The organism is Enterobacter cloacae complex sp. HYC003_NIDB (assembly GCF_056673375.1).
Genome location: NZ_CP114220.1, coordinates 3664038 through 3894723, shown reverse-complemented (window position 1 = coordinate 3894723; position 230686 = coordinate 3664038). Strand labels below are relative to the sequence as shown.

Here is a 230686-nt window from a genome sequence, read left to right as displayed (position 1 = left end):
CTTTCGATGCCGGCCTCACCGTGTTAACGCGCCTGACGCCGGGCAAAGTGCATGTCTGTCAGGCCAGCGGCGGTAAGCTGGGCGGGCATCCGCAAGGGCAGGTAGCCTTTAATGAATTTGCCGGCCCGCATCCGGCCGGGCTGGTGGGAACGCATATTCATTTCCTGGAGCCGGTAAGCCTGACGAAACAGGTCTGGCATCTTAATTATCAGGACGTGATCGCTATCGGTAAGCTGTTCACCACGGGTGAGCTGTGCGCAGAACGCATTATTGCCATCGGCGGCCCTCAGGCAACCCAACCGCGTCTGGTTCGCACGCTGCTTGGGGCGGACCTGACGGCGCTGTTGGCTGGCGAAACGAAAGAGGGTGAAAACCGTATTATTTCCGGTTCGGTGCTGAGCGGCAGGCACGCGACAGGCCCGATGGCCTGGCTGGGTCGTTTCCATCTTCAGGTGAGCGTTGTGCTTGAAGGACGCGAGAAAGAGCTGTTCGGCTGGGTACTGCCTGGTGCAGAAAAATACTCGGTAACGCGCACCACGCTCGGCCACTTCCTGCGTCGTAAGCTGTTTAACTTCTCCACCAGCACCAACGGCGGTGAGCGCGCCATGGTTCCGATTGGCAACTACGAACGCGTGATGCCGCTGGATATTCTGCCCACCGTGCTGCTACGCGATCTCCTGGCCGGCGATACCGACGGTGCCCAGGCGTTGGGCTGTCTGGAGCTGGACGAAGAAGATCTGGCGCTGTGTACCTACGTGTGTCCAGGTAAATACGAATATGGACCCGTATTGCGCGAGGTGTTAACCCGCATTGAGCAGGAAGGATAACCATGGGCTTAAAACACCTCTTTGAAAAAATTGAGCCGCACTTTACCGAAGGGAAGCTCAAAAAGTACTACCCGCTGTATGAAGCGACAACGACCATTTTCTACACGCCGGGTCTGGTGACGAAAGGCGCGGCGCACGTTCGCGACGCCATCGACCTCAAGCGAATGATGATTCTGGTCTGGTTTGCGGTCTTCCCGGCCATGTTCTGGGGGATGTATAACGTTGGGTTGCAAACTATTCCGGCGCTGCACCATATGTACAATGCAGAGCAGCTGGCGCAGGTGATTCAGTCTGACTGGCACTATCGTCTGGCGCAGTCGCTGGGGGTGAGCTTTGCGGCAGATGCCGGCTGGGTCAGCATGATGACGCTGGGCGCTGTCTTCTTCCTCCCTATCTATATGACTGTCTTTATCGTGGGCGGTTTCTGGGAGGTGCTGTTCGCTATTATTCGCAAACATGAGATCAACGAGGGCTTCTTTGTTACTTCTATTCTGTTTGCGCTGATTGTTCCGCCAACGCTGCCGCTCTGGCAGGCGGCGATGGGGATCAGCTTTGGCGTGGTGATTGCCAAGGAGATCTTCGGCGGGACCGGACGCAACTTCCTCAATCCGGCGCTGGCAGGGCGCGCGTTCCTGTTCTTTGCTTATCCGGCGCAAATCTCGGGCGACCTGGTGTGGACGGCAGCAGACGGATTCTCTGGCGCGACGCCACTTTCACAGTGGGCGGCTGGCGGCGGCGAAACGCTGGTCAATAATGCAACCGGACAGCCTGTCACCTGGTTTGATGCGTTTATCGGCAATATTCCAGGCTCCATCGGTGAAGTGTCTACCCTGATGATTTTGATCGGCGGGGCCATCATCCTCTTTGGCCGCGTGGCGTCCTGGCGCATTGTCGCAGGCGTCATGCTCGGGATGGTACTCACCGCCACGCTTTTCAACTTCATTGGTTCAGACACAAACCCGATGTTCTCCATGCCGTGGTACTGGCACCTCGTGCTGGGAGGCTTTGCGTTTGGCATGATGTTCATGGCCACCGATCCGGTCTCGGCTTCGTTTACCGACAGAGGTAAATGGTGTTACGGCGCGCTCATTGGGGTGATGTGTGTACTGATTCGCGTGGTCAACCCGGCTTATCCGGAAGGGATGATGTTGGCCATTCTGTTTGCCAATCTGTTTGCGCCGCTGTTCGACTACCTGGTCGTGCGCGCCAACATTAAGCGGAGGAAGGCGCGTGGCTGAGATCAAAAATAACGACAGCATCAGCAAAACGCTGCTGGTGGTGCTGGTACTGTGTCTGGTCTGTTCCATTGTCGTGGCCGGTTCTGCCGTAGGGTTAAAACCGCTACAGCAGGAGCAACGAGCGCTGGATAAACAGCGTAACATCCTGGCCGTGGCCGGGCTGATGCAGGAAGGCATGACGAAGGATGACGTCGCAGCGGTGTTTGCCGAACGTATTACCGCACGGCTGGTGGATTTAAAAACCGGGGAGTTAATGGATAAAGACCCGGCGAAATACAACCAGCCGCTGGCGCTAAAAGATCCGCAGATGAGCACCACGCTTGACGCCTCGCAGGATCCGGCAGGCATTAAGCGCCGCAGCAATGTCGCGGAGATTTACCTCGTCCGTGACGAGCAAAAGCGCATCCAGGAAATCGTGTTGCCCATCTATGGCAACGGTTTATGGTCAATGATGTACGCCTTTGTGGCGTTGGATACCGATGGTCGTACGGTGAAAGGCATTACTTATTACGATCAGGGCGAAACACCAGGGCTGGGGGGCGAAGTTGAGAACCCTAACTGGCGGGCACAGTTTGTTGGTAAAAAAGTGCTCGACGACAACGGCCAGCCTGCGCTGAAGGTGGTGAAAGGGGGCGCGCGTCCCGGCGATGAATTTGCCGTTGATGGCCTTTCCGGCGCCACGCTCACCTCTAACGGTGTGCAGCACAGCTTTGATTTCTGGATGGGTGAACTGGGCTTTGGTCCCTTCCTGAAGAATGTACGTGAAGGAGCGCTGAATAATGGCTGATACGGGTGAACTGAAAGAAGTTAAAAAGGTGCTGATTGGCCCGCTGTTAGCCAATAACCCGATAACGCTACAGGTGCTGGGGGTGTGCTCGGCGCTGGCGGTGACCACCAAGCTGGAAACGGCGGTGGTCATGACGCTGGCGGTAACGCTGGTGACAGCGTTTTCCAGCATGTTTATCTCAATGATCCGCCACCACATACCCAACAGCGTGAGGATCATCGTGCAGATGGCGATTATCGCCTCGCTGGTGATCGTGGTCGATCAGCTCCTGCGCGCCTTCGCCTATGAAACCTCAAAGCAGCTTTCGGTGTTTGTCGGCCTGATAATCACCAACTGCATCGTGATGGGGCGTGCTGAAGCCTATGCGATGAAAATGCCACCGCTGGCGAGCTTTATGGACGGTATTGGCAACGGCCTGGGTTACGGCGTGATCCTGTTGACGGTTGGTTTCCTGCGCGAACTTATTGGCAGCGGCAAGCTGTTTGGCATTCCGGTGCTGGATACGGTACAGAACGGCGGCTGGTATCTGCCGAACGGCCTGTTCCTGCTGGCCCCAAGCGCATTTTTCATTATCGGTTTGCTGATCTGGCTGATTCGTACGTTGAAGCCTGAACAGCAGGAAAAGGAGTAACCGACAATGGCTCATTACCTGAGTTTATTTGTGCGCGCGGTGTTTGTTGAAAACATGGCGCTCGCTTTCTTCCTGGGCATGTGTACGTTCCTTGCCGTTTCTAAAAAGGTATCGACGGCATTTGGTCTGGGCGTGGCAGTTACCGTTGTGCTGGGGCTTTCCGTTCCGATTAACAACCTGGTATTCAACTTCGTGCTGCGCGATGGCGCGCTGGTGGAGGGGGTTGATCTTAGCTTCCTGAACTTCATCACCTTTATCGGAGTGATTGCGGCGCTTGTTCAGATCCTGGAGATGATCCTCGATAAATACTTCCCGTCGCTGTACAACGCGCTGGGGATCTTCCTGCCGCTGATCGCCGTGAACTGCGCCATCTTCGGTGGCGTCTCGTTTATGGTTCAGCGCGATTACAACTTCAGTGAATCGGTTGTGTATGGCTTCGGTTCCGGTATCGGCTGGATGCTGGCGATTGTCACCATGGCGGGGATCCGTGAAAAAATGAAATATGCCAACGTACCTGCGGGGCTTCGTGGCTTAGGGATCACCTTTATCACCACCGGCCTGATGGCGTTGGGCTTTATGTCCTTCTCCGGTGTGCAGCTATAAGGGCTAACAGATGGAAATTATTCTTGGCGTGGTGATGTTCACGCTGATAGTACTGGTGCTGTCAGGGCTGATCCTGGCGGCGCGTGCGAAGCTGGTCAATTCCGGGGATGTGATCATTGATATCAATGACGATCCGCAGAATCAGATCCGTACCCCGGCAGGGGATAAGCTGCTTAACACGCTCTCCGGCAACGGGATTTTTGTCTCGTCTGCCTGTGGCGGCGGTGGCTCCTGTGGCCAGTGCCGTGTGACGGTCAAAGAGGGCGGCGGTGATATTCTGCCAACGGAACTGTCGCATATCACGAAGCGTGAAGCGAAAGAGGGATGCCGTCTGGCGTGCCAGGTCGCTGTGCGCCAGAACATGAAGATTGAGCTGCCGGAGGAGATCTTCGGCGTGAAAAAATGGGAGTGCGAAGTTATCTCTAACGATAACAAAGCCACGTTCATCAAAGAGCTCAAGCTGCGTGTCCCTGAAGGGGAGAGCGTCCCGTTCCGTGCGGGTGGGTATATCCAGATTGATTGTCCGGCACACACCGTCGCGTATGCTGACTTCGATGTGCCTGAGGAGTACCGGGCAGACTGGGATAAATTTAACCTCTTCCGCTTTGTTTCCGAGGTAAAAGAGCCCGCGCTTCGCGCCTATTCCATGGCTAACTATCCGGAAGAGAAGGGCATTATTATGCTCAACGTGCGTATCGCCACGCCGCCACCGAATGTGCCTGATGCCCCTCCTGGCGTCATGTCGTCGTATATCTGGTCCCTCAAGCCTGGCGACAAAGTGACGATTTCCGGCCCGTTCGGCGAATTCTTTGCCAAAGATACTGACGCGGAGATGGTCTTTATCGGCGGCGGTGCGGGTATGGCGCCGATGCGTTCGCATATTTTTGACCAGCTCAAACGACTTGGCAGCAAGCGTAAGATCAGCTTCTGGTACGGGGCGCGTTCACTGCGCGAAATGTTCTATGACGATGAGTTTGAACAACTGGCGCGTGATAACCCTAACTTTACCTTCCATGTGGCGCTATCCGATCCGCAGCCGGAAGATAACTGGACAGGCTATACGGGCTTCATCCACAACGTGCTGTATGAAAATTACCTCAAACAGCACCCGGCACCGGAAGATTGCGAGTTCTATATGTGTGGTCCGCCAATGATGAACGCCGCCGTGATTAAGATGCTAAAAGATCTTGGCGTGGAAGATGAGAACATCATGCTCGATGATTTCGGAGGCTGATTATGCTGACTTTTCTGGCGACCTTTGCGGTGTTTGTGCTGGTGATCTTCGGCATGTCCTTAGGCTGGATCATCAAGCGTAAAAGCATTCAGGGCAGTTGCGGAGGCATCTCTTCCATCGGAATGGAAAAAGTGTGCGATTGTCCGGAACCGTGCGATGCGCGGAAAAAGCGGATGGCTCGCGAGCAGCAACGCATTCTTTAGTCTTCCAGGTCGGGTAAGGCAACGCCGCCACCCGACAATTCCTGCGCGCACTTCTCAACCCTCATTTGTTTACTGTATACTTATCCAGTAATAAGTGAGGGCTTACTATGCGCAAAATAATCCATGTCGATATGGACTGCTTTTTTGCCGCAGTGGAGATGCGTGACAACCCGGCGCTGCGGGATATTCCGATCGCCATTGGCGGCAGCCGGGTTCAGCGCGGTGTCATCAGCACCGCCAACTATCCTGCTCGCAAATACGGCGTGCGCAGCGCCATGCCGACAGCGATGGCGCTGAAACTGTGCCCGCATCTCACTCTTTTGCCCGGACGTTTTGATGCCTATAAAGAAGCATCGAGCCACATTCGGGAGATCTTCTCCCGCTACACCTCACTGATTGAACCGTTATCGCTGGATGAAGCCTATCTGGATGTCACCCACAGCGTGCACTGCCACGGCTCCGCCACCCTGATGGCGCAGGAGATCCGCCAGACTATTTTTAACGAGCTGAACCTGACGGCATCGGCAGGCGTCGCGCCGGTCAAATTTCTCGCCAAAATCGCCTCCGATTTAAATAAGCCCAACGGCCAGTACGTCATCACTCCGGAAGAGGTTCCGGCGTTTTTAAGGACGCTGCCGCTCAGCAAAATCCCCGGCGTGGGCAAAGTCTCCGCCGCGAAGCTGGAAAGTATGGGGCTACGCACCTGCGAAGACGTTCAGCGCAGCGATCTGGCGCTGCTGCTTAAGCGTTTTGGCAAGTTTGGCCGCGTACTGTGGGAACGCAGTCAGGGCATTGATGACCGGGATGTGAACAACGAACGGCTGCGTAAATCGGTCGGCGTTGAACGCACGCTCAGCGAAGATATCCATGACTGGACCGAGTGTGAAACCATTATTACGGAACAGCTTTATCCTGAGCTTGAACGACGCTTACTGAAGGTCAAACCGGATCTGCTTATTGCCCGACAGGGCATCAAACTGAAATTTAACGATTTTCAGCAGACGACGCAGGAGCACGTCTGGCCACGCCTCAACAAAGAGGATCTTATCGCGACGGCGAAAAAGGCGTGGGAAGAACGGCGGGGCGGACGAGGGGTGAGGCTGGTGGGGCTGCACGTCACCTTGCTGGATCCGCAGCTGGAGCGTCAACTGGTGTTGGGACTGTAGATTACGCTAATCGTAGGCCCGGCAAGCGTAGCGCCACCGGGCATCAAACGGCTAATTACTTAACAGGAATTGCTTTCAGCAGCTCAGTCAGCAGCGTCCAGTAGTGACCGACGCTTTCAATGTGAACCTGCTCATCCGGGGAGTGTGGCCCGGTGATGGTTGGCCCGATGGAGACCATGTCCATATCCGGATACGGTTTCTTGAACAGACCACACTCCAGACCCGCATGAATAACCTGAATGTTCGGGGTGCTGTTGAACAGTCGCTGATAAGTTTCACGCACCAGTGCCATGACCGGAGAACTTGCATCCGGCTGCCAGCCCGGGTAGCTGCCTTTTGCAGACGTTTTCGCGCCCGCCAGGGTACCCAGAGATTCCAGCATGCTCACAACGTACTCTTTACCGCTGTCGATCAAGGAACGGATCAGGCAGATGATCTCTGCGCTGTCGTCACCCATGGTCACCACGCCCACGTTCAGGGAGGTTTCCACCACGCCTTTCGCCACGTCAGAGTTGCGAATAACGCCGTTTGGCGTTGCGTTCAGCAGCTGGACGAACGTGTCACGAGACTGTGCGGTCAGCGCGGCTTTATCCGTCGTAACGGACTCCAGCACCACCGTCAGGTTTTTCTCTTTTGCAGACAGTTCGTTTTTCAGGATCTCCAGATACACGCTGGAGAGGTTTTTCAGCTCGTCCGCTTTCGACGCAGGCACCGCCACGGTAGCGAAGGCTTCGCGAGGGATCGCGTTACGCAGAGTACCGCCGTTGAAGTCCACCAGACGCAGATCCAGTTCAGCGGCATGGCCCGCCAGAAAACGCGCCAGCAGTTTGTTGGCGTTGCCCAGGCCCAGGTGAATATCACCGCCGGAGTGACCGCCTTTCAGCCCTTTCAGCGTCAGCTTAAAGGTCTCGAATCCGGCAGGGATCGCTTCGCGGGACAGCGGCAGGGTAGAGATAAAATCGATCCCGCCCGCGCAGCCCATGTAGATCTCACCCTCTTCTTCGGAGTCGGTGTTGATCAGAATGTCCGCTTGCAGCCAGTTTGCCTGGAGACCGAACGCGCCATCCATGCCCGCTTCTTCAGTCATGGTCAGCAGCACTTCCAGCGGACCGTGTTCAACGCTGTCGTCAGCCAGCACGGCCAGCGCGGAAGCCATACCAATACCGTTATCTGCGCCCAGGGTCGTGCCGCGCGCCTTCACCCACTCGCCGTCGATGTACGGCTGAATCGGGTCTTTTGTGAAGTCGTGAACGGTGTCGTTGTTTTTCTGCGGAACCATATCCAGGTGCGCCTGCAATACCACTGGCTTACGGTTTTCCATACCTGCGGTGGCAGGTTTGCGGATAAGAATATTGCCAACCTGGTCGCGCTCAGCGTGCAGACCTTTTTCCTTCGCCCAACCCATAATATGTTCGGCAAGCTGTTCTTCGTGATAGGAAGGGTGCGGAATGGAGCAGATTTTGGCAAAAATATCCCACAGCGGCTGTGGAGATAATTGAGACAGTTCAGACACGATAGGTCTCCTTGTCGTTGCGCTGCAAAACAATGTTGCAGGTCACAGGGTTAGCAGGTTAATCGTTACCACAAGTCAGGCTTGCGAGATGCAACTGAGAATACCACTTTCTCCCGTGGCTGGTAGCATTAAGCATGTAAAAACTCAGGCTCATGGCGCGTAACACTGGTTTTTAGTGCGTCAGATCTCTATAATCTCGCGCAACCTGGTTCACCCTCATTTTTTTAAGCCGTATATAAACAGGCTGGGACACTTCACATGAGCGAAAAATACGTCGTCACCTGGGACATGTTGCAGATTCACGCACGCAAACTGGCTGCGCGTCTGATGCCTTCCGAACAGTGGAAAGGCATTATTGCCGTCAGCCGTGGCGGTCTGGTACCGGGGGCGCTGCTGGCTCGTGAGCTGGGTATTCGTCATGTCGATACCGTATGTATCTCCAGCTACGATCACGACAACCAGCGCGAACTGAAAGTGCTGAAACGCGCGGAAGGCGACGGTGAAGGCTTTATCGTTATCGACGATCTGGTGGACACCGGCGGTACCGCGGTGGCTATCCGCGAAATGTATCCAAAAGCGCACTTCGTCACGATCTTTGCGAAACCAGCGGGTCGCCCACTGGTTGATGATTACGTCATTGATATCCCGCAGGATACCTGGATTGAACAGCCATGGGATATGGGCGTGGTCTTCGTACCGCCTATCTCTGGCCGTTAATTTCAGTACGTAACTTTACACGCCCGGTTATGCCGGGCGTTGTTCTTTTTAGCCTGCCACGCGTTACAATGGTCTTCATATGACGTATCCATGGAGGCAACGCAATGACGCAGGCGAATCTTACCGAAACTCTCTTCAAACCCCGTTTCAAGCACCCTGAAACGTCGACGCTGGTGCGTCGGTTTAATCCGGGGACAATGCCTGCCGTTCAGTCAGCGTTAGACGGAAAGAACGTGCCCCACTGGTATCGAATGATTAACCGCCTGATGTGGATCTGGCGCGGCATCGATCCGCGTGAAATCCTCGACGTGCAGGCGCGTATCGTGATGAGCGAGTCCGAGCGTACCGACAGCGATCTCTACGATACGGTGGTGGGCTACCGTGGTGGAAACTGGATCTACGAATGGTCAAAGCAGGCCATGCTCTGGCAGCAAAAAGCGGGCCAGGAAGAAGATGCCACTCTCAGCGGAAAGCACTGGCTGCATGCGGCAAATCTGTACAGCATCGCTGCATATCCGCATCTTAAAGGCGACGAACTGGCAGAGCAGGCCCAGGCGCTGGCAAACCGGGCTTATGAAGAGGCCGCGCAGCGGTTGCCTGGCCGGATGCGTGAAATTGAGTTCGCCATTCCCGGTGGCAGCCCGGTGACCGGATTCCTGCATATGCCGGAGGGGGAAGGGCCGTTCCCGACGGTTCTGATGTGCGGTGGACTGGACTCGTTACAAATTGACTATTACAGCCTGTATGAGCGCTACTTTGCCCCAAACGGAATCGCCATGCTGACGCTTGATATGCCTTCCATTGGTTTTTCATCCAAATGGAAACTTACGCAAGACTCCAGCCTGCTGCACCAGCATGCTTTAAAAGCGCTGGAGAATATCCCTTGGGTTGACCACACCCGGGTTGGCGCGTTTGGCTTCCGCTTTGGCGCTAACGTCGCGGTACGGCTTGCCTACCTTGAATCTTCACGCCTGAAGGCCGTCGCCTGTCTTGGCCCGGTGGTGCATGCTCTGTTAAGCGATCCTGCGCGTCAGGGTAGCGTTCCTGAGATGTATCTGGACGTGCTGGCGAGCCGACTTGGCATGCATGATGCTTCAGACGAAGCGTTGCGCATTGAACTTAATCGTTATTCATTAAAAACGCAGGGCTTACTCGGCCGCCGCTGCCCAACCCCGTTGATGTCCGGTTTCTGGAAGAACGATCCGTTTAGCCCTGAAGAGGAGTCACGCTTAATCACGTCGTCATCTTCTGACGGTAAATTGCTGGAGGTACCCTTCAGCCCGGTGTACCAGAATTTTGACAAAGCGCTGAAAGAGATCACACGCTGGATCACGCAGAGATTGTGTTAATAGTTTGCTAAATTTCGTTGGTTTGGTAAAACAGTGCTTCACAAAAGGAGATCGCAATGACGTTACCGAGTGGACACCCGAAAAGTAGACTGATTAAGAAGTTCATGGCTCTTGGCCCGTATATTCGAGAAGAGCAGTGTGAAGAGAATCGCTTTTTTTTCGACTGCCTGGCTGTTTGCGTCAACGTGAAGCCTGCACCCGAAAAACGTGAGTTCTGGGGCTGGTGGATGGAAATGGAAGCACAGGAAAACCGTTTTACCTATAGCTATCAGTTTGGCCTGTTTAATAAAGACGGGCACTGGCAGGCGACGAGCATCAAAGATCAGGAAGTGATCGATCGTCTGGAGCATACGCTAAAAGAATTTCACGGCAAAGCTCGTGATCTGCTGGCAACGCTGGATCTGAAGCTGGAGCCTGCGGACGATTTTTCCAGCGAAGCGGTGAAACTGAGAGCCTGATGATGTCACAGCGCCGGGTGGCGGCTACGCCTTACCCGGCCTGAAAAATGTACTATCCCGTACGCCCGGTAAGCACAGCGTCACCGGGCACAAAAAAACCGGCTCAGCGCCGGTTTTTTATTACCACAACATCAGAACTGGTAGGTCATGCCCAGCGCAACGATATCATCGCTGCTTACGCCCAGTTTATTATCGTCATCGATCTGGTTGATCTTATAATCAACAAACGCAGACATATTTTTGTTGAAATAATATGTAGCACCTACGTCGATGTATTTCACGATATCTTCATCGCCGATACCTTCGATATCTTTGCCTTTAGACTGCACGTAACCCAGAGATGGACGCAGACCAAAGTCAAATTGATATTGTGCGACCACTTCGAAGTTTTGCGCTTTATTTGCAAAGCCACCGGAAATAGGGGCCATATTGCGGGTTTCGGAATAGATAGTGGCCAGATAAATATCGTTGGCATCATATTTCAAACCGGTTGCCCAGCCTTCTGCTTTTTTACCTTCGCCGCGTGCCTGAAGGTTTTGATCGTTAGTGCGATCGGAGCTGGCATAGGCACCAATCACAGAAAAATCGCTGCCGCCGAAGTCATAGCTCAGGGAGGTACCGAAGCCGTCACCGTTTTGCTTCTTCACGTCGCGGTTTTCATTTTTGCCCTGGTATTGCAGGGTCATATTCAGGCCGTCAACCAGGCCAAAGAAATCGGTATTACGGTATGTGGCCAGACCGGAGGCGCGTTTCGTCATGAAGTTATCGGTCTGTGCCAGTCCGTCACCGCCGAACTCCGGGAACATATCGGTGTATGCGGCGACGTCATACAGCGCGCCCAGGTTACGGCCGTAATCCAGTGAGCCGAAGTCTTTCAGTTTCAGCCCGGCAAATGCCAGACGTGTTTTTTGAGAAGAGTCGCTCTCAGCTTTGTTACCTGCGAACTCAGCTTCCCAACGTCCGTAGCCGGTCAGCTGATCGTTAATCTGCGTTTCACCCTTAAAGCCGAAACGAACGTAAGTCTGGTCACCATCCTTAGCGTCATCATCACTGATGTAGTGCATTGCTTTTACTTTGCCGTACACGTCCAGTTTATTCCCGTTTTTATTATAAACTTCTGCTGCCTGAACAGATGCGGAAGCAACTACGCCCATTACCACTAATGCCAGAGTGCTCTTTTTCATTTTCAATCCTGATTTTATAAAAACGCGCTAATATTCGCTGAGCAATAAGATTCGACTTATTACCCCGTGAAAAACAGGAAGGGTTTTATCGTTCGTGGGTGAAAGTTTTATGACAAAGTAAGAATATGTCTAAAAAAGTATGTTTTAATTTTTCGGTAATAAGATTGTCAAAATCTGCCGCTACGCTTCCTGATCCCGCGCAACAAAGTGACGGGTCATGCGCTAAGGCAGTTGGCAACGGAGCTGACACCTGTTAAAACGTCTGACTGACATCATTTTCCCTTATTGTTGAACGGCAGAGAATCATGAGTGACAGCCAGACGCTGGTGGTAAAACTCGGTACCAGTGTGTTAACAGGCGGATCGCGCCGCCTGAATCGTGCCCATATCGTTGAGCTTGTACGTCAGTGCGCTCAGTTGCATGCCGCAGGGCATCGTATTGTGATTGTGACTTCCGGGGCGATTGCCGCCGGGCGTGAACACCTTGGCTACCCCGAACTCCCCGCGACGATCGCTTCCAAACAGCTGCTGGCCGCCGTGGGACAAAGCCGACTCATACAGCTCTGGGAACAACTGTTCTCCATCTACGGCATTCACGTCGGGCAGATGCTGCTGACGCGTGCGGATATGGAAGACAGAGAACGTTTCCTGAACGCCCGCGATACGCTGCGTGCCCTGCTGGATAACCATATCGTTCCGGTCATTAACGAAAACGACGCTGTTGCCACCGCTGAAATCAAAGTGGGCGACAACGATAACCTCTCTGCGCTGGCGGCGATCCTGGCAGGGGCCGATAAGCTGCTGCTTCTGACCGATCAGCAGGGGCTGTTTACCGCTGACCCGCGCTCTAATCCACAGGCTGAACTGATCAAAGACGTTCACGGCATTGACGATGCGCTGCGTGCCATTGCGGGTGACAGCGTTTCTGGTCTGGGGACCGGCGGCATGGGCACCAAGCTCCAGGCCGCGGACGTGGCGTGCCGGGCCGGTATCGACACCATCATCGCCGCGGGCAGCCGTCCGGGTGTGATCGGTGATGTGATGGAAGGCATCTCTGTGGGCACTCGCTTCCACGCCCAGGCGTCCCCGCTGGAAAACCGAAAACGCTGGATCTTTGGTGCGCCACCGGCTGGCGAATTGACCGTGGATGAAGGCGCGACCGCCGCTATTCTGGAAAGAGGAAGCTCGTTACTTCCAAAAGGAATTAAAAGCGTGACAGGCAACTTCTCGCGTGGTGAAGTGATCCGAATCCGTAACCTTGAAGGTCGCGACATCGCTCATGGCGTAAGTCGTTATAACAGCGACGCGCTGCGTCGAATTGCTGGTCACCATTCCCAGCAGATCGACGCCATCCTGGGCTATGAATATGGCCCGGTTGCCGTGCATCGTGACGACATGATTATTCGTTAAGGAGCCAGAACATGCTGGAACAAATGGGCGCAGCCGCGAAAGCCGCCTCTTATAAACTGGCGCTCCTTTCCAGCCGCGAGAAAAATCGCGTGCTGGAAAAAATCGCTGATTATCTGGAATCTCAGTCGCAGGAAATTTTGCTCGCCAACGAGCAGGATCTGCTGGAAGCGCGTCGCAACGGCTTGAGTGAAGCGATGCTCGATCGTCTGGCGCTGACCCCGGCGCGTCTGAAAGGTATTGCCGACGACGTCCGTCAGGTGTGCAACCTCGCCGACCCGGTAGGGCAGGTGATTGACGGTGGGGTGCTAGACAGCGGATTACGCCTTGAGCGTCGCCGCGTGCCGCTTGGCGTCATTGGGGTGATTTACGAAGCGCGTCCAAACGTGACGGTGGATGTCGCCTCCCTGTGCCTGAAGACCGGTAATGCCGCGATCCTGCGTGGCGGGAAGGAGACCTGGCGCACCAACGCCGCGACGGTAAACGTCATTCAGCAGGCGCTGGAGGAGTGTGGTTTACCGGCGGGTGCCGTGCAGGCGATTGAAAGCCCCGACCGTGCGCTGGTCAACGAGATGCTGCGCATGGACAAATACATCGACATGCTGATCCCACGCGGCGGCGCGGGCTTGCACAAGCTGTGCCGTGAGCAATCTACCATTCCGGTGATCACCGGCGGTATTGGCGTATGCCATATCGTAGTGGATGATACCGCGGAGGTAGAACCTGCGCTGAAGATTATCGTCAACGCTAAAACACAGCGTCCAAGCACCTGTAATACGGTAGAAACGCTGCTGGTGCATCAGGGCATCGCCAGTACCTTCCTGCCAGCGCTGAGCAAGCAGATGGCGGAAAGTGGCGTCACGCTGCATGCGGACGAGAGCGCTCTCGCCCTGCTGAAAGACGGTACGGCGAAGGTCGTTCCGGTTAACGCGGAGCAGTACGACGATGAGTATTTGTCGCTGGATCTGAACGTGAAGGTGGTTGCGGATCTCGATGACGCTATTGCGCACATTCGTGAACACGGAACCCAGCATTCTGACGCGATCCTGACGCGCACCCTGCGCAATGCCGATCGGTTTGTGAATGAAGTGGATTCGTCTGCGGTTTACGTGAATGCCTCGACGCGCTTCACCGATGGCGGCCAGTTTGGTCTGGGCGCGGAGGTGGCTGTGAGCACTCAGAAGCTGCACGCCCGCGGTCCGATGGGGCTGGAAGCACTGACCACCTACAAGTGGATCGGCTACGGTGATGATACGATTCGTGGGTAAATAATCGCGGGTGATGCAAAAATAGCCGTTTGATTCAAAAGGGCATTGACGCATCACCCGGTTAGATCTACTCTTTTGCCCCGTGGTTACGCTCGTAACCGGCCTTTCAGGGCCGATATAGCTCAGTTGGTAGAGCAGCGCATTCGTAATGCGAAGGTCGTAGGTTCGACTCCTATTATCGGCACCATCTAAATCAAATAGTTACCCTGCATTCCAGTAAATCTCGTTTTGAGACCATGGCAGCAAATGTTGCTAATGGCTGCACATTTTCGCGTCATCGTTTTGTACCTCAAAGAAGTTGATCGGCGGCATAACCCTAAAGGCTATACCGCCAGCGCCATATTATCGCGCCATTAACGCAAACACTCCCCAGCCAAAGTACTCCCGCGTGTACGTCACATGACGTTCAGGCGCTATCGTCAGCTCCGCCCGAACCTCCTGCGCGAAGTCATCGTCTGGGTTTTCCTCCAGCCAGCGACGCATGGTCATCCATTTTGCGGCTTCGTACCTGTCCCAGCCTCCCTGGTCAGCCAGCACCATTTCAACCAGGTCATAGCCCTGTTGATCGAAAGACGCAACCAGACTGGGCAGAGTGAGAAAGTCTGCAATCGACGAGATGCCGCAGGCCTGAGCTATCTCTGCCGTCGCAGGTACCTGACGCCAGTACGGTTCGCCGATGAGCATTATTCCCCCGGGCTTGAGGCTTTTTGCCAGCAGATCCATTGTCCCGGCTACGCCCCCCGCAATCCAGGTTGCGCCAACGCAGGCCGCCACGTCACATTTTTCATTCGCGACGTAGCCGGCCGCGTCGTTATGAATGAAATGGACGCGTTCGCTGACGCCGAGTTCCTCTGCGCGCCGCGTGGCCTGCGCGGTGAAGAGCGGGCTCATGTCGATGCCGGTACCGGTAATACCGTAATCACGTGCCCAGGTACAAAGCATCTCTCCCGAGCCGCTGCCGAGATCGAGAATGCGTGTGCCTGGCTTCATGCGTAACACGCGGCCCAGCGTCGCGTACTTCTCTGGTGTAAAGGGGTTATGAATGCGGTGTTCGCTTTCGCTAACAGTAAAAATACGTGGGATATCCATCATCCTCTCCTTAACGATTATCAGGCTGAGCGCGAACGTTGTTCAGCCCGGTGGTGTTAATGCGGTAGGGCTGACCGTTAACGGATTTGATCAGCTTTTTGGTTTTGAGCTTTTTGAAAACGGCGAGCGTGCAGTCAGCCAGCAGTAGCCCTTCGCGGCTATAGCATTCAACGGCGGTGACGCGGCCGGAGGTATCGCGGACGTGCACAATACGGCCACCTTTGGCGAGAACGTGTAAGGTACGTTGTTCCTGACGGGATAAATTCATACTGGAAAACCTGTTTAATCATCATGTGCAAAACGTGCAAACACACAGCGGTGTCCGCATACGATTTCGGCGCATTGATAATCAGTCCGGCCTGGAAAGGTCGGGAAGCTGATTATCGGATGATTACATTCTCCAGCATCAAAGCCTCGGATTGAGTTGATAGGTATTTACGGGGTGAATGATAACACCTGGTTATTGTCAGTGAATACCCAGGGGTGAAAAATGTGATCCCGGTTGGTATCGGGCTGAGGAGAGGGGATCATTCCTGGCCGCTCTTAATTTTGCTGTCGACCTGAGGCTGTGGTTTGCTGAAAAGATATCCCTGCACAAGCTCGCAACCCAGAGCCTGAAGCCGCTCAAGCTGCTCTTCGGTCTCAACGCCCTCGGCAATGACGCCCATATTAAGGCTTTTAGCCATACCGGTAATCAGCTTCACAATATTAAGCGCATCTTCCTGCGTAGATATCGGATTGACAAAAGATTTATCGATCTTGATTTTATCAAAATTCAGTTCGCTGAGTCTGGAGAGCGACGAATAACCCGTGCCAAAATCATCAATAGAAATTCTTACGCCCAGTGAGCGTAGTTTTTTGAGGATCGCAATGGGGTTATTTCTGTCACTGAAGAGGGAAGACTCTGTGACCTCTAACTCAAGACGGTTAGCCGGGAGCCCGGTCTCAGCCAGAACGGACTGCACCGTATTAATAAATGATTTGCTGCCTAACTGAACAGGCGAGACGTTCACGGAGATCCTGGCCGGAACAGCCCAGGAGACCGCTTCCCTACAGGCCAGTTTAAGTACAGTTTTACCTATCTCGTTGATCATGCCTGTTTTTTCAGCGGCGAAAATAAAGCTATCCGGGGAGAGCATCCCCTTGACGGGGTGCATCCAGCGAATAAGCGCTTCATAGCCGTAAATTTCCTTGCTGACGGAATTCACAATAGGCTGGTAATAAACAATAAACTCATCATTCTCTATTGCTCTTGCCATATCATTTTCAAGGGTTCTGCTTTCCTGCAACTTCTGTAGCATTCGCTGGCGGAAGACTTTGATTTGCTGAGAACCTTCTTTCTTGGCTTCATAGAGCGCCAGATCGGCAAATTTATAAAGGTAATCTGAACGTCGTTCATTATCCGATAAAACAATACCCACACAGGTGGCTATTTTGATGAGTTGATTATTAATTGTATAGGGCTTGCTGATGCTATCACTGATTTCTCGCGCGCGTGAAACGGCTGCGGCTTCGGTTAAGCCACTGGAGAGAAACGCAAATTCGTCGCCGCCCAAACGATAAAATGTCTCTGAAAAGCGGCTCAAAGCGTTAAGGCGCGTGGATACCTCACGTAACAGTAAATCGCCAGCATCATGACCGTAGGTATCATTCACCTCTTTGAACCGGTCTAAATCGAATAACATCACCGTGACCGAAATATGTTTTTCCTCAGCCTGTAGATTAAGTTTATTGAGATCATCCCAGAAGAAAAGACGGTTTTTCATGCCGGTAAGGGAGTCATGATAAACATCGTATTCCAGTTTTGTATTCTGGATTTGCAGGGTTTCTTTGGACAGCTGAAGTTCTTCAGCCAGCGTTTTAACCTGTGTATGTGCTTTGAGAATGTTTTTATTTTGATAGATAATCAAAAAGCCCAGTATGAAGCTTAAAATAACCAGTAACAGCGAAAGTGCTGAATAAATATAATACAGAACCTGTATTTTTAGGTTAGTTTCATTGATTGTATTAACATCTTTTGTTAAAGCCGTTGATGAAAGCTGGCTTAGCGGTGCATCCAGTAAATGCATATTTTTCAGATAGAGCTTTAACTCTGAACGGCTCATTTTCTCAAGGTGACCATCCAGATAGTTCAGTATATTTTCCAGGCGTAAGGCGAGCACCTGATGCGCTTTCGCGCTGTTTATATAACGACCCAGGCCGCCCTCTTTCAATAAATCATTCTGGCTCAGCATGATTTCCAGGCGCATGCGAACCTGGTCTACCGTAACGTCATCAGTCTCGGTTGCGTACAGTCCAATCCATGATTCAAATCGGTAATATTCAGATACCAGTTGGGCTACAGACCAGGACTCAGTGTAGTGAGTCAATTTTTGCAACTCCTGCTGACGGTCGTAGACAAGAAAGGCTATATATCCCGTAGTGATAAAAAGAGAAAAAATGATACCAACCAGTATCCTGTTCATTATGTTCTCCTGAACTACTATTCAATCTTCATTTTGCTGACCTGCCAGGCCGATCGCGAGTAATAAATCTGATTATTGAGTTCAGGAAGACTGTCATAAGGGTAGACGATGAATGACGGACCTTTATCGCGGATGCGCATATATTCGCCATTGACCTTTAACGCCAGGATGGCGTTGTATTTCTGGAAGTCGCTGAGAGGGATGACGGTAGTATAATCATTGAGTGCAACCACATTCAGAACAGAACCCTTAGCACCCACATACTCCATGAGTTTGCGCATCGGGATACCCTCAAACTTCGTGCGGCCATTATACCAGGGAGAGGTCGTCTGGAAACTCACCATCCCCAGTTTTTCCAGGCTGGCAATATCAAAAACGGCTTTTCCATTTTCGTTCGTATTTTCTATATTACCGGTAATGGTTAAGATGGGTTTGCCCACAGGCTTTGGCAGTTCGCCAGCCCAGTTTAAACTTTGTACCAAAAAGCAGCACAGCATTAGGATTATTCGCATATTGGCCTCCTCTTTTTAACAGAAGTATAAGAATTATAAGTTATTTATCCTATAAGTTTGTCTATTTTGTTGAACGCCATGGCTTTTTGCAAACGATACTTCATTAAATGTATTAAAATCAAATGGATAATCGTTGTTTGCCCCGTGATTGCAGACCTCTGGCTGGAGCTTACGTTTTTTAAAACATAAAAACTCAGTGTAATTAGCCACCGGGTTTAAAAATGATCGCTTTGATTATTGATATATTTACGCACCCCCATTTTTTATCAATGGTGGCATCGTTAAGATTGATTTATATGTACAAAGAATGATAACGCACCCTCAATGTGAGGGAATAAGAGAGTGCGCGTACCTCTGACGTCATTTGCACTGAGTTTCGGTTAACCCGTCTCCAGCATACTGAAACTGACGATCCGCGAGCGCCCCAGCTCTTTCGCCCGGTAAAGCGCCACGTCTGCCGCGCGCAGCAGGTCGTCGCTTTGGGCGTGCTGCGGGTAACTGGCTATCCCGATCGACACATCCACCGGGCCAATCTCAGCAAGCCCATAGCGCAGCGACAGCGTATGGACGCCGTTATAAATCTCAGTTGCGCAGGCGTGAGCCGCTTCCTCATCCGCACCCGTTAGCAGCACCAGAAACTCTTCGCCACCAAAGCGGAAGGCCAGGCCGGCATCGTGCACGGCACGCTGAACAATTGTCGCCACGCTCTTAATCACATGATCGCCAGCCTCATGGCCGAAGCGATCGTTAATGCTTTTAAAGTGATCGATGTCGATCATCATGCAGCTCACCGGCTCATCATTGCGCATTGCCTGAGCTATCTGAGTGCGCAGGGTATCTTCCAGGTGGTGACGGTTACGCAAGCCGGTGAGCGGGTCGAATAGCGCTTTTTCCAGCAGGGCATCGCGCAGACGCTGGTTGGCCAGCGCCAGACCCAGGGCTTCCGCCATTAATTCGAGATATGCGCGGGACGGCGCCGTTTCAGGCGTGATGTTTTGAAACGACAGCAAACCAATGGCTTCCCCCTGCGCAATGAGCGGCACGCACAGTGAGCTGTCTTTTTGTGATTCAGGCAGATGCTGGCAACCGATATCCGGCTCGCCGTTGACCGGTGGATGGCTCTGACCACGGCGTATGGCCCAGCATTGATCGGGGTGGAAAGCATTTTTTTCTCCCTGTGGAGATAACCATTCCGCCGCACAGCGCATCTCCCACGGGTTTCGATCCAGGATATACAGACGTCCGGCGATTCCCGGCGCAATGTTGGGAGCAAACAGCTCTGCCACCTCAATCACGTCGCTGACGTTCTCGCACCCCTGCAAGCGCTGGGTCATTCGCGCGAGCAGCTCGCGGATGGCCCAGTCTGCGTCGCGTTCTTTTTCAAGCCGCTGCCTTGCCAGCCCGTTCTCGCGGAAAATGCGAATGGCCTGCGCCATATCGCCTATCTCATCGACCTGGTTGAAATTGGGCGTTTCGACGCCGTAATCCTGTGAGGCCAGGCGGTGAACCACATCGCTGAGGCGCACTACCGGGCGCAGCACGCGGTGCTTGAGAATAAAGCCCATCACGAATAAGAAGAGCAGGGCGGTCAGGCCGACCATCACCTCTGAGGCGGTACGCAGCGTTTTCGACGTGTTGGTCGCTGCCTGGACATCGGCAATAATGCGCTTATCCAGCAGCATACGAAAATGGTCAATCTTGCTCTGGGCGCGTTCCGTTTCAAGTTCGTAGATTTTGCCGAAGAGTAACGCAATGGCCTGTTGTTCCTCACCCCGGGCGACGCTGGCAATTGCTGCCTGCTGTTCATCCTGTAGGCCATCAACAATCTTCAGCCCTTCATACAGCAGCGCCAGCTCTTCGCCCGTTGCGCCCGTATCTTTTAACTGTCCCACTTTGTGTTCAATATTCTTCAGTTCACCTTCTTTCGTCTGGTACGCTTTCAGCACATCGGGCTCTTTTTTGATGGCGTAAAGGCGCGCTAAATCGGAGAGCATCCAGGTTTCTGCTTCAATCTCTTCCGTAAGCTGGTCAAAAATTTGTCGTTGCTTAACAGCCTGACGCTCTACGTTGTCGGCATGGGAAGCCATCAGCATGACGATACCGGAGGCAATGGTCAGGCACACCGTGACACCATAGGCCCAGTTTGTGATCGTGGCGATTCGCACCTGTTGGATCCTTCTACGACAAATGTGGAAGAGCGTTCATTTCAGATTATAGAAAACCCCTGATTTATCGCGAAAAAAAAGGCGGCACAGGGCCGCCTGACAAAACGCGTTTCGTTAGAGATCCGGAGGGTTTTTTCCCTCTTCGATAAAGTCTGCGTCCAGCTCCTCGGCGTTGCCTGCGTGGTCGCGGCCGGAGAAGAGGTTCCAGCAGGCGATAAACAGGGCGGCAATCAGCGGCCCAATCACAAAACCATTTATGCCGTATAGCTCCATACCGCCGAGCGTGGTGATCAGTATCAGGTAGTCCGGCATTTTGGTGTCTTTGCCCACCAGCAGCGGACGTAAAAGGTTGTCCACCAGCCCGACGATAATGACAAAAAAGCCCACAATGAACAGACCCTGCCACAGCTGGTGAGTGGCAAACAGGAAGATCGCGGCGGGAACCCAGACGATAGCCGAGCCGACGGCGGGCACCAGGGAGAGAAACGCCATCAGCGCTCCCCACAGTACGCTACCGTCAATACCGACGATGACAAAGGCGATACCGCCAAGCGTACCCTGAACCACTGCCACGACCGCCGTACCTTTTACCGTGGCTCGCGAGACGCCGACAAACTTAGCGAACAGGTGCTGTTTGGCGAAGTCAGACAGCGGCAGCGAGTCGAGGATCTGGCGCACCAGATAGGGCCCGTCTTTGAGCAGGAAAAACAGCAGGTACAGCATAATGCCGAAGCTAATAGCAAAGCCGAACGTCCCTTTACCAATCAGGAACGCGCTTCCCGCCAGATACTGTCCACCCTGTAACGCGACATCGGAAAGCTTTTTCTGAATCTGCGCGGCGTTGGTCAGGTTGTGATCCGCCAGGAAGCCGCTGGCCCAGTCCGGCAGGCGATTGAAGATACCGGCGATGACTTCCGGGAACTGCGTGTTGTTCTGTTGCAGCTTGGTGTAAACCATGTTCAGTTCCACCGCGAGCGAGGAAAGGATCACCATCAACGGAATAAACACGATCAGGCAGATAATGCCGAGTGTAAGGAGGGAAGCCAGCCCGTTGCGATCGCCCAGCGCGGTACGCAGTTTGTTTTTCACCGGGTTGAAAATGATGGTCAGGATCGCGGCCCACAGAATCGCCGAGAAATAGGGAGACAGCACGTCAAAGAAAGCCCAGGTAACAAGGGCCAGGATGAGAATAAAGAAACCTTTGGTCAGTCCGTTAAATCGCATAGTGAGTCCTGGTGAAGAAGAAACTGTGTCGACTATAGAACTGATTTAAAGATTTACCAATAATTGCGCCGAAGTCGTGCCGGGTGGCTTTTTGTTAACAATCGCGGTATAACACCCTTCTTTGGATGTTTAGATGTCCATACGTTTAGAAGGTAATATGCAAACAGAACAACAAAACGGGCAGCTTAAGCGCACCATGAAAACCCGTCACCTGATTATGCTCTCGCTGGGGGGCGTTATCGGCACAGGGTTATTCTTCAATACCGGATACATCATTTCGACAACCGGCGCGGCGGGCACGCTGCTGGCGTATCTTATTGGTGCGCTGGTGGTCTGGCTGGTTATGCAATGCCTGGGGGAACTTTCCGTAGCGATGCCGGAAACCGGCGCGTTCCACGTCTACGCCGCTCGTTATCTCGGCCCGGCGACAGGGTATACCGTGGCGTGGCTCTACTGGCTTACGTGGACAGTGGCGCTGGGATCGAGCTTTACCGCAGCCGGGTTCTGTATGCAGTACTGGTTCCCGCAGGTTCCCGTCTGGACGTGGTGCGTCGTCTTTTGCGTGGTGATTTTTGCTCTTAACGTCATTTCCACGCGCTTCTTTGCCGAAGGGGAATTCTGGTTCTCGCTGGTGAAAGTCATCACCATCATCGCCTTCATTATTCTCGGCGGGGCGGCGATCTTCGGTTTTATCCCGATGCAGGACGGTTCACCGGCGCCGGGCTTAAGCAACATTACTGCCGAAGGCTGGTTCCCGCACGGCGGTCTGCCGATCCTGATGACCATGGTGGCGGTCAACTTTGCCTTCTCCGGAACGGAGCTTATCGGCATCGCGGCAGGAGAAACGGAAAACCCACACAAGGTTATTCCGGTTGCTATTCGCACCACCATCGCCCGGCTCATCATCTTCTTTATTGGCACCGTGTTTGTGCTGGCGGCGCTGATCCCGATGCAGCAGGCTGGCGTGGAGAAAAGCCCGTTCGTGGTGGTGTTTGAAAAGGTCGGCATTCCGTATGCGGCGGATATCTTTAACTTCGTGATCCTGACGGCGATCCTCTCGGCGGCGAACTCGGGCCTGTACGCCTCTGGCCGTATGCTGTGGTCTCTGTCTAACGAGAAAACGCTGCCACGCTGCTTTGCCCGCGTCAACAAAAACGGCGTGCCGCTGACGGCGCTCTCCGTTTCCATGCTGGGTGGCGTGCTGGCGCTGTTCTCCAGCGTGGTTGCGCCGGATACGGTGTTTGTGGCCCTGTCAGCCATTTCCGGTTTTGCGGTGGTGGCGGTGTGGATCAGCATCTGCGCGTCACACTTCGTGTTTCGTCGCCGTCACGTGCAGTCCGGGCAGCCGCTTTCGGCGTTGCAGTATCGCGCGCCATGGTATCCGCTGGTGCCCGTGCTTGGCTTTATCCTCTGCCTGGTGGCCTGTGTCGGCCTGTGGTTTGACCCCAGCCAGCGTATTGCCCTTTATTGCGGGCTTCCGTTTGTCGCCCTGTGTTATGGTGCGTACTACCTGACCCGAAACCTGACCACGCAGGAGCCTGAACATGTCGCAGAATAATCCGCTTACCGCCCTCCTTGAAAACCAGCCGTTTGTCGTGCTGGATGGGGCGATGGCAACGGAGCTGGAAGCGCGCGGTTGTAACCTTGCCGACAGCCTCTGGTCGGCCAAAGTGCTGATGGAAAACCCGGAGCTGATCCGGGACGTGCACCTCGACTATTACCGCGCGGGGGCACAGGTGGCGATCACCGCCAGCTATCAGGCCACGCCTGCGGGCTTTGCCGCACGCGGGCTCGACGAGGCGCAATCCCGGGCGTTGATTGGCAAAAGCGTAGAGCTGGCACGCAAAGCGCGGGAAGCGTACCTGGCAGAGAATGCGCAGGCGGGCACGCTGCTGGTGGCGGGGTCGGTAGGGCCGTACGGCGCGTACCTTGCCGATGGATCTGAATATCGCGGCGATTATGTGCGTCGCGCTGAAGAGTTCACCGCGTTCCACCGTCCCCGCGTGGAGGCGCTGCTGGATGCGGGCGCGGATCTGCTGGCCTGTGAAACGCTGCCTTCTTTCCCGGAGATTAAGGCGCTGGCGGCGTTGCTGACGGCGTATCCTCGCGCCCGGGCATGGTTCTCATTTACCCTGCGTGACAGCGAGCATCTGAGTGACGGGACGCCGCTGCGGGATGTAGTTTCTGCGCTGGAAAACTACTCGCAGGTTGTCGCGCTGGGGATCAACTGTATCGCGCTGGAAAACACCACCGCGGCGCTGACGCATCTGCACAGCCTGACGTCGCTGCCGCTGGTGGTCTATCCGAATTCCGGCGAGCATTATGATGCGGTGAGCAAAACCTGGCATCACCATGGTGACGCCTGCGAGACGCTGGCGGGGTATTTACCGCAGTGGCTGGATGTCGGTGCGAAGCTGATTGGCGGCTGCTGTCGCACCACGCCGCAGGATATTGCGGAGCTGAACGCACAGCGGTAATCCTGACTCCCGGTCAGCGGTTACGCAGGCCGGGAATAATTCTCTTTATACACTTCCCGATATTTCTTTCTGGCCAAATAAGATGCCTGTCCCCAATGGATAACATCAGTTCGTGCACGAATGATATTATCCCCTGACCTCGTTTCTTATTGAATAAATGTAATTACTTTTCATACTCCAGCAACAAATTCGCGTTGATGATTTCGTGTTTATGACTGTCATTGTGGGTTAAAAAGTTAAGTTTTAGATTGATAATCTATCATTCTTGGTTAATAAAGTATAAAAATCTAACTGCTGGTGGATTCATTTTTATTATTCTAATTAAACCTATTATTTAAGCATGTCTTTTGTTTTTGTTCTTGTAGGGTATTTTGCCTTTTGTTTTTTCATCGTCGGGTTACTATTTATTGCATCAGCGAAGCGCAGGGAGATATGCGTAAGTTCAACTGAATTTGCTGATGACGATGTTTAAGAGATTATTTGATTGCTGAGTAATTTAATTAAGCCCAATTTTCGGGCGGGGCGCATATTGCCCAAATTCAGCCATCAAAAATCTTCTGTGTGTGTCATTCACTTAATTTACAGGACGATTTTTATGAAAATGAACAAACTCTTTACTGCACTGGTTCTGGCTTCTGGTATGGCTGCTTTCGGTGCTCAGGCAGACCAGGGTAGCGGCGTTGTGACCTTCACTGGTTCCGTTATCGACGCGCCATGTTCAATCGCGGCAGGTGACGAAGATCAGACCATTAGCCTCGGCCAGGTTTCCAGTTCCGCAGTGGCGAACGGCGGCACCTCTACGCCGGTTCCGTTCTACATCCACCTGGAAAACTGCTCTGTTGAGACCGCTACCACTGTGACCACCACCTTCTCCGGCGCGGATTCCAGCGTTGACGGAGCGGTGCTGGGCGTGACCGGCAATGCAACCGATGTTGGCGTTGTGATGACCGACGGCGACAGCAACACCATCACCCTGGGTGAAGCCACGACTGGACAGAACGTGGTTAATGGCGACAACACCCTGACCTACTCCGCGTACATCATCGGTGGAGAAGCGCCAACCGAAGGTGATTTCACCGCTGTGACTAACTGGACGCTGGCCTACGAATAAGCCCTGACCTTATTTCGATGACCCGTCAGGCGGCCTTAGCTGGCCGTCTGATATTCGAAACCGACTGAATAAGTGAAAAGGGTTTGCTATGGGTTATATATTTTCGAATACAACAAAAATAGTTAAAACACTCCCTTTTCTCCTGTCTGGTTGTTGCCTGCCTTTATTCGCTGCAAATCAGGGGGAGGGTGCCGTCCTTATTCAGGGGGCGGTGCTCTATACACCCTGTGCAATTGATCTTGGTAGCCGCGATCAAACCATTGATATGGGCGATACGCCCGTGTCGGAGATTGCCACCAAAGGCTATGGCCCCACACGTGCGTTCACCGTTCGCTTAATTAATTGCCTGATGCTGCCGACACCCGGGAACGGAAGATATGACTCCGAGTACTACCAGATAACGTTTGAGCCAATGACGGGCGCAGACCGGTTTTCCGTGCGTGGAGACGCACAGGGAATTGAGCTGGCGATCCGCGATACCGACGGCAATATCGCCGCGCCCGGCGTGGCCTTTCCCGCCAGAGAGGTCACGGCGGGCAGCATGAACCTGAATTATTCGCTTCAGCTTGTCAGCAACGGACAGCCGCTCAAAGCCGGGGATTACCAGTCTCTGATCCGCTTCAGAATGGATTACAACTGAGATGAAAAAAACGATACGGACATTCCGACGCTCAACGCTCAGCGTGCTGATTTTGGCTCTAATCGTGCCGGTGGCGAAAAGCGGGGCCGACGATGACATTCAGTTTAATACTGACGTGCTGGACACGCAGGACAAGAGCAATATCGATCTTAGCCACTTTTCGCGTCGCGGCTACGTCATGCCCGGCGACTACACCTTTAGCATCATGGTGAACAAAGAGATCCTGCGCGAGGAGCGGATTGTGGTCTATCCCGAGGGTGAAAACGGCCGGGACAGCCTGATCTGCCTGACGCCAGAGCAGCTCTCTCGCTTTAACCTGAAGGCCAGCGTCATGGACGATCTTCGCTGGCTGCGCGACGGTGAGTGTCTGGACAAAGCCAGCCTCGAAGGACTGGATATGCGCGTCGACCTGGCAAAGGACACGCTTTATCTGTCGATCCCGCAGGCGTGGCTGGAGTACACCGCGCCAAACTGGGATCCGCCTTCGCGCTGGGATGAGGGTATCCCTGGTGTGATTGCCGACTACAACCTCAATCTTCAGGCGCAGCAGAATCAAACCGGTTCAGACAGCCAAAATATCAGCGGGAATGGGGTCCTGGGGGCCAATCTGGGACCATGGCGCGCCCGCGCCGACTGGCAGACCAGCTGGAACAAGCGTGACGGGAAGACGGACAAGGATTTCGCCTTTAGCCGTTACTATCTCTACCGCGCCATTCCTTCACTGAAAGCGAAGCTGACGGTGGGGGAAGATTACCTCAGCTCCGATATCTTCGATACCTTCCGCTTTAGCGGCGTTAGCCTGAATTCCGATCTCAGTATGTTGCCGCCGAGCCTGCGTGGCTACGCACCCGAAGTGACGGGCATCTCCCGTTCGGGCGGCAAAGTGACCATCAGCCAGCAGGGACGCGTGATACACGAAACGCAGGTGGCCGCCGGGGCGTTTCGCATTCAGGAACTGAATGATGCCATCTCTGGCACGCTCGACGTAAGGGTGGAAGAGCTGGACGGCAGCGTGCAGGTCTTTCAGGTCACGACGGCTTCGGTTCCCTACCTGACGCGCCCGGGTGCGGTGCGCTACAAGCTGGCGGCGGGTAAACCCTCTGAGTGGGGGCATAGCATGACCGGGCCGATGTTCACCTCGGGCGAAATCTCCTGGGGCGTGGCCAACGGCTGGACGCTGTACGGCGGCTCGGTGATCGGTGGTGACTACAATGCCCTGTCGGTGGGGATCGGGCGCGATCTCTTCATCCTCGGCGCGCTGGCCTTCGACGTAACGCAGTCGCGGGCGGTATTGCCTTCTGAAGGCACGCTGTCCGGTACCTCTTACCGGGTGAGCTACTCAAAAACCTTCGACGAGTATGACAGCCAGGTCACCTTTGCCGGGTACCGTTTCTCCGAACGCGACTTTATGAGCATGTCGGAGTACCTCGATACCCGCTACGGCAGCGGCACGTCGCACAGCCCGAAAGAGAAATACACGGTGTCGTTTAACAAACGCTTCCGGGATGTCGGGCTGAGCGCTTACCTCAACTACAGCCATCAGACCTACTGGAACAGCGCGGATAACGATCGCGTAAGCCTGTCGCTGTCGCGCTATGTCGATCTTGGTCCGTTCAGGAACATGAGCGTATCGCTCACGGCCTACCGCAGCGAGTACTACTCCCTGAAGGATGACGGGGCCTACATTTCGGTGTCGCTACCGATAGGTAACGGCATCTCGCTCAGCTATGGCGCCACAATTAACCGCACCGATAACACCCATCGCGTGAGCTATTACGGCCGGGTGGATGAGCACAATAGCTTCCAGGTCAGCAGCGGCCTTTCCCGCAGCGGCCCGACGGCGTACGGCTACTACACCTGGCAGGGCGATAGCGCGCAGGTGCAGACCAACGCCAGCTATCAGTCCGGCAGCTATACCGCGCTGGGCATGAACGTGACCGGCGGTCTGACCCTGACCACCGAAGGGGGCGCAGCGCATCGCTCGAACGCGCGGGGCGGCAGCCGCGTGCTGGTGGATACCGCAGGCGTCAGCGGCGTGCCCGTTAAGGGATTCGGCGCCTCGGTGAAAACCAACCGATTCGGGAAGGCTGTGATTGGTGATGTGAACAGCTACTACCGCAATCCGATCCGCATTGACGTCGACAAACTTGATGAAAATGCTGACGTCACCCGATCCGTCTCGCAGGCCACGCTCACCGAAGGGGCGATCGGCTATCGGCAGTTTGACGTGATTGCGGGTGGTAAAGCGATGGCCTTTATCCGTAAGGCTGACGGGAGCTTCCCGCCGTTTGGGGCCTCGGTGATGAACGAGAAAAACCAGGAGACGGGGGTGGTGAATGACGAAGGAAGCGTCTGGCTAAGCGGCATTCAGCCAAACGGCAAAATGACCGTCAAATGGGATGGACAAGCCCGCTGCGTGGTAAACCTGCCGGCCACGCTGCCAGCCGTGCTGGAGAACCTGCTTTTAACCTGTTCGCCGGAATAACCGGCCTGAAAAACGAGATGAGTTAATCAAGATGACAATTGTGCGAATTTCCGCCCTGACGGGCCTGGCGCTGATGGTTTCAGGCGTGGCAACAGCCGCCGTATCGCTGGACAGAACCCGGGTTATTTTTGACGGCGCGGCAAAATCCGTGAGCCTGCGCCTGACCAATGAAAATAAAACGCTGCCGTATCTGGCGCAGGGGTGGGTGGAAGATGCTCAGGGTAAAAAAATTACCGATCCGCTGGTGCTGCTGCCGCCGGTTCAGCGCATTGAACCGGGTGAGCAGAGTCAGATCAAGGTGCAATCCACCGCGGGGATCCAGCGCCTGCCACAGGACAGGGAGTCGCTGTTCTATTTCAATCTGCGCGAGATCCCACCCAAAAGCAGCAAGCCTAATACGCTTCAGCTTGCGCTCCAGACCCGCATCAAGCTCTTTTATCGCCCGGCCGCTATTGAAGTGCAGCGTGCTGATTATTCCACGCCGTTTCAGGAACAGCTGACTCTGGCGCGGGAAGGGGATAAATACCGCGTGAATAACCCGACGCCGTATTACATCTCGCTGGTTAATGCGTCTTCGACGCTCACCGGCAAAGCGGCGGCAGGCTTCAAGCCGATTATGGTTGAGCCGAAAGGTCAGCTAGTGCTGGCACCGTCCGCTGCTGCGCTCGGCAGCGCGCCCGTGCTGACTTATGTCAACGACTTTGGTGGCCGCGCAAAGCTCATCTTCAGCTGTGGCGGCAGCGAGTGCAAAGCCGTGCCGCAGGAAAAGAAAAAGTAACCGCCGGGAGAGTGGCATGACTATCGCGTACTGGAAAAAGGGGAGCGGGCTCGCGCTGATGCTGCTGGCAGGATCGCTAAGTGCCGCGGACGAATTGATCGATGGGAGCTATGGGCTGCTGCACGTGCGCGGTGCGCTGACGGAAAGCGCCTGCCGTCTGGAGATGGACTCCGCGTGGCAGGAGGTGGACATGGGAACGACGGCAACGGGGGCGCTTAAAAAACCGGGCGACCAGGGTACGCCGGTGCGGGTGGAGATCCATCTGGAGGATTGTATGCCGTCACCTACCTCAGTACGCGATGCGTGGAGCGGCGATCTGCTCTGGAGCCGGGATCAGCCCTCGGTCACGGTCAGCTTTGTTGCACCGGGAGAGTTGTTTAATCCGGGGTTGGTCCGCGTGAGCGGAGCCAGCGGGGTGGGGCTACACCTGACCGACAGGCTGCATCGTTCGGTTCGTCTTAACGATGAGGGGCATCCGCTGCTGCTGGAGTCAGATGACAACACGCTTTTTTATTATCTCGCACCGGAACGTACCTCTGCACCGCTGGTGGCGGGGGCATGGCAGGCGCTGATCCACTTCAGGCTTAATTATGACTAGTTCACGTTTTGCTCTGCTTATCGCTTTGTTGCTGGCCAGTCCAGCGGCATGGTCATCCCTGACGGTAAACGTCACCGGCGTGGTCGTGGAGGGGGTGTGTGAAATCAACAACGGTGAAACTGTTCACGTGGATTTTGGCAGCAACCTGCAGGCGCGCCAGCTGGACGGTGAGAACTTTATGAAAACCATCGACTATTCGCTGGTTTGTGAAGATCTGACCTCTAACGATCTGGAGATGCAGTTTGAAGGCACGGCCACCTCGTTTAGCGACGACTATCTGGCCACCGACCGCGAAGGGCTGGGGATCAAATTGTATATGAACGGAGAATCGATGCCGCTAAATACCTGGATGCCGTTTACCTGGCCGGAGGTGCCTGTTTTGCAGGCCGCGCCGATAAAAGATGACGCATCTACCGTGGAAACGGGCGTGTTTAGCGCGTCAGCCACGCTGAAAATTCAGTATCAATAACAGGTTAACGGTGATGAATATAATGCTCCGAACGATCCTTGCTATGCTGGTTCTTGTTGCTACTCAGCCCGCTTCAGCCTCTGTCTGGAGCTGGATTGATTCCATTACGCAAAATAGCAGCATTAATTTTGACTATAACTTCACGCTTGCTGATTGGGATGAAAATGACTCAACGCCAAATCCTTGCTATGGGCTTAATGCCTGCACCATTTTTATCAGCCACAGGCATGATGCTTCAGGAACATCAGGCTGGGGGGTTGTTCAAGGATGGGGGGTTGCGGCTTATCCCTTTATAAGCAGTAGTGAAACACTCGGTGAGGTGGGCAAGGAGTTAAAAAAAGTATTTCCTCTGCCCTACAGTGGTACGACTAACCATAACGGTACCGTCAATTTTGAAGAGTGTGTCGGTTTTTTTTATGCGCCAGGCGTCAACATGGGGACAAGCGGCCCCGTGGTCGATCAGAAATATGCAGGATACAACATACTGCCAGGCAGCATTTGCGGTACTGCCCCACAGCCCAGTGGCTCCTGCGATTTCAATCAGGACGTACTGACCCTCGATCATGGCACGCTGACGCGTCAGGAGCTTGACGGGCATGAAGTCAGTGAAAACGTCAGTATTAACTGTACGACATCACAGACGCTCAAGCTGTATATCTACTCCGCAGACAACGTGCAGCTGCGTGACGACGGCAGTCTCTATTCCGAGCTTTATATGAATGACAACGTGCTCGGCACGTCGGGCTTCACTCTGGACGTCGCCGAACAGGAAAATGTCGTTGTGAAATCAGTTCTTCATACAAATGGCAGCGTGGCGGCAGGTGAGTTTGCGGGCTCCACTGTGATGCTGATTACGGTGGAGTGATGACAATGACTGCGTTGCCCTTGAACAATATCGATCTCTACTGCGCGCTTATGATGGGTGAGATCGTTCCCTATTATCAGCCGCTGATTAACAGCCGGACCCAGCGGTTGTACGGGCTGGAAATATTAATGCGTTGGTCACTCTCTGAGGAAAATGTCTCTCCCCTGGCGCTTATCCGCGCATTTGATGAGAACGGCTTGTTGCCAGAAATGACGCAACACCTGCTGCGCCAGGTTGCGGCAGATATTAACGAACTGGATGCATTGCTGCCTGACGGTCTTCATCTTTCGCTTAATGTGAGCCCTTCTCAGGTCGCGAAGCCCGGTTTTGTGTTTGATACGCTTTCGTTTCTGGCGGCTATTCCTCTGGAAAAATACTGTCTGGTGGTCGAGGTCACTGAAGAACAACCATTACCGCCTACGCCTGAGGTTACGGGCGCTTTTCTGAAGTTGCAGCTGGCGGGGGTCGAGATCTATCTGGATGATTTTGGTACCGGCTGCTCGAATCTGGCATACCTTGAGCAATTTAGCGTGGATGGGGTGAAGGTTGACCAGCTTTTCGTTAAGCATCTTTCCTCTGATAAAGCGACAACATCCATTGCAGCGAGGGTTGCGGACCTGGCGAAAGCGCGGGGTCTTGGCATCATTGCTGAAGGGGTGGAAACCCCTGAACAATCACAGCTGCTGCGCGATATGGGGATTGTTATTCAGCAGGGCTATCTTTTTTCCTGCGCATTAAGTCGATCGCAGTTACGGGAGTATCTTGCCGCCAGAAGGTTGCATTTCCAGATGAAAAATAGGGAATAAAAGCGTCGTTGGTTATTATTTGTCATGACGTAAGTAAAAATTTCCAGTCAGTAAGATACGCAATTGAATGGGTATTTTGTCACTTTATCCCAATACGCTAAACTAGCTATCGGCATTAAAGCCATGAAGAGTGTGGATTAATATTGGAGCTGGTGGCAGTGTTATGCATTTCATAATAAACAACAATGTCTCTTTCAACGTTGCTGAAAGGACGGTGTCGGACGGAAACACGCAACATGTGCTTTCTAATCCGGCATGCAGACTTCTTCTCGTACTCCTGGAAAATAATAACCGGCTTATGACCAGAGAGGATCTTTTGCAGAAGGTGTGGGGCGATTTTGGATTAACCCCATCGAGTAATAGTTTGAACAATAATATCAGTATATTGCGTAAGATTTTTACAGAGTTTGAAATTCATGATGTGCTCAAAACTGTCCCTAAACAAGGCTTTGAGTTGGCGCTGAATAACCTTCAGTTCAACGAAAAATCCAGAGACTATTTGGTGATGCAGGCGATTTCAACACCTGATAAAGAGCCCAGTGTAAATAAGACCAGGTTGATTAAATGGACCGGCGTGTTGTTCATTATTATTGGGGTAGCAATCGCTTTATATCTCAATTTTTTCGACAAACGCGAGGATGTCACGCTTTTAAAACAAGTTCAGCAGTGCAAAGTCTTTTATCACAGCAAAGTGAATGCAAAGAGAGTAGAACACTTTTTTTCTGAAGGCAAAGGGATGAAATTGCTGACGAAGTGTTCAACGCCTGCCTATATTTTTTACGATGACAGTAGAGTACATGAGAAAACCGAGCTTCTTGAAATCTTTGTCGCAAAATGTACGGTCGATAGTGAAGGGGAATTTAGTGAATGTAAAAACTTCGTCTCGACTAAAGTGGGCTAGCCTTGCTGTGCTGTTGATTCTGGTGTTTATTGGCGCGCTGCTGTACGTGCCCAAGGATACCCGCGCGCTGGATTGCATAACGGATATGAATCTTGAGCTGGGCAAAGATAATGACAAGATCGTTGCCAACATCCACCTTGTCGTTCACTTCGTTCCAGATGCGCTCAGCTACATTACCGAGTATGGGATCGTGACCTACAACAACCAGCGCTATATCGTCGATCGCTATGCCCGACTGCGTTATTCCGGAGATAACACTCACTCTTTTACTGAATTTAAAAGAGAAGGCATAGAGAAGAACAGTAGCGAAACACTACCTGAGTTTTTATCAGAAAAACTGACTTCAGCCCAAAAGGTCTTTTTATTTAAGGTGCGGAAGTTACAGGGTGAAGTATGGAGCATCAGCGATTTGCGGCGTACGGTATTAGTGTGCGCTAAATCAGACTGACGCCGTTATTTTTTAAATTATCTCTCCGCCTCTTAATGCTAAGAGGCCGGAATCTTTTTGCCGGTAAAACGCATTTGGGTGTAAATATCATGCCATTAAACGTTCTGATAACACAGGATAGTTATCTCTTTCAGGGGTTAAAGCAGTGTATTTCTCTTGTGCATATTCAGGATCTTACGCTGTTTGAAACCCCTCATCGTGAGTGTGTGGTCCTGGTAGACAGCAGAATGCCGATGAACGATCTTGAGCACGGGTGGCGTGTTGTCTCGGCTATGTTTGAGCAAACTAAGGCTATAATGCTTTGTATGAATCAACCCGCGAGCTTGCCCTTCAGCGTAAATCCCTGTGGGGACACTGTTGACATGAAAACCAGCCCAGAAAATATTACGCTAATGATCATCAATAAAATTCCTGTTTTAATGTCGGATAAACGGTCACAGCCGGTGAAAATAAAAATAGAAGAAAAAGAGATGGCATTAATTAACGCATTTCTGTGCGGAAAGGATATCGAAGAGATGGCAAAGATGTTTTGTTGTTCTCAAAAGCAGGTCTATAGACTCAGAGACAAAATTTGCCAGCGGCTTAACGTCAGACATTTTTATCTTGCCTGCCTGTATATTTTTCGCCATGGCTTACTGCAACAATCTTATACATTACCCGAAACCTGGTTACGGGATTAAAAGTGAAGACGCGAAACGGCAACCCGCGTTACCGTTTCGCATTTCATTAAGCCGCCTCCGCCAGTACAAACATCCCGTACGGGTGGATCTCAAGATAGTACGCATCGCCCACGTCCGGCTGCAGGCGCGTGGCGTTCACCTGTAGTAAAATCTCCTGTCCGTGCCAGTCGACAATCACCTCATACTGCGGACCCATATAGGCGACGTGGCGGATAGTGCAGTGTTGGCTCGCCTCGCCGTGCTGGCTGAGCGTAATCGCCTCCGGACGCACGCCGACGGTGCCTTCGCCCTGGGTAGCAAAGTGCAGCGGACGCGGCAGACGATAGCCGTGGATTTCCACGACATCCTCGCTGAAGCGGGCCGGGAAGAGGTTGGCATCACCCATAAAACTCGCCATAAAGCGAGACGCCGGCTGGCGATAGAGATCCTGAGGCGAGCCAATCTGCATAATGTTGCCCTTGTTCATCACCAGCACGGTGTCGGAGACCGCAAACGCCTCGCTTTGATCGTGCGTCACGTACAGCGAGGTGATGTTGAACTGCTTTTGCAGCTCGCGGATTTTGTCCCGCATGCTGCGCCTGAGGTTCGCATCGAGGTTGCTCAGCGGTTCATCGAACAGCAACACTTTGGGTTTGAGGATCAGAGCGCGGGCCAGCGCTACGCGCTGCTGCTGGCCGCCAGAAATCTGATCCACGTAACGATCTTCAAACCCCTCAAGATCAACCATCGCCAGGGCTTCTTTGACCCGCGTTTTTATCTCTGCGCGCGAAACGCCCAGCATCTTCAGACCGTAGCCCACGTTCTCGCCCAGCGACATATGCGGGAAGAGCGCGTAGGACTGGAACACCATACAGATATCACGCTGCTGAATGGAGCGGTGGGTCACATCCTCACCATCGATGTAAATCTGCCCTTCGGTCGGTTTTTCCAGCCCGGCAACCAGGCGCAGCACGGTGGTTTTACCGCAGCCGGACGGGCCGAGCAGCGTTACCATTTGTCCCTGCGGGATCGCCAGGTTGATGTTTTCAATTACCGTGTTTGCGCCAAAGCGTTTGGTCACGTTGCGCAGTTCAACAAAATGTTTCTCAGTCATAGTGTTACGCCTGGTTTTTGGCTTTTGAACGGGAGATACGCGCCTCGCCGATCAGCCAGTCAAAGAGGAAAATGATCGCCAGCATGACCACAATCAGGATCGAGCCGTAGGCAATCGCCACGCCGTATTCGCCGTCTTCCACGCGGTTCAGAATGTAGGCCGTTGCCACGCGGGTGTCCGGCGTGACGAGGAACACAATGGCGCTGACGGTGGTGATGGCGCGCACAAAGCTGTAAATCAGCGCTGATAAAATGGCCGGACGCAGCAGCGGCAGCAGGATGTGGGTGATGGTGCGCAGGCTTCCGGCACGCAGGCTCAGCGAGGCCTCGTCCAGTGACTTGTCGATCTGCCCTAATCCCGCGATCCCGGCGCGAATGCCCACCGGCACGTTACGCATCACCATGGAGATAATCACGATGGCGGCGGTGCCCGTGAGGTACACCGGCGCGCTGTTAAAGGCCAGAATGTAGGACACGCCCGCCACGGTACCCGGTACGGCAAAGCAGAGCATGGTGGTGAACTCGATGGTCTTTTTACCCCGGAACTGCTGGCGCACCACAACCCAGGCAATCAGCAGTCCGAAGGCGGCGGTGATCGGCGCGGCAATCCCGGCGTAGAGCAGAGTATCGAGCAGCGAAGGCCACGCGCCGTCGCTCATCCCCTGGCCGAACAGCTTGATAAAGTTATCCAGCGTCAGGGTGTAATCCACGCCCCAGTTGACGGTAAAGCTGCCATAGAAAATGCTGCCGTAGAGCAGGGCGTTAAAGGCGATCCACACCGCCAGCAGGGCGATCACGCTCCACACCAGCGTCACCGGCAGCGGCTGCACGTCGCCGCGGTACGATTTACCGGACACGGTGACGTAGGAGCGCTTGCCGATCCACATGTACTGGATGCAGAACACCAGCAGCGAGAACAGCAGCAGGAAGGCCCCAAGGGTACTCGCTGCCTGATAATCCAGCTGTGAGCCGGTAATGTAGAAGTAGATCTGCGTGGCCAGCACGTCGAAGTTCCCGCCCAGCACCAGCGGGTTACTGAAGTCGGCCAGCGACTGCACAATCACGATTAAGAACGCATTCGCCAGCGCCGGTTTCAGCAGCGGCACGAAGACGCCGTTAAAGGTCTGCCAGCGGCTGGCGCGCAGGGTGTACGAGGCCTCTTCCAGCGACGGGTGGATGGTTTTGATCGCGCCGTCGAGGATCATAAAGGCCATCGGCGTGAAGGCCAGCACCTGCGCCAGCCAGATGCCGGTGAAGCCGTACAGCCAGTTGGTATTGGTTAACCCAAACCAGTCCACCATCAGCTCCGTCATATAGCCAGAGCGTCCCATCATCAGCGTAACGCCCAACCCCACCACAAACGGCGGGGTCACGATGGGGAGAATCGAGAAGATACGTCCAATGATGGCGCTGCGTTTAGCGATGCGCGTGGTGTAGATCGCCAGCACCAGGCCAAAGAAGGTGCAGCCGACCCCGACGGCTATCGACAGCAGAATCGAGTTGATGATGACCTGGATAATGTGCGCCTGCGACAGCACGTTCATAAAGGCCAGCGGGGCGAATTCACCTGCGTCGTTGGTGAACATCGGAATGAAAATGGCGATGCTCGGCCAGACGATAAAAATGCCGATCAGCGCCACGATGGTAATCAGCGAGCCGATGACAAAGCGATCGCCGCCCAGCCACTCCAGGCGGGTGAGGGCCAGCGTCATGATGGCGCCCAGGGCAACAAACAGCACGATGGTGGCATAGCCTAAACCGCGTCCTTCCACGGTGGCGCTGATGACCACGAACGCCATGCACAGCAGCGCCCAGCCCGCGTCAAGGTAGTGGCGGCTGCGCTGCTCGCGCTTTGCTTCGTTAAACGGGCGCACCAGCAGCAGGCTCGGCATCAGATACCACAGCCAGCTGATGTTGAAGTGCGACCAGCTGTAGGCGTCGAGGATCTCATCCCCGGTAGATTCCAGCAGGCCGTAATCAAGGCTCCAGCTCGGCAGCAGGGCAAAGGCCAGCCAGCCAACGAAAACCCAAAGGAAGACCGCATCCCGTTTTTTCACGGGATGAAGAGCGAGTGTCTGTGACATAGCAATTCCGGGTGTTAAGGAAATTGTAGGCCGGGTAAGCGTAGCGCCACCCGGCAATTACCGCGGTAGTGAGCTTATTTACCCATCTTCACGTCGCTGACCCATTTATTGATTAGCGCTTTACGCACGTCCGTGGAGCCGTATTTGTCCATGTCATAGCTGATGAGCTTCAAATCATCGAGCTTGAGCGAGTTCGGCGAAGTTTCCGCCGTGGTGTTGGTCAGGATTTGGTAGGACTTGCCCTTCTTCCACGCCAGCTCCTGCGCTTCTTTCGAGAGCACCCAGTCCACGAACAGCTTCGCGTTCTCTTCGTTGCGCGCGCCCTTCAGAATGCTCACGCCGCCAATTTCATACCCGGTGCCTTCGCACGGAGAGATCAGCTCCAGCGGCGCACCCTGCTCTTTTTCCAGCGAGTAGTCGTGCAGGAAGCCGATGCCGATGGCGGTTTCACCGCGCGCGGCGTTACGCGCCGGGGCAATACCGGATTTGGTGTACTGAGATACGTTGCCGTTCAGCTGTTTCAGGTAGTCGAAGGCCTGGTCTTCCCCCCACAGCTGGACGAAGGTCGCCAGCGCGGTATAGGCGGTGCCGGAGCTTTGCGGATCGGCGATCTGGATCTCGCCCTTGTATTCCGGTTTGGTCAGATCCTTCCAGCATTTGGGGACCGGCAGGTTTTTCTCTTTCAGGCGCTGGGTGTTGACGCCAAAACCTAAGATCCCGACGTAGACCGCTGAGGAGAGGTTGCCCTTCACCTTGGCTGGATCGCGGAATTTCTCCATGATCTGTTCCAGGTTTTTCGATTTATAGGGCTGGAGTAGCCCCATTTCACCGGCCTGGGACTGCGGATCGAGCGTGCCGCCGTACCAGACATCGGCCTGCGGGTTTTTCTTCTCGGCATCCACCTTCGCCAGCGTGCTGCCGGAGCCGTTGCGGATAAACGAGGTTTTAACATCGTACTTTTCACCGAACGCTTTGGTTTCGACTTCGCACATTTCGTTGGTGGCGCTGCAGTACACCACCAGACGGCCTTTGGCTTGTGCGGCACCGGTTAAAGTAGCCAGTGCGATCCCGGAAGCAATGAGGGTAGAGAGAAGCGTTGTTTTCATTATTCAGCCCTTTTTATGACGTTATGTGACTGCGAGAAGCGGTGATGCCTGCCATCAGCAAGGGCATCAGTAATAAACCCATCAGGACGGCGGCAATCGAGAGCAAACTGAACATCCCCGACCAGCCGTAGCGTTCAATCACCTGCGACAGCGGCCACCCGGCCAGCGATGCGCCCAGATAGGCAAATACGCCCAGAAAGCCGGTAATCGAGCCTGCCGCCTGTTTATGTCCACACTCAACGGCGGCAAGGCCAATGAGCATCTGCGGGCCGAAGACGAAAAATCCGACCGTAAAAAAGCACATCGCCAGCAGGGCGTAGTGGTGCACCGGTGCCAGCCACAGCGCGGCGACAGACACCATCAGCCCCAGCGTGAACAGTAAAATCATCGGTGCGCGCTGGCCGCTGAACAGCAGGTCTGATCCCCATCCAGCAAACAATGCACCCAGTAAGCCGCCCACTTCGAACAGCATCACCGTGGCGTTGGCGCTGAGCAGGTTCACGCCGTGGCTTTCTGCCAGCCAGATGTTGCCCCAGTCGTTCAGGGCGATGCGGATGAGATACACCAGCACATACGACGCCCCGAGCAGCCAGATCATCGGGTTTTGCAGCATGGTGGTGCGCAACATCTGCCATAGCCCCATCGGCGGGCTTTGCTGCTGCTGGCGCAGCTCCAGCGGATCGCTCCGCCACTCCCCGACCGTGGGCAGACCCTCTTCCTGCGGTGTGCCCCGCAGCTGTGTGGTCAGCCACAGGCCGAGCACGATACTGATGATCCCCGGTGTCAGCATCGCCGCCTGCCAGCCCCATCGGTGGGCGGCAACGGCGCAAATCAACGGAATAATCGCGCCACCGATATTGATGGAGGTATTCCAGCAGCCCCACCAGAAGCCGCGCTCGTTACGCGAATACCAGTGGGTCAGCAGCCTGGCGCAGGGCGGCCAGCCCCAGCCCTGAAAGAAGCCGTTCAGCGTCCAGATAAACAGCAGCAGCGGGAAAGCATCGCTAAAGCTGAACAGCACGTTCAGCACGCCCGTTGCCAGCAGCCCGATGCCCATAAAGGCGCGCTGTCCGTGGCTGTCGTGCCAGAGCCCGGCGGCAAATTTGGACAGCCCGTAGCTGAGATAAAACAGCGAGCCGATAAGCCCGATATCGCCCTTGCTGAGCCCCAAATCCAGCTGCAGCGCGGGTAAAACAGTGTTCAGACTTTTTCGCGTCAGGTAAAACGCGGCGTAGCCAATCACCATACAAAGGAGCAGCCTGGGGCGCAGCGCCCGGTAACGTTGTGAAACCTCTTCAGCAGACAGTGCGTGCATGGTGTTCTCCGTTTGAGATGACTGTAGGAAAGTGCGGCATAAATGGGATGAGACAAAGTCTGGAGTGACTAAGACTTTTTCCTGGTCAGAGCGGCGTTTGTTGCAAATTTGTGGGCAGGTTAACAATTACGCGCGTCCCGAGACGGGATTCCAGCGTCAGTTCGCCGCCGAGCGCCGAGACGCGTTCGCGCATGCCCTGAATGCCGAAGCCGGGCAGCTGCTGCGGGCTGATGCCTCTGCCGTTATCGTGCACCTCGAGGTAGAGCCGCGCGTGACGCTGGCAGAGCAGAATCGTGACTTCGCTGGCGTTGGCGTGTTTGCAGACGTTGTTGAGCAGCTCCTGGAGCAGGCGATACAGGGTAAAGACCAGCGTTTCGCTTTCCGGCGGCGTGGGAAGCCGGTAGTCAAAACGGCAGCGGATCCCGCGTTCAGCAAAGGCGAACTCGTTGACAAGGTGGTGCAGAGCCTCCTGGAGCGACAGCTCGTCCAGCACGGGTGGGCGGAGCTGGCGCAACAGCTGGCGCGTGGAGTGGTGAATACGCCGCGCGAGGTCGTTGATCTGTCCGGCGGCCTCAATGACGAGCGGCGTATCGCTCGCCCGCTTCACCAGCTGAGACTGGATCTGGATAGCGGTGATGTTCTGGCCGATTTCGTCGTGAAGCTCGCGCGCCAGCTGCTTGCGGGTGTCCTCTTCGGAATGGATCAGCTTTTCCGCCAGCGCCCGTCTGGCCTGAAGTTCACTCTCAAGCCGATGGCGATAGCGTTCGAGGTTCATCGCCAGATGCTGCTGGCGGCTGATGGCGATCCCCAGGCCAATCCCCAGCAGCGACTGGGTAGAAAGAAAAATTTCCAGTTCGAGAAGGTCGCTAAACCCGACGCCCACCTGGCGGGCAATGGTGATCATCATGCTGCCGAGCAGCCCGGAAAGGACACCGCCCTGCCAGCCGAATTTCCACGCCATCACCACGTTGGGCAGGAACACGACAATCAGCAGCAGCCGCTCCAGCGCCGGGGAGAGCACCATCTGCGTGCCAATGCCGATAATGAAAAACAGGCTGCACCAGATAATCAGCGAGGTGCGCAGCGGCGGATTGCTGGTGTCCAGCCCCAGCAGGTGGTAACGATGCTGCTGGCGTAAAAATTCGAAGACCAGATAGACGAACGGCGTAAGCAGTACGCCACCGGTAAAGGAGCCGAGCAAAAGCAGCGTGGCCGGGCTGTCCAGAAAGGGCGACAGGAGCAAGGTTTGCAGCAGGGCATTCACCGTCACCGCCGCAATCAGCGTCGACAGCCGCTGCCAGTAGAGCGGGAAGCGATGCCAGTACTGCTGCGCCAGCCAGGCGCTGACGATGCCGATAAGCGGCACGGCCAGCATCAGATAACGCGTGAGGAGCTGCTCACCGTGCAGCCACAGAATGGCGGCAAGGGGGGGGAGAATTAATGCAGGCCAGTAGCGGCGTGAAAGTAAAATCATCAGCGCCAGCCACACGCCCTGCGGCAGAAACAGCACCGCCTGCTGGCCGTTGTGGGTAAGGTAGAAGCTCAGTGTCCACAGCATCAGCCAGCCGGTTCCCCAGGCCAGCATAATGAACAGGGACAGGATCAGATGCCGGACAGCGCGCCGCATCAGTGGCCCGTGAGCAGTTGGTTATCAAGCGCGAAGTGCACCAGGTCGATGGTGCTGCTGCACTGAAGCTTGCCCAGCACGTTGGCGCGATGGACATGAACGGTTTTATGGCTCAGCGAAAGCGTATAGGCAATTTCCTTCACGCTTTCGCCTTTCACCAGCAGCTCAAACACTTCGCGCTCGCGCGGAGTGAGCGCCTCAAGCGCTTTTGGCATCGGCTCGCCGCCGCGCAGCGCTTTTATCGCATCGGCGCACAGGTAATGCCCGCCCATGCCGACGGCGCGCACGGCCTGCACCAGCTCCTCCGGGCCGCAGCGCTTGGTCAGATAGCCGCTTGCACCTGCGTCGAGGGCACTTTGCACAAAGGCCGGTGTGTCGTAGATGCTCAGGATGATGGCGCGAAACGTCGGCCGCTGCTGGCGCAGGCGCTTGAGCAGGCTAAGACCGTTTTCGTCCGGCATCGCGACGTCCATCACCGCCACGTCGATATCGTTGCGCGACAGGGCGGGCCACGCCTCCGCCGCGCTGCTAAACTGGCCTTCAACGATCACATCCTCTTCCAGATTTAACAGTTGGGCGAAACCGGAACGCACCACCACGTGATCGTCCACCAGCACCACTTTAATCATCTCGACACCTTTTGCTCATTCGTTGACCTATGATGCCCGTTGCCGGCGGGCTGGCAATCCTGCGGCTGCGGTTATGTAACCGATGTAACAAAATTGCAATAAAGCCACAGCCCACTTTTTAACTATCCTTTGCCGGTTTTTTTCTAAAAACGATTCGGAATGAGCGATGCCTTTTTATTCCTTTATCAAAATTCCCGCGCCGGAAATACTGCCCTCATAACAACAAGGGGAGCAGGCACTATGGCAATTTCATCGCGAATCACATTACTCGGCGCACTGGCGCTGTGGGCTTTTCAGGCGCAGGCGGTGGACGTCACCGTCGCGTATCAGACTTCCGCTGAGCCGGCGAAAGTCGCGCAGGCGGATAACACCTTTGCCAAAGCGAGCGGGGCGAATGTCGACTGGCGCAAGTTCGACAGCGGCGCGGCGATTGTGCGGGCGTTAGCCTCGGGCGACGTGCAGATTGGCAACCTGGGCTCCAGCCCGCTGGCGGTGGCCGCCAGCCAGCAGGTGCCGATTGAAGTCTTCCTGCTGGCGTCGCAGCTCGGAAATTCCGAAGCGCTGGTGGTGAAGAAAAGCATCACGAAACCCGAAGATTTGATCGGCAAACGCATCGCGGTGCCGTTTATCTCCACCACGCATTACAGCCTGCTGGCAGCGCTGAAACACTGGGGCATTAAGCCGGGCCAGGTGCAGATCATTAACCTGCAACCTCCGGCGATTATTGCCGCCTGGCAGCGTGGCGACATCGACGGAGCATACGTCTGGGCGCCCGCCGTCAACGAGCTGGAAAAAGAGGGCACCGTGCTGACCGACTCCGAAAAAGTGGGGCAGTGGGGCGCGCCAACCCTTGACGTCTGGGTCGTACGTAAGGACTTTGCCGAGAAACACCCTGAAGTGGTGAAAGCCTTCGCCAAAAGCGCCATCGACGCACAGCAGCCATACATCAGCAACCCGGATGAATGGCTGAAACAGCCCGCCAACCTGGAGAAACTCTCACGTCTGAGCGGCGTGCCGGAAGCTGACGTGCCGGGGCTGGTAAAAGGCAACACCTATCTGACACCTGCGCAGCAGATCCAGCAGCTGAACGGGCCGGTGAGCAAAGCGATTGTCGACACTGCGACGTTCCTGAAAGAGCAGGGCAAAGTGCCTGCGGTGGCGACGGATTACAGCCAGTTCGTGACCGATCGCTTTGTGAAATAAGGGGGCTGCAATGCTGAACATTACAAACCTGTCTGCCGATTACGGCGGCAAACCCGCCCTGGAAGAGATCAACCTGACGCTGGACAGCGGTGAACTGCTGGTGGTGCTGGGGCCGTCCGGCTGCGGGAAAACGACGCTGCTGAACCTGATCGCCGGGTTTGTACCGTATCAGCACGGCACGATCCAGCTGGAAGGAAAACGGGTAACGGGGCCGGGCGCAGAGCGCGGCGTGGTCTTTCAGAATGAAGGATTACTCCCGTGGCGAAACGTTCAGGAAAACGTTGCGTTTGGTCTGCAACTGGCAGGTGTAGCGCGTGAACAGCGCCTGAATACGGCGCGCGATATGCTGAAAAAGGTCGGGCTGGAGGGAGCTGAAAAACGCTTTATCTGGCAGCTTTCAGGCGGGCAGCGTCAGCGCGTCGGGATCGCCCGTGCGCTGGCGGCTAACCCACAGCTGCTGTTGCTGGACGAACCTTTCGGGGCGCTGGATGCCTTCACCCGCGAGCAGATGCAAACCCTGCTGCTGCGCCTGTGGCACGAAACCGGCAAGCAGGTGCTGTTAATCACCCACGATATCGAAGAGGCCGTGTTTATGGCGACGGAGCTGGTGCTGCTCTCACCGGGGCCGGGACGCGTGCTGGAGCGCCTGCCGCTTGAGTTTGCCCGCCGCTATGTGGCGGGAGAGCCGGTACGCAGCATCAAATCCGATCCGCTGTTTATTGAACAGCGTGAATACGTCTTAAGCCGCGTGTTTGAGCAACGGGAGGCGTTCTCATGAGCATTGTTTTCAGTGAAAAAACGCGGCGGACGCGCCTTGCCTTACGCTGGCCGTTCTCTCGCCAGCTCACCTTAAGCCTCAGCACGCTGGTGGTGCTGCTGGCGGTATGGTGGGCGGTTGCCGCGCAGCAGTGGGTCAGCCCGCTGTTTCTGCCCCCGCCAGGCCAGGTTCTGGAAAAACTGATTACCATCGCCGGGCCGCAGGGCTTTATGGATGCCACGCTCTGGCAGCATTTAGGCGCCAGTCTGATGCGTATTCTGGTGGCGCTGCTGGCGGCGGTCATTATTGGCGTCCCGGTGGGGATCGCGATGGGACTGAGCCCGACGGTACGCGGCATTCTCGACCCGCTGATAGAGCTTTACCGTCCCGTCCCGCCGCTGGCTTACCTGCCCCTGATGGTGATCTGGTTTGGCATCGGCGAGACGTCAAAGATCTTACTGATATACCTGGCGATATTTGCGCCGGTAGCCATGTCGGCCCTGGCTGGCGTAAAAAGTGCGCAGCAGGTACGCATACGTGCGGCGCAGTCGCTCGGCGCCAGCCGCGCGCAGATACTGCTGTTCGTCATTTTACCAGGCGCGCTGCCGGAGATACTGACCGGGCTGCGCATCGGCCTTGGGGTGGGCTGGTCTACGCTGGTGGCGGCAGAGCTGATAGCCGCCACGCGCGGCCTTGGGTTTATGGTGCAGTCGGCGGGAGAGTTCCTGGCGACTGACGTGGTACTGGCAGGGATCGCGGTGATCGCCGCGATTGCCTTTGGATTAGAACTGGGACTGCGCGCGCTACAGCGTCGCCTGACGCCCTGGCATGGAGAAATACAATGAGTGAACGACTGACCATTACCCCGCTGGGGCCATATATTGGCGCGCAGGTGTCGGGCCTGGACGTAACCCGTCCGCTGAGCGATAACCAGTTTGAGCAGCTGTACCACGCGGTGCTGCGTCATCAGGTGGTGTTCCTGCGCGAACAGGCCATTACCCCACAGCAGCAGCGCGCGCTGGCCCTGCGTTTTGGCGACCTGCATATCCACCCGGTCTACCCGCATGCGGAAGGGGTGGAGGAAATTATCGTGCTGGACACCCATAACGATAACCCGCCCGATAATGACAACTGGCACACGGACGTTACCTTTATCGGCACACCGCCAGCCGGGGCGATTCTGGCAGCAAAACAGCTGCCGGAGACGGGTGGGGATACGCTGTGGGCCAGCGGGATTGCCGCGTTTGAGGCGCTCTCCGCGCCGCTCCAGACTCTGCTGAGCGGCCTGCGGGCGGAGCATGACTTCAAAAAATCGTTCCCGGAGTACAAGTACCGCAAAAGCGAAGAGGAGCACCAGCGCTGGCTGGATGCGGTCGCAAAACATCCCCCGCTGCTGCACCCGGTGGTGCGTACCCATCCGGTGACCGGAAAGCAGGCGCTGTTTGTGAATGAAGGGTTTACCACGCGTATCGTGGACGTAGCGGAAAAAGAGAGTGAGGCGCTGCTCGGCTTCCTGTTCGCGCACATCACCAAACCGGAGTTCCAGGTGCGCTGGCGCTGGCAGGAGAACGATCTGGCGATCTGGGATAACCGCGTCACGCAGCATTACGCCAATGCGGATTACCTGCCGCAGCGAAGGATTATGCAGCGGGCGACGATCCTGGGGGATAAACCGTTTTACCGTGCGCCTTGATTGCCGGGTGGCGGCGTTGCCTTACCCGGCCTACGTTTAATTGTAGGCCCGGTAAGCGCAGCGCCACCGGGCAACGGAGCTAAAGGTGTGCTTCTATATACCGCTGATAGCGGTTTGCCTTCAGATAACACAGATCCACCAGCACCAGCCCGTCGATACAGTTATTGAACGCCGGATCGCTGCCGAAATCGATAAACTGCACGCCGCCGGGTTCGCATAGCTCGGAATACTGTTTGTAGAGCGGCGGGATGCCGCAACCCAGGTTGCCGAGCAGGGATTTCAGCTTTGTCAGGTCATCCACGTAATCCACTCCGCCAAACTGTGCCAGCACGTCCGGAAGTGAGGCCGGGTAGGGTTGACGCGAGGCGGCTAAGGGATGGCTGGCCGGAAACCAGAGACGATAAAACGCCACCAGCAGATCCCGTGCGGCAGGCGGTAAGCCGCCGGAGATGGACACCGGACCAAACAGGTAACGGTAATGGGGATAGCGTGCCAGATAGGCGCCAATGCCTGACCACAGATAGTCCAGACCGCGACGCCCCCAGTAGCGCGGCTGTATAAAGCTGCGCCCCAGCTCAATACCGTGCTCAAGTATGTCCTGCATTTTTTCGTCGTAGTGGAACAGGCTGTAGCTGTACAACCCCTCGACGCCGCGCTTTTCCACCTGCATGGCCGTTGGCATAAAGCGGTACGCGCCGACAATCTCCAGGTCATCGTCATCCCACAGAATAAGGTGCAGATAGTCATCATCGTAGCTGTCGGTATCCCGGCGCTTCCCGCTGCCTTCCTCCACGGCACGAAAGGCAATCTCGCGCAGCCGCCCCAGCTCGCGCAGCAGAGGCGCCTCTTCCTGCCCGTTGCGCTGCCAAAGATAGATGGCCTTACCATCGCTGGTTTTGCCCAGACACTCGGCCTGCGCCAGTTCGCGCTTGAGCGTCGCCCTGTCTTCCGGGCGGGCAATGGCGCACTGGGTTTTAAAGACGCCAGGCAATCCCTTGCCAAGACGTATCACGTGCTGACGACACTGCTCGGCCATCTCACGCGATGAAAGGGTAGAACTAAACCGGTCATTCCAGGCAATCTGCTGGCCGATTTTGATCGGCAGCTGACTGTGACGGCGGCGAAACATCTGTTGCATCAGCAGCAGCATGGATACCGTTGGCGAGACCAGGGTACTGGCATAAAACAGCAGGCTATTGTGCGCCTGGATATGTACCGGGAGTAGCGGCACCCGTAGTTTGCCGGCCAGCTTGATAAAGCCCGGATGCCATTTTTTATCGCGGATGCCTTTGCGCGTTGGGCGGGAAACTTCGCCCGCCGGAAAGAAGATCAGCACGCCGGCGTTTTGCAGGTGCTGCTCCATCTGTATCAGCGAGGCTTTTGCGGTTCTGCCGCCCATATTATCTACGGGAATAAACAATGAACTGAGGGGCTCAAGGTGGGACAGCATCCTGTTGGTAACAACCCTCACGTCGCGTCGCACGCGGGAAACGGCATACAGCAGCGCCAGCCCATCCAGGGTGCCGGTGGGGTGGTTCGCTATCACAATGAGTGGGCCGTGTTCGGGGATTTGTTCGAGGTCGCGGGCGGAAACGGAGCAGTGAATATCAAGGTGTTCCAGAACCTGCTCCACCATATCCAGCCCTTTCAGGTGACGGTGGCTGGCGGCAAACTGCTGAAATTCGTCTTCGTGAAGCAGTCTTTTTAACAGACTTTTTTGCCAGGGTGCGGGCCTCGCCTGAGGCCAAAGGTCATCAAGAACGCTGTCGAGACTAAACATTGATCACTCCTCCTGCCGTCTTGCCCAGACAGTAGAAGGAGGAGATGTCGTTTGTATTGCAGTTTGGTGAAGATTAGTGCAGAGAGCAGGCCGGGTAAGGCGAAGTCGTTACCCGGCGCTAAAGCGGATTAACGCAGAATTTTCTTCTCAGCCAGATCCAGCGCGAAATAGCTGAAGATCAGATCCGCGCCCGCGCGTTTGATCGCCCCCAGGCTTTCGAGGATCACTTTCTCTTCGTCGATGGCACCCGCCTGCGCGGCGAATTTGATCATCGCGTACTCGCCGCTCACCTGGTAGGCGCCCAGCGGCAGTTCGGTGCGTTCGCGAATGTCGCGCAGGATATCCAGGTATGCGCCAGCAGGTTTCACCATCAGGCAGTCAGCGCCCTGGGCTTCATCCAGCAGAGACTCACGAATCGCTTCGCGGCGGTTCAGCGGGTTCATCTGATAGGTTTTACGATCGCCTTTCAGCGCCGTGCCGGCTGCTTCACGGAACGGGCCGTAGAAAGAGGAGGCAAATTTGGTGGAATAGGACATGATGGCGGTGTCGGTGAAGCCCGCAGCGTCCAGCGCCTGACGGATCGCCTGTACCTGCCCATCCATTGCCGCAGAAGGCGCAATGAAATCCGCACCCGCAGCGGCGGCAACTACCGCCTGCTTGCCCAGATTCAGCAGGGTCGCATCGTTGTCCACGCCGTGATCGCACAGCACACCACAGTGGCCATGAGAGGTGTATTCGCAGAAGCAGGTATCGGACATGACGATCATCTCCGGCACACTCTCTTTGCAGATGCGCGACATACGTGCGACGAGGCCGTCTTCTTTCCAGGCATCGCTGCCGGTCGCGTCAGTGTGGTGGGAGATACCGAACGTCATTACCGAGCGGATGCCCGCATTCGCAATGCGTTCGATCTCGCGGGCCAGATGCTTTTCAGGAATGCGCATCACGCCCGGCATCGCGTCGATGGCTTTGTAGTCATCGATCTCTTCTTCAACAAAAATCGGCAACACCAGATCGTTTAAGGTCAGTGTTGTCTCTTCAAACATGGCGCGCAGTGCGGGAGACTTGCGCAGGCGACGGGGACGTGCAATTAAATCGGTCATGGTATGCCTGATGTTTGTGGAACAAAGAGGTATAGTGTACCTGAAAGCAGGGAGCGGTGTTTTACTAAAGTTGTCTTTTAGATTTTCGAAATCGACTAATATTCGCTGTATGTATTTTGTCTATATTATAAAACTTATTCTGGTGTTCAGCGTGGTGTTTAATATTGGTGAGGTTTCTATATTGGTTCGGGATTATAAATATAAATGATTTATTGCTTTTTATTATATGTGCCGAAGCAACTAAAGTAGTTTGCAATCAGTTGAATTTATAATATTTATTCATAATGATTGATATTTCCATGGTTTTATAAGCTTATTTGTCTGAATACGGACTTAATGGAATCATTCATTGAACCTTTTCGAAGTGAAACTGCATAATTCCTTCCGCAATTTAATGTTGCTAAATGATTTGATGGACAAACTTGCTTACGTCCCTGAGGAGGGATGACCCAATGCAAACATGGAAAAAGAAACTGGTTGTATCACAACTTGCATTAGCCTGCACACTGGCTATCGCTTCTCAGGCCAATGCGAAAGATATATCCGGCACAACATATAATACTTTTGGCTATGACAATACCGCGTCCACGCCCTGGTATTATGGTTATGCTGACTGGGATTATTCAGATGCCACACATGATGGTGACATTTATCCAGTCATCAATAAATCAACCGTAAACGGAGTTATTTCGACATACTATCTTGATGATGGTGTCAATGGCCGTGCGAACGCGTTGAGTATTTCTAACAGCACCATTAACGGCATGATCACGTCAGAGTGTATGACCACGACGTGTGCAGATGGCGTGGATACTGACGGTACCACTCATACCCAGTATGATCGTTTTAGCCTGACTGTTGATAACTCCACCATCAACGATACCTACGAGCATTACGCCTACGATGTCGTCAATGGTGAAACCACTGAAACGCATTATCTGGACACCTATGGTCTGGGTAACGCGATCACGCTGGACGTTGAATCTGATATCGTTATTCAGAACAACTCCCATATCGCGGGCATCACGCTGACGCAGGGTTATCAGGAGCTGGATAACACGCCATACGACGGTGTTGAAGGGGTTGCTAACAGCAGCAATATCTTTACCGATACGCTGGTGGTGAAAGATTCTGTGCTGACCTCTGGTGCGTACAGCGATCTGGGTACCAGTGGCTTCTACGGTCAAACGGCGAAGCCGAGCGACTACGGTGAAACCAACGCCACGGCTGCGGATGATGCGGCGCTGATCGTTGTTGCTGGCGCGTCTGATAACGCTATGCAGACCACCGCTACCTTCGATCACTCTACCATTACCGGCGACATCCTTTTCGCCAGCACCTTTGATAACAACTTCTACGAGAATGGCGATCCGGTAACGGATACCACCGATGACGGCGTCTATAACCCAACTACCAACGGCTGGGATGATACCGACAAGCTGGATGTCACGCTGACCAACGGCAGTAAATGGGTTGGCGCCGCGCAGTCCAGCGTTGAAGCCATCGGCACGGCGCAGATGTATGGTGAAGGCTACAGCGATGTAGACTGGCACACGCTTTCTCCAAACAGCATCTGGCCTGATTCTACCTTTGACAGCAACGGTCATGTTGCAGGTGAAGAAGTTTATCAGAGCGGCCTGTTCAACGTGGCGCTGGATAACGGTTCCGAGTGGGATACCCGTAAGATCTCCAACATCGACGCGCTGACGGTGAACAACCTGTCTCAGGTCAATGTTGAAAACTCCGGCCTGCTGGCAGATTCCATCACCCTGACCAATGCGTCTAGCCTGAATATTGGCGACAGCGGTGGTGTGGCTACCGACAGCCTGTATCTGGATAGCTACAGCCGTGCTGCACTCACTGAAGAGACAGCTGAGCTGTATGCCAACACCATTACCGTGGACAACGGTGCAGAGCTGGCGCTGGGTCTGGGTCAGGTTGATACGCACAATATGGTGCTGACCGATGGCGGTGTGCTTAACGTTGCCAGCCGTGATTATGTGCTGAACAGCGACCTGAACAACGCACGCTATATCACCAACGATCGCTCTAAAGCGGACTACGACTATGGTGTTGTCGCGCTGAACTCTGACGGCCATCTGGCGGTGAACGGTGACGTTGCCGGTAACTATAAAGTGCGCATCGACGATGCGACCGGCGCAGGCTCCGTAGCTGACTACGAAAACAAAGAGATCGTTCGCGTCTATGACAATAACGCGGATACCGCTGCCAGCTTTACTGCGGCAAACAAAGCTGATTTAGGTGCATACACCTATCAGGCGCAGCAGAAGGGCGACACCGTTGTTCTCCAGCAGGAAGAGCTGACTGACTACGCCAACATGGCGCTGAGCATTCCTTCTGCTAATACCAACATCTGGAATCTGCAACAGGATACCGTGGGTACCCGTCTGACCAACAGCCGTCATGGCCTGGCAGATAACGGCGGCGCATGGGTGAGCTATTTCGGCGGCAACTTTGACGCGGATAATGGCACCGTTAGCTACGATCAGGACGTAAGCGGCATTATGGTAGGTCTGGATACTCAGATCGACGGTAATAACGCGAAGTGGATGGTCGGTGGTGCGGCTGGTTTCGCGAAGGGTGATATCAGCGATCGTACTGGTCAGGTCGATCAGGACAGCCTGACTGCGATGATCTACGCGTCGGCGAAGTTCATGAACGACATCTTCCTCGACAGCTCCCTGAGCTACACCCGCTTCAACAACGACCTCTCTGCTACCATGAGCAACGGTCAGTATGTTGACGGTAATACCACGACTGACGCCGTTGGTTTCGGGATGAAACTGGGCTATGACTGGAAACCAAACCTGTCTGGCTACGTCACGCCTTACGCGGCGATCTCTGGCCTGTTCCAGTCCGGTGATGACTACCAGTTAAGCAACGACATGCGTATCGATGGTCAGTCTTACGACAGTATGCGTTATGAACTCGGCGTGGATGCAGGTTATACCTTCAACTACGGCGGCGAGCAGGCATTAACGCCTTACTTCAAACTGGCTTACGTGTATGACGATGCCGACAACAATGCTGATATCAACAATGACAGCATTGATAACGGCGTGGAAGGCTCTGCGGTTCGCGTGGGACTGGGCACTCAGTTCAGCTTCACGAAAAACTTCAGTGCTTACACTGATGCGACTTATCTGGGCGGCGGCGACGTTGACCAGAACTGGGGAGCAAACCTGGGTGTGAAATATACCTGGTAAGAGAAAAGCGCGGGGGATTTTTCCCCCGCTTTTTTATGTGCTTTAAAAATAATAAAGAACCGACAGATACAGATGACTTGAGGTATGCATGAACGTTAATGCGAAACCACTTTCTGAATTAAGCCGGCTCATAAAGTGTCTGGAAGTCGCCGGTACCCCATTTAAGATCGAACCACAACAATTAATAACTACCGGCAATAATGATGATGAACCATTGACCGTTGTCATACAATCCGGCCTGACGGCCGTCCACCGTAAATCAGACGAATTACTTATGGGTATTGCGCGGGCACCGTATATCCACGGTTTAAGCGCATGGATAAATGAAAACTATCTTGAATATTCTTTGATGGCACAGACGCCTTGTACCGGATTTTATTTACCGGCATCTGACGCGTACCAGCTTATTCAGGACGCGCAACTTTGGCAAGAGGCTTTCTGCTGGCTGTCATGGCTTAACCATTTATTGGGAAAACGTGACATGCAGTTGGTCGGAAATAATTCCTATAGCCAAATCCGGGCGATGCTGATCAATATGGCCGAGTGGGATGACACGCTACGTTCAAAAATTGGTGTTATGAATCATATTCAGCGTAGCACTCGTATTTCTCGTTCGGTCGTTGCTGAGGTTCTGGCGGCGCTGCGACAGGGGAACTACATCAATATGAGCCGGGGCAAACTGATCAGTATCAACCGTTTGCCCACGGACTATTGAGATCAGTTAGAGGCCGTAAGCACCTGCGCTTTATTGGCGCTCAGCTCGGCCACCAGGTTATTTATGCCATCACTCATATTCACGAAGCGTGTATTTGGCGACCGGGTGACCACCACAAAAGCGCCTACGTTTGATTGCGGAATCATCGCCATGTAGGTGATGAATCCGCCACCTCCACCGGTTTTTTGAATAATCCCAGGTCGGCCATCTTTTGGCGCCATATACACCCAGCCCATGCCGAGGGCATCGGCTTTACCTGGAACATCCATGCCAATGACGCGTCGTAGCTGAGCACGCTGGTAGATGAGCGTCTGCATTCGGTCGGCCTGATTGCTACGCGCGTAAAAATCCGATGAGAGGAACTGTTGCATCCAGCGCATCATGTCGCCAGGCGTAGAGTAAACGCCACCGCTGCCAATGGCAGCCAGCGTGTTATTGCACGGGCTGGCCCCTTTTTCCGCCACCATCAGACGCTTGCACTGGTCCGGGGAAGGGGTGTAAGTGGTATCTTTCATCCCGAGCGGACGCGTGATCTGCTCTTCAAACAGTTGAGGGTAAGGCTTACCCGACGCCGTCGCTAAAGCGTCGGCCAGCAGATCAAACGCCAGGTTAGAATAGCCGGCCTGCGAGCCCGGGGCCGATTTCAGGGTTGCTGTGCTCAGGTAGTTCCAGCGTTGCTCGCGGGTTGGCCAGACAAAGACAGGGCGATGCGCAGCGCCACCGGGCTGTTCTCGCGGCAGGGCGCTGGTATGGGTCGCCAGATTCACCAGTCTGATCGGCGTTCCCTGATATGTCGGAACGCGAGCGCCGGGCGGTGCATATTTGCTGAGCGGATCGTCGAGTTTCACCACGCCCTGATCGAGCAGTTTCACCAGCATTTCGCTGGTCATCAGCTTGGTTATCGATGCGACACGGATAACGGAATCCAGCTGCGGACGAATGTTATTTCCCGGTCGTGTTTCACCGAAGCTGCGAAACACCCGCTGGTTACCGTCGATCACGACCAGCGCCATTCCCGTCGCACCGCTGCCGTAATAAATAAGGTTGGCGTAGCGATCGGCAATGTCAGAGGCCAGAACCGGGGCCGTCAGAGGCTGTGCTGCCTGGGCGGTGGACAGGCTCACCGCACACAGCGCGGCGATAGAGAGCAGACAACGTTTCAACGAAAAGCATCCATCAAGTGAATAAGGAAAGTTACGGGTAGTTATACTACTAATCGGCGTCGGGCAATGGCCCGATTTGCATAACGATAGCGAGAAAAACGTAACCGTGGGTAAATTTGAACAATTTACTTGCGGCGTGGCTCCCATTTTGTGACATCGACCGTATGATAGACGCTACGATCGCTGTTGCGAATGAAACGCACCGAAACAATTCCTGAAAACTGTGAAGCGAACTAATAATTCACCCGCAGGTCTCACTTTTTTGCCTGAGCCGGGAGTCTGGCACAGGCAAGGTTTCGTGTGGCGATATGTTGAACACAGCAACAGCCATAACAACAAGAAGGAAGCACAATGTTTAAGTCTTTTTTCCCAAAGCCGGGGCCCTTTTTCCTGTCGGCATTTATTTGGGCACTGCTGGCTGTCATTTTCTGGCAGGCCGGTGGCGGCGCGTGGCTGACCCGTCTTACGGGGGCAACGGGCGACATTCCCATTAGCGCAGCGCGCTTCTGGTCCATGAGCTATCTGCTTTTCTACGCTTATTACGTGCTCTGCGTAGGGCTTTTTGCCATGTTCTGGTTCGTCTATTCTCCTCACCGCTGGCAATACTGGTCGATTCTCGGCACGTCGTTAATCATCTTTGTCACCTGGTTCCTGGTGGAGGTGGGCGTAGCGGTCAACGCCTGGTATGCGCCGTTTTACGATCTGATCCAGACGGCGCTGAGTTCGCCGCATAAAGTGACCATTAACCAGTTCTACCATGAGGTGGGGATCTTCCTCGGCATCGCCCTTATCGCCGTGGTGATTGGCGTGATGAATAACTTTTTCGTCAGCCACTATGTATTCCGCTGGCGTACCGCGATGAACGAACACTATATGGCGCACTGGCAGCACCTGCGGCATATCGAAGGTGCCGCACAGCGTGTGCAGGAAGACACCATGCGTTTTGCCTCTACTCTGGAAGATATGGGCGTAAGCTTTATCAACGCCATCATGACGCTGATCGCCTTCCTGCCGGTGCTGGTGACGCTCTCGTCGCACGTTCCGGAGCTGCCGATTGTCGGCCATCTGCCATACGGCCTTGTGATTGCTGCGATTGTCTGGTCGCTGATGGGAACGGGGCTGCTGGCGGTGGTGGGGATCAAGCTGCCGGGGCTGGAGTTTAAAAACCAGCGCGTGGAAGCGGCCTACCGTAAAGAACTGGTGTATGGCGAAGACGATGCCAACCGTGCGTCACCGCCTACCGTGCGTGAGCTGTTTGGCGCCGTACGTCGTAACTATTTCCGCCTCTATTTTCATTACATGTATTTCAATATCGCGCGCATTCTTTATCTTCAGGTTGATAACGTTTTCGGGTTGTTCCTGCTGTTCCCGTCCATCGTTGCGGGTACGATTACGCTCGGTCTGATGACCCAAATCACCAACGTCTTTGGTCAGGTTCGTGGTTCGTTCCAGTATCTGATCAGCTCCTGGACTACGCTGGTGGAGCTGATGTCCATCTACAAACGTTTACGCAGTTTCGAGCGTGAGCTGGACGATAAGGACGTGCAGGAAGTCATCCATACATTAGGTTAAAAAGGAATTGCTATGCCATTTGCCGTACCACGTGCATTACCGCTGACGTTACTCGCCGCTTTCGTGCTGGCGGGCTGTGCCGAAAAAGGGGCTGCCCCGCTCAAAGAAGGGGAGAAGCCCGTTGATGTGGCGAGCGTGGTGCGGCAAAAAATGCCCGCCAGCGTGAAGGATCGCAGTGAGTGGGCTGATGCGCTGGCCGCGACCTTCAAAAGCCAGAAGATCGCGCCTACCGAGGAGAATATCTGCTCGGTGCTCGCGGTGGCGCAGCAGGAATCGATGTATCAGTCAGATCCTGTAGTGCCTGGCCTGAACAAAATCGCCTGGAAGGAGATCGACCGCCGGGCCGAATCGATGCATATCCCGGTTTTCCTGGTGCATACCGCCCTTAAAATCACCTCGCCAAACGGTAAAAGCTACAGTGAACGGCTGGATACGGTGAAAACCGAGAAACAGCTTAGCGCCATTTTCGATGATTTCATCAATATGGTGCCGATGGGGCAGAAGCTGTTTGGCTCGCTAAATCCGGTGCATACCGGCGGTCCGATGCAGGTCAGTATCGCATTTGCGGAAAAGCATACCGACGGCTATCCGTGGGATATCGACGGTACGGTACGTCAGGAGGTCTTCTCCCTGCGCGGTGGGCTGTGGTTTGGGACGTATCACCTGCTGAATTATCCGGCCAACTACGATAAACCGCTGTATCGCTTTGCCGACTTTAACGCGGGCTGGTATGCCAGCCGAAATGCAGCCTTCCAGAATGCGGTAAGCCGCGCCAGCGGTGTGAAGCTCGCTTTGGACGGCGATCTCATTGCTTACGGCAGCAGTGAGGCCGGGACCACCGAACGTGCGGTGCGAAAACTCTCGACGAAGCTGGAGATGAGCAACAGCGACATTCGCCGACAGCTGGAGAAGGGCGACAGCCTGGCGTTTGAGAAAACGGATCTGTATAAGCAGGTCTTTGCGCTGGCCGAGAAGAAAAGTGGAAAGGCATTACCCAGAGCCATTCTGCCAGGCATTCAGCTAGAAAGCCCGAAGATCACGCGTAACCTGACGACCGCCTGGTTCGCGAAACGCGTTGACGATCGTCGGGCACGCTGTATGGGACTGTAATCAGTGGCGGTTGCGCCAGCGCAGGACAAGGGCAATCACGCCCAGAACCATGCTGCCCGCGAGGAAGGGAATGAGTCCAAATACGGTGCTCACGCCTAAACCGATTTCAACGCGCGGGCGGCCTGTATCCTGCACCTGCATCAGATGCTCATACACGCCAGGGGCATGCACCAGCATATTCAGCAGTTGGGTTCCTGCCCAGAAACAAAACAGAACAAACAGGGCATAGGCAATATTCCCCGCCGTGGAGGTTTTTGGTTGTTTTCCGCCAAAAATCGGTTTCGACAATGTAAAGTCTGCCATAAGACCTCCCGATAATATCACTCTGTTTTAATACGCGTCGTACAGGGTGAGTGTGACAGGTCATAGCATTTGTCAATATCAGAATCGTGGGAAATTCGGCTCAGGATTTCTCCTGGATTGTCGATTTCTGCATCACGTCACAAATTGATAACATAAGTGAAACTGCGCTGCATTTCAGAATTTACGTATCCGCCACAGACGCCATTATCAAACTGTGAGAGGATAGTTTTTTTCTGCCGGAGTTGTCATGAAGCTCACTTCCAAATTACGCCGTGACTGGCATTACTACGCCTTTGCGATCGGGCTGATCTTTATTCTCAACGGTGTTGTCGGGCTGCTGGGATTTGAAGCGAAAGGCTGGCAAACCTATGCGGTTGGGCTGGTAACCTGGGTAATCAGTTTCTGGCTGGCGGGATTTATTATCCGCCGTCGTCCCGATGAGACGACGACGGCAGAGAAAGCTGACTAAGCGTTAGTTAACGGAACTTTTCAGGGCGCTGTCAGCGGCGTGGCGCTCCAGTGCCAGTTCAATCAGGCGGGTGATCAGTTCCGGATAGCTTATCCCGCTGGCCTGCCACAGCTTCGGGTACATGCTGATATTGGTAAAGCCCGGCAGAGTGTTGATTTCGTTAATCACCACCTCGTTATCCGGCGTCAGAAACACGTCGACGCGCGCCATCCCACAGCATCCCAGCGCCTGATAGGCTTCAACGGCGATCGCCCGGATCTTGTCGTTAACGTCGGGATCGAGCGCGGCGGGAACCACAACCTGGGCACCTTTGTCGTCAATATATTTGGTGTCGTAGGAATAGAAGTCACTGTTCAGTACCACTTCACCACAGGTACTCGCCTGCGGGAAGTCGTTGCCCAGTACGGCGCACTCAATTTCACGACCGTTAATTCCCTGCTCAACCACCACCTTATGGTCAAATTCAAAGGCCAGACGAACGGCATCGTTAAACTGCGCTTCGCTGGTGACTTTGCTGACGCCGACGGACGAGCCCTGATTCGCCGGTTTCACAAACAGCGGCAGGCCGAGTTGCGCCTGGATCTGCGCGAAGCTGTGTTTATCGCGGTTGGCGCGAGTGAGCGTCACGAACGGCGCAATATTCAGACCGGCGTCGCGCAGGAGACGTTTTGTGACGTCTTTATCCATGCAGGCGGCAGAGCCCAGCACATCGGAACCGACAAACGGCAGGTTTGCCATCCGCAACATGCCTTGCAGAGAGCCGTCTTCGCCCAGCGTGCCGTGAACGATAGGGAACACTACGTCAATCTGTGCCAGCGCCTGCGCGTTCCCGGCATCGATAAGCTGTCCCTGTTCCACGCCTGGAACCGTTGCGACGCTGATATCAGAAGGATTAAGGGCAATGTGCGCCGGATCGTCAGCGTGTAACAGATACTGGCTGGCATCGTTAACATGCCACTGGCCCTGTTTATCAATGCCCAGCAGCACCACGTCAAAACGGCTTTTATCAATCGCATCAACGATATTTTTAGCCGATTGCAATGACACCTCGTGCTCTGCCGATTTTCCCCCAAAGACAATACCTACGCGCTGCTTTGCCATCTCACTCTCTTCCAGTCTGACGAAAAGCCCATAACATACCACGATGCCCGGCGGGTTTCGCGGCCTTCTGCCATAATGTTTTGGGGATGCTGAAGGGGGGCGCGTGAAAGGAAAAGGTCTGCTTATTCTTATTGTTATTGCCGGGATCGCCACGGTGGGCTACCGCTGGTTGCCGCCGTATTACAATCCTTTCGTGCCGCTTACGCTTGACGATCCGCCCGGAAAAATAACCCAGTTTAAACTTCGGCGTTTAACACCGCAGGCATGCGAAAGCCTGTTAGCGCAGGCGAATCAACGCCAGCTTATCCGTACCCAGGCTGTCGCTGACAGCGCCGGTGAGTGTCCGCTGAGTAACGTGGTGCGCGTGCGCGATTTTGGCCCGGTGAGCCTGAACAGCAGCTTTCTGGCCAGTTGTCCGCTGGCGTTAAGTTCTGCGCTGTTTGTCAGCCAGCAGGCCCGACCGCTCACCAAAACCTGGACCGGAAGCGAGCTTACGCGTATTGAACATCTGGGCAGCTTCGCCTGCCGCAATATCTACAGCCGCCCGGATGCGCGGCGCAGCGAACATGCCACGGCGGATGCGCTGGATATCAGCGCTTTCAGGCTGGCAAATGGACAGCGCGTTACCGTCCTGAACGGCTGGAAAGCGGAAAAGACGCAGCCCTGGCTACAGGCCCTGCTCTCGGCAAGCTGTGGCTATTACGGTAACGGTCTGGGGCCGGACTATAATGCCGCCCATGCCAACCATTTCCATCTGGGGATGCGCGGCTATGGATTATGTCGATGAAGCATAATCTTCCGCCAAAAAATGGATAAATTGTGACTTATTTCACAAATATGATGACTGGGAAGATAAAACACCAAAGTCTGCAAGGCCGCATCTCTGGCGCTATGTCATTGCGCGTAACTTGCTAATCTGTCGGCGAATTCGCCTAAAAATGAAGACTATTTCTGTTATGGAATCCTGGAAAGTTAATCTCATTTCAGTCTGGTTCGGCTGCTTCTTCACCGGACTGGCTATCAGCCAGATATTGCCCTTCCTGCCGCTGTATGTATCGCAGCTGGGAGTGACTTCCCATGAAGCGCTCTCGATGTGGTCCGGCCTGACGTTCAGCGTGACGTTTCTGGTCTCCGCCATTGTGTCGCCGATGTGGGGCAGCCTGGCGGATCGCAAGGGGCGCAAGTTGATGCTGCTCCGCGCCTCGCTGGGGATGGCGATAGCCATTTTGCTCCAGGCCTTCGCCACCAACGTCTGGCAGCTGTTTATTCTGCGGGCGATAATGGGGCTGACCTCCGGTTACATTCCGAATGCCATGGCGCTGGTGGCCTCACAGGTGCCGCGTGAGCGAAGCGGCTGGGCGCTCAGCACGCTTTCCACGGCCCAGATCAGCGGGGTCATTGGCGGCCCGCTGCTCGGTGGCTTCCTGGCGGACCATGTCGGGCTGCGTGCGGTCTTTATCATTACCGCGATCCTGCTGACAATCAGCTTTCTGGTCACCCTTTTTCTGATTAAAGAGGGCGGGCGGCCTGTTGTCAGTAAATCCGAACGCCTGAGCGGAAAAGCGGTTTTCGCCTCGCTGCCTTATCCTGGCCTGATGATTAGCCTCTTTGTGACGACGATGGTGATCCAGCTCTGTAACGGTTCGGTAGGGCCGATTCTGGCGCTGTTTATCAAGTCGATGGCGCCGGACAGCAGCAACATTGCTTTTCTGAGCGGGATGATTGCCGCGGTGCCGGGCGTGTCGGCGCTGATGTCTGCTCCGCGTCTGGGGAAACTGGGCGACAGGATCGGTACGGCACGTATTCTGATGGCAACGCTCATCATTGCGGTGATCCTTTTCTTTGCCATGTCATTCGTCACCACACCTCTTCAGCTCGGCATCCTGCGCTTCCTGCTTGGCTTCGCAGATGGCGCCATGCTGCCCGCTGTTCAGACGCTGCTGGTGAAATATTCCAGTGACCAGGTAACCGGCCGCATTTTTGGCTACAACCAGTCGTTCATGTATTTAGGCAACGTAGCGGGCCCGCTTATCGGCGCCTCGGTCTCGGCAATGGCGGGTTTCCGCTGGGTATTTGCCGCGACGGCGGTGGTGGTCCTGCTGAATATTATTCAACTGGCCTTTGCCTTGCGACGCCGCAGGCGAATCGCTGAGGCAAAGTCGGCCCGGTAAACACGATAATATATTATTTATTCTTATGAACGCCGCATTTTTATATAACGAAATGCGGCGCCTTTCTTTCAGGAAAACGTTTCGCTTTCGCGCTGAAATATCTTTTTTGGCAGCGATGTCACTTTTGCATAAGATAAAGCCAATCCATGCTTTTCATTATTCAGAGAGGGTGTTAATTTCAGGGGAAATCACATAAGGAAATAGCACCATGAAAAATCTCATTGCTGAGTTGTTGGTTAAGCTTGCCCAAAAGGAAGAAGAGTCGAAAGAGCTGGTTGCCCAGGTCGAGGCGCTGGAAATCGTTGTGACGGCGCTGCTGCGACAGATGGCAAAACCGGAGCAGGAGGCGTTGATCGACAACGTTGAAGGCGCGCTGGAAAAAGCGCGTCCTGATTCCCAGGTGCCTGCGGAAGATGCGGAGCTGCTTCAGCAATACGTAAAGAAGCTTTTAAGGCATCCTCGCAGCTAACCTGTCTGAGGTGAAATGACGTGTCACAGAATTGTCATGCAGGATGCCTGGCGTCGCTCTGTTTTTATTTTTACACATTTATGCAGGGAAAATTAAATTGAGACAGAGCACACCTTTCACCGCATAATTTCTGTTATTAATTACCGCCTCCCCCCGGCGAAACCGGTTAATGAATATTGTGCCGATACAGGGCTGAAATAACCGCAGAGCCCGGCGAAAATCAGAGTCGCAGGGTGGTTTTTTTCCCGTAACGAGCCAGACTTAACGTGGAACTTCACATAAAGGATGGTGCAATGAAAACAACAATACTGGTTACCCTGCTCTCTGGCCTGTGTCTGATCGCCTCAGCACACGCGGAAGAGAAAACGTTAACGCCCCAGCAGCAGCGCATGACGACCTGTAACCAACAGGCGACATCGCAAAGCCTGAAAGGGGATGCCCGTAAAACGTACATGAGCGACTGCCTTAAAAATGGTGCGGCTAAACCCGGTGAAAAAAGCCTGACCCCACAGCAGCAAAAAATGCGTGAGTGCAACGCCCAGGCGACACAGCAGATGCTGAAAGGCGACGATCGCAGCAAGTTTATGAGCGCGTGCCTCAAAAAACAGGCGTAGTGCTAACGGGTGAGTCACGGCTGTGGCTCACCCAAAATTTCATACTTTCCCCGCTATCCCCCTCTCTATAATTTGGGAAAATGTTTCAGAATATTCCCAAAAATGATGAATGATGAGTTTTATGACAATCACGAGAACATTCGGGAAGCGTGGCACCAGCAGCTTTCTCAGGATGATTCATACCGTTCCGGTCTGCGATTTGCCCGGCGAATACGGCTGGCACGCATCGTTGGTCTGGCGGCGCTATTTGTTCCGCTTGCCAGCGTTCTGGTGAGCCAGTTTCTTTCCGGCGTCTGGTGGTTATTGCTGGTGGGCTGGGTCTTTGTCTGGCCCCATCTGGCCTGGCAGCTGGCTTTTCGTTCGGCTGAACCCCACAGCAGTGAAATTGTTAATCTGAAAATCGATGCCATTATTGCCGGTGTCTGGATGGGGCTAACAGGGTTCAATGCGCTACCAACGGCGGCGCTGATCGTGATGATTGGCATGAATATGATGGGATCGGGGGGATGTCGGTTATTTCTGACAGGACTGACGCTGCTTGCTCTGTCTGCCTTGCTCACCGTGCAATCCACGGGTACTCCTGTGGTATTGACCTCTGAACCGCTGGCGTTGTGGCTGACGCTCCCCGTGCTGGTGGTCTACCCCATACTGTTTGCCTGGCTCAGCCACCGCACGGCGATCCGTCTGGCAGAGCATAAGCGTCGGCTTGAGCTGATGAGTACCCGCGACGGAATGACCGGCGTGTTCAATCGCCGTCACTGGGAAACGCTGCTGCGTAACGAATTTGAGGCCTGCCGTCGAAGCCATCGACAGGCGACGATACTGCTCATCGATATCGATCACTTCAAGACGATCAACGACACCTGGGGGCATGACGTGGGGGATGAAGCGATTGTCGCCATCACGCGCCAGCTTCAGCTGACCCTGCGCTCAGGCGATTATATTGGCCGTTTTGGCGGGGATGAGTTCGCGGTGATCATGTCCGGCACGCCTGCCGACAGCGCGATTGCAGCGATGTCGCGCGTCCACGAACGGCTGGTCAACATGCCGCTGCACGGAGCACCTATGGCGAGGTTGTGTATCAGCGTTGGGGTTGCCCCCTGGGGGGCGCAGTTCACCCACTATCGTGAATGGCTAAAGGCGGCGGACGTGGCCCTCTATAAAGCCAAAAATGCCGGACGGGGCCGCACCGAAGTGGCCGCCTGACGCCCGGCGTAGCGCATCAGGACTTACTGAGCTTCTCTGATTTTTCCATGCATTTTTCCATCGCCTCGATCACGGCGGAGCGGAACCCGCGATCTTCCAGCACGCGCACGGCTTCAATGGTTGTGCCCCCCGGTGAGCACACCATATCTTTCAGTTCGCCCGGATGTTTACCCGTTTCCAGCACCATTTTGGCCGAACCCATCACCGCCTGCGCTGCAAATTTGTAGGCCTGCGCGCGCGGCATTCCACCCAGTACGGCGGCATCGGCCATGGCTTCGATAAACATAAAGACATACGCCGGGGCAGAGCCGCTCACGCCGACTACCGGGTGGATCATCGGTTCGGCAATCACTTCCGCTTCGCCGAAGCAGCGGAAAATATTCAGTACATCCGCCACGTCTTCAGATGTGACCAGCGCGTTCGGGGTAACGGATGTCATACCGGCATTCACCAGCGACGGGGTGTTTGGCATGGCGCGAACAATCTTACGGTCGTGGCCCAGCGCGCGGGCGAGCTGATCGAGGGTCACGCCTGCGGCAATCGATACCACCAGGGTCTCTTTGTTAAGGCTGGAGGTGATCTCGCTCAGGACTTTAATCATGATATTCGGCTTAACGGCACCAAAGACAATATCCGCCACCTGAGCCACGTCCTGTGCGCTTTCGGCAGCGTTGACACCATACTCATCACGCAGCGCCGCGACTTTATCCGGGGATGGGGTATAGACCCAAATCTGCCCCGGCAACACCTGCCCGCTGGCAATCAGTCCGCCGAGGATAGCTTTGCCCATATTTCCGCAGCCGATAAACCCGATTTTCTTATCCATCACGTCTCTCCGTTATTATGCGTTGTTATCTCTCATTGATAGCTTAACAACGAAATGCAGGCGACAATAGTCACCAGAATCATAATGGGGAGAGACTATGGCGATTTGGGTTGATGCGGACGCGTGTCCGAATGTCATCAAAGAGATTTTATTTCGTGCTGCCGAGCGCGTGCAGATGCCGCTGACGCTGGTGGCGAACCAGAATATCCGCGTGCCGCCCTCCAGATACATCCGTTCTCTGCGCGTTCCGGCCGGGTTTGACGTGGCGGATAACGAGATAGTACGCCTGTGTGACGCAGGAGATCTGGTGATCACCGCGGATATCCCGCTGGCTGCCGATGTACTGGCGAAAGGGGCGGCGGCGCTGAACCCGCGCGGAGAACGCTATTCGCCGGCAACGATCCGGGAGAAGCTCACCATGCGTGATTTTATGGATACGCTTCGTTCCAGCGGCGTGCAAACCGGTGGGCCGGACAGCCTGTCGCAGCGCGATCGCCAGCAGTTTGCCGCCGAGCTGGATAAATGGCTGCTGGAAGTGAAGCGCCGCCCGGCGTAGCCCACCTCCGGGCGGTTTTGTGGTACAGTGTGGCTTCCACAGGCTTGTCATTCCGTACCGCTTTGCAGTAAAGTTAGCGCAACATCTACTGCAATCATTTCTTTACAGCCTTCAGTTATCCGGCAGCAAGGGGAACACCTGGTTATGAACCCACCCATCTTTTTAGTTGGCCCTCGCGGCTGTGGGAAAACCACCGTTGGTCTGGAGCTGGCGCGTCTGTGCCAGAGTCAGTTTGTCGATACTGACCATTGGCTCCAGGAGAATGCCGGTAAGACCATTGCCGATATCGTTGAGGATGAGGGTTGGGAGAGCTTTCGTGCGCGTGAAACAGCCACGCTGGAAGCGGTGACCGCGCCGTCAACCGTGATCGCGACCGGTGGGGGCATTATTCTGGCACCGTATAACCGCCAGTTTATGCGCGAAAAGGGTGTCGTGATCTACCTCTGTGCCCCGGTCTCTACGCTGGTGGGGCGGCTGGAGGCGTTTCCGGAAGAGGGACAGCGCCCGGCGCTGACCGCGAAACCGCTGAGTGAAGAGGTCAGCGACGTCCTCGCCGAACGCGATGCACTGTACCGCGAGGCGGCACACCACGTTGTGGATGCGTCAGCGTCACCCGAGAAAGTTGCGATTCAGATTATTACCGCCCTGCGTTTGGCTTGCGCCAGCTAACAGCCGTCTATACTCATAGCTCAGACATAAAAAAAGGATGAGCTATGCCAACCAGACCTCCCTATCCACGTGAAGCCCGCATCGTTACCGTTGAAAAAGGTAACGGCGATCAGACCGTAACCTGGTACCAGCTGCGTGCCGATCACCCTAAACCTGATTCGCTGATCAGCGAACATGAAACCGAACAGGAAGCGCTGGATGCGAAACGGCGCTATGAGGATCCTGAGAAGTCCTGACAGGAATCCGAATTCGTTACAACCGTGCCTGAATCACACTTTTAACTTATCGCTGATGTTAAGCAGCAGTTAATATTTAGTTATTACAGGTGGATTCGGAAAGGCCAGTCGATCTTTACATTACGATGGAGAGATCCCCTGCTACGCTTGGTGCTGTTTTGTTGAATAAATGAACAGTGCAGCGTAGTGAGCCTGTACTTGTGTGGCAGTTGTGGTAGTAACGGAAGGCGATCAAAATGAAGGCGACGTTGGCGATCCTCACGATTGGTGTGGTGCCTGTAAGCGAAGTATTACCGCTCTTAACCGAGCATGTCTCTGAACAACAAATTACGCATCTCAGTCTGTTAGGGAAGCTCAGTCGGGAAGAGGTCATGGAAGACTACGCGGTCGGAGAGGGAGAAGATCCCCTGGCAACGTTACTCAGTGACGGTAAACTGGCGCATGTGTCGCGCCAGAAAATCGAGCGCGCGCTACAGGGCGTGATCGAAGTGCTCGACAATCAGGACTATGACGTTATTTTGCTGATGAGCACGGCACCCGTTAAAGGGCTCAGCGCGCGTAATGCCATTCTGCTCGAACCGATGCGGATTATCCCCCCGCTGGTGGCCTCAATTGTTGATGGTCATCAGGTTGGGGTCATCGTTCCCGTTGAGGAACTGCTGGATAACCAGACGGTGAAGTGGGCCGCGCTGGAGCACACCCCGCTGTACGCGCTGGCAAACCCGTTCTGGGACAGCGAAGCGAAGCTGATTGCGGCCGGGCAGGAGTTGATCGACAGAGGGGCGGATGTCCTGATGCTCGACTGCCTGGGCTTCCATCAGCGGCATCGTGATTTACTGCAAAAGGCGCTGGATGTTCCGGTGCTGCTCTCTAACGTCCTGATGGCGCGCCTGGCGTCAGAATTACTGGTGTAATGATTTTGCGTGACAGGTCATGAGCATGGCCCCTATAGTGGATTTTTCTCTATAAATATAAGGGCCAGTTCATGCTTCAAAGTAACGAATACTTTTCCGGTAAAGTGAAATCCATTGGTTTTACCAGCAGCAGCACTGGCCGCGCCAGTGTCGGCGTCATGGCGGAAGGGGAATACACCTTTGGCACCGCAGAAGCGGAAGAGATGACGGTGGTCAGCGGCGCGCTGAACGTCCTGCTGCCGGGTGAAACGGAGTGGAAAGTCTATAGTGCCGGGCAGGTCTTCAACGTGCCGGGCCACAGCGAGTTCCATTTACAGGTTGCAGAGCCAACCTCTTATCTTTGCCGCTATCTGAAATAAAAGCATGCCGGGTGGCGCATTCGCTTACCCGGCCTGCGTTTTGCCTGTCAGCGCTGCGCTTCGCCGCCGAGGCCTTCCACCAGGTTCTGAATCAGCGCCGCCAGCTCGCCGGTCATCAGGATAAAGTCTGCGTCAAAGCGCTGAGCATAATCTTCGCGGTCGATATCTTCGTTCTGATCGCGCAGTTCATCGCAGAACTTAAGGCGCTTCACGGAGCCGTCATCACACATCACAAACTGAATGCGCTGCTGCCAGTCGAGTGCCAGTTTGGTCACCACTTTGCCCGCTTCAATGTGCACGGCGATTTCGTCGCTCACCAGATCCTGTTTCTTCGCGCGGATCACGCCGCCATCTTCCAGCAGCGCTTTCAGCTCTGCTTCATCAAGGATCTGGAAGCCCTGCGCGGCAGTCCCGCTGCGCACCCACTCGGTCAGGGTCAGCTCAATCGGCGTTTCCAGCGCCAGCGGTACCACCGGTAATGAGCCAAGGCTCTTACGCAGCAGCGCCAGCGTATCTTCCGCTTTTTTGGCGCTGGCGCAGTCCACCATGATCAGCCCGTTCACGGTGTCGATCCACATCATGGTCTGGCTAAAGCGGCTAAAAGCGCGCGGTAGCAGCGAGTGCAGCACTTCATCCTTCAGCGAATCTTTTTCGGTTTTTTTAAGCTTACGGCCCTGTTCAGCTTCCAGCTTGAAGATCTTCGCTTCAAGCGCCTGCTTAACCACGGGCGTCGGCAGGATCTTCTCTTCTTTACGGGCGCAAACGATGATTTGCCCCGTGCTGCTGGCGTGGGTCAGCGCATCGCTTTGAGAACCCATTGGCGGAACCCAGCCGGTTTTTGCCATATCCTGGCTACCGCAAGGGGTAAAGGAGTAAGCGGCTAACTGTTTTTCCATCTCTTCTGCACGCAGCGAAACGTCGCGGCTGAGACGGTAAACCATCAAATTTTTGAACCACAGCATGATAATTTCCACGGCCTTGTCGTTAAATCAGCGGGCATGATAACGAATTGTCGCATCGCTTGCATTGCTAATCGGGAAGCGGGCTTCTACTCTGTTGATAATCAAAATAATGAGGAGTGTCTTGTGCGTATTGGGATTGATTTGGGCGGCACCAAAACAGAAGTTATTGCGCTGAGCGAGCAGGGGGAGCAACTGTTTCGCCACCGTCTGCCTACGCCGCGCGATGATTATCACCAGACCATAGAGACGATTGCCCGCCTGGTCGATATGGCAGAGCAGGCAACGGGCGAGACGGGCACGGTCGGGATGGGGATCCCTGGCTCCATTTCGCCGTATACCGGCGTGGTGAAAAACGCCAACTCCACCTGGCTCAACGGTCAGCCGTTTGATAAAGACTTAAGCCAACGCCTGAACCGGGAGGTGCGTCTGGCGAATGACGCTAACTGCCTTGCGGTCTCTGAGGCCGTGGATGGCGCAGCGGCTGGCGCGCAGACCGTATTTGCGGTCATTATCGGCACCGGCTGCGGGGCGGGCGTGGCCCTCGGTGGGCGCTCGCATATTGGCGGCAACGGCACCGCGGGCGAGTGGGGGCACAATCCGTTGCCGTGGATGGATGAAGATGAACTCAAATACCGCGCCGAAGTACCGTGCTACTGTGGCAAGCAGGGCTGTATTGAGACCTTTATTTCCGGCACGGGGTTTGCCACCGATTATCATCGTCTGAGCGGTCAGCCGCTGGAAGGTAACGAGATTATGCGTCTGGTTGAGGAGCAGGATCCGGTGGCTGAACTGGCGCTCAGCCGCTACGAAATGCGGCTGGCTAAGTCACTGGCGCATGTGATCAATATTCTTGATCCCGACGTGATTGTACTGGGCGGCGGCATGAGCAACGTCGACCGGCTGTACGCCACGGTGCCAACGCTGGTGAAACAGTGGGTATTTGGCGGCGAGTGCGAAACGCCGATCCGCAAAGCCGTCCACGGAGATTCCAGCGGAGTGCGCGGCGCGGCGTGGCTCTGGCCGGAATAAACGCAAAACCGTTTTTGATGTTTGTAGCCTCTCCCCGTGGGGAGAGGCTACCCCAGTAATTTGAAAGCAAAAGCTATAACGTTGCCTCAGAATAACTGAGGGCTTTCAGCGATGCCTCGGTCCGGCTGTAAATCGCTGAGGCGTTTCCTGTAGGCCGGGGCGAGGCGCAGGGATGCGCCGAGAGGGCGGGCTTTACAGGGATGTTACCTCCGCCCGTCCCCGATAAGCCGGAAGGAATAAGCCGAAGGCACCGCGAAGCGGCGATTTTCCGCCGGAAGCCCGGGTCGCCAGGGTGGTGGCGACTGAGCCACCCTGGCACGTTCACCGCTCATGTCGTGACAGAGTAGCAAGGAACATAACGTGAACGGAATGACCACCAGAGCCGTATGTTCCCCCTCACCCCAGCCCTCCTCAAGGGAGAGGGGGCCGTCTGTGCAGGCATTATTTTGTGGGGAACTCTCAGCCCACAGGGAGAGGGCCAGGGTGAGGGCACCAGAGCGCATCATCCCCCCATTTACTGCACCGCAAACTCCCTGTCCAGCCTGCTATATCCCAGCCCGTTGATCTTCTTCACTTTGATCTGCACCGGAATGCGCTCTTTCATTGCCTCTACGTGACTGATCACGCCGATAGTTTTCCCGGTGGCGTTCAGCGCGTCGAGCGCGTCCAGCGCGGTGTCCAGCGTTTCGCTGTCGAGCGTGCCGAATCCTTCATCCAGAAACAGCGAGTCAATGCGCGTTTTGTGACTGACCAGATCGGAAAGCGCTAAAGCCAGCGCCAGACTGACCAGGAAACTCTCCCCGCCGGAAAGGGTACGGGTATCGCGTACCGCATCGGCCTGCCAGGTATCGACCACTTCCAGCTCCAGCGCGTCGCTGGCTTTACGCTGAAGCAGATAGCGGCCATGCAGACGGTTGAGCTGCTGGTTGGCAAGCCACACCAGATTATCCAGCGTCAGCCCCTGGGCGAATTTACGGAATTTATCGCCGGTGCTGGAGCCTATCAGCGCGTTGAGATAGCCCCAGTCGTCGGCCTGACGCGCCGCCTCCTCAATCTGCTGCATAAGCGCCTGCTGGTGCAGACGGTTATCGGCGTCCTGTTTGAGCTGCTGGCGGATCTCCCCCTGATGCGTGGTGTTGTCCCGAAGCTGTTGCGCCAGCTGGTGTAACTGCGCCTGAAGCGTTGCGGCATCGGTTTCCAGCCCCTCGGGGCGCTGTGCCTGATGCGCCTGAAGCTGCTGGCTTGCCTGCACCGAAAGCGCCGTGGCCTGCTGGAGCTGGTTTTCCAGCGTCTGCTTTTGTTGTTCAAGCTGGCGGATCGACGTTTCATCCAGCAGGGCGGAGAGAAATGCGTCCCGATCGGCAAAGCAGCTCGCGGTCAGCGCGGCGTTGAACTGAGCCTGTGATTGCTGGAGCCGTTCACGCTCAAGCGTCTCCTGTTGCTGTAGGGTGGTGAGCTGACTTTGCAGCGACACGCATTCGTCGTGGATGCCGCGCCAGTTCTCAGGGATAACCGCGTCGGCTTCTGCATCATTGGTAACCGGCAGCGTCTCCAGAATGGGCATCAGGGCGTTAATACCTTCCTGAATCGTACCGTGCTGGGCCTGTTTTTCCTGCCACAGGGTATATTCGCTTTCGCGCGCGCTCAGCCAGGCGCTTTCAGCCCCTTCATCGGGCACGCTAAGCGACAGCGATTGTAACGAGGCCGCCAGCGCCTGACGCGTCGCCGTCAGCTGCTGCTGGTACTGGCGCGCCTGACCTTCCTGTTCATTGAGCTGGTTTTGCAGCGTCAGACGCTGGCTGAGCTGATACAGCTGGCGTTCATACTGTTCCTGTTCGCTCATCCAGGGGGCAATATCATCCTGAATATTCAGCGCTATGTTCAGGGAGGCGCAGACCTCCAGCCACTCTTTAGTGAGTGCTTGCTCTTCCTCAGAGAGAGCCTGTGCTTCCTCTGTCTCGCGCTGGATCTGCTGGGTCAGCGCATTCACCTGCGCGAGCACCAGCAATCCTTCCTCTTTTAGCGCAGCAACCTCTTTCTCCAGCGCGTCGCGGCGGCGCTGATTGTCAGTCAGTTCAAGCGCCTGATACTGCACAACTGCCGGGTGTTCGCGTGAACCGCAGAGCGGGCAAGGCTTACCCGCTTCGAGCTGTGCACGATAGTTCTCAAGATCCTTGATTGTCGCCTCACGCTCACAGAGCGCTTTCAGGTCGGCATAGTGCTGATTTTTCTCTTTGAACTGCTGACGCCGCAGGATCAGCGTTTCATTGAGCTTAGCCTGCTCAGCCTGCGCTTTCTGCACGCTTTCCGCATTCTGGCGCAGCCGTTTTTGCAGCGGCTGAAAGCGAGCGTGAAGCGCTGTCAGACGCTGGCGGAGCGCCCGCGATTGTGCCTGTTGCTCCATTGCCGTCGCGAGATCCTCAGCCGTCAGCGTCAACGTACTTTCAGGCATCTCAGCCAGCTTCTGACGAAGCTCAGCCATGCGCGCTGACTGGGCAACAAGCTGATTTTTATCGCGACCCAGTTGCGTAAAATGCGCCCGCCAGCCGGCAATTTCCTGCCCCCACTGACGGAAACGATCGTGTTCGGTCAGCCACTGCGTCAGTACCTTGTGCTCTGTCTGCAACTGTTCACGGTTGCGCAGCGCACCGTTGCGAATACGCGAGCGCTGCGCCGCTCTGTCGAGTAAGCGAGTATTTACTTCAACAATTCGCTCTGTTGTCTGCGCCAGGCGGGTGGTCTGCTCCTGCTGATACTCCCATAGCGGACGTAGCTGGGCGGCGGGCTGCGCCAGCTGGAGTTTCGCCAGTTGGGGCGCGGCGTCTGTCAGAGCCTGTTGCGCCTGCTGCTGCGAAGCGGCTGCACGCTGCTGCTCACGTATCAGTTCGTCGTTACGCGTAAGCCACTGAAAATCTTTCTGTTGGCTTTGCTGCTGTGCCAGCAGGACTTTTTCTTCGTCAGTAAGTGCCTGCAAACTTTGCTGCAAGTGTTGCTGCTGTTCCTCGCTCAGCAGCACAACCCCTGCGGCCTGCGCTTCGCACACCTCCAGCGCGTTACGTGCCGCTTTGTGTTTTTCAAAAACCATGGCGGAAATCTGGCCGTAAATTTCCGTGCCGGTCAGTTCTTCCAGCAGCTCTGCGCGATCGCTCGGTTTAGCATTCAGGAAGGCGGCAAACTGCCCCTGAGAGAGCAACATCGAGCGGGTAAAGCGACCATAGTCCAGCCCGGTAAGCGCGGCGGTTTGTTCCAGCTTATCCGTGACTTTGTCGGCCAGAATTTTGCCGTCTTCGCAGCGGGCCAGCTCAACGCGCGGTGCCTGTAAGTTCCCGTCCGGCTGGTTGCGGGCGCGGTTCTGGCTCCAGAAAGCGCGATAAGCAACGCCTTTGACCTCAAATTCTACTTCCGCCAGGCATTCGGCGGTATCGCGCGTCATCAGGTCGTTTTGCGCCTGAGAGACCTTATTAAGACGCGGCGTTTCGTGGTAAAGCGCCAGGCAGATGGCATCCAGCAGCGTGGTTTTACCCGCGCCGGTTGCGCCGGTGATGGCAAACAGTCCGTTGCTGGCGAACGGCTCCGCGGTGAAATCAATTTTCCACTCACCCTTTAGCGAATTCAGATTTTTCAGGCGCAGGCTCAGAATTTTCATGCGTTTTCGTCCTCGTCATGGAGGGAATGCAGGGTCTGGGCAAACAGCTCGTTAAGCCTGGTGCGTCTGGCCTCGTCCACCTCTTCATGCGCAAGCCGCCGCGCGAACACCTCTTCAACCCGAAGTTCGCTAAGCGTTTCACGCTGGGCGTTGAGCAGTATTTTCTCGCGCTGCTCGCGGCTGCGGCGTACCAGCAGCACCTCCACGGGAAGGTCTTCCGTCAGCGTCTGTATTTTACGCTGCATATCGTACAGGTAGTCGTCGGTGGTGATTTCGATATCGAGCCAGACGGGGGGATTAAGCGCTGCGCCGCGCCACTGCTCAAGCTGAGCGGTAATGGCGGCCAGATCGCCTTTCAGCACCGCCAGCGGCTGGGTGACCGGCACCTCAAGCGTCTCAACGGCGCTGAGTTTGCCTCCGGTGAAGCTCACCAGATGCACGGATTTGGCTTTGCCCGTTTCGTCAAAACTGAGCGAAATGGGCGAGCCGCAGTAGCGGATATGCTCGCAGCCGCCGATGATCTGCGCCCGGTGAATATGCCCGAGGGCAATGTAGTCGGCGGGGGGGAAGTTTTGCGCCGGAAACGCGTCCAGCGTACCGATATAGATCTCGCGCACCGCATCACTCTTACTGGCTCCGACGGTGGTGAGGTGTCCGGTGGCAATGATCGGAATGGCCTGATCGCCGCGCAGGGCGCAGGCTTCCGTATGTTGCTGGTGATAATAGCGGGTGATGGCCTGCAACAGATGCTGCTGTTTTTCGCTGCCGGACAGACCTGCCTGGCTTTGCACGATATCGCGCGGGCGTAAAAACGGAATTGGGCACAGCACTGCGCCCGGCGTGCCGTCGCGTTTTTTCAGGATCTGCGGCGCGTGTCCGGCGCTGGCCACCACGGTGGTATTGAGGAACGCCAGAATATCGCGGGATTCATTCAGCGTCGCCACCGAGTCATGGTTTCCGGCGACAATCACAAGGTGACAACCGGTTTGCTGGAGGTTGACCACAAAACGGTTGTACAGCTCACGCGCATAGCTCGGCGGCGATCCGGTATCAAAAATGTCGCCCGCCACAATAATCGCGTCCACCTCGTCAGCCTGAGCCGTCTCCAGCAGCCAGTTCAGGAACGCTTCATGTTCCGCGGCGCGGCTTTTGCTGTAAAAATTTTGACCCAGGTGCCAGTCTGAGGTGTGAAGTATGCGCATAAAAGATCCGTGGCAATAATAAGAAAGCAGGATTATAAACGTTCGGGGAACGGAAAATAACCGCTGTAATAAAACAACAGTTTGCTATTTATAGTGGTAATGTTTTTCATAAATCTGTCATAAATCTGACGCATAATGACGCCGCATTACAGACTTGTAACTTAAATACGATAAGACAGGGCAAAGTATGGCGAGACGTATTCTGGTCGTAGAAGATGAAGCTCCGATCCGTGAAATGGTGTGCTTCGTGCTTGAACAAAATGGCTTCCAGCCGGTTGAAGCGGAAGATTATGACAGCGCGGTGAACCAGCTGAATGAACCCTGGCCCGATCTGATCCTGCTGGACTGGATGCTGCCTGGCGGTTCCGGATTGCAGTTTATCAAGCATATCAAACGCGAGGCGATGACCCGCGATATCCCGGTGGTAATGCTGACGGCGCGCGGTGAGGAAGAGGATCGCGTGCGCGGTCTGGAAACCGGCGCGGACGATTACATCACTAAACCGTTCTCCCCGAAAGAGCTGGTGGCGCGTATCAAAGCCGTGATGCGCCGTATTTCACCGATGGCGGTGGAAGAGGTGATTGAGATGCAGGGGCTGAGCCTGGATCCTACCTCACACCGGGTCATGACCGGTGAAAATCCCCTCGATATGGGACCGACCGAATTTAAACTCCTGCACTTCTTTATGACCCACCCGGAGCGCGTTTACAGCCGCGAACAGTTGCTGAATAACGTCTGGGGAACTAACGTCTATGTCGAAGACCGAACGGTTGACGTCCATATTCGCCGCCTGCGTAAAGCGCTGGAACTGAGCGGCCACGATCGCATGGTACAGACGGTCCGCGGCACGGGTTATCGTTTCTCGACCCGTTTCTGAACAATGACAGGAGTGTGACGCGTGCTGGAACGTCTGTCATGGAAAAGGCTCGTCTTTGAACTGATCTTATGTTGTATTCCGGCCCTCATTCTGGGGGCTATCTTTGGCTATCTGCCGTGGTTTTTACTGGTGGCCGTGACGGGATTGCTCGTCTGGCATTTCTGGAATTTACTGCGTCTCTCCTGGTGGCTGTGGGTCGACAGAAGTATGACACCCCCGCCGGGAAGCGGGAGCTGGGAACCGCTACTCTACGGCCTGCACCAGATGCAGATGCGTAACAAAAAGCGCCGTCGTGAGCTGGGAAGCCTGATCAAACGCTTTCGTAGCGGTGCGGAGTCGCTGCCGGACGCGGTGATCCTGACGACAGAAGAAGGGACAATCTTCTGGTGTAATGGCCTCGCGCAACAGCTGCTGGGCCTGCGCTGGCCGGATGATAATGGTCAGAACATCCTGAACCTTCTGCGTTATCCCGAGTTCACGCTGTATCTGAAAAAGCGGGATTTTTCGCGCCCGCACAATCTGAAGCTCAATAACGGTCGCCATCTGGAAATCCGCGTGATGCCCTACAGCGATCGGCAGTGGCTGATGGTAGCGCGGGACGTTACCCAGATGCACCAGCTTGAGGGCGCGAGACGTAACTTCTTTGCCAACGTCAGCCACGAGCTGCGTACGCCGTTGACGGTGCTTCAGGGCTACCTGGAGATGATGCAGGAGCAAACGCTTGAGGGGGCGCCGCGTGAGAAAGCACTGCATACCATGCGGGAGCAGACGTTCCGCATGGAAGGGCTGGTCAAACAGCTGCTGACGCTTTCAAAGATTGAGGCTGCCCCGTCGCTGGCGCTAAACGACATCATTGATGTGCCGATGATGTTGCGGGTGGTGGAGCGCGAAGCCCAAACGCTGAGTCATAATCAGCACACCCTGAGTTTTGACGTTGATAACACGCTGAAAGTGCTCGGCAGTGAAGATGAGCTGCGAAGCGCTATCTCAAACCTGGTCTATAACGCCGTGAATCATACCCCGAAAGGGACGCATATCGCGGTGAGCTGGCAGCATACCCCGGCGGGCGCTGAGTTTAGCGTCGAGGACAACGGGCCGGGGATCGGGCCCGAGCACCTCCCGCGTCTCACCGAACGATTCTACCGGGTGGATAAGGCGCGCTCGCGGCAGACCGGCGGGAGCGGACTGGGACTGGCAATTGTGAAGCATGCCGTCAGCCACCACGAAAGCCGGCTCAATATCGAAAGCACCCTGGGTAAGGGCACGCGCTTTAGCTTCGTGATTCCGGAACGATTAATTGCCAAAAAAAGCGCCTGACGGCAGATGTGTCAGGCTACCTTTCCACGGGCCAGCGATTGCTGGCCCGTTTGCTTTGCAGTCAAGCGAAACGCGGATGAATATTATACGGCTGGTGCTTTTTTGTTCGCATGATTAGCCATGAGTTTTTCTTATACATGGCATATTATTTTGGTCTGAATTTTCATGCTGGCATATTGTTCTGGTTTTACGATCCCTTCTTGCCTTTAAACGTTATAAGCGTTTAAATTGCCCCCCATATACTGTCAGACCGACTGTATTTGCGTGGTAAATCGAAAAACAATTCTTCGCCACGCCAGGACGGGAGCATATCCCGCTGAAATTGAGCAAATTTTCCGCTGTATCGTCCCGTGAGGGATGGCGAAAATCTCAACGTATTCAACACCACATCCACAGGCAGTAAGGTTTTATGACCCATCACTTGAAATCGCGTGACATTATCGCGCTGGGCTTTATGACATTTGCGCTGTTCGTTGGCGCAGGTAACATCATTTTTCCTCCAATGGTTGGCTTACAGGCGGGTGAACACGTCTGGACGGCTGCGTTTGGCTTCCTGCTTACTGCCGTGGGCCTGCCGGTACTGACCGTTATCGCGCTGGCGAAAGTCGGTGGCGGTGTGGACAGCCTCAGCACCCCGATTGGCAAAGTGGCTGGCGTTCTGCTGGCAACCGTCTGCTATCTGGCCGTTGGCCCGCTGTTCGCGACCCCACGTACGGCGACCGTCTCCTTTGAAGTGGGTATCGCCCCGCTGACCGGTGACGGCGCGATGCCGCTGTTTATTTACAGCCTCATTTACTTCGCCATCGTGATTCTGGTTTCTCTCTATCCCGGCAAACTGCTGGATACCGTGGGTAACTTCCTGGCTCCGCTGAAAATTGTGGCGCTGATCGTGCTGGCGGTTGCGGCCATCGTCTGGCCTGCGGGGCCCATCAGCTCCGCGATGGACGCTTATCAGAACGCGGCGTTCTCAAACGGTTTCGTGAACGGCTATCTGACAATGGATACGCTGGGTGCGATGGTGTTTGGTATCGTTATCGTTAACGCCGCGCGTTCCCGCGGGGTGACCGAAGCGCGCCTGCTGACTCGCTACACCATCTGGGCTGGCCTGATGGCCGGTGTCGGCCTGACGCTGCTGTATCTGGCGCTGTTCCGTCTGGGTTCAGATAGCGCAACGCTGGTCGATCAGAGCGCAAACGGCGCGGCGATCCTGCATGCTTACGTGCAGCATACCTTTGGTGGTGCAGGCAGCATGCTGCTGGCGGCGCTGATTTTCCTGGCCTGTCTGGTGACGGCGGTGGGTCTGACCTGCGCCTGCGCGGAGTTCTTCGCCCAGTATCTGCCGCTCTCTTACCGCACGCTGGTGTTTATCCTCGGCATCTTCTCCATGGCGGTGTCAAACCTCGGTCTGAGCCACCTGATTCAGGTGTCAATTCCGGTGCTGACGGCGATCTATCCGCCATGTATCGTGCTGGTGGTGCTGAGCTTCACCCGCCCGTGGTGGCATAACTCGACGCGAATTATTGCGCCGGCCATGTTTATCAGCCTGATTTTTGGTATCCTTGACGGGATCAAAGCATCAGCATTTGCAGAAATCCTGCCAGCCTGGACACAGCGTCTGCCGCTGTCCGAGCAGGGCCTGGCCTGGCTGATGCCTTCCGTTGTAGCGCTGGTTCTGGCGATTATCTGGGACCGTGCGGCAGGGCGTCAGGTGACATCCAACGCCCATTAATCAACGGCAACAAATTGTTTAACCACGGGGCTTAAGGCCCCGTGGTTTTTTGTTTTTTTCGTGTTAAATGGCAAGATTTTAATGGAAAGCACTAACAAACTTAAACGTGGATTGAGCACCCGCCACATCCGCTTTATGGCGCTGGGCTCGGCTATCGGCACCGGTCTTTTTTATGGCTCGGCAGATGCCATCAAAATGGCCGGTCCAAGCGTTCTGCTGGCCTACATCATCGGCGGCGTGGCGGCCTATATCATCATGCGTGCGCTGGGGGAGATGTCGGTTCACAACCCCTCTGCCAGTTCCTTCTCCCGCTACGCACAAGAAAACTTAGGCCCGCTGGCCGGGTTTATCACCGGCTGGACCTACTGCTTCGAAATCCTGATTGTCGCCATTGCCGATGTGACGGCGTTTGGCATCTATATGGGGGTCTGGTTCCCCGCCGTGCCGCACTGGATCTGGGTACTGAGCGTGGTGCTGATCATCTGCGCCGTCAACCTGATGAGCGTGAAGGTGTTTGGCGAGCTGGAGTTCTGGTTCTCCTTCTTCAAGGTCGCGACCATTATCATCATGATCCTCGCCGGTTTCGGCATCATCATCTGGGGTATCGGCAACGGTGGGCAGCCAACCGGCATCCATAACCTGTGGAGCAACGGCGGCTTCTTCAGCAACGGCTGGCTCGGGATGGTCATGTCGCTCCAGATGGTCATGTTCGCCTATGGCGGTATTGAGATTATCGGCATCACCGCCGGGGAAGCGAAAGATCCGGAGAAGTCCATTCCGCGCGCCATCAACTCGGTGCCGATGCGTATCCTGGTGTTCTACGTGGGCACGTTGTTTGTGATTATGTCCATCTACCCGTGGAACCAGGTGGGCACCAACGGCAGCCCGTTTGTCCTGACTTTCCAGCATATGGGCATTGCGTTTGCCGCCAGTATTCTCAACTTTGTGGTACTGACCGCCTCGCTGTCGGCCATCAACAGTGACGTGTTCGGCGTGGGTCGTATGCTGCACGGCATGGCGGAGCAGGGCAGTGCGCCGAAGGTGTTTGCCAAAACGTCGCGTCGCGGCACCCCGTGGGTAACGGTGCTGGTCATGACCGTGGCGCTGCTGTTCTCGGTCTACCTGAACTACATCATGCCGGAGAACGTCTTCCTGGTGATTGCGTCACTGGCGACGTTTGCGACGGTGTGGGTGTGGATCATGATCCTGCTGTCGCAGATTGCGTTCCGTCGCCGCCTGTCGCCAGAAGAGGCCAAAGCGCTGAAGTTTAAAGTGCCGGGCGGCGTGCCAACGACCATTGTCGGCCTCATCTTCCTGGTCTTCATCATTGGCCTGATTGGTTATCACCCGGATACCCGTATTTCCCTGTACGTGGGCTTCGCGTGGATCGTCCTGCTGCTGGTGGGCTGGATGTTTAAATGTCGCCGCGATCGTCAGCTGGCGGAAGCACAGTAAGGTAAAAATGCCGGGTGGCGCTGCGCTTACCCGGCCTACACTCCCTTTGCCCTGGAAAAAATCTCCTCCTCCGTTCTCCTCCCCCAATAATCCCGAACACGATGAGCTATCTTTAATCACCCTGTGGCAAGGTGACGTCAATTTCATCAAAGGGGATTCGTGATGTTAAACGCCTGGCACCTTCCGGTTGCCCCATTTGTTAAGCAAAACAAAGACAACCTTGTGATTACGCTCTGGCTGGCAGGGGACAATCAGCCTGAACGTGTGACCCTGCGCGCCGAAGTGGATAACGAAGAAACGTCGCTGAAAATGCACAAAGTGCGCAGCCAGCCGCAGCCGGGCGTCACGGCGTGGCGGGCAAATATCGATTTGCGCAGCGGGCAGCCGCGTCGCCGCTACGGCTTCAAGCTGCTGTGGAACAACCGGCAGCTGTGGTTTACCCCGCAGGGCTTCAGCCGTTTTCCTCCGGCCCGGCTGGAGCAGTTTGCCGTGGATCACCCGGATAACGGCCCGCAGTGGGTTAACGATCAGGTCTTTTACCAGATTTTCCCGGACCGCTTTGCGCGCAGCGAAAAGCGCAACGCCGATCAGGACAAGGTTTATTACCATCATGCGGTCGGTCACGACATCATTCTGAAAAAATGGGACGAGCCGCTGACCGCCCAGGGGGGGGATCGACCTTTTACGGCGGCGATCTCGACGGTATCAGCGAAAAACTGCCGTACCTGAAAACGCTCGGCGTGACGGCGCTGTACCTGAACCCGGTGTTTAAAGCGCCAAGCGTGCACAAATACGATACGCAGGATTATCGCCACGTTGACGAGCAGTTTGGCGGTGACGAGGCGCTGCTGCGGCTGCGGCACAACACGCAAAAAGAGGGTATGCGCCTGATCCTTGATGGCGTGTTCAATCACAGCGGTGATTCTCACGCGTGGTTTGACCGTCATAATCAGTCGATGAGCGGCGCATGCCATAATCCGGACTCACCGCAGCGTGACTGGTACAGTTTTGATGAGAATGGCCGCGCCCTGGACTGGCTGGGCTACCCGAGCCTGCCGAAGCTCGATTTCCAGTCGCCATCGCTGGTGAATGAGATCTACGGCGACGACGACAGCATCGTGCGCCACTGGCTGAAAGCGCCGTGGAACATGGACGGCTGGCGGCTGGACGTGGTGCATATGCTGGGTGAATCAGGCGGGGCGCGGAATAACCTTCAACATGTCGCCGCCATTACCCGGTCGGCAAAAGCGGCCCGGTCGGAAGCGTTCGTCTTCGGGGAGCACTTTGGCGACGCGCGTCAGTGGTTGCAGGCTGATGCAGAAGACGCGGCGATGAACTATCGCGGCTTCACCTTCCCGCTGTGGGGTTTCCTCGCTAACACCGATATCTCTTACGATCCGCAGCATATCGACGCCGAAACCTGCATGGCGTGGATGGAAAACTATCGCGCTGGCCTGTCGCATCAGCAGCAGCTGCGGATGTTTAACCAGCTCGACAGCCATGATACCGCGCGCTTTAAATCATTGCTGGGTAAAGATGTGGCGCGTCTGCCGCTGGCGGTGACCTGGCTCTTTACCTGGCCGGGCGTACCCTGCATCTACTATGGCGATGAAGTGGGGCTGGAGGGGAATAACGATCCGTTCTGCCGTAAAACCTTCCCGTGGGAGAGTGAAAAACAGGATCAGGATCTGTTCAGCCTTTACCAGCGTATGGCGACGCTGCGCAGGCAGAGTCAGGCCCTGCGCTACGGGGGCTGTCAGGTGATGTACGCCCACGATAACGTAGTGGTGTTTGTCCGCGTCTATAACCAGCAGCGCGTGCTGGTGGCGATCAACCGGGGCGAGGCGTGTGAAGTGGTGCTGGAAGATTCACCGCTGCTGGCCGGTAAAACGTGGAAGATCAAAGAGGGTAAAGCGACGTTCCAGGAGAGCGTGCTCACGCTGCCCGCGATCTCCGCTGCGGTCTGGTTCGGCAGCTAAGCGCAAGCAGAATGGTTTTCACCTTTTAAGATGGCGCAAATGCAACGATTTGTGTCAATCTTAGCGGATCGTTTACGGTGAAGGTGGAAACATGGACGAGCTTTACATCCTTGGCTGTTTGTTCCTGGTTTTTGCGCTGGTCGTGGCACCCGTGCTCGCGGTGATAGGTTTTAACCGAAGCACGGCGGCGCGGCAGGAGATCGCCCGGCTTCGCCAGCGCATTGAGGCGCTTGAGCAGCGCGGTGTCACTGAGAAAGCGCCGGAGCCGGTGCAGACCGCCGCGCCGGTGGAGACGCCAGCGTCGGTGGCAGAAGCCGTTACCGCACCTGTCGATCCCTGGCGTCCCGAACCGCCCGTCACTGAAGCAGAACCAGCGCTTGTACCGGCGGCAAAACGGCCTTCCGCCTTTGGCGGCATCCTGTCCTCGCTGACGCGCTGGTTTATGCAGGGCAATCCGCTGGCAAAACTGGGGATTGTACTGCTCTTCCTCGGCCTCTCTTTCCTGCTGCGCTATACCGTTGAACATTCACTGTTTCCGCTTGAGCTGCGTCTTGCCGCCACGGCGCTGTTTGCCATGGTTCTGCTGGCCGTTGGATGGCGGCTGCGGCACAGGCAGCGGATCTACGCGCTGATCCTCCAGGGCGGGGCGACCGGCGTGCTTTATCTAACCGTCTTTGGCGCATTCCGGCTGTGGCAAATGCTGCCGATGACGCTGGCGTTTGCGCTGCTGGTGGTGATTTGCGCGGCGAGCGTCGGGCTGGCCGTGCTGCAAAAGGCGCTGAGCCTTGCCATGCTGGCGAGCCTCGGCGGATACCTTGCGCCGCTGCTGTTGTCTACCGGAGGCGGCAGCTTTGTGGCGCTGTTCTCCTTCTATCTCCTGCTTTCCATCGGCATTCTCGCCATCAGCATCTGGCAGCACTGGCGCGAGCTCAACCTGCTCGGGCTGCTCTTCACGTTTGGCGTTGGCGGGGTATGGGGGCTGAGCGACTACCAGCCTGAAGACTATGCTATCTGTCAGCTGTTCCTGATTGCCAATACGCTTATTTTTGGCGTGTTTAGCGTGGCGCTGTCGCTGCGGGCGCAGGAAAAAGGCAAACAGATTATTGACGGCGCACTGCTGTTTGCTCCGCCGCTGATTGGTTTTGGGATGCAGTATGGCATGACGTCTCACTGGACGTACGGCCCGGCGCTCAGCGCGCTGGGCTATGGTGCGTTTTATCTCTCACTGGCGTTTCTCGCACTGCGACGCTATCCGTCTGTCGGGCGGCCACTGGTTATGGCGGCGCTGGCGATCGGCGGCGGGTTTGCCACGCTTGCCATTCCGCTGGCGCTTTCAGCGCGCTGGACGGCGATGGCCTGGGCGCTGGAAGGGCTGGGTATTCTCTGGCTGGGCGTGCAACAGCAGCAGCGGCGCATGAGCTATAGCGGGACGGCGCTGCTGGTGCTGGCGCTCGGCAGCGCGATATGGGCGCAAATGGACGGCGTCACCTCGTTGAGCCTGCTGCTTATTTTCGCAGTGCTCAGTCTTTGCTGGCTGGCTGCGGCCTGGCTGTGGCAGAAAATCGCACAGCCGGGCAGTTGGGCATTGCTGGCCGGTGGGCTGCTGTTCTGGTTAGTGGCGCTGCTGGGCGCGTCGCAGCTGTTCCTGAAGCAGGAGTTATCGGTCCTGGCAGGCGTAATGGCGCTGACGGCGGCGTCGGCCTGGGGATGGCGGCAGGCTGCCGCTCGTCTGGCGTGGCGGGAGCTGGATGCCAGCAAATGGCTGCTGTGGCCGGTGATGCTGCTGATGGTGCTGTATCAGATCTGGCAACAGCAAATCCTGGCGGCCGGCTGGGCAAATCTGGCCTGGGCTATTGCGCTGCCTGCCGCCCTGATGCTGCTGCGGCGCGACGAAGATAAACTTCTGCCGCGCATCTCAATGGGGCTGCATCTGTCGCTGGTGTGGATGATTTTACTCGCCATAGCCGCCGAGCTTTACTGGTTTGCCCGCTCCCTGCCGTGGGGCATGGCGGCCTGGGGAAGCGGCATTGCGATGGCTGTTGGCGGTGGGGTGATTATGGCGCTCTCCGCGGCCGTACGGCGTCGCGGGTGGCCGTTCCGGGTATGGCCTGCGCTCTACGCCTGCCTTGCCGCGATCCCTGTGGTTGTGGCGCTGGTGGTATTGCTGGTCGTGACCAATTTGCAGGACGGTGTGGTCTATCAACAGACATGGCTGCCGCTGGTGAACCCGCTTGAGGAAGGGGCGGCGTTCGCGCTGCTGGGGCTGGTGGTGTTTTATCGGGAAGTGGATCGCTACTATCCGGCATCGTTTGCGCAGTCCCGTCCGTGGCCCGCCGTTGTGCTGATGGCCCTGGGTTTCTGGTGGCTTAACGGCGCATTGCTGCGCGCGCTGGCGTGGTACGGCGAGGTGGCCTGGAATTGGGAGTCGTTGTGGCATTCGCGGCTTATCCAGACCACCTTTGCCCTGTTCTGGATGTTGTGCGCGCTGGTGGTCATGATCCGCGCCACCCGTCACGCCTCCCGTCAGCAGTGGCTTGGCGGTGCGGCGCTACTGGGGGTGGTCATGCTCAAACTGATGCTGGTGGACAGCGCGGGCGGTGGCGGCCTGGCGCGCGCCGTCGCGTTTATTGGCGTGGCGATCCTGGTCCTGATTGTGGGCTATTTCTCGCCGCTACCGCCTAAGGCAGGAGAAGAAAAATGAAATGGATGAACGCGGTTGTTTGTGCGGCACTGCTGGCCGTGGCCGGTCCGGCATTCAGCGAGGGCGCGCCAGCGGAATCCCCGCGGGATTATGCCTATGGCCTGTCCCTTGATACCTCTGCCTCTTCGCCGTGGTATCGGGTCATGCTGCCGCTGGCGGTTTATCAGCAGAGCACATCGCCCGATCTGCGCGACGTGCGCGTGTTTAATCAGTCGGGCGAGCCGGTACCGTTCAGCCTGGTTACCACGACGCGTCCGCAGCCGGCACCGACCACCACGGCGCTGCGCCTCTTTGCGCTTAACGCCTCGCCGGGCGGAGAAGAGGACAGCGGCGATAAAATTATGCTACGGGCCAGAAACGGCGTGGAAATTGTGCTGGAAGGGCAACACGCGGCGGCTGCCGGACAGCACTATCTGCTGACCCTGCCGGAAAACGCGACGGAGGTTCCGCTCTCTCAGCTCCAGCTTTTCTGGGACACGCCGCAGGGCTCGTGGCAGGGGACGGCATCGGTCTATTACAGCGAGGATCTGAAAAACTGGTATACCCTGCGCGAAGAGATGCCCCTGCTGGACGTGATGAGTGGACAGGATCGCCTGAAGCTCGACCGCATCGATACCGATCTGGTGTTATCGCCTGAGGCGAATCGTTATCTGCTGCTGGTGCTGAACACGGGGCGTTCTGCCCTGACGTTAACCGGCGTCAACGCGATTAACGCGACTGAACAGCCGGAATCTGAGCACATTAGCCTGGCGGGAGAGGGGGAGCGGTTATCCGAAAGCGAAGCCGTGTGGCGCTGGAAACATCCGCAGCCTCTGAGTGCGATCGGCTTCATGCTGAATGGCGACGGTGTTCTCCCGGCAGAAATAGCCTGGCGGGAGGCGGATAAGGATCGGTGGCATACGCTGAAAAAAGAGGTGATCTACCAGCTCGGCGGCAAAACGTCTGAACCTGTTCCGCTCCCTGGCGGGCTGGTCGAGGCGGTAAAAATCAAGACCCTCAATGCGCGTTTGCCTGAGAACCTGCCTGGCGTGACCGGGCAACGCGTGCGCTACGATCTGGTGTTTAACGCGCAGGGGAAGGGGCCGTACCTTCTCGCGTGGGGGAACGGGGCTGCGAAACCGGCGAGCGTGGAGACGGATATGCTGATCCCGACCGAACTGCGTAAAACCTACGATCTGGCAGCCCTGCCGATGGCGGATACGCTGGAACCTGTCCCGCTGGGTGGCGAGGCGCGTTTAACCGCGACGTCTGCGGCTGAGCAGGAAAGCAGAATGAAAACGCTGATGGTCTGGGGCGTACTGATTGCGGGGGTGATGGTGCTTGCGGGTATGGCATGGCGCATCTGGCGCGAGGTAAAAAAAGACGGCGCAGCATAAGCCATAAAAAAACCCGCGTATTCGCGGGTTTTTTGGTAAACCGTGCCGATTACAGGCTGGATACGTTCTCAGACAGGTATTTAGCTACGCCGTCTGGGGAAGCCGCCATACCTTCTTTACCTTTTTCCCACTGAGCCGGGCACACTTCACCGTGCTCTTCGTGGAACTGGAGCGCGTCAACCATGCGCAGCATTTCGTCGATGTTACGACCCAGCGGCAGATCGTTCACAACCTGGTGACGAACGATGCCGTTCGCGTCGATCAGGAAAGAACCACGCAGTGCAACGCCAGCGTCCGGATGTTCGATACCGTAAGCCTGCTGGATTTCGCGTTTGATGTCCGCAACCATCGCGTATTTCACTGCACCGATGCCGCCGTTTTCGACAGGGGTGTTACGCCATGCGTTGTGTACAAATTCAGAGTCGAAGGAGACGCCAACCACTTCCACGCCACGCTTCTGGAATTCTTCGTAACGTTTGTCGAACGCGATCAGCTCAGACGGGCAAACGAAAGTGAAGTCCATTGGCCAGAAGAACAGAACGGTCGCTTTACCGTTGGTGTGCTGTTTGAAGTTGAAGTTTTCAACGATTTCACCATTGCCCAGAACGGCGGCAGCTGTAAAATCCGGAGCCGGACGAGTTACCAGAACCATATGATTCTCCTGTAGATACTAAGGTTATTTGGAACGCAACGCGGGCCAGTATAGAGGCAGTACGGGAATAAGACAAAGAGGTGGTAACAATCGTTCCACCAGCTTTTACCTATCAATCGAACCGACTTCACAGTTCTTTATTTTTCGCCTGCGTCATCATACGCGGGTAGAACTGCCAGAAGCGGGTTTCCAGCGCATCATAATGTTCATCCAGGTCATGCCATGAGTCGCGCAGCGCGTCCAGACGCGGTCGACGGCTCGCCATGCCGTTCAGGACGTTCTGAATGAAATCCATCTCGCGGTATCGCTCCAGCCAGCGTTCAGACCAGAGATAGTTATTCAGATTCACAAAGCGCGGCGGGGAGTCCGGCAAAATGATCGACACCTGCGCGTGGGCGTAGCGCACAAACTCAGGCAGCGACATATCAGGCGACAGCCGGGACCAGTGGCGCGACAGGAAATGATCCCACATGACGTCGAGCGTGATCGGCGCCACGCGTCGGGTTTCGGGGCGGAACCAGGCTTTGGCTTCCGTCACTTCCGGCAGGTTATCGGTCAGCACGTCGATGCGGCGGTGCATAAAAATCCCGTCGACAACCTCAGGGGAGTACGCTTCCGCGGGGTTGCCGCGTACAAAATCGGCCAGCAAATTGCCGGAGAGGGAGCTGTCCGCGAGATGAGCGAGATGCAGGTGAGCGAGAAAATTCATGCGTTTTCGTTGTCCGGTGGCGGCTAGTTGTTGCAGCAAAAGGGTGTGAGCACTAGACTATGCCGCCTGTTTTTAAGTCACGAGTATACGTCATGCGCGTCGCCGATTTCTCCTTTGAACTACCTGAATCCCTGATTGCTCACTACCCCATGCCTGAGCGTAGCAGCTGTCGCTTGCTGTCACTGGACGGGCCAACGGGCGCGCTGACGCACGGTACTTTCACCGATCTGCTCGACAAGCTCAACCCTGGCGATCTGCTGGTCTTTAACAATACCCGCGTGATCCCGGCGCGTCTGTTTGGCCGTAAAGCCAGCGGCGGTAAGATTGAGGTGCTGGTCGAACGTATGCTCGATGATAAACGTATTCTGGCACATATTCGCGCCTCTAAAGCGCCGAAGCCGGGCGCTGAACTGCTGCTGGGGGATGACGAGAGCATCAAAGCGACCATGACCGCGCGTCACGATGCGCTATTTGAAGTGGAATTCAACGACGAGCGCACGGTGCTCGATATCCTCAACGCCATCGGCCACATGCCGCTGCCGCCGTATATTGAGCGCCCGGACGAAGAGGCCGACCGCGAGCTGTATCAGACTGTCTACAGCCAGAAGCCTGGCGCGGTGGCGGCGCCAACGGCGGGCCTGCACTTTGATGAACCGCTGCTGGAAAAGCTGCGCGCCAAGGGCATTGAGATGGCGTTCGTGACGCTGCACGTTGGTGCAGGCACCTTCCAGCCGGTGCGCGTGGACAGCATCGAAGACCACATCATGCACTCTGAGTATGCCGAAGTGCCACAGGAGGTTGTGGATGCGGTGCTGGCGGCGAAAGCGCGCGGTAATCGCGTCGTGGCCGTCGGTACAACGTCGGTACGTTCCCTTGAGAGCGCTGCGCAGGCCGCGAAAAGCGAGCTGATTGAGCCGTTCTTTGGCGATACGCAGATCTTTATCTACCCGGGCTATGAGTACAAAGTCATTGATGCGCTGGTGACCAACTTCCATCTGCCTGAATCGACGTTGATTATGCTGGTTTCCGCGTTTGCGGGGTATCAGCATACGATGAACGCCTACAAGTCTGCGGTAGAACAAAAATATCGCTTTTTTAGCTACGGTGACGCGATGTTTATCACGTACAATCCGCAGGCTTTGAATGAGCGTGTCGGGGAATAAGTCCGCGGCACCGTATTACAACGTTGGACTGTTTTTCTGACGTCGGAGAAAAAATGAAATTTGAACTCGATACCACCGATGGCCGCGCGCGTCGCGGTCGTCTGGTGTTTGATCGCGGCGTGGTAGAAACCCCCGCGTTTATGCCTGTGGGCACGTACGGCACCGTAAAAGGAATGACGCCGGAAGAAGTTGAAGCCACTGGCGCACAGATTATCCTCGGCAACACCTTCCACCTGTGGCTGCGTCCGGGCCAGGAGATCATGAAGCTCCACGGCGACCTGCACGATTTCATGCAGTGGAAAGGCCCGATCCTCACCGACTCCGGCGGTTTCCAGGTGTTCAGCCTGGGCGATATCCGTAAGATCACCGAGCAGGGCGTACACTTCCGTAACCCGATCAACGGCGATCCAATCTTCCTCGATCCGGAAAAATCGATGGAGATTCAGTACGATCTCGGCTCTGACATCGTGATGATCTTCGACGAATGTACGCCTTACCCGGCCGACTGGGACTACGCGAAACGCTCTATGGAGATGTCTCTGCGTTGGGCGAAGCGTAGCCGCGACCGTTTTGACGCCCTGCAGAACAAAAATGCGCTGTTCGGCATTATTCAGGGCAGCGTTTACGAAGATTTACGCGATATCTCGGTTAAAGGTCTGGTAGAGATAGGCTTTGATGGCTACGCTGTCGGCGGTTTGGCTGTGGGTGAGCCGAAGGAAGATATGCACCGCATTCTGGAGCATGTCTGCCCGCAAATCCCGGCGGATAAACCACGATACCTGATGGGTGTGGGTAAACCAGAAGATCTGGTGGAAGGCGTACGTCGCGGCATTGATATGTTCGACTGCGTTATGCCAACCCGAAATGCGCGTAACGGTCATCTGTTCGTTACCGATGGCGTGGTGAAAATCCGTAACGCGAAGCATAAGAGTGACACCAGCCCGCTCGATTCCGAGTGCGATTGCTATACCTGTCGCAATTATTCTCGCGCGTATCTGCATCATCTCGATCGTTGCAACGAGATTTTGGGGGCGCGTCTCAATACCATTCATAATCTTCGTTATTATCAGCGCTTAATGGCTGGTTTACGTAAGGCTATCGAAGAGGGTAAATTAGAGAGCTTCGTGACCGATTTCTACCAACGTCAGGGGCGGGATGTTCCACCGTTGAACGTTGATTAATTTTAATAATGAGGGAATTTGAATGAGCTTTTTTATTTCTGATGCGGTAGCAGCAACGGGTGCACCAGCGCAGGGCAGCCCGATGTCTCTGATTCTGATGCTGGTTGTGTTCGGTCTGATCTTCTACTTCATGATCCTGCGTCCACAGCAGAAGCGTACTAAAGAGCACAAAAACCTGATGAACTCCATCGCGAAGGGCGATGAAGTCCTGACCAATGGTGGCCTGGTGGGTCGCGTAACCAAAGTAGCGGAAAACGGCTACATTGCTATCGCCCTCAACGACACCACTGAAGTGGTTATCAAACGTGACTTCGTAGCTGCCGTTCTGCCGAAAGGCACCATGAAGGCGCTGTAATCCCAACTTTTCCCAAAGGGAACTGCCGTGTTAAACCGTTATCCTTTGTGGAAGTACATCATGCTGGTCGTCGTGATTATCGTCGGCCTGCTGTACGCGCTTCCCAACCTGTATGGTGAGGATCCGGCCGTTCAAATCACTGGCGCGCGCGGTGTCGCCGCCAGTGAGCAAACGCTGATCCAGGTCCAGAAAACGTTACAAGAAGAAAAAATTACCGCTAAGTCTGTGGCACTGGAAGAGGGCGCAATTCTTGCTCGCTTCGACACCACCGACACGCAGCTCCGCGCACGTGAAGCGCTGATGGGCGTGCTGGGTGATAAATATGTCGTGGCGCTTAACCTTGCTCCTGCAACCCCACGCTGGCTGGCTGCGCTGAACGCAGAGCCAATGAAACTGGGTCTTGACCTGCGTGGCGGCGTTCACTTCCTGATGGAAGTGGATATGGATACCGCGCTCGGCAAGCTACAGGAACAGAATATCGACAGCCTGCGCAGCGATCTGCGCGATAAGGGCATTCCGTACACCACCGTACGTAAAGAAGATAACTACGGCTTGAGCATCACGTTCCGCGACAGCGCGGCACGCGATCAGGCTGTGACCTATCTGTCTCAGCGCCACCGCGATCTGGTGATCACCTCTCAGGGCAGCAACCAGCTGCGTGCGGTAATGACCGACGCGCGTCTGAGTGAAGCTCGTGAATACGCCGTTCAGCAGAACATTAACATTCTGCGTAATCGTGTAAACCAGCTGGGCGTGGCTGAGCCACTGGTACAGCGTCAGGGTGCTGACCGTATCGTGGTCGAACTGCCGGGTATCCAGGATACCGCCCGTGCGAAAGAGATTCTGGGCGCGACGGCGACCCTGGAGTTCCGTCTGGTTAACTCCAATGTCGACCAGGCTGCTGCGGCTTCAGGCCGTGTACCGGGCGATTCCGAAGTGAAACAGACCCGCGAAGGCCAGCCTGTTGTGCTGTACAAACGCGTGATCCTGACCGGTGACCACATCACCGACTCCACTTCAAGCCAGGATGAGTACAACCAGCCGCAGGTTAACATCTCGCTGGATAGCGCAGGTGGCAACATCATGTCTAACTTCACCAAGGACAACATCGGCAAGCCGATGGCGACCCTGTTCGTGGAGTACAAAGACAGCGGTAAGAAAGACGCCAATGGCCGTGCCGTGCTGGTGAAAGAGGAAGAGGTGATTAACATCGCCAACATCCAGTCTCGTCTGGGTAACAGCTTCCGTATTACCGGTATCAGCAACCCGAACGAAGCGCGTCAGCTCTCTCTGCTGCTGCGTGCCGGTGCGCTGATTGCGCCAATTCAGATTGTTGAAGAACGTACCATCGGTCCAACCCTGGGTATGCAGAACATCAAACAGGGTCTGGAAGCGTGTCTGGCCGGTCTGGCGGTGTCCATCATCTTCATGATCTTCTTCTATAAGAAGTTCGGCCTGATTGCGACCTCCGCGCTGATTGCCAACCTGGTGCTGATCATCGGTATTATGTCTCTGCTGCCGGGGGCGACGCTGACCATGCCGGGGATTGCGGGTATCGTCTTAACCCTTGCGGTGGCGGTCGACGCCAACGTACTGATAAACGAACGTATCAAAGAAGAGCTGAGCAACGGTCGTTCTGTACAGCAGGCGATTGAAGAAGGCTACAAAGGAGCGTTCAGCTCCATCTTCGATGCGAACGTAACAACACTGATTAAGGTTCTTATCCTGTATGCAGTGGGTACTGGCGCGATCAAAGGCTTTGCGATTACTACCGGTATCGGTGTCGCAACGTCGATGTTTACCGCTATTGTCGGCACCCGTGCCATCGTGAACCTGCTGTACGGCGGCAAGCGCGTCAAAAAGCTGTCTATCTGAGGAGTGCGTTGTGGCACAGGAATATACTGTTGAACAATTGAACCACGGCCGTAAAGTCTGGGACTTTATGCGCTGGGACTACTGGGCCTTCGGCATTTCAGGTTTTCTGCTGATCTTGTCCATCGTCATTATGGGCGTGAAAGGCTTTAACTGGGGTCTGGATTTCACCGGTGGTACGGTGATCGAAATTACCCTGGAAAAACCGGTCGATATGGACCAGATGCGTGAGTCTCTGCAAAAAGCGGGCTTTGAAGAGCCGCTGCTACAGAACTTCGGCAGCAGCCGCGACATCATGGTGCGTATGCCGCCGGTACACGATGCCAACGGCAGCCAGGAGCTGGGCAGCAAGGTCGTCCAGGTTATTAACGAAACGACCAGCCAGGATGCAACGGTTAAGCGTATTGAGTTTGTCGGCCCGAGCGTTGGTGCTGACCTGGCGCAGACCGGTGCGATGGCGCTGCTGGTGGCGCTGATCTCGATCCTGATTTACGTCGGTTTCCGCTTTGAGTGGCGACTGGCGGCAGGCGTGGTTATCGCCCTGGCGCACGACGTGGTGATCACCATGGGCATACTGTCTCTGTTCCACATTGAGATTGACCTGACGATTGTGGCATCCCTGATGTCCGTTATCGGTTACTCACTGAACGACAGTATCGTGGTATCTGACCGTATTCGTGAAAACTTCCGTAAGATCCGTCGCGGCACGCCGTACGAAATCTTTAACGTGTCGTTGACCCAGACGTTGCACCGTACGTTGATCACCTCCGGCACCACCCTGATGGTGATCCTGATGCTGTTCCTGTTCGGTGGCCCGGTGCTGGAAGGCTTCTCGCTGACCATGCTGATCGGTGTGTCTATCGGTACGGCCTCGTCTATCTACGTCGCGTCCGCACTGGCGCTGAAGCTGGGCATGAAGCGCGAGCATCTGATCCAGCAGAAAGTCGAGAAAGAAGGGGCGGATCAGCCGTCCATTCTGCCGTAAGAGTCTTATGTAGTATCGAAATCCCGGCCTGTTGGCCGGGATTTTTTTTGTCTGCATCTCACAAACACTCCTGACAGTATGCTGTCAGGAGCCCTGTCGTAGACTCCTTCTGAACCCTAACAACAGGCAGGAGGACGTATGAAAAGTGTTATTAACTGGTTTGAAATTCCGGTCGCCGATATGGATCGCGCCATCAAATTTTATGAGTCGGTGATGCAGGTCGCGCTGCGGCGCGAGAAGATGGACGTGGCTGATCTGGCGATTTTCCCGCACGAGGATCCGGCCACCGGCGGCGCGCTGGCGAAATTTGACGGCGTTACACCGTCTTCGCAGGGCGCTATTATCTACCTGCATACTGACAATCTGGCGGCCACGCTCGATCGTATTGCTTCTGCGGGCGGTGAGTGCGTGTTTGGCCCGCTGGAACTGCCGCAAGGCATTGGCACTATAGCCCTGTTTACCGACAGCGAAGGTAATCGCGTCGGCCTCCATCAACCGGTATGAGAGTAAACCGATGACCCGACGCGCTGACCGTTTGTTCCAGATTGTGCAGATCCTTCGGGGCAGGCGTCTGACAACGGCAGCGCATCTGGCGGAAAGGCTTGGCGTGTCCGAGCGCACGGTGTACCGCGATATCCGCGACCTGTCGCTTTCCGGCGTGCCGGTGGAAGGCGAGGCGGGAAGCGGATATCGGCTGATGTCGGGTTTTGATTTACCCCCGCTGATGCTGACCAACAAAGAGTCCGAGGCGCTGATGGTGGCGATTCGCCTGCTCAAAACCTGGGGCGGGGAATCGCTGTCGCGCGAGCTGGAGTCGGCCCAGGAAAAAGTGCTGGCGATCCTGCCAGAAGAGAGCCGACGCAAGGCGGAGCAGACGCGTATATATGCGCCGGATATTGCCCTTCAGCCCCATTCCCGTAGTGGTTTCGACGTGATCCATCAGGCGATTTCCGCCCAGCGCGTGCTGGCACTGCATTATCGTGATGAGGCTGGGCAGCTCTCAAAGCGCGAGGTTCAGCCGCTGGGCTTGTTCTTCTGGGGAGAGCGCTGGCTGCTGGCGGCGTGGTGTGAACGGCGCGATGAATATCGCTGTTTCCGGCTCGACCGATGCCTCAATATTGTGCAGACGGAGAGGCGGTTTAGCGAAAGTGCGGACAGGTCATTGGCAGATTTTTTGCGCAAGGTGAGGCAGTAAAAAGCCGGGGGCGGCTACGCCTTACCCGGCCTACATTCGGATCGTAGGCCCGGTAAGCGTAGCGCCACCGGGCGGAATCCGCACTGATTAGAAGTTGTAACCCACGACCAGGTAACCACCCCAACCGGTAGAGCGAACGCTGAAGTCGCCGTTGCCAAAGTTCAGGCTGGCGTCGTCGTTCCACTGGCCACCGTTGTGCCAGTAACGCGCAACAACAGAGTAGTGCCAGTGATCGTAGTTCAGCGCCAGGATGTGGCTGGACGCGATGGAGTCGTTAGTGCGCGCTTTTCTGCCGTTCAGGTCGCGGAAATCGTTATCGCCCAGGTCTGAACCCCAGTCAAAGTTGGTGAAGCCGATATAGCTCAGGTTGCCGCCCCACAGTTGGGTAATTGGCACGAAGTATTTCACTTTGAAACGGTAGCCGTCCCACTCGTTCTCGTTCGCGGCGCCGTAGTTCTGCCACTGGTATTTTGCGTAGACGTTCATGGACAGGCTCATCGGCAGGCCAGTCTCAATGTCTGTACCCAGACCCATGTACCAGGTGCTCTGGCGACCGGACTTGTTGCGACCCATGTCGTAGATGTAGTTGTTTGCGAAATACCACTCTTTGAACGGACCAAACGCCAGACTGGTACCGGTCAGTTTATCAATGGAGAAGCGGGGTTCGATCTCCATGAACAGTGGGGAACCGTGGTTCCAGATACCTTTCGCGTCGGTGTTACCGCCGAAGAATACCGGTGCGTCCATGTAGCCATAGAAATCAAACCAGTCTTTTTTAGCGAATGCTTCGTACTCGAGGTAGGTATCGTTACGGATCTGCGGTCCGAAACGGGTATGGTAGCTGCCTACAACGTTAACGCTCTGATGCCACCAGTCGGAAAGGTATTGTGGTTTGTCGTTTTCCGCTGCGTTAACAGTGAAAGAGGTGGAGAGTGCCAGAACTGCACCGGCTGCGAATAATGTTTTTTTCATAATCATGCCACTGATTGAAATTCCCTTCCGGGAGTGAAAAATGCGCGAATTGCGTTTCTAAATATTTCGTATTTCTGCGGAGCCTATTATAGAAATCCTTGCTCACAAAAATATGTGTTGTTTCACATATCTCTCACATACGTAATCGATTGCGTTCACGTTTGCGTACTTTAGACGGGCGGGATTGTAGCGGCAATCATTTATGTTGCCAATCCATACGAAATGTAAATGTTAGCGGAGTGACATTTCACTCCGCTAGAAGGGCGGGTTATTGCGCGGCGGGTTGAATGTCGTGAATACGGATAAAGCCCAGCTGTTCTGGGCTCAGTCCGCTCAGCTGGAGCGGGATATCAACATCGCTCGGCGCCAGCGTGCTGGCGGGGGCGGTGAAGAGCTGATTCTTCACGTTCACTTCCTGATAGCTCTCCGTGGTGCCCTGAATCTGGCCCCACTCTACGGTGCCGCTGAACGCGGGAAGCGGATCGTTGGACTCACCCTGAATGCGTAATGTTGCGCGAGTACCATCGGCATTCGCTGCAACATTCACCACAGACATCTTTAGCATGCCAATCTGGCTGTTCAGACGCGCGGGCGTGTTTGCACCTGGCAATAAATAAACGCCATTGCTGGATTTGGCATTCAGCGCGTTCTGCTGGGTGATCTTCACGGTTTCTTTGTTAAGTTTGTCCATCGCCACGTTAAGCGTATTCACGCTTTGTTTCATCTCACGGACTTCGCTTTGCTGTGCGCAGGCGCTGAGCGTGAACAGGCTCCCCACCAGCACTATTTTCAGGTAACGTCTTGTCATTGCGTTTAATTCCTTGAAATCACAGATTGCTGCAATGGTAGACAGGATAGTGCCGTCAGGCATAGATCCTTTGTCTCAAAAAGCTCTTCCTTTGTTGTCGGGCCAGTTCAGGGTAAAATAGAAATCAGTTAACCAGATAACAGGGACATCGTATGCATTGCCCATTTTGCTCCGCTGTGGATACCAAAGTCATCGACTCGCGTCTTGTAGGCGAAGGGTCTTCCGTGCGTCGTCGTCGGCAGTGTCTGGTGTGCAACGAGCGTTTTACCACCTTTGAAGTGGCAGAGCTGGTAATGCCGCGCGTGGTAAAAAGTAACGATGTGCGCGAACCGTTCAATGAAGAGAAACTGCGTAGCGGGATGCTCAAGGCGCTGGAAAAACGGCCCGTCAGCTCCGATGACGTCGAAATGGCGTTAAACCATATTAAATCTTATCTGCGGGGGTTAGGCGAGCGCGAAGTGCCGAGCAAAATGATCGGCAATCTGGTGATGGAACAGCTGAAGAAGCTCGATAAAGTCGCCTATATCCGCTTTGCCTCCGTTTACCGCAGCTTCGAAGACATTAAAGAGTTTGGCGAAGAGATCGCCCGCTTACAGGATTAAGCCCATGCACGATGAGATGTACATGGCGCGCGCCATGAAGCTGGCGCAGCGCGGTCGGTTTACCACTCACCCTAACCCCAATGTCGGGTGCGTCATTGTTAAAGATGGCGAGATCGTGGGGGAAGGTTTTCACTACCGCGCAGGCGAGCCGCATGCTGAAGTGCATGCCCTGCGCATGGCGGGTGAGAAAGCGCGTGGCGCGACGGCCTATGTGACGCTGGAGCCATGCAGCCATCACGGACGTACGCCGCCGTGCTGTGAGGCGCTGATTGCGGCGGGCGTCTCGCGCGTTGTCGCCGCCATGCAGGATCCTAATCCGCAGGTGGCGGGCCGCGGGCTGTATCGTCTGCAACAGGAAGGCATCGACGTTAGCCACGGCCTGATGATGCAGGATGCCGAAAACATCAACAAAGGCTTCCTGAAGCGTATGCGCACCGGCTTCCCGTTTATCCAGCTTAAGCTTGGCGCGTCACTGGATGGCCGCACGGCGATGGCGAACGGCGAGAGCCAGTGGATCACCTCGCCGCAGGCAAGGCGCGATGTGCAACGTCTGCGCGCGCAAAGCCATGCTATTCTCACCAGCAGTGAAACGGTACTGGCTGACGATCCGGCCATGACCGTGCGCTGGGAAGAGCTGAATGCGGATACGCAGGCGCTCTATCCGCAGGAGAACCTGCGTCAGCCGCTGCGCATTATTGTTGATAGCCAGAACCGCGTGACGCCGGAGCACCGCATCGTGCAGCAGCCGGGTGAAACCTGGATTGCCCGCACCAAAGAAGATACGCGCGAGTGGCCGGAAGGCGTGCGCAGCATTATGGTGCCGGAACATAACGGGCATCTCGATCTCGTGGTGCTGATGATGTTGCTCGGCAAACAGCAGGTCAACAGCATCTGGGTTGAAGCCGGTCCGACGCTCGCCGGCGCACTGCTTCAGGCGGGGCTGGTGGATGAGCTTCTCGTCTACGTTGCGCCTAAACTGTTAGGTAATGACGCGCGCGGCCTGTTTGTGCTGCCCGGCCTTGAAAAACTGGCCGATGCGCCGCAACTCTCATTCAGCGAGATTCGTCCGGTAGGCCCGGATGTCTGCCTCCATTTAACGACAGCGTAATTGCTCCTGAAATAGGGAAGCAGTGCGCAAAGTATTATGATAAAATCCGCCCCCCTGCGGGGCCAAATGAACCCGTAAAGGAAGAGTATGAACATTATTGAAGCTGCTGTAGCTACCCCGGACGCTCGCGTCGCCATCACCATTGCGCGTTTCAACAACTTCATCAACGATAGCCTGCTGGAAGGTGCGGTTGACGCCCTGAAACGTATCGGCCAGGTTAAAGATGACAACATTACCGTCGTTTGGGTACCAGGTGCTTACGAACTGCCACTGGCAGCGGGCGCGCTGGCGAAAACCGGTAAATACGACGCGGTGATTGCGCTGGGTACCGTTATTCGTGGCGGCACTGCGCACTTCGAATACGTTGCGGGCGGTGCAAGCAACGGTCTGGCACACGTTGCACAGGATGCTGAAATCCCTGTCGCGTTCGGCGTGCTGACCACCGAAAGTATTGAACAAGCCATCGAACGTGCTGGCACTAAAGCCGGTAACAAAGGTGCAGAAGCTGCACTGACCGCGCTTGAAATGATCAATGTATTGAAAGCCATCAAGGCCTGATTTTTTTGTAAGGGGAATTCCGTGAAACCTGCTGCTCGTCGCCGCGCCCGTGAATGTGCCGTCCAGGCACTTTACTCCTGGCAGTTGTCCCAGAACGACATCGCTGATGTTGAATACCAGTTCCTGTCAGAACAGGACGTGAAAGACGTTGACGTTCTGTACTTCCGTGAACTGCTGTCGGGAGTGGCGACTAATAGCGCGTATCTCGATGGTCTGATGAAGCCATACCTGTCCCGTCTGCTCGAAGAGCTGGGCCAGGTCGAAAAAGCAGTGTTGCGTATCGCGCTGTTTGAGCTGTCTAAACGTGATGATGTGCCGTACAAAGTGGCTATCAACGAAGCGATCGAACTGGCGAAAACCTTCGGCGCTGAAGACAGCCACAAGTTTGTTAACGGCGTGCTGGATAAAGCCGCACCTGCGATCCGTCCCCACAAAAAGTGATCCGCAAACCGGAGTCTTGCATTGCCTTTTTGGCAGTGCGGCTCCGGTTTTTTATTTAATTTGCTGAGGCATAACGTATGGCATGCGGCGAATTCTCCCTGATTGCCCGTTATTTCGACCGTGTCAGAACCTCTCGTCTTGATGTTGAAACCGGCATTGGCGATGACTGCGCACTTCTCAATATTCCCGAAAAACAGACGCTGGCAATCAGCACCGACACCTTAGTGTGTGGGCGTCATTTCCTGCCGGATATCGATCCTGCCGATCTGGCGTATAAAGCGCTGGCGGTGAACGTCAGCGATCTGGCGGCAATGGGCGCCGACCCGGCCTGGCTGACGCTGGCTCTGACCCTGCCGGAGGTGGATGAAGCCTGGCTTGAAGCCTTCAGCGATGCCCTGTTTGAACAGCTGAATTATTACGATATGCAGCTGATTGGCGGTGATACCACCGCCGGTCCGCTGTCCATGACCCTGGCAATCCACGGCTATGTGCCTGCCGGGCGCGCGCTGAAGCGCTCGGGTGCAAAGCCAGGTGACTGGATCTACGTGACCGGTACGCCGGGCGACAGCGCGGCAGGGCTGGCCATCCTTCAGAACCGTTTAACGGTTGAAGATGCTGACGATGCGGCGTATCTGGTGAAGCGCCATCTGCGGCCAACGCCGCGTATTCTGCACGGTCAGGCGCTGCGCGAGCGGGCCAGTTCGGCTATCGATTTGTCTGACGGGCTGATCTCCGATCTCGGCCATATCCTGAAGGCCAGCGGCGTGGGCGCACGCGTTGACCTGGATCTGTTCCCGCTGTCGGAGCAACTGCTTCGCCATGTCGAACCTGAACAGGCGCTGCGCTGGGCGTTATCCGGTGGAGAAGATTATGAGCTGTGCTTCACCGTGCCTGAGCTGAATCGCGGGACGCTGGATGTGGCGCTAGCGCATCTGGGGGCGAAATTTACCTGCATCGGGCAGGTAATGCCGGAAAGTGAAGGGTTGCTGTTTGTCCGCGACGGCGCCCCGGTTACGCTTGACTGGAAAGGGTACGATCACTTTGGGTGAGTGTTTTGCCGGGTGGCGGCTTCGCCTTACCCGGCCTACGATCGCACTTTATTTGTAGGCCGGGTAAGCGTAGCGCCACCCGGCAAGTGTTTATTTAAACCCTACCACCGGATGCTGCTGATACGGCGTCTCCAGCTCGGCAATCTGCTCCGGCGTCAACGATAAGTCCACCGCACTCAACAACTCATCCAGCTGTTCTTCCCGCGACGTGCCCACAATCGGCGCGGCGACACCGCGCTTGCTCAGCAGCCACGCCAGCGCCACCTGCGCGCGCGTTGCACCGATATCGTCGGCGATCCCGGCTAAGCGTTCGGCAATTAACGCATCGCTGGCTTCTGTATCGTCATACAGGTTTTTACCCACTTCATCCGATACCAGCCGGGCGGTAGTTTCCCCCCACGGACGGGTTAACCTTCCGCGCGCCAGCGGGCTCCACGGGATCACCGCCACGCCTTCCTGGTAGCAGAGCGGCAGCATCTCGCGCTCTTCTTCCCGGTAAATCAGGTTGTAGTGATCCTGCATAGTGACAAAGCGCGCCCAGCCGTGCTGCGCCTGGAGATCGAGCGCCTGGGCAAACTGTGAGGCATGCATGGACGATGCGCCGATGTAGCGCGCTTTACCGGCTTTCACAACGTCGTTTAACGCTTCAAGCGTCTCTTCGATCGGGGTGTTGTAATCCCAGCGGTGGATTTGCAGCAGGTCGACGTAATCCATGTTCAGGCGTCTGAGGCTGTCATCAATGGAACGCAGGATCTGCGCGCGAGAAAGGCCTTCCGCCAGATCGCCTGACGGGTAGTACACTTTAGTGGCGACCACAACGTCATCACGACGGGCAAAATCTCGCAGGGCGCGGCCCACAATCTCTTCGCTGCTGCCGTCTGAGTAGCTGTTGGCGGTATCGAAGAAGTTGATGCCGCCGTCAATGGCGCGCTTGATGATAGGGCGGCTGCTCTCTTCCGGCAGCGTCCAGGCATGATTTCCCCGGTCAGGCTCGCCAAACGTCATACATCCCAGGCAAAGCCGGGACACCTTAAGGTCCGTTTTTCCTAATGTCGTGTATTGCATGGTTCCGCTCCTGCTGTTTAAACAATACGTTTAAGCATAGCAGGAGCAGAAAAGGGGAGGGATCAGGCCAGCCAGGTGCGGATTTTAGCTTCGATACCGGCGGCGTCCAGACCAATGTCGGCGCGCGCCTCATCCTGGGTGCCTTGCGGGATGAAGTGGTCAGGGAGGCCGAGATTAAGCACCGGAACGGCTTTACGGTTCGCCATCAGCACTTCGTTCACGCCGCTACCCGCGCCACCCATGATGGCGTTCTCTTCCAGCGTAACCAGCACGTCATGGCTTTCCGCCATGCTCAGAATCAGAGATTCATCGAGCGGCTTCACGAAGCGCATATCGACCAGCGTCGCATTCAGGTTTTCAGCGACTTTTGCCGCTTCCGGCATCAGCGTACCAAAATTCAGGATCGCCACTTTTTCACCACGGCGTTTCACCAGACCTTTACCGATATCCAGTTTTTCCAGCGGCTGTAATTCAACGCCAAGGGCATTACCGCGCGGATAACGTACCGCGCAGGGGCCGTCCTGATAGTGGTAACCGGTATACAGCATCTGACGACACTCGTTTTCGTCGCTTGGCGTCATGATCACCATATCAGGGATGCAGCGCAGGAAGGTGAGATCAAACGCGCCCTGGTGCGTCTGGCCATCAGCCCCCACAATGCCCGCGCGATCGATAGCAAACAGCACCGGCAGCTTCTGAATGGCAACGTCATGGATAACCTGATCGTAGGCGCGTTGCAGGAAGGTAGAGTAGATCGCGACCACCGGCTTGTAGCCGCCAATCGCCAGTCCCGCTGCGAAGGTCACCGCGTGCTGTTCGGCAATGGCGACGTCGAAATACTGGTCCGGGTATTTTTTGGAAAACTCGACCATGCCGGAGCCTTCACGCATGGCAGGCGTTACCGCCATCAGCATGTTGTCTTTCGCCGCCGTTTCGCACAGCCAGTCGCCAAAGATTTTTGAGTAGCTTGGCATCCCGCCGCTGCTTTTCGGCAGACAACCGCTGGTATGGTCGAACTTAGGCACCGCGTGGAAGGTGATCGGATCTTTTTCCGCCGGTTCGTAACCACGCCCTTTTTTGGTCATGATATGCAGGAACTGCGGGCCTTTCAGGTCGCGCATGTTTTTAAGCGTCGTCACCAGGCCCAGCACATCGTGGCCGTCCACCGGGCCAATATAGTTAAAGCCCAGCTCTTCGAACAGCGTACCCGGCACGACCATGCCTTTGATGTGTTCTTCGGTACGCTTAAGCAGCTCTTTAATCGGCGGTACGCCGGAGAAGACTTTTTTACCACCTTCACGCAGTGAGGAGTAAAGCTTGCCGGACAGCAGCTGCGCCAGATGGTTATTCAGCGCGCCGACGTTCTCGGAGATCGACATTTCGTTATCGTTGAGGATCACCAGCATGTCCGGTTTGATATCGCCCGCGTGGTTCATGGCCTCAAAGGCCATCCCGGCGGTGATCGCCCCGTCGCCAATCACGCAGACGGTGCGGCGTTGTTTATTCTCTTTTTCGGCGGCAACGGCAATACCAATGCCCGCAGAAATGGAGGTGGAAGAGTGGCCGACGCTTAACACATCATATTCACTCTCGCCGCGCCACGGGAACGGGTGCAGGCCCCCTTTCTGGCGAATGGTGCCAATTTTATCGCGACGTCCGGTCAGAATTTTGTGCGGATAGGCCTGGTGGCCTACATCCCAGATCAGCTGATCGAACGGCGTGTTATAGACGTAATGCAACGCCACGGTCAGCTCAACCGTGCCAAGTCCGGAGGCGAAGTGGCCGCTGGAGCGGCTAACGCTGTCGAGCAGGTAGCGACGCAGCTCGTCACACAGCTTCGGCAGACTCTCTTTCGGCAACAGACGTAACTCCTGAGTGGAGTCAACTAACGCCAGTGTCGGGTATTTGGCAATATCAAAACTCATCAAAGGCTCATCGAGATTTATAGTTTATTTATCACGCTGGATTATGTAGTCCGCTAGCGCTTCCAGTGCCGAGGTATCCAGCGATTGCGCGGCCAGCTCATTCAGCGACCGGCGGGCATCGTCTATCAGATCCCGGGCTTTACGTTGGGCATGCTCAAGGCCCAACAGGGCGGGGTAGGTACTTTTGCCAAGCTGCTGATCCGCACCCTGACGTTTTCCCAATGTTGCAGTATCGCCCACCACATCCAGAATGTCATCCTGAACCTGGAATGCCAGACCGATACTTTCTGCGTATCTGTCCAGAACCGGCAGGGCTTTACGCCCGCGTTCACCCGCGCTCAGCGCGCCCAGGCGAACGGCTGCACGAATCAGTGCGCCCGTTTTGTGACGGTGGATGCGCTCCAGCTGTTCCAGAGTAACCTGACGACCTTCAGCCTCCAAATCCAGCGCCTGGCCGCCGCACATCCCGGCGACGCCGCTGGCCATTGCCAGTTCGGACACCATTGCCAGACGATCGCGATCGCTCACCTCAACCATCGGCGCATCGCTCAGAATGGAGAAGGCCAGGGTTTGCAGCGCATCCCCCGCCAGAATGGCATTCGCTTCGCCAAATTTGATATGGCAGGTTGGCTGACCGCGACGCAGATCGTCATCGTCCATGGCCGGCAAATCATCGTGGATCAGCGAATAGGCGTGGATACACTCCACGGCGGCTGCCGGGGCGTCCAGCGTGTTATCGCTGATACCGAACATATTGCCCGTGGCATACACCAGGAACGGACGCAGGCGTTTACCCCCCAAGAGTGCGCCATAGTGCATGGCTTCAACCAGTGGAGTGTTCTGAAAAGGCTGCGGCTCAATGAATCGGCGCAGCGCATCGTTGGCGCGGATGACGCGCGCCTGAAGCGCGTTGGAAAAATCCATTTACTCGGCGTCCGGTGTGAATGGCGTGGTTTTAGCGTCTTCGCTGTCGGAAAGCAGGATCTGCACACGCTGCTCGGCCTGCTGGAGTTTTACCTGCCCCTGGCGCGCGAGCTGCACGCCGCGTTCAAATTCGTTGAGCGCGTCTTCCAGCGGGAGATCGCCGCTCTCAAGACGGATAACGATCTGCTCCAGTTCACTCAGCGCAGTTTCGAAACTGGCCGGTGCGTCGTTTTTCTTCGGCATAGTGAATTGACTCTTAAATTTTTCGCCCTGACATGGTAACGGACTCGGGGCAATTATCAAATAACGCGAGTGGCGCGATGGTGGTATACTTGCGCGCCTGGATGCAGCCACGGGTGTGGGCTGCTGTATCATTTTCCACTACAAGCCTTTATAAGCTTGCCTAAGAAACATTGCCGCCATGAAGTTTATCATTAAATTGTTCCCTGAAATCACCATCAAAAGCCAATCCGTGCGTTTGCGCTTTATTAAAATTCTCACCGGGAACATTCGTAACGTATTAAAACACTACGACGAAACGCTCGCCGTGGTGCGTCACTGGGACCACGTAGAAGTCCGCGCGAAAGACGAAAACAAACGTCTTGATATTCGCGACGCGCTGACCCGTATCCCGGGTATTCACCATATTCTGGAAGTGGAAGACGTTCCCTTCACCGATATGCACGATATCTTCGAAAAGGCGCTGGTGCAGTACCGCGACCAGATCGAAGGGAAAACGTTCTGCGTGCGCGTGAAGCGCCGGGGTAAGCATGAGTTTAGCTCTATTGAGGTTGAGCGCTACGTCGGTGGTGGTCTGAACCAGCACGTTGAAACGGCGCGCGTGCGCCTGACTAACCCGGACGTCACCGTTAACCTTGAGATCGAAAACGATCGCCTGCTGCTGGTCAAGGGTCGTTATGAAGGTATTGGCGGTTTCCCTATCGGCACTCAGGAAGATGTGCTGTCGCTGATCTCCGGCGGGTTCGACTCCGGCGTTTCCAGCTATATGCTGATGCGTCGTGGCTGCCGCGTGCACTACTGCTTCTTTAACCTGGGCGGCGCGGCGCATGAAATCGGCGTACGTCAGGTGGCGCATTACCTGTGGAACCGCTTCGGCAGCTCCCACCGCGTGCGTTTTGTGGCGATCAACTTTGAGCCGGTGGTCGGCGAAATCCTCGAAAAAGTGGACGACGGCCAGATGGGTGTGGTGCTGAAGCGTATGATGGTGCGTGCGGCGTCCAAAGTGGCTGAGCGCTACGGCGTGCAGGCGCTGGTCACCGGTGAAGCGCTGGGGCAGGTCTCCAGCCAGACGCTGACTAACCTGCGTCTTATCGATAACGTGTCTGATACGCTGATCCTGCGTCCGCTGATCTCTCACGATAAAGAGCACATCATCGATCTGGCGCGTAAAATCGGTACTGAAGATTTTGCCCGCACCATGCCGGAATATTGCGGTGTGATCTCAAAAAGTCCAACCATCAAAGCGGTGAAGGCGAAGATCGAAGCGGAAGAAGAGAACTTCGATTTCAGCATCCTGGAAAAAGTGGTGGCGGAAGCGTCCAACATCGATATCCGTGAGATCGCTCAGCAGACCGAGCAGGAAGTGGTTGAGGTGGAGACGGTCAGCGGCTTCGGTGCTAACGATACGATTCTGGATATCCGTTCTGTTGATGAGCAGGATGACAAGCCGTTGCAGGTGGAAGGCGTCGAGGTGGTTTCGCTGCCGTTCTACAAGCTGAGCACCCAGTTTGGCGATCTCGACCAGAGCAAAACGTATCTGCTGTGGTGCGAACGTGGGGTCATGAGCCGTTTGCAGGCGCTGTATCTGCGTGAGCAGGGCTTCGCGAACGTGAAGGTGTATCGCCCGTAGTTTCTCGCCCGGTGGCGCTTTGCTTACCGGGCCTACGGTACCGTGCATTTGTAGGCCGGGTAAGGCGTAGCCGCCACCCGGCTTTTTTATGCACTACTCTTCATAGTAATTATAAATCCCCGCCGCCATCACCAGCGATGACGCCACTTCGTACGCTTTTTCGCGCCCAACCAGCAGGTCAATTATCTTCAGGCCAAAATCAATGGCAGTGCCCGGCCCCTGGCTGGTGAGCAGGTTAACGCGCGGATCCCAGACCACGCGTTTATCCACCCACTGGTCTTCCGGAATAGTGTCCTTCAGGCCAGGGAAGCCGGTCATATTGCCGATGGGGAAAATGTCGTGCGGAACCAGTACCGTGCCTGCGGCCGCACAGATTGCCGCGACGATACGCCCGGAAAGATGAAACTGACGAACGGTTTCAACCAGCAGTGGGCTGTCGCGGAAACACTCAGCCCCCTTCAGACCACCCGGCAGAACGATAATGTCGTAATCACCGTCCGCCACCTGTACAAGCGGTGCATCCGCCAGGATCTTCACCCCACGCGAGCAGGTAATCGCCAGACTTCCGTCGCTGGCGACGCTGGCGGTAGTAACCTTAATACCACCACGCACCAGCAAATCAATGGTGGTGACCGCTTCTGTCTCTTCACTACCAGGGGCGAGGCATACCAGTGCCGATGCGCTCATACTCACTCTCCTTTCGTTTTACTAACTCAAACAGACGGCTGTTTTCCGCAACGGTAATGCCGTGTGCCCGGGCGCGTTTTAACAGATAACCGGTTATGTAATCAATTTCGGTATGCCGCATAGCCCGGATATCCTGCAACATTGAGGAGATATTTTCTGCCGTACTCTCAATGACCTGGTCGACATAATAACGTAAATCGGATTCTGAGGTGTGGTAGCCTTCGCGTTCAATGACGGCGGCAACTTCCCGGCAAATCAGCGCTACCCGATCGGGGTGCTGGCGCAGCTCACCGTTAGGGCAATCCAGCAGGGCGGTCAGCGGATTGATCGCGCAGTTCACCGCCAGTTTGCGCCACAGTTCCGCGCGAATGTTATTGTGCCAGGCGACGTCAGGCAGCGTGCTTTGCAGGGTATCCGCAAGATAGCTGTAATCGCCGGTCTGTTCACGCGCAGGACCGATATGGGTGATACCACTGGCAACATGGATAATGACGTTACCGTCGCGACGTGCCGCGTGGGTGGTTGTCCCCATCAGCAGCGGTTGCCGGACAGATTTTAGCTCTTCAATGGTACCCATACCGTTGTGAATCAGCAGGATTGGCGTGCTTTCAGGTAACTGGGCGGCCAGGCTTTTCACCGCATCGGAGACCTGCCAGGCCTTCAGCGTGACCAGCAGCAAATCGCTGGTGGCAAGAAATTCCGGATCGTTTGCCGTCAAAGACTCGTTGAAAATTGAACCGTCTGTACCAATTACGTTCACACTGCAATAGGGCTGGGGAATTCGCAGCCAGCCCTGAACGTCGTGTCCCTGTTTGCATAGCGCTGTAAGCCAGAGTTGGCCAAGGGCTCCGCATCCAAGCACTGTTACTTTCATCGTTCCTCCTCACCTGCAACGGCGCCAGGTGCTATGACGCTAAGTATAGCGCCATCAGCTAAGCTTCTCGTTATGCCTCGTTGCGGGTATTATGCAACGCAACAAAAATGAAGGGAGAAGAAAAGATGCCATCTTTCGATATTGTTTCTGAAGTTGATTTGCAGGAAGCGCGTAACGGCGTAGAAAATGCTGTCCGTGAGGTTGAGTCACGTTTCGATTTTCGTGGCGTTGAGGCGACCATTGAACTGAACGACGCGAACAAGACGATCAAAGTCCTGAGCGAGTCTGATTTCCAGGTCAACCAGTTGCTGGATATCCTGCGCGCCAAGCTGCTCAAGCGCGGCATTGAAGGGACCTCACTCGATGTACCGGAAGATTTTGTTCACAGCGGCAAAACCTGGTTTGTGGAAGCGAAGCTGAAGCAGGGGATTGAGAGCGCGGTACAGAAAAAAATCGTTAAGCTTATCAAAGACAGTAAGCTCAAAGTGCAGGCGCAGATCCAGGGTGAAGAGATCCGCGTGACCGGAAAATCCCGTGATGACCTGCAATCCGTGATGGCGCTGGTGCGTGGCGGCGATCTCGGTCAGCCATTCCAGTTTAAAAACTTCCGCGATTAAGACAATCATGCCCGGCTAAACCGGGCATTTTTTCAGGCCTTCAGCGCCTGCTCCACCTCAAAGCGGTTAGTCACTTTGCTGTCAATTTTGACATACGCACTGCGCTCTTCCGGGACAATCAGCACTTCGCTCACGCCCTCTGTCGCTTCCAGACGCTGTTTTAACGCGTCACCGATTGCCACGTCATCGGGAATTTCTACCCGCAGGCTACTTACATAGCGCGGCTCTTTCATGGTGCTGGCAACAAACAGCCAGAGCATCGCCAGCAGCGCACCGGCGAGGAAAACGGTCTGGGAGTCAAACAGACCGTCCACCCAGCCGCCGAGCGACCCGCCGATCGCCACGCCGAGAAACTGGCTGGTGGAGTAAATGCCCATCGCGGTGCCTTTGTATCCTGCCGGAGACTCTTTGCTGATAAGCGACGGCAGCAGGGCTTCCATCAGATTAAACGCCAGGAAGAACAGCTGTACGCCGGCGATCAGTTCCCAGAAATGCGGGCCAGCGCCCCACAGCACAATCTCGGCAATCAGCAATAACGCCACGCAGCCCATGAAGACGCGTTTCATTTTGCGCTTCACTTCGGCGTAAATAATGAAGGGCACAACGGAGACAAACGAGATCAGCATTGTGACCAGATAAATTTTCCAGTGCTCTGCCGCCGGGAAACCGGCTGCGGCAAGTTGACCGGGCAGGGCGACGAAGGTGGACATCAGCAGAATGTGCAGGCACATAATGCCGAAGTTCAGCTTAAGCAGGCGCGGCTCGGCGATGACTTTGCTGAAGCAGCCTTTCACCATCCCGGATTCACGGTTGAGGACGTGGTTTTTACTGTCAGGCACAACCCACAGCGTGAGTGCGATCCCAATGGTCGCCAGCACCGCAATCATCCAGAACAGGGCGTGCAGGCCGAGCGCATGAGTGATGACAGGCCCCAGCACCATGGCAATGGCAAACGTGACGCCGAAGCTGACGCCGATAAACGCCATGGCTTTGGTGCGGTTTTGCTCGCGGGTTAAGTCTGACAGCAGCGCCATCACGGCGGCGGCAATCGCCCCGGAACCTTGCAGGGCGCGCCCAAGAATAATTCCCCAGATGGAGTGGGAGAGGGCGGCGATGATGCTGCCAAGTACAAACACCAGCAGCCCGCCGACAATCAGCGGTTTGCGACCCACGCGGTCGGAGAGCAGGCCAAAGGGGATCTGGAATATCGCCTGCGCCAGGCCGTAGATACCAATCGCCAGACCAATCAGCGCTTCGCTGGCACCCTGTAACGCCATGCCATATGTGGTCAGAACGGGCAGGACCATAAACATGCCAAGCATCCGCAGCGAGAAAACAGTCCCTAAACCCCAGGTCGCACGCAGTTCGCCTGGCGTCATTTTATAATCGTTCATTACCACCTCTACCAAAAAGCAGGCCATAGTTTAGGCGGGGTGATAAGTGCGGTAAATAGGTGTTTGTTTAAGAGATATTACGAGGGTGTGATAAAAGCACCCCCGGATAAAAAATTACGCCTCGACGCGCAATCCGTAGCTTTTGAATTTCTCAAGAACAATGGCAATTTCATCGTCACTGAGTACAGGAACGGGATCTACTATCGCCAGCGTGGCCAGGTAGAGTTTTGCCAGCACCTCTACCTCCTGCGCCAGCCACAGTGCCTTTTCAAGATTTTCTTCGCAGGTTATCAGGCCGTGGTGCTGTAAGAGCGTCGCTTTGCGATTGCGTAATGCGACCGCGACATGCTCTGACAGCGCGCGCGTCCCGAAGGTCGCGTAAGGGGCGCAGGGAATGGAGTTTCCCCCGGCGGCGGCAATCATATAGTGAATAGCAGGAATGGGGCGGTTGAGTATCGAGACGGCGGTACAGTTAACCGCATGGTTATGGACGACGGCGTTAGCATCCGGGCGGGTCTGATACACCACCTGATGAAAACGCCATTCGCTGGAGGGCAGTTTATCTTCTTCGTGTCGCCCCTGTGCATCTACATAAACGATACTCTCTTCGGTCAGATGCTCGTAGGGAATTCCGGTCGGCGTAATCAGCATGCCGTCGCGATAGCGAACGCTGATATTGCCGGCGGTGCCCTGATTTAACCCCATGCGGGTCATCTCAAGGCAGGTGTCGATAATGTCTCTGGCTAATCGGGCTCGTTCCATTTTTTATTCTCCGGGTACAGTTTTATTTTTACTGGCGGGAACGTTTGACCAGCTTCATATCGACTTTCGCCGTCTCGTTAACCGCTTCGCCGTCGATGGCTCGCTGCATCAGTTCAAACGCTTTTTCCGCCCAGGTATCTTCATCCTGCTGCATGGACCAGACGCTGTTAGGCAGGAACCCCAGCATGGGGTGCTCATCGAAGGTGCCGATATTGATGTGTTGGGGCACGGTGCCGGTACGCGTCCGCAGGGCTTCAATTGCCCCTTCCAGAACGGGTAACGATGAGGCGATAAACGCCTGCGGAACACCCTGGCTGTCGATAAGCGAATCCATCAGGGCATATCCGCCCTCCGGCGTATTGTCCGGCCCTTCGATGACCCACTCGCGATGGTGAATACCGGCTGTTTTCAGGGCCTGTAAGTAGCCGTTCAGACGGTCCGTAATACTGGGCAGTGCGGTATCGCCCACAAGGAACCAGAGCGGCGTTTTTCTCTCTGCCAGCATGTTGCGGGCCAGTTCATCCCCCCCGGCCTCGTTATGACTCTCAACCAGCGCGTTGTCAGTAAAGCCAAAATCCCGGTCGAGGAGCACCAGTGGTTTTTGGATCTGCCGCAAATGATGCTGCTGGTTTTCCAGCGTCGAGGGAACGATAAACAAGCCGTCCACGTTGCGCGCCATCAGGGCTTTAACCAGCTTGTTTTCGTAATCCACATCGTTGTAAGTACAGCTGATCATCAGCTGGTAGCCCGAACGGCGGCAGCGCAGTTCGAGTTTCTCGGCGAGCGTTGCAAAGAACACGTTCGAGATGTTGGGCACGATGAGCCCCAGCGTCTCGGTTTTGTTTAGCTTAAGACTGCGCGCCGAATGGTTGAGGGTATAGCCGAAGCGCTCGACGTGTTCATTAATTCGGGACTGTGTTTTCACGCTGATCCGATACTGTTCGGCTTTCCCGCTCAGTACCAGCCGCACGGTGGTGACGGATAAATTCAGATCCTTCGCTATCTGTTCAACTGTTTTGGCCATCGCTACGCCTCAATCCTTAACGTACGTAAAAAACTGCTGATAAAGCATACGCATCCTGCCATTACATTTCCTGTTGCATCAGGAGATTAAGCGCCTGCTGCTGGGTCCACAGCATCAGGTACGCCTCATATTTTTGCCTGTGGAAAGCCGCGGTTTCCGGCCGACGGGTGATGATGTCGCCGGCTTTGACCATTTCCCGGGTGGCATCGGTGAGCGTTGCCCATGCACCGCTCGCCACAGAGCCGCAAATGGCCGCGCCGAGAGTGACGGCATCTTCTTCGGCTAAGAGATGAATATCGCAGCCCGTGGCATCGGCATACTCCCGCAGCCAGAGCCGGTTATGGGTGGCTCCTCCACAAATGACAATACGCGACAAGGTGTGCCCGTGATGTTTCAGGGTATCCATAATATGTCGTGTGCCATAGGCTATGGCCTGTAGCGTGGCCAGATAGAGCCTCGCCAGCGCACGTTCACCGGTTTCTAATGTCAGACCGACCACGCTGCCCCGCGCATCCGGACGCGAACGCGGCGAGCGGTTGCCGTGGTGATCGGCCAGAATGTGCAGGTTGCGGGTGGGATATTTTTCTTCCTGTTCAAGCGCGGCTACCCAGTCGTTGAGCAGCGCCACCGGATGGCGTTGCGCCGCTTCTGCTTTTGCAAACAGGTCTGCGCTGGCTCCGTGCCCGCGCAACGTCCAGTCGACCAGCGCCCCGGCAGCACTTTGCCCGCCTTCCGTCAGCCAGTAGCCCGGCAGCATGGCGCTCCAGTAAGGCCCCCAGACGCCGGGCGTATGGATCTCCGTCTGACTGGCAAGCATATGGCAGTTCGAGGTTCCGCTGATGAGCGCCAGCGTGCCCTCCGGGTGTGAGCCCGTCAGCGCCACGCCACCCGCGTGGGCATCGATCATGCCGCTTGCCACAACCACCTCTTCGGGCAACCCCAGAGCTTGCGCTGCCTGTGGGCTGAGTTTCCCGACGCATTCAGCGACGTCCAGAATAGTATCGGGAATTTTTGTCAGTAAGGTCTCCAGCCCCACCTCCCTGAGCAGCGATTCGCTGAACTGCGCCTCATGCGCAAGGTAGTTCCATTTGCAGGTGAGGGTGCACAGGCTGGCGGCGTCCTGGCCCGTTGCTTTCCAGACCAGAAAATCGGCAAGGTCGAAAAAGCGCCAGGCCTGATTCCATGTTTCAGGATGATGTCGCTGCAACCACAGCAGTTTTGGCAGTTCCATTTCAATACTCACCTCGCCGCCCACGTAGCACAGGGCCGGATCGCGTGTGGCATTGATGCGAACAGTTTCTTCGTGAGCACGATGATCCATCCACATAATGATGTCCTGCGAAGCCGGACTGTCGGGGGACACGCTCAGGCCGTTACCCTCAGCATCCAGCGCGACCAGCGAGCAGGTGGCGTCGAAGCCAATCGAACGAATGGCGTCGGGTGAGATCCCAGAGGAGTCGACGGCTTCCCGCACCACCGCGCAAACCTGCTGCCAGATCTCCGCGGAGGACTGTTCCACGCGCGCGTTGCTGGCGTGAAACTGCGAAATCGGACGGGTCGCGAAGCTCAAACGCTCGCCTTGCGCAGAGTAAAGCCCAGCACGGACGCTGGCTGAACCCACATCGACCCCGAGGAAATAGCCGTCACTCATCATAAACTTCCTTATTTTTTACCAAACGGATGTAACAGTTTATCAATTTCAGGGGTGTTGATATTCTGCGCATTGACATATTTCACTGGAATATCAATTTCCTTAGCCACCGTCTGTCCGGAAATCACCGCGTTCAGCGCCTTTATGCCCTGATAACCAATCTGGTACGCGTCCTGCACCACGAAGCCCTGAATCACGCCGTTTTTGAGGAAGTTAATGATGGCTTCGGTGCTGTCAAAACCGATGACTTTCACTTTGCCCTTCAGATTCTGGCTGTCGATAGCGTTCGCAACGCCCAGGGTTGAGCCTTCGTTGGTGGCATAAATACCGGCGATATCCGGGTTGGCCTGAACCATATCAATGGTTTTATCCATCGCTTTTTGCGGGTCGCCATCGCTATATTGCACCGGCAGTACCTGAATATTCGGGTACTTCTCTTTCATTCGCTCGCTGAATCCTTCAGAGCGCTCAATGGCGGACGTCGTTCCGGCTACGTGGGCGATAATACCCACTTTCCCCTTCTGGCCTACCTGCTCCGCCAGCGCATCCGCAGCCTGTGCGCCCGCCTTACGGTTATTGGTGGCGACAAAGCTGGCCGGGATATCGGAGTTCACGCCCGAGTCGAAGGTCACCACTTTGATCCCCCGGCTGTTGGCGGTTTCGACCAGCGGGGCAAGGGCGTTTGCATCAAGCGCGGCCAGCAACAGGCCGTTTGGCTTTTGTGCCATGGTGTTTTCGACTAACTGGATCTGCTCGGCGATTTGCGTTTCATCGGCAGGGCCAACGTAGCTGGTTTTGTCACCCAACTCTTTTGCGGCAGCTTCCGTCCCCATTTTGACCGTCTGCCAGAATTCGTGCTGGTAACCTTTACTGACTACCGGCAGGTTTAAATCTTTTGCCAGCGCGCTGCTGGACAGGATGGCAACGAGCGACAGGGCGCTCAGGATATGGCTGGTTTTCATTATTTTGCTCCGTTGTAGGGTTGGCAGGGCTTGTTGTATCGAGAACCTAACGCATTCTTTTACGTAACGTGTCCAGGTAGACGGCGGCAACGACGACCACGCCCATCGCCACCATCTGCCAGAACTGGGACACGCCCATGAGATTGAGGCCGTTTTTCAGCACGCTCATAATGAACGCGCCTATGATGGTGCCGCCAATCGTGCCCACGCCGCCCATCAGACTGGTACCGCCGATCACTACCGCCGCAATGGCTTCCAGCTCATAACCCACGCCTACGGTTGGCTGGCCTGAATTGAGACGAGAGGCGAGGATCACCCCGGCCACGCCGGTTAACAGGCCGCATAAGGCGTAAACGAAAATTTTCACTCGCTGGACTTTGATCCCGGAAAGATGTGCCGCCGTTTCATTGCTGCCGACAGCGTAGATATAGCGGCCCATCACCGTTTTCTTCAGGATCCACATGGCGATCAGTGCCACGATGACCAGGTAGAACACCGGGTAAGGCAGGACGTCGAACAGGCGACCCTGCGCTAGCAGCTTGAACTGCGGGTAGTCAGAAAAATAAATCGCGCGGCCATCGGTCATCACCATATTGATGCCGCGTACCGACATCATTAAGCCGAGGGTGGCAATAAACGGTGGTATGGTCATTTTGGTGACCAGAAACGCGTTCACATAGCCGCAAAGCCCGCCGGCGAGCACGCCTGCCAGAATACAGACCGGCAGCGGCATACCAAACCCGGCGGCGATGCCCACCGCAACCCCTGAGAACGCCACCACCGATCCGAGCGACAGGTCGATCCCGGCGGTAATAATCACAAAGGTTACGCCAATGGCCATGATGCCAATCACCGCCGTTTGCAGGGCGATAGTCATGATATTTTCAGTATTAAAGAAGAACGGTGAGCTGAAGCTGAAAAACAGAACCAGCAATACCAGGCTAAAAAGAGGCGCCAGACGCATCAGGAGCGCTTTATTTATTTTCATCGTATGACTTCCGCTTTGCGGCGATGGAACGGTAACGGACATGATTAATCCTCCAGCGTGGCGTATTGCATGATTTTTTCCTGGGTGGCGTGCTCAGCCTCTATTTCGCCGGCAATGTGGCCGCTGCGCATCACAAGTATGCGGTCGCACATTCCTAATACTTCCGGCAGTTCGGATGAAATCATGATGATCGATTTACCTTTAGCGACAAGGCGGTTCATTAGTTCATAAATTTCCAGCTTGGCGCCAACATCAATTCCCCGGGTTGGCTCATCAAAAATTAAAATATCGGTATCTTTACAGACCCAGCGGGCAATAATGATCTTCTGTTGATTACCGCCGCTCAAATTCAGTGCCGCCTGTTCCAGATGCGGCGTTTTTATTCGCAGCGCATCCACCAGTTTCTGACTGGACTCCCGGCAGCGTTTTTCATCGACATTACCCGCGGCGCCGGCGTAGTCCGGGTAATTGCCGAGCATAATGTTCATCTCAACGGAAAGGCCGAGGGCGAGTCCCTCTTTTTTGCGGTCTTCTGTTAAATAGCTGATGCCTTTCTCAATGGCGTCAGCCACGTCTTTAATCCGTGTGGGGGTGCCGTTCAGCGTCAGGGTACCGGCGTCGATCGCATCGGCGCCAAACAGGGCCCGGCCCAGTTCCGTTCGGCCTGCGCCCATTAAGCCAGCGAGGCCGAGGATCTCGCCGCGCCAGAGGGTAAAGTTGATGTCGTGCAGTACACCATTTCGCGTCAGGCCATTCACCTCCAGCACTTTTTCTCTGCGCTGATGCGGCGGGCGTTTTGGGTAGATGTTATCGAGATTGCGGCCAACCATCATGGCGATAAGCTCGCCGATCTGAACCGTTTCATAATCTACGGTGGCGATGTATTGTCCGTCGCGCATGACGGTCGCGCGATCGGCGATCAGCGCCAATTCTTCCAGACGGTGCGAGATGTAGACTATCCCCGTGCCCTGAGCCTTGAGCATCCGCGTGACGTCAAACAAACTCTCGATTTCACTTTCGGTCAGCGCGGCGGTGGGTTCATCCATGATTAGCACTTTGGCATTGACCGAAATCGCTTTGGCAATTTCCACCATCTGCTGCTGGGCTACGGTTAATTCACTGACGCGGGCGTCCGGGGCGATTTTTAAATTCAGCGTGTGCAGTATTTTCTCAACCGCCTGTCGCTGGGCGCGTTTATCTAACTGCCAGCGACTATTTTTGCAGAATTCACGGCCAATAAAGATATTCTCTTCCACGGTTAAATCGGGAAAGAGATTAAATTCCTGATGGATAATCGTAATACCTGCGTGCTGAGCACTTAGCGGATCGCTGAATGATACGGATTGCCCTTCAAAGCGAATTTCACCGGAATCGGGTTGGTAAACACCGGATAATATTTTCATCAGCGTCGATTTGCCGGCACCGTTTTCACCTAACAGGGCATGAACTTCGCCGCGGCGTAAATCGAAATCAACCTGATTCAGCGCCAGCACGCCGGGAAAGCGTTTGGTGATGCGCGTCATCTGAATAAGAGTCTCTGACATTGCAAAATTCCTGTGTTGGAAAGGCAATGAATCACAAGCCACAGTGATTTAGTTATTAAGCTAACTCGACTTAGCATTCGTCCTTAAAAGCTATTTTAGGGTCATAATTTAGCCAAATCATTTGTATTCAAATTGTGACGTCGTGCAAAGGTATTTTGTTATTTAATTGAATTTAAACGGTATGTTTAGTTTTTGCTGAATCGTAATACCTGACGCTGATCGAATTTTGACCTCTCATCGTGAAACTGCTCACAGATTCTGCACATTTATCTTGTCTCATTTTTAGTGAGAACCCTAAGCTAATTCGAGTTAGCAAATTTCACCGCTTTCCGTTCACGGTGCTGCCCGGGCGCTTTTTCACGGCTATGCCCCTGAGACGGATAGGTTAACCAACGTGAGGAAGGGCTATGAAAACGATAAAAGCGTTACCCCGGATTGGCATTCGACCTGTTATTGATGGTCGCCGAATGGGCGTACGTGAGTCTCTGGAAGAGCAGACCATGAACATGGCGAAAGCCACGGCGGCGCTACTTAGTGAAAAATTACGCCACCCCTGCGGTACGCCCGTAGAGTGCGTAATTGCCGACAGCTGCATTGCCGGAATGGCGGAATCCGCCGCTTGCGAAGAGAAGTTCAGCACGTGCCACGTTGGTCTGACGATCACCATCACCCCCTGCTGGTGTTACGGGAGTGAAACCATTGATATGGATCCGCTGCGCCCGAAAGCGATCTGGGGCTTTAATGGCACCGAGCGTCCGGGGGCGGTATACCTCGCAGCGGCGCTGGCAGCGCATAACCAGAAAGGGATCCCGGCGTTTTCCATTTACGGCCACGATGTACAGGATGCGGGCGACGAGACCATCCCGGCAGACGTTGAGGAAAAATTGTTGCGCTTCGCCCGGGCGGGCCTGGCGGTCGCCAGCATGAAGGGGAAAAGTTATCTGTCGGTGGGCGGTGTCTCAATGGGGATCGCGGGCTCGATTGTCGATCACAACTTCTTTGAATCCTGGCTGGGGATGAAGGTGCAGGCGGTGGATATGACCGAACTGCGTCGCCGCATCGATCATAAGATTTACGACGAGCAAGAACTTGAGCTGGCCCTGAGCTGGGCGAAGGCACATTTCCGTTTCGGCGAGGATAAAAACGCAGAGCAGTATCGTCGCAATGAACAGGAAAATGCCGCGATCCTGCGGGAGAGCCTGCTAATGGCGATGTGCATCCGCGACATGATGCAGGGCAACCCTAAACTCGCTGCGATGGGCCGCGTGGAGGAATCGCTGGGCTATAACGCCATTGCGTCCGGTTTCCAGGGGCAGCGCCACTGGACGGATCAGTATCCAAATGGCGATACCGCAGAGGCGCTGCTGAACAGCTCTTTCGACTGGAACGGTATTCGCCAGCCGTTGGTAGTGGCGACGGAAAATGACAGCCTTAACGGGGTAGCGATGCTGTTTGGGCATCTGATGACCGGCACCGCGCAGATTTTTGCTGATGTACGCACCTACTGGTCGCCGGAGTCGGTTGAGCGTGTTTCCGGCCAGAAGCTCACTGGACGGGCTGAGCACGGCATTATTCATCTGATCAACTCCGGCTCGGCGGCGCTGGACGGTACAGCGGAGCAGAAAGACGCCGAGGGGAAACCGACCCTGAAACCACACTGGGACATTACTGAGCAGGAAGCCAACGCGTGCCTGGCCGCAACCCACTGGTGTCCGGCGGTGCATGAATACTTCCGCGGGGGCGGTTTCTCATCAAACTTCCTCACCCGGGGTGGCGTGCCATTTACCATGACCCGCGTAAACCTCATCAAGGGTGTGGGTCCGGTATTACAGATAGCGGAAGGCTGGAGTGTTGAGCTGCCGGAACACGTACATGACATTCTGAATAAGCGCACCGATTCAACCTGGCCCACCACCTGGTTTGCCCCACGCCTGACCGGTAAAGGCCCGTTCAGCGACGTCTATTCAGTGATGGCGAACTGGGGCGCTAACCACGGGGTATTAACCGTCGGGCACGTCGGCGCTGATTTCATCACCCTGGCGTCCATGCTGCGCATCCCTGTATGCATGCATAACGTACCGGAGGCGCTGATTTATCGGCCGACGGCCTGGGGCGCTCACGGTATGGATCCGGAAGGGCAGGATTACCGCGCCTGTGAAAATTACGGACCGTTATACAAACATTAATCCGGCCTGCCAGCCTGCTCCGGCGGGCTGGCAGCCTGTGGGGACCGCGATGAAAAAATGTTTTCTGGTTCTCGATTGTGGCGCGACGAACGTGCGCGCCATTGCGCTGGATCCCGAAGGGAATATTGTGGCGCGCGCCGCGGTGGCGAACGAAAGCGAAAGCGCCGCTGAAAATCCGGCCTGGCACCAGTGGTCGCTCGACGCCATCATGCAACGGTTTGCCGTCTGTTGTCAGAAAATCAGCGCAGCGCTGAGCGAGCATCACCTGTGCGGAATGAGTGTGACGACCTTTGGCGTGGATGGCGCACTGGTAGATGAGCGGGGAGAACTGCTTTACCCCATCATCAGCTGGAAGTGCCCGCGAACCGTGCCGGTGATGGAAGCGGTTGCCCGTTCATGCTCCCCGGCAGAACTACAGCAGATTACCGGCGTTGGGCAGTTTAGTTTTAACACGTTGTATAAGCTAGGCTGGCTTCAGGACAACCATCCCGATCTGTTACAGCGTGCTCACGCCTGGCTTTTTATCTCCTCGCTAATCAACCATCGCCTGACCGGAAAGATGACGACCGATCTCACGATGGCCGGTACCAGTCAGATGTTCGATCTGCATCAGCAGCGCTTCAGTGAAACGATCTTAAGCAAGATCGGCGTGCCTCATTCCCTTTTCCCGCCGCTGGTTTCCCCCGGAGAAAGGATTGGTGAATTGCGGCCCGACGCTGCATCCAGGCTCGGATTGCCTTGCGGTGTGCCGGTGATCTCCGCCGGGCACGACACGCAGTTTGCCCTTTTTGGCGCCGGGGCGGGAATTAATGAGCCAGTTCTCTCTTCGGGTACCTGGGAGATTTTAATGGCGCGCACCTCGCAGGTTGATACCGCTTTACTGGGGCAATACCCGGGTGCGACCTGCGAACTGGATAGCCGGACGGGGCTTTATAATCCGGGAATGCAATATCTGGCGTCTGGCGTACTGGAGTGGATCCGCGCGCTGTTCTGGTCGCCTGGTACCGACTGGGACACTATTCTGGCTCAGGCGGCGGCAATTCCGAACGGCGCGGATGGCGTCACGATGAATACCCAACTGCTCGATTCTCCACTCGCCGGCTGGCAGGGCGTTACGCTCACCACAACGCCAGCCCATTTTTACCGCGCAGCCCTGGAAGGACTCACGGTGCATCTGCAAGAAAAATGCCTGGCGCTGGAGGCGATCGCGCAATTTAAGGCGCGTGAACTCCTGCTGGTGGGGGGAGGTAGCCGCAATATGCTGTGGAATCAGCTCAAGTCCAATGCGCTTGGGATCCCGGTGAAGGTTCTTGAAGAGGCTGATACGACCGTGCTGGGGGCGTCTTTGTACGGATGGTGGGGCGTCGGAGAAACGGCCAGCGCTGAGGCTGCTCGCGATCGGGTCCACTATCGTTACCGTTATTTCTATCCTGAGGAGCAACCTTGTGCTTAAAACGATATCCCCTCTGATTTCACCCGAGCTGCTGAAAACGCTGGCAGAAATGGGTCATGGTGACGAGATTATTTTTGCAGATGCTCACTTTCCCGCGCACAGCCTGGGGCCAAAGACGATCCGCGCAGATGGCCTGCTCATCAGCGATTTGCTGGCCGCGGTGATACCGCTGTTTGAACTGGACAGCTATGCGCCACCGCTGGTGATGATGGCCCCTGTCGACGGGGATACGCTCGATATACAGGTAGAAGCGCGCTATCGCAACGCACTCTTTGGTGAGGCGGGAGGGGAGGGGATTACGCGTATTGACCGTTATGCGTTTTATGCGCGGGCACAGAAAGCGTACGCCATCGTGGTGACGGGCGAGACCGCGAAATACGGCAATATACTGTTAAAGAAAGGGGTTACGCCGTACCAATAAAAAACGCCGGGCTAAACCCGGCGTTTTTACATCAGTCTTCTTACCAGACGTAAGTCAGCAGGTGTTGTGAATCTGGCACCATGAAGTCTACGGACATCATCACGGACAGTGAGGTGATGGCGACAATCGAGAACACAAACAGCTTGCGTGCCCAGACCTTGTCATCTTCCACTTTATAACCGCGCAGGGCCATGCCGAGCCACCATACGCTCACCGCAGCTGCTACCACCAGATATTTATATCCGGCGTAACCGCCCAGAGAGAGCATCAGCGTTGCCACGGCAAAAGCGATGATGTAGAGCGTGATGTGGTTCTTGGCAACCGAAATGCCTTTCACGACCGGCAGAACCGGAATGTTCGCCGCCTGATAATCCTTAAAGCGGAAAATCGCGATGGCGTAGGAGTGCGGCATCTGCCACAGGCTAAAGATAGCCAGCAGGATGAGCGCACCGCTGTCGAACTCGTTCGTGACGGCGCAGTAGCCAATCACCGGCGGCGCCGCGCCGGAGAGAGAACCAATCAGCGTGCCGTAGACGGAGTGACGTTTCATATACAGGCTGTAGACGCCCACATACACCACGAACCCCATCACCCCCAGCCAGCAGGCCAGCGGGTTAGCACCAAACCACAGCAGCATAAAGCCAGCAATACCCAGCAAGGTGGCGTACACCAGCGAGACGGAAGGAGCAATCAGGCCTTTAACCAGCACCCGATTTTTGGTCCTTTCCATCTTCTTGTCGATATCCATGTCGATGTAGTTGTTAAATACACAACCGGACGCAACCACCAGTGACACACCGACCAGCGTGTAAATAAAGAGGGTGTAATCAATGCTGCCTTTAGAGGCCAGCAGGAACCCTCCGATTACGGAGATCAGGTTGCCAAAGATGATGCCTGGTTTCGTGACTTGCAGGTATTGCTTAAACATACTCGCCGCTCTTAGTGAACCATCATGTTGTAGTTAAGGTTCCACATAATCCAGATGGAACCGACTACCAGGATAGCGATGATAATCACGGTAAAGATAAAGGCCGTCATGTTCCAGCCTTCATCGGACTTGGTGTTCATGTGCAGGAAGCAAACCAGATGCACCAGAATCTGAATCACCGCGGTCACCAGGATTGCGCCCAGGATAACCGGCTTAGATGCAGAACCGTTCATCACCATCCAGAACGGGATCACCGTCAGAATGATCGACAGGATGAAACCTGTCATGTAGGTTTTTACGCTGCCGTGGGAAGCGCCATGATCGTTAGAATGACTCATTACATCGCCCCCATCAGATAGACAACAGAGAACACACAGATCCATACCACGTCCAGGAAGTGCCAGAACAGGCTCAGGCACATAATACGGGTACGGTTAGTACTGGTCAGGCCGCGACGGGAGATCTGGAACATCAGCACCGCCATCCAGATCAGACCCGAGGTCACGTGCAGACCGTGGGTGCCTACCAGCGCGAAGAACGCTGACAGGAAGCCGCTACGATCCGGGCCGAAACCTTCCATGATCAGGTGATGGAATTCATAGATTTCCATCCCGATAAAGCCAGCACCAAACAGCCAGGTCAACGCCAGCCAGGAGACAACCTGGCTCTTGTTGTTTTTGTACATGGCGATAGCCGCCATGCCGTAGGTGATGGAGCTGAATAACAGCAGTGCGGTTTCAACCAGAACGAACGGCAGTTCAAAGATGTCCTTACCGGTCGGGCCGCCCGCTGTGCCGTTCACCAGAACGGCATAGGTTGCGAACAGACAGCAGAACAGGATGCAGTCGCTCATCAGGTAGATCCAGAAACCGAAGACTTTCGTCGGTCCTGTATCATGGTGCGCATGTTCATGCGCGTGGGCAGTTGAGTGCGCCAGAGTATCAGTTGCCATTTTTCAGCCCCGCTTTAGAAATCTCGTCAAAATGCTGGTTTTCCAGCTTTTCAACTTCACGGACTGGTACGTAGTAGTCCACGTCCTCGTCAAAGCTCTTCACAATCCAGCTGATTACGATGCCAGCGAAGCCAACAATCGCCATCCACCAGATGTGCCAGATCATTGCGAAACCAAATACCGTTGCGAAAGCGGCAATAACCATGCCCGCGGCGCTGTTTTTCGGCATATGGATCTCTTCGTAATGCTCAGGTTGCTTGTACGCTTCACCTTTTTCTTTCATTTCCCAGAATGCATCACGCTCGTGAATGTGCGGCACTACGGCAAAGTTATAGAACGGAGGCGGAGAAGAGGTCGCCCACTCCAGCGTACGGCCACCCCACGGGTCACCGGTCAGGTCGCGGTTCAGGTTACGGTCACGGATAGACACGTAGTACTGAATCAGCTGGCACAGAATACCGCAGGCAATCAGCGCTGCGCCGCCCGCTGCAACCATCAGCATTGGGTGGAACTGCGGATCGATCTGCTGGCTCAGACGACGGGTCATCCCCATGAAGCCCAGCACGTACAGCGGCATAAACGCCACGAAGAAGCCGATGATCCAGAACCAGAACGCGCGTTTACCCCATTTTTCGTTCAGGGTGAAACCGAACGCTTTTGGCCACCAGTAGGTTACACCAGCGAAGCAGCCGAAGACCACGCCACCGATGATAACGTTATGGAAGTGCGCAATCAGGAACAGACTGTTGTGCAGAACGAAGTCAGCACCTGGTACCGCCAGCAGTACGCCGGTCATCCCACCTACGGAGAAGGTCACGATGAAGCCGATGGTCCACAGCATAGCTGAGTGGAACACGATACGACCCTGGTACATGGTGAACAGCCAGTTGAAGATCTTAACCCCGGTCGGGATCGCGATAATCATGGTGGTAATACCGAAGAAGGCGTTTACGTTGGCACCCGCACCCATGGTGAAGAAGTGGTGCAGCCAGACGATGAACGACAGGACGGTAATACATACGGTTGCCCACACCAGAGAGGTGTAACCAAACAGGCGTTTACGCGAGAAGGTTGCCGCGATTTCGGAGAACACACCGAACACCGGCAGAACCAGGATGTACACTTCCGGGTGACCCCAGGCCCAAATCAGGTTGATGTACATCATCATGTTGCCACCCATATCATTCGTGAAGAAATGGGTACCCAGATAGCGATCCAGGGTCAGCAGCGCGATGGTGACGGTCAGAATTGGGAACGACGCGATAATCAGGACGTTGGCGCACAGAGATGCCCAGGTAAATACTGGCATCTTGAACATCGTCATACCTGGTGCACGCATCTTCAGGATGGTCACGAAGAAGTTAATACCGGTCAGGGTGGTACCGACACCGGAGAGCTGAAGCGCCCAAATCCAGTAGTCAACGCCCACGCCCGGACTGTACTCAATTCCCGACAGCGGCGGGTAGGCCAGCCAGCCGGTCTGAGCAAATTCGCCCACACCCAGTGACAGGTTAACCAGGATAACGCCGACAACCGTGAACCAGAAGCTCAGGTTGTTCAGGAACGGGAACGCAACGTCGCGCGCGCCGATTTGCAGCGGAACGACCACGTTCATCAGACCGATTACCAGCGGCATCGCCACGAAGAAGATCATGATAACGCCGTGGGCGGTAAAGATCTGATCGTAGTGGTGCGGTGGCAGGAAGCCGGCTTCGCCCGCAGACGCAAGCGCCTGCTGGCTACGCATCATGATTGCATCCGCAAAGCCACGAATTAACATGACGATACCGACGATGCAGTACATGATACCGAGTTTTTTGTGGTCAACCGAAGTCAGCCACTCATTCCACAGGTAGCTCCACTTACCGAAGTAAGTGATCAGGCCAACTAAGGCCGCGCCACCAATGATAATTGCAGCCACCGTAACCATAATAATCGGTTCATGGTAGGGCACTGCATCCAGTGTCAATTTTCCGAACATTTTCTTCCTCGGCCCCTTAGTGAGCGGTTTCCGCGTGGCTCATGTCCATGCCTTCCATACCCTGGTGCGTGTTGTGCTCGCCTTCAGGCTGGGTCATGTCCATGCTCATGCCGTGATCCATAAATTTGCCAATAACGTCTTTGAACAGATTCGGTTTCACGTTAGAGAAGTACTCCACCTTGTTGTATTCGCTAGGTGCAGCCACTTTTTCGAACGCCGCCATGTCAGACATGGTGTTTGGAGACTGCTTCGCTTTTGCAACCCACTGGTCGAAAGTCGCGCGGTCTGGCGTAGCGATAGCTTTGAACTTCATACCCGAGAAGCCCGGGCCACTATAGCTGGCGGAGATACCGTCGTAGGTGCCTGCTTCATTCGCGATCAGGTGCAGGTTAGTCTGCATACCGGCCATCGCGTAAATCTGGCTGCCCAGACGTGGGATGAAGAAGGAGTTCATTACGGAGTTGGAGGTCACTTTGAACTGAACCGGAGTGTTCGCCGGGAAGGCGATTTCATTCACGGTAGCAATGCCCTGTTCTGGATAGATGAAGAACCATTTCCAGTCCATGGAGACCACTTCAATGGTAATAGGTTTTTCATCGTGAACCAGCGGTTTGCTCGGCTCAAGTGCGTGAGTGGTTTTCCAGGTCAGTACAGCAAGGAACAGGATGATCAGAATAGGTACCGTCCAGACCACAGCTTCCACTTTATTGGAGTGTGACCAGTTAGGGCTATACTTCGCATCTTTATTGCTCGCACGATACTTCCAGGCGAAACCAACAGCCATCAAGATGGCAGGAATAACCACAATCAACATCAGGCCAAAAGCCGTCAGTATCAATGAACGTTGTTCCAGTCCAATCTGTCCTTTGGGGTCTAGTAGTGCAGAATCGCAGCCACTGAGTAATACAGTGCCTGCGAATAATGACAACCATCCCAAACTTTTATTGTATTTCCTGAGTCTCATTTAACGACCTCAATTCCACGGGAGTCTGGTGGCGTTTAAAGTGTGGGGGCATTTTACGGGAAGGTTACATTACTGTAAACATCATTAGCCCTGTGTCAGGAAGGTGTTACCGGGTTCTGCCGCACATGTCACAAGTGTTGCAAATTATGTCGCGTTTTCCGGGGGAAGCCGCACGGAGCGGGCGTTATAACGAAAGGGTGCCCCAGCATACCGCAAAAGGGACAATTGGTATAACCATTGTGAAAAATATACAAATAATTAACAATTAATTATCAATAAAAAGACAACTAAAAAACGAAAATTCAATCTTTCGAATGCTGAATCGTTTAACGGAAAATAGCGTAGCGAAATAAGCTCCAATAATTTCCGAATGCTATCCCGCACAAAACAACAAATATTTTTTTTGCCGATGGCGGTTATTTCGCCGTTATAATTTCGTGTCGTTATTACAACGGGAAATAACCTTTCGCTTTTTACTTCATGTCATCTGCGTTTTCCGCAATGACATGAAATCCAGCATCCCACCGGTCAGGATACCCACGATGGCGAGTAACACCCCTGCATCAAGCAGCTGGGTTTCAAACGGAAGCGACAAGGTGGTCGTCGCATTCAAGATGAGTACCGCGAGCCACACTACCAGCGCAAGACAACCAGCCATCAGCAGACGCAGGGCAAACCGATAGGCAGCCTGATATTCCGTGCGCGGCATGAAGTGTTCCGTCCGCTGGGTATATTCCAGCGTCTGGCGACAGACCAGCAGCAATAAAATCCCCGGCACCGCCGCCACCACCGAGAAGAGATAAAACGTCGGCCAGCCGTGAGCTTCAACAAACCAGCCCGCGACGGGGCCAACGTATACGCGCCCGACGGCAGAAAGGGCAGACAGTAGCGCAAATTGGGTGGCGGAAAATGACTTATTGCACAGCGTCATCAGCAGGGCGACAAATGCCGCAGTGCCCATACCGCCACACAGGTTTTCAAAGAATACCGCCGTCGCCATGCTGATCATATGCTTGTCGGTGATCGACAGCAGCCAGTAACCGGCATTCGATGCGCCCTGAAGGATGCCGAAGATCAGCAGAGCGCGGAACAGCGTCAGGCGCTGCATCAATACACCGCCGTACAGCGCGCCGACGATCGTGGCAAACAGTCCCAGGGTTTTGTTCACCACGCCGACTTCGCCCGCATCAAACCCGACGCCGCGGATCAGGAAGGTGGTGGTCAGACTCATGGCGAAAGCGTCGCCAAGCTTATAAAGGACAATCAGCAGCAGGATCAGCCAGGCATTATTGCGACCAAAGAAGTCGCGGAGCGGTGCGGCGACGGCCTGCTCCAGCGAGCGGGGGACCGGAATCACATCGCTCGGTTCAGGCGCGAATAGCGTGGCAATAATGCAGGGGATCAGCAGAGCGGCCATCAGCCAGTACATTCCCTGCCAGCCGAGATAGCGGTCGGCAAGCCAGAGGGCCAGCCCGCCGGAAACCAGCATACCCAGGCGGTAGCCAAGCACGCTAATTGCCGCACCGGCGCCACGCTCTTCTGCTGGCAGGACGTCCGTCTTCCAGGCGTCAAAAACAATGTCCTGCGAAGCGGAGCAGAAGGCGATGACCACCGCAAGCGCGGCCATCCAGCGCAGCTGTGTTGACGGCTCAAGGAAACCCATTGCGGCAATGGCCAGCAACAGCAGCACCTGCGTCATCACTAACCAGCCGCGACGGCGCCCGAGGAACGGTGGGGTATAGCGATCCATCACCGGCGACCACAGGAACTTAAAGACGTAAGCCTGGCCGACGAGCGAGAAGAAACCAATGGTTTTAAGATCGATGTTCTCAACCGTCATCCACGCCTGTAACGTGCCGGAGGTGAGCGCAAGGGGTAAACCGGAGGCGAAACCAAGGATCAGCAGAATAGCTGATTTCGGTTGCTGGAAAATACGTAAGTAGTGACTGGACATGTTCTTATGAACTGACCCGGTGAAGCACCGGGTCAGTCAGCAGGATTAACGGGCGTTCTGCTTGATGAAGTCGTGAATGCTGGTGTCCTGTGCCATGTCGGCAATGGTGTCAGTCAGCACACTGTTAACCGCGTCAGCGATATTTTTGTTGGAGGCCTGGAATGCGCCTTCAACGGAATAGCTTGCACGGTAGTTTTTGTTCATTTTATTGCCGTTCTTCGCGGTAGCAATGATGGCGATATCGGCTTTGGTCGCAATGTTGTAGCGAACGTTACCCTGGGAGACGTCAGCGTACAGGTTGTTCACGATGATTTGCAGATCAACCGCGCCGCTTGGGCCAATCATGTAGCCACGGGAGGTCATCTGTTTTTCCAGCACTTCCTGCAACAGGAAGCGCAGGTCGCGGGAGGCGGTCAGCGTGACCTGCTGGTTGTCGCGAGTCACTTTCGCCAGCGCCTGGTCCTGACGCTGATCGGCGCCATTAATGCTGACTGTGACGCCCATCAGGCTTGGATCCTGCTGAGGCAGGGTAATTTTTGGTGAAACGTCAATGGTCGTCGGCGGAGTCGCGCAGCCGGCGAGCATAAAGAGTGCTACCAACGGAAAGAAGAGTTTTTTTAACATTTTCGGGTTCTCAACGAATCGTAAGCAAAGAGAGAAAAATTGCCGCCATCATAACATCGCTAACGGCCAGGGGAAGTGGTCAACGCATGTAAATTCATCGCCTTGTCCGAAAACTGACCACCTTTCCGCTTTTCTCTGCCTGTAAGTGACAAAACGTATGAACCTCATAGTGAACTTCATTCGTTTGGATGAGAAAATCAGACGAAAGCTAAATATTTGTTGTCAAGGTGTAATGGAACCGGTAAAAGCGGCTAATATTTAAAGGGATGGGTGACACCTTAGCGTTGTCGGAGGAGTGATTTCATGATGATACGTGAACAGATAGAAGAAAAATTAAGGGCAGCGTTCAACCCTGTGTTTCTCGAAGTTGTCGACGAAAGCTATCGTCATAACGTGCCGGCAGGTTCTGAAAGCCACTTTAAAGTGGTTCTGGTCAGCGATCGCTTCACGGGAGAACGTTTCCTGAACCGACACCGCTTGATCTACAGCACCTTGACGGAAGAACTCTCCACAACCGTACATGCGCTGGCGCTGCATACCTACACCATTAAGGAATGGGAAGGGCTACAGGATACGGTATTCGCATCACCGCCTTGCCGGGGTGCAGGCACCATCGCCTGATAAATCGGATTTGCAACCGCCGGAGTTTTTCCAGTATGTTGCTTACAGATTTCGTCAAAACGGCCTTCGGGCCGTTTTGTTTTGTCTGAGTTTTGAGCGGATGGCGCGTTTTTAAGGCTAAAAATAGCCTTAAAGTGTGAAAAAAGCCGCAGCAACATGCTCCAACCGTTCTCGACTCACCTAAGTGATGCCGCTATAATGCCGCGTCTTATTGAATGTCTTCGGGATGATTCTGGCGACAGGGAATGTGAATCTGCACATAAGAGAGCATCCCGGTATAACAGACAGATTCAGAGTTGACCGAGCACTGTGATTTTTTTGAGGTAACAAGATGCAAGTTTCAGTTGAAACCACTCAAGGCCTTGGCCGCCGTGTAACGATTACTATCGCTGCTGACAGCATCGAAACTGCTGTGAAAAGCGAGCTGGTCAACGTAGCAAAAAAAGTACGTATTGACGGCTTCCGCAAGGGCAAAGTACCAATGAATGTTGTTGCTCAGCGTTATGGCGCTTCCGTGCGTCAGGATGTGCTGGGTGAACTGATGAGCCGCAACTTTATCGACGCGATCATCAAAGAAAAAATCAATCCAGCCGGCGCGCCGAACTACGTTCCAGGTGAATACAAGCAGGGCGAAGACTTCACCTACTCCGTAGAGTTCGAAGTGTACCCGGAAGTTGAGCTGAAAGGTCTGGAATCTATCGAAGTTGAAAAACCGATCGTTTCCGTGACTGACGAAGACGTTGACGGCATGCTGGATACCCTGCGCAAGCAGCAGGCGAACTGGAAAGAGAAAGAAGGCGCTGTTGACGCGGAAGACCGCGTAACCATCGACTTCACCGGTTCTGTAGACGGCGAAGAGTTCGAAGGCGGTAAAGCGTCTGACTTCGTACTGGCGATGGGCCAGGGTCGTATGATCCCAGGCTTCGAAGACGGTATCAAAGGCCACAAAGCGGGCGAAGAGTTCACCATTGACGTGACCTTCCCTGAAGAATACCACGCTGAAAACCTGAAAGGTAAAGCAGCGAAGTTCGTTATCAACCTGAAGAAAGTGGAAGAGCGCGAACTGCCAGAACTGACCGAAGAATTCATCAAGCGTTTCGGCGTGGAAGATGGTTCTGTTGCGGGCCTGCGTACCGAAGTGCGTAAAAATATGGAGCGCGAGCTGAACGGCGCTGTACGTAACCGCGTGAAGTCTCAGGCGATTGAAGGTCTGGTGAAAGCGAACGACATCGACGTTCCTGCTGCCCTGATCGACAGCGAAATCGACGTTCTGCGCCGTCAGGCTGCACAACGCTTCGGTGGCAACCAGCAGCAAGCGATGGAACTGCCACGCGAGCTGTTCGAAGAGCAAGCGAAACGTCGCGTTGTTGTCGGCCTGCTGCTGGGCGAAGTGATTCGTACCCACGAGCTGAAAGCTGACGAAGAGCGTGTGAAAGGCCTGATCGAAGAGATGGCTTCTGCATACGAAGATCCATCTGAAGTGATCGAGTTCTACGGTAAGAACAAAGAGCTGATGGACAACATGCGCAACGTCGCACTGGAAGAGCAGGCTGTTGAAGCGGTACTGGCGAAAGCGAAAGTGACCGAAAAAGAGACCTCTTTCACCGAACTGATGAACCAGCAGGCGTAATTTCGCCCCGACGGTTTAAAGTTTGAACAAAAAACCCGTTGCCCTCCGGCGACGGGTTTTTTTTATCACAGCTTTAGTCCTGGAAGGGTGCTAAAACGCCCTTTCAGTGTTAGCGTTACAACAAAACGTTGTTATGCTTGAAATAGGGCATGACGACCCCCATTAGTATGTAATCACGATGATTGAGACTGGCTGATAATCCGTCCATAAGGTTACAATCAGTACAGCAGGTGTTTTCAATTTTGAACCAGGAGACGGAAATGTCATACAGTGGCGAACGAGATAACTTTGCACCCCATATGGCGCTGGTGCCAATGGTTATTGAACAGACCTCACGCGGTGAGCGTTCTTTCGATATCTATTCCCGTCTGCTCAAGGAACGCGTTATCTTTCTGACCGGCCAGGTGGAAGACCATATGGCTAACCTGATCGTGGCGCAGATGCTGTTCCTGGAAGCGGAAAACCCGGAAAAAGACATTTACCTGTACATCAACTCGCCAGGCGGTGTGATTACGGCGGGCATGTCAATTTATGACACCATGCAATTCATCAAGCCGGATGTCAGTACCATCTGTATGGGGCAGGCGGCATCCATGGGTGCTTTCCTGTTAACCGCAGGGGCGAAAGGTAAGCGTTTCTGCCTGCCTAACTCCCGCGTGATGATTCACCAGCCGCTGGGTGGTTACCAGGGCCAGGCGACGGATATTGAAATCCACGCCCGAGAAATTCTGAAAGTAAAAGCGCGCATGAATGAACTTATGGCGCAGCATACGGGTCAACCTCTCGAGCAGATCGAGCGCGATACCGAGCGCGATCGCTTCCTCTCTGCACCAGAGGCAGTTGAGTACGGCTTAGTCGACTCCATTTTGACCCATCGTAATTGATGCCCGCGACGCGAGTGTGCCGCTATACTAAGGTAGGGCGGAACGTTGCCTGTAAGCAGCTTGCGTCTGAGAATGGCATTTGCGTCGTCATGTGCGGCACATAGAACTTAAAAAGAGGTTTGGACTCATGACAGATAAACGCAAAGATGGTTCGGGCAAACTGCTGTACTGCTCTTTTTGCGGCAAAAGCCAGCATGAAGTGCGTAAACTGATTGCCGGGCCGTCCGTGTATATCTGCGACGAATGCGTCGATTTATGTAACGACATCATTCGCGAAGAGATTAAAGAAGTCGCGCCGCACCGTGAGCGCAGCGCGTTACCAACGCCACACGAGATTCGCCACCACCTGGATGACTATGTCATTGGTCAGGAGCAGGCGAAAAAAGTGCTGGCGGTGGCGGTATACAACCACTACAAACGTCTGCGTAACGGCGATACCAGCAATGGCGTAGAGCTGGGCAAAAGTAACATTCTGCTGATCGGGCCTACGGGCTCTGGTAAAACCCTGCTGGCGGAAACGCTGGCGCGCCTGCTGGATGTTCCGTTCACCATGGCGGATGCCACCACCCTGACCGAAGCCGGTTATGTGGGTGAAGACGTTGAAAATATTATCCAGAAGCTGCTCCAGAAGTGCGATTACGACGTACAGAAAGCCCAGCGCGGGATCGTCTATATCGATGAGATCGACAAAATCTCCCGTAAATCAGACAACCCGTCGATCACCCGTGACGTCTCGGGCGAGGGCGTGCAGCAGGCGCTGCTGAAGCTGATCGAAGGTACGGTTGCGGCTGTTCCACCGCAGGGTGGGCGTAAACATCCGCAGCAGGAATTCTTGCAGGTTGATACCTCCAAGATCCTGTTTATCTGTGGTGGTGCGTTTGCAGGCCTGGATAAAGTGATCTCTCACCGTGTGGAAACCGGCTCCGGCATTGGTTTTGGCGCAACGGTGAAAGCCACGTCTGAAAAACCAAACGAAGGCCAGCTGCTGGCGCAGGTTGAACCGGAAGATCTGATCAAATTCGGTTTGATTCCGGAATTTATCGGCCGTCTGCCGGTTGTGGCGACCCTGAACGAACTGAGCGAAGACGCGCTGATTCAGATCCTGAAAGAGCCGAAAAACGCGCTGACCAAGCAGTATCAGGCGCTGTTTAATCTGGAAGGCGTTGAGCTGGAATTCCGTGACGAAGCACTGGACGCGATTGCCAAGAAAGCGATGGCGCGTAAAACCGGTGCCCGTGGCCTGCGTTCTATCGTAGAAGCAGCATTGCTCGACACGATGTACGATCTTCCTTCTATGGAAGACGTTGAAAAAGTCGTGATCGACGAGTCCGTCATTGGTGGCCAGTCCAAGCCGTTACTGATTTACGGTAAACCGGAAGCGCAGCAGGCATCTGGCGAATAATTCACCATTTCATACAATCAGTTAATCAAAAAGGGGGGATTTTATCTCCCCTTTACTTTTTCCGTATTCATGGCGTTGAATGTATGGGAAACATCCCCATATACTGGATTACATGTTAATGGTTGTGTGAAGCACAGTTACATGACCAGTTTACCTGGCGGACACTAAACTAAGAGAGAGCTCTATGAATCCTGAGCGTTCTGAACGCATTGAAATCCCCGTATTGCCGTTGCGCGATGTGGTGGTTTATCCGCACATGGTCATACCCTTATTTGTAGGGCGGGAAAAATCTATCCGTTGCCTCGAAGCCGCCATGGATCATGATAAAAAAATCATGTTGGTCGCGCAGAAGGAAGCATCAACGGATGAGCCGGGTGTAAACGATCTTTTCACCGTCGGGACCGTGGCCTCTATTTTGCAGATGCTGAAGCTGCCAGACGGCACCGTGAAGGTGCTGGTGGAAGGCTTACAGCGTGCGCGTATTACCACTCTGTCAGACGATGGCGAGCACTTCTCTGCGAAGGCGGAGTACCTTGATTCACCGGAACTTGATGAGCGCGAACAGGAAGTACTGGTACGCACCGCGATCAGCCAGTTCGAAGGCTACATCAAGCTGAATAAGAAAATCCCACCTGAAGTGCTGACGTCGCTGAACAGCATCGACGATCCTGCACGTCTGGCGGATACCATCGCTGCGCACATGCCGCTGAAGCTTGCCGACAAACAGTCCGTGCTGGAAATGTCCGACGTTAACGAACGTCTGGAATACCTGATGGCGATGATGGAGTCTGAGATCGATCTGCTCCAGGTTGAGAAGCGCATTCGCAACCGCGTCAAAAAGCAGATGGAAAAATCGCAGCGTGAGTACTATCTGAACGAGCAAATGAAAGCCATTCAGAAAGAGCTCGGCGAGATGGACGATGCGCCGGATGAAAACGAAGCGCTGAAGCGTAAGATCGACGCGGCGAAGATGCCGAAAGAGGCGAAAGAGAAAGCCGAAGCTGAGTTGCAGAAGCTGAAAATGATGTCTCCGATGTCGGCAGAGGCGACCGTCGTGCGCGGCTATATTGAGTGGATGGTGCAGGTTCCGTGGAATGCCCGCAGCAAGGTCAAAAAAGACCTGCGTCAGGCGCAGGAAATCCTCGATACCGACCACTACGGCCTGGAACGCGTGAAAGACCGCATTCTTGAGTACCTCGCGGTACAGAGCCGTGTGAACAAAATCAAAGGCCCAATCCTGTGCCTGGTAGGGCCTCCAGGCGTGGGTAAAACCTCTCTGGGCCAGTCCATCGCCAAAGCGACCGGACGTAAGTATATCCGTATGGCGCTGGGCGGCGTACGCGATGAAGCGGAAATCCGCGGCCATCGTCGCACCTATATCGGTTCCATGCCGGGCAAGCTGATCCAGAAGATGGCGAAAGTGGGGGTTAAAAACCCGCTGTTCCTGCTCGATGAGATCGACAAAATGTCTTCGGACATGCGTGGCGATCCGGCGTCGGCGCTGCTGGAAGTGCTTGATCCAGAACAGAACGTGGCGTTCAGCGATCACTACCTGGAAGTGGACTACGACCTGAGCGATGTGATGTTCGTGGCGACCTCCAACTCCATGAACATTCCGGCCCCGCTGCTGGACCGTATGGAAGTGATTCGTCTCTCCGGTTATACCGAAGATGAGAAGCTGAACATTGCTAAGCAGCACCTGCTGCCGAAACAGATTGAGCGTAACGCGCTGAAAGCCAACGAGCTGACCGTCGAGGACAGCGCGATTATCGGCATCATTCGCTATTACACCCGTGAAGCGGGCGTTCGTAGCCTCGAGCGTGAGATCTCTAAGCTGTGCCGTAAGGCGGTGAAACAGCTGCTGCTGGATAAGAGCCTGAAGCACATCGTGATTAACGGCGACAATCTGCATGCTTACCTTGGCGTTCAGCGCTTCGACTACGGTCGTGCGGACAACGAAAACCGCGTTGGTCAGGTGACCGGTCTGGCATGGACGGAAGTGGGCGGCGATCTGCTGACCATCGAAACCGCCTGTGTCCCGGGCAAAGGCAAGCTGACCTACACCGGTTCACTGGGTGAAGTGATGCAGGAGTCCATCCAGGCGGCGCTGACCGTGGTGCGCGCGCGCGCGGAAAAACTGGGTATCAACCCGGATTTCTACGAAAAACGCGACATTCACGTTCACGTTCCGGAAGGGGCGACGCCGAAAGATGGCCCAAGCGCGGGTATTGCCATGTGTACGGCGCTGGTTTCCTGCCTGACAGGGAACCCGGTTCGTGCTGATGTGGCCATGACCGGTGAAATTACGCTGCGTGGTCAGGTACTGCCTATCGGCGGGTTAAAAGAAAAACTGCTGGCGGTACACCGCGGTGGGATCAAAACCGTATTGATCCCTTACGAAAATAAACGCGATCTGGAAGAGATTCCGGACAACGTTATTGCCGATTTGCAGATCCATCCGGTGAAACGCATTGAGGAAGTTCTGACTCTCGCACTGCAAAATGAACCGTCCGGAATGCAGGTTGTAACCGCAAAATAGTGACCTCGCGCAAAGAGCGCCAATAAAAACAAGGCTGGTAAGTCATTTCGTACTTGCCAGCCTTTTTTTGTATAGCTAATTTAGATTGCTGATTGGGTTAGCCATCAACAACGGGTGTTGTAAGGTCATAGCAGGACTGATATAACTGCTGCGCGGTCGCGCTGTGAAGGATTCAGGTGCGATATAAATTATAAAGAGAGGAAGAGAACAGTGAATAAATCTCAACTGATTGACAAAATTGCTGCGGGTGCTGATATTTCTAAAGCTGCAGCTGGACGTGCTTTAGATGCTTTAATTGCTTCTGTTACTGAATCTCTGCAAGCTGGGGACGACGTTGCACTGGTAGGCTTCGGTACTTTTGCGGTTAAAGAGCGTGCAGCCCGTACTGGCCGCAACCCTCAAACCGGTAAAGAGATCACCATTGCTGCCGCTAAAGTGCCGGGTTTCCGTGCAGGTAAAGCGCTGAAAGACGCAGTAAACTGATTGCTTTCCCGCTCCAGGGAAGCTGAAAAGTACAAGGGCGCATCGTTTGATGTGCCTTTTTTGTTTGTCCAGACCTGATTTGTGCGAGTTTATGCGAGTTGTGGGCTGACAATTGCCCTGTTTTCTTGTCACAATACGCCTTTACGCGCGACGGTCAGGATTTTCCGTCAGCGTCAGGTAACCAGTCACCTACAGCGGAGTGTTGTTACACCATGATGGACAGCTTACGCACGGCTGCTAACAGTCTCGTGCTCAAGATTATTTTCGGTATCATTATCGTGTCGTTCATATTGACCGGTGTGAGTAGTTACCTCATCGGCGGTGGCGCGAACTACGCCGCAAAAGTGAATGGCCAGGAAATTAGCCGTGGGCAGTTCGAGAACGCTTTTGCTGGTGAACGTAACCGCATGCAGCAGCAACTGGGCGACCAATACTCTGAACTTGCAGCCAACGAAGGCTATATGAAAAACCTGCGTCAGCAGACGCTGAACCGCCTTATCGACGAAGCGCTGCTGGATCAGTACGCGAAAAGCCTCGGTCTGGGCATCAGCGATGAGCAGGTTAAAAAAGCCATCTTCTCGACGCAGGCTTTCCAGTCTAATGGGAAGTTCGACAACGCGCGTTACAACAGCATTGTTAACCAGATGGGTATGACGGCTGACCAGTACGCTCAGGCGCTGCGTAACCAGTTGACCACGCAACAGCTGATCAACGCGGTGGTGGGCACCGATTTCATGCTGAAAGGCGAAACTGAAGAGCTGGCGGCACTGGTGGCGCAGCAACGCGTGGTGCGTGAAGCGACGATTGATGTCAACGCACTGGCAGCGAAACAGCAGGTTAGCGACGCTGAAGTTAATGCTTACTACGAGCAAAACAAGAACAACTTAATCTCTCCGGAACAGTTCCGCGTAAGCTATATCAAGCTGGATGCAGCTGCGATGCAGGAAAACGCGACTGACGCCGAGATCCAGTCTTATTACGACCAGCATCAGGATCAGTTCACTCAGCCGCAGCGTAACCGTTACAGCGTGATCCAGACCAAAACGGAAGCAGAAGCGAAAGCCGTGCTGGACGAGCTGAACAAAGGCGCTGATTTCGCCACCTTAGCGAAAGCAAAATCCACCGACATTATTTCTGCCAAAAACGGCGGTGATATGGGCTGGCTGGAAGAGTCCACTACCCCGGACGAGCTGAAAAATGCAGGCCTGAAAGAGAAAGGCCAACTGTCTGGTGTAATCAAATCCTCCGTTGGTTTCCTGGTGGCGCGTCTGGACGATGTTGTGGCGGCGAAAACCAAGCCGCTGGCTGACGTTCGTGATGATATCGCTGCGAAAGTGAAGCAGGAGAAAGCGCTGGACGCCTTCTATGCTCTGCAACAGAAAGTGAGCGATGCCGCAAGCAACGACAACGAATCACTGGCGGGCGCTGAGCAGGCTGCTGGCGTTAAAGCGGTTGAGACGGGCTGGTTCAGCCACGAAAACCTGCCGGAAGAACTGAACTTCAAACCAGTTTCAGATGCCATTTTCAATGGTGGTCTGGTCGGTGAGAACGGTACGCCGGGCAGCAACTCAGACATCATTACCGTTGATGGTGACCGAGCGTTCGTACTGCGCGTCAGCGAGCACAAAGCCGAGGCAGTGAAGCCCCTGGCGGAAGTGAAAGATCAGGTGGTGGCGCTGGTCAAACACAACAAAGCGGCACAGCAGGCAAAACTGGATGCAGAGAAAATTCTGGCCGATCTGAAAGCCGGTAAGAACGATGCGCTGAAAGCGGCTGGCCTGAGCTTTGGCGAAGCAAAAACGCTGAGCCGTACCGGTCAGGATCCTGTCAGCCAGGCGGCGTTTGGCCTGAGCCTGCCGGCGAAAGACAAACCTGTCTATGGTACCACGACCGATATGCAGGGTAATGTGGTGCTTCTGGCGCTGGATGAAGTAAAAGCCGGTACGCTGCCAGACGCGCAGAAGAAGGCCATGGTTCAGGGAATTACCCAGAACAATGCCCAGATTGCTTTCGAAGCGATGATGAGCAACCTGCGTAAAGAAGCCAAAATCAAACTGGGTGATGTGGTCACTCAGGAGCAATAATTACGTATCTGCTCGCAGATTTTAGTAACGCTCTGCAAAAACTAAAGGCCGCTTTCGCGGCCTTTTCCATTTCTGCAATCTGTTGTTTGTCCCTGTTTTCCCGTGCGGTTATCGTGGCGTGGCTGTCAACAAACAAGGAGAAAACAGCATGAAATGTGGAATCAAAGCACTGTTAATTACACTGGCTATTGCCACTTCCGGGATGAGTGCGGGCGCGCTGGCGGCGTCCCCCTCGGTTAAAGCGCAGGCTGCACAAAACCAGGCCGATGCAACGTCACAAGGTCATGTTAAAGCCAACGCGACGGCCAGCACGAAAGCCATTGAGGACGAGGGTACGCGGGTCAGTATCAATACTGCCTCTGCGGACGATCTTGCTCGCGTTATGAATGGTGTGGGTCTAAAAAAAGCGCAGGCCATCGTCAGCTATCGTGAAGAGTATGGCCCTTTCAAAACCCTTGACGATCTCAAGCAGGTGCCGGGTATGGGCAGCGCGCTGGTTGAGCGCAATCTCGCACACCTGACGCTGTAATCGCGTAATCACTTGCACTGCGGCAAAAATTTGCCAGGATAAAGAGGTCATACCAGTTATGACCTCTGAACCTATAACAACGAAAGGCTATTGCGCTATGCAGACACAAATCAAAGTCCGTGGTTATCACCTCGATGTTTACCAACACGTCAATAACGCCCGCTACCTTGAATTTCTTGAAGAGGCGCGCTGGGACGGCCTGGAGAACAGCGAAAGCTTCCAGTGGCTGACCGCACACAACATCGCGTTTGTGGTCGTCAATATCAACATTAACTACCGCCGCCCGGCTGTGCTGGGGGATGTGCTCACCGTGACCAGTGAGGTCCAACAACTGAATGGCAAAAGTGGTGTATTGAGCCAGGTCGTTACGCTGGAGCCAGAAGGGCAGGTGGTGGCCGATGCGCTGATCACCTTTGTCTGTATCGATCTCAAAACCCAGAAAGCGTTGCCGCTGGAAGGGGAGTTGCGCGAAAAGCTGGAGCTGATGATCGCGTAAAGTTTTGTCTTTTATAAAAGACAAAAAGGGTATTCAGGGATAAAATCATGAACAGGGACTACGTTGTTAAACGTTACCGAACCCGCGACGGAAAAATACCGTTTGAGGATTGGGTAGCAAAGATGAGACGAAAGGATCCGGAGCTGGCGTTTCGGATCCTTCTGCGAATCGACCGCGCGGAGAAGGGGAATTTTGGCGATTACCGTTATCTCAGAGAGGGTGTCTGGGAGTTGAAGGTTGATTGTGGTCCCGGTTATCGAGTCTATTTTGCAGTCCAGCGTCGGGAAATCTTATTGTTGCTGATCGGCGGTGATAAAAAGAGCCAGAAAGCGGATGTGATGCTGGCAATAGACTACTGGAAAGATCATCAAAAGGATAAACCCAATGAGCAAAAGTGAGCGAAAATTCTCAAGTACCGTCAGCCATGATGAAGCTGTAGTCAAAATGCTGCGCGAAAATCCTTCTTACGCGCAACTCTATCTGCAAATTGCACTGGATGAAATTTACGAAGACCAGGGGATCCCAGCCTATTTGATTGCCCTCAGACGCGTTATCGAAGCGCGCGGCGGTATCGGAGAGATTTCAGCCAAAGCGGGGCTTTCACGTCAGCAGCTATACCGCACCCTGTCCGAAAATGGTAACCCAACGCTGACTACACTGATGAAAATTACCCGTGCTGCCGGTGTAAAACTGTTCGACAGCACGGTCAGGTAGCCCTTATTTCAGCCCGGTCTTTTTCTGCATCGCGGCCATCACGCCCGCTTTATCCGCAAAATAATGATTCAGACCGTTCGCGCGCAGGTTACAGGCGGCACACTGCCCGCAGCCGTCCCCTTTAATGCCGTTGTAGCAGGTCAGGGTCTCGTTGCGAACAACATCCAGCTTGCCCCAGTAGTCGGCCAGGGCCCAGGTTTCAGCCTTATCCAGCCACATCAGCGGCGTTTCGAAGCGGGTCTCTTTTGCCATTCCCAGATCGACAGCGTGATTGAGTGCTTTCACGAATTCATCCCGGCAGTCCGGGTAGCCAGAGAAGTCGGTCTCACACACGCCCGTGATCACCGCTTCGGCTTTCACCTGGTAGGCATATATCGCCGTCAGGGTCAGGAAGAGAATGTTGCGGCCCGGTACGAAGGTGTTCGGAATGCCGCTGGCATCCGGTTCGTAATCAGGCACCGGAATGCTGTCGCGGGTGAGGCTGCTGACGGCAAGTTCATTTAACAGCGTCACGTCCAGCACTTTATGAGCGCGGGCGCCCAGTTTGAGGGCCAGTTCACGAGCGACATCGATTTCAGCGCGATGACGCTGACCATAATCAAAAGTGACGCAGTGCACTTCATCATACTGGTGAAGCGCCTGAATCAGGCAGGTGGTGGAATCTTGTCCTCCGCTGAACACGACGACGGCACGTTTCATAGATCATCTCGACAGTTACAGTAAAAGCGTCATGTTAACGCCTGGCTAAAGCGGCGACCAGCTTCTTCACGCGTTTGGGGGAGGAAGCCAGGCTTCGGTGAAGTCAAACCAGCCGCGAGTGTTAAGGCGTATGCCGTTGACGCCCGGAGGCGCGCTGATTTGATACTGGTAGTTAAAGAGCGGCGTCAGGACGGCTGTCTCCATTAACCGGCTGAAGATAGCCTGAAGTCCTGCGTGTCGGTCACGTTCGTCGGCCTGCGTCTGCACCGCATCCAGCGTGGCCTGCAAATGGGCGTATGCCGGTGCGCTCAGCAGATGCGGCCAGAGCGCATCGCAGCGGAGCCACTGCTCAAGCGTGTACGCTGGCGCTTCGCCAATCAGTCTGTCTCCCATCATGATGTCTGCATCGGCAAGCTGCTGGCACCCGTCCCACGTTTTGGCGTCGTGAAAGATGACGGTCAGTTCACAACCCTGCCGCGCAAGGTATGCTTTTAACTGGCTGGCCATGGTGTGAAGCTCAACCGGCAGGTGGTAGACGAGCGTCAATGCCTCTGGCAGCGCAACGTCGGTTAAATCAGGCCATTGGGGGATCGCCCAGCCGGGAAGCAGTTCCTCGGTAGGGGTGATGAGCCCTTCGTTCAGGGGAAGCGTGTGCAGCAGCGTTGAGAGATGAATGATATTAATCAGCCGCTTTGCCTGAAGTTCGCTCAGACGCGGGCTCTGTTTCAGCGTGAGGTAGCAGAAACCCAGACTGGTGCTGTTACTCACCAGCCGCAGGCTGGCCAGCTCGTCGGCCTCGCCAATGGCGATTTGCACCGGGTGGCGACAGCTGGTGCCCAGACTGTAGTCAAAAAGCTGGGGCGTGATCCAGTACTCGATAGCCTTAAGCAACGGATGGCCAAGGTGATACTGCTCGTGGCTTTCCAGACGCACCAGTTCAGGCTCAAAAACGCTCAGCCGAAAGGGACCGCTGCCCACCACCGGGTAATCGGGATGCGCCAGACGGCTACAGTAGGTTGCCAGCCTGTGCGCCAGCCAGTAGTCAGGTTGATGAAGAATAAACGTCAGGCACTGCGGATGCGTGGTTTCGATACGTAAGACGCTGCGGAAAAGCGTGCCCATGCCGGGCTGCGATAACAGCGCCGTCAGGCTTTTCCGGAGCTGTGCCGTCTCTATTTTATCGCCGTTATGCCAGTGCAGGGTGGAGCGAATGTAGAAATGCCAGCGCAGGCCGTCAGCGGAGATTTCCCAGTGATGCGCCAGATCGCCCGTGGGTTCACTGCTGGTACCATTAAAACGTGTCAAACCTGAGAATACCTGTCCCGCCAGATGCTGCTCCGCCCGGCCAGGGAGAAACCCCGGCTGAAGCGGCTCCAGCGAGCGATAGTAGGGAATACGCAGCGTCGGCGTATCGTTCTGCCACTGCCCGCCCATAAACGGATGCAGCAGCGATCGCAAATCTTCAGGCGCGAGCTGGGCCAGCTCCAGCGCGTTGTGCTGCTGTCCACTTTTCAGGGCCTCTTCCATCATCGTATTACGCAACGAATCCGGGGTGACGTGAAAGCGTAATTCCCCACGCTTACCTCGTCCGGAGCGGGCGTGCCAGCTTAGCCAGCCCGCCTCCTGCGCCTGGCGCAGCAGGGTGCGAACATGTCGCTCGCTGCAAAAGCAGCGGCTGGCAAGTTCACTGATGGTAACCTGCTGCGGTGCGCCGGCGGAGGGGTGCCACAGACGCTGATACTGGTTAAGACGATTAAGCTGGCGCATGAAAAACCCGGAACAATAATTATCATCTATTCACTATTACTTCCGTATATCTCACGTAATACTGATGCACAAGTTAACCGCATCACATTTCGGGAGTAATTATGGCTCGGCTCGCTGCATTTGATATGGACGGCACGCTGTTAATGCCGGATCACCGTTTAGGGGAGAAAACCCTGAACACACTTAAGCGCCTGCGCGAGCGTGAAGTCACCCTGACGTTTGCCACTGGTCGTCATGTTCTCGAGATGCGCCATCTGCTGGGAACATTTGCCCTCGATGCGTTCCTGATCACCGGCAACGGGACGCGCATTCACTCCGTCGACGGCAATATGCTGCACCGTCAGGATCTGAATCCGGAAGTGGCGGACATTGTCCTGCACAGCACCTGGGATACGCAGGCCAGCGTGCATGTTTTTAATGATGAAGGCTGGTTTACCGGGCGTGAGATCCCGGCCTTGCTGCACGCTCACGTTTACAGCGGCTTTAAATATCAGCTTATCGATTTGCGCCGCATTCCGGCACACAAGGTGACCAAGATCTGCTTCTGTGGCGATCACGACGATCTCTGCCGCCTGCGTATTCAGCTTAACGAGGCGCTGGGCGACCGGGCGCACCTGACCTTCTCGGCGGTGGACTGCCTTGAAGTGCTGCCGGTGGGCTGTAACAAAGGATCTGCGCTGGCGGTGCTGAGCGATCATCTGGGGCTGACGATGCAGGACTGTATGGCCTTTGGTGACGCCATGAACGACCACGAGATGCTGAGCAGCGTGGGTCGTGGACTGATTATGGGGAACGCGATGCCGCAACTTATTGCCGCGCTCCCGCATTTACCGGTTATCGGACACTGTCGTAACGAAGCGGTGTCCCATTTTTTGACGCATTGGCTGGACAAAAATAACCTCCCATATTCCCCCGAATAGTGAGACCCTTCCAGCAAGCCAGGCTTTAGCCTGGCTTTTTTTTATTTCACCAGCTGCGAAATCTGCGCTTTCCACGGTTCTACATCGCCAATAGTTGCCTGCACCCATTCTGCGTTGTAATAGGTGTCCAGGTAGCGCTCCCCGCTGTCACACAGCAGCGTGACGACAGAGCCGGTACGGCCTTCTTCGCGCATCCTCGCGGCCAGCTGTAGCGCGCCCCACATATTGGTGCCGGTGGAAGCCCCGACTTTACGGCCAAGCTGTGTCTCCAGCCAGTGCGCCGTCGCGACGCTGGCGGCGTCCGGCACGCGGAGCATCTCATCCACAACGTCCGGAATGAACGAGGGTTCGACGCGCGGGCGACCAATCCCTTCGATCTTGCTCCCCACGGGGCTGCGCAGGCTGGCATCGCGGGATTGCCAGTAATCGAGGAACACCGAGTTTTGCGGGTCAACCACCATCAGCTGCGTATCATAACCCTGACAGCGGATATAACGTCCGATGGTGGCGGAGGTTCCGCCCGTGCCCGCGCTCATGACAATGTAAGAGGGAACAGGATGCGGCTCGTGGGTCATCTGGCGGAAAATGCTGTCCGCAATGTTATTATTGCCGCGCCAGTCGGTGGCGCGCTCGGCGAAGGTAAACTGGTCCATATAGTGACCATTCAGTTCGCGGGCCAGCATTTCGGAGGCCGCATAGATTTCGCAGGCGCTTTCCACAAAGTGGCAGCGTCCGCCGTAAAATTCGATCTGTTCGACTTTACGTTTCGCCGTGCAGGAGGGCATCACGGCGATAAACGGGAGGCCCAGCAGGCGGGCAAAGTAGGCTTCGGAGACGGCAGTTGATCCGGACGACGATTCAATAATCGTGGTGCCTTCTTTGATCCAGCCGTTACATAAACCGTATAAAAAGAGTGAACGCGCCAGGCGATGCTTCAGGCTGCCGGTAGGATGGGTGCTTTCATCCTTCAGGTAAAGCTGAATGCCGGGAAACCCAGGCAGAGGCAGGCGGATCAAGTGGGTGTCTGCCGAGCGCTGATAGTCGGCATTTATTTCGCTGATGGCATGTTTAACCCAGGTGCTATTCATCGTAGTTATCCGTTTGTCATTTTGTGCCCAGCATAGCGAAAAGCACAGAAAAAATTGTTGCTATCTGACCTTTAAAATAGAATGTAAGGAGAATAATTTTCTCTTCGAGGTGGCTATGTTAGATAAAATTGATCGTAAGCTGCTTTCTTTGCTGCAAAGCGACTGCACCCTCTCTTTGCAGGCGCTGGCAGATGCCGTTAATCTGACCACCACACCGTGCTGGAAGCGCCTCAAGAAGCTGGAAGATGATGGCATTCTGCTGGGACGCGTGGCGTTGCTGGATCCCGAAAAACTGGGGCTTGGACTGACCGCCTTCGTCCTGATAAAAACGCAGCATCACAGTAGCGAATGGTACTGCCGCTTCGTCACCCAGGTTTCCGACATGCCCGAAGTGCTCGGCTTCTGGCGCATGGCGGGGGAATACGACTATCTGATGCGCGTTCAGGTGGCAGACATGAAGCGCTACGATGATTTCTACAAGCGGCTGGTCAATAGCGTACCAGGCTTGTCCGATGTCACCTCCAGTTTCGCCATGGAACAGATTAAATACACCACAGCGTTACCCATTGAATAACTTCTTAAAATACCTTCAGGAAAAGACCGCGTGCGATTATTTGCCCAATTAAGCTGGTACTTTCGTCGGGAGTGGCAACGCTACCTCGGCGCGGTGGCCCTGCTTATTATCATTGCCATTCTGCAACTGATCCCGCCCAAAGTGGTGGGTTACGTCGTGGATGGCGTTACGGAACAACATTACACCGCCGCACGGGTGATGATGTGGGGCGGTACGCTGGTGCTGACGGCCGTGGTGGTTTACCTGCTGCGTTATGTCTGGCGCGTGCTGCTGTTCGGCGCGTCCTATCAGCTTGCCGTTGAGCTGCGTGAGGACTTTTACCGCCAGCTGAGCCGCCAGCACCCTGAGTTTTATCTGCGTCACCGTACCGGGGATCTCATCGCCCGCGCCACTAACGATGTAGACCGCGTGGTGTTTGCCGCCGGTGAAGGGGTGCTAACGCTGGTGGATTCCCTGGTGATGGGCTGTGCGGTACTGATTGTGATGTCTACGCAAATTAGCTGGGAGCTCACGCTGCTGGCGCTGCTGCCGATGCCGCTGATGGCGCTGGCAATTAACCGCTACGGCGAGCAGCTCCATGAACGCTTTAAGCTGGCGCAGGCGGCGTTCTCGTCGCTGAACGATCGCACCCAGGAGAGCATGACCAGCATCCGCATGATTAAAGCGTTTGGTCTGGAAGACCGCCAGTCCGCGCTGTTTGCCGCCGACGCCGCCGATACCGGCGCGAAAAACATGCGCGTGGCGCGTATTGATGCCCGTTTCGATCCGACAATTTATATTGCGATTGGCATGGCGAACCTGCTGGCAGTGGGCGGCGGCAGCTGGATGGTGGTGCAAGGCACTATGACCCTCGGGCAGTTAACCAGCTTTGCGATGTACCTTGGGCTGATGATCTGGCCGATGCTGGCGCTGGCCTGGATGTTTAATATCGTTGAACGCGGGAGCGCCGCTTACAGCCGTATCCGCGCCATGCTGGCGGAAGTGCCGGTCGTGAACGATGGCAGCGAGCCGGTGCCGGAAGGTCCGGGTATTCTCAAGGCTGATATCCGCGCCTTTATCTACCCGCAAACGGAACATCCGGTGCTTGAGAACGTCAGTTTCACGCTGCGTCCTGGTCAGATGCTGGGCATCTGTGGCCCGACGGGTTCCGGTAAAAGCACCATTCTGTCACTGATTCAGCGCCATTTTGACGTGAGCGAAGGCGATATCCGTTTCCACGACGTCCCTCTGCCACGTCTGCTGCTGGATGACTGGCGCAGCCGCCTGGCGGTCGTCAGCCAGACGCCGTTTTTGTTTTCAGACACCATTGCCAACAATATCGCGCTCGGGTGTCCGACGGCGACACAGGACCAGATCGAGCACGTGGCGCGTCTGGCCAGCGTCCACGAGGATATTCTGCGCCTGCCGCAGGGCTACGATACGGAAGTGGGTGAGCGGGGCGTTATGCTCTCCGGCGGACAAAAACAGCGTATCTCTATTGCCCGCGCGCTGCTGCTGGATGCTGAGATCCTGATACTGGATGATGCGCTGTCCGCAGTTGACGGGCGTACTGAACATCAAATTTTGCATAACCTTCGCCAGTGGGGAGAGGGGCGCACGGTCATCATCAGCGCGCACCGTCTGTCGGCCCTTACCGAAGCCAGTGAAATTCTGGTGCTTCAGCACGGGCATATTGCTCAGCGTGGTCAGCATGAGCAGCTCGCCGCGCAGACCGGATGGTATCGGGATATGTACCGCTATCAACAGCTTGAAGCCGCGCTGGATGAGGAGGTCGCCGATGCGTAAGTTTGGACAGATGTGGCCGACGTTAAAACGGCTGCTGGCCTATGGCTCGCCGTGGCGCAAACCGCTTTCCATCGCCGTGCTGTTGCTGTGGATCGCCGCGATTGCGGAGGTGACCGGTCCGCTGCTTATCAGCTATTTCATCGACAATATGGTGGCGAAAAACTATCTGCCGCTGGGGCTGGTGGCGGGGCTGGGCGTGGCGTATGTCGGCCTACAGCTGACGGCGGCGGGGCTGCACTATGCGCAGTCGCTGCTGTTTAACCGGGCCGCCGTGGGCGTGGTCCAGCAGCTACGCACGGATGTGATGGATGCCGCGCTGCGCCAGCCGCTGAGCGAGTTTGATACCCAGCCGGTCGGACAGGTTATTTCGCGCGTCACCAATGACACCGAGGTGATCCGCGACCTCTATGTAACCGTTGTCGCAACGGTTCTGCGCAGTGCCGCGTTAATTGGCGCGATGCTGGTGGCGATGTTCAGCCTGGACTGGCGTATGGCGCTGGTGGCGATCGCTATTTTCCCGGCGGTGCTGATTGTGATGGTAATTTACCAGCGCTACAGCACGCCGATTGTTCGTCGCGTGCGCGCTTACCTCGCAGATATCAATGATGGCTTCAACGAAGTGATCAACGGCATGAGCGTTATCCAGCAGTTTCGCCAGCAGGCGCGTTTTGGCGAGCGAATGGGAGAAGCCAGCCGCTCGCACTATATGGCGCGGATGCAGACGTTACGGCTGGATGGCTTCCTGTTACGCCCGCTGCTGAGCCTCTTCTCTGCGCTGGTGCTGTGCGGGCTGTTGATGCTGTTTGGCCTGACGACGCGCGGAACCATCGAGGTGGGGGTACTGTACGCATTTATCAGCTACCTTGGACGCCTTAACGAACCGCTGATTGAACTCACCACGCAGCAATCGATGCTGCAACAGGCAGTGGTCGCGGGCGAACGTGTATTCGAGCTGATGGACAGGCCGCGTCAGACCTATGGCGATGACGAACGCCCGCTGGAAAGTGGATCCATAGCGTTTGATCATGTCTCGTTTGCCTACCGCGACGACCAGCTTGTCTTGCAGGATATCAACCTCGAGGTACCGTCGCGCGGTTTTGTCGCCCTGGTTGGGCATACCGGCAGCGGCAAAAGCACGCTCGCCAGTTTGCTGATGGGCTACTATCCGTTGACGCAAGGGGAGATCCGTCTGGACGGACGGCCGCTTGCCGCGCTTAGCCACAACGCGTTACGTAAGGGCGTCGCGATGGTGCAGCAGGATCCGGTGGTACTGGCGGATACCTTTTATGCCAACGTGACGCTGGGACGACCTTTCACGCCTGAGCAGGTATGGGAGGTGCTGGAAACGGTGCAGCTTGCGGATCTGGCGCGCGGGTTAAGCGAGGGGATCCATACCCGGCTGGGTGAGCAGGGCAATAATCTCTCGGTCGGGCAAAAGCAACTTCTTGCGCTGGCGCGCGTGCTGATTGAGACGCCACAGGTGTTAATTCTGGATGAAGCGACCGCAAGCATTGACTCCGGTACCGAGCAGGCGATCCAGCAGGCGCTGGCTGCCGTGCGGGATCGCACTACGCTGGTGGTAATCGCCCACCGCCTCTCAACCATCGTCGATGCCGATACCATTCTGGTGCTGCACCGTGGCCAGGCCGTTGAACGGGGGACGCACAGAGCGCTGCTTGAGGCAAAAGGACGCTACTGGCAGATGTATCAGTTGCAGCTGGCAGGCGACGAACTGGCCGCCAGCGCGCGCGAGGAAGAGTCACTCAGCGCCTGATGCACCATAACAAGGCAATGCGCTAACAGACTTAACCGTTGGTGCAAAACTGAAACGCACCCTGCACTGCCATGGTGCGTTTTTTTTCGCCTCTTCCCGGCGCATCCGCGCCGCGGCGCTTTCCTCCTCACCTTTCACTTCTGGCACACCCTTTGCAATATCCCTTTCGTGTTAGCTGCGGCCATTACCGAATTCTGACTGGAGGGGATATATGAAGCTGGTTACGGTGGTAATCAAACCATTCAAACTCGAAGACGTGCGTGAAGCGCTGTCTTCCATGGGTATTCAGGGACTGACTGTCACCGAAGTGAAAGGCTTTGGGCGTCAGAAAGGTCATGCCGAGCTTTATCGCGGGGCGGAATACAGCGTTAACTTCCTGCCAAAAGTGAAGATTGATGTGGCGATTGCCGACGATCAGCTTGATGAGGTGATTGATGTCGTCAGCAAAGCAGCCTACACCGGAAAAATTGGCGACGGCAAAATTTTCGTTGCCGAACTACAGCGCGTCATTCGCATCCGTACCGGCGAATCTGACGAAGCGGCGTTGTAAGTAACTCCTGGCACACAGTGATAGGGATCGAGAAAATGAAGAAAGCAACAATGAAAACAGGTCTGGGTTCGCTGGCACTGCTGCCGGGCCTGGCAATGGCTGCACCTGCTGTGGCAGACAAAGCCGATAACGCCTTTATGATGATTTGCACCGCGCTGGTGCTGTTCATGACGATTCCGGGGATCGCGCTGTTTTACGGCGGCCTGATCCGCGGCAAGAACGTACTCTCCATGCTGACGCAGGTTGCCGTCACGTTCGCGCTGGTGTGTGTGCTGTGGGTGGTTTACGGTTACTCGCTGGCCTTCGGGGAGGGCAACGCCTTCTTCGGCAACGTTAACTGGGCGATGCTGAAAAATATCGAACTGACCGCGGTGATGGGCAGTTTTTATCAGTATATTCATGTCGCGTTCCAGGGCTCATTCGCCTGCATCACCGTGGGGCTGATTGTGGGCGCGCTGGCTGAGCGTATCCGCTTCTCTGCGGTACTGATTTTCGTGGTGGTCTGGCTGACGCTCTCCTATATCCCGATTGCGCATATGGTCTGGGGAGGTGGTCTGTTGGCTTCCCATGGCGCGCTGGACTTTGCGGGCGGTACCGTTGTGCACATCAACGCCGCGGTAGCAGGTCTGGTAGGCGCATACCTGATTGGTAAGCGCGTGGGCTTCGGGAAGGAAGCATTCAAGCCGCACAATCTGCCGATGGTCTTTACCGGCACCGCCATCCTCTATTTTGGCTGGTTCGGCTTCAACGCAGGTTCAGCCAGCGCCGCTAACGAAATCGCCGCGCTGGCCTTCGTGAATACCGTTGTGGCAACCGCCGGCGCTATCCTCTCATGGGTATTTGGCGAGTGGGCCGTTCGCGGCAAGCCATCGCTGCTGGGTGCCTGTTCCGGGGCGATTGCCGGTCTGGTAGGTATTACGCCAGCGTGCGGTTACGTGGGCGTGGGCGGTGCGCTGCTGATCGGTATCGTCGCAGGACTGGCGGGGCTGTGGGGCGTTACCGCACTGAAACGTGTTATGCGCGTTGACGATCCGTGTGATGTATTCGGCGTACACGGTGTGTGCGGCATCGTCGGCTGTATCATGACCGGTATCTTTGCTGCCCAATCTCTGGGCGGTGTGGGTTACGCAGAAGGCGTGACCATGATGCATCAGGTGCTGGTACAGCTGGAAAGCATCGCGATCACCGTTGTCTGGTCCGGTGTTGTGGCCTTTATCGGTTACAAGCTGGCTGATATGACCGTTGGGCTGCGCGTGCCGGAAGAGCAGGAGCGCGAAGGCCTGGACGTCAACAGCCACGGCGAGAATGCCTATAACGCATAATTTGAGTGCCTTGCCGGGCGGCGGCTTCGCCTTACCCGGCCTGAAAAAGCACAATTCGCAGGCCCGGTGAGCGCAGCGCCACCGGGCTTTTTACATCACCCGCGATTACGCATCACACCTTCCTGCACGGTAGAAGCCACCAGCACGCCATCCTGAGTGTAAAACTCCCCGCGTACAAAGCCGCGCGCGCTGGACGCAGAGGTACTTTCCACGCTGTAAAGCAGCCATTCGTTCATATCGAATGGACGGTGGAACCACATGGAATGGTCAATTGTGGCTACCTGCATCCCTTTTTCGAGGAAGCCCACACCGTGCGGCTGTAGCGCAACCGGCAGGAAGTTGAAATCCGACGCATACCCCAGCAGGTACTGATGCACGCGTAAATCTGCGGGTACGCTGCCGTTGGCGCGGATCCACACCTGGCGGGCGGGCTCAGCGGTATGCCCCTTCATTGGGTTATGAAATTCGACCGGGCGGATCTCCAGCGGTTTATCGCACAGAAACTTCTCTTTTACCTGCGGCGGCAGCAGATGCGCGAGAGCGCGGGCAATTTCGGTTTCCGATTTCAGATCGTCCGGCGACGGGGCAGACGGCATCTTTTTTTGATGCTCATAGCCCGGCTCTGGCGCCTGGAACGAGGCGGTCATGTAGAAGATGGGTTTGCCATGCTGGATGGCCGCCACGCGACGGGCGCTGAAGCTTTGACCGTCACGCAGAACTTCCACGTCGTAAACAATCGGTTTAGCGCTGTCACCGGGGCGTAAAAAGTAGCTGTGAAACGAGTGCACCAGACGGTCTGCCGGGACGGTCTCCTTGGCGGCATACAGCGCTTGCCCCACGACCTGGCCGCCAAAAACCTGGCGTAAGCCTAAATCTTCGCTCTGTCCGCGAAATAGCCCTTCTTCTATTTTTTCCAGGTTCAGTAATGTCAGCAGATTGTTCAGTGCCTGACTCATAGTGGTCCTCAATAAACGCCGTGGCGAAAGATACGCTGAGTATAACCCAGAAATGAAAGTGGTCCGATGGGTAGAATAATCTTAATATCCGGACGAAATTAGGCATAAATCCGTGATTTGTGCCACACTTGTATTCGTTATGTGAATAAAACGACATCAGATGGGATCGATCCCGCTGGTGCATTGATGATAAGGAGACTTCAATGAAACTCGTGCCTATGCTCAGTGGTGTAGCAATTGCGGTAGCGTTGTCCGCCTGTGCTGGTAAGAGTGCCGATGTACCGGTGCCAACAGCAAGCGCAAACGGGATTAACACCCTTTCACAGCAAGCTATTCAGCAGCCAAATGTTTCCGGTACGATCTGGATCAAACAGAAGGTTGCGCTGCCGCCGGATGCGGTTTTAACGGTCACGCTGTCTGATGCTTCCCTGGCGGATGCGCCGTCCAAAGTGCTTGCGCAGCGCGCGGTTCGTACAGAGGGTAAACAGGCGCCGTTCAGCTTTGTGCTGCCGTACAACCCGTCTGACGTGCAACCTAATGCGCGTATCCTCCTGAGCGCGGCGGTAACGATCAACGATAAGCTGGTCTTTATCACCGATACCGTGCAGGAAGCGGTCAACAAAGGCGGCACCAAAATCGACCTGACCCTGGTACCGGTGCAGCAAACTGAAGTACCTGTTGCAACGCAGACCAATCAGCCGACTCTGCCTACACCGCCAACACAGCTGTAATTCTCTTTCGCCCTCTCTATGTTGACGGGAGAGGGCGTCAGTACTCCCAGCGATACTTCTGCATATCAATTTGTCCTGCCCCGGACACCTGCACCCCTTCTGAAAGTAAAGCCTGACGCTGGCGCTGCAAGTCTGGCCCGGTGAGGGAAATGGCGCCATGGCGATTGACGACCCGGTGCCACGGTAACGTGCTTCCTTCCGGTAGCCTCCTCAGCACGCCGCCTACCTGACGCGCCGCGCGCGGAGAACCGGCCAGCCGGGCGACTTCCCCATAGGTCGTGACACAGCCTTCCGGGATCGAGGCTACGATTTGCCACACTCGCTGTGGGAAAGTGTCATGTTCGTCCATTGTTTCTCCTGCGGGAAATCAGCGAAGGGTAATGTTATACGAAGATAAAGAAGATTGTCGGGGCAGTTTGCGCAATAATCCAGCATCCGGTTGCCAGCGGCTTGCAATTGAGGTGCTCCACAGGGATAATGCGCCAGCGCGTTGGTTATCAACGCTCTCAATGGGGGCTCTGTTGGTTCTCCCGCAACGCTACTCTGTTCACCAGGTCAGGTCCGGAAGGAAGCAGCCAGGGCAGACGACGTGGGTGCCGGGATGTAGCTGGCAGGGCCCCCACCCATTTCTGCTAAGTGCATGATATCCATCATGTAACCCTCTGTTTTCGTGCATTGAAACGGCGGTGATACAACTTTCGTGTATCACTTAGGACGCTAATCAATGTCGCATCTGATGCTTTCCCGTCACGGGATCTGGTACTACCGTAGGGTCTACCTGACACCTCGGAAACGCCGTGAAATTCGTATTTCTCTTCGCACACGTTCCAAGCGTGAAGCTTTACTCCGTGTGGAGAAATATCTCACCTCACAACCTTTCCACTGCGTTCCGCAGTCCATCCCGGCACACACTGCAACCCCGTCTGCTTCCTTCCAACAACCACAACAGAAAAAGCCTTTCAAGAGCCTGAAGAGCGAGCTTGATAAGTACACCAAGGCTAAAACAGGAGAGGTTGGTGAACGGGAAATACTAACGATCAATAGGTGCGTAAATGCATATCTGAATTCTACAAAAGAGCCTTTCAGCAAACGAAGCGCGGCGGCGTTTGTTGATGGCCTTGAAGGTTCAGCATCCACCAGAAACCGTTACATCAAAAAGAACTCGGCGTTTTTCAAATGGCTTGCAACTCGCACGGATGATGAGATTCGAAACCCATTTGAGGGGATGGGTGTTAAGGAAATAACCGCACCAATGGATCGCCGTCCAGCATACACGCTCAACGATCTGAAACGATTGCACATTGCTTTACATGGCGTGAAGGATTGGAAACGGTGGATCATTCTGATTGGTCGCTATTCGGGGATGAGGCAGAATGAGATCTGCCAGCTTTACCACAATGACGTGATGAAAGTTGACGGAGTTTGGTGCTTCCGTGTTGATAACTTGAATCCGAATCAGACGCTTAAAACGGACAGTTCGCGCCGATTCGTTCCGATCAATTCGCAACTGCTGACACTTGGTCTACTTGATTTTATCAAAGAAAGAAAAGGCCATCTGTTCCCTGAGCTAACATTGCATCTTGGGAGCTATGGTCACTATTTCAGCCGTTGGTTTACGAGGTTCAGAGGCAAGCATAGCCTGCCTGAATATCATTCACTGCGCCACTATGCCGCCACAACATTTAAACAGAATGGCTTCCCTGAACAGTTCGCTTCGCAGGTGCTCGGACACTCGAACGCAACGATCACGTACAACCGATACGGGAAGGGGATTGCTGTCAGGACGCTCGTCGAGTTAATTGAGGTACTCTAAAGTTATCTGGATAAGCAAATTCACGCTGGTTCCAAAGGGGATAAATACGCTTCGAAAATCTTGAGTGCCAATCATAACCCCTTTAAATATAGAGGTTTTGTGATCCGTGTTGTTTTAGCGAGGTTTCTAAAAGTGATAGTCTGGAAATCATGCTAATGCACTATTGATGGGGGTAGGATAATTATGCCAACTCGTAGAATCGCTTATGCATACTACGATCCTGATTGGATTAAAGGCGAGCATACGCTTCTCGCCCTCAAAAGGAATACTGTCGAGCCGCTTGCTTATTCACTGTCTATGAAAGGATATATTTTTTGTCCTTCTTGCTATGAACATATAACTCGAGTGCCTGCCGATCCTGACAAGGGCATGACTACGAATGAAGTTCCGGCCTATTACAAACACCTTAAAGATGATAATGCGCCTTTCTGTAGTTTGAGATGTGGCCCCATTCAGTACAAAAAATACGCATCTCAAGAGGATGCAAAAAAAGCCGTTGAAGATGAAGAACTTATAGTCATAAGCGGTTTTCTCGAGTCTCGCCCTGATAACAATCCAAGGATCGATTCTGAGGGCAGTGAGGTACCTGTCGATTCTCATTTTGAGAGAAAAAATGGCAAAGAGGTTTCATTGCCTATTTCCCGCCATCATGGTGAGTCTTTCAAGGTTCCGAGCCAAGTAACTAGTGTCCAGTCTTTATGCGTTAACTTCGATCATAATTATTACCGTGAGATTTACCTTGTTGGCGCAGATGGTAAAGCAAAGCGCTACAGATTTTGTGACTCACTAAAAGAAATCAATGACATAACTGAGGGTTCTCCTGATCCAGCATTCTTTTTTGGTACGTTTTGGAAAATTGAGACGTTTACAGGCCATAGTAATGTCTGGTTAAAGATCAACCAAGGAACATCATTTAGGGATTTCAGAGTACGTATCACTAATGATACCGCTGAAGGGAGAGGATTTTTTAATGATAAAAATCGTGGGAGGATAACCGTTTTTTATAGTCGAGTAGATGAGGTCGGCATGGGTTATATGACACCCCAGTTAGGGTGGGGGGAGGTGGCACTTTTGCCTGCAAAATATGATGATTTTTTAATCAGTGATTATGCGTCATCTCGCAAGGACAATCATTAATTTTCGATTGGTGTGAGGAATCAACAAGATTATAAGCCCTGCTGAAGCAGGGTTTTTTTATGTGTAAAGCTGACCGATAAGGCGGCTTCGTTCGACCATACGTCAGGTATCTACAGCGCCAGGATTGTCTTGTGTCGCAGACTGTATCTCACTTTGTGTAGCAGATAAAGTCAGTTAAGAAGCAAAAAACTTGCAGGGGCGAAACCAGCTAATCTGCTGAAAATTGAAACAAATATTTATTTTGAAAGGTCGAAATTTGAGGGTGTAGATAAAAATCAGCTATATGCGAGAAGCGGAGTTTCAGTGCCGGTTGGCTTAACAAACATCGCAGCATGTCAATGAGCTGGGAGAAAGCCAGTAAGAAAATAAATATGAAGCTGTAATGACTTTTCGATAATCACTTCTTGATTTTGTCATAATATTTATGTTGAAATCATGAAGTGAAACTACCGGAGAGACTTTCATGACCATGCCTTACTGTATCCTGCATACCGAAGCTGATTCAGATGTTGTACTTAATGGACTGGGCTTTTCAGAAAACGATATTCATGCTGCTCTGACATCTGCTTTGTACGAGCGCCGCAAATCCAGCAAGCTACACCCCGCTGTCGATGCAGGGTTCCGTTTCTGGAGTGAAATGGTTGCCGCGACACGCCGTGTACTAATTGGTAAGGGTAACGGCTGGTCCCCTGAAGTGGTAAAGCGAATGGAAATGGTCGCTAACTCAGCGAGAGGGGTTAATCTGATTATCACCTCGGGTGACAGACACACCGGGCGTCCTGATGGATTGCCGAAAACCAAAAATGCCAAAGGTGAGGCAACGCGCTCGATTGTTCACAACAATCCTGGCACAGTTGATATGTTCCAGACGGATGCATTGTATTCAGGCAAATCTGAAATCACTCCGATAGATAGCACTCGCACTTATATCGTCCTGTACTATTATGATGCGGCTAACAAAGAGGTTCGCTGCGAGGTGTCTTATCCGGTAGGAATGGTGAATCAGGACGGATTTGCCCGCGTAAGCGCATGGAGTGAGCGTATTATTTTGAGTCCTCTGCCATTTGAAGGTGCGGATATTTTCCCTGATGAGGATTTCAATGATGACATATCAATTACTGTTGAAAGCAAATGAGTAATCCTGTTGATGACGGTAAACGTCTTTTTAATCCATCCCGGCTCAAGCTGGCACGGATCAGACGCAAACTGACCCTAAAAGAACTGGCAGAAAAGATGGGACTTTCCAACCGTATCGTAATTGAGTACGAAAAAGCCTATTGCCTATATGAACCCACGCCAGAGACGGTCCAGGCGTACGCTAGGGCTCTGAAATACCCAGAGTCCTTTTTTTTCGGGGATGACGTTGAAGCAATCGATCCACTGACGGTTTCATTCCGTTCTTTGCGCACGACAAAAGCCGCCGACCAGCATGCGGCAATCGGGGCTGGTGCGCTGGGAGTTATGCTGAGCGAGTATTTCAGCACCCGTTTCACTCTGCCGCAGCCTGAATTGCCGAATCTTCGTGGAAGTGAGCCTGAGATCGCTGCTCAGGCGGTGCGCGAAGCTTGGGGTATTGGCAAGAAGAGCATCACCAACGTTGTTCATCTTCTGGAGAAGCACGGCGTTAAGGTGTTCTGGCTCTCGGAGGAAACGGCGAGTATCGATGCATTTTCGTTCTGGAAAGATGATGTCCCTTACATCTTCCTGAACACTCGTAAATCAGGTGAACGCAGTCGTTTCGATGCGGCACATGAACTTGCTCACCTGGTGCTCCACCGTCATGGTGACGTCAAGGGGCAAGATGCAGAGCGTGAAGCGGATGCTTTTGCGTCGGCATTTCTGATGCCCTTGGAAAATGTGATGGCTGTTAAGATGACGTTGCCGACGTTCGACAAAATCGTGCAATTGAAATCGCTCTGGAAAGTCTCGGCGATGGCTCTGATTGTCAGAATGCGAAATCTGAACATGCTTACAGAATGGCAGTACAACAGTCTGATGCGCGATGCGACGGCAAAGGGGTATCGAACCGGTGAGCCGGGAGGAATCGAGCGTGAAAGATCGCTCATTATTGAAAAAATGATGACCGCTCTGGCTGGTAACGGCATTAATCTGACTCAATTGAGTGATGAGCTTAACGTGCCTCTTGATGAACTGAGTAGCCTGCTTTACGGTGTGGCGGCAATTAGTGGTGGTAATTGCGGAACATCAAGCTCACTGTCAAAGGCCTCTCTCCGTCTGGTGTGAAAAGCTATAAGCCGTTAGAGACCGTCTTTAGCGGCTTATTATTGATCGCCAGTGGGCTCACCGCAGTCATCCTTCTGAGCAATACCCTTCATTTTCGATGTTCGACACATTCTTATCCATAATTTACTCACTTTCGACCGTGTTGAAACTTTTGCTATATGGGCAATGTTTCGACTTCGTGATGTAGGTAAAGGTGTAAATACTGTTGGAATAGACACACAAGGTTTGCCCGTTCGCCGTGGTTGACTGCTCCGGGTTGCTCATAGTTATACGCCCGGCATTGGCACTGAACGCAGCAAGAATAAATCCCATCCACAACACTCTTCTTACCATCTCTAAACCTCCATTGCAGTTGATTTCTGCCGCCTTCCTGCAAGCGGTGTATGTAGGATGCATCTCAATTATTGATCTGCAAAAGCGATCAATAATATAATTTCGATCGATAAAATCTATTATTAATGATAGCGATCAAGTCTGCATACAGGAAGAAGCATGAAAAAAATTATTGGGTTGTCTCTGGCGTTCTGCGCTTTCTCGTCCGTAGCTGGTGATGCTGCCTCAGGCGAAATCCAGCCATATCCTGAATACCTGTCTGCCTATGTCAAAACGCTTGTTACAGCCAGTTGCGACCAGGTACTTTCAGATGATGGAAAGAACTCCGTTGATAGAGTCATCAAATCCATCAGCACCAGCGCCACCAAAGGAATGACTACCGACACGGAAAGCTACTACGCTGTTTACAATTCAATCGTCTTTGGTGCTGAGATGGGGGATAAGCTAAAAAATGCTAAGAAACAGAAAATGATTCTGGCAACGAAAGACAAAATTGGAATAGATAGTTGCGGTGGTGTTGGTGCTTATGCATTGATACAGAAGGATTTTAGAAAGATGACCCTTACGGGGCTAATGCCTTTAGCCACGCAAGCTGGTGTCGTAAAACCGAAGACGACAACTTCTGATGAGGGCATTTACCGTACAACAGCAAAAGCTCTGGCAGAACTGTACAGCGCTAATGAAGTTGCAGCGGATGACAAGATTGGTGGTCGTAAGGTGGAAATGACCGGAACTGTTCAGGACATAACAAAAAATTTCGCGAATGATGTCGTTCTTAAACTTGAAAGTGGTAATCGCTTCATGCCTGTCAGCCTGAGTATGGCTGATTCAGAGATGGCGCAGGCGTCGAAGCTGAAGAAAGGGCAGAAGATAACCGTGACTTGCGAAAAGATGCAGCTTTTCATCGGTGCACCGTCTGGCGGCAACTGCACCTTTAACTGATCTTTCATACAGTCTGCCGGGTAAATTCCCGGCGACTTACCCAACTCCCCGCCGGGTAGATTCAGAAGTACCCCTACCAAATACACTACCAGTAGCTCAAATATCCCAGTCGAGTTATCAGCACGGCCTGATGCACATAAAGATAAACAATTTTGAAGTTGTATCTTGGCCTACCCTGCTAAAAATTGTACTTTCATTTTGACAAGAGATATCAATACGGGAACGAAAATGCCTGAAAAATTGCTATTTAAAGCTCCTTGCCCAAAATGCCAAGGGGACTGTAACGCATTTGTCCATGGAGAGACTTCTACTGAGTGGAGTGATGACAGCGATCCTGATAACTACATGTATGGTGGAACATTCCATAAGCTTTTAGAATGCTGTGGTTGCAGTACCGTCTTTTACTTCACTGATTCATCCCATAGCGAGGAATGGGATTTTGACAAAAATGGACAGATGTACCTGATCCACAACATTAAAACCTTCCCTGCACGAGATCTTAGACCAAAGTGGTTTGATTCGCTCTTTCGCAAAGATTATATCCTATATCATATTTTATATGAGGTTTATAATGCTGTAGGTAACGAATCATATATTCTCGCTACTATCGGCCTCAGAACAGCCTTTGATCGAGCAATTGAAATTATCGGTATCGATCCAGAGTTAAAAATGTACCAAAAGGTTGATGCTGTCTTGAAGGAAGGTTTTGTTGGCGAAACAGAACGCGAGCAGCTCAGTATAGTCACCGAGGCAGGCAATGCTGCGGCCCATCGCGGATGGTCGCCAAATAGCCACGAATTTACTCCTTTACTACAAGCAATCGAGCGTTTTATAGAAAAGTCGGTTATGCGTGATAAGCGCATTGAGGAACTCAAAGAAATAATCCCAATGAAACAAAAAAAACGCAGATGAAAAAACCGTCATTGAAGCCCCTGGGCTTAGCGAAGAGCTACAGGGGTCTAACGTTTTTTTAATGAAACCATCCCTCCGCCGTGAAGGGTCCAGAAGTCCCCTCTCCCCAAATACGTACAGGCGGACAATATCAATGGCGTATGTGCAGCACGGTCAAACCCGGATTTTCTGAAGCATAAAGCCAGCCCTGGAAATATAGAAATATCAGGTCGGGCTGTGGATGCAGTGATTATCAGGCGGTTTCGAGGATTTTCTTTACCTTGGCGACCATCCCAACGGAGCAATCACACAGTTTCGCAATCTCTGCATATGTATTCCCACCTTTGGTGAGATACAACTCAATCTTGCGTCGCAGGTCTGTATCCGCTGGTCTGCCTTTGTACTTATTTTCAGCCTTTGCTTTAGCAATGCCCTGTGCCTGACGTTGGCGGCGTTTGGTGTAGTCCTCGTGTGCGTAATGGGCTGCAATATCCATCATGAGGCCGTTGATAAGCTCAATGATGCGGTCACCTGCTGCGGATTTTAATGCATCGTGCGATGTAGGCAGATCCACAACGACGACGCGTAAGCCCTGCTTTTCAATGCGAGCCTTGAGGGCTTCATATTGTACAGCGGGGAGTCGGGTTAAGCGATCGATGGACTCCACCAGCAAAAAGTCACCCTTTTCGGCTGCGGCAAGCAGACGGGAAAGTTCCGGGCGCTCCAGCTTGGCACCAGAAAAGTTTTCGACATAATACTCAACACTTGTTAGCCGATGCTCCTCAACAAAGCCATTTATGGTTTCAAGTGCGCGTGTAGCGTCTTGATCGTCAGTGGATGCCCTGAGGTAAGCGTGGGTCGTGATTTGGTGTGTAGTCATTGTTTTTTTCACATTGGGTTTTTACTGTATAACTTTACGTGAATTATTTACATAGAGTCAATTTTTACTACTCATTGTGAATGAATTTGTTCACGAAAGCTCTTTTCATTTCAGGTATACCCTTTGTGAATACCACAATCCTATCTCAATACACGAGAGGATGATCGCCCTAAGTTTTTTTCGGTTCGTCGCATTTGTAAAACATTTCGACGGTGTAGCCGCAGACTGTGGATTTATGTTTTTCAATGAAGTGCTCGTTCCGCAGTTCAATAATCTCACTCACTGATTTTTTCAATATGCTTGTTCCGAACTGGTGAAAGCTCTCATATCGGTTACCATCAACAACGCAGTACCGAGGCATATGTTTAATCCCACCGCGATTCAATTTGATTGGGCGGTTTGTTACTGGACAAATTTTGTGTGTCATCAATTGACCCTCTATGAGCAAGTTGTATTCAGAACAATTTAATCACTTCCAGATACCAGTTACAGGTTTTTTATCGCTTTTGCGCTCATGAAAGCGATATTTACCAGCTTTTTCGTTTAAATGTTCCGGGAAAGTCCCCGACTGTTTCACAGACAAAGAGCATTTTCTAATTGGAAATTCTCTGGCGAAGTTGAGAATAAACAGCTATATTTGAAAGTTAACCAAAAGTATAAGAGATAAACCCTTGTTAAACGCAACATGCGCCATCGTGAGCGCGTTTTATGGTGTAGGTAATGGTAGGTGCTGCTTTTGATTTTCGAGGGCGCATGGGGCGTTACATGAAGGATTTTGCGATCATGGCTTTTGTTTCGTTATTGTAAAGTTGGATGTACCCGACGGTATTTTTCTGGGTTAGCGTCTGCAATATCCTTTGCTTTCTGAATGGCTCGTTTCAATGCGCCTTCGTCGATGAAGGTAACGGGGCTCTCTTGCCCCTTGGTCTGGCTGGATTGCGCTGTCATGCTTTCACCATACCGAGGGCAGCCCTCAACTGGTCACGCATTGCAGCTTCTTCGGCAGCTGCTTGCTGAACTGCTTTCTGTTGTGCGTCCTGTGCTGCTTCATGTATCAGTTCGTCAATCTCACGCTCCATCGCTTTAAAAAGTTGATCGTGGTAAGCGTTGGAGACTCTGGAGCGTAGCGTCTTCAACTCCTCTTCGATCAAGGCCTCCGGTTTCTGCAACTTAACAGAAATCATCGCAGCATTGGAAAGCACTGAAGAATTAGCTGAAGGGCAAAACCGCCAGCCGTCTAGGATCAGGCTCTGGAGTTTAACCACCAGCCGCGCTGGAATGTCAGAAAACTGTTGTGTTCGGCTGTAGCGAGCTTCCGCATTATCAATTTGACGCTTTAGAGCCCCCGGATCTGGTTTGTACTTCGCTGCGATGTTGTCGAGATAAGTTTTCAATTCCGGCGAAATCTGGGCCTGTGATTTCTTTTTTGTAGTCATGTTGGAACTCCGTATCGGTAGTAAAGGGGCGTGGTTGCTCGCTGGCGCTGTTTGTATGCGTCAGTCTCAGCCGCTTTATGCGGTCATTTGGTTGTATCAGCGAGCGGCGTTGTAAGTCTGATTGCAAGTTGGGCAGAAGTTAGGGCGGTCTGCGAAAAGAAAATACCAACGACAGACGCTTGCGCGATCAACAATGAAATCGACTAGTCCGCAGTCAGCGAACGTCGAAAGAGTCCTGTGTGTTGTTGATAGCGGGAGTTCAATTTGTTTTGACAAGTCTGAAGCCGTAAGCGGGATCTGGGTTTGCTTCATGTGGTGAAGAAGATGGATTCTTGAAGTTGTCAGCGTTAGCCCGAAATCATTCAGGGTTCTGACCAGCTCCTTACGTTCTTCTACCGATGGCAGAAAAAATGCTGGTGGTCTAAAGGCAAAGCACAAAATAACCTCTCTGTAAGTCATTCATTACATAAGTATTTTATCATATAAACGTAAAAAGATATACTAGTGGCATGCATTTTGCTTGACAATGATTTCAGAAAGTGGATAATGGCGGGTTGAAGTTCGGGGTGGCTTGAGGGCGTTCGCTCACATCAGATAGCGAAGATATGCCATAAAACGCCACAATAATATAAGAGACTTCGTTACTCTGTCTTTTCCTTCCTTCTCCAGGAATGAAAACTCACGTAACATCACCCATACGGGCTTCGGTCTCCTTGTATCTCGTTTCGACATTTATACACACTAACACTCATAATCTCGTCGAAACAAAAGCAAAAGAGTGAAAACCAACAGCAGGATGACTGGTGTCATCTGGATGGTTGTTTAGTTATTTACTTACGTCACTCCGTGACAACTCGGCTACGCCACTTTAGAAGATATAATGGTAATGGTCTTTCCAGACGTGAACAGACTTGTCTGTCCATACCATAACCTTCGTTTACCACTCTGTTACATCCCACAACATCAACAGGCTGATAGCCCGTCTCTGTGTGGTCTGTTCCAATCGTGGACTCAGGTAACCTAGCTGATACCCCGCTATGTGTTTACATCATGGTACTGAAATTCCTTGCTGATGTTTACATCATTGGCTATGCCAGCATGTGTGTGGAAAAGCGATTTAGATCGCTCTGTACGAGAATGGTGGTCAGCGTGACTGCAATCGTATGTTGGTGTCATTCTTATCGTATAAGCGTTAACGTCGTCTGGCGCACAGCGAGACATATCAAGCTACCGTAAACACGGTACTTTAAAACCAAATGCCATCCATAAAGGAAGGACACATATCCTGATCGCTACCAGCGATAGCGGAGGATTACTTATGTCTATTTTAAAAGGAGAACAATATGGCGAGAACTAAGGGTGCTGTAGCAAAAGGGGTTGATAATACAGCTGTACGCATTTTCTTACGAGGGTATGGCTCTTTGGGGGAGTTGCCACGCATTGTGGAAGATTGTATCTGCGGTGCATTGGGGCAGGAAGAAGAGACAAGAAGGTTCAAGGGAGAGCGAATTCTTGCAATCTTAGAACAACTGGATCATATCGATACGCCAACAGTACATCGGCAGATGTGGGATTATAATATTTCTCAAGGTAAAAATACTGAGCCATCCAAACGGAACACGGAACGCATGACAAGGGTTCTAAGATGTGCTTCTAGGGCACTGTATCATCATTTGAAATTGTGTAACGGATTGTCGCGTGAAGACGAGGTGGTCCAGATTTCCGCTCCCGATCTCACGGTAGATGAGATCGAACATGCCCGCCGTTTGGCTCTGGTAGGTAGAATTGAAGAGTTCACACAATTTGTGAACTCTTGCCGGAGCGTGATCAAAAACTATGAGCCGCCAGTGTTCAAGTACACAGGGGAAAATGTGGTCGCTTTATCTTCTTGTACGGAGGTATCTTTAAGGACTGCGGTTAGTCGTCCGTATTATGGTTATGTTAAAAAAGCCGTAAAAGATGAACAGCCAGAAGACCTTTTTACAGTCAAAGGCAGCAATACGAACCTCCAACCACTGATTGAAGAGGTTGGGCGATCCTACATGGTAGTGGAAAATGTAGCTTAGATGGAGTTTGGTCAAAAGCCATACAAAGCCGGGTCAGCCCCGGTTTTTTTGTGTCTGTCGCATGAGAAAACGGCTTGCCAGTGTATACTTTTGGTGATACAAAATCATTGCCCCCACCGCTTTTTAGTGCATTGAAATACATAGGTTTTATTAGAAAAAGCTTAGCTGGCAGGGCCCCCACCCATTTGTGCTCCTCTCCAGTCGTTCCCCTGAATAAACCTTCTAAATTATGTGACTATTGTATTTTTTGTAATGCAACCTTCATTTAACTGAAATAATAATGTCATAAACCTGTAATAATAGACTGTCATTTTATTTTTCGATGCCTTTATTCTGTCATAAGCTAAAAAATATATATCTGGATAACAAACTTATCTTCGTGTATTAAATTAAACACGTGTTCCGAAAGGATGTGACAATCATGGTTACTGCGGTTTTAAACGTTAAAATTGATGAAGCGCTAAAAGAAAGACTTCGCCACTATGCGGAAGACAATAATGAGAATTTAAGCGTGACCACAGAGAAACTGCTGCTGCTGGCATTTGAAGCAGTAGAAGAGGCGGGAGTATCGGAAGAGGATGTTGATAATCAGCATACGGAAGAAGAGAGCGTAACTCCATTTACTCCTAAAGAAATCAAAGCACTACGTAAACTTCTGAAGAAGAGAAAATGAAACAACAACTATCGACTGCCAGTGACTACAACGAGGCCTGCAATCTGTTACGTTCCGGCTACGTGAAACATGTTCGTCTTGGCTGGAATGTAGGAAGTGATGAGTTCTTTCGTATTGCGTCTGACTGGTGTGATACCGGTGCAAAAATAAAGAAAGAAGGGGATAATTTCATTATTTCGCTGAAAGGCTTCCCGATTCCACCTCAACATTAAGTTGTTCTTCATGAAAACTGCTGACTGCATGCGATACAGTCAGCAGTTTTTATTGTTTCTGGCGAATAATTTACACCAGGCTCCGTTTTACTGGCGCTACACTTTTATTTAATGCACGCCACAGCGGTTTGATCCGCAATAATGCCTCTTCAAGTTCTGGTGAACTGAGTGAGAAGGGCATACGCAGGTAGCGGTCAAACGCGCCTGATAGTCCAAAACGCGTGCCGGTGCCCATAATGATGCCTGTCGTTTCGGCGCGTGCCGCCAGCTGTGTCGCCAGCATGCCGGGTAATTCAATCCAGTATGAAAGCCCTCCCTCCGCTTCCCGAAACCGCCATTCGGGGAAATGTTCCCGCAGCATCTGGCCGCAGCGGTCGCGCCGTTCTGCCAGCATTTGCCGCCGGGCAGGCAGGAAGGTTGCACTGTTTTCGATAAGCCACAGCGTGGCCAGCTGTTCCAGCACCGGAGAGCCCAGATCCAGCGTGTCGCGCGTTTGCGCGAGGGTGGCGATAGTGCGTGACGAGGCGCGGATCCAGCCGAGACGCAGCCCACCCCAGAAGCTTTTACCTGCGGAACCCAGCGTCATCACCGTGGCCTCCGGGTTAAAGGCGGCCAGCGGCGGCGGCGGGGGAACATCGAACCAGAGATCGACCATGGTTTCATCCACCACCAGCGTGGTGCGGGTTTGCGCGGCGATGTCGGTTATGGTCTGGCGCGTCGCGGCATCCATGCAACGTCCGGTCGGATTATGAAAATCCGGCATCAGATAGGCCAGACGCGGGGCTGTCTGGGCAAGCGTTGCGGCAAAACCGTCGGTATCCCAGCCCGTTTCAGGCAGCGAGACGCCCACGGGCCGGCATAGCGCCCCCTGAATAGCGGCTATCGCCAGCGGGTAGGTGGGATGATCCACCACCACGCGATCCCCGGGACCGGTCATCATTCTTAAGATCAGGGCGAAGCCGCTGACGGCGCCGTTCACCACCATCACTTCGTCTGCCCGGGTGGGCAGACCGCGTGCGGTGTAGCGGGCGGCGATAGCTTCACGCAGCGCCGGAAGCCCAAGCTGATCGTACCCGGTCAGCGCCAGATTCGGCGTGATGGCCGTCAGCGCGTGGGCGTAGGCCTGGTGGATCTCTGGTCCCGCGTTGAGTGCGGCGGTTGAGAGATCCAGCGCCGCGCTGGCAGTAGAAAGCGTGGGCACGGCGCGGCGGTCTGGCAGGATCGCCCGCGAACCGCTGCCGTGACGGCTCTCCAGATAACCCTCTTCCCGCAGATGCGCCAGCGCGCTGCTGATGGTGGTGCGGCTTACGCTCAGAGCGGCGGCCAGTTCCCGCTCTCCGGGCAGGCGCGTGTTTAACGCCAGCCTGCCATCCAGAATTAACAGGCGTAACGCGTCAGCCAGCTGGCGCCACAGCGGGGTGCGGGAAGAGGCTTGCTGCCAGTGCCCTAATAGGCGTACCAGAGACTGGCTTCCAAAACGACGTGATGACATATGCAGTCCACTATTTGAAAACTGGACATTAATCATAGTGCCATTTTCACCGAAGATGGAACCTGGTTCTTCGGAGAAGAGAAAATGGTACGTCGTCTGGTACAACTTTATGTCGGTTTAGGCTTGTACGGGCTTTCAACCGCGATGTTTATTCGTTCGGATCTGGGTGTCGACCCGTGGGATGTCTTTCACCTTGGCGTCGCCATCCAGACCGGGATGAGCATCGGCACGGTGATTATTTTAACCGGGGCCGCGGTGCTGCTGCTGTGGATCCCGCTGCGTCAGCTGCCGGGACTGGGTACTATCAGTAATGTGATTTGTATTGGTCTGGCGGCCGATGCGTCAATGGCGCTGATCCCTGAGTTCACCTCGCTGCCCGTGCGCATCACCCTGCTGGTTTCCGGCATTGTGGTTAACGCCCTTGCCACCGGGATGTATATCGGCGCGGGTTTTGGCGCAGGCCCGCGCGATGGTCTGATGACCGGCATACATGCCCGGCTGGGCTGGTCGATCCGCAGCGTGCGTACCGCGATCGAGGTGACCGTGTTGATCGTCGGCTACCTCCTCGGGGGAGCGTTTGGCGTTGGAACCGTACTGTATGCATTAACCATCGGCCCGCTGATCCAGCTCTGTTTGCCGTGGTTTCGTCAGGGACCGCGCATTCAGAAAGCCGCGCGGCCGGAGCGGATTGTTTAATTTTGCGAAGCGCTCACAGGCTATGATGGCGTAACTGTGTCAGAATAGAGACTTCTCTTTTTACGACGCCAGAATGTATGAAAGCGATCACTCTTTATGACGTTGCCCGCGTGGCGGGGGTTTCCTATCAGACCGTTTCCCGGGTGATTAACGACGCAGAACACGTTTCTGCCCGTACGCGGGAAAAGGTCCGGCAGGCCATGGCGGCGCTACACTATGTGCCTAACCGTGGCGCGCAGCAGCTGGCCGGGAAACGTACCCGCACGCTGGGGCTAATGACCAGCGATCTGGCGCTGCATGCGCCGTCGCAAATCGCCTCAGCTGTAAAATCCCGTGCAGTGGAGCAGGGGGCTAGCGTACTCATCTCCATGGTGGAGCAACCCGCGCAGTGTCAGGCTGCTTTGCAGGAATTACTGGCGCAGCGCGTGGAGGCGCTGCTGGTGAACGTTCCGCTGGAAGATGCACAGGCAGAAATGCTTCAGGAAATGGCCTCGCCGACCCCGGTTCTTTTTCTCGATGTTTCCCCCACAGCTCGGGTTAACAGCCTTGTTTTCAATGCCGAACAGGGCGCTGGCCTGGGGGCAGAGCATCTGCTTTCGCTGGGGCACCAGCGAATTGCACTGCTCGCCGGGCCGGAAAGTTCAGTCTCTGCCCGGGCTCGTCTGGTGGGATGGAAAACCACGTTGGCTCAGGCCGGTGTGGAGGCGTTTGCGGTGGCGCAGGGCGACTGGAGCGCGGCCTCGGGCTATGAGAAAGGGCATCAGCTCCTGGCGGGCGCGCAGCTGCCGGAGGCGATCCTCGTCGCTAACGATCAGATGGCGCTTGGCGTTTTACGCGCCTGTGCGGAAAAAGGCGTTGCGGTACCGGGGCAGATCTCGGTTGTCGGGTTTGATGATACGGCTGACAGCGCGTGGTTTTCACCTCCGCTCACCACCGTTCGGCAGGCGTTCCGCGAGGCCGGTGAGCGCAGCGTGGAGTGGCTGATGGCACCTGACCATCACGACGAATGCTGGCAGGAACAACTTCCCGTTACGTTGATAGTACGTCATTCCACCGCGCCGCGCGCCGCACAGCAGGCCGATCGTGAAGATCTGGCGCAACAGCTCAGAACGCTGGCGCTGCTGGCGGAGAAACTGGCGCGCAGCTAGCACTTTTGTGATCGTGCTCGCTTGGTGACGATCAAAGTCTTTACCGCCACCGTTTACCAGGGCATGTTGGCTGAAATTGTGAGCGCTTCGCAAAGAGGTTGATATGTCTTCTACATTGCCGCTGACCCTCAGCGCACTTCTGGCGCGTCGTGACTGGGAAAACCCGGGCGTGACGCAGTGGAATCGTCTGGCCACACACGCGCCTTTTCATAGCTGGCGCGATGAAACCTTCGCCCGCGAGGATAAACTTTCGCTAAGCAAGCGTCTGCTTAACGGCGTCTGGCGATTCAGCTTTTTCCCGGCGCCAGAGCAGGTTCCCGAGGCATGGATAACGGACGATCTGGCTGACGCCGTTGAGATGCCCGTGCCGTCGAACTGGCAGATGGAGGGATTTGATACTCCCATCTATACCAACGTCACCTATCCGATAAATGTGAACCCGCCGTATGTTCCGGCTGACAACCCAACCGGTTGTTACTCGCTCACATTTGAGATGGATGACGCCTGGCTGTACAGCGGGCAAACCCGCATTATTTTTGACGGGGTGAATTCAGCTTTTCATCTGTGGTGTAACGGCCAGTGGGTGGGCTATTCGCAGGACAGCCGTCTGCCTGCGGAGTTCGATCTCAGCGCGGTGCTGCGACCGGGGCAGAACCGCCTGGCGGTGATGGTGTTACGCTGGTGCGACGGAAGCTACCTGGAAGATCAGGACATGTGGCGTATGAGCGGCATTTTCCGTGACGTCTCGCTGCTGCACAAGCCGGAAACGCGAATTGCCGATTATCAGATCGTGACCGATCTGAATGCCGAATGCGATCGGGCGATACTCCGGGTTGACGTTGCGCTGGAAGGCTCACGATACGCCGAATGCGAGGTGGCGTTTACCCTGTGGCGTAACGGCGAAGCCTGCGCGCAAATCACGCAGCAGCCCGGATCGGCCATCGTGGACGAACGTGGCAGTTGGGCAGAACGGCTCACGGTGGCGATCCCCGTGAACGCTCCCGCGCTGTGGAGCGCTGAAACACCGGAATGCTATCGGCTGACAATGTCGCTTCGGGATGCCCAGGGTAACGTGCTGGAGACTGAAGCCTGCGATGTCGGTTTCAGACGCGTCGAAATCAGCAACGGCCTGCTAAAGCTTAACGGCAAACCGCTGCTGATCCGCGGCGTGAACCGTCACGAACATCATCCTGAGAAGGGGCAGGTGATGGATGAGGCGACCATGCGCCGCGACATCGAACTGATGAAGCAGCATAACTTCAACGCCGTGCGCTGCTCGCATTATCCGAACCATCCTCTGTGGTACACGCTTTGCGATCGCTACGGCCTGTACGTGGTCGATGAGGCGAATATTGAAACCCACGGCATGGTGCCGATGAGCCGCCTGGCGGACGATCCGCGCTGGTTGCCTGCCATGAGCGAACGCGTAACGCGTATGGTGCAGCGGGACCGGAATCATCCGTCCATCATCATCTGGTCCCTGGGGAATGAGTCCGGGCATGGGGCGAATCACGATGCGCTGTACCGCTGGCTGAAAACCGCCGATCCCACGCGGCCGGTGCAGTACGAAGGCGGTGGCGCCAGTACGGCCGCTACCGATATTGTCTGCCCGATGTATGCCCGCGTCGATCAGGATCAGCCATTCCCGGCGGTGCCAAAGTGGTCGATTAAAAAGTGGATCGGCATGCCGGACGAAACCCGTCCGCTGATCCTGTGCGAGTATGCCCACGCGATGGGCAACAGCTTTGGCGGCTTTGCCAGCTACTGGCAGGCATTCCGCAGCCATCCCCGGTTGCAGGGCGGGTTTGTCTGGGACTGGGTCGATCAGGCGCTGACGAAAAAAGCGGAAGACGGCACGGCATTCTGGGCCTACGGCGGCGATTTTGGCGATAAGCCCAACGACCGTCAGTTCTGCCTCAACGGGCTGGTGTTTCCCGATCGCACTCCGCACCCCGCCCTTTACGAGGCGCAGCGTGCCCAGCAGTTCTTTACCTTTACGCTGGTGAGCACCGTTCCGCTGGTCGTCGATATCCAGAGCGATTATCTGTTCCGTCATACTGACAACGAGCATCTGCGATGGTCAGTGGCGCGTGACGGTGCGGTATTGGCTTCCGGCGAAACACCCCTTTCTGTTGCGCCTCAGGAGACGCAGCGCGTTGAGATCCCGCTGCCTGAGCTTGACGCTGAGCCGGGCGAGGTCTGGCTCAACGTGGAGATCGTTCAGCCTCAGGCCACGCCGTGGTCGCCGCCCGGCCACCGTTGTGCCTGGGATCAGTGGCCGCTCCCGGCTCCGCTGTACCTTGCGCCACCGAAAGCAGGCGGAACCCCTCCGCAGCTAACGGTGCAGGACGAAGCGCTGGACATTACTCATCAGCAGCAGCGCTGGCAGTTTAGCCGTCTCACCGGAAACCTGACCCAGTGGTGGAACGAGGGCGCTGAAACGCTCCGTTCCCCGCTAACGGATAACTTCACCCGCGCGCCGCTGGACAATGACATTGGCGTCAGCGAGGCGACCCGCATCGATCCGAACGCGTGGGTGGAACGCTGGAAAGCGGCGGGGATGTATGAGATGTCCTCGCGCCTCCTCCAGTGTGAAGCGGAGCAGCATGCCCGTGAGGTGGTGGTGACCACGCAGCACGTCTGGGAGCATCAGGGTAAAGCGCTGTTTATCAGCTGCAAGCTCTGGCGGATTGATGACCACGGGGTGCTGCACGGTGATGTGCAGGTGACGGTGGCGTCTGACATTCCTGAGCCCGCTCGCGTGGGCCTGAGCGTTATGCTGGCGGATATCCCGGAAACGGTGCGCTGGCTGGGGCTAGGCCCGCTGGAGAACTATCCGGACAGAAAACTGGCGGCGCAGCAGGGGCGCTGGGCGTTACCGCTGGAAGAGATGCAGACGCCGTATATCTTCCCGACGGAGAACGGTTTGCGCTGCGACACCCGCGAGCTGACGTTTGGCTCCCATCAGTTGCAGGGACAGTTCCATTTCTCCCTGAGCCGTTATAGCCAGCGGCAGCTGCATGAGACAACGCATCAGCATTTGCTGCGGGAAGAGGCTGGCTGCTGGTTGAATCTTGATGCGTTTCACATGGGCGTAGGGGGGGACGACTCATGGAGCCCGAGCGTAGCCCCGGCCTTCATTCTGCAAAACCGCCGGCTGCGCTACACGTTTAGCTGGCAGCAGAACGGCTGAGCCGACACGTGCGGCCACTGCCGTGGCCGCAATGCTTATCTCAGGATCCCGCTTGCGCCGTGAATGCTCATATAAATCCCGACTACCGCGATCAGTGCCGCTGAGATCCACGGCGCCTTGCGCGAAAAGGCGCTAAAGCCGGGCCAGCGCTTCGCCGCATGTTTCATGCTTAATGCGGCAATTGCGCCAGAGGCGACGAGAGTGAGCGCCAGTCCGATACTGAAACTGAACACCAGCGTGGCGCCGAGCGCGAAATGTTTCAGTTGCAGGCAGATCATCAGCACCGTAATGGAGGCCGGACAGGGGATAAGCCCACCGGTCAGGCCGAATAGCGCGATTTGCCCGGTGGTGACCTCTTTACCGTTGAAGCGTCGGTTAATGTCCTGGGCGTGTGCGCGCTGGTGGGCATCCTGCCACTCCTCTTCAACCAGAGGAGACGTGTGGTCGTGATGATGCGCGTGGTCGTGATGATCATGATGGTGATGATGATCATCATGGTGGTGATGCGGCTGGCTCTCCTGCCAGGTTCGCCACGCCATCCACAGGGCGATCAACACGATCAGAACCCCGGAAATCAACTGAAACCAGGGCTCAGATGTATCTGCGTCCCATCCCCGACCAAACCATAATCCCGCCATCGCAATGATCCAGACGACCGCCGTATGAGACAGCGTTGCGGACAACCCAAGCAACACAGCCTGTTTCAGCGTACCGCGGATCGCCACAATGAAAGCCGCCATCATTGTTTTTGAATGGCCTGGCTCGAGGCCGTGGAGCGCGCCAAGCAGGATGGCGCTGGGGACAAACAGCCAGGCGTTACCCTGCTGAAGAAGAGAAGAAAAAGCGTTCATTGAACATTCCGGGGTGGAAAACATGCCGAGAATACTACTCCCCCCCAGTAGTATAATACTACCCCCCAGTAGAAAAATACCCAGGGGGAGTAGAGCGTGATATGCTTTTTACGCCACCAAAGAGGAGCTAAGCGATGTCACACACAGTTCGTGATAAAAAGAAGTTATTGACCCGCCTGAAAAAAATTCAGGGGCAAAGCGCTGCGCTGGAAAAAATGCTCAACAGCGATCATGAATGCGCCGAGGTGTTACAGCAGCTGGCGGCGATCAGGGGCGCGGTAAACGGTATGATGATGCAAGTAATTGAGGGACATTTAACCGATCACGTGGTGAAAGAGCCAGAGGAAGCGCAGCGCGAGGCCGATCTCGGGGTCGTGATGCAGGTGATCAAATCGTACCTTAAGTAATGTGCTTCTCCAGATTGTGCCCGGCCCAGAGAATGAAATCCTCTTTAGGCAGCGCCTTGCTGAAATACCAGCCCTGGCCGTACTGCACGCCGTGGCGATGCAACCATTCGATCTGCCCTTCAGTTTCAATGCCTTCTGCGACCATCGCCAGTTTAAGCGATTTGGCCATTTCGATGATGTGGGGAGTCACGTTCTTGTACTCCAGCGCATCCACAAAGGATTTATCAATCTTCAGGGTATCGACATCCAGATCCTGCAAATAGCTCAGGCTGGAGTAACCCGTACCAAAATCATCAATGTAGATAGCGTGCCCGGCGCGGCGAAACGCAGCGATGGCAGGCACGCTGACGGCGGGATCGGCAAAGCCGCGCTCGGTTAATTCAAGGGCGATCTGGCGCGGGTGGACGCCCCATTTGTTGAGCAACTGACTCAGCTGGCGAGGCAGCTCGGGGGACGTTAAATCCGATGGCGCAAGGTTGACAGAAATGTGCAGTTCCGGATGATGATGCAGCCAGGCGCCTAAATCCTCAAACACCTTATTCACCACCAGCTGCGTCAGCGTTGAAATAAGCCCCGTCTGCTCAGCCAGCGGCACAAAGAGATTGGGCGACAGGTGACTGCCATCTGGCTGCGGCCAGCGCATCAGCGCTTCAGCACCCACCAGTTTTCCACTGCACAGCGCCACGATGGGCTGATAGTAAACCTCGATCTCCCGGTTGTTGATTGCGTCGATCAGGCGGTTACGCGGGGATAACAAACGGCGGAGGATGCGCAGGACAATAAGGGCAGCAGCCAGGCTTAGCAAGATGCCAGCCGGTAGCCAGATGATCAGCTGCTGGTGCCAGGATTCCGCCAGCGGTTTTAACGACGCCCACGCGATCACCGTAAACCCCAGTTCGGGTACAGGTTTCAACACGTACATCGAGCCGTTGTATTGTACGCGCGTAACGTCCTGCTGCTCCTTAACGACAGAAAGAATATACGGGTCGACAATATTGCTTCTGGCAAATATCCGATGGGTTTCACTGCCCACCAGGGCGGCATCCATCGAAATTTCACCAAACGGGACAACATCCACAAGCGAGGCAGGATCAACCATCACCAGATAATGTCCTTTCCCCAGAACGGCCATATAGCGGTGAATGCCGAGGTCGTTTTGCGAGGTGAGCCACGCGCTATACCCGTCTGCGGTGATCCGCATCGGGGGCGGTAAGATCGCCGTATTACTGGATTGTTCAAGGGATGAGCAGAGCGGCTTCAGGTTATCGATATACATCACTTCCTGAATATAGCGCCATGAGAATTCAACCCGACGCATTTCGCGTAAATGCGGGGGAGTGCAGGGTGGGGCGTGGAATGTCTGTAGGTGCGTGAGCGCCTGTTTTGCCTGCGCAACGACTCTGTCGGTACGGATCAGGACGCGCGAGGCATAGCTGTCCAGAGCGTCCACAAATTTATCCTCTGCCTGACGATGCGCCAGCCAGATACTGAGGCACACAGGGACCAGCACAGAGAAGATCAGTATGCCTGTTACCAGGCTGACCAGATGTCGGGTTCGCATGCTGCTTTATCCTTTCCATATGCCCACCTTGGGCCTGGAGTTTGCGCGCCAGAAGAAAAAGTTTTTTATCGCTAAATGATATAGTTATAGCATGTGACAGTCTCAGGCAGGTATCTGAATCAACCTTTCAAAAACAGGCTGTGCGTGACAGGGGTTGTTTTTGCAGCAAAGCTCAGATAGTATTTTGTTATGTTATAACAATACATGAAGGCCAGAGATGAAACCGAATATCCATCCAACCTATCGCACCGTTGTGTTTCACGACACCACGGCTAATGAATACTTTAAAGTCGGCTCAACAATTAAGACAGACCGTGAAATTGAGCTGGAGGGGAAAACGTATCCCTACGTTACCCTTGATGTCTCCTCTAAATCACATCCGTTTTATACCGGGAAACAGAAGACCTTCTCGACGGATGGCAGCGCGGCACGCTTCCGCAAGCGTTTTGGTGGCTTTCTTGATGCGAAGCGAGGCTAATCATGCAGGTGCTGAACTCATTGCGCAGTGCAAAACAGCGTCACCCGGATTGCCAGATCGTCAAACGCAAGGGACGCTTATACGTGATCTGCAAATCTAACCCGCGCTTTAAGGCGGTGCAGGGACGTAAAAAAAGACGCTAAACGCGCGTCTCTCGCCAGCTTTCCAGGGAGCTTTTCTGTTTGCCATCGGCGGTAAAATTGTCGGTGGCAAGCCAGCTTTCAAACGCGCTCGCCAGCGCTGGCCACTCTTTGTCGAGAATTGAAAACCAGTCGGTGTCCCGGTTTCGGCCTTTAATGACCAGCGCCTGGCGAAAACGCCCTTCAAACTGAAAGCCCAGACGCAGAGCCGCTTTGCGGGAGGGTTCGTTCAGGCTGTTGCACTTCCATTCATAACGCCGGTAGCCCAGGGTATCGAACACGTACCGCATCAGCAGATACTGCGCTTCTGTCGACATGGGCGTGCGACTTAACAGTGACGAGAAGTGAACATGTCCCACTTCCACAACGCCGTTTTTAGGATCGATCCGCATCAGGGACAGCGTCCCGACAGGAGACTGGGTCTGGTTATCGATAACGGTATAGTGGATGGGATCGGCTAATTCGCTCACGCTCGCCACCCATTTGGCAAACTCCTCTGCGGTGGTATCGGGTTCACGCAGCAGCCACGTCCAGCTTCGGGTATCTCCGGCCAGGGAATACGCAGAGAACAACGCCGGGGCATGCTCCACGCGCAGCGGCTCAAGCCGACAATAGCGACCCTGAAGTACCACCCGGGACGGGTGCGGGCGAGGCTGCCAGTCGAAAAGGCTTTCGCCTACAGGTTGTCCAAACTCATTGAATGTATTCATCTTTATTCCCGTCAAATTGAAAAGATCTCCAGATTAATGAATTGCTGGTTCCTTAAAAAGAACCACCAGGCTATGTTTTTCTGGTACCACGAGGAGGAATGATGAATATACCGGGTGATGAGCTTTACACCTTGCTCCATGCTGCGCTGAAAAAACGTGGGGAAGAGACGCTCCAGCGTGCGCTCTATCTTGCTTTGCGGGAGGCCATACTGTGCGGAAGGCTTCGGTCCGGCAGCCATTTGCCCGGCTCGCGAACGCTGGCGCAGCAGATCTCGGTGTCCCGAAACACCGTCAATGCGGCGCTGGACCAGCTCACGCTCGAAGGTTATTTGCTGCGTAGCCGCCAGGGTACGCGGGTGGGGCAATTCGCTCCTCGGACGATTACCCGGACATTACCGGACCCGGACGTCAGGCTGACAAAACGTGTCGCCCTGCTGCCCGCGCCTGTGCCGCGCGACACCCCGGTGATGGCGTTTACGCCGGGAACGCCTGCCATCAACTATTTCCCCTTACCGCTGTGGCGGCGGTTGTACGATCGTGTTCTGCGCGAGGAGGGAAGCACCCTGTTAGGGTATGGCGACCCGGCCGGCGAGCCGACGCTGCGGGCCGCCGTTGCCCGCCACCTTGCGCTGTCCCGCGGCATTGACTGCGATGCCAGCCAGATTGTGATAACCGAAGGGGCGCTGGAGGGCGTCAATCTGTGCACGATGCTGTTAAGCGAGCCGGGGGATGTTGCCTGGGTGGAAAATCCCGGCTATAGCGGCGCCAAAAGCGCTTTCGTCAAAACCGGCCTGGCGATGTCCGGCATACCGGTGGATGACGAGGGGATGTGCTGGGAAGGGCTGTCTGCGCCTTCACCCACGCTGATTTTTACCTCGCCATCGCATCAGTTCCCTTGCGGAAGCGTGCTCAGCGCGCGGCGGCGTCTGGCGCTGCTGGAACTGGCCCGGCAGCACAGCGCGTGGATCATTGAGGATGATTACGACAGCGAATTTCGTTATACCGGTGAGCCCGTCCCGGCGATGCTCGGAATGGTCAACAATGCGCCCGTTGTGTATCTGGGGACGTTCAGCAAAACGCTGTTTCCATCGCTCCGGATGGGGTTCATGGTGTTACCGCCAGCGCTGGCGAAGGCGGCGCGTCCGGCCATCGGCTCGCTGCTGCGCGGCGGGCATCGCGCTGAACAGCGCACCCTGGCGCTGTTTATTGAGGAAGGCCACTATGCACGACATCTTGCCGCCATGCGCCGCCTTTATCGTAAGCGTTACCGCCAGCTGCGGGAGGTGCTGAGCGCAGAGCTTCATACGCCGCACCGTGTTCTTGCCGGGGAAGGGGGAATGCACCTGACGCTGGCGATTGACGGTATCGACGACCAGCGGCTGGTGGAGCAGGCGAGAGCGTTTCAGCTGGCACCCGCTGCGCTGAGCGGGTATTACCTTGAGACGAAGCAGGGGCAAACCGGTCTGGTTTTAGGTTACGGTAATACCTCTGCTTCGCAGTTTGCGCCGGGTATCCGACGTCTTCAGGCGCTCATTACACAGCAGTGGGGCGGGAAAGGGTAAAGACATCATAAAAAGAGAGCTGGCCCTTAGTGATGACCATTTTCTGCAACTTCTCTTTTTGCCCGGCTTCGACGGCCGGCGAGAGCAGGATATTGTCGATCAGCTCCTTCGGCACGTAACGCGTGTTGTACCACTCCCCGTTGTAGCACACGCGGAAATCGAGTACGTCGATATCTTCATACCGGTAACGCGGATTGACGTCGAAAAAGAAAAACGCGTTAAACACCACGAACAGCACAACCAGTAGCCAGACGGAATCGACCAGTGTTTCAGACTTCAGCATGACGATAAGCGTTGCCAGCCAGGCGGCGTACATGGCGACGAACAATCCGGGGTGTTTGCGAATAAAGCTGATGCTAAAGCGCGGGCGATTGTCGCGCTTTTCGCGGGTATTGAGATCGTCGATGGTGGCGGTAAGCAGGCGCTGTATCTCTGTCATTTTTTGCCTTTATGATTGTTAAAAATACAGGTGATCTGCCTATTTTATGAGAGGGGTTTATGCGATGAAAGTAACAGTTATGCCAGGAAAAAGCATAACAGTTACTCAGGATGCGCTTAGATCATTTTAATGATTTTCGCCGGATTCCCGCCCACTACCGCATTGGCCGGCACGTCTTTGGTCACTACCGCGCCGGAAGCGATAACGGCATTATCGCCAATGGTCACGCCTGGATTAATCACCGCGCGTCCGCCGATCCAGACATTATCACCAATGGTGACCGGTTTACCGTACTCCAGCCCGCTGTTACGTTCGGTCGCATCCAGAGGATGCGTGGCCGTATAAATGTGCACTCCCGGCGCAAGCATACAGTTATCGCCAATGCGTACAGGGCAGACGTCCAGCATGACGCAATCGAAGTTAGCGTAAAAATTGTTGCCCAGATAGATGTTATACCCGTAGTCGCAGCGGAAGCTTGGCTCTATATAGGCACCTTCGCTTTGACCCAATAGGTCAGCTAATAAGGCGCGACGTTCGGCCTTCTCATCGGGTGCGGTATGGTTATAGCGGTGAACAAGATGACGCGCGCGTAAACGGTCAGCCCTCAGCGTGTCATCGCCAGGGCGGTAATATTCACCTGCAATCATCTTCTGTTTTTCTTCACTCATGGGAACCTCTCTGGAATCGTTTTACGCAGCGTAAAGAGGATTAACCAGAAAGGGAACGTTCCCTAAAAGTGGCTGTGACGGGAGTCACAACATTCTTGCGCATAAATACGTTTTATACGGGAACCTGGCGTTTGCATTTGAAGCGTAATTCGAAAGGTAAATTCAGCTTAACAACGGGCGTAATGCCTTTACAGTCTCTCTTCAACGATTAACGAACAAATTTCCACACCGAAGAGGGGATCTTGTCATACAGTTTATTCATGGTCAGCTCAGCAAGACGATGGTCGGCAGCTGAATAAAATACCGCCAGTTCATTATCAGACAGCTCGTATTTATTTTTCTCAATAACACGTTCGAGAGTGTCAATTGACTGGCAGCGTCGCAGGCGCATCAAATAATCGACTTTTGTTAATGGTTTATCAGACATAAATTCACCTTAGTAATTGTAATAATTTTAACAGGAAAGACTAACCGGATTAGCTCTGCTGACATTAGTGAAGCAGCGAAATAGACGGTTTCCTGATTTACGCCATTTCTGCAAATCCTGTGCGTTAATGCCGTAGCTGCTGAACAACATAAAGGTGTCGTCCAGGTATTCATCAATTTGCTCTATCAACTTATTATCTTCATTGTACTTAATTTTATAATTAAGTGCGAAGGTGGCGATATGCTCGATCAGCTCGTTAAGCTGTAAATTGATAGCAGACGTTGGATCGTTCACCCAGCCATGGTTACTTTCTTCAAGATTGGCAAGGCAGTCATGGTACAAGGATTCGCAGAGAAATTTCAACTGCGCGATATCATGCCTTTTTGGCGAGTACTCGTCCATAGCGCATCCCCTTCTGAGTGATTTTTTACTCACCGAACATCATGTCGGGATGGATACAACTTGCTTAGCTACACGGGAGCTGTGTTCCTGATAACTCTAACTATAAGCCACTCTGATCAAGATTTCACCGCGCTATTACGAAAAATTACAATTAAATCGTTACTGTTCGAGCCTTTACGCAAATCTACCTTTTGCAGCGAACGCGTTAATCAATAAAAAAGACGATTTTTATCGGTTCCTTAGAATTCATTGAGTTAGCGCAAAGTTTCATGTGAAGTCCGAAACCAGATATCTTCAGATATTTTCCATTGCTTAGGAATAGTCCGAATAATTTACGTCACGAAATGATAATAAAAGAATGCTGAGTTCCTGGTGTAAGTTATCGGCCTATTATGATAGGCCTTATTAAAAAAGAGGAAAATAAATAGAAAGGCAATAGGTCTATTTTATGATTTTTTCTGAAAAAGAAAAAGGCCGCAAATGCGGCCTTTTTATCATGTGAAACCGGTATCAGTGATGTTCTACCGAATGATTGTGCTCAACGTCTTCATTCTTACGACTGAAGCGGCGGCGAACCACCACGAAGAACACCGGTACGAAGAAGATCGCAAGAACGGTCGCGGTTACCATCCCACCCATTACGCCGGTACCTACTGCGTTCTGTGCGCCGGAGCCCGCGCCGGAGCTGATAACCAGCGGCATAACGCCGAGGATAAATGCCAGGGACGTCATCAGGATTGGACGCAAACGCATACGAACGGCTTCCAGCGTTGCTTCAATCAGGCCTTTTCCTTCTTTCTCCATCAGATCTTTGGCGAATTCGACGATTAGTATCGCGTTCTTCGCCGACAAGCCAATGGTTGTCAGCAGGCCCACCTGGAAGTAAACGTCGTTGGTCAGCCCACGGAACGTTGCGGCAAGCAGCGCACCGATAACCCCCAGCGGAACCACCAGCATAACGGAGAATGGAATCGACCAGCTCTCATACAATGCCGCCAGACACAGGAACACCACAATCAGTGAAATGGCGTACAGGGCAGGGGCCTGGTTACCGGACAGACGTTCCTGATAGGACATGCCGGTCCAGTCGTAGCCGACACCCGCAGGCAGTTTGCTGGCCAGTTCTTCCATCAGGTTCATGGCTTCACCGGTGCTTCGGCCCGGCGCTGCCTGACCGAGGATTTCCATCGATGGCAAGCCGTTATAACGCTCCAGACGCGGTGAACCGTATTCCCAGCGCGAGGTTGAGAAGGCGGAGAACGGCACCATCTGGCCATCGCTGCCGCGAACATACCAGTTGCTGATATCGTTCGGCAGCATACGGTATTGCGCTTCGGACATCACGTAGACTTTCTTCACGCGACCACGGTCGATGAAGTCGTTGACGTAGCTGCCACCCCAGGCTGCACCCAGCGTGGTATTAATGTCGCTGATGGAAACACCCAGCGCCTGCGCTTTTTCCTGGTCGATATCGATCTTGTACTGCGGCGTATCTTCCAGACCGTTAGGGCGAACGCCCACCAGCAGGTCAGGGTGTTTTGCCACCTCGCCAAACAGCTGGTTACGCGCCTGAGTCAGTTTTTCGTGGCCCAGACCGCCCTGGTCAATCAGCTGGAAGTCGAAGCCGGTCGCCGTACCCAGTTCAACAATCGCTGGCAGGTTAAAGGCGAAGACCATCGCATCTTTAATCTGTGAGAAGGTGCCCATCGCGCGGCCGGTAATGGCTTCTACCTTGTTCTCTGCGCCCGGACGTTCAGACCAGTCTTTTAGAGAAACGAAGGCGATACCGGTGTTCTGACCACGACCCGCGAAGCCAAAGCCGTTAACCGCAAACACGGATTCGACGTTGTCTTTCTCTTTGGTCAGGAAGTAGTCGGTCATCTCATCCAGCACCTTTTGCGTACGCTCTTGCGTCGCACCGGCCGGAAGCTGCGCCATACTCAGGAACACGCCCTGGTCTTCATCTGGCAGGAACGAGCTTGGCAGACGAACGAACAGGAAAGCCATCCCCACCACGATGATGATATAGAGCAGCAGGTAACGACCGGTGCTGCGCAGGATGTTACCCACGCTGTCGGTGTAGTGGTGCGTACTCTTATCAAACATGCGGTTGAACCAGCCGAAGAAGCCCTTATGCTCGCCGTGACCGCCTTTCTGAATCGGCTTCAGCATCGTCGCGCACAGGGCTGGCGTCAGGATCAGTGCAACCAGTACCGACAGCGCCATCGCCGAAACAATGGTGATGGAGAACTGACGGTAAATCGCACCGGTAGAGCCGCCAAAGAAGGCCATCGGGATAAATACCGCAGACAGTACCATCGCGATACCGACCAGCGCGCCCTGGATCTGGCCCATTGATTTACGGGTTGCTTCCTTCGGCGGCAGGCCTTCTTCCGCCATGACACGCTCGACGTTTTCGACCACCACGATGGCGTCATCCACCAGCAAGCCGATGGCGAGCACCATCCCGAACATCGTCAGGGTGTTTATCGAGTAGCCAAATATCGCCAGCACCGCGAAGGTCCCGAGCAGTACAACCGGCACCGCGATGGTTGGGATCAGCGTTGCGCGGAAGTTTTGCAGGAACAAGTACATCACCAGGAAGACGAGAATGATCGCCTCAACCAGGGTTTTCACCACTTCGTGAATCGAAATTTTAACGAATGGCGTGGTGTCATACGGATAAACGATTTTCAGACCTGACGGGAAGAACGGTTCCATCTTCTTCAGTTCTGCACGGATAGCCGTCGCGGTGTCCAGTGCGTTCGCGCCCGTCGCCAGTTTGATACCCAGACCGGAAGCCGGTTTACCGTTGAACTTCGCAATGATGTCGTAGTTCTCACCGCCCAGCTCAACCTTCGCCACGTCACGCAGGCGAACCTGCGAACCGTCCTGATTCACCTTCAGCAGAATTTTGCTGAACTCATCGGCGGAGGTCAGACGCGTTTGCGCGATGATCGACGCGTTAAGCTGCTGGCCTTTCACCGGCGGTGTACCACCCAACTGACCGGCGGCAACCTGGGCGTTCTGCGCTTTAATTGCGCTGATCACGTCAACCGGCGTCAGCTGGAAGTTGTTCAGTTTATTCGGATCCATCCAGATACGCATCGCGTACTGGGAACCGAACAGCTGAACGTCACCCACACCAGACGTACGGCTGATGGCGTCCTTCATGTTGGCGCCCACGTAGTCGGAAATATCCTCCTGCGTCATGGTGCCGTTGGTGTTGATCACGCCGACAACCATCAGGAAGCTACTGGACGATTTCTCGACGCTCACGCCCTGCTGTTGTACTTCCTGCGGCAGCAGAGGCATCGCCAGCTGCAATTTGTTCTGCACCTGAACCTGTGCAATGTCCGCATCCGTACCGGATTCAAAGGTCAGGGTGATCTGAACCGTACCGGTTGAGTCACTGTTTGAGGACATGTACATCAGGTTATCGATACCGTTCATGTTCTGTTCGATAACCTGCGTAACGGTATCCTGCACCGTTTTGGCATCAGCGCCCGGATAGGTTGCGGAGATCGTCACTGCCGGCGGCGCAATCGTTGGATATTGCGCGACAGGCAGCTTCAGGATCGCAAGTCCCCCGGCCAGCATGATGATTATGGCGATCACCCACGCAAATATGGGGCGATCGATAAAGAAATTAGGCATGTCTTAACGGCTCCTGTTTAAGTTAAGACTTGGTTTGTTCTGACTGGCCAGCGGCCGACGCTTGTTGTTTGTCGTCAGATTTCACTTCCTGAGCTTTGACCTGCGCACCAGGACGAACTTTTTGCAAACCAGTAATAATTACGCGATCGCCATCTTTAAGACCTTCCGTTACCAGCCACTTGTCGCCAATCGCCTGCGTTGCAGTGATATTGCGTGTTTCGACTTTGTTATCGGCACCCACAACCAGTGCGCTCGCATCACCGCGTGGCGTACGGGTCACACCTTGCTGAGGAACCAGAATGGCGCTTGGGTTAGTCCCTTCCTCAAGACGGGCGCGTACGAACATACCGGGCAGCAGGGTTTTATCCGGATTGGGGAAAATGGCCCGGATGGTGATAGAGCCGGTGGTCTGATCGACGGTCACATCAGAAAATTCCAGTGTGCCAGTCTGTGAGAACTTGATACCGTCGTTGGTAACCAGTTCCACTTTGGCTTTACCGTTTTCCTGTTTCAGGGTGCCGTTAGCCAGCTCCTGTTTGAGACGCAGGAAATCGTTGCTGGACTGGGTGACGTCAACGTAGATCGGGTCGAGCTGCTGCACGGTGGCCAGCGCGTTGGTTTGACCGTTCTGCACCAGCGCACCTTCGGTGACGGCTGATTTACCAATGCGACCGCTGATAGGGGAGGTCACTTTGGTGTAGGCCAGGTTAATACGCGCGGTTTCTACCGCCGCTTTCGCCGCCACAACGGCTGCGTTGGCTTGCTGTGCATCGGCCAGGGCAGAATCGTAATCCTGTTGGCTGATGTACTGCGTGCCGAGCAGTTTCTTGTAACGATTCAACGTCAGCTGCGAGATTTTGGCTGCCGCTTCGGCTTTGGCCAGATCGCCCTTAGCGCTCTCATAAGACGCCTGATAGGTTGCTGGATCAATCTGATACAGAGACTCGCCTGCCTTGACATCACCGCCTTCGGTGAAGTTACGTTTCAGGATGATACCGCTCACCTGCGGACGCACTTCCGCAATGCGGTAGGCGCTGGTGCGGCCCGGTAGTTCTGTTGTCATCTGGAGAGGTTCGGATTTGAGCGTCACGACGCCAACTTCTGGCACCTGCTGAGCTCCTTGTTGAGCCTGTTTGTCGTCACATCCTGTAAGCGCTAAGCTGCCTGAGAGCATCAGAACGACCGCCAGAGGCGTTAACCCTCTGTTTTTGTTCATATGTAAACCTCGAGTGTCCGATTTCAAATTGATCAAGGGTCCTGAGTCTAAAAACCCATTGCTGCGTTTATATTATCGTCATGCTATGGTACATACATTCATAAATGTATGTAAATCTGACTCCTGTAAATTCATCAACGTATGGCACGAAAAACCAAACAACAAGCGCTGGAAACCCGACAACACATTCTGGATGTGGCAATGCGTTTGTTCTCACAGCAGGGTGTTTCGGCAACCTCGCTGGCACAGATTGCTCAGGCCGCGGGCGTCACGCGGGGAGCGATTTACTGGCATTTCAAAGACAAGTCCGATCTGTTTGGTGAAATCTGGGAGCTTTCAGAGTCCAGCATTAGCGATCTTGAGAGTGAGTATCGGGCAAAATTCCCTCACGATCCACTCTCAGTGTTAAGAGAAATTCTAGTATATATCCTTGAAGCGACGGTTGTTGAAGAGCGTCGTCGTCTGATGATGGAAATCATCTTCCATAAATGTGAGTTCGTTGGTGAAATGGCGGTGGTTCAACAGGCGCAGCGCGACCTGTGTCTGGAAAGCTACGATCGCATCGAACAGGTCCTCACGGAGTGCATGCAGGCCAAAATGCTTCCTGCCACATTACTCACCCGCCGGGCGGCGATCCTGATGCGCAGCTATATTTCCGGCCTGATGGAAAACTGGCTTTTTGCTCCGGAGTCGTTCGATCTCAGATCAGAGGCGCGCAGCTACGTCGAAATTTTTCTTGAGATGTGCCAGCTCTGTCCGACCCTTCAAAGTAAACTTAGCCCGCGCTCTGCCTGATCGGGCATGGTAAAAATCGTAGACCCTTTCCGTCGTACTATTCTGCTTCAGCCGGGCGTGATATCCTTCATGCCCGACTATTTCCGGTCATTTCTCACATCACATTCACAACTATGCTGCACATCAATCGCTCGCAACATCCTGTTCTGGCCCTGTTTTTGATCCTGCTGTTTTACTTTGCAGCCGCGCCGCTTTCATGGGCCCGTGCAGACAACGGCAGTGACATTCCCACGCGTGCTGATGTTCAGTCGCAACTCGACACCCTGAATAAGCAAAAAGATCTCTCCGCCCAGGAAAAACTCGTTCAGCAGGATCTGACGGAAACCCTGGAAACGCTGGACAAGATCGAACGCATCAAAGCCGAAACGGCCCAGCTACGGCAGAAGGTCGCTCAGGCGCCGGAGAACATGCGTAAGGCAACGGAGGCGCTGAGTGCGCTCAGCGACGTCGATAACGACGATGAAACCCGAAAAACGCTTGCCACGCTGTCGTTGCGCCAGCTTGAGTCGCGCGTGGCGCAGCTGCTGGACGATCTGCAAACGGCGCAATCCGATCTCTCAACCTACAACAGCCAGCTGGTTTCGCTGCAAACCCAGCCTGAGCGCGTGCAGAACGCCATGTACTCGGCGTCGCAACAGCTACAGCAGATACGTAACCGTCTGAATGGCATCACCGTGGGGGAAGGGGCGCTTCGTCCCACCCAGCAAACGCTGCTGAACATCCAGCAGACGCTGCTAAACGCGGAGATTGAACAGCAGCGTAAGAGTCTGGAAGGCAACACGGTGCTACAGGATGCGCTGCAAAAACAGCGTGACTACGTGACCGCGAATATCAACCGGCTTGAGCATCAGCTTCAGTTGTTGCAGGAAGCGGTGAACAGCAAGCGCCTGACGCTGACTGAAAAAACGGCGCAGGAAGCGGTTTCGCCAGACGAGACGGCCCGTATTCAGGCCAACCCGCTGGTGAAGCAGGAGCTGGAGATTAACCACCAGCTGAGCGAGCGTCTGATTCAGGCGACTGAAAACGGCAGCGCGCTGGTGCAGCAAAATATTAAGGTCAAAAACTGGCTGGATCGCGCTTTGCAGGCCGAGCGCAACGTCAAGGAGCAGATTGCCGTCCTGAAGGGCAGCCTGCTGCTGTCGCGCATTCTCTACCAGCAACAGCAGACGCTGCCTTCCGCCGACGAGCTGGAAGACATGACCAACCGCATTGCGGATTTGCGTCTTGAACAGTTTGACGTTAACCAGCAGCGCGATGCGCTATTTCAGAGCGATACCTTCGTTGCCAAAGTGGAAGAGGGCCATTCAGGTGAAGTGAACGCTGAAGTTCACGACGCGCTGTTGCAGGTGGTGGACATGCGCCGCGAATTGCTCGATCAGCTTAACAAGCAGCTGGGCAACCAGCTGATGATGGCGATTAACCTGCAAATCAACCAGCAGCAGCTGGTGAGCGTTTCTAAAAGCCTCCAGGAGATCCTGACCCAGCAGATTTTCTGGGTGAACAGCAATAAACCCATGGACTGGGACTGGTTTAAATCTTTCCCGGAAACGCTGAAATCCCAGATCAAAAGCATGAAAATTACCGTGAACTGGGAGAAAGCCTGGCCTGCGGTGATGATCGCCTTCCTGACGGGGCTGCCTTTGCTGCTCATCGCTGGCGTCATACGCTGGCGTTTGAAATGGCTGAAACAGTACCAGGCGAAGCTGGCCTCGGAAGTGGGGCAACTGCGTAACGACAGCCAGCTGCACACCCCGAAAGCGATCCTGATCGATCTGATCCGTGCTCTGCCGGTCTGCCTGTTGATACTCGCCGTGGGCCTGATCCTGCTGACCATGCAGCTGAATATCAGCGATCTGCTGTGGGCGTTCAGCAAGAAGCTGGCGCTGTTCTGGCTGGTGTTTGGTCTGTGCTGGAAAGTGCTGGAAAAAGATGGCGTCGCCGTCCGCCACTTCAACATGCCGGAAAAACTCACCAGCCACTGGCGTCGCCAGATTGTGCGCATCAGCCTCGCGCTGCTGCCGCTGCACTTCTGGTCAGTTGTGGCGGAGCTTTCCCCGCTGCACCTGATGGATGACGTGCTGGGGCAACTGGTGATTATGCTGAACCTGCTGCTGATTGCCGTTCTGATGTGGCCAATGTGCCGCGACAGCTGGCGGGATAAAGAGTCCCACAATCTTCGTCTGGCTACCGTAACGGTACTGGCGATCATTCCTCTGGCGCTGATGGTGCTGACGGCGACGGGTTACTTCTATACCACGCTGCGTCTGTCCGGTCGCTGGATCGAAACGGTTTATCTGGTGATTGTATGGAACCTGCTGTTCCAGACCGTGCTGCGTGGTTTGAGCGTGGCGGCGCGCCGCATTGCGTATCGTCGTGCTGTTGCCCGTCGGCAGCATCAGGTGAAAGAGGGGGCTGAAGGGGCAGAGCCGCAGGAAGAGCCGACCATTGCTCTGGAGCAGGTTAACCAGCAAACGATGCGTATTACCATGCTGGTGATGATCGCCCTGTTTGCGGTGATGTTCTGGGCCATCTGGTCTGATTTAATTACCGTCTTCGCCTACCTCGACAGTATCACGCTCTGGCAATACAACGGTACCGAAGCGGGCGCTGCGGTAATGAAAAGCGTCACCATGGGCAGCCTGCTCTTTGCGCTGGTGTCGTCAGTGGTTGCCTGGGCGTTGATCCGCAACCTGCCGGGTCTGCTGGAAGTGCTGGTGCTCTCAAGGCTGAACCTGCGTCAGGGGGCGTCGTACGCCATTACCACCATCCTGAACTACGTCATTATTATTGTCGGGGCGATGACGGTATTCGGCTCGCTGGGCGTCTCGTGGGATAAACTCCAGTGGCTGGCGGCGGCGTTGTCAGTGGGTCTGGGCTTCGGCTTGCAGGAGATCTTCGGTAACTTTGTCTCTGGCCTGATTATCCTGTTCGAACGTCCGGTGCGTATCGGCGATACCGTCACCATCGGTACTTTCTCCGGGACCGTCAGCAAGATCCGCATTCGTGCGACCACCATTACCGACTTCGATCGTAAAGAGGTGATCATCCCGAACAAAGCGTTTGTTACCGAGCGTCTGATCAACTGGTCGCTCTCGGATACCACCACTCGCGTGGTGATCCGACTCGGGGTGGCCTATGGCTCGGATCTGGACAAGGTGAAAGAGGTACTGCTGAAGGCGGCAGCTGACCATCCAAAAGTGATGCACGATCCTGCGCCAGCGGTATTCTTCACCACCTTCGGGCCGAGCACTTTGGATCATGAGCTGCGCCTGTACGTACGCGAACTGCGCGATCGCAGCTACACCGTCGATGAGCTGAACCGCACCATTGACCGTCTGTGTCGTGAAAACGATATTAATATCGCCTTTAACCAGCTTGAGGTTCATCTGCGCAACGAGAAAGGCGATGAGCATACGGAAGTGAAGCGCGAGATTAAGGGGGACGACCCTACTCCCGCCTAATCTATTTCCCTCTCCCCTCTGGGGAGAGGGTAGGGTGAGGGGGAAGTTTCCCCTCAAAATCTCGTCGCACAATCTCCAGCGCTTTCAGCACCGTCTCCGCCGGGATCTCGTGATTCTCCAGCAGCATAATTAAATCGACGGCCAGCTTGACCTCGTCGGGGGCATTTTCCAGTGACATCAGTGGCTCCTGTTAACGGGTCAGGCGTTCAATGACGCGTTCAATCTCATCCAGCGCCTGACGGCAGCGGACGATGCGGCCTTCCAGCGCGCTGATTTCACGCATTAATAACTGCTGCTCTTCCAGCGTTTCGCTGGTGTTCAGGCGGGCTTCGCGCTCGCGCTTCATCTCAAACAGACGGCGCTCAAACTCCTGGTTCTCCAGCCGCTTGCGCTGCCATTTACCGAGCCCCGGCGAGGCGCTGTCCCACGCCCGTAACGGCCAGGCGGCGATTTCGCGGTGCAGGGCGGTGATCTGCTCGGTAAGATGCTCCGCAAGCCACGCGACCTGTTCCTGCTGTTCACTCTCAACCGCGTGACGAAGCTCGTCGAGATTGGTCTGCGCTTCAGCAAGATAATCCTCAATGACGGTGCTGCGGGTGCGGAAGAGCTGTCGGTCAAAGCGCGGTTTCAGCGTGGCGTGGCCCATCAACGGCGTGGCCTGCGCCCGCAGCGCGATCAGCTGATTTTGCAGCCTCTCAAGAAGCAGTGCTGTTTTCAAGGCGCTCTCCAGTGGTAAAGTAGCCGTTCAGTTTGATAACGATTCGCATTATGCAGCGTACTATTTTAATCATCATTGGCTGGCTCGCGGTAGTGCTGGGCACGCTGGGTGTGGTTTTACCCTTGCTGCCGACCACCCCGTTTATCCTGTTGGCCGCCTGGTGCTTCGCCCGCTCGTCGCCGCGTTTTCACCACTGGCTTCTGTACCGCTCGTGGTTTGGCGGCTACCTGCGGCACTGGCAAAAACACCGGGCCATGCCGCCCGGGGCTAAGCCGCGCGCCATTGCCTTCATCCTGATCACCTTCGCCGTCTCGTTATGGCTGGTGAAAATGATGTGGGTGCGCATTCTGCTGCTGGCGATCCTGGTTTGCCTGCTGATCTTTATGTGGCGGATCCCCGTGGTTGATGAAAAGCAACAAAAGCACTGAAGCCTCATCATGGCGGTTGCAATTATGGCGCACAGCCAGTAAATTCGACCGTTTTCGAGCACAGGTGCGCCTGGTCAAAGGTTAAACAACTGTTACTTTGACCGACTCGTCGCGCGCCGTGAGTAACACTGTTTCATTTAGGCACAAACCGATGACCGCAACTGCACAGCAGCTTGAATATCTGAAAAATAGCATCAAAAGTATCCAGGACTATCCAAAACCTGGCATTCTTTTCCGCGATGTCACCAGCTTGCTGGAAGACCCGAAAGCGTACGCCCTCAGCATTGAACTGCTGGTTGAGCGTTATAAAAACGCCGGGATCACCAAAGTAGTAGGTACTGAAGCCCGTGGCTTCCTGTTTGGCGCACCGGTTGCGCTGGCGATGGGCGTGGGTTTTGTGCCGGTGCGTAAACCGCGCAAACTGCCGCGTGAAACCATTGCTGAGAGCTATGAACTGGAATACGGCACCGATCAGCTGGAAATTCACGTTGATGCCATCAAGCCAGGCGACAAAGTGCTGGTGGTGGACGATCTGCTGGCAACCGGCGGCACCATCGAAGCGACCGTGAAGCTGATCCGTCGTCTGGGCGGGGAAGTGACCGACGCGGCATTCATCATCAACCTGTTCGATCTCGGCGGCGAGCAGCGCCTGGAAAAACAGGGTATTACCAGCTACAGCCTGGTGCCATTCCCGGGACATTAATCCCGTATCTCACAACCTCGCTCAATGGGTGAGGTTGTGATAGCATTCCCCTCCATTAATTCACCTTCCAGCGTTGCAGAGCCTGCCCATGAGTTATCAGGTGTTAGCCCGTAAATGGCGACCACAAACCTTTGCTGACGTTGTCGGTCAGGAACATGTGCTGACGGCCCTGGCGAACGGCTTGTCGCTAGGTCGCATCCATCACGCCTATCTTTTTTCCGGCACCCGCGGCGTCGGTAAAACCTCTATTGCCCGTCTGCTGGCAAAAGGTCTGAACTGCGAAACCGGGATCACCGCCACCCCGTGCGGCGTGTGCGACAACTGTCGTGAGATCGAGCAGGGGCGTTTTGTCGATCTGATTGAGATCGACGCCGCCTCGCGCACCAAAGTGGAAGATACCCGCGATCTGCTCGACAACGTGCAGTACGCCCCGGCGCGCGGCCGCTTCAAGGTCTATCTGATCGATGAAGTGCACATGCTGTCGCGCCACAGCTTCAACGCCCTGCTGAAAACGCTGGAAGAGCCGCCTGCGCATGTCAAATTCCTGCTGGCGACCACCGATCCGCAAAAGCTGCCGGTCACGATCCTCTCGCGCTGCCTGCAATTCCATCTGAAGGCGCTCGACGTTGAGCAGATCCGCGCTCAGCTTGAGCATATCCTCGATGAAGAGAACATTGTCCACGAGCCGCGTGCGCTGCAACTGCTGGCCCGTGCCGCGGACGGCAGCCTGCGCGATGCGTTGAGCCTGACCGATCAGGCGATTGCCAGCGGTGACGGTAAACTCTCCACCGACGCGGTCAGTACCATGCTCGGCACGCTGGATGACGATCAGGCGCTGTCGCTTATTGAAGCGATGATTGCCGCCAACGGTGAGCGAGTGATGGCGCTCGTCAACGACGCCGCTGCCCGTGGCATTGAGTGGGAAGCGCTGCTTGTCGAGATGCTCAGCCTGCTGCACCGCGTGGCGATGCTGCAACTGTCTCCGTCGGCCATTGGCGCGGACATGGCGACCATTGAACAGCGGATGCGTGAACTTGCGCGCACCGTGCCGCCGGCTGACGTTCAGCTTTATTATCAGACGCTGCTGATTGGCCGCAAAGAGCTGCCGTTTGCACCGGATCGCCGGATGGGCGTTGAAATGACGCTGCTGCGCGCGCTGGCCTTCCATCCGCGCAAGCCATTGCCGGAGCCGGAAACGCCCCGGCAGTCCTTTGCGCCGGTTGCGCCGACCGCGGTAATGTCACCGCAGCAGGTGCCACCGCAACCGGCATCGCCGCCGCCGCAAAACGTGCCGCTGTCGGATGCCACCAGTTCGGTGCTTGCCGCACGAAGCCAGTTGCAACGTGCGCAGGGAGCAACCAAACCAAAAAAGAGTGAACCGGCAGCGCCTGCAAGAGCGCGGCCGGTGAACAACGCCGCGCTTGAACGACTGGCCTCGGTAACGGAGCGCGTGCAGTCGCGTCCGGCACCGTCCGCGCTTGAGCAAAAAGCCCCGGCGAAAGAAGAGGCATACCGCTGGAAGGCGACCACCGTTGTTGAAACGGTCAAGGAAGTGGTCGCCACGCCAAAAGCGCTGAAAAAGGCGCTGGAGCATGAAAAAACGCCGGAGCTATCCGCGAAGCTCGCGGAAGAATCCATTGAGCGCGACGCCTGGGCCGCCGAGGTCAGCAAACTGCAACTGCCGAAGCTGGTGGAGCAGGTCGCGCTGAACGCCTGGAAAGAGCAGGACGGTAATCAGGTGCGTCTGCACCTGCGCCCTGGCCAGCGGCACCTCAACTCCCCTGGCGCGCAAAAGGCGCTGGCCGAGGCGCTTAGCGCATTACAGGGTGTGCCGGTTGAATTGACTATCATTGAAGATGATAATCCGGCGGTGAAAACGCCGCTCGAGTGGCGTCAGGCCATTTATGAAGAGAAGCTCGCGCAGGCGCGCGAGGCGATTATTGCGGATAACAACATCCAGACCCTGCGCCGGTTCTTCGACGCCGATCTGGATGAAGAGAGTATTCGCCCCATTTGATCGTGAGTCTGACTTACGGTTGTAATCCTTAACGTGAAAGAAGAGAGAAGCCTATGTTTGGTGGAAAAGGCGGTCTGGGTGGTCTGATGAAGCAGGCTCAGCAGATGCAGGAAAAAATGCAGAAGATGCAGGAAGAGATCGCTCAGCTGGAAGTCACGGGTGAATCCGGTGCCGGTCTGGTCAAGGTGACCATCAACGGTGCGCATAACTGCCGTCGCGTTGAAATCGACCCGAGCCTGCTCGAAGACGACAAAGAGATGCTGGAAGATCTGGTTGCAGCCGCGTTTAACGATGCCGCTCGCCGTATCGACGAAACCCAGAAAGAGAAAATGGCCTCTGTTTCCAGCGGTATGCAACTGCCGCCGGGCTTTAAGATGCCATTCTGATGCAAACCAGTCCGCTGCTCACGCAGTTAATGGAAGCACTGCGCTGCCTGCCGGGCGTTGGCCCGAAGTCGGCGCAGCGTATGGCGTTTACGCTATTGCAGCGCGACCGCAGCGGCGGTATGCGCCTGGCGCAGGCTCTGACCCGCGCCATGTCAGAAATTGGCCACTGTGCGGATTGCCGGACCTTTACCGAGCAGGACGTATGTAACATCTGCACGAACCCGCGTCGTCAGGAAAACGGTCAGATTTGCGTGGTGGAGAGTCCGGCGGACATCTACGCCATCGAACAAACCGGGCAGTTTTCCGGCCGCTATTTCGTGCTGATGGGGCATCTCTCCCCGCTGGATGGCATCGGCCCGGACGATATTGGTCTCGATCGCCTGGAGCAGCGTCTGGAGTCGGAAACCATCAAAGAGGTGATCCTCGCCACCAACCCGACGGTGGAAGGGGAGGCAACCGCCAACTACATCGCCGAGCTGTGCGCGCAGTACGGCGTTGACGCCAGCCGCATCGCCCACGGCGTGCCGGTCGGCGGTGAGCTGGAGATGGTCGACGGCACCACGCTGTCACACTCGCTGGCCGGACGTCACAAGATTATTTTCTGACCAAACGGAGGCTGCGCGCGCGGCCTCCGCTTGAAAATTCCTCCCCTTATCCCCATCTCTCACTCAACGTTTTACAACCCCATTAAATGGCATTGTTGAGGTCGACTTAGATGAAAGGACAAGAAACCCGTGGTTTCCAGTCAGAAGTAAAACAGCTTCTGCACCTGATGATCCATTCCCTGTATTCCAACAAAGAAATCTTCCTGCGTGAGCTGATTTCCAACGCCTCTGATGCGGCGGACAAGCTGCGCTTCCGCGCGCTGTCTAACCCGGATCTGTATGAAGGCGACGGCGAGCTGCGCGTGCGCGTCTCGTTTAATAAAGAGAACCGCACCCTGACCATCGCCGATAACGGCATCGGGATGAACCGCGACGAGGTGATTGACCACCTCGGAACCATCGCCAAATCCGGCACCAAAGCGTTCCTTGAGTCCATGGGCTCTGACCAGGCGAAAGACAGCCAGCTGATCGGTCAGTTCGGCGTAGGCTTCTACTCGGCGTTCATCGTGGCGGACAAAGTCACCGTGCGCACCCGCGCCGCGGGCGACAGCGTCGAGAACGGCGTGCTGTGGGAGTCTAAAGGTGAAGGTGAATACACCGTTGATGACATCACCAAAGCGGATCGCGGCACAGAAATCATCCTGCACCTGCGTGAAGGCGAAGACGATTTCCTGAACGACTGGCGCGTACGATCCATCATCAGTAAGTATTCCGACCATATCGCGCTGCCGGTTGAGATTGAAAAACAGGAAGAGAAAGACGGCGAAACCGTGGTTTCCTGGGAGAAAATCAACAAGGCGCAGGCGCTGTGGACGCGTAATAAAGCTGAAATTAAAGACGACGAGTACAACGAGTTTTACAAGCACATCGCCCACGACTTCACCGATCCGCTGACCTGGAGCCACAACCGTGTGGAAGGGAAACAGGAGTACACCAGCCTGCTGTACATCCCGGCGCAGGCGCCATGGGACATGTGGAACCGCGATCACAAGCACGGCCTGAAGCTGTACGTGCAGCGCGTCTTCATCATGGACGACGCCGAGCAGTTCATGCCGAACTACCTGCGCTTTGTGCGTGGCCTGATAGACTCCAACGATCTGCCGCTGAACGTCTCCCGTGAAATTCTTCAGGACAGCACCGTCACCCGTAACCTGCGCAACGCCCTGACCAAACGTGCGTTGCAGATGCTGGAAAAACTGGCGAAGGACGATGCGGAAAAATACCAGACCTTCTGGAAACAGTTTGGCCTGGTGCTGAAAGAAGGTCCGGCGGAAGATACTGCGAACGTGGAAGCTATCGCTAAACTGCTGCGCTTCGCCTCTACGCACAACGACTCCTCCGCCCAGACCGTGTCGCTGGAAGAGTACGTCTCCCGCATGAAAGAAGGGCAGGAGAAGATCTACTACATCACCGCCGACAGCTATGCGGCAGCGAAGAGCAGCCCGCATCTGGAACTGCTGCGTAAGAAAGGCATCGAAGTGCTGCTGCTGTCTGACCGCATCGACGAGTGGATGATGAACTACCTGACCGAGTTCGACGGTAAATCCTTCCAGTCCGTTGCCAAAGCCGACGAGTCTATCGATAAGCTGGCGGATGAAGTGGACGACAGCGCGAAAGAAGCCGAGAAGGCGCTGGAGCCGTTCGTTGAGCGCGTTAAAACGCTGCTGGGCGACCGCGTGAAAGAGGTGCGCTTCACGCACCGTCTGACCGATACGCCAGCCATTGTCACCACCGATGCGGACGAAATGAGCACCCAGATGGCGAAACTGTTCGCTGCGGCGGGCCAGGCCGTGCCGGATGTGAAATATATCTTTGAGCTTAATCCGGATCACCCGCTGGTGAAACGCGCGGCGGATACCCAGGACGACGCCCGCTTTGCGGAGTGGGTTGAACTGCTGCTGGATCAGTCCCTGCTGGCCGAGCGCGGTACGCTGGAAGATCCTAACCTGTTCATTAAACGTGTGAATGCGCTGCTGCTGGCGTAATCTTCGCTCACCCCGGCCCTCTCCCACAGGGAGAGGGTGAAAGAGTTCCCTCTCCCTGTGGGAGAGGGTTAGGGTGAGGGCACCAGACCGCACGAAGCCAAATTATCTCCCCCCGTTAACCGTTTCAGCCTTCCCGCCTTCCTTGAGCCATACCCGTTCTGGTGGTATTGTTTAGCGCTTTTTGAAAAATTGAATCGACTTTTGAGGGGATTTTCGCAATGCGTATTATTCTGCTTGGCGCTCCGGGCGCGGGTAAAGGAACTCAGGCTCAGTTCATCATGGAGAAATACGGTATTCCGCAAATCTCCACCGGTGACATGCTGCGCGCCGCTGTTAAATCTGGCTCCGAGCTGGGTAAACAAGCGAAAGACATCATGGACGCAGGCAAACTGGTGACCGACGAACTGGTTATCGCGCTGGTTAAAGAGCGCATTGCTCAGGAAGACTGCCGTAACGGTTTCCTGCTTGACGGCTTCCCGCGCACCATTCCTCAGGCTGACGCCATGAAAGAAGCGGGCATCAACGTGGATTACGTGCTGGAGTTCGACGTACCAGACGAGCTGATCGTTGACCGTATCGTTGGCCGTCGCGTACACGCTGCTTCTGGCCGCGTTTACCACATCAAATTCAACCCACCTAAGGTTGAAGGCAAAGACGACGTGACCGGCGAAGAGCTGACCACCCGTAAAGACGATCAGGAAGAAACCGTGCGTAAACGCCTGGTGGAATATCATCAGATGACCGCACCGCTGATCGGCTACTACACCAAAGAAGCGCAGGCGGGTAACACCAAATACGCGAAAGTGGACGGCACCAAAGCCGTGGCTGACGTACGTGCAGAGCTGGAAAAAATCCTCGGCTAAGCGCACCTCTCTCACCCGGAGCCCCGGGTGAGAAAAATTCTCATCTTACCTATTACAGCAATGGGTTTCGTTTAAACGCATTTCCGCTACAATTGACAGCCTATCAAATGGTTAAGAGGCGTGAATGAGTCAGGCGAAAACCGGCATCCTGCTTGCCAATCTGGGCACCCCAGAAGCACCTACTCCAGCGGCGGTCAAACGCTACCTGCGACAATTTTTAAGCGACACGCGCGTCGTGGATACCCCAAGACTGCTGTGGTGGCCACTGCTGCGCGGCGTCATTCTGCCGATTCGTTCCCCGCGTGTGGCAAAGCTCTATCAGTCCGTGTGGATGGAAGAGGGCTCGCCGCTGATGGTGTACAGCCGTCGTCAGGAGAAGGCGCTGGCCGCCCGCCTGCCGGACATGCCCGTTGCGCTCGGCATGAGCTACGGTAAGCCGTCCCTGGAAAGCGCCGTCGACTCTCTGCTGGCGCAGGGCGTTGAACACATTGTGGTGCTGGCCCTTTATCCGCAGTATTCGTGCTCCACGGTAGCTGCCGTCTGGGACGAACTGGCGCGCATTCTGGCGACCCGCCGCCGTATACCGGGTATCACCTTTATCCGCGACTACGCCGATAACGAGCTGTACATTCAGGCGCTTGCCAGCAGCGCGCGCGCGTCGTTTGAAAAACACGGCGAGCCGGATCTGCTGCTGCTCTCCTATCACGGTATTCCGCAGCGTTTCGCGAACGAAGGGGATGATTACCCCCAGCGTTGCCGCGATACCACCCGCGAGCTGGTCTCCGCCCTCGGCCTGCCGCCTGAGAAGGTGATGATGACCTTCCAGTCGCGCTTCGGCCGTGAACCGTGGCTCACCCCGTATACTGATGAAACGCTTAAGATGCTGGGCGAGAAGGGCGTGAAGCACATTCAGGTGATGTCGCCGGGCTTCTCGGCGGACTGTCTGGAAACGCTGGAAGAGATTGCTGTCCAGAACAAAGAGTTCTTTATGGAGGCGGGCGGAACGAAATACGAATACATTCCTGCGCTTAACGACTCCCCTGAACACATCGACATGATGGTGTCACTGGTCACCACCCGCCGCTGATCGCGTTACGGGCCGGGTTTGTGCTACCATTCCCGGCCCGTATTCTTTGCACAGTTCAGACCATGAAATTTCCCGGTAAACGTAAGTCCAAACACTATTTCCCCGTCGATGCCCGCGATCCGCTGTTACAGCAAATTCAGCAGGAAAGCGAAACCAGCGCTGCCTGGGTGGTCGGTATCGATCAGACGCTGGTGGACATTGAAGCCAAAGTGGATGATGCGTTTGTCGCACGTTACGGTCTGAGCGCCGGGCACTCGCTGGTGATTGAGGATGACGTTGCTGAAGCGCTGTATCAGGAGCTGGTGCGCGAAAATCTTATCACCCACCAGTTTGCCGGCGGCACCATCGGCAACACCATGCACAACTACTCCGTACTGGCAGACGACCGCTCGGTGCTGCTTGGCGTGATGTGCAGCAATATCGAAATCGGTGGCTATGCCTACCGCTACCTGTGCAATACCTCCAGCCGCACCGATCTGAACTATTTGCAGGGCGTTGACGGGCCGATTGGCCGCTGCTTTACGCTGATAAGCGATTCCGGCGAGCGTACCTTTGCCATCAGCCCCGGCCATATGAACAAGCTGCGCGCTGAAAGTATCCCGGAAGAGGTGATCGCGGGCGCGTCTGCGCTGGTACTGACCTCCTATCTGGTGCGCTGCAAGCCGGGCGAACCAATGCCGGACGCAACCATGAAGGCAATTGAGTACGCGAAGAAATACAACGTGCCTGTGGTTCTGACGCTGGGCACCAAATTCGTCATTGCCGACAACCCGGAGTGGTGGCAGGCCTTCCTGAAAGAACACGTCTCGATTCTGGCGATGAATGAAGAAGAAGCCGAAGCGCTGACCGGCGAAAGCGATCCGCTGCTGGCGTCTGATAAGGCGCTGGACTGGGTGGATCTGGTGCTCTGCACCGCCGGGCCGGTCGGGCTGTATATGGCGGGCTTCACGGAAGAAGAGAGCAAGCGGAAAACCCAGCACCCGCTGCTGCCGGGCGCAATCGCCGAATTTAACCAGTACGAGTTCAGCCGCGCCATGCGTCATAAAGACTGCATCAACCCGCTGCGTATCTTCTCCCACATCGCACCGTATATGGGTGGCCCCGAGAAGATCATGAACACCAACGGTGCGGGCGACGGCGCGCTGGCCGCGCTGCTGCACGACATCACCGCCAACGCCTACCACAAAACCAATGTGCCGAATTCCAGCAAGCACACCTTCAACTGGCTGACCTACTCCTCGCTGGCGCAGGTGTGCAAGTACGCGAACCGCGTGAGTTATCAGGTGCTGAACCAGCATTCACCGCGCTTAACACGGGGGCTGCCGGAACGGGAAGACAGCCTCGAAGAGGCGTATTGGGACAGGTAAAAGCAAAACGGCAACCACAGGTTGCCGTTTTTAGTTTTTGTTCCCTCTCCCTGTGGGAGAGGGCCAGGGTGAGGGCATCAGACCGCACAAAACTTACCCCGTCACCGCCTCTTCAACGGGCGGTTTCGTCAGCATTGTCAGCATCGTATTCGCAATCTCACGCTCACCCATCACCACCTGATTCGCGCCGCGCTCGGTGATGTACTCCACTTCGTCATCATAATGGGCGCGGGCAATGATTTCGATATGCGGGCATTTTTCACGGGCTGTGGCGACAATCTCGCCAGCCTCGTAACCGTTCGGGATAGTGAGCAACAGCCAGCGAGCGCAGTCCAGATGCGCCAGATTCATAATCTCTTCGTTAGCCGCGTTGCCCAGCACCGCGCGGATGCCGCGCTCGCGAAGCTCGTCGACGCGAGTGCGGGAGGTTTCAATCACCACCAGCGGAATGCCCTGGGCCATCAGCTTCTCACCGAGCAGGCTGCCGACGCGGCCAAAACCGACCAGCAGCGCGTGGTTGCAGATATCTACGGGGATCTGTTTCTCCTCCTCAATCGCTTCTTCCAGGGTTTGCTCTTCGAGGGTTTCGGTCTTCTCGAGATATTTCTCCAGCAGGGCAAATAATACCGGGTTTAGCATGATGGAGAGGATCGCCCCCGCCAGCACCAGATTTTGCCCCGCCTGTGGCAGCAGGTTCAGGGCCATCCCCAGACCGGCAAGAATAAAGGCGAACTCGCCAATCTGCGCCAGGCTGGCGGCAATGGTCAGCGCCGTGCGCGGCGAGTGACCGAACATCCGTACCAGGAAGAAGGCGGCAACGGACTTACCAAAGATGATGATTGCCAGCGTACCCAGCACGGCCAGCGGCTGCTGAATGAGGATCAGCGGGTCGAACAGCATCCCGACGGAGACAAAGAACAGCACCGCGAATGCATCACGTAGCGGCAGGGTATCGTGCGCGGCACGGTGGCTCAGCTCGGACTCGTTCAGCACCATCCCGGCGAAGAACGCGCCCAGCGCAAAGGAGACGTCAAACAGCTCGACGGCGCCAAAGGCAATGCCCAGCGCCAGCGCAAGGACCGAAAGCGTGAACAGTTCACGCGAGCCCGTGGCGGCGCTGCGGGACATGATCCACGGCACCAGACGGCGGCCCACCAGCATCATGATGGCGATAAACGCCACAACCTTACCGATGGTAATGCTCATATCCAGCGCCAGCGAGGCGAAGCCGATATTCTCTTTTTCCATCATCCCGGCAACGGCAGGCAGCAGAACCAGCGTCAACACCATCACCAGATCTTCAACAATCAGCCAGCCTATCGCGATTTGTCCGCGCTGGCTGTCTATCAGCTGTCTCTCTTCAAGCGCGCGCAGCAGCACCACGGTACTGGCGGTTGAAAGACACAGCCCAAATACGATACCGGTCATGATTGACCAGCCCAGCACCGCCGAAAGCGCCATGCCCAGCAGCGTCGCCACCCCTATCTGGGCGATCGCTCCCGGTATGGCGATCGACTTTACCGCCATCAGATCCTTCAGGGAAAAATGCAGTCCGACGCCAAACATCAGCAGGATCACGCCCAATTCCGCCAGCTCAGGCGCCAGTTTGGTATCAGCGACAAAACCCGGCGTAAAGGGCCCTGCCAGCACGCCCGCCAGCAAATAGCCTACAAGGGGCGAAATACGCAGTTTATTGGCAATCATGCCGAGAATAAAAGCGAGCACAAGTCCACCAACAATGGTGGTGATAAGCGGTGTGGCGTGGTGCATTCCGTCTCCTTTCGCGATGGGTGATCCATTTTTGGTGCAAATACCAAAAAGCCGATTAATAGTTTATGACAATTTTTACGCTTATGTTTATGAATAATTGTTGAAATCACAATAAAAAGGCAATAAGCATGAAAAAAGGCAGATTTTGATAAATTTGCTGAGGGGAGGGAGAGGAAAGCCTTATGGCATCAGGTTATCCGGCTGCCAAAGTTTAACTTTGGCAGCCGTGAAGTCACGCTTTATGACGATTGTCAGGCAGGAATATGGTCAACATCCCCAGAAGTGGCAGGAAAGCGCAGATTTTATAGACCAGGAAGATGCTGGTGTGGTCTGCAACCATCCCCAACACGGCTGCGCCAAGGCCGCCCATGCCAAAGGCAAAACCGAAAAAGAGACCGGAAACCATACCGATACGTCCCGGCAGCAGCTCCTGCGCATAGACCAGGATGGCTGAAAATGCCGATGCGAGAATAAAACCAATAATCACCGTCAATATTCCGGTCCATTCCAGCGTTGCGTACGGTAAAACAAGCGTAAACGGCGCGACGCCGAGTATAGAGCCCCAAATCACATATTTACGTCCAATTTTATCCCCCACAGGGCCGCCTATCACCGTGCCTGCCGCCACCGCAAACAGGAAGGCAAAGAGGTGGAACTGGGCGTTTTGTACTGATAATCCGAATTTTTGCATCAGATAGAAGGTGTAATAGCTGCTAATGCTCGCCATATAGAAATATTTCGAGAAAATCAGCACCAGCAGCACGCTGACGGCAAGGATCACCTTATTGCGCGGAAGGGGATTGGTTATCTTCGCGGCAGGTTTTCCCTTATTTACGCGATGCTGCGCGGCATACCAGCGGCTGATTTGCGCCAGGACGACAATCGCCAGCAGCGCGGCCAGCACAAACCACGCCACGTTGCCTTTGCCGTAAGGCGCGATAATTACCGCCGCCAGCAGAGGACCGAGGGAGCTACCAAAGTTACCCCCCACCTGGAACAGAGACTGCGCCAGCCCGTGACGTCCGCCGGAGGCCATACGTGCCACGCGGGACGATTCCGGATGGAACACCGATGAACCGGTTCCCACCAGCGCCGCGGCAACCAGTACCGCCTCAAAGCTGCCCGCCATGGCCAGCAGCACCAGCCCGCTCAGGGTGAAGCACATGCCAATGGGCAGCGACCATGGCATCGGGTATTTGTCCGTCCAGTAGCCCACCACCGGCTGTAGCAGCGAAGAGGCCAGCTGGAAGGTCAGGGTGATCATCCCGATCTGCACGAAGGTTAATGAGAACTCAGACTGCAACAGCGGGTAGATCGCCAGAATCAGCGACTGGATCATGTCGTTGAGCAGATGAGAGAGACTGATTGCGCCTAATACTTTAAAGGAAGTGCGCGATTTCGGCGGCGACGCCGGAGCGCCCTGGACGGGCTGGGTTGATTCACTGATTGCCATAAATACCACGTCGATTTGTTATTAGAGATGCAGGGAGTAATTATTATCCGACTAACATACCCGTCCGTGACATTTGAAGAAAGTCGCAATTCTGAAAACTTATTTGTCTATTCTTGTGAGTCACTGTAATTTTTGCGTTTGTCTATGGGTCAGGGAGAGAGAAGATGAAGTTAATGAAGCGTGGCGTCGCGCTGGCGCTCATCGCCGCATGGGGGCTGACAAGCCTGCCCGCGCAGGCGTATGAAAAAGATAAAACCTATAAAATTACCATTCTGCATACTAACGATCATCACGGCCATTTCTGGCGCAGCGAATACGGTGAATATGGCCTGGCGGCGCAAAAAACGCTGGTGGACGGCATTCGTAAAGAGGTCGCGGCCCAGGGCGGCAGCGTCCTGCTGCTGTCGGGCGGGGATATTAATACCGGGGTGCCGGAATCTGATTTACAGGATGCCGAGCCTGATTTCCGCGGCATGAATTTAATTGGTTACGACGCGATGGCGGTCGGAAACCACGAGTTTGATAATCCGCTGAGCGTGTTGCGCCAGCAAGAGAAGTGGTCCAAATTCCCGTTCCTTTCCGCCAATATTTATCAGAAAAGCACCGGCGAGCGCCTGTTTAAACCGTGGGCGCTGTTTAAGCGTCAGGATCTGAAGATCGCTGTCATCGGCTTAACCACCGACGATACGGCCAAAATTGGCAACCCTGAATTTTTCACCGACATCGAATTCCGTAAACCGGCGGACGAAGCGAAGCTGGTGATCCAGGAGTTGCAGCAGAATGAAAAACCGGATGTGATTATCGCGACCACCCACATGGGGCATTACGATAACGGTCAGCACGGCTCTAACGCGCCGGGCGACGTGGAGATGGCGCGCAGCCTTCCAGCGGGCTCGCTGGCGATGATTGTGGGCGGTCATTCGCAGGATCCGGTCTGCATGGCCTCTGAGAATAAAAAGCAGGTAGATTATGTGCCCGGCACGCCGTGCGCGCCTGATCGTCAGAATGGGATCTGGATTGTACAGGCCCACGAGTGGGGTAAATACGTTGGCCGCGCGGATTTCGAATTCCGTAACGGCGAAATGAAGCTGGTGCACTATCAGCTCATCCCGGTCAACCTGAAGAAGAAAGTGACCTACCCGGATGGCAAAAGCGAGCGCGTACTCTACACGCCAGAGATCGCTGAAAACCAGCAGATGCTCTCTCTGCTGACGCCGTTCCAGAGCAAAGGGAAAGCGCAGCTGGACGTGAAGATTGGCACGCTTAACGGACGACTGGAAGGGGACCGCAGCAAAGTCCGCTTTGTACAGACCAACATGGGGCGTCTGGTGCTGGCCGCGCAGATGGCGCGCACGAATGCGGATTTCGGCGTGATGAGCGGCGGCGGTATTCGTGATTCCATTGAAGGCGGAGACATCACCTATAAAGACGTGCTCAAAGTGCAGCCGTTTGGCAACGTGGTGGTCTATGCGGACATGAGCGGGAAGGAGGTGATTGACTACCTGACCGCCGTGGCGCAGATGAGGCCGGATTCCGGGGCGTATCCGCAGTTTGCTAACGTCAGCTTCGTCGCGAAGGACGGCAAGCTTAACGATCTCAAAATCAAAGGCGAACCGGTTGATCCGGCGAAAACCTACCGCCTGGCAACGTTAAGCTTTAACGCCACCGGCGGCGACGGCTATCCGCATATCGATAACAAACCGGGCTATGTAAATACCGGGTTTATTGATGCGGAAGTGTTGAAGCAGTTTATCCAGCAAAATTCACCGATTGACGTGAACATGTATGAGCCGAAAGGCGAGGTGAGCTGGCAGTAGTGCGTTTTTTTGCCGGGTGGCGGCTTCGCCTTACCCGGCCTACATTCGAATCGTAGGCCCGGTAAGGCGAAGCCGCCACCGGGCAATTTTCTCAATCCCGGCGCGCAATATCCGCAAATTTCGCGTCCAGCATTTTCGCCAGATCGCCTGCGGCCAGTTCGATATCCAGCCCGCGTTTGCCGCCAGAAATATAGATCGTCTCAAATTCCTTCGAAGGCGCATCGATCAGCGTCGGCAGACGCTTTTTCTGGCCGAGCGGGCTGATCCCGCCGACCAGATAACCCGTTGTGCGTTGCGCAACCATCGGGTCAGCCATATCGACCTTTTTCGCTCCCAGCGCTTTGGCCACTTTCTTCAGATCAAGCTGTCCGGCGACGGGCGTCACTGCCACGGCGAGGTGCTTCATATCGCCGTTCACCGCGACCAGCAGCGTTTTGTAGACCTGGTCCGCGTTCAGCCCCAGCTTGCGCACCACTTCATCACCAAAGTTGGTTTCGTTCGGATCGTGATCGTAGGTGTGGATCCGGAAAGAAATTTTGTTTTTTTCGAGTAATTTAACGGCGGGAGTCATGGCTATCCTTCTTACGACAGACGATTCATACCAGCAGCATACGCCTGACGTTTGTCTAAAAAATAGCACCATCTTGCGCAATAGTATTGGCAGTGATGGTTACTTTGAGCGACAATCGGCGTAGCCGAAGGTCACTTCGGTATAATAAAAACGATGAAATTCCTCTTTGACGGGCCAATAGAGATATTGGCCATTTTTTTATTTCAGCAGCGACGGCAAATTCCCTTCTCCGTACAAATGCAACGCGCCAACCGCGACAACATAACGACCGGCAGGCAGGGCATATAGTGTCTCCCGCCACGCCTGGTTGCGCGCGTTCATCAGCACATCATACAACGATTCACTGAATGTCGACGGTAACGCCAGCTTACCGTCTGCGGGCGGCGCATCCAGCCACCAGCCAATCATCGTTTGCAGCAGACGCGCGTTGGTGTGCCAGTGGGTCAGGGTATCATCCAGCAGCATCAGGCCGTCATCGGGAAGCTGGCGAAGAAGCGCAATCTGGCTGTCCGTGCCTTCCAGTTCAATGACGGACAAGTTGCGCGCCCTTGCCGCATTCAGCAGTTGATAATCGATACCGTAATCGCCGCGCAGCCCCAGGCGCTGCGCCTGGGTGGCCTGTAGCACCATGGCAATTTGCCACAGGGGCAGAGTGTCGAGCATTGAGAGCGAGACGCCGGTCTCATCCGCAAGACGGGTAAGCTCAGCCAGCTGCGTCCCGTTAAGACGTTCCGCCAGGGGGCGATCGCTTTCCAGCCCGGCAAACGGCGATTCATGGCCGGAGATGTCGGCTTCGACGATCAGCGCGTCGGCGCGCTTCAGCAGTTTAATCAGGCCGGAGGGCAGGGGGGACATGTCCTGCGTGCCCATATGAATGCTTCCCACCAGGTGCAGATGCTGCCCGCCCGGAAGCGAAATATCCATACCGGGCCAGGCATAACGGCGGGGAAAAAGGGCGCGAAACGATGTTTTTAGACGATTAAACAGACCCATACGCGCTCCATGATCGGAAAGGTTCATGCTAGCGCGTACGGGTACAAGGTTCAATCCTTCGGTTTAAACCGCAGCAGACGGTTAGCGTTGCTCACCACGGTAATTGACGAGAGCGCCATCGCCGCACCCGCAACAACCGGGTTCAGCAGGGTACCGGTCAGCGGCCACAAAATCCCGGCGGCAATCGGAATGCCGAGCGAGTTATAGACGAAGGCCCCCAGCAGGTTCTGCTTCATGTTGCGCAACGTGGCTTTCGAAATCGCCAGCGCATCCGCCACCCCCATCAGGCTGTGGCGCATCAGGGTGATCGCCGCGGTTTCAATGGCGACATCGCTCCCGCCGCCCATCGCAATGCCTACGTCAGCCCGCGCCAGCGCCGGGGCGTCGTTGATGCCGTCGCCCACCATCGCCACCTGGCGACCCTGACTTTGCAGGTTCTTGATGGCGTCCGCTTTGCCGTCCGGCAGCACGCCCGCGATCACCTCATCAATACCGGCTTCTTTCGCAATGGCGTTGGCGGTGGTCGGGTTGTCCCCGGTCAGCATCACCAGACGATAGCCCGCGCGGTGCAGGCGCTGTAAGGCATCTACGCTGTCCTGGCGTAACGGATCGCGCACGGCCAGCAGCGCCGCCACCTGACCATCCCTCGCCAGCAGAACCGGCGTTGCGCCCTGAGAGGCCTGCGCGTTTAGCTCTGCGTCCAGCGCGGACGTATCAACGCCGTGTTCAGTCAGCAGTGCCTGGTTGCCCAGCAGCAGCGTATGGCCTTCGGCTTCACCGCTGACCCCTAAACCGCGCAGGGTGCGGAAGTTGCTGACCTGCGGCAGACGGCCATCACCGGCTTTCTCCAGGATGGCGCGCGCCAGCGGGTGGCTGGAACCTTGTTCCAGCGCGGCGGCAAGGCGCAGGGCGTCCGTCTCCGTACAGCCAACGGTACTGACGGCCACCACCTGCGGTTTGCCCTCGGTGAGCGTGCCGGTTTTATCAAAGACAAGGGTGTCCAGCGTGCTTGCCCGTTGCAGGGCGTCAGCATCACGGACCAGTACGCCAAATTCGGCGGCGCGTCCGACCCCAGAGATAATCGACATCGGCGTGGCCAGGCCAAGGGCACAAGGGCAGGCGATGATCAGCACCGTGGTGGCGATCACCAGGGTGTAGACAATCTGCGGCGCCGGGCCGAAGAAATACCAGATCGCCGCGCTCAGCAGGGCAATACCGACGACCACCGGCACAAAAATGGCGGAGATTTTATCGGCAAGCTGACCAATCTCCGGCTTACTGCTCTGCGCCTGGCGGACCATGCGAATGATGCGTGACAGCGTGGTATGGCTCCCGACCGCGCTGGCGCGGAACAGTACGCTGCCGTCCTGTACCACCGTACCCGCATGCACCGCATCGCCCTGAGATTTCTGCTGGGGTATCGGCTCGCCGGTCAGCATCGCTTCATCCAGCCAGGCATCGCCCTGGGTGATTTCACCGTCGACGGGCACGCGGTCGCCGGTGGTCAGGCGCAGCGTCATTCCCGGCTGTACCTCTGAGAGCGGAACGCTTTTTTCCCCGTCATCCGTGACCACGCGGGCCGTCGGCGGGGTTAAATCGAGTAATCTTTCCAGCGCTTTCGACGAGCGCTGACGCGCGCGGGCTTCGAGCATATGGCCTAAGTTAATCAGACCGATAATCATCGCACTCGCTTCATAATAGAGATGGCGCGCCTCCATCGGGAACCACTGCGGCCAGACGTTCACGCTCATCGAATACAGCCACGCCGCGCCGGTACCGAGCGCGACCAGCGTGTCCATCGTCGCGGTGCGGTTTTTCAGGCTCTTCCAGGCGCTGGTATAGAAATGTCCGCCAGCAAACACCATCACCGCAAGGGTAATCAGACCAATCACCAGCCACAGGGTGCGGTTTTCAGCGGTGACCATCATGTTGTCACCCATCATGCCCCACACCATCACCGGAATACCGACCAGCAGGGCGACAATCGCCTGCCAGCGGAAACGCTTCATAGTGGCGACAGCCGTTTCCTGCTGGCGCTCGCGGCGCTCGGCATCATCTTCGATGGCCTCCGCCCCGTAGCCCGCTTTCTCCACGGCCTGCACTAACTCTGCGGCGGAGGCGCTGCCCATCACCAGCGCAGTACGCTCCGCCAGGTTTACCCGTGCCTGTGCGACGCCCGGTACCGCCAGTAAGGCGTTTTGTACCCGGGAGACGCAGCTGGCGCAGCTCATGCCGTTGATCAGCAGCTGTTGGCTGTCATCAATGTCATCAGCTACCGGAAGCTCAGGAGTGGCCGCTGTCAGTGCTTCCGACGGGGATGATGACTCTGCCAGCGGTTTAGCCTTTGGGTGGCTTAACTCCGCCCCGTAACCGGCCTGTTTAATGGTATCAATCAGCGCGTCGGCGCTGGCGCTGCCGGTCACGGCGGCATGATCGATAGTCACCTCAGCGCTTTCCACGTCAGGACGCTGCTCCAGGCTTTCTTTAACGCGTTTGACACAGTGGCCGCAGGAGAGGCCGTCCAGTGTCAGGTCAATAGTGTGAGACATAACAAAACTCCCGTATAATGTTCTGGTCAATTGTTGACCTTCACTCTGCTTTTCGCTAACTGTTATGAAGGTTAAACCTTCCATCAAGGGGAAGGTCAAGGGGGAAATGTGAATATCAGCGATGTTGCGAAAAAAACCGGCTTAACCAGCAAAGCGATTCGCTTTTATGAGGAAAAAGGGCTGGTGACGCCACCGTTGCGCAGTGAGAACGGCTACCGCAGCTATACGCAGCTGCATCTTGATGAACTGACGTTACTGCGCCAGGCAAGACAGGTAGGATTTAACCTTGAAGAGTGCGGCGAGCTGGTTAACCTGTTTAACGATCCGAAACGCCACAGTGCCGACGTGAAAAAACGTACGCTGGAAAAAGTGGCGGAGATCGAACGCCATATCATCGAATTACAGGCGATGCGTGAGCAACTGTTACAACTGGCAGAATCCTGCCCGGGAGATGACAGCGCCGAGTGCCCGATTATCGACAATCTTTCCGGCTGCTGCCACCGTAAAACCCACGCCTAACAGGCTTTAACCCGCAGGGTAATGCCTTCCACCGCAATGACCTCAACCCGCGTGCCGGCGCTGAGGTCATCGTCGGCCACCACCGGCCACGAACTGTCCCCCACGCGCATATGACCGCGTCCGTTGATCAGCGCGTTATCAAGCGTAAAGCGTCTACCCACGATCTGCTGCCCACGCTGGTTGAGGTGCGCGTCGACCGGCTTCTGCGCCTTCACCCGTTTGTTCAGCCAGCGCCACCACAGCCAGGCGGCCAGCAGCGTCAGCACGGCAAACAGCGCGCCCTGCCACTCCCAGCCGACAGGCAGCAGCCAGACGACCAGCCCGGTAATCACCGCGGCAACCCCGCTCCACAGCAGATAACCGTTGCCGCCAAGCATCTCGGCGGCCAGCAGTAAGCCGCCAAGGCTTAGCCAGAACGCATGAGGATGTGCAACGATGAGCTCAATCATTTTTTACGCTCGTTTCCGCCGTCTTTGATCAACTCGGCAATTCCGGCGATAGATCCCATCAGACTGCTGGCATCCAGCGGCATCATTACCACCTTGCTGTTGTTCGCGGAGCCGATCTCCTTCAGCGCATCGGTATATTTTTGCGCGACGAAGTAGTTCACGGCCTGGATATCCCCGGCGGCAATCGCCTCGGAGACCATTTGCGTCGCACGGGCTTCTGCTTCTGCCGAACGTTCACGCGCTTCCGCCTGGAGGAAGGCAGACTGACGGTCGCCCTCGGCTTTCAGGATCTGCGACTGTTTTTCCCCTTCCGCTTTCAGGATTTCAGCCTGACGCACCCCTTCGGCTTCAAGAATATAGGCACGCTTGGTACGCTCGGCCTTCATCTGCGCGTTCATGGAAGCAATCAGCTCTGCCGGTGGGCGCACGTCGCGGATCTCAATGCGGGTCACTTTGATCCCCCACGGATTGGTGGCTTCATCCACAATGTGCAGCAGGCGGGTATTAATGCTGTCGCGCTGGGAGAGCATTTCGTCCAGCTCCATTGAGCCAAGCACGGTACGGATGTTGGTCATGGTCAGGTTGACGATCGCCAGCTCCAGGTTGCTCACCTCATAGGCCGCTTTCGGCGCATCAATCACCTGAATAAAGCACACCGCATCGATGGTGACGTTGGCGTTATCCTTGGAGATGACTTCCTGGGAAGGGATATCCAGCACCTGCTCCATCATATTGATCTTACGCCCAATTCTGTCCATGAACGGGACGATCAGGCTTAAACCCGGCTGAAGAGTATTGGTGTAGCGACCGAAGCGTTCGACGGTCCACTGGTAACCCTGCGGGACAATTTTGACGCCTGCGCCCACGATAACCAGCGCAACGAATATAAGGACAGGAACAACGATGAGCATAAAAACCTCCTGTTTTGCATGCCGTAACGAGAAAAACTGCGTATTTGTTGAACGTAAGTATATCGGCTAACGAACAGGATTTCGCCCCTGTAAAGAGGTGGGAACCGGACTGGCAGAAATAAAACGCCCCGTTCGGGATGCGGGGCGCAAAGCGTTACTTTTCAGACCAGGTATAGCTGAAGTCAGTGATAAACCCATCCCCGGCGTCAGCGATAGCTTTTGATAAGCCCTGATAGTATTTTTCCAGGCCGATGGCCTCTATCTGCTGGATCTGCTCGCGAACGGGAGCGCAGAACAATACCGCATTGCCCGCCCCGACACGTTTGTTGTTCGGCGGCAGATCGCCGGTAATCGCCTTAAACCAGGTTCTGATCCCTTGCTTTAAGCTGTGCGGCGCTTTTGTAAGATCCTCCTGGCCGGTCAGCACCTGTAGGGTAGGGAATTCATTAGCATTGACGGCGGTTTTCATACGCGCAAAGAACGCGGTAAAAAGCTCAAAAGAGCCGAGATCTGTGACGCGAGGCTTGGTGGTTTTTCCGTTTTTATTGCCCATTTTTCCGGCAGGGGCTGTAGGCGCCGGAACCACATTGACCTTATGCAGATCCAGACCAAACAGCAGATTGCAGTGCGCCCGGCGCTCTTTAAGCGGGTAGGACATCAGCACGTCAATAAACGCCGTCGCCTTCACATCGGCCAGATCATGGTTAATCAGCCATTGCGAGCGGGCAAATTCCGCGGGGGAAACGAACCAGTCCGGCACCTCAGTAAAGCGTCTGGATTTACCCTTGCCGTCAAACTCGAGAAAGTACGCTCCATCATCGAATGCAAAATAGCAGTTTTTAAAGCTACCGATTGTGGTGTTAACGATGAGCGCCTTCTTAACAAAATCGACCACCTCTGCACCCATGACAAAACGCGTGAGTTCAGAAGAATTGATGACTTCCATTAATGTTTCCACATCAGGAACACCAGGCTTCAGGGAAGAGAACTCATAAAAGATATGTGTCATGTTGCTGACTTCCTGTAGTTATAGAGGTGACAATTAGCGAGCAAAAAGTTTAACACTTGCTATAGGTTAAGGCTATTCGCGCTGCGTAGCGGAAAGGATTATGCTAAAGGCTGTTCTTATTACAGCGGTTAATGGAATCGGAATGAATAATAAAAAAAATCTTCTGGATATCAGGGATGTTGGCTTTCGTGTGGGTGATAACACCATCCTTCAGCACGTTGATTTTTGTCTCTCTCCGGGCGAATTTAAACTGATAACTGGCCCCTCCGGCTGCGGCAAAAGCACCCTCCTGAAAATCGTGGCTTCGCTACTGAGCCCAACGGAGGGAACCATCCTGTTTGCAGGAAAAGATATCGCCACGCTTTCACCGGAAAGCTATCGCCAGCAGGTGTCATACTGCGTGCAAACCCCGTCCCTGTTTGGCGACACGGTGTACGACAATCTGGTTTTCCCCTGGCACATCCGCAACCAAACGCCTGATCCGAAAAAGTTTACCGACGATCTGACCCGGTTCGGGCTTTCGCCGGAGACGCTGACCAAATCGATCGCCGAACTGTCGGGAGGGGAAAAGCAGCGCGTCTCGCTGATCCGTAACCTGCAATTCTTGCCGAAGGCGCTGTTGCTGGACGAAATCACCAGCGCGCTGGATGACGCTAACAAGCGCAACGTCAATGACATTATCCATCGCTACGCCCGGGAGCAGAATATTGCCGTGCTGTGGGTGACGCATGATTCAAATGAAATTACCCATGCGGATGATGTCATCACGCTCAGGCCGCAGGGCGGGAAAATGGAGGAGGCTCATCGTGGGTGAACATAACATAACCAACGAATCGCTGGCGCTGTCGATGGTCCTGGTGCTGGTGGCGATTGTGGTCAGCTACCGGGAAAAGCTGGGGCTGGAAAAAGATATTCTTTGGAGTATCGCCCGCGCGGTCATTCAGCTCATCATCGTCGGCTATGTGCTGAAATACATCTTCAACGTCAATCATGCCGTGCTGACCCTGTTGATGGTGCTGTTTATCTGCTTTAACGCGGCATGGAACGCGCAGAAACGCAGTAAATACATCGATAAAGCGTTCATTTCGTCGTTGATCGCCATCACTACCGGGACCGCGTTAACGCTGGCGGTACTGGTACTCTCCGGCTCGATAGAATTTACGCCGATGCAGGTGATCCCCATTTCCGGGATGATTGCGGGCAATGCGATGGTGGCGGTCGGGTTGTGCTACAACAATCTGGGGCAACGGTTCAGCAGTGAACAGCAGCAGCTTCAGGAGAAGCTAAGCCTGGGCGCAACGCCGAAGGTGGCCTCGGCGCGGTTGATCCGCGACAGCATTCGCTCTTCGCTGATCCCAACGGTGGATTCCGCCAAAACGGTGGGTCTGGTGAGCCTGCCGGGCATGATGTCGGGGCTGATTTTTGCCGGTATCGATCCGGTAAAAGCGATTAAGTACCAGATTATGGTGACGTTTATGCTGCTCTCTACGGCGAGCCTGTCCACCATCATTGCCTGCTACCTGACCTATCGGAAGTTTTACAACGCGCGCCACCAGCTGGTGGTGACGCAGTTGAAAAAGACGGGGTAATATCGGCTTTTGTAGTCCCGGTAAGCGTTAGCGCCACCGGGCATTTTTTTGCTAGTAGAGCAACGCGTACAGCTGACGACGATATTTCGACGCCAGCGCGTCACCGGTACCCAGCGCGGCCAGGATCTCCTGGAACATCTTCCGCGCCTGTCCGTCTGCGGCGCCCAGGTCCTTCTGAAGATGGCTAAACAGCAGCTCCAGCGCCTCTTCGTTACGCCCCACCTGATGAAGCTGAAGCGCCAGCTGGCTTGCCAGCGCGGCATCCTGCGGGTTGTCCGCAACCTGCTGCTGAAGCTGTTGAATTTCAGGGGTATCGGCCGCCTGTTTCAGCAGGTCAATCTGCGCCACCAGACCCTGATAACGGGTATCCTGATCCTGCATCGGCACCGTTTTCAGCACGGCTTCCGCGTCTTCAGGGCGGTGCAGCGCAATCTGGGTCTCTGCCAGCAGCAGACCAATCTGGCTGTTCTGGTTCGACAGCTGCCACGCGTCTTTTAACAGCGGCAGCGCCTCGTCGTACTTGCCTTCCTGCATCAGCGCCATGGCTTCCTGCGCTTTCAGCTCTTCTTCGCGCGGCAGAACTTTATCCAGCAGGGCGCGGATCGCCTCTTCCGGCTGCGGCCCCTGGAAGCCATCCACCGGCTGACCGTTCTGGAACAGATAGACGGTTGGGATCGCGCGCAGGCCAAACTGGGAAGCCACCATTGGTTCGGCGTCACAATCCAGCTTCGCCAGAATGAACTGACCGTTGTACTGCGCGGCAAGGCTTTCCAGGACCGGCGTCAGTTGCAGGCAGTGTTGGCTGCGTTCAGACCAGAAGTAGAACAGCACCGGTTTAGTCATTGACTGTTCGAGCGTCTGTTGCAGGTTAGCTTCAGTTATGTTGACGATATTCTGTACGGACATGCGGCATTCTCTTTTATCGGTTTACTCTTTACATGGGGGTAAGCGTCGTCGCTTCAACTCAACCCTGCAAAATTTTGTCCATCATCCGCCCCGGCAGCAGGCGTTTCAACCAGCCGACGGCATGGGTTACCAGCGTGACCGGATAGCGCATTTTAGGGGTATCGCTCTCAAACGCGTGGCGCACTTTGGCAACGACGGCTTCTGGCCCAAGCGTAAAACGCGCCGCGATGCCGGGGTTTTCGACCGGTTTGTCCGCCTGCGTCTGGTTAACGTTTTCCGTAAAGCGGGTGCGGATCGGGCCCGGTTCAATCAGGCTGACCTTAATACCGCTGTGGCGCAGCTCCATGCGCAACGCATCGGACCAGGCTTCAAGCGCATATTTGCTGGCGGCGTAAGCCCCGCGGCCCGGCGTGGAGATCAGGCCCATGACCGAGGAGGTCATCACGATGCGCCCTTCGCCGTGCGGCAGCATGGCGGGGAGAAGGCGCATGGTAAGCTGATGCGCCCCGAAAAAGTTTGCGGAGAACTGCTGCTCCAGCTGTTCCCGTGAGAGAGTCTGTAGCGGGCCGTACACGCCGTAGCCCGCATTGTTGAACAGACCGTAAAGACGGTTGTTGGTCAGGGCGATAACCTCATCGGCGGCCTGCTCTACGCTCTCTGGCGAATCGAGATCCAGCAGAATGCCGGTAAATCCCAGCCCTCGCATGCGTTCGACATCCTCGGGTTTGCGGCAGGCTGCCAGTACCCAAAACCCCTGACGTTTCAGTTCAAGGGCGCTTTCAAGGCCAATTCCGCTGGAACATCCTGTTATTAAGACCGATTTTTGCATAACTTTACCTGTCAGGTTCTCAGCTGTTTGACGAGTCATGTTTTACTAAAGGAGCCAGCCGGGTTGCCATCCAGTCGGCAATGAACGGCTGGGCATCGCGATTGGGGTGAATGCCATCATCCTGCATCCACTGGGGTTTCAGATAGACCTCTTCCATGAAAAATGGCAGCAGCGGAATATCAAACTCTTTGGCAAGCTTAGGATAGATCGCGCTAAACGCCTCATTATACCGACGGCCGTAGTTGGCGGGCAGGCGAATTTGCATCAGCAGCGGCTGGGCATTGGCGGCCTTAATGGTCTGCAAAATGGTCCGCAGCGTTTGCTCCGTTTGCTGAGGCTGGAAGCCGCGCAAACCATCATTACCGCCCAGTTCAACCAGCACCCAACGCGGTTGATGCTGCTTAAGCAGGGCAGGCAGGCGCGATAAGCCTTGCTGCGACGTATCGCCGCTGATGCTGCCGTTCACGACAGACGCCCGGGACTGCCATTTATCATTGAGCAGGGCGGGCCAGGCCGCACTGGCGGCCATACGATAGCCCGCGCTCAGGCTGTCGCCCAGAATCAATAACGTGTCCGCAGCCGCCGCGCGGAAGGTCATCAGCATCAAAAACAGGAAGGGCAAATGCCAGCGGAAAACATTGTTGAAGTTCATCGTCTTAAGAAGTCCGTCGGTCAGGGAGAACACGAGCTTTCCATCCTCACCGGAGTTGAACTCGTTGTCAAACGTGCCGAAACCATCGCCCTGATTGGTGAATCCGGTTCCGGTAAGTCCACGCTGCTGGCCATTCTCGCTGGTCTGGACGATGGCAGTAGTGGTGAAGTGAACCTGGTCGGCCAGCCCCTCCACGCGCTTGATGAAGAGGCCCGCGCCGCGCTGCGTGCCCGGCATATCGGGTTTGTCTTTCAGTCATTCATGCTGATCCCGACGCTGAACGCGCTGGAAAACGTTGAGCTGCCCGGCCTGCTGCGTGGTGACAATACTCGTGAAAGCCGCGATCACGCCACGGCGTTGCTGGAACAGCTGGGGCTGGGAAAACGTCTCGACCATCTTCCGGCACAGCTTTCCGGCGGTGAGCAGCAGCGCGTGGCGCTGGCGCGGGCGTTTAACGGGCGCCCTGAAGTGCTGTTTGCCGATGAACCCACTGGTAACCTTGACCGTAAAACCGGAGACAAGATTGCCGATCTGCTGTTTTCCCTCAACCGCGAGCACGGCACCACGCTGATTCTGGTTACCCACGATCCGCAGCTGGCCGCCCGCTGCGACCGCCGCCTGCGGCTGGTGAACGGTATTCTTCAGGAGGAAGCATGATTGCCCGCTGGTTCTGGCGCGAGTGGCGCTCGCCCTCGCTGCTGATTGTCTGGCTGGCGTTGAGCCTGGCGGTGGCCTGCGTGCTGGCGCTCGGTAGCGTCAGCGATCGTATGGAGAAAGGGCTTAGCCAGCAGAGTCGGGAATTTATGGCCGGGGACCGGGCTCTGCAAAGTTCTCGCCCCGTGCCGCCGGGCTGGATTGAGGAAGCGCGCAAAGAGGGGCTGAAGGTAGGGGAGCAGATCACCTTTCAGACTATGACCTTTGCGGGCGACACGCCGCAGCTTGCCAGCGTAAAAGCCGTGGATGACATCTACCCGATGTATGGTGACTTACAAACCAGCCCGCCGGGGCTAAAACCGACGGCCGGTACGGTCCTGCTGGCATCGCGACTGATGGCGCTGCTGAATCTGAAACCAGGCGACAGTATCGACGTCGGCGACGCGACACTCAAAATTGCCGGGGAAGTGGTGCAGGAGCCCGACTCTGGATTTAATCCGTTCCAGCTTGCGCCGCGCCTGCTGATGAACACCGCTGATGTGGCGAAAACCAACGCCGTCCAGCCGGGAAGCCGTGTCACCTGGCGGTATAAGTTTGGCGGGACGCCTGCGCAGCTGGAGGCGTACGAAAAATGGCTCCTGCCGCAGCTCAAGCCGGAACACCGCTGGTACGGGCTGGAGCAGGATGACGGGGCGCTCGGCAAATCCCTCGAACGTTCCCAGCAGTTCCTGCTGCTGTTGGCGCTGTTAACTCTGCTGCTTGCCATTGCGGCGGTTGCCGTGGCGATGGGGCACTACTGCCGCAGCCGTTACGATCTGGCGGCGATCCTCAAAACCCTCGGCGCGGGCCGCGCGCAGCTGCGCAAGCTGATTGTCGGCCAGTGGCTAATGGTGCTGGCGCTGTCGGCTCTGACCGGCGGGGCGATAGGGCTGCTGTTTGAAAAGCTGCTAATGGTGCTGCTCAAACCGGTACTGCCCGCCGCATTACCGCCTGCCAGCCTCTGGCCGTGGCTGTGGGCCATCGGCGCGATGACGACGATCTCCCTGCTGGTGGGGCTACGCCCGTACCGGTTGCTGCTCGCCACCCAGCCGCTGCGCGTGCTGCGCCGCGATGTGGTGGCCAGCGTCTGGCCGCTGAAGTTCTACCTGCCGGTGATTATTGCGGTGGCGGTCGGGCTGTTGGCCTGGCTGATGGGCGGCAGCACGCTGCTGTGGGCGGTGCTGGCGGGCGCGGTGGTGCTGGCGCTGCTGTGCGGCGTAGTGGGCTGGATACTGCTTAATGTCCTGAGAAAGCTGACAGTTAAATCACTCCCCATACGGTTAGCGGTTAACCGACTGCTGCACCAGCCGTGGTCTACCCTCAGCCAGCTCTCGGCATTTTCGCTGTCGTTTATGCTGCTGGCGCTTCTGCTGGTGCTGCGCGGGGATCTGCTGGATCGCTGGCAGCAACAGCTTCCGCCGGAAAGCCCGAACTATTTCCTGATCAACATTGCTCCCGAACAGGTGACGCCGCTGAAGGGTTTCCTGTCTGAGCATCACATTATTCCGGAATCGTTCTATCCGATCGTGCGCGCCCGCCTGACGCAGATCAACGGCCAGTCGACGGAGGGAAATAAGGATGAATCGCTCAATCGCGAACTCAACCTGACCTGGCAGGCGAAACGTCCGGACCATAACCCGATCGTTGCCGGCACCTGGCCGCCGAAAGCGGGGGAAGTGTCGATGGAGGAGGGGCTGGCGACACGCCTGAAGGTGAACCTCGGCGACAGCGTGACCTTCACCGGTGATACCCAGGATTTCACCGCCAAAGTTACCAGCCTGCGTAAAGTGGACTGGGAAAGCCTGCGACCAAACTTCTTCTTCATCTTCCCGCCGGGTGCGCTGGACGGACAGCCCCAGAGCTGGCTCACCAGCTTCCGCTGGGAAAACGGCAACGGCATGCTGACGCAGCTTAACCGGGAATTTCCGACGGTGAGCCTGCTGGATATCGGCGCGATCCTCAAACAGGTCGGGCAGGTGCTGGAGCAGGTGAGCCGCGCGCTGGAGGTGATGGTAGTGCTGGTGACCGTCTGCGGTGTGCTGTTGCTGCTGGCGCAGGTGCAGGTGGGCATGCGTCAGCGTCATCAGGAGCTGGTGGTCTACCGCACGCTGGGAGCCAGTAAACGGCTGCTGCGCGCCACGCTGTGGAGCGAATTTGCCCTGCTCGGTCTGGTGGCGGGCCTGGTGGCGGCCATCGGGGCGGAAACCGCGCTGGCGGTACTCCAGAGCAAAGTCTTCGACTTCCCGTGGGAGCCCGACTGGCGGCTGTGGCTCACGCTGCCCGTCTGCGGCGCGGTGCTGCTGTCCCTGTGCGGCGGCTGGCTCGGAACCCGGCTGTTGAAAGGTAAAGCGCTATTCCGCCAGTTTGTCAGCTAGTTTACTGACGTGATGATGACGCACCGGCATTTCTGCTGGTGCGTCATCACTTAACGGCACAAATCGTTAATGCCCCTGCATTTAGTAGCACAAAACATTAAAAACCCGCCCACACAGCCCGAATTTTTCCGGTTAATATTCACCAGCTAAATATTTAGCAGCGTGTCTATCAAGGAAAAAGAATGACTATAAGAAAAACAGCGCTGGCGACAACGATCGGCGCAGCAGTGGCATTGGCTTCTTTCGCATCTCAGGCGGAAATCACCCTTCTGAAACAGGATCCGCAGGCGGGTAACCCGCTGAGCCGCCTGAACTTCACCGTTGGCGGCAGTATTCGTCCTCAGTTCCAGAATATGACCGGTGATGACGGCAAAAACAGCTACAAGCGCAACGGCTTTGACGGCGGCACCCGCTTCCGTTTCGCTGCGGATTACTACCTGTTCGATGACATCAGCTGGATCAGCTACTACGAGCTGGGTGTGAACATTCCGGCGCAGTTCAACTGGGATCATCACTACGCCGACGGCGCGCACGACACCTCTCGTCGTATGCTCTACACCGGTCTGAAGAGCGACACCTGGGGTACGCTGACCTTCGGTCAGCAGAACAGCGTGTACTATGACGTAGTGGGCGCAAAAACCGATATCTGGGACTACGACATGATTGGTCAGGCGCCAGGTAACGGGATCAACGGCGACTATGACGGCTCTTACCGTTCACGCCAGATGCTGAAGTACAAGAAAACCGTGGGCGATGCTGACATCTACGCCTCTTACCTGTTTGAAGACAGCGAATACCTGCCGGGCAACGGCCTGCGTTACAAACGTAAAGGCGGCGGTTCACTGGGTATCGATTATCACCTGACTACCGATCTGACCTGGGGCGCAGCGTGGAACTACACCCGCGCGGACATGCGTAACCCGGACAACGGCGACAGCAAATCCTACGACCAGAACATCCTTGGTACCGCCCTGAGCTGGACGCCGGATAACTGGACCTTCTCCGCAGGCGGCGGCTGGTATCAGAACTTCCTGACCACCAAAAAAGTGTCCGTTAACGACTACTTCGCCGGTGATGCATGGGGTATTGAATACTTTGCGGGTTACAAGTTCCCGGTTGGTCAGTATGCGGTGAAATCCATCCAGCCGTACTTCATGGGCGACCGTATTGAGTACGTGAATGGCCGTAACTACCAGCGCATCGACAACGGTGTGGGTATCAGCTTCCAGCTGGATTACGGTTTCCGCGTGGATTACGAACACGTGTTCACCTCCAGCACCGACAACCTGGGCGATATGAACCTGGTGCGTCTGCGTTACGACTTCTAAGTTGTCATGTAGGGTGCGGCCTGATGCCCTCACCCTGACCCTCTCCCACGGGGAGAGGGAAAAAACATTAAAAACGGCAACCCAGGTTGCCGTTTTGCTTTGACCTCGCCACCCGGCTTTATTTTTCAGCGATCGAGCCACTCAGCAATTTCTTCGTACGTCCCGCGATACACAATCTTCTCCGCCTTTTTCTCCAGCTGGTAGCCGTACATCGGGTCGTAATAGTCCTTCAGCAGCGGCACAAGCCAGCTGAAGTGCGCGTCAGTGCTGCCAGTACGCTGTTGCTCGACAAGCGCGGCATCCAGCAGGGCGGTAAATTCCGCAAAGCGTTGCAGCCCCAGACGGCGACGAATGGCGTACAGGCCGTGATGCAGATATTCGCTGTACGCTTTCCAGCCCGCCTCTTCACCGCAGGCGGCAGAAAAGTCGGCCCACATGTGGACGAAATACTCTTCGCGCAGGCGCTCAAGACGGATCTCAAACGGATCTTCAACCACCACGACAGGCGCTTCAGCCATGCGGTCGCGCAGGCACTCCGGCAGGTGGTTAGAGCCAATCATCCGGCCTTCATCTTCCAGCACCCAGCGCGCGGCGTCTTTTTTCAATAGCTCAGCCGCAAGGTGATTTTCGAAGCTCGCTTGGGAAAGCTGCGGGGTGAGCGTGCGACCAAATGACGAGCCGCGATGGTGCGCCAGCCCTTCCAGATCGATGCCCTGCGCATGCTGCTTAACCAGCAGCGTTTTACCGTTACCGGTACAGCCGCCGATAAGCACCATCGGCTTTTGTGACTGCTCAATGGTCGCCTGAATCGCCGTCTGACGCAGGGCCTTATAGCCGCCGCGGATCAGCGGGTAGTCGATGCCCGCCTCTTTCAGCCAGGCCTGGGAGATGTGTGAGCGCTGGCCACCGCGCGCGCAGCAAAGGTAGCCCTCAGGATGGGCAAGGCTGGCTTCCCGCCAGGCGCTGATGCGCGCCTCGCGCGTCTCGCCGTTGACCAGGCTATGGCCGAGCGCCAGCGCGGCGTCCGGACCCTGGCGTTTATAGCAGGTGCCGACGGCGGCACGCTCGTCGTCGTTCATTAAGGGCAGGTTGAGTGCGGCGGGCATCGCACCCTGGGCAAATTCGATCGGCGCGCGAACGTCGATTAAAGGGGTATCGGACGCGAGGATCGCGCGATAGTCCGTTCCATCGTTCATGGTGGTTCCAGAAGAAAACTGAGCAGCAATGGGCGGGGATTGTACGCCGGGGAAGGGGAAGGTCAACTCCCCGGCGAGGGATACTTACTTCAGTTTTGACTGCGCCCAGACAATACCGCTCGCATATTCTGGCGGCAGCAGGGGAACAATCGCTTCCAGCGTGGCGCTCAGGCGGTCCGTGTCGGTATCGTTCAGGTTCAGATGGCCGACCTTACGCCCCGGACGCACCTCTTTGTCGTACCAGTGCAGGTGCACCAGCGGCAGCTTCAGCCAGTTGTAGTTCAGATCGGTGCCGATCAGGTTGATCATCACCGACGGGCTGGTCACCACCGGCTGCGGCAGCGGCAGATCGGTGATGGCGCGCAGGTGCAGCTCGAACTGGCTGATGGAGGCGCCGTTTTGCGTCCAGTGGCCGCTGTTGTGCACGCGCGGCGCAAGTTCGTTGATCAGCAGACCCGACGGCGTGACGAAACACTCCATCGCCATCACGCCCACATAGCCCAGCTCATGCATAATGGCAGAGAGCATCTCTTCCGCCTGCGCCTGCTGGTCAGCATTGGCCTGCGGGAAGGCGACGCTGGTGCGCAGAATCCCGTCCTGATGCAGGTTATGCGTTAGCGGGTAAAAAACGGTGTGCCCGTCATGCCCGCGCGCGCCAACCAGCGACACTTCACCGCTAAAGTTAATGCCCTGCTCAACAATGCACTCGCCGTAGCAGTCGTCCGGCAACTCGGCGGTGTCGTTCGCGCGCAGGCGCCACTGCCCGCGGCCGTCGTAGCCGCCGACGCGACGCTTCACAATCGCCAGGTCTCCCAGCATCGCAAACACGTCATCCCACTCGCGCTTATCGGAAAGCAGCTGCCACGGCGCGGTCGCGAGGCCGAGCTTGTCGAAAAGCTGTTTTTGCGTGAGACGGTCGGCAATGATCGGGAAGACGTCGCGGTTCACAAAGGCGTTATGGCGCGCCAGCTCGCGGGTCAGGGCGGTTTCCGGCCAGCGTTCAATTTCGGCGGTGATCACGCTCTGATGGAACGGCACGGCTTCCGGCTCGGCATCCAGCCCGACGGGCCAGACGGCAATACCCAGCGGCTCACCGGCCTGACGTAGCATCCGGCCAAGCTGACCATTACCAAGAACGCAAACCTGCTTCATGCTGCACCCCGCGGATCCGGGTTATCCAGCACCTCATCGGTCTGGGCTTTACGCCACTCCGCCAGACGCTGGTGCAAATCTTTATCATGCGTCGCCAGGATCTGCGCGGCCAGCAGGGCGGCATTTGCCGCACCTGCTTTACCAATCGCCAGGGTACCGACAGGAATACCGCGCGGCATCTGGACAATAGAGTAAAGGCTATCCACCCCGCTTAACGCGGCGCTTTGCACGGGAACACCCAGTACCGGCACCAGCGTTTTGGCGGCAATCATGCCCGGCAGATGTGCTGCGCCGCCCGCACCGGCAATGATCACCTCGTAACCGTTCTCTTCGGCGCTTTCGGCGAAGCTGAACAGTTTGTCCGGGGTACGGTGTGCGGAAACCACTTCGACGTGGTGCGGAACATTCAGGATTTCAAAGATTTCGGCGGCGAACTGCATGGTAGCCCAGTCGCTTTTGGACCCCATCACGATGGCGACACGCGCCGGATTATTGCGGGAAGACATGCGTCTTAAAACTCCTGTGGTGCGGAACACACTGCTTTCGAGGGCACAGAGAATAGCATGTAATACCGGCAAGGAAAACGGTTGCGTGGTCGGGAAATGAGCGAAAAGACGGGGAGGCGTTAAAACGGGAAGGCGATCAGTTCCACACCTTCCGGCGTAACTTTGACCATCGATCCTTCGCTGTGCCAGGCGCCTAAAACCACGCGATGGGCGGGCTCGCCGTTGGCGATAAGGGAATGCACATCGGGACGATGGGTATGGCCGTGGATCAACCACTGAACGCGATGCTTCTCCATCACCTTCACCACCGCCTGCGGATTGACGTCCATGATGGTCATCGATTTGCTGCTGTTGGCGGCCTTGCTGCCCGCGCGCATTCTGGCGGCGATGCGGTTGCGGATAAACAGTGGCAGGGCGAGGAACACTTTCTGGATCCACGGGGTGTGAACTTTGGCGCGAAACGCCAGGTAGCCGGTATCGTCAGTGCAGAGCGTGTCGCCGTGCATGATCAGAATATTGCGGCCATAGAGGTTGAGCACCTGCTCTTCCGGCAGCAGCGTCATACCGCTCTCGCGGGCGTAGCGCTGGCCGATCAGGAAATCACGGTTGCCGTGAATGAAATAGCAGGGGACGCCGGAATCCACCAGCACTTTAATGGCCGCAGCTATCTCACGGTGCAGCGGGTTCGGATCGTCGTCGCCTATCCAGGCCTCAAACAGGTCGCCCAGAATGTACAGCGCGTCGGCGCTTTTCGCTTCACCGCGTAAAAAACGCAGAAAACCGGCGGTTATCGCCGGTTCTTCTGTTTGCAGATGCAGATCCGCAATAAAGAGTGTCGCCACGAATTACTCGCTGACGGTCACGCTTGTGATCACAACGTCTTCTTTAGGAACGTCCTGGTGCATACCGCTGCGGCCAGTAGAAACGGCTTTGATCTTGTCGACCACGTCCATCCCTTCAACCACTTCTGCGAATACGCAGTAGCCCCAGCCTTGCAGACTTTCGCCAGAGAAGTTCAGGAAGTCGTTGTCCGCTACGTTGATGAAGAACTGTGCGGTCGCAGAGTGTGGCGCCTGAGTACGGGCCATTGCCAGCGTACCACGGGTGTTTTTCAGGCCGTTGTTCGCTTCGTTTTTGATCGCTTCTTTCGTCTCTTTCTGGCGCATGCCAGGCTCGAAACCGCCGCCCTGGATCATAAAGCCGTTGATCACACGGTGGAAAATAGTGTTGTTGTAGAAACCTTCGCGGCAGTAGTCCAGGAAGTTTTTAACTGTTTCAGGCGCTTTGTCATCAAAGGTTTTGATTACGATATCGCCATGATTAGTGTGGAAAGTAACCATTTTTGCATCCTGTTCCGTTATTGTGGTGCGTCGACCCGTGCTCGGGTCACATATAGGGGCTTGTTATAGCATAACCACAGGACACGATCACCTTGCATTGTGTGCTGACCGTACTCCGAAATATGGGTATTATAAGGAACAAACAATCCACACACGTGTTTACATGGAATCTTCGATGTTAAAAATCTTTAATACAATGACGCGCCAAAAAGAGGAATTTAAACCTATCCATGCCGGGGAAGTCGGCATGTACGTGTGTGGTATTACGGTTTACGATCTCTGTCATATCGGCCATGGCCGTACCTTTGTCGCGTTCGACGTGGTGTCACGCTACCTGCGCTTCCTGGGCTACAACCTGAAGTACGTGCGCAATATCACCGACATCGACGACAAAATCATTAAACGTGCTAATGAAAATGGCGAAAGCTTTGTCGCGCTGGTGGATCGCATGATCGCCGAAATGCACAAGGATTTTGATGCCTTAAATATTCTGCGCCCGGACAGCGAGCCGCGTGCGACCCACCATATCCATGAAATCATTGATATCACTCAAAAGCTGATCGAGCGCGGTCACGCCTATGTGGCGGACAACGGTGACGTGATGTTCTCGGTACCGACGGACCCAACCTACGGTGCGCTTTCCCGCCAGGATCTGGACCAGCTCCAGGCCGGTGCGCGCGTAGACGTGGTTGACGTGAAGCGTAATCCGATGGACTTCGTGCTGTGGAAAATGTCCAAAGCGGGCGAACCGAGCTGGCCATCCCCGTGGGGCGAAGGGCGTCCGGGCTGGCACATTGAATGTTCCGCGATGAACTGCAAGCAGCTGGGCAACCATTTCGACATCCATGGCGGCGGTTCGGATCTGATGTTCCCGCACCATGAAAACGAAATCGCGCAGTCCACCTGTGCACACGGCGGCGAGTACGTGAACTACTGGATGCACTCCGGGATGGTGATGGTTGACCGCGAGAAGATGTCGAAATCGCTGGGTAACTTCTTCACCGTGCGCGACGTGCTGAAGTATTACGACGCGGAAACCGTGCGCTACTTCCTGATGTCTGGCCACTATCGCAGCCAGCTGAACTACAGCGAAGAGAACCTGAAGCAGGCTCGCGCTGCGCTGGAGCGTCTGTATACCGCCTTGCGCGGCACCGATAAATCTGTTCCGGCCGCAGGCGGTGAGGCGTTCGAGGCCCGCTTCGTTGAGGTCATGAACGACGACTTCAACACCCCGGAAGCCTACTCCGTGCTGTTCGACATGGCGCGTGAGGTGAACCGCCTGAAGTCAGAAGATATGGCGGCGGCCAATGCGCTGGCGTCTCATCTGCGTAAGCTCTCTTCCGTGCTCGGCCTGCTGGAGCAGGAGCCGGACCTGTTCCTGCAAAGCGGCGCGCAGGCGGACGACGGTGAAGTGGCGGAAATTGAAGCACTGATCAAAGCACGTCTCGAAGCGCGTCAGGCGAAAGACTGGGCGGCGGCGGATGCGGCGCGTAACCGTCTGACCGAGATGGGCATTATTCTGGAAGACGGCCCGCAGGGAACCACCTGGCGTCGTAAGTAGGTCCGTAACGCCCGGTGGCGCTAACGCTTACCGGGCCTACAAAATCACGACCGTAGGCCGGGTAAGGCGTAGCCGCCACCCGGCTTTTCTTTTACCTCCGCCTCCACCACAGCAACCCCATCAGCACCATCCCCGGCAGCCACACCCACAGCAGTTCTGAAATGATTACCTGATGCCCGTACGGCGTGGTGTAGCGTGACAGCGCAAACGGCGCGACCTTAATGACCTGCCACGGCGCAAAGAAGCGTTCATCAGACCATGGCCACAGCCAGCCGACGCCTTTCCCGCCTGTCGTTATTGAATCCAGCAGGCTGTGCGACAGCAATGACACGGTTAAAAACAGCCAGCACCGCGTCAGGCTGGCCCTGAACCAACGTCGGCCTGCCAGCACGCAGAGTATCGGCACCACCAGGGCAAACAGTAGCGAATGAGTGAAACCGCGGTGGCCGAAAATATTCCCGTAGGCGACACCGAATTTAAACGCCAGTACGTCGGCATCGGGCAGCATGGCGAGGACGATCCCGGCAAACAGCAGGCGGGGTGGGATGACTTTGGTTCCGAGCCCTAAGCCCAGACACAGAGGTACGGCAGCGTGGGTGATAATGGTAGGCATTGCATTTATCCATGGCAAATCATGGGAATATAGCAGCAGATCCGCCGCAGCAAACCTGTGCTAAATTCTGATTTTACGCCGATTCCCGCGCGATAAGCTGCCCGGAGAGGGTAATGCGCTGCGTTTGCAGATCCGGCTCTTTCAGCCTGCGGATCATCAGCCCTGCCGCCTGGCGGCCGGTCTCTTCGCTGGCAGACGAAACGTAAGTCAGTGACGGCGACGTGAGATTAACGTGGAGCATATCTTCAAAACCAATCAGCGCCACCTGCTGGGTTAAAAACACGTCTTTACCCACCGTGCGCCCCACCTGGTGAATACCTGAGATTGAACCGATCATCGCGTCCGGTGAATGGCAGAGCAGGGCGGTAATCGTGTTGTTCTTCTCCAGCAGCTGACGAGTCGCCATGGCCGCCGCCTGCGTGTCATCGGTGCAGGCGGGAGAATATTCCTCACGCCAGACCAGGCCGCTCTGCGTCATCGCGCTGCGAAAACCAAGCAGGCGCTGCTCGCGGATACGGCACCCGTCGCGCCCGCCAATGTAGGCGATGTTGCGGTGCCCGCGCTCGATAAGATAACGCGCGGCCAGGTTCGCCGCCTGGCGGTTATCGCGCATCACCAGGTTGCATTTCTCTTCCAGCAACGACTGCGAAACCGCCACAAGCGGCAGCGGGCAGTGACGAATGTGTTCCGGAAGAGAGGCGGCGCGGGTGTCCGACGCCAGGTAGATGACGCCCGCCACGCCCTGCTGCTTAAATGAGAGCAGGGTACGCTCAAGATGTTCGCCGTCGTTCAGCGGCTGACCGAGAAATACCATATAACCCTGTTTCTCCAGCTCCTGAACGATGCTCGCCATCACCTTGATGGAAAAGCTGTCGCTGAAGTCGCGCAGGATCAGGCCGATTAAGTTGGAGGTGTTGGCGCGAAGATTGGCAGCGGCGACGTTATGAACATAGCCCAGCGTTGTGATGGCGGCATTGACCTTCCCGATCGTCGCCTCTGAGATCTTCCCTTTCTGGCGCAGCACCAGCGAAACGGTAGAAACCGACACGCCCGCATGCTTTGCGACATCAATAATGCTGACTTTCTTCAAAACCGCTCCCTGAAATTTCCCAATTATCAGCCAGATAAGAGGCGTCCCCCAGCGTACAGGAGACGCCTCCTTCAGGCATCTTATTATTTGCCAATCATCGTGGACATGGTCTGGGCGATAAACTGTGCTCTGGCCCCGAAAATCACCTGTATTCCGTTATCGCCAACGAACACCACGCCGCGCGCGCCAAGCCCGTTCAGCCCGTCCCGGTCCACCGCTTCGCTCTTCGCCACTTCCAGACGCAGACGTGTGATGCAGGAGCCGACGGAATCAATGTTCTGCGCACCGCCCAGCAGGCCGATGATTTCGGTGGCAAGTTCGGAATCGGACTTGTCATTCGCGCTGGCGGTCACTTCGGTGCGGCCCGGCGTTTTCACGTCGAAGCGACGGATCACGAAGCGGAAGGTGAAGTAGTAGATCAATGCCATCGGAATGCCGATGATAATGGCGCTCAGGAAGTTGGTCTGATAGCCGTTAAACGACGGCAGGATCCCGAACGACAGGTAGTCGATAAAGCCCGCCGAGAACGACTTGGCGATGTGCGCATGCAGCAGGTACATGGTCATGTACGCCAGGCCCGCCATGATGGCGTTGAAGACGTAAAGGATCGGCGCCACGAAGATAAAGGTGAACTCTACCGGCTCGGTGATGCCCGTCAGGAAGCAGGTGAGGGCAGCGGAGAACAGAATACCGGCCGCGATTTTCTTATTCTTCGTGTGCGCTTCGTGGTACATCGCCAGACACGCCGCGGGCAGTGCGAACAGCATCAGCGGGAACTCGCCCTGCATGAATTTCCCGGCGTTCTGGTAGGTGTCGCTGCTGAAGGATTTCACTCCCTCTTCCAGCATCTTGAACCAGATGGTCTGGTCACCGTGGATCACCTGTCCCGCCTGGGTAGTGTAATCCCCGAAGGAATACCAGAAGGATGGATACCAGATATGGTGCAGGCCGAGCGGGATCAACGCGCGCTCCACCAGCCCGAAGATAAAGGTCGAGGCCGCCTGGTTATCGCCGTTCACCACCACGGACAGGGCGTCGATCCCGGACTGAATATGCTGCCAGACGTACGGCAGCAGCAGGCCGAGCAGGAACGACAGAAACGCCGTCGCAATCGCCACAAAGCGCTTGCCGGAGAAGAAGCCGAGGAACTCCGGCAGCTGCATGGTGTGGAAGCGGTTGTAACACCAGGCCGCAAGAATACCGCAGATCAGGCCGCCAAAGACGCCCATCTGCAACGTCGGAATGCCAACGACCATGGCGTATTTGCCGCCCTGAGAGGCCATTTCCGGCGTGATGCTCAGCACGGTGCTGATGGTGATGTTGGTGACAAACACGGAGACCGCCGCAGAGAGTGCGGCAATGCCGGATTCCGAAGCCAGTCCGACGGCAGAGCCGATGGCGAACAGCATCGGCAGGTTATCAAAGATAACCCCGCCGGCGTTCATCATCAGCGGCAAATGGAACTTATCGCCGAAGGCCAGCAGCAGGCCCGCAGCGGGAAGCAGTGAAATTGGCAGCATTAAGGCGCGACCAATCATCGATAACTTAGACAGCGATTTAACAAACCCTGATATCAGGCTCATGCTGATTTCCCCCGAGTAGCGCTTTTTTCACGCTGTTATTTAAGTAGAACGTTTTAGTAGAACGTTCTACTTATCGTGGGGAAAGTCTGAAAATCGCGCAACTTAATTTTCACATTTCTCCAGAGGGAATAGTGATTATTTGAAGTTGATCGATAATTAACCGTGATGGGTGTGAGGGGATTGTGAGAGAAATTGCCGGGTGGCGGCTTCGCCTTACCCGGCCTACAAACGGAGACAGTACGTAGGCCCGGTAAGCGCAGCGCCACCGGGCATCAGACAGCTCAGGCCGTCACGGTCACGCTCTGTCCTGCAAAGCTCACGGTCTGACCCGCGACAATTTTGCAGCGCTTGCGGGTTTCCACCGCGCCGTCTACTTTTACCTGCCCGTCGGCGATGACGATCTTCGCTTGCGCGCCGCTTTCGCTCCAGCCTTCCAGCTTCAGCAGATCGCACAGCTCAACGTGCGGGTGTTTACCCAAAGAAAAAGTTGCCATGATTACGCGTCCTCTACGTCGTGATACTCCTCGCACGCCTGCAAGGTATTCTGAATCAGTGTTGCTACCGTCATCGGGCCTACGCCGCCCGGGACCGGAGTAATATAGGATGCGCGCGCTGCGGCATCTTCATACACCACGTCGCCGACCACTTTGCCGTTTTCCAGACGGTTAATACCCACGTCCACGACGATTGCGCCCTCTTTGATCCACTCGCCCGGAATAAAGCCCGGCTTGCCGACCGCAACGATCAGCAGATCGGCGTTTTCGACGTGGTGACGCAGGTTTTTAGTGAAGCGGTGGGTAACGGTGGTGGTACAGCCCGCCAGCAGCAGCTCCATGCTCATCGGGCGGCCCACGATGTTGGAGGCGCCAATCACCACGGCGTTGAGGCCATAGGTATCGATGTTATAACGCTCCAGCAGCGTCACGATGCCGCGCGGGGTGCACGGACGCAGGCGCGGCGCGCGCTGGCACAGGCGGCCCACGTTATACGGATGGAAACCGTCAACGTCTTTGTCCGGCGCGATGCGCTCCAGCACCTTCACGTTGTCAATGCCCGCAGGCAGCGGCAGCTGAACCAGGATGCCGTCGATCTCTTTATCGGCATTCAGAGTGTCGATCAGTTCCAGCAGTTCCGCTTCGCTGGTGGTTTCCGGCAGATCGTAAGAGCGGGAGACGAACCCCACCTCTTCACACGCTTTGCGTTTGCTGCCGACATAAATTTGCGAAGCCGGGTTGCTGCCAACCAGCACAACGGCCAGCCCGGGGGCGCGAAATCCGGCGGCTTTACGCGCCTTCACTTTTTCCGCAACCTCAGAGCGCACCTGCTGCGCAATCGTTTTACCGTCAATAATCTTTGCTGCCATCAGAGAGAAGATTCCGTCTGTAACGTTAGAAAGGAGGGATTGCCTGTATTTTGTCAGAAGCGAGCGCCGCTGTCAGTCACCCTTTACGAGATTTCATCGATGTCCCGCAAAATCCCTTCTCAGGGCATGGTCAATTTCTTAGAGGTGATTAGGATGTGACCTGGCAAAATGGCAGCGTTTTGACATATTACAAAATAAATTCCTGAGCTACTTTGTCCTCTCCGAAATAAGCCTTCAATTTTTTAATTGATCGTATTTCTTATTCCCGAATATGCGCGGGAAGGGTTATTTACATTTTAAAGGAATAGACATGAAACTCAGCAACATTGCTTCTACTGTTATTGCAACTCTGGCCCTGGTCGCGGGTGCCGCTCACGCAGAAGATACTACCACGCCTGTATCTGTAAACGGTGGTACGGTGCATTTTAAAGGTGAATTAGTGAATGCCGCGTGTTCAGTGAATACTGACTCTTCAGAGCAGACGGTTAATCTTGGCCAGTACCGTACCGCGAAATTCACTAAAGTAGGTGACACCACCTCCAATATTCCGTTCACCATCGAACTGAACGACTGCGATCCTGCGGTAGCGAAAACCGCTGCTGTCGCGTTTACCGGCCAGATCGACGCCACCGACAAAACGCTGCTGGCGGTAAGCTCCGGTAATAACGACAACTCCGCGAAGGGCGTGGGTATTGAGATCCTCGACAGCAAATCCTCCACGCTGACTCCGGACGGCGCCACCTTCTCTGCGGCGCAGAACCTGATTGAAGGGACTAACACCCTGAACTTCACCGCGCGCTATAAAGCCACGGCGGCGACCACCGAGCCAGGCCAGGCAAACGCGGACGCAACATTCGTAATGAAATACGAGTAATGCCTGAGTACAGGGATGTGGCTGGCCTCAGGGAAGAGGTCTTTTGATCGCCTATACCGGGAGCGAAGGATGACAAGGACTGGGATACTGCTGTGTGCCCTTGCGATTGCCTCAGCGGTAAACGCACATACCGTGGTCATAGACGGCGGCAAAGTACACCTCAGGGGAGAGCTGGTGAACGGCGGCTGCGCCGTGGCCCCGGACAGCCAGAATATGCGCGTGGATATGGGGCAATACCGCACAAACGCCTTTTCCGGCGTCGGCAGCTTTTCCACGGTTAATGTGCCTTTCACCGTACGTCTGCTGGATTGCAGCGTGGACGTCTCCCGCATCGTGGGGATCCAGTTCCAGGGAGTGACACCGGCAGAAGATCCGCAGGTTTTCCTGGCGACATCGCGGCCGGGGGAAAATGCGGTCAGCAGCGGTGTCGGGCTGGCGCTTTTTGACGAACAGCAACGTCAGATCATCCCGAACGCGACGGCGGTGAGCTGGTTACCCATTGACACCCGCGAGCTGGTATTTCATTTCAGCGCCCGCTACCGGGCAATTTCCGAACACCTTGTACCAGGCACTATTCAGTCGAATGTCTGGTTTACGTTGATTTATCCCTGACGCCTGCGAACTAATTATTAAAGGTACGGTTGTGATGAACACCCTGATTAAACCTGGACTGTTTTTAGCTTTTATTTTGATGATGGTTTCTGCCAGCGCGAATGCGTCCGGCGGGATTGCGCTGGGCGCGACGCGCGTTATTTATCCGGCCGATGCCAAACAAACGTCGCTGGCGATCACCAACAGCAATAAACAAGAGCGCTATTTAATTAACGCGTGGATAGAAAATGCCAACGGGCAAAAGGAAAAAACCTTTGCCGTCACGCCGCCGCTGTTTGTCAGCGAGCCGGCCAGCGAAAACACCCTGCGCATTATCTACGCAGGCCCGGCGCTGCCTGCCGATCGCGAATCGCTCTTTTACATGAACGTCAAAGCGATTCCCTCCGTCAGCAAAAAACATCAGGACGGCAACAACGTCCTGCAACTGGCTATTCTGTCACGTATCAAGCTGTTTGTTCGCCCGGCTAACCTGGCGATGCCGCCGGAAGAGGCGCTCTCACAGCTGCGCTTTGAGCGCGTCGGCAACCATCTTAAGGTGAGCAATGCCTCGCCGTATTACGTCACGCTGGTCAATCTGAAGCTCGGCGGTCAGACGCTGGATAACCTGATGGTTGCCCCTAAAAGCTCGGCACAGCAGGTGCTGCCTGCCGCTGCGAGCGGCACGCTCTCCTGGCAGAGTGTGAATGACTATGGCGCCATTACGCCGGCGCGTAGCGTCAGCCTGTGAGCAGAGACAGGGCGATGAACACTCAATGGCGTTACTGCCCGGTTGCGCTGGCACTGATGGCAACGCTCTGGCCACTCGCTGGCTGGGGCGAAAGCTACTTTAACCCGGCGTTTCTCTCCGATGACACGGCGAACGTGGCGGATTTGTCGCGTTTCGAAAAAGGCCACCAGCAGGCACCGGGCGTCTATCGCGTCGATATCTGGCGTAACGATGAGTTTATCGGCACGCAGGACGTGCGGTTTGAGCAAGCTGACAACACGCCGCCGGTCGCGGGCGGTTTGTCGCCGTGCATTACGCGCGCGATGCTCGATCGCTTTGGCGTCAATATCGCCGCCTTCCCGGAACTGAGCAACGTGCAGGGCGATACCTGCGTTCCGCTCACCACGGCTATTCCGGGCAGCGAAACGGCGTTCAACTTCGCCTCGTTGCGCCTGAACGTCAGCCTGCCTCAGGTGGCGATGCAAAACAGCGCCCGCGGGTATATTCCGCCTGAACAGTGGGATGAAGGCATCCCCGCCGCGCTGCTGAACTACAGCTTTACCGGCAACCGGGGCAGCGACGACGACAGCTACTATCTGAACCTGCAAAGCGGGTTGAACTATGGCGCCTGGCGATTACGCAATAACGGCGCGTGGCGTTATACCGAAAGCAACGGCCAGCGGCACAGCAGCTGGCAAAATATTGGTACCTGGGCGCAGCGTACGATCATCCCGCTGAAAAGCGAGCTGGTGCTTGGCGACAGCAACACCGGTAACGATGTCTTCGACAGCGTTGGTTTTCGCGGTGGTCGCCTCTATTCGTCCGACAGTATGTACCCGGACAGCCTGCAAGGTTACGCGCCTACCGTGCGCGGAATCGCCCGCACCCCTGCCAAAGTAGTGATCCGCCAGAACGGATACGTGATTTACCAGAGCTATGTGCAGCCGGGGGCTTTTGCGATAACTGATCTTAACCCGACCTCCTCAAGCGGTGACCTGGAGGTGACGGTGGAAGAGAAGGACGGCAGCCAGCAGCGCTACACCGTCCCGTATTCCACCGTTCCGCTGCTCCAGCGTGAAGGACGCTGGAAATACGATCTGGTGGCAGGGGACTATCGCAGCGGCAACAGCGAGCAGGACACGCCGTTCTTTACTCAGGGTACGATGATTGCGGGTCTTGCCGACAGCTACACGCTGTACGGCGGAACGCAGCTGGCCTCGCGCTATACCGCCATCGCCATTGGCGCGGGTAAAAACCTCGGTGACTGGGGGGCGGTTTCACTTGATCTCACCCATGCCCGCAGCCAGCTTGCCGATGACAGCCGCCATGAAGGGCAGTCCCTGCGGTTCCTGTACGCAAAATCCCTTAACGGATTCGGCACCAACTTCCAGCTGCTGGGCTATCGCTACTCGACCAAAGGCTTCTACACCCTCGACGATGTGGCCTGGCGCACAATGGAAGGCTACCAGTATGGCGACGATCAGGACGATGACGGCGTGCCGGACGTGCAGAGCTATCACAACCTGACGCTGAATAAAAAAGGGCGTTTCCAGCTCAATATCTCCCAGTCTCTCGGCGATTACGGCTCGGTGTACGTGTCGGGCAGCCAGCAGAGTTACTGGGGCACCAGCGAATCCAACGTCTGGTATCAGCTTGGCTACGCGGGCGGGGTGAAAGGGGTCAGCTACGCCTTATCCTGGTCGTGGAACAAGGCCGTCGGCATTGACGGAACCGACCGGATCGCCTCGTTCAACGTCTCCGTCCCGTTCAGCCTGTTCACCCGTCACGGCTACCGTCGCGATAACGCGATCGACCGGGCCTATGCCACAGCCTCTGCCAGCCGTAACAGCGACGGTGATACCAGCTGGCAGACCGGGATCAGCGGAACGCTGCTCCAGGATCGTAACCTGAACTACAGCGTCACGCAGGGTCACACCAGCAATAACGGTGCCAGCGGCAGCGCCAGCGCTAACTGGCAGGCGACGTACGGCACGCTGGGCG

General features: G+C 55.3%; 216 protein-coding genes, 1 tRNA gene, 1 other RNA gene, 1 pseudogene and 1 other annotated feature (2 of these 220 only partly in view). Of the genes and pseudogenes, 129 read left to right on the top strand and 90 right to left on the bottom strand.

The annotated features are described in order from the left end of the window. The 8 genes from O1722_RS18715 to dinB all read left to right on the top strand — a co-directional run. On the top strand, window positions 1–827 hold the 3' portion of the coding sequence (locus tag O1722_RS18715; protein WP_033487736.1) for a Na(+)-translocating NADH-quinone reductase subunit A. The gene continues 517 nt to the left of window position 1, outside the view; the window shows 827 of its 1344 coding nt (coding positions 518–1344); its start codon lies off the left edge, out of view; the stop codon is at window positions 825–827. Window positions 828–829: 2 nt separating this feature from the next. Next, window positions 830–2065: an NADH:ubiquinone reductase (Na(+)-transporting) subunit B gene (locus O1722_RS18710; RefSeq protein WP_033487735.1), complete on the top strand. Its 1236-nt coding sequence runs from the start codon at window positions 830–832 to the stop codon at window positions 2063–2065. Then, a complete protein-coding gene (locus tag O1722_RS18705; RefSeq protein WP_033487734.1) occupies window positions 2058–2852 on the top strand; it encodes a Na(+)-translocating NADH-quinone reductase subunit C in 795 nt (264 codons plus the stop codon). Before O1722_RS18710 ends, O1722_RS18705 begins: the two co-directional genes overlap by 8 nt. Further along, entirely contained in the window at window positions 2845–3483 is a 639-nt protein-coding gene (locus O1722_RS18700; protein ID WP_003863219.1) for an NADH:ubiquinone reductase (Na(+)-transporting) subunit D, read from the top strand. The genes O1722_RS18705 and O1722_RS18700 overlap by 8 nt, the downstream gene beginning before the upstream one ends. 6 nt (window positions 3484–3489) lie before the next feature. Beyond that, entirely contained in the window at window positions 3490–4086 is a 597-nt protein-coding gene (nqrE, locus tag O1722_RS18695) for an NADH:ubiquinone reductase (Na(+)-transporting) subunit E (protein ID WP_003863217.1), read from the top strand. 10 nt (window positions 4087–4096) lie between these two features. After that, complete coding sequence (gene nqrF / locus O1722_RS18690; protein ID WP_015571374.1) at window positions 4097–5320, top strand: NADH:ubiquinone reductase (Na(+)-transporting) subunit F; 1224 nt, start codon at window positions 4097–4099, stop codon at window positions 5318–5320. Window positions 5321–5322: 2 nt separating this feature from the next. Continuing rightward, a complete protein-coding gene (gene nqrM, locus O1722_RS18685) occupies window positions 5323–5523 on the top strand; it encodes a (Na+)-NQR maturation NqrM (protein ID WP_032647342.1) in 201 nt (66 codons plus the stop codon). 107 nt (window positions 5524–5630) lie between these two features. After that, the gene (gene dinB / locus O1722_RS18680; protein WP_033487732.1) at window positions 5631–6689 is read left to right on the top strand and encodes a DNA polymerase IV; all 1059 of its coding nucleotides are present in this window, start codon (window positions 5631–5633) and stop codon (window positions 6687–6689) included. Between the two features lie 55 nt (window positions 6690–6744). Here the strand turns inward: dinB and pepD are convergent, their stop codons facing one another. Then, window positions 6745–8202, bottom strand: coding sequence for a cytosol nonspecific dipeptidase (pepD, locus tag O1722_RS18675; protein ID WP_023295966.1), 1458 nt, complete (start codon window positions 8200–8202; stop codon window positions 6745–6747). A gap of 258 nt (window positions 8203–8460) precedes the next feature. Here pepD and gpt point away from each other — a divergent pair, with 258 nt between their 5' ends. The 3 genes from gpt (at window position 8461) to crl (ending at window position 10726) form a co-directional block, all read left to right on the top strand. Further along, window positions 8461–8919, top strand: a complete 459-nt coding sequence (gene gpt / locus O1722_RS18670) for a xanthine phosphoribosyltransferase (RefSeq protein WP_003863205.1) — start codon at window positions 8461–8463, stop codon at window positions 8917–8919. Window positions 8920–9023: 104 nt separating this feature from the next. Next, window positions 9024–10268, top strand: a complete 1245-nt coding sequence (frsA, locus tag O1722_RS18665; protein WP_033487730.1) for an esterase FrsA — start codon at window positions 9024–9026, stop codon at window positions 10266–10268. 56 nt (window positions 10269–10324) lie between these two features. After that, window positions 10325–10726, top strand: coding sequence for a sigma factor-binding protein Crl (gene crl, locus O1722_RS18660; protein ID WP_006809999.1), 402 nt, complete (start codon window positions 10325–10327; stop codon window positions 10724–10726). Window positions 10727–10857: 131 nt separating this feature from the next. Here the strand turns inward: crl and phoE are convergent, their stop codons facing one another. Next, a complete protein-coding gene (gene phoE, locus O1722_RS18655; RefSeq protein ID WP_017383128.1) occupies window positions 10858–11910 on the bottom strand; it encodes a phosphoporin PhoE in 1053 nt (350 codons plus the stop codon). Window positions 11911–12215: 305 nt separating this feature from the next. On the opposite strand from phoE, the gene proB reads away from it, so the two are divergent. The 3 genes from proB (at window position 12216) to O1722_RS18640 (ending at window position 14771) form a co-directional block, all read left to right on the top strand. Further along, window positions 12216–13319 (top strand): glutamate 5-kinase, encoded by a 1104-nt coding sequence (proB, locus tag O1722_RS18650; protein WP_015571369.1) that lies wholly within the window; start codon window positions 12216–12218, stop codon window positions 13317–13319. Between the two features lie 11 nt (window positions 13320–13330). Continuing rightward, window positions 13331–14584 carry a glutamate-5-semialdehyde dehydrogenase gene (gene proA, locus O1722_RS18645; RefSeq protein ID WP_033487729.1) on the top strand — a complete coding sequence of 418 codons (1254 nt, stop codon included), beginning with the start codon at window positions 13331–13333 and terminating at the stop codon, window positions 14582–14584. Window positions 14585–14695: 111 nt separating this feature from the next. After that, a tRNA-Thr gene (locus O1722_RS18640) sits at window positions 14696–14771 on the top strand. Window positions 14772–14926: 155 nt separating this feature from the next. Here O1722_RS18640 and O1722_RS18635 read toward each other — a convergent pair. The 6 genes from O1722_RS18635 to O1722_RS18610 form a co-directional block, all read right to left on the bottom strand. After that, window positions 14927–15673, bottom strand: a complete 747-nt coding sequence (locus O1722_RS18635; RefSeq protein WP_033487728.1) for an SAM-dependent methyltransferase — start codon at window positions 15671–15673, stop codon at window positions 14927–14929. A 10-nt stretch (window positions 15674–15683) separates the two neighbouring features. Beyond that, window positions 15684–15941 carry a YjhX family toxin gene (locus tag O1722_RS18630; RefSeq protein WP_003863178.1) on the bottom strand — a complete coding sequence of 86 codons (258 nt, stop codon included), beginning with the start codon at window positions 15939–15941 and terminating at the stop codon, window positions 15684–15686. Between the two features lie 259 nt (window positions 15942–16200). Beyond that, the gene (locus O1722_RS18625; protein ID WP_032671391.1) at window positions 16201–18138 is read right to left on the bottom strand and encodes a putative bifunctional diguanylate cyclase/phosphodiesterase; all 1938 of its coding nucleotides are present in this window, start codon (window positions 18136–18138) and stop codon (window positions 16201–16203) included. 17 nt (window positions 18139–18155) lie between these two features. After that, entirely contained in the window at window positions 18156–18650 is a 495-nt protein-coding gene (locus tag O1722_RS18620) for a putative pterin-binding protein (RefSeq protein ID WP_033487727.1), read from the bottom strand. A 380-nt stretch (window positions 18651–19030) separates the two neighbouring features. Continuing rightward, entirely contained in the window at window positions 19031–20815 is a 1785-nt protein-coding gene (locus tag O1722_RS18615; protein ID WP_033487726.1) for a diguanylate cyclase, read from the bottom strand. 114 nt (window positions 20816–20929) lie between these two features. Continuing rightward, complete coding sequence (locus O1722_RS18610) at window positions 20930–22039, bottom strand: AI-2E family transporter (protein WP_033487725.1); 1110 nt, start codon at window positions 22037–22039, stop codon at window positions 20930–20932. Window positions 22040–22196: 157 nt separating this feature from the next. On the opposite strand from O1722_RS18610, the gene mmuP reads away from it, so the two are divergent. The 13 genes from mmuP (at window position 22197) to O1722_RS18545 (ending at window position 34297) form a co-directional block, all read left to right on the top strand. Next, window positions 22197–23597 carry an S-methylmethionine permease gene (gene mmuP, locus O1722_RS18605; RefSeq protein ID WP_023303171.1) on the top strand — a complete coding sequence of 467 codons (1401 nt, stop codon included), beginning with the start codon at window positions 22197–22199 and terminating at the stop codon, window positions 23595–23597. After that, on the top strand, window positions 23584–24516 hold the full coding sequence (mmuM, locus tag O1722_RS18600) for a homocysteine S-methyltransferase (protein ID WP_033487724.1): 933 nt from the start codon (window positions 23584–23586) through the stop codon (window positions 24514–24516). Before mmuP ends, mmuM begins: the two co-directional genes overlap by 14 nt. Before the next feature lie 595 nt (window positions 24517–25111). Beyond that, on the top strand, window positions 25112–25627 hold the full coding sequence (locus O1722_RS18595) for a fimbrial protein (protein ID WP_033487723.1): 516 nt from the start codon (window positions 25112–25114) through the stop codon (window positions 25625–25627). A 211-nt stretch (window positions 25628–25838) separates the two neighbouring features. Continuing rightward, window positions 25839–26267 (top strand): fimbrial protein, encoded by a 429-nt coding sequence (locus O1722_RS18590; protein ID WP_223230160.1) that lies wholly within the window; start codon window positions 25839–25841, stop codon window positions 26265–26267. 1 nt (window position 26268) lies between these two features. Then, a complete protein-coding gene (locus O1722_RS18585) occupies window positions 26269–28752 on the top strand; it encodes an outer membrane usher protein (RefSeq protein WP_033487721.1) in 2484 nt (827 codons plus the stop codon). A 31-nt stretch (window positions 28753–28783) separates the two neighbouring features. Further along, window positions 28784–29530, top strand: coding sequence for a fimbria/pilus periplasmic chaperone (locus O1722_RS18580; RefSeq protein WP_033487720.1), 747 nt, complete (start codon window positions 28784–28786; stop codon window positions 29528–29530). 16 nt (window positions 29531–29546) lie between these two features. Next, window positions 29547–30128, top strand: a complete 582-nt coding sequence (locus tag O1722_RS18575; RefSeq protein WP_033487719.1) for a fimbrial protein — start codon at window positions 29547–29549, stop codon at window positions 30126–30128. After that, window positions 30121–30597: a fimbrial protein gene (locus tag O1722_RS18570; protein ID WP_033487718.1), complete on the top strand. Its 477-nt coding sequence runs from the start codon at window positions 30121–30123 to the stop codon at window positions 30595–30597. The genes O1722_RS18575 and O1722_RS18570 overlap by 8 nt, the downstream gene beginning before the upstream one ends. A gap of 43 nt (window positions 30598–30640) precedes the next feature. After that, on the top strand, window positions 30641–31462 hold the full coding sequence (locus O1722_RS18565; protein WP_223230159.1) for an MrpH family fimbial adhesin: 822 nt from the start codon (window positions 30641–30643) through the stop codon (window positions 31460–31462). 5 nt (window positions 31463–31467) lie between these two features. Next, a complete protein-coding gene (locus O1722_RS18560) occupies window positions 31468–32268 on the top strand; it encodes a cyclic diguanylate phosphodiesterase (protein WP_033487717.1) in 801 nt (266 codons plus the stop codon). 130 nt (window positions 32269–32398) lie between these two features. Continuing rightward, complete coding sequence (locus tag O1722_RS18555) at window positions 32399–33169, top strand: winged helix-turn-helix domain-containing protein (RefSeq protein ID WP_223230158.1); 771 nt, start codon at window positions 32399–32401, stop codon at window positions 33167–33169. Then, window positions 33132–33617, top strand: coding sequence for a hypothetical protein (locus O1722_RS18550; protein ID WP_033487715.1), 486 nt, complete (start codon window positions 33132–33134; stop codon window positions 33615–33617). The genes O1722_RS18555 and O1722_RS18550 overlap by 38 nt, the downstream gene beginning before the upstream one ends. 233 nt (window positions 33618–33850) lie before the next feature. Then, on the top strand, window positions 33851–34297 hold the full coding sequence (locus O1722_RS18545; protein ID WP_033487746.1) for a hypothetical protein: 447 nt from the start codon (window positions 33851–33853) through the stop codon (window positions 34295–34297). Window positions 34298–34343: 46 nt separating this feature from the next. Here the strand turns inward: O1722_RS18545 and fbpC are convergent, their stop codons facing one another. From fbpC to O1722_RS18515, 6 genes are all read right to left on the bottom strand, one after another. After that, on the bottom strand, window positions 34344–35390 hold the full coding sequence (fbpC, locus tag O1722_RS18540) for a ferric ABC transporter ATP-binding protein (protein WP_033487714.1): 1047 nt from the start codon (window positions 35388–35390) through the stop codon (window positions 34344–34346). Between the two features lie 4 nt (window positions 35391–35394). Next, on the bottom strand, window positions 35395–37473 hold the full coding sequence (locus O1722_RS18535) for an ABC transporter permease (protein WP_033487713.1): 2079 nt from the start codon (window positions 37471–37473) through the stop codon (window positions 35395–35397). A gap of 74 nt (window positions 37474–37547) precedes the next feature. Continuing rightward, complete coding sequence (locus O1722_RS18530) at window positions 37548–38579, bottom strand: ABC transporter substrate-binding protein (RefSeq protein ID WP_033487712.1); 1032 nt, start codon at window positions 38577–38579, stop codon at window positions 37548–37550. Window positions 38580–38592: 13 nt separating this feature from the next. Beyond that, complete coding sequence (gene uhpC, locus O1722_RS18525; protein ID WP_255248640.1) at window positions 38593–40020, bottom strand: MFS transporter family glucose-6-phosphate receptor UhpC; 1428 nt, start codon at window positions 40018–40020, stop codon at window positions 38593–38595. Further along, a complete protein-coding gene (locus tag O1722_RS18520; RefSeq protein ID WP_033487710.1) occupies window positions 39980–41521 on the bottom strand; it encodes an MASE1 domain-containing sensor histidine kinase in 1542 nt (513 codons plus the stop codon). Before O1722_RS18520 ends, uhpC begins: the two co-directional genes overlap by 41 nt. Next, window positions 41521–42150: a response regulator transcription factor gene (locus tag O1722_RS18515; protein ID WP_023616519.1), complete on the bottom strand. Its 630-nt coding sequence runs from the start codon at window positions 42148–42150 to the stop codon at window positions 41521–41523. The genes O1722_RS18520 and O1722_RS18515 overlap by 1 nt, the downstream gene beginning before the upstream one ends. A 240-nt stretch (window positions 42151–42390) precedes the next feature. Here O1722_RS18515 and tauA point away from each other — a divergent pair, with 240 nt between their 5' ends. The 4 genes from tauA to tauD are packed head-to-tail and all read left to right on the top strand — an operon-like array spanning window position 42391 to window position 45803. Further along, a complete protein-coding gene (tauA, locus tag O1722_RS18510; protein WP_032670520.1) occupies window positions 42391–43353 on the top strand; it encodes a taurine ABC transporter substrate-binding protein in 963 nt (320 codons plus the stop codon). A gap of 10 nt (window positions 43354–43363) precedes the next feature. Next, window positions 43364–44131 (top strand): taurine ABC transporter ATP-binding subunit, encoded by a 768-nt coding sequence (tauB, locus tag O1722_RS18505; protein ID WP_015571326.1) that lies wholly within the window; start codon window positions 43364–43366, stop codon window positions 44129–44131. Then, window positions 44128–44955 carry a taurine ABC transporter permease TauC gene (gene tauC, locus O1722_RS18500; RefSeq protein WP_017383144.1) on the top strand — a complete coding sequence of 276 codons (828 nt, stop codon included), beginning with the start codon at window positions 44128–44130 and terminating at the stop codon, window positions 44953–44955. The genes tauB and tauC overlap by 4 nt, the downstream gene beginning before the upstream one ends. After that, window positions 44952–45803, top strand: a complete 852-nt coding sequence (gene tauD / locus O1722_RS18495) for a taurine dioxygenase (protein ID WP_033487708.1) — start codon at window positions 44952–44954, stop codon at window positions 45801–45803. Before tauC ends, tauD begins: the two co-directional genes overlap by 4 nt. 79 nt (window positions 45804–45882) lie before the next feature. Here tauD and olsF read toward each other — a convergent pair whose 3' ends face one another. Both olsF and hemB read right to left on the bottom strand, forming a co-directional pair. Further along, window positions 45883–47583 (bottom strand): bifunctional ornithine lipid synthase OlsF, encoded by a 1701-nt coding sequence (gene olsF, locus O1722_RS18490; RefSeq protein ID WP_015571324.1) that lies wholly within the window; start codon window positions 47581–47583, stop codon window positions 45883–45885. Between the two features lie 128 nt (window positions 47584–47711). After that, on the bottom strand, window positions 47712–48686 hold the full coding sequence (hemB, locus tag O1722_RS18485) for a porphobilinogen synthase (RefSeq protein ID WP_015571323.1): 975 nt from the start codon (window positions 48684–48686) through the stop codon (window positions 47712–47714). Between the two features lie 452 nt (window positions 48687–49138). Here hemB and O1722_RS18480 point away from each other — a divergent pair, with 452 nt between their 5' ends. Both O1722_RS18480 and O1722_RS18475 read left to right on the top strand, forming a co-directional pair. After that, entirely contained in the window at window positions 49139–51913 is a 2775-nt protein-coding gene (locus O1722_RS18480; RefSeq protein WP_033487707.1) for an autotransporter outer membrane beta-barrel domain-containing protein, read from the top strand. 88 nt (window positions 51914–52001) lie between these two features. Then, window positions 52002–52628: a helix-turn-helix domain-containing protein gene (locus O1722_RS18475; RefSeq protein ID WP_015571320.1), complete on the top strand. Its 627-nt coding sequence runs from the start codon at window positions 52002–52004 to the stop codon at window positions 52626–52628. A 2-nt stretch (window positions 52629–52630) separates the two neighbouring features. On the opposite strand, the gene ampH is transcribed toward O1722_RS18475, so the two are convergent. After that, window positions 52631–53791 (bottom strand): D-alanyl-D-alanine-carboxypeptidase/endopeptidase AmpH, encoded by a 1161-nt coding sequence (ampH, locus tag O1722_RS18470; protein ID WP_033487706.1) that lies wholly within the window; start codon window positions 53789–53791, stop codon window positions 52631–52633. Between the two features lie 351 nt (window positions 53792–54142). Between ampH and sbmA the strand changes: the two genes are divergently transcribed. Further along, a complete protein-coding gene (sbmA, locus tag O1722_RS18465; protein WP_033487705.1) occupies window positions 54143–55363 on the top strand; it encodes a peptide antibiotic transporter SbmA in 1221 nt (406 codons plus the stop codon). A 12-nt stretch (window positions 55364–55375) separates the two neighbouring features. Further along, window positions 55376–56473 carry a DUF1615 domain-containing protein gene (locus O1722_RS18460; RefSeq protein WP_017383149.1) on the top strand — a complete coding sequence of 366 codons (1098 nt, stop codon included), beginning with the start codon at window positions 55376–55378 and terminating at the stop codon, window positions 56471–56473. Here the strand turns inward: O1722_RS18460 and O1722_RS18455 are convergent, their stop codons facing one another. Beyond that, a complete protein-coding gene (locus tag O1722_RS18455) occupies window positions 56474–56776 on the bottom strand; it encodes a DUF2755 family protein (RefSeq protein WP_003859159.1) in 303 nt (100 codons plus the stop codon). Window positions 56777–57023: 247 nt separating this feature from the next. On the opposite strand from O1722_RS18455, the gene O1722_RS18450 reads away from it, so the two are divergent. After that, window positions 57024–57245, top strand: a complete 222-nt coding sequence (locus O1722_RS18450; protein ID WP_015571318.1) for a DUF2754 domain-containing protein — start codon at window positions 57024–57026, stop codon at window positions 57243–57245. A 3-nt stretch (window positions 57246–57248) separates the two neighbouring features. On the opposite strand, the gene ddlA is transcribed toward O1722_RS18450, so the two are convergent. Next, entirely contained in the window at window positions 57249–58346 is a 1098-nt protein-coding gene (ddlA, locus tag O1722_RS18445; protein ID WP_023296002.1) for a D-alanine--D-alanine ligase, read from the bottom strand. A 103-nt stretch (window positions 58347–58449) separates the two neighbouring features. Between ddlA and O1722_RS18440 the strand changes: the two genes are divergently transcribed. The 5 genes from O1722_RS18440 (at window position 58450) to adrA (ending at window position 62806) form a co-directional block, all read left to right on the top strand. After that, entirely contained in the window at window positions 58450–59133 is a 684-nt protein-coding gene (locus O1722_RS18440; RefSeq protein WP_017383151.1) for an extensin-like domain-containing protein, read from the top strand. A gap of 169 nt (window positions 59134–59302) precedes the next feature. Then, window positions 59303–60517 carry a multidrug efflux MFS transporter gene (locus O1722_RS18435; RefSeq protein WP_015571317.1) on the top strand — a complete coding sequence of 405 codons (1215 nt, stop codon included), beginning with the start codon at window positions 59303–59305 and terminating at the stop codon, window positions 60515–60517. Window positions 60518–60725: 208 nt separating this feature from the next. After that, entirely contained in the window at window positions 60726–60986 is a 261-nt protein-coding gene (gene iraP / locus O1722_RS18430) for an anti-adapter protein IraP (protein ID WP_003859148.1), read from the top strand. Window positions 60987–61279: 293 nt separating this feature from the next. Further along, on the top strand, window positions 61280–61600 hold the full coding sequence (gene psiF / locus O1722_RS18425; protein ID WP_015571316.1) for a phosphate starvation-inducible protein PsiF: 321 nt from the start codon (window positions 61280–61282) through the stop codon (window positions 61598–61600). A gap of 102 nt (window positions 61601–61702) precedes the next feature. Next, a complete protein-coding gene (gene adrA, locus O1722_RS18420; RefSeq protein WP_033487704.1) occupies window positions 61703–62806 on the top strand; it encodes a diguanylate cyclase AdrA in 1104 nt (367 codons plus the stop codon). Window positions 62807–62822: 16 nt separating this feature from the next. On the opposite strand, the gene proC is transcribed toward adrA, so the two are convergent. Next, window positions 62823–63632 (bottom strand): pyrroline-5-carboxylate reductase, encoded by an 810-nt coding sequence (gene proC / locus O1722_RS18415; RefSeq protein WP_015571314.1) that lies wholly within the window; start codon window positions 63630–63632, stop codon window positions 62823–62825. A 97-nt stretch (window positions 63633–63729) separates the two neighbouring features. On the opposite strand from proC, the gene O1722_RS18410 reads away from it, so the two are divergent. The 5 genes from O1722_RS18410 (at window position 63730) to ppnP (ending at window position 66366) form a co-directional block, all read left to right on the top strand. Further along, window positions 63730–64188: a YaiI/YqxD family protein gene (locus O1722_RS18410; protein ID WP_003859141.1), complete on the top strand. Its 459-nt coding sequence runs from the start codon at window positions 63730–63732 to the stop codon at window positions 64186–64188. 144 nt (window positions 64189–64332) lie between these two features. Further along, the gene (gene aroL, locus O1722_RS18405) at window positions 64333–64857 is read left to right on the top strand and encodes a shikimate kinase AroL (protein ID WP_017383154.1); all 525 of its coding nucleotides are present in this window, start codon (window positions 64333–64335) and stop codon (window positions 64855–64857) included. 44 nt (window positions 64858–64901) lie between these two features. Next, complete coding sequence (yaiA, locus tag O1722_RS18400; protein WP_003859135.1) at window positions 64902–65093, top strand: protein YaiA; 192 nt, start codon at window positions 64902–64904, stop codon at window positions 65091–65093. Window positions 65094–65329: 236 nt separating this feature from the next. Then, window positions 65330–66007: an AroM family protein gene (locus O1722_RS18395; RefSeq protein WP_003859133.1), complete on the top strand. Its 678-nt coding sequence runs from the start codon at window positions 65330–65332 to the stop codon at window positions 66005–66007. 71 nt (window positions 66008–66078) lie between these two features. Further along, the gene (gene ppnP / locus O1722_RS18390; RefSeq protein ID WP_003859131.1) at window positions 66079–66366 is read left to right on the top strand and encodes a pyrimidine/purine nucleoside phosphorylase; all 288 of its coding nucleotides are present in this window, start codon (window positions 66079–66081) and stop codon (window positions 66364–66366) included. Between the two features lie 47 nt (window positions 66367–66413). On the opposite strand, the gene rdgC is transcribed toward ppnP, so the two are convergent. After that, window positions 66414–67328, bottom strand: a complete 915-nt coding sequence (rdgC, locus tag O1722_RS18385; RefSeq protein WP_006809928.1) for a recombination-associated protein RdgC — start codon at window positions 67326–67328, stop codon at window positions 66414–66416. A 123-nt stretch (window positions 67329–67451) separates the two neighbouring features. Here rdgC and mak point away from each other — a divergent pair, with 123 nt between their 5' ends. Next, window positions 67452–68357: a fructokinase gene (gene mak / locus O1722_RS18380; RefSeq protein WP_033487702.1), complete on the top strand. Its 906-nt coding sequence runs from the start codon at window positions 67452–67454 to the stop codon at window positions 68355–68357. 514 nt (window positions 68358–68871) lie between these two features. Here the strand turns inward: mak and sbcC are convergent. After that, window positions 68872–72003, bottom strand: coding sequence for an exonuclease subunit SbcC (sbcC, locus tag O1722_RS18375; protein WP_033486695.1), 3132 nt, complete (start codon window positions 72001–72003; stop codon window positions 68872–68874). Next, a complete protein-coding gene (gene sbcD / locus O1722_RS18370) occupies window positions 72000–73205 on the bottom strand; it encodes an exonuclease subunit SbcD (protein WP_032670514.1) in 1206 nt (401 codons plus the stop codon). Before sbcD ends, sbcC begins: the two co-directional genes overlap by 4 nt. A 187-nt stretch (window positions 73206–73392) precedes the next feature. Here sbcD and phoB point away from each other — a divergent pair, with 187 nt between their 5' ends. From phoB to O1722_RS18335, 7 genes and pseudogenes are all read left to right on the top strand, one after another. Then, a complete protein-coding gene (gene phoB / locus O1722_RS18365; protein WP_003859122.1) occupies window positions 73393–74082 on the top strand; it encodes a phosphate response regulator transcription factor PhoB in 690 nt (229 codons plus the stop codon). Window positions 74083–74103: 21 nt separating this feature from the next. Beyond that, window positions 74104–75399, top strand: coding sequence for a phosphate regulon sensor histidine kinase PhoR (phoR, locus tag O1722_RS18360; protein WP_032647398.1), 1296 nt, complete (start codon window positions 74104–74106; stop codon window positions 75397–75399). Between the two features lie 409 nt (window positions 75400–75808). Continuing rightward, on the top strand, window positions 75809–77128 hold the full coding sequence (brnQ, locus tag O1722_RS18355; RefSeq protein ID WP_003859118.1) for a branched-chain amino acid transporter carrier protein BrnQ: 1320 nt from the start codon (window positions 75809–75811) through the stop codon (window positions 77126–77128). Window positions 77129–77209: 81 nt separating this feature from the next. Then, the gene (gene proY, locus O1722_RS18350) at window positions 77210–78583 is read left to right on the top strand and encodes a proline-specific permease ProY (protein WP_017383160.1); all 1374 of its coding nucleotides are present in this window, start codon (window positions 77210–77212) and stop codon (window positions 78581–78583) included. 162 nt (window positions 78584–78745) lie between these two features. Further along, window positions 78746–80562 (top strand): annotated as a pseudogene (gene malZ / locus O1722_RS18345) (maltodextrin glucosidase). A 91-nt stretch (window positions 80563–80653) separates the two neighbouring features. Continuing rightward, window positions 80654–83263, top strand: coding sequence for a DUF2339 domain-containing protein (locus O1722_RS18340; protein WP_033486693.1), 2610 nt, complete (start codon window positions 80654–80656; stop codon window positions 83261–83263). After that, the gene (locus O1722_RS18335; protein ID WP_033486692.1) at window positions 83260–84639 is read left to right on the top strand and encodes a DUF3999 domain-containing protein; all 1380 of its coding nucleotides are present in this window, start codon (window positions 83260–83262) and stop codon (window positions 84637–84639) included. Before O1722_RS18340 ends, O1722_RS18335 begins: the two co-directional genes overlap by 4 nt. Window positions 84640–84688: 49 nt before the next feature. Here the strand turns inward: O1722_RS18335 and O1722_RS18330 are convergent, their stop codons facing one another. Together O1722_RS18330 and acpH are read right to left on the bottom strand one after the other, a co-directional pair. Beyond that, the gene (locus O1722_RS18330) at window positions 84689–85291 is read right to left on the bottom strand and encodes a peroxiredoxin C (RefSeq protein ID WP_003859113.1); all 603 of its coding nucleotides are present in this window, start codon (window positions 85289–85291) and stop codon (window positions 84689–84691) included. A gap of 127 nt (window positions 85292–85418) precedes the next feature. Continuing rightward, window positions 85419–86000 carry an ACP phosphodiesterase gene (acpH, locus tag O1722_RS18325; protein WP_015571305.1) on the bottom strand — a complete coding sequence of 194 codons (582 nt, stop codon included), beginning with the start codon at window positions 85998–86000 and terminating at the stop codon, window positions 85419–85421. Window positions 86001–86092: 92 nt separating this feature from the next. On the opposite strand from acpH, the gene queA reads away from it, so the two are divergent. The 7 genes from queA (at window position 86093) to O1722_RS18290 (ending at window position 92751) form a co-directional block, all read left to right on the top strand. Beyond that, window positions 86093–87163, top strand: coding sequence for a tRNA preQ1(34) S-adenosylmethionine ribosyltransferase-isomerase QueA (gene queA / locus O1722_RS18320; protein WP_033486690.1), 1071 nt, complete (start codon window positions 86093–86095; stop codon window positions 87161–87163). Between the two features lie 53 nt (window positions 87164–87216). Continuing rightward, a complete protein-coding gene (gene tgt / locus O1722_RS18315; RefSeq protein ID WP_015571303.1) occupies window positions 87217–88344 on the top strand; it encodes a tRNA guanosine(34) transglycosylase Tgt in 1128 nt (375 codons plus the stop codon). Window positions 88345–88366: 22 nt separating this feature from the next. Then, window positions 88367–88699, top strand: coding sequence for a preprotein translocase subunit YajC (gene yajC, locus O1722_RS18310; RefSeq protein WP_003859109.1), 333 nt, complete (start codon window positions 88367–88369; stop codon window positions 88697–88699). 27 nt (window positions 88700–88726) lie between these two features. Next, window positions 88727–90574, top strand: coding sequence for a protein translocase subunit SecD (gene secD / locus O1722_RS18305; protein ID WP_017383164.1), 1848 nt, complete (start codon window positions 88727–88729; stop codon window positions 90572–90574). Between the two features lie 10 nt (window positions 90575–90584). Beyond that, a complete protein-coding gene (gene secF, locus O1722_RS18300; RefSeq protein WP_003859105.1) occupies window positions 90585–91556 on the top strand; it encodes a protein translocase subunit SecF in 972 nt (323 codons plus the stop codon). Between the two features lie 138 nt (window positions 91557–91694). Then, window positions 91695–92060: a VOC family protein gene (locus O1722_RS18295; RefSeq protein WP_017383165.1), complete on the top strand. Its 366-nt coding sequence runs from the start codon at window positions 91695–91697 to the stop codon at window positions 92058–92060. A gap of 10 nt (window positions 92061–92070) precedes the next feature. Then, window positions 92071–92751, top strand: a complete 681-nt coding sequence (locus O1722_RS18290; RefSeq protein ID WP_033486689.1) for a helix-turn-helix transcriptional regulator — start codon at window positions 92071–92073, stop codon at window positions 92749–92751. Window positions 92752–92838: 87 nt separating this feature from the next. Here O1722_RS18290 and O1722_RS18285 read toward each other — a convergent pair whose 3' ends face one another. Together O1722_RS18285 and O1722_RS18280 are read right to left on the bottom strand one after the other, a co-directional pair. Then, entirely contained in the window at window positions 92839–93723 is an 885-nt protein-coding gene (locus O1722_RS18285) for a nucleoside-specific channel-forming protein Tsx (RefSeq protein WP_032670818.1), read from the bottom strand. A 268-nt stretch (window positions 93724–93991) separates the two neighbouring features. Then, complete coding sequence (locus O1722_RS18280) at window positions 93992–94531, bottom strand: SadB/YajI family lipoprotein (RefSeq protein ID WP_080296603.1); 540 nt, start codon at window positions 94529–94531, stop codon at window positions 93992–93994. A gap of 152 nt (window positions 94532–94683) precedes the next feature. Between O1722_RS18280 and nrdR the strand changes: the two genes are divergently transcribed. From nrdR to thiL, 5 genes are all read left to right on the top strand, one after another. Beyond that, complete coding sequence (gene nrdR / locus O1722_RS18275; protein WP_003859099.1) at window positions 94684–95133, top strand: transcriptional regulator NrdR; 450 nt, start codon at window positions 94684–94686, stop codon at window positions 95131–95133. A 4-nt stretch (window positions 95134–95137) separates the two neighbouring features. Continuing rightward, window positions 95138–96241 carry a bifunctional diaminohydroxyphosphoribosylaminopyrimidine deaminase/5-amino-6-(5-phosphoribosylamino)uracil reductase RibD gene (ribD, locus tag O1722_RS18270; RefSeq protein WP_017383169.1) on the top strand — a complete coding sequence of 368 codons (1104 nt, stop codon included), beginning with the start codon at window positions 95138–95140 and terminating at the stop codon, window positions 96239–96241. A gap of 87 nt (window positions 96242–96328) precedes the next feature. Then, window positions 96329–96799: a 6,7-dimethyl-8-ribityllumazine synthase gene (gene ribH, locus O1722_RS18265; RefSeq protein ID WP_003859098.1), complete on the top strand. Its 471-nt coding sequence runs from the start codon at window positions 96329–96331 to the stop codon at window positions 96797–96799. 21 nt (window positions 96800–96820) lie between these two features. Then, window positions 96821–97240, top strand: coding sequence for a transcription antitermination factor NusB (gene nusB / locus O1722_RS18260; protein WP_006809908.1), 420 nt, complete (start codon window positions 96821–96823; stop codon window positions 97238–97240). 77 nt (window positions 97241–97317) lie between these two features. Then, on the top strand, window positions 97318–98289 hold the full coding sequence (gene thiL / locus O1722_RS18255; protein WP_023296013.1) for a thiamine-phosphate kinase: 972 nt from the start codon (window positions 97318–97320) through the stop codon (window positions 98287–98289). Between the two features lie 90 nt (window positions 98290–98379). Here the strand turns inward: thiL and O1722_RS18250 are convergent, their stop codons facing one another. The 4 genes from O1722_RS18250 to xseB form a co-directional block, all read right to left on the bottom strand. Further along, window positions 98380–99354, bottom strand: a complete 975-nt coding sequence (locus O1722_RS18250) for an aldo/keto reductase (protein ID WP_017383171.1) — start codon at window positions 99352–99354, stop codon at window positions 98380–98382. Between the two features lie 62 nt (window positions 99355–99416). Beyond that, complete coding sequence (dxs, locus tag O1722_RS18245; protein ID WP_033486686.1) at window positions 99417–101279, bottom strand: 1-deoxy-D-xylulose-5-phosphate synthase; 1863 nt, start codon at window positions 101277–101279, stop codon at window positions 99417–99419. Window positions 101280–101303: 24 nt separating this feature from the next. After that, the gene (gene ispA / locus O1722_RS18240; RefSeq protein ID WP_017383172.1) at window positions 101304–102203 is read right to left on the bottom strand and encodes a (2E,6E)-farnesyl diphosphate synthase; all 900 of its coding nucleotides are present in this window, start codon (window positions 102201–102203) and stop codon (window positions 101304–101306) included. Further along, the gene (gene xseB / locus O1722_RS18235; protein ID WP_015571292.1) at window positions 102204–102446 is read right to left on the bottom strand and encodes an exodeoxyribonuclease VII small subunit; all 243 of its coding nucleotides are present in this window, start codon (window positions 102444–102446) and stop codon (window positions 102204–102206) included. Window positions 102447–102624: 178 nt separating this feature from the next. Here xseB and thiI point away from each other — a divergent pair, with 178 nt between their 5' ends. After that, window positions 102625–104073 (top strand): tRNA uracil 4-sulfurtransferase ThiI, encoded by a 1449-nt coding sequence (gene thiI / locus O1722_RS18230; protein ID WP_006809903.1) that lies wholly within the window; start codon window positions 102625–102627, stop codon window positions 104071–104073. 93 nt (window positions 104074–104166) lie between these two features. Here the strand turns inward: thiI and yajL are convergent, their stop codons facing one another. Together yajL and panE are read right to left on the bottom strand one after the other, a co-directional pair. Continuing rightward, window positions 104167–104760 (bottom strand): protein deglycase YajL, encoded by a 594-nt coding sequence (gene yajL, locus O1722_RS18225; protein WP_033486685.1) that lies wholly within the window; start codon window positions 104758–104760, stop codon window positions 104167–104169. Further along, window positions 104723–105634 carry a 2-dehydropantoate 2-reductase gene (panE, locus tag O1722_RS18220; RefSeq protein ID WP_033486684.1) on the bottom strand — a complete coding sequence of 304 codons (912 nt, stop codon included), beginning with the start codon at window positions 105632–105634 and terminating at the stop codon, window positions 104723–104725. The genes yajL and panE overlap by 38 nt, the downstream gene beginning before the upstream one ends. Window positions 105635–105759: 125 nt before the next feature. On the opposite strand from panE, the gene O1722_RS18215 reads away from it, so the two are divergent. Then, window positions 105760–106251, top strand: a complete 492-nt coding sequence (locus O1722_RS18215) for a YajQ family cyclic di-GMP-binding protein (protein WP_017383179.1) — start codon at window positions 105760–105762, stop codon at window positions 106249–106251. Window positions 106252–106283: 32 nt separating this feature from the next. On the opposite strand, the gene O1722_RS18210 is transcribed toward O1722_RS18215, so the two are convergent. The 7 genes from O1722_RS18210 to O1722_RS18180 form a co-directional block, all read right to left on the bottom strand. Then, window positions 106284–107645, bottom strand: a complete 1362-nt coding sequence (locus O1722_RS18210; RefSeq protein ID WP_033486682.1) for an MFS transporter — start codon at window positions 107643–107645, stop codon at window positions 106284–106286. Between the two features lie 114 nt (window positions 107646–107759). Then, complete coding sequence (gene fucA, locus O1722_RS18205; protein WP_033486681.1) at window positions 107760–108407, bottom strand: L-fuculose-phosphate aldolase; 648 nt, start codon at window positions 108405–108407, stop codon at window positions 107760–107762. 28 nt (window positions 108408–108435) lie between these two features. Then, on the bottom strand, window positions 108436–109431 hold the full coding sequence (locus O1722_RS18200; RefSeq protein ID WP_015571284.1) for a LacI family DNA-binding transcriptional regulator: 996 nt from the start codon (window positions 109429–109431) through the stop codon (window positions 108436–108438). Between the two features lie 61 nt (window positions 109432–109492). Then, window positions 109493–111082, bottom strand: coding sequence for an FGGY-family carbohydrate kinase (locus tag O1722_RS18195; protein ID WP_033486680.1), 1590 nt, complete (start codon window positions 111080–111082; stop codon window positions 109493–109495). An 11-nt stretch (window positions 111083–111093) separates the two neighbouring features. Continuing rightward, on the bottom strand, window positions 111094–112044 hold the full coding sequence (locus O1722_RS18190; protein WP_000858088.1) for an ABC transporter substrate-binding protein: 951 nt from the start codon (window positions 112042–112044) through the stop codon (window positions 111094–111096). Window positions 112045–112090: 46 nt separating this feature from the next. Continuing rightward, window positions 112091–113074, bottom strand: coding sequence for an ABC transporter permease (locus tag O1722_RS18185; RefSeq protein ID WP_017383183.1), 984 nt, complete (start codon window positions 113072–113074; stop codon window positions 112091–112093). A 2-nt stretch (window positions 113075–113076) separates the two neighbouring features. Next, the gene (locus O1722_RS18180; protein WP_017383184.1) at window positions 113077–114576 is read right to left on the bottom strand and encodes a sugar ABC transporter ATP-binding protein; all 1500 of its coding nucleotides are present in this window, start codon (window positions 114574–114576) and stop codon (window positions 113077–113079) included. 407 nt (window positions 114577–114983) lie between these two features. On the opposite strand from O1722_RS18180, the gene fucI reads away from it, so the two are divergent. The 3 genes from fucI to fucU are packed head-to-tail and all read left to right on the top strand — an operon-like array spanning window position 114984 to window position 118636. Further along, window positions 114984–116762 (top strand): L-fucose isomerase, encoded by a 1779-nt coding sequence (fucI, locus tag O1722_RS18175; protein WP_032671376.1) that lies wholly within the window; start codon window positions 114984–114986, stop codon window positions 116760–116762. Window positions 116763–116811: 49 nt separating this feature from the next. Then, on the top strand, window positions 116812–118215 hold the full coding sequence (gene fucK, locus O1722_RS18170; protein ID WP_032620378.1) for an L-fuculokinase: 1404 nt from the start codon (window positions 116812–116814) through the stop codon (window positions 118213–118215). After that, window positions 118208–118636, top strand: a complete 429-nt coding sequence (gene fucU, locus O1722_RS18165) for an L-fucose mutarotase (RefSeq protein ID WP_033486678.1) — start codon at window positions 118208–118210, stop codon at window positions 118634–118636. Before fucK ends, fucU begins: the two co-directional genes overlap by 8 nt. Window positions 118637–118676: 40 nt before the next feature. Here fucU and cyoE read toward each other — a convergent pair whose 3' ends face one another. From cyoE to O1722_RS18130, 7 genes are all read right to left on the bottom strand, one after another. Further along, window positions 118677–119564 (bottom strand): heme o synthase, encoded by an 888-nt coding sequence (gene cyoE, locus O1722_RS18160; protein WP_017383188.1) that lies wholly within the window; start codon window positions 119562–119564, stop codon window positions 118677–118679. Between the two features lie 11 nt (window positions 119565–119575). Then, complete coding sequence (locus tag O1722_RS18155) at window positions 119576–119902, bottom strand: cytochrome o ubiquinol oxidase subunit IV (protein ID WP_006809888.1); 327 nt, start codon at window positions 119900–119902, stop codon at window positions 119576–119578. After that, window positions 119902–120516, bottom strand: a complete 615-nt coding sequence (locus O1722_RS18150; RefSeq protein ID WP_003859057.1) for a cytochrome o ubiquinol oxidase subunit III — start codon at window positions 120514–120516, stop codon at window positions 119902–119904. The genes O1722_RS18155 and O1722_RS18150 overlap by 1 nt, the downstream gene beginning before the upstream one ends. Further along, the gene (gene cyoB / locus O1722_RS18145) at window positions 120506–122497 is read right to left on the bottom strand and encodes a cytochrome o ubiquinol oxidase subunit I (RefSeq protein WP_017383189.1); all 1992 of its coding nucleotides are present in this window, start codon (window positions 122495–122497) and stop codon (window positions 120506–120508) included. Before cyoB ends, O1722_RS18150 begins: the two co-directional genes overlap by 11 nt. Before the next feature lie 16 nt (window positions 122498–122513). After that, window positions 122514–123461: a cytochrome o ubiquinol oxidase subunit II gene (cyoA, locus tag O1722_RS18140; RefSeq protein WP_006809886.1), complete on the bottom strand. Its 948-nt coding sequence runs from the start codon at window positions 123459–123461 to the stop codon at window positions 122514–122516. Between the two features lie 478 nt (window positions 123462–123939). Further along, window positions 123940–125415 carry a muropeptide MFS transporter AmpG gene (ampG, locus tag O1722_RS18135; RefSeq protein WP_017383190.1) on the bottom strand — a complete coding sequence of 492 codons (1476 nt, stop codon included), beginning with the start codon at window positions 125413–125415 and terminating at the stop codon, window positions 123940–123942. Window positions 125416–125460: 45 nt separating this feature from the next. After that, window positions 125461–126039, bottom strand: a complete 579-nt coding sequence (locus O1722_RS18130) for a lipoprotein (RefSeq protein WP_003859052.1) — start codon at window positions 126037–126039, stop codon at window positions 125461–125463. A 303-nt stretch (window positions 126040–126342) separates the two neighbouring features. Here O1722_RS18130 and bolA point away from each other — a divergent pair, with 303 nt between their 5' ends. The 11 genes from bolA to O1722_RS18075 all read left to right on the top strand — a co-directional run bounded on the left by bolA (window position 126343) and on the right by O1722_RS18075 (window position 137421). Continuing rightward, a complete protein-coding gene (gene bolA, locus O1722_RS18125) occupies window positions 126343–126660 on the top strand; it encodes a transcriptional regulator BolA (RefSeq protein ID WP_003859051.1) in 318 nt (105 codons plus the stop codon). A 331-nt stretch (window positions 126661–126991) separates the two neighbouring features. Beyond that, complete coding sequence (gene tig, locus O1722_RS18120) at window positions 126992–128290, top strand: trigger factor (protein ID WP_015571277.1); 1299 nt, start codon at window positions 126992–126994, stop codon at window positions 128288–128290. A gap of 260 nt (window positions 128291–128550) precedes the next feature. Continuing rightward, entirely contained in the window at window positions 128551–129174 is a 624-nt protein-coding gene (clpP, locus tag O1722_RS18115) for an ATP-dependent Clp endopeptidase proteolytic subunit ClpP (RefSeq protein ID WP_006809880.1), read from the top strand. Between the two features lie 127 nt (window positions 129175–129301). Further along, the gene (gene clpX, locus O1722_RS18110; RefSeq protein WP_015571275.1) at window positions 129302–130576 is read left to right on the top strand and encodes an ATP-dependent protease ATP-binding subunit ClpX; all 1275 of its coding nucleotides are present in this window, start codon (window positions 129302–129304) and stop codon (window positions 130574–130576) included. Between the two features lie 184 nt (window positions 130577–130760). Next, window positions 130761–133115, top strand: a complete 2355-nt coding sequence (gene lon / locus O1722_RS18105; protein ID WP_100151194.1) for an endopeptidase La — start codon at window positions 130761–130763, stop codon at window positions 133113–133115. A 210-nt stretch (window positions 133116–133325) separates the two neighbouring features. Next, the gene (gene hupB, locus O1722_RS18100; protein ID WP_002444653.1) at window positions 133326–133598 is read left to right on the top strand and encodes a nucleoid-associated protein HU-beta; all 273 of its coding nucleotides are present in this window, start codon (window positions 133326–133328) and stop codon (window positions 133596–133598) included. Between the two features lie 212 nt (window positions 133599–133810). Next, on the top strand, window positions 133811–135682 hold the full coding sequence (gene ppiD / locus O1722_RS18095) for a peptidylprolyl isomerase (RefSeq protein WP_033486674.1): 1872 nt from the start codon (window positions 133811–133813) through the stop codon (window positions 135680–135682). Between the two features lie 148 nt (window positions 135683–135830). Continuing rightward, the gene (locus tag O1722_RS18090; protein WP_017383193.1) at window positions 135831–136211 is read left to right on the top strand and encodes a helix-hairpin-helix domain-containing protein; all 381 of its coding nucleotides are present in this window, start codon (window positions 135831–135833) and stop codon (window positions 136209–136211) included. 97 nt (window positions 136212–136308) lie between these two features. Beyond that, on the top strand, window positions 136309–136707 hold the full coding sequence (locus O1722_RS18085; protein ID WP_017694410.1) for a YbgC/FadM family acyl-CoA thioesterase: 399 nt from the start codon (window positions 136309–136311) through the stop codon (window positions 136705–136707). A gap of 47 nt (window positions 136708–136754) precedes the next feature. Continuing rightward, the gene (locus O1722_RS18080; protein WP_032670484.1) at window positions 136755–137105 is read left to right on the top strand and encodes a type II toxin-antitoxin system RelE/ParE family toxin; all 351 of its coding nucleotides are present in this window, start codon (window positions 136755–136757) and stop codon (window positions 137103–137105) included. After that, window positions 137092–137421, top strand: a complete 330-nt coding sequence (locus tag O1722_RS18075) for a helix-turn-helix domain-containing transcriptional regulator (RefSeq protein WP_022650480.1) — start codon at window positions 137092–137094, stop codon at window positions 137419–137421. The genes O1722_RS18080 and O1722_RS18075 overlap by 14 nt, the downstream gene beginning before the upstream one ends. Window positions 137422–137424: 3 nt before the next feature. Here O1722_RS18075 and queC read toward each other — a convergent pair whose 3' ends face one another. Together queC and O1722_RS18065 are read right to left on the bottom strand one after the other, a co-directional pair. Continuing rightward, the gene (gene queC, locus O1722_RS18070) at window positions 137425–138120 is read right to left on the bottom strand and encodes a 7-cyano-7-deazaguanine synthase QueC (protein WP_015571271.1); all 696 of its coding nucleotides are present in this window, start codon (window positions 138118–138120) and stop codon (window positions 137425–137427) included. A 66-nt stretch (window positions 138121–138186) separates the two neighbouring features. After that, complete coding sequence (locus O1722_RS18065) at window positions 138187–139887, bottom strand: SgrR family transcriptional regulator (protein WP_017694409.1); 1701 nt, start codon at window positions 139885–139887, stop codon at window positions 138187–138189. 101 nt (window positions 139888–139988) lie between these two features. Between O1722_RS18065 and cof the strand changes: the two genes are divergently transcribed. Beyond that, window positions 139989–140807 carry an HMP-PP phosphatase gene (gene cof / locus O1722_RS18060; protein WP_017383195.1) on the top strand — a complete coding sequence of 273 codons (819 nt, stop codon included), beginning with the start codon at window positions 139989–139991 and terminating at the stop codon, window positions 140805–140807. Between the two features lie 41 nt (window positions 140808–140848). Here cof and O1722_RS18055 read toward each other — a convergent pair whose 3' ends face one another. Further along, window positions 140849–141895, bottom strand: a complete 1047-nt coding sequence (locus O1722_RS18055) for a PLP-dependent cysteine synthase family protein (protein ID WP_017383196.1) — start codon at window positions 141893–141895, stop codon at window positions 140849–140851. Between the two features lie 115 nt (window positions 141896–142010). Between O1722_RS18055 and O1722_RS18050 the strand changes: the two genes are divergently transcribed. The 5 genes from O1722_RS18050 to amtB all read left to right on the top strand — a co-directional run bounded on the left by O1722_RS18050 (window position 142011) and on the right by amtB (window position 147900). After that, on the top strand, window positions 142011–142469 hold the full coding sequence (locus tag O1722_RS18050; RefSeq protein ID WP_015571267.1) for an Lrp/AsnC family transcriptional regulator: 459 nt from the start codon (window positions 142011–142013) through the stop codon (window positions 142467–142469). Between the two features lie 30 nt (window positions 142470–142499). Continuing rightward, the gene (locus O1722_RS18045; RefSeq protein WP_033486672.1) at window positions 142500–144254 is read left to right on the top strand and encodes a SmdA family multidrug ABC transporter permease/ATP-binding protein; all 1755 of its coding nucleotides are present in this window, start codon (window positions 142500–142502) and stop codon (window positions 144252–144254) included. Beyond that, the gene (locus O1722_RS18040; RefSeq protein WP_015571266.1) at window positions 144247–146028 is read left to right on the top strand and encodes a SmdB family multidrug efflux ABC transporter permease/ATP-binding protein; all 1782 of its coding nucleotides are present in this window, start codon (window positions 144247–144249) and stop codon (window positions 146026–146028) included. The genes O1722_RS18045 and O1722_RS18040 overlap by 8 nt, the downstream gene beginning before the upstream one ends. A gap of 211 nt (window positions 146029–146239) precedes the next feature. Continuing rightward, window positions 146240–146578 carry a P-II family nitrogen regulator gene (glnK, locus tag O1722_RS18035; protein ID WP_006809867.1) on the top strand — a complete coding sequence of 113 codons (339 nt, stop codon included), beginning with the start codon at window positions 146240–146242 and terminating at the stop codon, window positions 146576–146578. Window positions 146579–146613: 35 nt separating this feature from the next. Continuing rightward, window positions 146614–147900, top strand: coding sequence for an ammonium transporter AmtB (gene amtB, locus O1722_RS18030; RefSeq protein ID WP_479954368.1), 1287 nt, complete (start codon window positions 146614–146616; stop codon window positions 147898–147900). Between the two features lie 95 nt (window positions 147901–147995). Here amtB and tesB read toward each other — a convergent pair whose 3' ends face one another. Beyond that, window positions 147996–148856: an acyl-CoA thioesterase II gene (gene tesB / locus O1722_RS18025; protein ID WP_015571264.1), complete on the bottom strand. Its 861-nt coding sequence runs from the start codon at window positions 148854–148856 to the stop codon at window positions 147996–147998. Window positions 148857–149059: 203 nt separating this feature from the next. Here tesB and O1722_RS18020 point away from each other — a divergent pair, with 203 nt between their 5' ends. Beyond that, window positions 149060–149587, top strand: a complete 528-nt coding sequence (locus tag O1722_RS18020) for a YbaY family lipoprotein (protein WP_023296032.1) — start codon at window positions 149060–149062, stop codon at window positions 149585–149587. Between the two features lie 37 nt (window positions 149588–149624). On the opposite strand, the gene O1722_RS18015 is transcribed toward O1722_RS18020, so the two are convergent. After that, window positions 149625–149936, bottom strand: coding sequence for an MGMT family protein (locus O1722_RS18015; RefSeq protein ID WP_003859016.1), 312 nt, complete (start codon window positions 149934–149936; stop codon window positions 149625–149627). Window positions 149937–150106: 170 nt separating this feature from the next. Here O1722_RS18015 and ffs point away from each other — a divergent pair. The 5 genes from ffs (at window position 150107) to O1722_RS17990 (ending at window position 154781) form a co-directional block, all read left to right on the top strand. Then, an RNA gene (ffs, locus tag O1722_RS18010) (signal recognition particle sRNA small type) lies at window positions 150107–150203 on the top strand. 108 nt (window positions 150204–150311) lie between these two features. Continuing rightward, on the top strand, window positions 150312–151400 hold the full coding sequence (locus O1722_RS18005; protein ID WP_033486670.1) for a site-specific integrase: 1089 nt from the start codon (window positions 150312–150314) through the stop codon (window positions 151398–151400). Window positions 151401–151583: 183 nt separating this feature from the next. After that, window positions 151584–152537, top strand: a complete 954-nt coding sequence (locus O1722_RS18000; protein ID WP_003021675.1) for a hypothetical protein — start codon at window positions 151584–151586, stop codon at window positions 152535–152537. A 463-nt stretch (window positions 152538–153000) separates the two neighbouring features. Next, window positions 153001–153672: a hypothetical protein gene (locus tag O1722_RS17995; RefSeq protein ID WP_033486668.1), complete on the top strand. Its 672-nt coding sequence runs from the start codon at window positions 153001–153003 to the stop codon at window positions 153670–153672. Next, a complete protein-coding gene (locus O1722_RS17990; RefSeq protein ID WP_033486667.1) occupies window positions 153669–154781 on the top strand; it encodes a helix-turn-helix domain-containing protein in 1113 nt (370 codons plus the stop codon). Before O1722_RS17995 ends, O1722_RS17990 begins: the two co-directional genes overlap by 4 nt. Before the next feature lie 123 nt (window positions 154782–154904). On the opposite strand, the gene O1722_RS17985 is transcribed toward O1722_RS17990, so the two are convergent. Continuing rightward, window positions 154905–155114 carry a hypothetical protein gene (locus O1722_RS17985; protein ID WP_033486666.1) on the bottom strand — a complete coding sequence of 70 codons (210 nt, stop codon included), beginning with the start codon at window positions 155112–155114 and terminating at the stop codon, window positions 154905–154907. Between the two features lie 159 nt (window positions 155115–155273). Here O1722_RS17985 and O1722_RS17980 point away from each other — a divergent pair, with 159 nt between their 5' ends. Together O1722_RS17980 and O1722_RS17975 are read left to right on the top strand one after the other, a co-directional pair. Next, window positions 155274–156056, top strand: coding sequence for an OB-fold protein (locus O1722_RS17980; RefSeq protein WP_033486665.1), 783 nt, complete (start codon window positions 155274–155276; stop codon window positions 156054–156056). A 228-nt stretch (window positions 156057–156284) separates the two neighbouring features. Then, window positions 156285–156968 carry a DUF4145 domain-containing protein gene (locus tag O1722_RS17975; protein WP_033486664.1) on the top strand — a complete coding sequence of 228 codons (684 nt, stop codon included), beginning with the start codon at window positions 156285–156287 and terminating at the stop codon, window positions 156966–156968. Between the two features lie 232 nt (window positions 156969–157200). On the opposite strand, the gene O1722_RS17970 is transcribed toward O1722_RS17975, so the two are convergent. The 4 genes from O1722_RS17970 to O1722_RS17955 all read right to left on the bottom strand — a co-directional run bounded on the left by O1722_RS17970 (window position 157201) and on the right by O1722_RS17955 (window position 159722). Then, window positions 157201–157827 carry a recombinase family protein gene (locus O1722_RS17970; protein ID WP_033486663.1) on the bottom strand — a complete coding sequence of 209 codons (627 nt, stop codon included), beginning with the start codon at window positions 157825–157827 and terminating at the stop codon, window positions 157201–157203. Window positions 157828–158625: 798 nt separating this feature from the next. Beyond that, complete coding sequence (locus O1722_RS17965; protein ID WP_164560838.1) at window positions 158626–158775, bottom strand: hypothetical protein; 150 nt, start codon at window positions 158773–158775, stop codon at window positions 158626–158628. Then, complete coding sequence (locus O1722_RS17960) at window positions 158772–159263, bottom strand: hypothetical protein (RefSeq protein WP_003847546.1); 492 nt, start codon at window positions 159261–159263, stop codon at window positions 158772–158774. The genes O1722_RS17965 and O1722_RS17960 overlap by 4 nt, the downstream gene beginning before the upstream one ends. 96 nt (window positions 159264–159359) lie before the next feature. Beyond that, window positions 159360–159722: a helix-turn-helix domain-containing protein gene (locus O1722_RS17955; protein WP_080296601.1), complete on the bottom strand. Its 363-nt coding sequence runs from the start codon at window positions 159720–159722 to the stop codon at window positions 159360–159362. Window positions 159723–160606: 884 nt separating this feature from the next. On the opposite strand from O1722_RS17955, the gene O1722_RS17950 reads away from it, so the two are divergent. The 3 genes from O1722_RS17950 (at window position 160607) to O1722_RS17940 (ending at window position 162214) form a co-directional block, all read left to right on the top strand. Then, complete coding sequence (locus tag O1722_RS17950) at window positions 160607–161329, top strand: hypothetical protein (RefSeq protein ID WP_033486662.1); 723 nt, start codon at window positions 160607–160609, stop codon at window positions 161327–161329. A gap of 421 nt (window positions 161330–161750) precedes the next feature. Further along, entirely contained in the window at window positions 161751–162002 is a 252-nt protein-coding gene (locus O1722_RS17945) for a hypothetical protein (RefSeq protein WP_006809862.1), read from the top strand. Continuing rightward, window positions 161999–162214 carry a hypothetical protein gene (locus O1722_RS17940; protein WP_015571263.1) on the top strand — a complete coding sequence of 72 codons (216 nt, stop codon included), beginning with the start codon at window positions 161999–162001 and terminating at the stop codon, window positions 162212–162214. Before O1722_RS17945 ends, O1722_RS17940 begins: the two co-directional genes overlap by 4 nt. 70 nt (window positions 162215–162284) lie before the next feature. On the opposite strand, the gene yczR is transcribed toward O1722_RS17940, so the two are convergent. Then, the gene (gene yczR, locus O1722_RS17935) at window positions 162285–163706 is read right to left on the bottom strand and encodes a MocR-like transcription factor YczR (RefSeq protein ID WP_033486661.1); all 1422 of its coding nucleotides are present in this window, start codon (window positions 163704–163706) and stop codon (window positions 162285–162287) included. Window positions 163707–163790: 84 nt separating this feature from the next. On the opposite strand from yczR, the gene yczE reads away from it, so the two are divergent. From yczE to O1722_RS17920, 3 genes are all read left to right on the top strand, one after another. Next, window positions 163791–164402, top strand: coding sequence for a membrane protein YczE (gene yczE, locus O1722_RS17930; protein ID WP_033486660.1), 612 nt, complete (start codon window positions 163791–163793; stop codon window positions 164400–164402). Between the two features lie 77 nt (window positions 164403–164479). Continuing rightward, window positions 164480–165550: a LacI family DNA-binding transcriptional regulator gene (locus O1722_RS17925; protein WP_033486659.1), complete on the top strand. Its 1071-nt coding sequence runs from the start codon at window positions 164480–164482 to the stop codon at window positions 165548–165550. 103 nt (window positions 165551–165653) lie between these two features. Beyond that, on the top strand, window positions 165654–168743 hold the full coding sequence (locus O1722_RS17920) for a beta-galactosidase (protein ID WP_033486658.1): 3090 nt from the start codon (window positions 165654–165656) through the stop codon (window positions 168741–168743). A gap of 35 nt (window positions 168744–168778) precedes the next feature. Here O1722_RS17920 and O1722_RS17915 read toward each other — a convergent pair whose 3' ends face one another. After that, window positions 168779–169594, bottom strand: a complete 816-nt coding sequence (locus O1722_RS17915; RefSeq protein WP_033486655.1) for a nickel/cobalt efflux protein RcnA — start codon at window positions 169592–169594, stop codon at window positions 168779–168781. Window positions 169595–169728: 134 nt separating this feature from the next. Between O1722_RS17915 and O1722_RS17910 the strand changes: the two genes are divergently transcribed. Beyond that, a complete protein-coding gene (locus tag O1722_RS17910; protein ID WP_015571258.1) occupies window positions 169729–170001 on the top strand; it encodes a metal-sensing transcriptional repressor in 273 nt (90 codons plus the stop codon). Here the strand turns inward: O1722_RS17910 and O1722_RS17905 are convergent. Then, a complete protein-coding gene (locus O1722_RS17905; RefSeq protein ID WP_015571257.1) occupies window positions 169994–171562 on the bottom strand; it encodes an EAL domain-containing protein in 1569 nt (522 codons plus the stop codon). The genes O1722_RS17910 and O1722_RS17905 overlap by 8 nt on opposite strands. Before the next feature lie 217 nt (window positions 171563–171779). On the opposite strand from O1722_RS17905, the gene O1722_RS17900 reads away from it, so the two are divergent. Then, the gene (locus O1722_RS17900) at window positions 171780–172040 is read left to right on the top strand and encodes a type B 50S ribosomal protein L31 (protein ID WP_015571255.1); all 261 of its coding nucleotides are present in this window, start codon (window positions 171780–171782) and stop codon (window positions 172038–172040) included. 2 nt (window positions 172041–172042) lie between these two features. Beyond that, window positions 172043–172183 (top strand): type B 50S ribosomal protein L36, encoded by a 141-nt coding sequence (gene ykgO / locus O1722_RS17895; RefSeq protein WP_003859006.1) that lies wholly within the window; start codon window positions 172043–172045, stop codon window positions 172181–172183. On the opposite strand, the gene O1722_RS17890 is transcribed toward ykgO, so the two are convergent. Beyond that, window positions 172180–172890: a GNAT family N-acetyltransferase gene (locus tag O1722_RS17890; protein WP_033486653.1), complete on the bottom strand. Its 711-nt coding sequence runs from the start codon at window positions 172888–172890 to the stop codon at window positions 172180–172182. The genes ykgO and O1722_RS17890 overlap by 4 nt on opposite strands. A gap of 101 nt (window positions 172891–172991) precedes the next feature. On the opposite strand from O1722_RS17890, the gene pdxR reads away from it, so the two are divergent. Then, complete coding sequence (pdxR, locus tag O1722_RS17885; protein WP_033486652.1) at window positions 172992–174452, top strand: MocR-like pyridoxine biosynthesis transcription factor PdxR; 1461 nt, start codon at window positions 172992–172994, stop codon at window positions 174450–174452. Here the strand turns inward: pdxR and O1722_RS17880 are convergent. The 6 genes from O1722_RS17880 to acrA all read right to left on the bottom strand — a co-directional run bounded on the left by O1722_RS17880 (window position 174424) and on the right by acrA (window position 181261). After that, complete coding sequence (locus tag O1722_RS17880) at window positions 174424–174891, bottom strand: YlaC family protein (RefSeq protein WP_023296041.1); 468 nt, start codon at window positions 174889–174891, stop codon at window positions 174424–174426. The genes pdxR and O1722_RS17880 overlap by 29 nt on opposite strands. A 116-nt stretch (window positions 174892–175007) precedes the next feature. Continuing rightward, window positions 175008–175559: a maltose O-acetyltransferase gene (gene maa / locus O1722_RS17875; protein WP_015571251.1), complete on the bottom strand. Its 552-nt coding sequence runs from the start codon at window positions 175557–175559 to the stop codon at window positions 175008–175010. Between the two features lie 208 nt (window positions 175560–175767). Then, on the bottom strand, window positions 175768–175986 hold the full coding sequence (locus tag O1722_RS17870) for an HHA domain-containing protein (RefSeq protein WP_015571250.1): 219 nt from the start codon (window positions 175984–175986) through the stop codon (window positions 175768–175770). A gap of 27 nt (window positions 175987–176013) precedes the next feature. Further along, a complete protein-coding gene (gene tomB / locus O1722_RS17865; RefSeq protein ID WP_006809850.1) occupies window positions 176014–176388 on the bottom strand; it encodes an Hha toxicity modulator TomB in 375 nt (124 codons plus the stop codon). Between the two features lie 510 nt (window positions 176389–176898). Beyond that, the gene (gene acrB, locus O1722_RS17860) at window positions 176899–180045 is read right to left on the bottom strand and encodes a multidrug efflux RND transporter permease subunit AcrB (protein ID WP_033486650.1); all 3147 of its coding nucleotides are present in this window, start codon (window positions 180043–180045) and stop codon (window positions 176899–176901) included. Window positions 180046–180067: 22 nt separating this feature from the next. Beyond that, the gene (gene acrA / locus O1722_RS17855) at window positions 180068–181261 is read right to left on the bottom strand and encodes a multidrug efflux RND transporter periplasmic adaptor subunit AcrA (RefSeq protein WP_017694395.1); all 1194 of its coding nucleotides are present in this window, start codon (window positions 181259–181261) and stop codon (window positions 180068–180070) included. Window positions 181262–181402: 141 nt separating this feature from the next. On the opposite strand from acrA, the gene acrR reads away from it, so the two are divergent. Both acrR and mscK read left to right on the top strand, forming a co-directional pair. After that, window positions 181403–182056 (top strand): multidrug efflux transporter transcriptional repressor AcrR, encoded by a 654-nt coding sequence (gene acrR / locus O1722_RS17850; protein ID WP_015571247.1) that lies wholly within the window; start codon window positions 181403–181405, stop codon window positions 182054–182056. 113 nt (window positions 182057–182169) lie between these two features. Beyond that, window positions 182170–185517 (top strand): mechanosensitive channel MscK, encoded by a 3348-nt coding sequence (gene mscK / locus O1722_RS17845; RefSeq protein ID WP_033486648.1) that lies wholly within the window; start codon window positions 182170–182172, stop codon window positions 185515–185517. A gap of 1 nt (window position 185518) precedes the next feature. Here the strand turns inward: mscK and rsmS are convergent, their stop codons facing one another. Continuing rightward, on the bottom strand, window positions 185519–185695 hold the full coding sequence (rsmS, locus tag O1722_RS17840; RefSeq protein ID WP_017694394.1) for a pleiotropic regulatory protein RsmS: 177 nt from the start codon (window positions 185693–185695) through the stop codon (window positions 185519–185521). A 12-nt stretch (window positions 185696–185707) separates the two neighbouring features. Then, complete coding sequence (priC, locus tag O1722_RS17835; protein WP_017383213.1) at window positions 185708–186235, bottom strand: primosomal replication protein N''; 528 nt, start codon at window positions 186233–186235, stop codon at window positions 185708–185710. 50 nt (window positions 186236–186285) lie between these two features. Here priC and O1722_RS17830 point away from each other — a divergent pair, with 50 nt between their 5' ends. The 9 genes from O1722_RS17830 to O1722_RS17790 all read left to right on the top strand — a co-directional run bounded on the left by O1722_RS17830 (window position 186286) and on the right by O1722_RS17790 (window position 195676). Further along, window positions 186286–186663, top strand: coding sequence for a DUF454 family protein (locus O1722_RS17830; protein ID WP_015571246.1), 378 nt, complete (start codon window positions 186286–186288; stop codon window positions 186661–186663). A 151-nt stretch (window positions 186664–186814) separates the two neighbouring features. After that, window positions 186815–187366: an adenine phosphoribosyltransferase gene (gene apt / locus O1722_RS17825; RefSeq protein WP_000127359.1), complete on the top strand. Its 552-nt coding sequence runs from the start codon at window positions 186815–186817 to the stop codon at window positions 187364–187366. 88 nt (window positions 187367–187454) lie between these two features. After that, the gene (dnaX, locus tag O1722_RS17820) at window positions 187455–189383 is read left to right on the top strand and encodes a DNA polymerase III subunit gamma/tau (RefSeq protein WP_033486646.1); all 1929 of its coding nucleotides are present in this window, start codon (window positions 187455–187457) and stop codon (window positions 189381–189383) included. Continuing rightward, window positions 188713–188777 (top strand) — a sequence feature (DnaX frameshifting element). Its footprint overlaps the gene before it by 65 nt. A 53-nt stretch (window positions 189384–189436) precedes the next feature. Beyond that, window positions 189437–189769 carry a YbaB/EbfC family nucleoid-associated protein gene (locus O1722_RS17815; protein WP_003858972.1) on the top strand — a complete coding sequence of 111 codons (333 nt, stop codon included), beginning with the start codon at window positions 189437–189439 and terminating at the stop codon, window positions 189767–189769. Further along, window positions 189769–190374: a recombination mediator RecR gene (gene recR / locus O1722_RS17810; protein WP_006809843.1), complete on the top strand. Its 606-nt coding sequence runs from the start codon at window positions 189769–189771 to the stop codon at window positions 190372–190374. The genes O1722_RS17815 and recR overlap by 1 nt, the downstream gene beginning before the upstream one ends. A gap of 110 nt (window positions 190375–190484) precedes the next feature. Then, complete coding sequence (gene htpG, locus O1722_RS17805) at window positions 190485–192359, top strand: molecular chaperone HtpG (protein ID WP_033486645.1); 1875 nt, start codon at window positions 190485–190487, stop codon at window positions 192357–192359. Between the two features lie 218 nt (window positions 192360–192577). Then, a complete protein-coding gene (adk, locus tag O1722_RS17800) occupies window positions 192578–193222 on the top strand; it encodes an adenylate kinase (RefSeq protein WP_006809841.1) in 645 nt (214 codons plus the stop codon). 124 nt (window positions 193223–193346) lie between these two features. After that, window positions 193347–194309 (top strand): ferrochelatase, encoded by a 963-nt coding sequence (gene hemH / locus O1722_RS17795; protein WP_017383216.1) that lies wholly within the window; start codon window positions 193347–193349, stop codon window positions 194307–194309. Between the two features lie 62 nt (window positions 194310–194371). Next, window positions 194372–195676 (top strand): inosine/guanosine kinase, encoded by a 1305-nt coding sequence (locus O1722_RS17790; protein WP_032104066.1) that lies wholly within the window; start codon window positions 194372–194374, stop codon window positions 195674–195676. Between the two features lie 93 nt (window positions 195677–195769). Here the strand turns inward: O1722_RS17790 and ybaL are convergent, their stop codons facing one another. Beyond that, window positions 195770–197446 carry a YbaL family putative K(+) efflux transporter gene (gene ybaL, locus O1722_RS17785; RefSeq protein WP_017383218.1) on the bottom strand — a complete coding sequence of 559 codons (1677 nt, stop codon included), beginning with the start codon at window positions 197444–197446 and terminating at the stop codon, window positions 195770–195772. A gap of 232 nt (window positions 197447–197678) precedes the next feature. Beyond that, window positions 197679–198899 carry an MFS transporter gene (locus tag O1722_RS17780; RefSeq protein ID WP_015571242.1) on the bottom strand — a complete coding sequence of 407 codons (1221 nt, stop codon included), beginning with the start codon at window positions 198897–198899 and terminating at the stop codon, window positions 197679–197681. A gap of 164 nt (window positions 198900–199063) precedes the next feature. On the opposite strand from O1722_RS17780, the gene ushA reads away from it, so the two are divergent. Beyond that, the gene (ushA, locus tag O1722_RS17775; protein WP_033486642.1) at window positions 199064–200716 is read left to right on the top strand and encodes a bifunctional UDP-sugar hydrolase/5'-nucleotidase UshA; all 1653 of its coding nucleotides are present in this window, start codon (window positions 199064–199066) and stop codon (window positions 200714–200716) included. 91 nt (window positions 200717–200807) lie between these two features. On the opposite strand, the gene ybaK is transcribed toward ushA, so the two are convergent. From ybaK to copA, 3 genes are all read right to left on the bottom strand, one after another. Next, on the bottom strand, window positions 200808–201287 hold the full coding sequence (gene ybaK, locus O1722_RS17770; RefSeq protein ID WP_033486640.1) for a Cys-tRNA(Pro)/Cys-tRNA(Cys) deacylase YbaK: 480 nt from the start codon (window positions 201285–201287) through the stop codon (window positions 200808–200810). 198 nt (window positions 201288–201485) lie between these two features. Then, entirely contained in the window at window positions 201486–202280 is a 795-nt protein-coding gene (locus O1722_RS17765; RefSeq protein ID WP_017383220.1) for a TraB/GumN family protein, read from the bottom strand. 50 nt (window positions 202281–202330) lie between these two features. Beyond that, entirely contained in the window at window positions 202331–204829 is a 2499-nt protein-coding gene (gene copA / locus O1722_RS17760; protein ID WP_100151196.1) for a copper-exporting P-type ATPase CopA, read from the bottom strand. 108 nt (window positions 204830–204937) lie between these two features. On the opposite strand from copA, the gene cueR reads away from it, so the two are divergent. Continuing rightward, the gene (gene cueR, locus O1722_RS17755; RefSeq protein ID WP_017383222.1) at window positions 204938–205348 is read left to right on the top strand and encodes a Cu(I)-responsive transcriptional regulator; all 411 of its coding nucleotides are present in this window, start codon (window positions 204938–204940) and stop codon (window positions 205346–205348) included. Here the strand turns inward: cueR and O1722_RS17750 are convergent. The 3 genes from O1722_RS17750 to O1722_RS17740 all read right to left on the bottom strand — a co-directional run bounded on the left by O1722_RS17750 (window position 205345) and on the right by O1722_RS17740 (window position 207717). Next, the gene (locus O1722_RS17750; protein WP_015571238.1) at window positions 205345–205797 is read right to left on the bottom strand and encodes an NfeD family protein; all 453 of its coding nucleotides are present in this window, start codon (window positions 205795–205797) and stop codon (window positions 205345–205347) included. The two genes, cueR and O1722_RS17750, sit on opposite strands and share 4 nt — an antisense overlap. Continuing rightward, window positions 205794–206708, bottom strand: a complete 915-nt coding sequence (locus O1722_RS17745; protein ID WP_003858941.1) for an SPFH domain-containing protein — start codon at window positions 206706–206708, stop codon at window positions 205794–205796. The genes O1722_RS17750 and O1722_RS17745 overlap by 4 nt, the downstream gene beginning before the upstream one ends. A 154-nt stretch (window positions 206709–206862) precedes the next feature. Then, window positions 206863–207717 carry a hypothetical protein gene (locus O1722_RS17740; RefSeq protein WP_015571236.1) on the bottom strand — a complete coding sequence of 285 codons (855 nt, stop codon included), beginning with the start codon at window positions 207715–207717 and terminating at the stop codon, window positions 206863–206865. Between the two features lie 142 nt (window positions 207718–207859). Between O1722_RS17740 and fetA the strand changes: the two genes are divergently transcribed. Then, window positions 207860–208531, top strand: coding sequence for an iron efflux ABC transporter ATP-binding subunit FetA (gene fetA, locus O1722_RS17735; RefSeq protein WP_015571235.1), 672 nt, complete (start codon window positions 207860–207862; stop codon window positions 208529–208531). After that, complete coding sequence (fetB, locus tag O1722_RS17730; RefSeq protein WP_017383223.1) at window positions 208524–209306, top strand: iron efflux ABC transporter permease subunit FetB; 783 nt, start codon at window positions 208524–208526, stop codon at window positions 209304–209306. The genes fetA and fetB overlap by 8 nt, the downstream gene beginning before the upstream one ends. Window positions 209307–209357: 51 nt before the next feature. Here the strand turns inward: fetB and O1722_RS17725 are convergent, their stop codons facing one another. Genes O1722_RS17725 through tesA form a run of 3 tightly spaced genes read right to left on the bottom strand, consistent with a single transcriptional unit; the run spans window position 209358 to window position 211693 of the window. Continuing rightward, window positions 209358–210212 (bottom strand): co-chaperone YbbN, encoded by an 855-nt coding sequence (locus tag O1722_RS17725; protein ID WP_003858935.1) that lies wholly within the window; start codon window positions 210210–210212, stop codon window positions 209358–209360. A 58-nt stretch (window positions 210213–210270) separates the two neighbouring features. Next, window positions 210271–211080, bottom strand: a complete 810-nt coding sequence (locus O1722_RS17720) for an SDR family oxidoreductase (RefSeq protein WP_006809829.1) — start codon at window positions 211078–211080, stop codon at window positions 210271–210273. Then, complete coding sequence (tesA, locus tag O1722_RS17715) at window positions 211061–211693, bottom strand: multifunctional acyl-CoA thioesterase I/protease I/lysophospholipase L1 (RefSeq protein WP_003858933.1); 633 nt, start codon at window positions 211691–211693, stop codon at window positions 211061–211063. The genes O1722_RS17720 and tesA overlap by 20 nt, the downstream gene beginning before the upstream one ends. Here tesA and ybbA point away from each other — a divergent pair. The 3 genes from ybbA (at window position 211664) to O1722_RS17700 (ending at window position 216089) form a co-directional block, all read left to right on the top strand. Then, window positions 211664–212350, top strand: coding sequence for a putative ABC transporter ATP-binding protein YbbA (gene ybbA, locus O1722_RS17710; protein ID WP_033486699.1), 687 nt, complete (start codon window positions 211664–211666; stop codon window positions 212348–212350). The genes tesA and ybbA overlap by 30 nt on opposite strands. Further along, a complete protein-coding gene (ybbP, locus tag O1722_RS17705) occupies window positions 212347–214761 on the top strand; it encodes a putative ABC transporter permease subunit YbbP (protein ID WP_033486636.1) in 2415 nt (804 codons plus the stop codon). Before ybbA ends, ybbP begins: the two co-directional genes overlap by 4 nt. A 182-nt stretch (window positions 214762–214943) precedes the next feature. Then, complete coding sequence (locus O1722_RS17700) at window positions 214944–216089, top strand: porin (protein ID WP_017383228.1); 1146 nt, start codon at window positions 214944–214946, stop codon at window positions 216087–216089. 125 nt (window positions 216090–216214) lie between these two features. Here O1722_RS17700 and mnmH read toward each other — a convergent pair whose 3' ends face one another. The 5 genes from mnmH to ppiB all read right to left on the bottom strand — a co-directional run bounded on the left by mnmH (window position 216215) and on the right by ppiB (window position 220283). Then, window positions 216215–217285 (bottom strand): tRNA 2-selenouridine(34) synthase MnmH, encoded by a 1071-nt coding sequence (gene mnmH, locus O1722_RS17695; protein ID WP_033486635.1) that lies wholly within the window; start codon window positions 217283–217285, stop codon window positions 216215–216217. Between the two features lie 84 nt (window positions 217286–217369). Beyond that, window positions 217370–218437, bottom strand: a complete 1068-nt coding sequence (gene purK, locus O1722_RS17690) for a 5-(carboxyamino)imidazole ribonucleotide synthase (protein ID WP_003858922.1) — start codon at window positions 218435–218437, stop codon at window positions 217370–217372. After that, a complete protein-coding gene (gene purE, locus O1722_RS17685) occupies window positions 218434–218943 on the bottom strand; it encodes a 5-(carboxyamino)imidazole ribonucleotide mutase (RefSeq protein ID WP_006809824.1) in 510 nt (169 codons plus the stop codon). Before purE ends, purK begins: the two co-directional genes overlap by 4 nt. A gap of 119 nt (window positions 218944–219062) precedes the next feature. Further along, window positions 219063–219785: a UDP-2,3-diacylglucosamine diphosphatase gene (gene lpxH / locus O1722_RS17680; RefSeq protein ID WP_017694382.1), complete on the bottom strand. Its 723-nt coding sequence runs from the start codon at window positions 219783–219785 to the stop codon at window positions 219063–219065. A gap of 3 nt (window positions 219786–219788) precedes the next feature. Further along, the gene (ppiB, locus tag O1722_RS17675) at window positions 219789–220283 is read right to left on the bottom strand and encodes a peptidylprolyl isomerase B (RefSeq protein ID WP_000256009.1); all 495 of its coding nucleotides are present in this window, start codon (window positions 220281–220283) and stop codon (window positions 219789–219791) included. A 175-nt stretch (window positions 220284–220458) separates the two neighbouring features. On the opposite strand from ppiB, the gene cysS reads away from it, so the two are divergent. After that, window positions 220459–221844, top strand: coding sequence for a cysteine--tRNA ligase (gene cysS, locus O1722_RS17670; RefSeq protein WP_017383232.1), 1386 nt, complete (start codon window positions 220459–220461; stop codon window positions 221842–221844). Between the two features lie 91 nt (window positions 221845–221935). On the opposite strand, the gene O1722_RS17665 is transcribed toward cysS, so the two are convergent. The 5 genes from O1722_RS17665 to folD form a co-directional block, all read right to left on the bottom strand. Continuing rightward, window positions 221936–222457 (bottom strand): metal-dependent hydrolase, encoded by a 522-nt coding sequence (locus O1722_RS17665; RefSeq protein ID WP_032647481.1) that lies wholly within the window; start codon window positions 222455–222457, stop codon window positions 221936–221938. Window positions 222458–222530: 73 nt separating this feature from the next. Continuing rightward, complete coding sequence (gene malI / locus O1722_RS17660; RefSeq protein ID WP_023303216.1) at window positions 222531–223547, bottom strand: Mal regulon transcriptional regulator MalI; 1017 nt, start codon at window positions 223545–223547, stop codon at window positions 222531–222533. An 83-nt stretch (window positions 223548–223630) separates the two neighbouring features. Beyond that, the gene (locus tag O1722_RS17655) at window positions 223631–225130 is read right to left on the bottom strand and encodes a PTS transporter subunit EIIC (protein ID WP_003858916.1); all 1500 of its coding nucleotides are present in this window, start codon (window positions 225128–225130) and stop codon (window positions 223631–223633) included. Between the two features lie 281 nt (window positions 225131–225411). Next, window positions 225412–225624, bottom strand: coding sequence for a ribosome-associated protein YbcJ (ybcJ, locus tag O1722_RS17650; protein WP_017694378.1), 213 nt, complete (start codon window positions 225622–225624; stop codon window positions 225412–225414). Between the two features lie 2 nt (window positions 225625–225626). Next, complete coding sequence (gene folD / locus O1722_RS17645) at window positions 225627–226493, bottom strand: bifunctional methylenetetrahydrofolate dehydrogenase/methenyltetrahydrofolate cyclohydrolase FolD (RefSeq protein WP_006809817.1); 867 nt, start codon at window positions 226491–226493, stop codon at window positions 225627–225629. Window positions 226494–226803: 310 nt separating this feature from the next. Between folD and fimA the strand changes: the two genes are divergently transcribed. The 4 genes from fimA to O1722_RS17625 all read left to right on the top strand — a co-directional run. Continuing rightward, window positions 226804–227367: a type 1 fimbrial major subunit FimA gene (gene fimA, locus O1722_RS17640; RefSeq protein WP_015571223.1), complete on the top strand. Its 564-nt coding sequence runs from the start codon at window positions 226804–226806 to the stop codon at window positions 227365–227367. A gap of 69 nt (window positions 227368–227436) precedes the next feature. Then, window positions 227437–227979, top strand: a complete 543-nt coding sequence (gene fimI, locus O1722_RS17635) for a type 1 fimbrial protein subunit FimI (RefSeq protein WP_033486633.1) — start codon at window positions 227437–227439, stop codon at window positions 227977–227979. Window positions 227980–228013: 34 nt separating this feature from the next. Next, entirely contained in the window at window positions 228014–228706 is a 693-nt protein-coding gene (gene fimC, locus O1722_RS17630; protein ID WP_015571222.1) for a type 1 fimbria chaperone FimC, read from the top strand. 14 nt (window positions 228707–228720) lie between these two features. Next, window positions 228721–230686 carry the 5' portion of a fimbrial biogenesis usher protein gene (locus O1722_RS17625; RefSeq protein WP_033486631.1) on the top strand. 593 nt of this gene lie beyond the right edge of the window, so only the first 1966 of its 2559 coding nucleotides appear in the window; the start codon lies at window positions 228721–228723; its stop codon lies beyond the right edge, outside the window.

Coding starts and splice junctions, on each gene's coding strand:
- O1722_RS18710 (WP_033487735.1), top strand. CDS start 830: ATGGGCTTAAAACACCTCTTTGAAAAAATTGAGCCGCACTTTACCGAA.
- O1722_RS18700 (WP_003863219.1), top strand. CDS start 2,845: ATGGCTGATACGGGTGAACTGAAAGAAGTTAAAAAGGTGCTGATTGGC.
- nqrE (WP_003863217.1), top strand. CDS start 3,490: ATGGCTCATTACCTGAGTTTATTTGTGCGCGCGGTGTTTGTTGAAAAC.
- nqrF (WP_015571374.1), top strand. CDS start 4,097: ATGGAAATTATTCTTGGCGTGGTGATGTTCACGCTGATAGTACTGGTG.
- nqrM (WP_032647342.1), top strand. CDS start 5,323: ATGCTGACTTTTCTGGCGACCTTTGCGGTGTTTGTGCTGGTGATCTTC.
- dinB (WP_033487732.1), top strand. CDS start 5,631: ATGCGCAAAATAATCCATGTCGATATGGACTGCTTTTTTGCCGCAGTG.
- gpt (WP_003863205.1), top strand. CDS start 8,461: ATGAGCGAAAAATACGTCGTCACCTGGGACATGTTGCAGATTCACGCA.
- frsA (WP_033487730.1), top strand. CDS start 9,024: ATGACGCAGGCGAATCTTACCGAAACTCTCTTCAAACCCCGTTTCAAG.
- crl (WP_006809999.1), top strand. CDS start 10,325: ATGACGTTACCGAGTGGACACCCGAAAAGTAGACTGATTAAGAAGTTC.
- phoE (WP_017383128.1), bottom strand. CDS start 11,910: ATGAAAAAGAGCACTCTGGCATTAGTGGTAATGGGCGTAGTTGCTTCC.
- proB (WP_015571369.1), top strand. CDS start 12,216: ATGAGTGACAGCCAGACGCTGGTGGTAAAACTCGGTACCAGTGTGTTA.
- proA (WP_033487729.1), top strand. CDS start 13,331: ATGCTGGAACAAATGGGCGCAGCCGCGAAAGCCGCCTCTTATAAACTG.
- O1722_RS18635 (WP_033487728.1), bottom strand. CDS start 15,673: ATGGATATCCCACGTATTTTTACTGTTAGCGAAAGCGAACACCGCATT.
- O1722_RS18630 (WP_003863178.1), bottom strand. CDS start 15,941: ATGAATTTATCCCGTCAGGAACAACGTACCTTACACGTTCTCGCCAAA.
- O1722_RS18625 (WP_032671391.1), bottom strand. CDS start 18,138: ATGAACAGGATACTGGTTGGTATCATTTTTTCTCTTTTTATCACTACG.
- O1722_RS18620 (WP_033487727.1), bottom strand. CDS start 18,650: ATGCGAATAATCCTAATGCTGTGCTGCTTTTTGGTACAAAGTTTAAAC.
- O1722_RS18610 (WP_033487725.1), bottom strand. CDS start 22,039: ATGCGATTTAACGGACTGACCAAAGGTTTCTTTATTCTCATCCTGGCC.
- mmuP (WP_023303171.1), top strand. CDS start 22,197: ATGCAAACAGAACAACAAAACGGGCAGCTTAAGCGCACCATGAAAACC.
- mmuM (WP_033487724.1), top strand. CDS start 23,584: ATGTCGCAGAATAATCCGCTTACCGCCCTCCTTGAAAACCAGCCGTTT.
- O1722_RS18595 (WP_033487723.1), top strand. CDS start 25,112: ATGAAAATGAACAAACTCTTTACTGCACTGGTTCTGGCTTCTGGTATG.
- O1722_RS18585 (WP_033487721.1), top strand. CDS start 26,269: ATGAAAAAAACGATACGGACATTCCGACGCTCAACGCTCAGCGTGCTG.
- O1722_RS18580 (WP_033487720.1), top strand. CDS start 28,784: ATGACAATTGTGCGAATTTCCGCCCTGACGGGCCTGGCGCTGATGGTT.
- O1722_RS18575 (WP_033487719.1), top strand. CDS start 29,547: ATGACTATCGCGTACTGGAAAAAGGGGAGCGGGCTCGCGCTGATGCTG.
- O1722_RS18570 (WP_033487718.1), top strand. CDS start 30,121: ATGACTAGTTCACGTTTTGCTCTGCTTATCGCTTTGTTGCTGGCCAGT.
- O1722_RS18565 (WP_223230159.1), top strand. CDS start 30,641: ATGCTGGTTCTTGTTGCTACTCAGCCCGCTTCAGCCTCTGTCTGGAGC.
- O1722_RS18560 (WP_033487717.1), top strand. CDS start 31,468: ATGACTGCGTTGCCCTTGAACAATATCGATCTCTACTGCGCGCTTATG.
- O1722_RS18545 (WP_033487746.1), top strand. CDS start 33,851: ATGAACGATCTTGAGCACGGGTGGCGTGTTGTCTCGGCTATGTTTGAG.
- fbpC (WP_033487714.1), bottom strand. CDS start 35,390: ATGACTGAGAAACATTTTGTTGAACTGCGCAACGTGACCAAACGCTTT.
- O1722_RS18535 (WP_033487713.1), bottom strand. CDS start 37,473: ATGTCACAGACACTCGCTCTTCATCCCGTGAAAAAACGGGATGCGGTC.
- O1722_RS18530 (WP_033487712.1), bottom strand. CDS start 38,579: ATGAAAACAACGCTTCTCTCTACCCTCATTGCTTCCGGGATCGCACTG.
- O1722_RS18520 (WP_033487710.1), bottom strand. CDS start 41,521: ATGCGGCGCGCTGTCCGGCATCTGATCCTGTCCCTGTTCATTATGCTG.
- O1722_RS18515 (WP_023616519.1), bottom strand. CDS start 42,150: ATGATTAAAGTGGTGCTGGTGGACGATCACGTGGTGGTGCGTTCCGGT.
- tauA (WP_032670520.1), top strand. CDS start 42,391: ATGGCAATTTCATCGCGAATCACATTACTCGGCGCACTGGCGCTGTGG.
- tauB (WP_015571326.1), top strand. CDS start 43,364: ATGCTGAACATTACAAACCTGTCTGCCGATTACGGCGGCAAACCCGCC.
- tauC (WP_017383144.1), top strand. CDS start 44,128: ATGAGCATTGTTTTCAGTGAAAAAACGCGGCGGACGCGCCTTGCCTTA.
- tauD (WP_033487708.1), top strand. CDS start 44,952: ATGAGTGAACGACTGACCATTACCCCGCTGGGGCCATATATTGGCGCG.
- olsF (WP_015571324.1), bottom strand. CDS start 47,583: ATGTTTAGTCTCGACAGCGTTCTTGATGACCTTTGGCCTCAGGCGAGG.
- hemB (WP_015571323.1), bottom strand. CDS start 48,686: ATGACCGATTTAATTGCACGTCCCCGTCGCCTGCGCAAGTCTCCCGCA.
- O1722_RS18480 (WP_033487707.1), top strand. CDS start 49,139: ATGCAAACATGGAAAAAGAAACTGGTTGTATCACAACTTGCATTAGCC.
- O1722_RS18475 (WP_015571320.1), top strand. CDS start 52,002: ATGAACGTTAATGCGAAACCACTTTCTGAATTAAGCCGGCTCATAAAG.
- sbmA (WP_033487705.1), top strand. CDS start 54,143: ATGTTTAAGTCTTTTTTCCCAAAGCCGGGGCCCTTTTTCCTGTCGGCA.
- O1722_RS18460 (WP_017383149.1), top strand. CDS start 55,376: ATGCCATTTGCCGTACCACGTGCATTACCGCTGACGTTACTCGCCGCT.
- O1722_RS18455 (WP_003859159.1), bottom strand. CDS start 56,776: ATGGCAGACTTTACATTGTCGAAACCGATTTTTGGCGGAAAACAACCA.
- O1722_RS18450 (WP_015571318.1), top strand. CDS start 57,024: ATGAAGCTCACTTCCAAATTACGCCGTGACTGGCATTACTACGCCTTT.
- ddlA (WP_023296002.1), bottom strand. CDS start 58,346: ATGGCAAAGCAGCGCGTAGGTATTGTCTTTGGGGGAAAATCGGCAGAG.
- O1722_RS18435 (WP_015571317.1), top strand. CDS start 59,303: ATGGAATCCTGGAAAGTTAATCTCATTTCAGTCTGGTTCGGCTGCTTC.
- iraP (WP_003859148.1), top strand. CDS start 60,726: ATGAAAAATCTCATTGCTGAGTTGTTGGTTAAGCTTGCCCAAAAGGAA.
- psiF (WP_015571316.1), top strand. CDS start 61,280: ATGAAAACAACAATACTGGTTACCCTGCTCTCTGGCCTGTGTCTGATC.
- adrA (WP_033487704.1), top strand. CDS start 61,703: ATGATGAATGATGAGTTTTATGACAATCACGAGAACATTCGGGAAGCG.
- proC (WP_015571314.1), bottom strand. CDS start 63,632: ATGGATAAGAAAATCGGGTTTATCGGCTGCGGAAATATGGGCAAAGCT.
- O1722_RS18410 (WP_003859141.1), top strand. CDS start 63,730: ATGGCGATTTGGGTTGATGCGGACGCGTGTCCGAATGTCATCAAAGAG.
- aroL (WP_017383154.1), top strand. CDS start 64,333: ATGAACCCACCCATCTTTTTAGTTGGCCCTCGCGGCTGTGGGAAAACC.
- yaiA (WP_003859135.1), top strand. CDS start 64,902: ATGCCAACCAGACCTCCCTATCCACGTGAAGCCCGCATCGTTACCGTT.
- O1722_RS18395 (WP_003859133.1), top strand. CDS start 65,330: ATGAAGGCGACGTTGGCGATCCTCACGATTGGTGTGGTGCCTGTAAGC.
- ppnP (WP_003859131.1), top strand. CDS start 66,079: ATGCTTCAAAGTAACGAATACTTTTCCGGTAAAGTGAAATCCATTGGT.
- rdgC (WP_006809928.1), bottom strand. CDS start 67,328: ATGCTGTGGTTCAAAAATTTGATGGTTTACCGTCTCAGCCGCGACGTT.
- sbcC (WP_033486695.1), bottom strand. CDS start 72,003: ATGAAAATTCTGAGCCTGCGCCTGAAAAATCTGAATTCGCTAAAGGGT.
- sbcD (WP_032670514.1), bottom strand. CDS start 73,205: ATGCGCATACTTCACACCTCAGACTGGCACCTGGGTCAAAATTTTTAC.
- phoB (WP_003859122.1), top strand. CDS start 73,393: ATGGCGAGACGTATTCTGGTCGTAGAAGATGAAGCTCCGATCCGTGAA.
- brnQ (WP_003859118.1), top strand. CDS start 75,809: ATGACCCATCACTTGAAATCGCGTGACATTATCGCGCTGGGCTTTATG.
- proY (WP_017383160.1), top strand. CDS start 77,210: ATGGAAAGCACTAACAAACTTAAACGTGGATTGAGCACCCGCCACATC.
- O1722_RS18340 (WP_033486693.1), top strand. CDS start 80,654: ATGGACGAGCTTTACATCCTTGGCTGTTTGTTCCTGGTTTTTGCGCTG.
- O1722_RS18335 (WP_033486692.1), top strand. CDS start 83,260: ATGAAATGGATGAACGCGGTTGTTTGTGCGGCACTGCTGGCCGTGGCC.
- O1722_RS18330 (WP_003859113.1), bottom strand. CDS start 85,291: ATGGTTCTGGTAACTCGTCCGGCTCCGGATTTTACAGCTGCCGCCGTT.
- acpH (WP_015571305.1), bottom strand. CDS start 86,000: ATGAATTTTCTCGCTCACCTGCATCTCGCTCATCTCGCGGACAGCTCC.
- queA (WP_033486690.1), top strand. CDS start 86,093: ATGCGCGTCGCCGATTTCTCCTTTGAACTACCTGAATCCCTGATTGCT.
- tgt (WP_015571303.1), top strand. CDS start 87,217: ATGAAATTTGAACTCGATACCACCGATGGCCGCGCGCGTCGCGGTCGT.
- yajC (WP_003859109.1), top strand. CDS start 88,367: ATGAGCTTTTTTATTTCTGATGCGGTAGCAGCAACGGGTGCACCAGCG.
- O1722_RS18295 (WP_017383165.1), top strand. CDS start 91,695: ATGAAAAGTGTTATTAACTGGTTTGAAATTCCGGTCGCCGATATGGAT.
- O1722_RS18290 (WP_033486689.1), top strand. CDS start 92,071: ATGACCCGACGCGCTGACCGTTTGTTCCAGATTGTGCAGATCCTTCGG.
- O1722_RS18285 (WP_032670818.1), bottom strand. CDS start 93,723: ATGAAAAAAACATTATTCGCAGCCGGTGCAGTTCTGGCACTCTCCACC.
- O1722_RS18280 (WP_080296603.1), bottom strand. CDS start 94,531: ATGACAAGACGTTACCTGAAAATAGTGCTGGTGGGGAGCCTGTTCACG.
- nrdR (WP_003859099.1), top strand. CDS start 94,684: ATGCATTGCCCATTTTGCTCCGCTGTGGATACCAAAGTCATCGACTCG.
- ribD (WP_017383169.1), top strand. CDS start 95,138: ATGCACGATGAGATGTACATGGCGCGCGCCATGAAGCTGGCGCAGCGC.
- ribH (WP_003859098.1), top strand. CDS start 96,329: ATGAACATTATTGAAGCTGCTGTAGCTACCCCGGACGCTCGCGTCGCC.
- thiL (WP_023296013.1), top strand. CDS start 97,318: ATGGCATGCGGCGAATTCTCCCTGATTGCCCGTTATTTCGACCGTGTC.
- O1722_RS18250 (WP_017383171.1), bottom strand. CDS start 99,354: ATGCAATACACGACATTAGGAAAAACGGACCTTAAGGTGTCCCGGCTT.
- dxs (WP_033486686.1), bottom strand. CDS start 101,279: ATGAGTTTTGATATTGCCAAATACCCGACACTGGCGTTAGTTGACTCC.
- ispA (WP_017383172.1), bottom strand. CDS start 102,203: ATGGATTTTTCCAACGCGCTTCAGGCGCGCGTCATCCGCGCCAACGAT.
- xseB (WP_015571292.1), bottom strand. CDS start 102,446: ATGCCGAAGAAAAACGACGCACCGGCCAGTTTCGAAACTGCGCTGAGT.
- thiI (WP_006809903.1), top strand. CDS start 102,625: ATGAAGTTTATCATTAAATTGTTCCCTGAAATCACCATCAAAAGCCAA.
- yajL (WP_033486685.1), bottom strand. CDS start 104,760: ATGAGCGCATCGGCACTGGTATGCCTCGCCCCTGGTAGTGAAGAGACA.
- panE (WP_033486684.1), bottom strand. CDS start 105,634: ATGAAAGTAACAGTGCTTGGATGCGGAGCCCTTGGCCAACTCTGGCTT.
- O1722_RS18215 (WP_017383179.1), top strand. CDS start 105,760: ATGCCATCTTTCGATATTGTTTCTGAAGTTGATTTGCAGGAAGCGCGT.
- O1722_RS18210 (WP_033486682.1), bottom strand. CDS start 107,645: ATGAACGATTATAAAATGACGCCAGGCGAACTGCGTGCGACCTGGGGT.
- fucA (WP_033486681.1), bottom strand. CDS start 108,407: ATGGAACGAGCCCGATTAGCCAGAGACATTATCGACACCTGCCTTGAG.
- O1722_RS18200 (WP_015571284.1), bottom strand. CDS start 109,431: ATGGCCAAAACAGTTGAACAGATAGCGAAGGATCTGAATTTATCCGTC.
- O1722_RS18195 (WP_033486680.1), bottom strand. CDS start 111,082: ATGAGTGACGGCTATTTCCTCGGGGTCGATGTGGGTTCAGCCAGCGTC.
- O1722_RS18190 (WP_000858088.1), bottom strand. CDS start 112,044: ATGAAAACCAGCCATATCCTGAGCGCCCTGTCGCTCGTTGCCATCCTG.
- O1722_RS18185 (WP_017383183.1), bottom strand. CDS start 113,074: ATGTCCGTTACCGTTCCATCGCCGCAAAGCGGAAGTCATACGATGAAA.
- O1722_RS18180 (WP_017383184.1), bottom strand. CDS start 114,576: ATGTCAGAGACTCTTATTCAGATGACGCGCATCACCAAACGCTTTCCC.
- fucI (WP_032671376.1), top strand. CDS start 114,984: ATGAAAACGATAAAAGCGTTACCCCGGATTGGCATTCGACCTGTTATT.
- fucK (WP_032620378.1), top strand. CDS start 116,812: ATGAAAAAATGTTTTCTGGTTCTCGATTGTGGCGCGACGAACGTGCGC.
- cyoE (WP_017383188.1), bottom strand. CDS start 119,564: ATGTTTAAGCAATACCTGCAAGTCACGAAACCAGGCATCATCTTTGGC.
- O1722_RS18155 (WP_006809888.1), bottom strand. CDS start 119,902: ATGAGTCATTCTAACGATCATGGCGCTTCCCACGGCAGCGTAAAAACC.
- O1722_RS18150 (WP_003859057.1), bottom strand. CDS start 120,516: ATGGCAACTGATACTCTGGCGCACTCAACTGCCCACGCGCATGAACAT.
- cyoB (WP_017383189.1), bottom strand. CDS start 122,497: ATGTTCGGAAAATTGACACTGGATGCAGTGCCCTACCATGAACCGATT.
- cyoA (WP_006809886.1), bottom strand. CDS start 123,461: ATGAGACTCAGGAAATACAATAAAAGTTTGGGATGGTTGTCATTATTC.
- ampG (WP_017383190.1), bottom strand. CDS start 125,415: ATGTCCAGTCACTACTTACGTATTTTCCAGCAACCGAAATCAGCTATT.
- O1722_RS18130 (WP_003859052.1), bottom strand. CDS start 126,039: ATGTTAAAAAAACTCTTCTTTCCGTTGGTAGCACTCTTTATGCTCGCC.
- bolA (WP_003859051.1), top strand. CDS start 126,343: ATGATGATACGTGAACAGATAGAAGAAAAATTAAGGGCAGCGTTCAAC.
- tig (WP_015571277.1), top strand. CDS start 126,992: ATGCAAGTTTCAGTTGAAACCACTCAAGGCCTTGGCCGCCGTGTAACG.
- clpP (WP_006809880.1), top strand. CDS start 128,551: ATGTCATACAGTGGCGAACGAGATAACTTTGCACCCCATATGGCGCTG.
- clpX (WP_015571275.1), top strand. CDS start 129,302: ATGACAGATAAACGCAAAGATGGTTCGGGCAAACTGCTGTACTGCTCT.
- lon (WP_100151194.1), top strand. CDS start 130,761: ATGAATCCTGAGCGTTCTGAACGCATTGAAATCCCCGTATTGCCGTTG.
- ppiD (WP_033486674.1), top strand. CDS start 133,811: ATGATGGACAGCTTACGCACGGCTGCTAACAGTCTCGTGCTCAAGATT.
- O1722_RS18090 (WP_017383193.1), top strand. CDS start 135,831: ATGAAATGTGGAATCAAAGCACTGTTAATTACACTGGCTATTGCCACT.
- O1722_RS18085 (WP_017694410.1), top strand. CDS start 136,309: ATGCAGACACAAATCAAAGTCCGTGGTTATCACCTCGATGTTTACCAA.
- O1722_RS18080 (WP_032670484.1), top strand. CDS start 136,755: ATGAACAGGGACTACGTTGTTAAACGTTACCGAACCCGCGACGGAAAA.
- O1722_RS18075 (WP_022650480.1), top strand. CDS start 137,092: ATGAGCAAAAGTGAGCGAAAATTCTCAAGTACCGTCAGCCATGATGAA.
- queC (WP_015571271.1), bottom strand. CDS start 138,120: ATGAAACGTGCCGTCGTCGTGTTCAGCGGAGGACAAGATTCCACCACC.
- O1722_RS18065 (WP_017694409.1), bottom strand. CDS start 139,887: ATGCGCCAGCTTAATCGTCTTAACCAGTATCAGCGTCTGTGGCACCCC.
- cof (WP_017383195.1), top strand. CDS start 139,989: ATGGCTCGGCTCGCTGCATTTGATATGGACGGCACGCTGTTAATGCCG.
- O1722_RS18055 (WP_017383196.1), bottom strand. CDS start 141,895: ATGAATAGCACCTGGGTTAAACATGCCATCAGCGAAATAAATGCCGAC.
- O1722_RS18050 (WP_015571267.1), top strand. CDS start 142,011: ATGTTAGATAAAATTGATCGTAAGCTGCTTTCTTTGCTGCAAAGCGAC.
- O1722_RS18040 (WP_015571266.1), top strand. CDS start 144,247: ATGCGTAAGTTTGGACAGATGTGGCCGACGTTAAAACGGCTGCTGGCC.
- glnK (WP_006809867.1), top strand. CDS start 146,240: ATGAAGCTGGTTACGGTGGTAATCAAACCATTCAAACTCGAAGACGTG.
- amtB (WP_479954368.1), top strand. CDS start 146,614: ATGAAGAAAGCAACAATGAAAACAGGTCTGGGTTCGCTGGCACTGCTG.
- tesB (WP_015571264.1), bottom strand. CDS start 148,856: ATGAGTCAGGCACTGAACAATCTGCTGACATTACTGAACCTGGAAAAA.
- O1722_RS18020 (WP_023296032.1), top strand. CDS start 149,060: ATGAAACTCGTGCCTATGCTCAGTGGTGTAGCAATTGCGGTAGCGTTG.
- O1722_RS18015 (WP_003859016.1), bottom strand. CDS start 149,936: ATGGACGAACATGACACTTTCCCACAGCGAGTGTGGCAAATCGTAGCC.
- O1722_RS18005 (WP_033486670.1), top strand. CDS start 150,312: ATGTCGCATCTGATGCTTTCCCGTCACGGGATCTGGTACTACCGTAGG.
- O1722_RS18000 (WP_003021675.1), top strand. CDS start 151,584: ATGCCAACTCGTAGAATCGCTTATGCATACTACGATCCTGATTGGATT.
- O1722_RS17995 (WP_033486668.1), top strand. CDS start 153,001: ATGACCATGCCTTACTGTATCCTGCATACCGAAGCTGATTCAGATGTT.
- O1722_RS17990 (WP_033486667.1), top strand. CDS start 153,669: ATGAGTAATCCTGTTGATGACGGTAAACGTCTTTTTAATCCATCCCGG.
- O1722_RS17985 (WP_033486666.1), bottom strand. CDS start 155,114: ATGGTAAGAAGAGTGTTGTGGATGGGATTTATTCTTGCTGCGTTCAGT.
- O1722_RS17980 (WP_033486665.1), top strand. CDS start 155,274: ATGAAAAAAATTATTGGGTTGTCTCTGGCGTTCTGCGCTTTCTCGTCC.
- O1722_RS17975 (WP_033486664.1), top strand. CDS start 156,285: ATGCCTGAAAAATTGCTATTTAAAGCTCCTTGCCCAAAATGCCAAGGG.
- O1722_RS17970 (WP_033486663.1), bottom strand. CDS start 157,827: ATGACTACACACCAAATCACGACCCACGCTTACCTCAGGGCATCCACT.
- O1722_RS17965 (WP_164560838.1), bottom strand. CDS start 158,775: ATGACAGCGCAATCCAGCCAGACCAAGGGGCAAGAGAGCCCCGTTACC.
- O1722_RS17960 (WP_003847546.1), bottom strand. CDS start 159,263: ATGACTACAAAAAAGAAATCACAGGCCCAGATTTCGCCGGAATTGAAA.
- O1722_RS17955 (WP_080296601.1), bottom strand. CDS start 159,722: ATGACTTACAGAGAGGTTATTTTGTGCTTTGCCTTTAGACCACCAGCA.
- O1722_RS17950 (WP_033486662.1), top strand. CDS start 160,607: ATGGCGAGAACTAAGGGTGCTGTAGCAAAAGGGGTTGATAATACAGCT.
- O1722_RS17945 (WP_006809862.1), top strand. CDS start 161,751: ATGGTTACTGCGGTTTTAAACGTTAAAATTGATGAAGCGCTAAAAGAA.
- O1722_RS17940 (WP_015571263.1), top strand. CDS start 161,999: ATGAAACAACAACTATCGACTGCCAGTGACTACAACGAGGCCTGCAAT.
- yczR (WP_033486661.1), bottom strand. CDS start 163,706: ATGTCATCACGTCGTTTTGGAAGCCAGTCTCTGGTACGCCTATTAGGG.
- yczE (WP_033486660.1), top strand. CDS start 163,791: ATGGTACGTCGTCTGGTACAACTTTATGTCGGTTTAGGCTTGTACGGG.
- O1722_RS17925 (WP_033486659.1), top strand. CDS start 164,480: ATGAAAGCGATCACTCTTTATGACGTTGCCCGCGTGGCGGGGGTTTCC.
- O1722_RS17920 (WP_033486658.1), top strand. CDS start 165,654: ATGTCTTCTACATTGCCGCTGACCCTCAGCGCACTTCTGGCGCGTCGT.
- O1722_RS17915 (WP_033486655.1), bottom strand. CDS start 169,594: ATGAACGCTTTTTCTTCTCTTCTTCAGCAGGGTAACGCCTGGCTGTTT.
- O1722_RS17910 (WP_015571258.1), top strand. CDS start 169,729: ATGTCACACACAGTTCGTGATAAAAAGAAGTTATTGACCCGCCTGAAA.
- O1722_RS17905 (WP_015571257.1), bottom strand. CDS start 171,562: ATGCGAACCCGACATCTGGTCAGCCTGGTAACAGGCATACTGATCTTC.
- O1722_RS17900 (WP_015571255.1), top strand. CDS start 171,780: ATGAAACCGAATATCCATCCAACCTATCGCACCGTTGTGTTTCACGAC.
- ykgO (WP_003859006.1), top strand. CDS start 172,043: ATGCAGGTGCTGAACTCATTGCGCAGTGCAAAACAGCGTCACCCGGAT.
- O1722_RS17890 (WP_033486653.1), bottom strand. CDS start 172,890: ATGAATACATTCAATGAGTTTGGACAACCTGTAGGCGAAAGCCTTTTC.
- pdxR (WP_033486652.1), top strand. CDS start 172,992: ATGAATATACCGGGTGATGAGCTTTACACCTTGCTCCATGCTGCGCTG.
- O1722_RS17880 (WP_023296041.1), bottom strand. CDS start 174,891: ATGACAGAGATACAGCGCCTGCTTACCGCCACCATCGACGATCTCAAT.
- maa (WP_015571251.1), bottom strand. CDS start 175,559: ATGAGTGAAGAAAAACAGAAGATGATTGCAGGTGAATATTACCGCCCT.
- O1722_RS17870 (WP_015571250.1), bottom strand. CDS start 175,986: ATGTCTGATAAACCATTAACAAAAGTCGATTATTTGATGCGCCTGCGA.
- tomB (WP_006809850.1), bottom strand. CDS start 176,388: ATGGACGAGTACTCGCCAAAAAGGCATGATATCGCGCAGTTGAAATTT.
- acrB (WP_033486650.1), bottom strand. CDS start 180,045: ATGCCTAATTTCTTTATCGATCGCCCCATATTTGCGTGGGTGATCGCC.
- acrA (WP_017694395.1), bottom strand. CDS start 181,261: ATGAACAAAAACAGAGGGTTAACGCCTCTGGCGGTCGTTCTGATGCTC.
- acrR (WP_015571247.1), top strand. CDS start 181,403: ATGGCACGAAAAACCAAACAACAAGCGCTGGAAACCCGACAACACATT.
- mscK (WP_033486648.1), top strand. CDS start 182,170: ATGCTGCACATCAATCGCTCGCAACATCCTGTTCTGGCCCTGTTTTTG.
- rsmS (WP_017694394.1), bottom strand. CDS start 185,695: ATGTCACTGGAAAATGCCCCCGACGAGGTCAAGCTGGCCGTCGATTTA.
- O1722_RS17830 (WP_015571246.1), top strand. CDS start 186,286: ATGCAGCGTACTATTTTAATCATCATTGGCTGGCTCGCGGTAGTGCTG.
- apt (WP_000127359.1), top strand. CDS start 186,815: ATGACCGCAACTGCACAGCAGCTTGAATATCTGAAAAATAGCATCAAA.
- dnaX (WP_033486646.1), top strand. CDS start 187,455: ATGAGTTATCAGGTGTTAGCCCGTAAATGGCGACCACAAACCTTTGCT.
- O1722_RS17815 (WP_003858972.1), top strand. CDS start 189,437: ATGTTTGGTGGAAAAGGCGGTCTGGGTGGTCTGATGAAGCAGGCTCAG.
- recR (WP_006809843.1), top strand. CDS start 189,769: ATGCAAACCAGTCCGCTGCTCACGCAGTTAATGGAAGCACTGCGCTGC.
- htpG (WP_033486645.1), top strand. CDS start 190,485: ATGAAAGGACAAGAAACCCGTGGTTTCCAGTCAGAAGTAAAACAGCTT.
- adk (WP_006809841.1), top strand. CDS start 192,578: ATGCGTATTATTCTGCTTGGCGCTCCGGGCGCGGGTAAAGGAACTCAG.
- hemH (WP_017383216.1), top strand. CDS start 193,347: ATGAGTCAGGCGAAAACCGGCATCCTGCTTGCCAATCTGGGCACCCCA.
- O1722_RS17790 (WP_032104066.1), top strand. CDS start 194,372: ATGAAATTTCCCGGTAAACGTAAGTCCAAACACTATTTCCCCGTCGAT.
- ybaL (WP_017383218.1), bottom strand. CDS start 197,446: ATGCACCACGCCACACCGCTTATCACCACCATTGTTGGTGGACTTGTG.
- O1722_RS17780 (WP_015571242.1), bottom strand. CDS start 198,899: ATGGCAATCAGTGAATCAACCCAGCCCGTCCAGGGCGCTCCGGCGTCG.
- ushA (WP_033486642.1), top strand. CDS start 199,064: ATGAAGTTAATGAAGCGTGGCGTCGCGCTGGCGCTCATCGCCGCATGG.
- ybaK (WP_033486640.1), bottom strand. CDS start 201,287: ATGACTCCCGCCGTTAAATTACTCGAAAAAAACAAAATTTCTTTCCGG.
- O1722_RS17765 (WP_017383220.1), bottom strand. CDS start 202,280: ATGGGTCTGTTTAATCGTCTAAAAACATCGTTTCGCGCCCTTTTTCCC.
- copA (WP_100151196.1), bottom strand. CDS start 204,829: ATGTCTCACACTATTGACCTGACACTGGACGGCCTCTCCTGCGGCCAC.
- O1722_RS17750 (WP_015571238.1), bottom strand. CDS start 205,797: ATGATTGAGCTCATCGTTGCACATCCTCATGCGTTCTGGCTAAGCCTT.
- O1722_RS17745 (WP_003858941.1), bottom strand. CDS start 206,708: ATGCTCATCGTTGTTCCTGTCCTTATATTCGTTGCGCTGGTTATCGTG.
- O1722_RS17740 (WP_015571236.1), bottom strand. CDS start 207,717: ATGACACATATCTTTTATGAGTTCTCTTCCCTGAAGCCTGGTGTTCCT.
- fetA (WP_015571235.1), top strand. CDS start 207,860: ATGAATAATAAAAAAAATCTTCTGGATATCAGGGATGTTGGCTTTCGT.
- O1722_RS17725 (WP_003858935.1), bottom strand. CDS start 210,212: ATGTCCGTACAGAATATCGTCAACATAACTGAAGCTAACCTGCAACAG.
- O1722_RS17720 (WP_006809829.1), bottom strand. CDS start 211,080: ATGACTCGTCAAACAGCTGAGAACCTGACAGGTAAAGTTATGCAAAAA.
- ybbA (WP_033486699.1), top strand. CDS start 211,664: ATGCCAGCGGAAAACATTGTTGAAGTTCATCGTCTTAAGAAGTCCGTC.
- tesA (WP_003858933.1), bottom strand. CDS start 211,693: ATGAACTTCAACAATGTTTTCCGCTGGCATTTGCCCTTCCTGTTTTTG.
- ybbP (WP_033486636.1), top strand. CDS start 212,347: ATGATTGCCCGCTGGTTCTGGCGCGAGTGGCGCTCGCCCTCGCTGCTG.
- O1722_RS17700 (WP_017383228.1), top strand. CDS start 214,944: ATGACTATAAGAAAAACAGCGCTGGCGACAACGATCGGCGCAGCAGTG.
- mnmH (WP_033486635.1), bottom strand. CDS start 217,285: ATGAACGATGGAACGGACTATCGCGCGATCCTCGCGTCCGATACCCCT.
- purK (WP_003858922.1), bottom strand. CDS start 218,437: ATGAAGCAGGTTTGCGTTCTTGGTAATGGTCAGCTTGGCCGGATGCTA.
- purE (WP_006809824.1), bottom strand. CDS start 218,943: ATGTCTTCCCGCAATAATCCGGCGCGTGTCGCCATCGTGATGGGGTCC.
- ppiB (WP_000256009.1), bottom strand. CDS start 220,283: ATGGTTACTTTCCACACTAATCATGGCGATATCGTAATCAAAACCTTT.
- cysS (WP_017383232.1), top strand. CDS start 220,459: ATGTTAAAAATCTTTAATACAATGACGCGCCAAAAAGAGGAATTTAAA.
- O1722_RS17665 (WP_032647481.1), bottom strand. CDS start 222,457: ATGCCTACCATTATCACCCACGCTGCCGTACCTCTGTGTCTGGGCTTA.
- O1722_RS17655 (WP_003858916.1), bottom strand. CDS start 225,130: ATGAGCCTGATATCAGGGTTTGTTAAATCGCTGTCTAAGTTATCGATG.
- ybcJ (WP_017694378.1), bottom strand. CDS start 225,624: ATGGCAACTTTTTCTTTGGGTAAACACCCGCACGTTGAGCTGTGCGAT.
- folD (WP_006809817.1), bottom strand. CDS start 226,493: ATGGCAGCAAAGATTATTGACGGTAAAACGATTGCGCAGCAGGTGCGC.
- fimA (WP_015571223.1), top strand. CDS start 226,804: ATGAAACTCAGCAACATTGCTTCTACTGTTATTGCAACTCTGGCCCTG.
- fimI (WP_033486633.1), top strand. CDS start 227,437: ATGACAAGGACTGGGATACTGCTGTGTGCCCTTGCGATTGCCTCAGCG.
- fimC (WP_015571222.1), top strand. CDS start 228,014: ATGAACACCCTGATTAAACCTGGACTGTTTTTAGCTTTTATTTTGATG.